Consider the following 225495-nt stretch of genomic DNA (forward strand, 5'->3'; position numbering starts at 1 on the left):
TCGCGCCTGGATCATGACCGCGCCGGAAGCCCGCGCCGCAAAGGCCATTCCCTGTGGGCTGCTGGAACGCGGCGCCGTCACCGCTCCGATCAAGAAGGGTGAGTTGATCACCTACGAGAACGCCGCCGTCGAGCCCGGATCGAAGATCGCCGAACTGCGTTCACGGCAGGACAGGTTGGTATATGCGGGCTGAGTGGTTCGTCAATCTACCTCCCCCTCGTCATCCTCGGGCTTGACCCGAGGATCCACGGCAAGGAGGCGAAGATGAGACTATCACCCGCGATGGGATCGGGAGGAACCAACTCGGATATCGGCTGTTTCCGCTCGCTGGAACGAGCCGATGCAATGGAAAGACTAGTGCCCCTTTGCCCATGGATCCTCGGGTCAAGCCCGAGGATGACGATGGGAGGAGCGGAGGAGAACTTCTCATGGATAAGGCCAGCGTAAACGCGAAAGCCGCACGCGAAGAAGGCAAACACAATCTGCCCTTCGCCTTCCGGCAATATTCGCCCGAGCAGCTCAAGGAAGCGCTGCGAAAGATGTATCTGATCCGCCGCTTCGAGGAAGGAGCGGAGGAAAGCTACACGCGTGGCTTCATCCACGGCACCATGCATCTTTCCATCGGCCAGGAAGCGAGCGCCGTCGGCATCTCGCTCCCCCTCACCGATGACGACATGATCACCTCCACCCATCGCGGCCACGGCCACTGCATCGCCAAGGGGGCTGATGTCTCCAGGATGTTTGCCGAGTTCTTCGGCAAGGAAACCGGTTATTGCCACGGCCGCGGCGGATCGATGCACATCGCCGACGTTTCCAAGGGCAATCTCGGCGCCAATGGCATCGTCGGCGGCGGTATCCCTATCGCCGTCGGCGCCGCCCTTTCCATGAAGAAGCAGAAGACGGGCCGCGTCGTCATTTCCTGGTTCGGCGATGGCGCCAACAATGAAGGCGCATTCCATGAAGCGCTGAACATGGCCTCGGTCTGGAAGCTGCCTGTTATCTTCGTCTGCGAGAACAATGGCTACGGCATGTCGACCTCGACCAAGCGCGCCACCGCCGTTCCCAATATCGCGGATCGTGCCGCCGCCTATGCAATGCCGGGCATCGTCGTCGACGGCAACAATCTTTCGGAAGTCGCCGAAGCCTCCCATGAGGCGGTCGAGCGCGCTCGACGGGGCGAAGGCCCGACCCTGATCGAGTGCAAGACCTATCGCCACCGCGGCCACTCCAAGAGCGACCGCAACCGCTACCGCACCAAGGAGGAGATCGAGGACTGGATCAACAATCGCGACCCGATCCGGCTCTTCGAGGAGCAGATGCAGGAATATGGCGTCATCAACGCCGCCGGCATCGAGGCGGTCCGTGCCGATGTCGAGCGTGAGATCGAAGCCGCCATCGAATTCGCCAAGACGAGTCCCTCACCTGACATCGCAAGCCTGACCCGCGACGTTTATACGGACCTTCCCTGACATGGACACGACGATCCGCGAACTGAGTTATGCCCAGGCCATCCAGGAAGCGATGGCCATCGCCATGGAGCGCGACGAGCGCGTGTTCCTGATGGGCGAGGATATCGGCGTCTATGGCGGCGCGTTCCAGGTGACGGGCGATCTCGTCCACCGCTTCGGCGAGGATCGCGTCATGGATACGCCGATCTCGGAACTGGGCGGCGCGGGCGTCGCCGTCGGCGCGGCGGTGACGGGCATGCGCCCGATCTTCGAGTTCCAGTTCTCCGATTTCGCCGCTCTCGCCATGGAGCAGATCGTCAACCAGGCCGCCAAGATGCGCTACATGCTGGGCGGCGCGGTTTCCGTTCCGCTCGTCATGCGCTTTCCTGCGGGGTCCGGCACGGGCGCCGCGGCGCAACACAGCCAGAGCATCGAAGCGTGGCTCGGCCATGTACCGGGGCTGAAGGTGGTGCAGCCGGCAACGCCGCATGACGCCAAGGGTCTGCTGCTTGCCGCGCTCGAAGACCCGGATCCGGTGATGATCTTCGAGCACAAGCTGCTCTACAAGATGAAGGGCCCGGTGCCTGAGGGCTATTATACAACGCCCATCGGCAAGGCCGAGATACGGCGCGAGGGTAAGGACGTCACCATCGTCGCCACTGCCATCATGGTACACAAGGCGCTGGAGGCGGCCGAGACGCTCGCATCCGAAGGCATCGACGCCGAGGTGATCGACCTGCGCACCATTCGCCCAATGGACCGCGAGACGGTCATTGCCAGCGTCAAGAAGACATCGCGGCTGATTTGCGTTTATGAGGGCGTCAAGACGCTGGGCGTCGGCGCCGAAGTCAGTGCCATGATCGCCGAGAGCGATGCATTCGATTTCCTCGATGCGCCGATCATCCGCCTTGGCGGCGCGGAAACGCCGATCCCCTATAATCCGGAGCTCGAAAAGGCTGCGGTGCCGCAAGTGCCGGATATCCTGAAAAGCGCCCGCGACCTCGTTAACGGGGTGCGCTGACGATGCCGGTCGAAGTCATCCTCCCCAAGGTCGACATGGATATGGAGACCGGCCGAATTTCCCGCTGGTACGCCAAGGACGGCGATGCCGTGACCAAGGGCCAGCTCCTGTTCGAGATCGAAACCGACAAGGCGGCGATGGAGGTCGACGCCCCCGCCAGCGGCACGCTGCGTGACATCTCCGCTGCCGAGGGCGCGACAGTGCCGGTTGGTCAGGCGGTGGCCTGGATTTTCGCGGACGGAGAAGAATATACGCCGACCGGAAAATCTGATGCCACTCCCGAGGCCACACCTAAAGCTGCGCCGGCAGAAATGGAATCAGCCCCTCACCCTTACCCTCTCCCCGCAGGCGGAGAGAGGGAGGCGTCGGCGTCGCCACCTCCATCTTCTCCCCGTTCACGGGGAGAAGATGCTGGCAGGCAGATGAGGGGCAATGATGAAGCCCCCCGCGCCACGCCGCTTGCCCGTCGTCTCGCTGTCAAAGCCGGACTGCAACTCGCGGATATTTCGGGCAGTGGGCCGAAGGGACGTATCACCCGGAGGGATGTCGAGGCGAACATTGCCGTATCCTCCCCGATGCCCGCGGTGAAAGAATCTCTCGCATCCACGGCAGATGCTCCTCTCCACGCGGTCTGGCTGCGTCAGGGCAACGATCCATCAGCCATGCCTCTCGTGCTCATTCACGGCTTCGGCGCGGATTTGAACAGCTGGCGGCCGCTCTTCGCCGGCATTCAGGTCGATAGCCCGGTTCTGGCCGTCGACCTTCCCGGCCATGGCAGCTCGACACGTGATATCCCCGAAAATCTCGATGCCGTTGCCGAACAGGTCGAACGGACGCTTTCAGCGCACCAAATCGGTCCGTTCGTTCTCGTTGGCCATTCCTTCGGCGGCGCCGTCGCCGCAACAATTACCGACCGCGGCAACGCCGATGCGCGCGCGCTGGCGCTGATCTCCACCGCCGGCCTTGGCCCAGAAATCAACCGCGCCTTCCTCGAAGGCTTCGTCGGGGCAAGGAGCGAGGCAAGCCTCATGCCCTGGTTGAAACAGCTTGTCGTGGACGACAGCCTGCTCAGCAAGCCTTTCGTCAACGCAACGCTCGCCCAGAGCGCCGACGAGGGTCTGCGCGCCGCGCAGAAGGTGATTGTCGACAGCTACTTCGCGGACGGCACGCAGACCTTTGACATCCGCCCGGCACTCGCCTCCTTGCGCATCCCCGTGCGGGTCATCTTCGGCGCCGGCGACCGTATCATTCCGGCAGCGCATGTGGCGGGACTTCCCGGAGAAATCGCCACCCACATCTTTGCCGCGACGGGCCACATGCCGCAGCTCGAACGCCGTGAGCAGGTTCTGAGAATCATCCAGGAGCTCGCCCGCGCCACCGCGTGAGCCCAGCCATTCCACCCCGAGAGACTGGCCCCGCCTCCGTGCGGGGCTTTTTTTGCGCGAGAAGCCCCCGGAGCCACAAAAAAGGCGGCTGAAAAGCCGCCTTTCTTCATGAGCTTTGATGCTGGGCTAGTGATCCAGCGCCTTGACGATATTCTCCACCATCTTCTTGGCGTCGGCGAAGAGCATCATGGTATTGTCGCGGAAGAAGAGCTCGTTCTCCACGCCGGCATAGCCCGAACCCATGCCGCGCTTGATGAAAAGCACCGTACCGGCCTTGTCCACATCCAGGATCGGCATGCCGTAGATCGGCGATTTCGGATCCGTCTTCGCTGCCGGGTTGGTCACGTCATTGGCGCCGATGACGAAGGCGACGTCGGCCTGCGCGAACTCGGAGTTGATGTCCTCGAGTTCGAACACCTCGTCATAGGGCACGTTAGCTTCGGCCAGAAGCACGTTCATGTGACCAGGCATGCGGCCCGCGACGGGATGGATGGCGTATTTGACCTCCACACCTTCCGCCTTGAGCTTGTCGGCCATCTCGCGCAGTGCATGCTGGGCCTGCGCCACCGCCATGCCGTAGCCCGGCACGATGATGACCTTGGAGGCGTTCTTCATGATGAAGGCCGCATCGTCGGCCGAGCCCTGCTTGACCGGACGCTGCTCGACCTCGCCGGCAGGACCGGCCGTCTCGCCACCGAAGCCTCCGAGGATGACCGAGAGGAACGAGCGGTTCATGCCCTTGCACATGATGTAGGAGAGGATCGCGCCCGACGAGCCGACGAGCGCGCCGGTGATGATCAGCGCCAGATTGCCCAGCGTGAAGCCGATGCCGGCCGCGGCCCAGCCCGAATAGGAGTTGAGCATCGAGACGACGACGGGCATATCGGCGCCGCCGATCGGCACGATGATCAGGCCGCCCAATACCAGCGACAGGATCACGATCAGCCAGAACACCGTGTGGCTTTCGGTATTCACCAGCACCGCGATCAGCACGACGATGGCAATGGCAAGCGCTGCATTGACGATGTGGCGGGCAGGCAGGAGGATCGGCTTGCCGGACATGCGGCCGTCGAGCTTCAGGAAGGCGATGACCGATCCTGTGAAGGTGATGGCGCCGATGGCGACGCCCAGCGACATCTCGATCAGCGCCTGGCCATGGATCGAGCCGATTTCGCCGATGCCGAAGGAGTCAGGCGTATAAAGTGCGGCGGCCGCCACCAGAACGGCGGCAAGGCCGATCAGCGAATGGAAGGCCGCGACCAGCTGCGGCATTGCCGTCATGGCGATGCGGCGCGCGATATAGGCGCCGATGCCGCCGCCGATGGCGATACCGATGACGATCAGCACCAGGCCGCCGAAGCTCGGCCTCGCCAGCGCAAGCGTGGTGATGATCGAGATTGCCATACCGACCATGCCGTAGAGATTGCCCTGTCGGCTGGTCGTGGGATGGGAAAGTCCGCGCAATGCCAGGATGAAAAGCACGCCCGAGACAAGATAGAGGAAGGCTGCCAGATCGACGCTCATGTTTCAGCCCCTCACTTTTCTTTTTTCTTGTACATGGCGAGCATGCGCTGCGTGACGAGGAAGCCGCCGAAGATGTTCACGCTGGCAAGCACCAGCGCGATGAAGCCGAAGCCGGTCGCCCAGCCCGAAAGCGACAGGCCGACCGCCAGCAGCGCCCCCACCACGATGACCGACGAGATGGCGTTGGTGACTGCCATCAGCGGCGTGTGCAGCGCCGGCGTCACCGACCAGACGACGTAATAGCCGACGAAGATCGACAGGATGAAGATGGCGAAGCGGAAAACGAACGGATCGACCGCGCCGCCCGTTGCCGCATGTGCGGCCGCGCCTGCCGCATCGGCAACGCCCGACGCGCTTTCCGCGGCCTGGCGCACGGCTTCGACAGCCTGGTTGAGCCCGTCGAGGGCTTTATCGAGTGCCGTATCGGCCATTATGCCTCTCCTCCCGTCTTGGGTCCTGCCGCTTTCCTGCTCCGCTTCGCGGGCGCCTTGGCAGCGTCAGTTCCCGATGCCGCTTTTGCCGCCGTCTTGCGCACTGCCGGCTTTTTCGCGGCCGGTGCCGTCGGCTTGGCAGCCGTCGCCGTCTCTGCGAAGGTCGGATGCACGACCGCGCCGTCATGGGTGAGCAGCGTCGCCTTGACCAGTTCGTCGTCGAAATTGATCTTCAGCGTCTTGCTTTCCTTGTCGGTAAGCGTCTCAAGGAAGGCGACCAGATTGCGGGCATAGAGCTGCGACGCCGTTGCCGCGATGCGGCCCGGCACGTTCAGATGGCCGACGATCTTGACGCCGCCGGTCTCAACAACCTTTCCAGGCTGCGCACCTTCGACATTGCCGCCTCGCTCGACCGCCAAGTCCACCACGATGGAACCCGGACGCATCGATGCTACCATCTCCTTGGAGACGAGGCGCGGCGCCGGGCGACCGGGGATGAGCGCCGTGGTGATGACGATATCCTGTTTGGCGATGTGGTCTGCAACGAGTGCGGCCTGCTTCGCCTGATACTCTTTGGACATCTCCTTGGCGTAGCCGCCAGCGGTTTCCGCCGCCTTGAACTCCTCATCCTCGACTGCGATGAACTTTGCGCCGAGCGAGGCGACCTGTTCCTTGGCGGCGGGGCGCACGTCCGTTGCCGTAACCACGGCGCCGAGCCGGCGCGCGGTTGCGATGGCCTGAAGGCCGGCGACACCGGCGCCCATGACGAACACCTTGGCTGCCGGCACTGTACCGGCCGCCGTCATCATCATCGGCATGGCGCGGTCATATTCGGCGGCCGCGTCGATCACCGCCTGGTAGCCGGCGAGGTTCGCCTGGCTCGACAGGACGTCCATCACCTGCGCGCGCGTGATGCGCGGCATGAATTCCATGGTGAAGGCGGAGAGGCCTGCGGAGGCGAGTTCGCGTACCGCGGCCTCGTTGCCATAGGGATCGAGCATGGCGATGAGCACCGCGCCCTTTTTATAGCCCTTGAACTCGGCCAGGGAAGGTCGGCGTACTTTAAGGATCACATCCGCTGATTTGGCGTCGCCGGCGCTGCCGATCTTTGCCCCGGCCGCTTCGAACTCGCTGTCGGGAATGCGCGAGAGCGTTCCCGCTCCCTTCTCCACGACAACGGAAAAACCAAGGCCGGCGAATTTCTTCACAGTTTCCGATGAAGCCGCGACGCGCGGCTCGGTCGAATCCGTTTCTTTGGGAATGAATATCGTTTGAGCCAAGCCCGTCCTCCCTCTCGCCGGTTGACGCCGCCCGGAAGGTCCAGGCGGCGGATATGGATATGCTATGAGCAAACCCGGGGAAAGTGGAAACGGGGAAAATTAGGAACCGTTTTTCCCGGAAAAGTTAGAACGACTTTCCGTTCGGACCTGCCTGAAGAAAAAAGCCGCTCCGGGCCGTGGCGTTTTAAAGAAGGAACCAGGCAGCGACGCAGATCAGGATGAAGAGAACGGTCGCGGAGAAAATGCCGCCAACGAAGAAACCGAACGCCATTGCGATGAGCACGGCGACAACCGCCACAGTCCCCCATTTGGTGACTGCCAGAAAGCCGGCATAGGTCTTTTCGTGCTCCGCATATTCCATGGGCGCGCCCAGTTCCGCCGGTGCGGTATTGTGATGTTCAGCCATGTGTTCAACCTCTTCGGAATTCGTCAGCACGCCATAGCGAAAACGCCGCGCAAGTGCAATGCGACGGGTAACCGCGCCCGTCTTTTCCTGTTGGAGAGCGGTAAATTGGCGGGGCTATGTTGCTTTACAGCGCCGTGCGTCCGTTAGGACGCTGTAAATTATTGACTCTACGCATCAGGCTTTCCGAAAATCGATTCCGATTTTCGGGCCGATGCTGTAGCCGGTCTGGCAGCACCTGAAAAAGAACCGTTTTAAGCAAAAAGCTGCGGAAACAGGCCGACGAGACCGATAAGGATGAGATAAAATGCCACGATATAATTGAGGAAGCGCGGCATGATCAGAATGATGATACCGGCGATGAGCGCAATCAGCGGCGTGACGGCAAGTTGCGAAATCATGATCTTCTCCTCGTTTAAGCTCGGATAGCGTAGATTCATCAACCTACAGCGACTCAGGCCCCAAGACCTGTATATTTTGCCGTGGGCAGAATTGTGAGGGGCACGGCACCGGCCTCGAGGCTTGCAAACATGTTGCGCCGTTCATGCGGCTGCGACTTGAAGAAGGGATAGCGGATCGCGACCATATCGCGGATCGCCCGGATCGGTGCGCCGCTCAAGCCTACGGGGATGCCATATCCCTCATGCTGCCTCGGCTCCACCATCGCCTGCGAGCCGAAGATGCGCTTGTAGAACGCCGCGTGCTCGGGCTTGACGGAAGCCAGACAGAAATCGGCGGCGAAATATTCCGAAGCCATCGCCGCGATCCGCAAGGTTAGATAAGGAATAGCCGGAAATTCGCTCAAGACCGCCGGCTCGCTGGCAAAACGGGTCGGGTCCACGAAGCTCATTCCCCGGTCGAGCATTGGACCGAGAATGTCGGGAAAGAGTTTGAAGCTCGTGCCCTTGCGGTGATCCGGGGTGATATGATGGATGCGTAGCGTGCTGACCAGTTGCTGGTCGATATACATGCCATAGACATAGGCATGGCTGTCACGATCCAGATCATCGATGATGGCGCCATCGAATTCGTCGTTCATGACATTGCGCGTCATGTAGGAACGGTAGCGCAGCCGCCCGATTTCCTCGAAATCCTCGGCGCTTACCACACGACGATATTCGACTCGATCGAGAAAATTCAGAAGTTGTCGTGCAAAGTTCGAGATTGGCGGGCTTTCCGCCGAAATAGCTGTCGCGTTCATCGTCCACCTGAGCCCCACCGCGGACCAAATCACTGGTGAGGATAAGCAGGTTTTGCCCCCTGTAAAGGGACGTCGATAATTTGAGCTTATTCTTAAATATTCCGGGAAAGCGGCGCCCGCGAGAGCACATCCCAACTAATAGGGATAAAATTACATTGCCGTCGGCAGCATTTTCCTGCTTTCCTCTGGCAGGGGAAAGCTCTTGTCGATGAGGGTGGAAATGGCGTTGGCGGGAAGCGGCGCGCCAAGCAGATAACCCTGAACCAAGTCGGCACCCGCCGCTCCCCTGATGAGGGCCAGCTGTTCCTGCGTTTCCACACCTTCCACCGTGACGCCAAGCCCCATCTCGTGGGAAATCTGTGTCACGCCGCGCAGCAGCATCAGCGAGCGCCGATCCGTTGTGATGTCGTGGACGAAGGAACGATCCACCTTCACCTTGGTCAACGGCAGCGTATTGAGATAGCTGAGGCTCGAATAACCGGTCCCGAAATCGTCGAGCGCGACGTTGATGCCCGCATTCTTGAGCTGCTGGAGCACACTGCAGGTCTTGTTGCGATCACTGATGATCGCGCTTTCCGTCACCTCCACTTCGAGGAGGTTCGTCGGCAGGCCGGAATTCCTCAAAGCGGACGCGATGATGTGGGTGATGTCGCTGTTTTTGAGGTCTATGGCGGAAAGATTGACCGACACGCCGATACGGTCGCCCCAGTTCACGCAATCGATACAGGCCTGCTCCAGCATGAAACGGGTGATATCGGTGATGATGCCCATTTCCTCGGCCAGCGGAATATAATCTGCGGGCGAGATCGGTCCGAGTTCCGGATGATCCCAGCGCGAAAGCGCCTCGCAGGAGACGATGCGAAGCGACTGGGTGCTGACAATCGGCTGGTAAACCACCTTGAGCGAGCCATTGGCAATCGCACCGCGCAGATCGTTCTTCAGCCGCTGCCGGCTGCGATATCTGACGTCCATCGCCTCTTCGAAGATGGCCCAGCTGCGGTTCTCACTCCCTTTCGCCTCATAGAGCGCTAGGTCCGCCTTGATATGAAGGCTCTGGAGGTCGAAACGCGAGACGGGCGCAAGCGCCACGCCGGCGTTCACTTCGACCTGCACGCTGTGATCCGACAGTCGGTAAGCACCGGAGACGGCTTCCAGCAGTTGGTTCATCATTGGCGCGATATCGGCTTCCGCCCCCGAATCGGGCATGAAGATCACGAATTCGTCGCCGCCGAAGCGCGATGGGATGAAGCGGGTCGGGTCCATGTCGCCGAGGCGTTCCGCCAGCTTCTGCAGCAACTGATCGCCGACATGATGGCCGAGCGTGTCGTTGACATGCTTGAAATCGTTGATGTCGAGCACGACGAGAGCCATCCGCTTGCCGTGCACCCGGCGCGCAAGCAGCGATTTTACCAGCGATTCGAAATGCATCCTGTTCGGCAGGCCGGTAAGCCCGTCATAGCGGGCCATATGCTGGATCTGCGCTTCCGCCTCGATACGCTGGGTAACATCCTCGAAAATCAGCACGGCACCCTCGTCGCGGCGCTGGTTGCAGCTGAACTCGATGTAGCGGCCGTCGGAAAACTGGAACAAGTCGCGCTCGCGTCGCCCGGTCAGGAGATCGTCGATCAGTGTCCGGATATTCTCCAGTTTGGAGCGGGGGAAAAGCCCGTGCAGCGTGCAGTAGCGCAGCACGGTTTGCAGCGAGCGGCCGGTAAGATCGGTATCTGGCGAGATCTGCAGAAGCGACACCGCCTTGTTGTTGACAACGACAAGCTTGCCCTCACCGTCGAACATGATGAGGCCTTGCGGCATGTTGTTGAGCGCTGCATCGAAACGCCCCGCCACAACCGCCAGCTCCCGCCGTCCCATGACTGCGGCGAACAGGAACTCGCGCAGGCCGTTGGCCATCTGGATATTGCTCAGGAAATAGGGAATGAGCAGGAATCCGATGATCATGTGAAACGTGCTCCCCGCCAGCACGAAGCCGACCAGGACGGGGATGAGGCTGCCTGCCGACATGACAACGACGGCGGCTCGTGATGCATAATTGCGGCCGACGATCGAAACCACGGATGCAAGCAGGATCGAAAGGCTGGCAAGCTCGGCGAATGAATCCTTGACCACGTAAGTGCTGAAGAAGCACATCGAGCCCAACGTCAGACATACGGCCGATGCGCCGAGCAGATACCGGAATTCCCATTTGTTGAGCTGCTGATGTGTCGGATTGGCAAGCGCCGCCCGGTCGAACCGGCTCATGTCGAAAAGACGCGCCAGTGCTATGACAGTGAATACGCCGGCAAAAACGAGGAAGGAAACATTGCTCGTCTTCAGATAAATGACCGCGCAAGCGATCACATGGGCGAGCATTCCAAACCACAGCGTTGCGCGATTTCCATAGAGGGATCGCACGAATGAGAGACGGATATCAGCTGGAATTTCGGTTCTTCGGCGCCAAGCCATATTCGATATACGTCCCTTTCCCTCGGAACATTATTACAGTAATGGCTTAATAATACGTTTCTCAAAAATGAACCCAGCGCCGCAAGCGCGGCTGCCAAGGATCGGATTTACCTATACTGCACATTCCGCAACATATAAAACAGATTATTATATTTTAAAGATAGCGCCTCAAGTTTACATGCTAAACGACAGCAAATTCTTCTATCCTCTATAAGATGTATTATTAAATATACAGGCTTCAGGGCTCTCTAAATTACCCATTTATCGCATACACTACATGCAGGACGAAAACTTATCTGTCGGCATACAAAACAACACCGACATGCACCACACCGCACGGAAACCGCCGCACGGATCCGGCAAAGAACCGTCATGCGTCAATCTGTAATTATGAGCCTATTCCGCCGCAACGGCAATCGGTGCCGATTCCTTGCCGCTTCTGTGGAGGAAATCGCCGCGCAGCCGCATCGCCTGTTCCACGCTCTTCTGCTTCACATGGCCGAAGCCGCGTATGGTTGAAGGATAGGCCGCGAACTCGCTGATCTCACCCGGATCGCGCCGGCCAAGCCACTCCTTGATCATCGCGAGATCGGCTTGATATTGCGCCAGCAATGCGTGTTCACGCTTGCGTTCCGACAGATAGCCGAAGGGGTCGAAGGCCGTGCCTCTCAACCGCTTCAGCCACGCAAGCAGTGAAAAGGCCCGCATCATGTAAGGCCCATAGCGCGACTTGACCGGCTCGCCTTGCCTGTTTCTCCGGGCAAACAAGGGCGGCGCCAGATGGAATTCCAGCCTGTCGAAGCTCTCAAACTCCCGCGAAAGCTGCTTGGCGAACGCGCCGTCAGTGTAAAGCCGCGCCACCTCGTACTCATCCTTGATCGCCATCAGTTTGAAGAGATTGCGCGCGACCGTCTCGGTTATGACGGTCGAGCCGGGCTTCGCCGCCGCCTCGCGCCGCCGCATGTCCTCCACCTGATCGAGATAACGCTGTGCATAGGTTGCATCCTGATAATCGGTGAGGAAAGCCGCGCGCCGCGCAATGATCTCATCGAGCGTCTGAGCTCTGGGCTGATCTTCGCCGCCCTTCACCTGATCGATCAGCGTCTGAACGCTTTGCGAGTCATACGCCGCGCGCCGGCCCCAACGGAACGCCTTGATGTTCATGTCGACGGCCTGGCCGTTCATCTGGATCGCCTCTTCGACCGCTTCGGGAGAAACCGGCAGACCGCCTTCCTGGCAGGCAAAGCCCAGCATGAACATGTTGGCGCCAATGGCATTGCCGAACAGCGCATTGGCAGCTTTCGTCGCGTCGAAGAAATGCGCCTTGTCGTCACCCACGGCATCGCGGATCGCCCGCTTCAGCCGCTCGACCGGCAGGGAGAAATCGGCATTGCGGGTAAACTCGCCGGGCATCACTTCCGCGGTATTGGCGACGAAGATGGTCTCGCCTCGCCGCACGCTCGCCAGCACCTTCTTCGCGCCGGAAACCACGAGATCGCATCCGAGGATCAAATCGGCCTTGCCCGCCGAGACCCGGATCGAATGGATATGCTCGGGCGATTTGGCGATGCGCACATGGCTGAAGACCGAGCCGCCCTTCTGGGCGAGGCCGGCCATGTCGATCATGCCGCAGCCCTTGCCTTCCAGATGCGCGGCCATTCCGAGAATGGCGCCCACGGTCACCACGCCGGTGCCGCCAACGCCGTCGATGATCGCCGCCCAGCCGTGGCTCAGATCCGCCACGCGCGCGAGGGGCACGCCCTCCAGCGGGTCAGCACCGCCGACGCTGCCTTCCGCCTTGCGCAGTTTCGCCCCGTGCACGGTGACGAAGGACGGGCAGAAGCCATTGACGCAGGAGAAATCCTTGTTGCAGCTGGATTGGTCGATACGGCGCTTGCGGCCGAATTCCGTCTCGACCGGCTGAACGGAGACGCAATTGGATTTTACCCCGCAATCACCGCAGCCCTCGCAGACGAGTTCGTTGATGATGACGCGCTTGTCGGGATCGGGATAGGTGCCGCGCTTGCGGCGCCGGCGCTTCTCGGCGGCGCAGGTCTGATCATAGAGCAGTACCGAAACGCCCTTTACATCGCGCAGCTCGCGCTGCACGGCATCGAGATCGTCGCGATGATGAATGGTCATGCCCTCGGGAAACACCTGCGATGGGCTGTATTTGCCGGGCTCGTCGGTAACGAGCGCAATCCGCTGCACGCCTTCCGCACGCACCTGCCGGGCGATCATATCCACCGTCAGCCCGCCCTCGTGCGGCTGGCCGCCGGTCATCGCGACCGCATCATTGTAAAGGATCTTGTAGGTGATGTTGGTGCCGGCCGCGAGCGCGAAGCGCAGCGCCAGGATGCCCGAATGATTATAGGTACCGTCGCCGAGATTCTGGAAGATGTGCTGGCGTTTCGAGAACGGCGCTTCGCCCACCCAGTTCGCGCCCTCGCCGCCCATGGCGGTGAAGCCGACGGTCTGGCGATCCATCCAGAGCGCCATGATGTGGCAACCGATGCCGCCCGAGGCGCGGGAACCTTCCGGCACCACCGTCGAGGTGTTGTGCGGACAGCCCGAGCAATAATAGGGCGTGCGCCCGGCGATGTCCTTGGTATCGGCGAGCATCGCCTGGAACTGCCGCAGCCGTGAAATCCGGTCGGCGATCTCGTCGGAATGGCCGATCACCTTGAGGATGCGTTCACCCACCGCGATGGCGATATCGTTCGGGTCGAGCGCACCCTTCACCGGGAAGAGCCAGCCGCCGCGCTCGTCCTTCTTGCCGACCACCGTCGGCTGCATGGCGGTGCCGTAGAGATCCTCGCGCACCTGCACCTCGATCAGCGAGCGCTTCTCCTCGACCACGATGATGGTTTCGAGCCCGCGGGCAAAATCCTTGATGTGTTCGAGATCGAGCGGCCATGGGCAGGCAACCTTGAAGAGCCTGATCCCCAGTTGCTGCGCGCGATGCTCGTCGATGCCGAGATCGTCGAGCGCCTGGCGCACGTCGAGATAGCTCTTGCCGACGGTGATGATGCCGAGCTTGGCCTTGCGTCCGCCGGTATAGACGATGCGGTTGAGCTTGTTGGCCCGGACGAAGGCCGCCGCAGCCCCGCGTTTATATTCATGCAGCCGCGCTTCCTGCCCCAGGAAATCGAGTTCGTTGCGGATGTTGAGGCCGCCGGGCGGCATATCGAATTCCGGCTGAACGATGTTGATGCGTCCGAGCGAGGCGTCGACGGAGGCCGTCGATTCGATATTGTCCTTCACGCATTTGAAGGCGGTCCATGTGCCCGCGAAACGCGACAGCGCTATGCCATAGAGCCCGTAGTCGATGATCTCCTGCACGCCTGCGGGATTGAGGATGGGGATCATCGTATCGACGAAAAGAAATTCCGTCTGATGCGCGTTCGTGGAGGATTCGGCCGTATGGTCGTCCCCCATCATGGCCAGAACGCCACCATATTTGGCCGAACCGGCGAGATTGGCATGGCGGAACACGTCGCCCGAACGGTCGACGCCCGGTCCCTTGCCGTACCAGACGGAGAACACTCCGTCATATTTGCCTTCGCCGGTGATATTGGCCTGTTGCGCACCCCAGCAGGCGGTCGCGGCCAGTTCCTCGTTCAGCCCCGGCTGGAACAGGATATTGGCTTGTTCCAATTGCCGGCGGGCGCGCCAGAACTGCTGGTCGACGCCGCCCAGCGGCGAGCCGCGATAGCCCGAAACGAAACCCGCCGTATTCAGCCCGGCGAGACGGTCGCGCTCGCGCTGCATCAGAAGCATGCGGATCACCGCCTGCGGTCCGGAGACGAAAATACGCTCCCGCGTCAGGTCGTATTTGTCGTCCAGCGTAATGTCGTGCATGGTCATCGGCATTCCTCCACGCCCGATAACCGGAGCCTCGCGCACCGGTTCGAGCAGCCGCCGGCGACACCACCCCAATCTCCCGGTGCCGCCATCCATGTATATCAATGTTGGTATGCCGGACGCTCCCGTCAAACAAATTCGTTTGTGCGGCGCAATAGCGAAAGAACCGCCATTTTCCAGGGTTTTCAGGGTCAGTTTATGTCTTGAGAGGACGCCAAAGCGCAACAGCGTTACATCGGCTGTTTTCGCGCCATTTCAGACGATTCGCCGATCAGCCCTGAAGGCTGTGCCCACCGTCGACGGTAATGATCGTTCCGGTCATGTAACGGCTCGCGTCGGAGGCGAGCATCAGCACCGCGCCGTCGAGATCCTGCGCCTCGCCGAGCCGGCGCATCGGGTTGCGCGCCTTGAGAAATCCGCTGGCCGGCCCTTCCAGCACCGTCTCGTTGAGCCGGGTCGGAAACCAGCCCGGCGCGATCGCGTTGACGCGGATATCGTGGCACGCCCATTCGAGCGCCAACGCCCGCGTCATCTGCGACACCGCCGCTTTTGACATGGCATAGGCGGCGGCGCCCTTTTGCGGCCGCTCGGCCAGGATACTGGTCGAATTGATAATCGCTCCGGCGCGGCCGGCTGCGATCAGCCGCCTTGCGGCCTCCTGCGCCACACAGAACGCCCCCGCGACATTGACCTCGAAGACATGTTCGAGCATTTCGCGCGTCGTATCGAGTGCGCGCGCCATATGCGCCACGCCTGCATTGTTGAAGACGACCGTTACCGGCCCAAGCCGTGCCTCGGCCTCGTCGAAGGCCCGCTGCACCTCATCGGCATGGGTCACATCGGCCAGAATATCGATGATCTCGCCGCAGCCCTGCTCCCTGCCACGCTCCGGCGCATGTGTCCGCGAAATCGAAATGACGTTGGCGCCATGCCCCGAAAGCACTTCGACCATCCGCAACCCAAGACCGGAAGAACCGCCCGTCACCGCAATGGTTTTTCCGGCCACGGAAAAAAGTGCTTCATCGGTCATTTGATAGTCACACGCCTGAGAATTCGAGGAACGACTGGAGGATTCACGAATCCTTTCTTAGAGGCTGCAATGTATCGTGACAACTGCGGGACATCGGGCATCCCCGATCATTCTGAGAGCGTTCGATTGCTTCGCAACAGGCTGTATCGATACTGTAAGAGAGCGATTGATGCTCACGCCGCGAACTTCAGCCAAAATTCAACACCGCAGACGCAACAACACGCAATAAAATCGCCTCGATCTAAAGTGTTATTGCTTACGAGGTTGAAGGAGCCGGCCTTCGCTGTTATCGAAGCATCAAAATAGATCGGCGAGACGGCCAAAACCGGTCGTCCGATCAAACCTATAAGGGAAAATGCCGCCTGTTCGCAGGGTGCCGTTCTTGGGAGGAAATCCATGACATTCCTGCTCGGCCTGTCCGGGCTGATCGACCGTGTCAACGAATTCGTCGGCAAAAAGGTCGCCTGGCTCATTCTCCTGGCCGTTCTCGTCAGCGCCGTCAATGCCGTGGTGCGCAAGGCATTCAACATGTCCTCCAATGCCTGGCTGGAACTGCAATGGTATCTGTTCGGCGCGGCCTTCCTGCTCGCCGCCGCCTATACGCTGCAGCAGAACGAGCACATCCGCATCGATATCCTCTATGGCAATCTCAAGCGTCGCACCCAGCACTGGGTCGACCTGTTCGGCCATATCTTCTTCCTGATGCCTTTCGTTATCCTGATGATCGCCTATTTCATTCCCTATGTCGGCCTCTCCTACCGCAGCGGCGAGATGTCGCCGAGCGCCGGCGGCCTCATCCTCTGGCCGGCGAAATCGCTGCTGCTGATCGGTTTCGTGCTGCTCGGCCTCCAGGGCATTTCCGAGATCATCAAGAAGATCGCGGTCATGCGCGGCATTATCGATGATCCAAGTCCCCATCTGAGCAAGGAAGAGATCGCGGCACAAGAAGTTGCGCTCGCGGAGGGCCGCGATGATTGAGTTCATTGCCCAGAACCTCGCGCCGATCATGTTCGCCTTCCTGGTGATCTTCCTCCTGATCGGCTATCCCGTCGCCTTCGCGCTCGCCGCCAATGGCCTGCTCTTTTTCGTCATCGGCGTGGAACTGGCGCCGTTTTCGAACGGCTCCATCACGCTTTCATGGCCGCTTCTCTACGCCCTGCCCGAGCGCTTCTGGGGCACGATGTCCAATGAGACGCTGTTGGCCATCCCTTTCTTCACGTTCATGGGCATCATCCTCGAACGCTCCGGCATGGCCGAGGACCTGCTCGATACCGTCGGGCAGCTGTTCGGTCCCATCCGCGGCGGGCTCGCCTACGCGGTGATCATCGTCGGCGCGCTGCTGGCTGCCACGACAGGTGTGGTCGCCGCATCGGTCATCGCCATGGGACTGATCTCGCTTCCGATCATGCTGCGCTATGGCTATGACCGGCGGGTGGCGACCGGCGTCATCGCCGCATCGGGAACATTGGCGCAGATCATACCGCCCTCGCTGGTGCTGATCATCCTGGCTGACCAGCTCGGGCGCTCGGTCGGCGATATGTATCACGGCGCGCTCATTCCCGGCATGGTGCTCACCGGGCTCTATCTCGGCTATGTCGCCCTCGTTTCGATCTTCTTTCCGAAATCCATGCCTGCCCTGCCCAAGGAGGCGCGCACGCTCGGATCGGGCATCACATCGCTGCTGGCCGCGTTCGCTGTCACGGGCGCCATCGTCTACGGCGCCTATAGTTTGCTTGCCGGGCGCGGCACCGCCAATGCCGGGGTCTGGGCCGCCACGATCGGCATCGTCGTGATCTATGCGGGAACGCTCATCGACAGGGCCATGAAACTCGGCATGATGTCACGGCTGGCCCAGCAGGTCGTCATCGTGCTGATCCCGCCGCTGGCACTGATCTTCCTCGTGCTCGGCACCATCTTCCTCGGCATCGCCACGCCGACCGAAGGCGGCGCCATGGGCGCGGTCGGAGCGCTGCTGATGGCCGCATCGAAGCGCCGCCTGAACTTCGATGTGATGAACCAGGCGCTCGCCGCCACCACGCGGCTTTCCGCCTTCGTCATGTTCATCCTGCTCGGCGCGCGCGTCTTTTCGTTGACCTTCTATGGCGTCAACGGCCATCTCTGGGTCGAGCATCTGCTGGTGTCCCTGCCAGGCGGCGAAACCGGCTTCCTGATCGCGGTCAACATTCTGGTCTTCATCCTGGCGTTCTTCCTCGATTTCTTCGAGCTCGCCTTCATCATCGTGCCGCTTCTGGCACCTGTCGCCGACAAGCTCGGGATTGATCTCATCTGGTTCGGCGTGCTGCTCGGCATCAACATGCAGACGAGCTTCATGCATCCGCCTTTCGGCTTTGCACTGTTCTACCTCAGGTCGGTGGCTGCCAGGGTGCCCTATCTCGACAAGATCACCGGCAAGCGGATCGAACCGGTCAAGACGAGCCAGATCTACTGGGGCTCCGTACCCTTCGTCGTTATCCAGATCATCATGGTGACGCTCACCATCATGTTTCCGCAGATGGTCATGCATTATAAGGGTCCCGTGGTCGATCCGGGTTCGATCGAACTCCAGATACCGGGAATGCCGGATCTCGGCGGAGGCGGGCTCGGCCTGCCGCCGCTGGGCGGTCCCGATGGCGGCAATTCCGACGGCGGCCTGGGTCTTCCCCCGCTCGCCCCGCTTGACGCACCGGACACGCAGCCAGCCGCTCCGGCAGAGCCCACGCAGCCCGATCTGAGCCAGCCGCCGACATTCGATTGAGCAGACGCAAAGAAAAGCCCCGGCGCATCGCTGCACCGGGGCCATTGGTCGAATGAAGCGGCAGCTTAGAGTTTGTTGTTGCGCTGCTGCACCATCATGAACGTGTCGTAATTGTATTCCGCGATCTGTGCATAGAGGAAATGCTCGTTCCTGAATGCCTTGATCGACTCCCACACCTTCTTGAACTCGGCATTATTGGCCATGATCTCGTCATAGACCTGGTTGGTCGCATCGAAGCAGGCGCTCAGTATCTCCTGGCTGAACGGACGCAGCTTGGCGCCCGATGCCACCAGCTGCTTGATGGCGGTCGGGTTGAGATAATCATACTTCTGCAGCATGTTGGCATCCGTCGCCTGCGCGGCGGTCCGCACCAGCGACTTATAGTTTTCCGGCAGCTCGTCATACTTGGCCTTGTTGAACATGAGATGGACGGTCGGGCCGCCTTCCCACCAGCCGGGATAGTAGTAATAGGGCGCGACTTTCTGGAAGCCGAGCTTCTCGTCATCATATGGCCCGACCCATTCGGCCGCGTCGATCGTGCCCTTTTCCAGTGCCGGATAGATATCGCCGCCGGCGATCTGCTGAGGCACGACGCCGAGCTTTTCCAGAATCTTGCCGGCAAAGCCGCCGACGCGCATCTTCAGGCCCTTCAGATCGTCGACCGTTTTGATTTCCTTGCGGAACCAGCCGCCCATCTGAACGCCTGTATTGCCTGCCGGCAAGGCATGCAGGCCCTGCTTATGGAAGAACTCATTCATCAGGTCGATGCCGCCGCCATGATACTGCCAGGCATTGCGGCCCCGCGCGTTCAGCGAAAACGGAACGTCGGAAGCGAGCGCCCAGGTCGGGTCCTTGCCCCAGTAATAATAGGCGACGGTGTGGCAGAGCTCGACCGTACCGGCAGCAGCGGCATCCGCCGCCTGCAGGCCCGGAACGATTTCACCGCCGGCGAAAACCTGGATCTGGAAATTGCCGTCCGTGGCTTCTGATATGTGCTTTGCAAAGACCTCTGCCCCGCCATAGATCGTGTCGAGCGACTTTGGAAATGAGGAGGTGCAGCGCCAGGTGATTTTCGGATTCGACTGTGCGATGGCTGGTGCAGCCAATGTCGACGCGGCGGCAGCACCCGCGCCCATCAAGCCAGCATTCTTTATGAACGAACGACGGTCCATATATTTCCTCCCGATTTTCTTCTCAAATACGATCACCGATGCCGGACATGGGTGATTGTATTGCCCCCTTCCGACCATCGCGGCCTAACATACATGCTCGCATTGCGCTGTCCACATTTGCTGGGGCAATATCATACTTTGTGCTACACGGCCGCGCTTTCGGCGCCCATTGGAAAAATGCTGCGGGCACCTTAAGTTAAGCGAATTCGATCAATGATCTGCCTGCGGGCAGGTTTCGGAAAGCCGCCATGTCACACCCGTCGAAGCCCCTTGTCGCCGTCACTTCCGATGTGCGTGTTTTTGAAAACTACACCTGGCATGCAGCGCCGGATCAATATCTCACGGCGGCGATAGAAGGAGCGGAGGTCACGCCGCTGATGGTGCCGTCCTATGGCGACGCGCTCGACCTCGATGCAATTCTCGGCGCGGTCGATGGCGTGCTGGTGACGGGCTCGAAATCGAATGTCCATCCCTCGCTCTACGGCGCGGAACCAACCGAGGCGCATGAGCCCTTCGATCCGGCCCGGGATGCGACGTCCCTGCCGCTCATCCGCCACGCCATCGAACTGGGCGTGCCGCTTCTGGCCATCTGTCGCGGCATTCAGGAACTCAACGTGGCTCTCGGCGGCACCCTTGCCACCGAAATCCAGGAACTGGCCGATCGCATCGACCACCGCGCGCCGGAATCCGAAAGCCAGGCGGAGCGCTTCGCCATTCGTCACCCGGTGCGCATCAAGCCCGGCTCATGCCTCGCCTCCATCATGGAAGCGGATGCGGTTCAGGTAAATTCGGTACATCGGCAGGCGATAGACAACCCCGCACCGCGCCTTGAAATCGAGGCGACGGCGGAAGACGGCACCATCGAAGCCGTGTCGGTGAAGGCTGCCAAGAGCTTTGCCGTCGGCGTGCAGTGGCATCCCGAATACTGGGTTCGCACCGACAGTGCCTCGCGCAAGGTCTTTGCAGCCTTCGGCGATGCCGTGCGCGCCCACAAAGCGGCTCGCGCCCGCCTCGCAGCTGCCGAATAAGATTAGTTTGCCGCCAGATTATCCGCAGCGAGCGCTGACATCGATAACAGCACCTCGCCGGGTCTGACCGATTCATATTGCAGACCGTCGCCTTCGGCGAACTCTACAACGGCGCTGCCCTTTTGATCGGCGAAGACGATGCTGCCGTCATCCTGCCGCTGCCATGTCATCGCCTGCAGAAGGCGGGGATAAACCGCCAGGCACCCGGCCTCAACGCGAAGCGCGCCACTCTGCGCAACGGCATATTTTGTCGCATGAGCGAGACAGGTTCTTTCCTCACCCGCCGAGGCAAGTACGAATGTTTCAGGCTTCAGCGAAACGACACTGCTCCTTCGGCGCACCTCGAACGGTACCTCCTGCGGAGCGATGGCAACCGTGGTCAGGGGATCGATCCCCACTTCGGCAGCGGCTTCGTGTGAGGAAAACAGGCCGGATTGGCCTATGCCGGCAGCAAGAAGCACGATGAGCAGGCCGCCCATTGCAACATTGCGAGAAATCATTGCTTCACCATCCTTTCCGTGACGGGATCAGGACCGGCAACCCGAAAAGGATGGTAAGCAAACGTGGTAAATGCCGCGTTAAGAAACCGTCTCAGGCATGGCGCTTGACGTTGACCGTCTCAGGCACCGGCGTCAACGGCGCACCATCCCCGAACCAGGCGATGAGATTGTCCACCACGAGATCGGCCATCGCGCGCCGCGTCGCCTGGGAGGCGGAGCCTACATGCGGCAAGAGCGTGGCGTTCGGCAGATCGATCAGCGCCTGCGGCACATGCGGCTCGTCGGCGAACACGTCGAGGCCGACTGCGGCAATGGTGCCGTTGCCAAGCGCCTCGATCAGTGCCTCCTCGTCAACGACGCTGCCGCGCCCGATATTGATGAGAACGCCGTCAGGCCCAAGCGCCCGCAGCACTTCCGCGTTGATGGTCTTCTCCGTCCCCGCCCCGCCAGGCGCAACCACGATGAGCGTGTCGACAGCTTCCGCCAGCTCGAGAAGCGTGGGGTAATAGTCATAAGTCACGCCATCGGCTTTGCGGCGGTTATGATAGGCAATCGGCAGGCCGAAAGCCTCGATCCGCCGACCAACGGCCTTGCCGATCCGCCCAAGCCCGAAAATCCCGACGCGGCGGCCGCGCAGCGACAGCTTCGTCAGTGGGTAATTCCCCTGGTTTTCCCATTTGCCCTCGCGCAGCCATGCCTGCGCCTGAGGCAATTCCCGTACCGTGTCGAGCAGCAGGCCCAATGTCGTGTCGGCCACTTCCTCGGTCAGCACATCGGGCGTGTTGGTGACCATCACACCGGCGGACTCGGCATAAACGGCATCCACCTTGTCATAACCGACCCCAAAATTGGCGATGATTTCCAGATTGGGCAGCGCGTCCATGACCGGACCATCGATCACGGCATTGGCGGCAATGCCGCGCACACGCGCCGCGAGCTCGGGTGTGACCAACGCCGGATCGCCCTCTTTCAGCGTTTCGATCCTGAACGTCTTGCCGAGGCGCTCGACGGCATGCGGATGGAGTGCCCCGACGACAAGGACAGTCGTTTCATGCGTTCCGGTCATGATGGTCCAATTCCTCCCTGATTTGGAGCATGATCCCGAAAAGTCGCAGGTTTTTCGGACAAAATCATGCGGCTAAGAATGAGTCTTACCGGTTTTTCGGCTTTGCAGTCGATTGCCGGATGCGCAGCTCCGGCTTGATGAGTTCCTGGCGTGGCGGTGCGCCAACGCCGTTCAATTGGTCGAGCAGCGCGCGCGCCGCCCTGAGACCCACCTCGCGCTGGCCGTTCCAGACGGTCGTCAGCGCCGGGGTGGCGATCGCCGCTTCCTCGAGATCGTCATAGCCGGTGACGGAAATGTCCTCGCCCGGCACCAGTCCAGCCCGCGCGATGCCGTTCATCAGGCCTATTGCCGTCAGATCGTTCCAGCAGACGGCCGCCGTCGGCTTGTCGATCAGCGCCAGAAACTGCGGCGCCACCTCGAAGCCGCCCTGCTTGGTGCGCGGTCCGGGAATGCGCCACTCCGGCTTCACCGGCAGCCCGGCCTTTTCCATCGCCACCACATAGCCGTGATAGCGGTCGCGGCCGGTCGATGTCTGGTCGGTGCCGCCGATCATGGCGATCCGCGTGTGCCCGAGCGAGATCAGGTGATTGGTGGCAAGCCCGATACCATAGGAATCATCGCCACGGAAAACCGGCACATTGGCCTCTTCGACAGTACGCGCGATCAGCACCACCGGAAGACCGTTATCCTCTGCAAGCTGGATATCGGCAGCGGGCGTGCCGATCGCCGGCGACATGATGACGCCATCCGCGCCCAGCTGCAGCAGCGTGTCGATGAAAGTGCGCTGCTTTTCCAGCTGGTCATAATGGTTGGACAGGATGAAGGTCTGCCGCGACCGGTCGAGTTCCGATTCGATCGACCGCAATATCTCGGCGAAGAACGGGTTCATGATGTCATGCACCACGACGCCGACGATGCCCGAACGCGATGTCCTGAGACTGGCCGCGCGGCGATTGTAGATATAGCCGATGGCGCGAGCATGCTCCTTGATCTTTTCGCGGGTCTGGTCGGCCACCAGCGGGCTGTCGCGCAAAGCCAGCGAAACCGTTGCGGTCGAAACACCCAGCGCATCCGCTATGGTCGAAAGCTTGATCTTCTGGGCCAACGCGCCTTCCCGCACCTCGTCTACACCGATCGGAGCAAATCGGTTGAATTATTATGCGGGATTTATGCCACCCCGGTTGGGGAATTGAAAGGTTTTTTGCTGATTACGGCGTCAAACGCTCTATTCCACATATTCTTCTTCGGGCGCCTCTTCTGCCTCGTCGGCCGGACGGACGGCATCGCGCACCGACAGATTGGCCTCAAGCCGGTTAAGCAGTTTGAGAAGCGTCTTGCGCTCCTTCTTGTCCAGCCCGCGCAGCGCATCCTTTTCCGTCTTGCGGATCGACTTTTCGATAGTCTTGATCACCTCGCGCCCGCTGTCGGTGAGAAAGACATGCGCCTGCCGCTGATCCTTCTCCGACGGCTGTTTCGTCACGAAACCTTGTGACTGGAGGCGCGCGATGGTCTTGGTGACGGTCGGCGGCCGCACGCCGAGGCGCTGCGCCAAGACACCGGGCGGCAGCCCGTCTTCCGTCGCCAGTTGCAGCATGATGGCATCCTGCCCGGCATAGAGCCCGTGCTCCAGAAGCCTTGTTGCAAGCGAGGTGCGCCCCAGCCTTGCGGCCGATTGCAGCCGATACAGGATGGCGGGCTTGCGTTCCTTAGTCATGTGAGCTCCCCATACGCCTGGCTCCACGAAAATGACTTTCGCAAGATCATAAGTCGGCTTCCCCTTCAGAGCAAACACTTCCGAACAGATCGGCGGCTCCGTCCTTGCCGCCCAATGCCCGCTTCGCTACGCTGGCTTAGGAATGTGACAGGAGAATAACATGCGGCTTTGCATATACGATCCTCCCGCCATCGTGGCGCGGCCGGCGCCTTGGCCGAAACGCCCAGCGGAGGCCGCACGAGATGGGTGACAGAAGAACAATCGTCGTCCTGCCGCTCGGCGCCCATGAGCAGCATGGGCCACATCTTCCCTTTGAGACCGATACCCTCATCGCCGACGGGATCGCCGCCAGGACCGCCGCCGCGCTCCCGCCTGATCTCGACGTCCAGTTCCTAGCCGCCGAACCGGTCGGCTACTCCATCGAGCATATGGGTGCAGCCGGCACCAGAACCCTTGCCTTTGCAGAAGCGGTCAACCGCTGGATCGGCATCGGCCAGGATCTCCATGCCGGCGGTATCCGCAAGCTGGTCATGCTGAATGCCCATGGCGGCAACTCGCCGCTGATGACCGTCGTCGCGACCGAGCTGCGCGTGCGCCTCGGCATGCTGGCGGTCGCCACCAGCTGGACGCGCTTCGGCCTGCCGGAGGGGTTGATTTCGCCGGAAGAAAAAGTGCTCGATATCCATGGCGGTTTCATTGAGACCTCGGTGATGCTGGCGCTCCGCCCCGACCTTGTGGACATGGCAAAGGCGCGTGATTTCTCAAATGCACAAAGCGAATTCGCCAGGGATTTTCGCTATCTGCGCGCCTACGGTCCTCACGCCTTCGGCTGGAAGATGAGTGATCTCAGCCTGGACGGTGTCGCCGGCAACGCCACCCGCGCCAGCGCCGAAGCCGGCGAAAAGCTGCTCGATCACGCGATCGCCGGCTTCATCGAGCTCCTGCGCGATGTCGATCGTTTCGACCTCTCCCGCTTCGATGCGTCGGCCCCTGCCGGCAGATAAGGACGCGGAGCATGTTGTTTTCCTGCGCCGGCCTTTATAGAAACCTTGTCGGACAAAACCCGGCGGATGGCACGAACGTGATGTAATATTATAGCATTGCATGTGGCATTCGCCCCGCCCTTCCCTTATATGAATTCTCCAATCTAGAATCTCACGCTAGCTGAGCGCCGCAACGCCAAAGAGGCACGAGAATGAGCCAAGCCCAAGCAACCGCATCCGCCCCCGCCACTGAAGCCGCCACCCAAATCCCCGTCACCGTGCTGACCGGCTATCTCGGCTCCGGCAAGACGACGCTCCTGAACCGCATCCTCACCGAAAACCACGGCAAGCGCTATGCGGTGATCGTCAACGAGTTCGGCGAGATCGGCATCGACAACGACCTCATTGTCGAGTCGGATGAAGAAATCTACGAAATGAACAATGGCTGCATCTGCTGCACGGTACGCGGCGATTTGATCCGCGTCGTGGAAGGCCTGATGCGCCGCCCCGGCCGCTTCGATGCCATCATCGTGGAAACGACGGGCCTTGCCGATCCCGTACCCGTCGCCCAGACCTTCTTCATGGATGACGACGTGCGCGGCAAGACATTGCTTGATGCCGTCGTCGCCCTGGTCGATGCCAAGCACCTGCCGCTGCGGCTGAAGGACAGCCGCGAGGCCGAAGACCAGATCGCCTTCGCCGACGTGGTGCTCCTCAACAAGACCGACCTGGTGACGCCCGAAGAGGCCGATAAGGTGGAAGCCACGATCCGCGCGATCAACCCCTATGCCACCATCTACCGCACCGAGCGCGCCGCCATCCCGCTCGACAAGGTGCTCGACCGCGGCGCCTTCGACTTGAAGCGCGCGCTGGAGAACGATCCGCATTTCCTCGACCATGATCATCCCGATCATGTCTGCGGCCCGGATTGCGATCATGACCACCACCATCATGGGCACGATCACCATCACCACCATGACCATGATCATCACGATCACGATCATCATCATCACCACGACCACGCCTCGCCGATCCATGACGTGACCGTCACCTCGGTTTCGCTGCGCACCGGCGAAGTCGACCCGGAAAAATTCTTTCCCTGGATCCAGAAGATCACGCAGGAGCAGGGGCCGAACATATTGCGTCTCAAGGGCATCATCGCCTTCAAGGGCGACGAGGACCGCTATGTCGTGCAGGGCGTGCACATGATCATCGAGGGCGACCACCAGCGCGCTTGGAAGGAAGGCGAAAAACGCGAGAGCCGCCTTGTCTTCATCGGGCGCGAGCTCGACCACGACGCGCTGAAAGCCGGCTTCGAGAACTGCAAATAAGACATGCCGACAGTAGCCCCGCTCGACATCACCGGCCATTGCGTCGCCGCGCGTTTTGTCTCCGGCACCCCCTTCTTCGCGCTTGCCGATGGGACCATCCACCGCCTCGACAACGGCCACAAGGTGACAGAAGCCCATGACGGGCTTCTCAGCGCCACACGCTCCCTCGACGGGAAATCGCTACTGACCGGCGGTGAGGATGGCCGCATCTGCCGTACCGGACTGAACGGCGAAGCCGAGGAACTGGCCTCTTTCCCGCGCAAATGGATGACATCAATCGCCTCCGGGCCGCAGAGTGCCGTCGCTTTTGCTTCCGGCCGCAACGCCTGGGTGCGCGGGCAGGACGGCAAGGTCAGGGAGTTCCAGCACCCGCGCAGCGTCGAGGGCGTCGCCTTCGCGCCGAAGGGCATGCGCCTCGCCATCGCCCGCTATAATGGCGTGACGCTGCATTGGGCCGCCACCGAGGGAAAGCCCGTGGAGCTCGAATGGAAAGGCGCGCATGTCGGCGTGACCTTTTCGCCCGATGGCCGCTTTCTCGTCACCGCTATGCAGGAGAATGCGCTGCATGGCTGGCGGCTGGAGGACAACCGCCACATGCGCATGACCGGCTACCCCTCCAAAGTCAAGGACTGGTCGTGGAGCATCAAGGGCAAATGGCTGGCGACATCAGGCGCGCCCGCCGCGATCGTCTGGCCGTTTTCCGGCAAGGACGGCCCGATGGGCAAGGCTCCCATGGAGCTGGGTTTGCGTGGCGACAGCATGGTCAGCGCCGTTGCCTGCCATCCGGCGGAAGATATCGCCGCCGTGGGTTATTCGGACGGTATGATCCTCGTCGTCCGCTTCGCCGACCAGAAAGAGGTGCTTTTGCGCCGGCCCGGCAAAGGGGCGATCACCTCGATGGATTGGGATGAAACCGGCCGCCGCCTCGCCTTCGGCTCCGAGGCCGGCGATTGCGGCGTGGTGGACATCTCGGCCTGACGGATCGCCCGCAAGGGCATCTCAATCGAAATGAACGGCGGTCGTGTTGGCTCCGCACAGCAGGACCGCCACATTCTCCTCCGGTCTCGGAGCATATTTGCCCGACAAAAGCGCGGCGAAAGCCGTCGCCCCTCCCGGTTCCGTGACGACCCGCAGCCTGTCCCAAAGCATCTTCTGGGCGGAACGTATCTCCTCGTCGGAGACGAGAACGGGCTGCTCGGCAAAGGCCTGCGCAATCGGGAACATGAGTTCGCCGACACGCTTCGGCGCAAGCGAGTCGGCGGCGATGCCTTCCGCCGGGGCGTCAACCGGATGCCCGGCCTCGAATGCTCGCCACAGCGTCGGAGAGCCTTCTGGCTCGACAGCGACAACTTTGACGCGCCCGCGGAACCAAGCGGCAATGCCGCCGATCAGCCCGCCGCCGCCGACGGCGACCAGCAGCGTATCGATATCGGGAATATCCGCGTCGATCTCGCAGCCGATGGTCCCCTGCCCCTGCAGCGTCTCCACTTGGTCATAGGCGTGGACCGCCATAGCGCCTCGCTCCTCGACGAATTGGTGGCTGGCGGCAAGCGCATCGGCATAGCGTTCGCCGGCAATGACAAGCTCCGCCCCGTAGCCGCGGATGCGCTCGGCCTTGGCGGGCGAGGTGACGCTCGGTATGAAGATGGTCGCCGGAATGCCAAGCCGCATGGCTGCATAGGCCACGGCCGCTCCGTGATTGCCGCCGGAAGCCGCGACCACGCCAGCCTTCGGAACCGGCCTGCCCAGCAGATTGGCGAAGGCCCCACGCGCCTTGAACGAGCCTGAATGCTGCAGATATTCAAGCTTGAAGCCGACGCGGCCCGGCCTCAGACCGAAATCGGCCGCGTCCGTTTTCAATATCGGCGTGCGGCGGATATGTGGACGGATCAGCCGCTCCGTTTCACGGATGCGTTCGGGCGTGATCGGCGTGTCGGAAAGCATATGCGGCTCCATGGATTGACAATCACTTTGTTACTTAGCAAAGTGACGAAATGCAAGAGGTCGATCTTATCAAGGCGTTGGCCAACGACCGCCGCCTCGCCATTCTCCGCTGGCTGAAGGAGCCGCAGGCGCATTTTTCGCCACAGGTGGACGGTGACCTGGTGGAGGACGGCGTCTGCGCCGTTCTCATCGCCGAGAAGCTGGGGATCAGCCAGGCGACGCTCAGCGAGCATATGCGCATTCTCGTCCAGGCCGGGCTGCTGCGGCCGAAACGCATCAAGCAATGGATATTCTACAAACGTGACGAGGAGCGGATGGCGGCGCTCGCAACGCTCATTGCGGGCCTTTGAGTAATTCAGGAGTCCGTTGCATTCGTTCCTTGTTTGTTCTTAAATCAGGAGCATGCAACTGCACCTGCCAATAGAGGCGCCGCAGCCCGTGGAGGCTGTGCATCGCCAGCTCGCACAAACGTTCGGCCGGCCGCCGGAACGGCCGCGGCTCGATCCGGCGAGCCAGTTCATCCGCGGCATGCTGAGCGTGCGCACGCATGGCGAGGTATCGCGGGATGTATTCCAGCGTCTACAGCAGCGCTTTCCCAATTGGAAAGGTCTGGAGGGAGCCTCTTTCAACGAGATGTGGAACTTGATCGCCGACATCACGCTGGCGGAGAAATATGCACGCTACATCCCGCAGGCGGTGCGGAACATCATCAGCCTGAGAGGTGCTTTCGATCTCGATTTCCTGCATGACTGGCCGGTCAGGTCAGCCATGCAATGGCTCGAGCGCCTGCCCGGCGTCGGCGTGAAGATCGCCGCTTCCACGCTCAATTTCAGTACATTGCAGAAACGGGTCCTCGTCATCGACACGCATCATCTGCGCATCGCCAAAAGGCTGGGGCTCGTCGGGCCGCCGGCCTCCATCGAAGAGGCCTATCCCGTTCTCGAGCGCCAGCTTCCCGATAATTGGGATGCCGGCGCTCTCGAAGAACATCACTGGCTGATGAAGCGTCTTGGGCAGACCATCTGTACAGCCCGTGCTCCATCATGCGGGCAGTGCCCGCTCAAGAACTTATGCGCCTACGCCAAGGCGGGATAATCGATATAGCCCTTGGCGCCGCCGCCATAGAAGGTGGTGTTATCTGGCGTGTTCAGCTCTGTCTCTTCCTTGAACCGGCGCACGAGATCGGGATTGGCGATGAACTGCTTGCCGAATGCGACGAGATCGGCACGGCCCTGCGCAACCGCCGCTTCCGCCATTTCGCGGGTATAACCGTTGTTCAGCATCCACGCGCCCGTGCCGCCCGCATTGCGATAGGCCGCCTTGAAGGCCGCATAGTCGAAAGGCTTATCCCCTTGCTGGTGGTCACGCGCCCCTCCGGTCGCGCCTTCGATGACATGGATGAAAGCCAGGCCGTAAGAGGCGAGCTTGCCGGCGACATAATCGAAAATCGGTTGCGGATCCGGATCGGACGCATCATTGGCGGGCGTGACGGGCGAAAGACGAATGCCGGTGCGCCCTCCTCCGATAGAGTCGGCAACGGCCGCCACCACTTCGAGCGGGAAACGGGCACGGTTCTCGATCGAGCCGCCGTACTCGTCGGTACGGTGATTGGACCCTGAGCGCAGGAACTGGTCAATCAGATAGCCATTGGCGCCATGGATCTCCACGCCGTCGAATCCGGCCTCCTCGACCGCCGCCTTTGCCGCGCGGCGGTAATCTTCAATGATTCCGGGCAGTTCACTCCTGTCCAACGCCCGCGGCTCCGACGTTTCCATGAACGTTCCATTGCCATCGGCATCGATGACATAAGTCCTTGATTTCGCCCGTATCGCCGAGGGTGCCACCGGCGCAGCTCCGCCCGGCTGCAGTGAGACATGCGACACACGCCCCACATGCCAGATCTGCGCGACAATCTTGCCGCCCTCGGCGTGCACGGCGTCGGTCACCTTCCGCCAGGCGGCGAGCTGCTCCTTTGCATAAAGCCCCGGCACGTCGGCATAGCCCTGTCCCTGCTGGGTGATGGCTGTTCCCTCGCTGATCAGCAGCCCAGCCGTCGCGCGCTGCGTATAATAGGTGACGCCCATATCGGTCGGCACCCCATTCGGCGAGCGGTTGCGCGTCAGCGGCGCCATGGCGATGCGGTTGGCGAGTTCAAGGTCGCCGGCTTTGATCGGATCAAAGAGTGTGGTCATCGATACATGCCTTTTGCTTGGGGGATTTCAGAGATCGGAGAGCGATTTGAGGAAAACCGCGATGGTCTCCTCATTGCGCTTATAGAAAATCCATTGCCCGACGCGGCGAGAGGTCACGAGTTCCGCGCGGGCAAGCGTCGCCAGATGCGCCGACACCGCCGATTGCGACAGCCCGCAATTGCGCTCGAACCCGCTGGCGCAGACGCCCATTTCGAACGGATGCTCCTGGGTAAAATGCTTCTCCGGCTCCTTCAGCCAGTTCAGCATGTCGAGCCGGGTCGGATGCGCCAGCGCCTTGAGGATTTCGTCGCGGTTCATGGGTAGCCTCATAGATCGGGTACAGTCGATACATATATCGTGCTTGTCCGATATACAGCGACAGCCCTCATCACATTGCCGTGAAGTCCCCCAGGCGAATGCTTTCCTGTGGAACACACCCCCTCCCCGCATTGCCTTGATTGCGCCCATGAGCGGTCTGACTATGGTTGCCCTCCCTGAGATCAGCACGAGACCGACATGGCAGAAGACATCAAGCGCCTCGCCCCCCTCATCGCAGCAGAGATCAATGCGCGCCCCGACCAAGCCGCCGCCGCAATCGGGCTTTTGGACGAAGGCGCGACCGTTCCGTTCGTGGCGCGCTACCGCAAGGAGGTGACCGGAGGGCTGGACGATACGCAGTTGCGTCTGCTGTCCGAGCGCCTTGTCTATCTGCGCGAGCTGGAGGCGCGGCGCTCGACAATCGTCGAATCCATCCGCTCGCAGGGCAAGCTTACGCCCGAACTGGAAGGCAAGATCGCCGGTGTCAGCACCAAAGCGGAACTTGAGGATATCTACTTGCCCTATAAGCCAAAGCGCCGCACCCGCGCCGAAATCGCGCGTGAGCGCGGGCTGGGGCCGCTGGCGGAAGCCATCCTCGCCGACCGTAAACTTGTTCCGGCGGAACTGGCAGCTTCCTACATCACCGATGACGTGCCTGATGTGAAGACGGCGCTCGAAGGCGCGCGCGACATCATCGCCGAAGGCATGGCCGAGAATGCCGACTTGCTCGGCCGCCTGCGCAATCACATGAAGGATCGCGCCTTCCTGCGCTCGCGCGTCGTGGACGGCAAGCAGGAGGCGGGCGCTAAGTTCTCCGATTATTTCGACCACACTGAGCGCTGGGCCACCGTGGCGGGCCATCGCGCGCTCGCCATGCTGCGCGGGCGCAATGAAGACGTGCTGTCGCTTGAAATCGAGGTGGACGCCGACGACACCTCGCCGGTGAAGCCGGTGGAGCGGATGATCGCCGCCGCCTATTCCATCGGCGCGACCTTGCCCGGCGACCGCTGGCTGATGGACGTGGCAGGCTGGACCTGGCGGGTGAAGCTGTCACTGCACCTCTCGCTCGACATGATGCGCGAACTCCGCGAACGCGCCGAGGAGGAAGCGATTCACGTCTTCGCCCGTAACCTCAAGGATTTGCTCCTTGCCGCGCCCGCCGGCGGACGCGCCACCATGGGCCTCGACCCCGGCATCCGCACCGGCGTCAAGGTCGCGGTGGTCGACGGCACGGGCAAGTTGCTTGCCACGAGCACCGTCTACCCCTTTCCACCGAGAAACGACTTGCGCGGAACTCAGGCAGAATTGGCAAGCCTCATCCGCAAGCACAAAGTCGAGCTCATCGCCATCGGCAACGGCACGGGGAGCCGCGAGACGGAGCGCATCGTCGCCGATATGCTTGCGGACATGCCCGCGCCGAAGCCGCTGAAGGTGATCGTCTCGGAAGCCGGCGCCTCCGTCTATTCCGCCTCCGAAGCGGCGGCGCTGGAATTCCCCGGCCTCGATGTGTCCTTGCGCGGCGCGGTGTCCATCGCCCGCCGCTTGCAGGACCCGCTGGCCGAACTCGTCAAGATCGAGCCGAAATCCATCGGCGTCGGCCAGTACCAGCATGATGTCGATCAGTTCCGCCTCGCCCGCGCGCTCGATGCGGTGGTCGAGGATGCGGTGAATGCGGTCGGCGTCGATCTCAACACCGCCTCGGCCTCGCTGCTCGCCCGCGTCTCGGGCCTGGGTGCCTCGCTGGCGGAAGCTATCATCGCCCACCGCAATGAGACCGGCCCGTTCAAGAGCCGCAAGGAGCTTCTGAAAGTCCCGCGCCTCGGCAACCGCACCTTCGAGCAATGCGCGGGCTTCCTGCGCATACCCAACGGCACGGAGCCGCTCGACGCCTCATCCGTCCACCCGGAAGCCTATGGCGTGGCGAAGAAGATCGTCACCGCCTGCGGGCGTGACGTCCGCTCGCTGATGGGCGACAGTGCGGCGCTGAAGGCACTGAACCCAGGCGTCTTCGTGGACGAACGCTTCGGCCTGCCCACCGTGCGAGACATCATCGCGGAACTGGAAAAGCCCGGCCGCGATCCACGCCCCGAATTCAGGACCGCGACCTTTGCCGATGGCATCGATGATATCAAGGACTTGAAGCCCGGCATGCTCTTGGAAGGCACGGTAACCAACGTCGCCGCCTTCGGCGCCTTCGTCGATATCGGCGTCCATCAGGACGGCCTCGTCCATGTCTCGCAACTCGCCGACCGCTTCGTGAAGGACCCGCACGAGGTGGTGAAGGCCGGCGACGTGGTGAAGGTCCGCGTGTTGGAGGTGGACGTACCGCGCAAGCGCATCAGCCTCACCATGCGCAAGGATGGGGAGGCCGCGCCAGCGCGCGGCAGTGATCGGCAGCAGAAAAGCACAGGCAAAAGTTTCACGCCGAAGCCGCAGGAAAAGCCGACGGTGGGAGGATTTGGTGCGGCGCTGGCGGAGGCGATGAAGAAGAAGTAATTGGACGCGAAAACTGCGCTTTCTGGATCGCGTCAGTGCTGCTGAGATATCGGCACCTCCTTGCCGTGGATCCTCCGGTCAAGCCCGAGGATGACAATGGGAGGGATGCATTCGGTAACCGTCAACCGCCTCCTCCGCCATAAAGCCACTTTGCCCCTACAGTCGTCATCCGGCTTGACCCGAGGATCCACGACAAAGAGGCAAAAACAGTGTTGCCATTCTCGACAGGACCGGAAAAGTAGAGGTGCCTATCCTAACCGTTCCAATATCTCGTCTTCCAACCCCGTCTCCCCAAACCAGTTCAGCCGATTGACACAAATATAGCCCCGGTCGATCAGATCGTTCTCATCCCCCGGCGTGCTCGAATGCGCCCGCCCGCGCGGCACGATCAGCACTGTCTGCCCGTCCTCCTCCGAAACGATCTCCGCAATGGTGCCGATCTTGTCGCGGCCGATGCGCGGCTGCGCTACCTTCGCAGGCAATATGGCGGGCAAGTTGACGCTGAGCCAATGGCCCTCCAAAGCCCAGGCATCCCGCCCCGTCCAAAGCCGCTCAACGAAACGCGCGAGAAAATCCGCGTCCCCCACGCGCACATCCGGATTCTTCACCCGTGAAAACCCGATTGCCGGAACACCCCAGAACGTCGCCTCGCGGGCAATGCCCAGCGTGCCGGAATAGATGATGTCCTCTGCGGCATTGCGCCCGTCATTGATGCCGGCAAGCACCAGATCAGGCTGCTGCCCATCCTTGAAGAGCCAGGTCATTGCCGTTACGACGCAATCGGCAGGCGTGCCGGAGCAGGAATAGCGATTGCCGCCCAGATGCTTGATGGTGAGCGGCCTGCCGATGGTGATCGAGGCGCTTGCCGCCGTGCGCTTGCCATCCGGCGCAACCACCCGAACATCGTCCGAAATCCGCCGGGCCACCTCTTCGAGGAGCTTCAGCCCCGGCGCGTCAATGCCGTCGTCATTGCAGACCAGAATGCGCATGATCATTTTTCTTTCAAGTCGATGAAATCGCCGGTCACACGATCGCCCCGCAGCCCGGCAAGATGCGGACGCAACTCTTCAAGCCCGCCGGGCGTACAGGAATGGCCGAGCACCGAGGGCTTGCCTGCCTGTTCCCATATGCCGATAAGACCGGACAATGTCGGATGAGTCGGCAGCCGAATCCAGTCCGCCCGGCCCTGCTCGTAAAGCCTATGAGCGGGCGTTCCTTCAGGGAGATGGCCGGTCAGCAGGATCGGACAGCCTTTTGCGTCAGCCAGGGGAATAGCCGTGGCGGAAGGCCCGGCCCGGCCCATGCCGTCATCGGTGATCAGCGGACAGGAGGGAAGCGGCTGGCCCTCGCGCCAGTCCTCCGCCTGGGCCAGACGCCAGCGGAGCAGTTTGATGGCATCGGGGAAAAGCATATCCGCCGCAAGCTGCGCTTCGAGAGCCGCGCGCATGCGGGCATGGACGGCGAAGCGATCCGGCAGGATCGCCATCAGTTCGAGCGAACGCCCGGATAATGGTGTCGGCAGAAGACAGCCGCCGGCGTGTTCTTCGATCCATTGCCGGATGGCGCTTGCACGCGCGCTGCCCGACACGGGATCAGCGCCATAGGAAGCATCCAGGATCAACAGGTCACATTGCGGCAACGGGTCCATGATGAAGACATTGCTGTCCGGCACCACATCCGCCGAATAGACGATGCGCCTGCTATTCGTCTTGGCGGCGAACCAGACGCCGCCCGCCACATGGCCCGAACGGCCTGTCGCGATTGTCAGGCCGCCAAGGTCGATGGCATCGCCCGGCCTGAATAGCTCCACCGCCTCGGCGACAAGCGGAAAAGCCTCGAGATGTGCTCTCTCGCCATAATGGGCAAGCGTCTCCGGGCTCTCGGCCAGCGTTTCCGCCGTCATGAAAATGCGGCCCTTGAAGCCACGCGACAGAAGCCAGCTGAGACCACCGACATGATCCTCATGCGCATGCGAGATGAACAGCGCGTCCAATGCCCGAATGGCCTCATCATCGATCAGGGGATAATAATCCCGGCCCGTCGCCCCGACCTTGATGCCGACGTCGAGGAGCACGCGCCGGTCGCCGGTCTCGATCCCGACGCTGGTGCGGCCCTTCTCGCCGAACCCGCCATGGAGCCCGACGCGGATCAACGAACGGCTCCCTCAGCCCGCGGAATGACCCAGCCGGTCCTGATGGCAAGACGCGCCTGCGTCCCCTCCTCCAGCCTTGCCGGATCGGGCAGATCGAAATGCAGCTCGATATCCGGCCGCTCTGCCGGAGAAGCTTCGATGCGCGAGCCGCCGCCACGATAGATGGAGCGCTTAACGCGGATCGGGATGCCGCCCATCTCCACAACCTCCAGATCGCCGGCCCGGACACAGACCTTGGCATCCGCACGGGCGATCTCGTCCGGACGGCAGCGCAACACGGCCTCCTGCCCCAATATCCGCACCCGGCAGGCGCCATCCTGTGCCGCTGAGAGGATTTCTGCAGGCAGCACCATGCCCTGCGCGATGAAGGAGGCGACCATCTCGTTTGCCGGCTCTTCATAGAGCATACGCGGCGTGGCGAATTGCATGAGCCTGCCATGGTCGAGCACGGCGATCCGGTCGGCGAGCGCCATCGCCTCCGCCTGATCATGGGTGATATATACGATGGTGGTTCCCGTGCGCTTGTGGAAGGCCGCGAACTCATCCTCCATCGCGGCACGCAAATGTACGTCGAGATTGGCGAGTGGCTCATCGAACAGCACCAGCGAAGGCGCCGCGACGAGGCACCGCGCCAGCGCCACGCGCTGCCGCTGGCCGCCCGAGAGATTGGCCGGGCGGCGCTCGCCGAATCCCTGCAGATTGACGAGCGCCAGCGCCTCTTCCACCCGCTTCTCGCGCGTGGCTTTATCGACCTTCGCCACCCTAAGGCTGTAGCCGACATTCTCCGCTACATTCATATGCGGCCACAGCGCATAATTCTGGAAGACGATGCCGACCTTGCGGTTCTCGGGCTGCACATTGATGCCTGCCCCGGACATAACCTTCCCCCCGATGGTGATTTCGCCGTCGTCCGGCTGCTCGAAGCCTGCAACCATCCTGAGAAGCGTGGTCTTGCCGCAGCCGGAAGGCCCGAGCACGGCGACGAATTCCCCATCCGCCACGTCGAGCGAGACATCCGACAGCGCCGCGAAATCAGCGAAGCGTTTGGTGAGGTTTTTAACTTTCAATCCCGCCATGGGAGAACTCCGCTGGGAAGATGCCGCGCGAACAAATTGGTGGAGAGCATCAGAAGGAAGGTGACTGCGACGACCAGAACAGAGATGGCCGCCGCATAGGACGAATCCCCGCCTTGCTCGAAGGAGAAGATAACGACGCCGATCGTCTCCGACCCGGAGGCCCAGAGCAGCGCCGAGACGGTCAGTTCCGAAAAGGCGGTCATAAAGATCAGCACGCCGCCGGCAAGCGTTGCCGGTGCAACGAGGGGGAAGATGATCGTCCGCATCCGCCGCATCAGCCCCGCGCCCGCCACCTGCGCCGCCTCCTCCAGCGCCCGGTCTATCTGGTGCAGCCCGCTGATGGTGGGCCTCAGCGCCAGCACCAGGAAGCGCGCGAGATAGGCATAGAGGATGATCCAGATGGTGTTGTAGATGTGAAGCCCGATCACCGGCACCGGCTTCAAAAACAGAAGCAGCGAGGCAATGGCGAGCACCACGCCCGGCAGCGCATAGGGGAGTTCCGCAGAGAGATTGAGGAACTTCGTCCACCAGCGCTCCCGCCATGTGATGAGATAGCCGAGCGGCACTGCCAGCACTACGGCGAAGGCCGCGGCTGCGAGCGAAAGGCCGATGCTGTTGCCGAAGGCGCGGCTCGCGGCGCCATGTTCGGTGAGGATGAATTTGAAGTTGGCGAGCGTCGCCGTTTGCCAGTTCAGCGGCACGCCATAGGCCGGCACAAGGGCGGTTAGCAAAAGGCCGACGAGCGGCAGCACCAGCACCAGAAGAATGAGCAGTGCCAGCCCCGCCTCGACTGCGATTTGCCAGCGCCCGAGCGCGAAGGGTTGAGCCGGCAGAGAAGTCGAAACGATGCGGTAATCGCGGCGGCGCGCAGCGTAGTCCTGCGCGAAAATGCCCGCCATGGCGATGATACCGATCAGCATGGAAAGCACTGCGACCTCAGACAAGACAGACGGCCCTGCCCCGGCGAGCCGCTGGTAGATCAGGGTCGGCAGGACGAGATAATTTGCCGGGATACCGAGAAAGGCGGGGATGCCGAAATTGCCGACGCAGGAGACGAAAGCAAGCGCCGTCGCCCCGATGATCGAAGGCGTCATCAGCGGCAGGATGATGGTGGTGAGCACCGTCCATTTGCCGGCACCGCTGCTCAAGCCCGCCTCGACCAGCTCGCGCGGGAGCTTGCGCAACCCGGCGCGCACGATAAGGAAGACCAGCGGCCCATATTGCACGCCAAGAAGCAGGATAATGCCTCCGGTCGAATAGAGCGGATTGCGGCTGCCGAGCGGCGGAGCAAGGCCAATGAGCTTCAGGAACGGGCTCGCTGGCCCGAAAAGCTGCAGCCAGGCAAGCGCCGTCACCTGCGGCGCGATGAGGAGCGGCGCGACGAAAAGCAGGACGAAGGCGCTGCGAAAGCGGATATCGGTAAGACTGATCAGAAGGGCCACGGCCGTGCCGAGAATGACGGCGAGCAGCGTGCCGCCGATGCCGACCTGCAGCGAATGCCATGTCGCCACCCAGGTGGCGGAACTTGAGAGCGCCGATTGCAGCGCCGTGGTCGAAAACCTGCCCTGCGGCGCGATGATCTCCATCCCGAGGCGGAACATCGGCAGGATCGAGAGTGCCGCGACGACAACCGTCACCGTCGCAATCAGGGCCGCGTCATGGCCCTGATGCCTTTTGGTATCAAGCATGCTGTCGATCCTATCCGCCAAACAGTTCCGAGAAACGCTTCTTGTCGGCGTCAGTCTCGGCCAGGACCTTCTGCGTGTCGATCGGCATGATCTTCACTTCCGTCCCCTCGGGCAACCAGGTGGGACGCCCAACGGAAGCCTTGGCGGGGAGATAGCCCTGCTCGAGCGCCAGCTTCTGGCCTTCGTCGGAGAGGATGAAGTCGACGAACTTTTCCGCACCTTCGGCGTTCTTGGCCGTCGCCATGATGGCCACCGGCTCGGTCACGGCCGGAACACCCTCGGACGGGAACACGAACTCGACCGGCGAGCCCTTGGCCTTGGCGTTGAGCGCCATGAAGTCGACGAGGATGCCATAGGGCTTCTCGCCGCTCGCAACCGATTTCAGCACCGCGCCATTGCCGCGCACGCTCACAAGTTCATTTTCCTTCAACTTCTCGAAATAGCCCCAGCCAAGGTCGGAGTTGAGCGCGAAGCCCGAGAGAAGATAGGCGGCGGCACCCGAATAAAGCGGGCTCGGCATAACGATCTGGCCCTTATATTCCGGCTTGGCGAGATCGGCCCAATGCTGCGGTTTTTCAGTGGCGGCGGAATTATAGGCGATGCCCGTCGTGATCAGCTTGCTGCCGAAATAGGTCTTTTCCGGATCATAGGAATCGGCCGGAAAACCTTCCGTATTGGCCTTTTCGTAAGCGCGCAGGCGCTTGTCCTTTTTGAGCGCCTCCATCGAAACCGCGTCGGCGATCAGAAGAACGTCGGGCTGAGGGGCGCCGGCGGCGAATTCGGCCGCGAGCTTGCTCAGGATATCGCTGGTGCCGGAGCGGTAGACCTGGACATCGATATCCGGGTTCACCTTGCGAAAGCCCTCGACGGTCTTAGCCGCGTCGGCTTCCGGCTGCGAGGTATAGAGCGTCAGCGTTTCGGCATGCGCCACGCTGATGGCAAGCGAGGCGGCAAATAGCGCGGGAATGGCGAACATCCCCTTGAGAATGGTTTTCATGCTGCTTCCTCCCGAAATGCCTTTCGGCTGTTCCTCTCTTTTATATCCCGGCAAAGCCTGATCCTCCATCAGCCTTGCCGAAGCATCTGCGCATTTCTCTTGTGCGGATTTATCATTCCTGTTCATTTGTCACCTGTCAAATACATTTGAACAAAATTCTCGCGGACGTGCCAACACCCGCTTGCCGCGCATAAGCACGGAAGGCGAGTGGACATAGACCAACTATGGGAAATGCAATTCAGTTATATGACAGTCGCAAAATTATTTTACTTAGTGATATAGGGGCAAAAAGGAGGATGGTATGGAAAAGAAAATGCACCAGACGGACATACCGTCCCTGCCCATGGTCTCCTCCAACCTCAAGATCAAGACGGCTTGGCTCTACTATGTCGAAGGGATGACGCAGGAGCAGATAGCCGAAAAGCTCGGAGTGAGCCGGGTCAAGGTCATGCGCACGCTTGCCGCCTGCACCGAGGAAGGCATCGTCGTCACCACCATCAACCGGCAAACGGCGGCTCAGATCGCGCTTGAGCGCGCGCTGGAAAGCCGTTGGGGCCTCTCCGCGGCAGTCGTTGTCCCGACGCCTTCAAGCGAGGCTCACCTGGAAACCGCCATCGGCCATGCGGTCGCGCAATATCTGGGCGAGCAGATGACCAACGGCATGACGCTCGCCATCGGCGGAGGTGCGACGCTTTACGCCAGCCTGAAATTCATCGAGCGGCGCAAGCTCGAAGATGCAAGTGTCGTCGCTCTTGTCGGCAGCCTGCCACACGCCCGCTGGATCAACCCCTCTATTGTTGCGGCCAAGGTCGCCGAAATCTATGGGATAGACAGCTATCAGATCACCGCGCCCGTCATTGTGGACGATCCAAAACTGCGCGAGGCGCTTTGGGCCCAGCCGACGCTGAAGGAGGTCAGGGACAAGGCCGCCAGAGCCGATATCGCGCTTCTGACGGTCGGCAGTCTGACGCCGAAAGCAACGATCTTCCGCCACGGCATCGTCTCGGCCGATCTGATCGACCCGTTGAAGGCAAAAGGCGCGGTCGCCAATATCCTCTGCCATTTCGTCGATGCCGAGGGCAGGCTGGTGGATCACCCCGTCAACAGGCAGGTGATGGCAATGGACCTCGATATCGTCGCGCGCATTCCCAATGTCGTTATCGCCGCCGGCGGAACGGAAAAGATCGAGGCCATTCGTGCGGCGCTCAAGGTCGTCTCCGCAAGCGTCCTCATCACCGACAGCGAGACGGCAAAGGCGCTGACGGCAGAAACCGAATAGATCTAGAGAACGCCCCGGCTTCGAAGGAAATCGAGAAGCCCGACATGCGTGTGCTTCTCGAATTCGGCCGCCGCTTCGGCGAAGCGCTTGCGCTGGTTGATGAGCATGCGGAACACCTGCTTCATCTCGGATGAAACACCGAAGCGCTCCCAACGCTCCGCCACATGCTGCGGCAACTCAAGATCACTGCAGAACTCGGCGATGTTGCGGTAGCCGAGCTCCGCCAGGCATTCCCTGACTTCCGCTGCCGGCATGCGCTCCTCGACCGCATGGTCGTGCAGGCGCTGCGCGACCAGGCGCAGATCGGACGGCGCGGAATCCATGACGCGATTGAGGATCGAGCGGACGTCGGAAGGAAAATCTGGCATGGCGCGCTCCTGAAGGGACGAATGTCTGTCAATACTATATCGGCGATATCGCTCCGGCAATCAAATGATCGTACCCGCCAGATGCGCCAGTTGAGCCCCGGTTTCGTAATAGGCCTCGCGTAGCCTACGGAATGTCTGCTCCTGCGGGTCGGTGACCGGGAGCGGCAGATCCGCCTCGCCAAGCTCGCCGCTGATATGGCGCGCCAGCACCTGCCCGAAAACGGTGCCGGGCGCGATGCCCCGCCCGTTATAGCCGCTGAACCCGATGACACCAGGCGCCAGGCGATGAAATTTCGGCAGGGCGTCGCTGGTCATGCCGATATTGCCGTACCATCCCGCCTCGAATTCCACCTCGCCGATATCCGGGAAGATGCGGGCTAACGCCCGTTTCGCCCAGATACGATGCACCGCCGTGCCGGTGCCGCGCAACGCGCCCACACTGCCGAAAATGAGCCTGCCCTGCTGGTCGAAACGGAAGGAGGAGAGAATTTCCTTCGTATCCCACGCGCCCTGCCGGTCTGGCAGGATGAATGCGCGGATATTCTCGGAAAGGGGTTTTGTGGCGAAATTGAAATAGGGCAGATGCACAAGTTCCGCCCGCACCTGTGGCCATGGCGCCTTGGTATAGGCATTGGTCGCAACAATAATCCAGTCCGCCGAGACCGAACCTTCCGGCGTCTGCACCGACCAGCGCTGCCCATCACGCTCGGTCGCAACAACGGGACTGCCGGTGAAGACTTGGGCACCCGCCTCGATCGCCGCGCGGGCGAGCCCCCTGACATAGCCGAGCGGCTGGATGGTGCCGGCACGCAAGTCCAGCAGCGATGCGGCATAGGCGGTCGAGCCGACCTTCCTCGCCGTCTCGCCGGCGTCGAGCAGCCGCACCGGCGCACCACGCTTCACCCATTGCTCGGCACGCTGTTCGAGCTCCTTGACGCCCGCCACACCGACGCCGCAATGAAGCGTACCGGTGCGTACGGCCTCGCACTCGATTTGATGTTTTTCGATCAGCTCGAAGACGAGATCGGGCGCATTGCCCAGAAGTTCGAGCAGCCGCCCGCCATAATCCTCGCCCAGCACGCCGGGTAGATCGTCCGGCATCACCCACATGCCGGCATTGACCAAACCGACATTGCGCCCAGAGCCGCCAAAACCGATTTCGACGGCCTCGAGCACCGCCACCTTCGCGCCTTTCTCGGCCAGATGCAGCGCCGCCGAAAGTCCGGTATATCCGCCGCCGACGATGACGACGTTGACACTGACATCGCCTCGCAGCGGTGCCGTCTGCGGCGCGGCGGGCGCCGTCTTTTCCCAGAGACCGTGAGAACGAGGATCGTTAAGCATCGAATTTTTACTCTTTCGGATATTGATCCCAGTTCTCATTGATATGACGCCCCCAAAGAAGCGCTATTTGCTCAAGAGATCATTCCCGGCCGGAATGAACCAATACCTCGTAGTCGTTTTTGCCCACCTGACCCGAAATCCACGTACAGAATGTCTGCGTCAGCGGGTTTTCATGCTTCCCCTCAGGCACCACCAGATAATAGTCGTTCTCCGTCTTGAGCGGCTTGTCGAAGATGAGGACGAGGCGCTTTTCGCGCAATTCCTGCTCGATGAGGTAAAGCGGCAGGAGTGCGAAACCCATACCTGCGAGCGCCGCCTCGATCACCATCGAGAATTGGTCGAAGCGATGGCCACGATAGGCTGACCGCGCCTCGATGCCGCATGCCTCGAACCATTGCGCCCAGATCTTCGGCCGCGTCGCCAGATGGAGCAGCGGCTCATCCTCTAGTGCCGTCGGCTCCCGGATCGGATGCTCCGCCAGAAATGCAGGGCTTGCAACCGGAACGATCAGCTCGCTGCAGAGATAGCTGCAGGTGGCATGCGCCCAGACCGGCTGACCGTAATGGATGGCGAGGTCGAAAGGTTGTTCGTCGAAATCGAATACCGCAGAGCGCGAGGCGACATTGAGCGCCACACTTGGATTCAAACTCAGGAAATCCGGCAGGCGCGGCATCAGCCAGCGGCTGCCGAAGGTCGGCAGCGTGGCGATCGAGAGCGAAGATGCCGATTGCGCCGATGCCATGGCGCGTAGCATCGTATCCTCGGTCTGATTGAGCAGACGGCGCACTTCAGGGAGGAACTTACGCCCCGCATCGGAAAGCAAGATGCGCTGGCGGATGCGTTCGAAGAGGAGCACCCCCAATTGCCCTTCGAGATCCTTGATCTGCCGGCTCACCGCGCTCTGCGTCAGGTTCAGTTCATGCGCAGCCTGGGTGAAGCTGCCATGCCGCGCCGCGCATTCGAAGGCCTGCAGCGTGGCGATGTCAGGAATAAGCCTTCGGCTAAGTTTCATTCCCGCCTCGCATCAACATAGTCGAATCCATTGCCATCACGCCCAAAAAGACCCCGATATTATCCGCTTTCCGCATGATATAGCACGCCGACAGATCATGCTTCATCCAAAATGCGAGACGTTTGACGATGAAAGAAGAGAGTTTCGTTTCCGCCGACGACATCCGCTCGGCCTTCTCCGCGGCGATGTCCGTCATGTACCGCAAGGAAGTGCCCGCCTATGGCACGCTGCTCGACCTGGTGGCGGACGTCAACAAGGCAACGCTCGATGCCGCGCCGCAATTGCGCGAGCGGCTAGTAGAGACCGATTCGCTCGACCGCATCTCCGAGGAGCGCCACGGCGCCATTCGCCTCGGCACGGCGGCTGAACTTGCCATGATGCGCCGCGTCTTCGCCGTGATGGGCATGTTCCCGGTTGGCTATTACGACCTGAGTTCCGCCGGCGTCCCTGTCCACTCCACCGCCTTTCGCCCCATCGGTGATGCGGCGCTGAAGCGCAACCCGTTTCGTGTCTTCACCTCGCTCCTGCGGCTGGATCTGATTGCGGATCGTGGTCTACGCGACGAGGCCGAACGCATACTTGGCCAGCGCCGCATTTTCACATCCCGCGCCGTCGAGCTGGTCGAAAAGGCGGAGACACAGGGCGGGATCGTTCGTGAGGACGCCGCCGCGTTCGTCGCTGAGGTTCTCGAAACTTTCCGCTGGCACGACAAGGCCAATGTAAGCGCGGAGCTTTACCGCCGCTTGCACGACGCGCATCGCCTCATCGCCGATGTGGTCTCCTTCAAGGGGCCGCATATCAACCATTTGACGCCGCGGACGCTCGATATCGACGCCGTGCAGCGGCTGATGCCGGAGCGCGGCATCGCGCCGAAGGCGGTGATCGAGGGGCCGCCGGCACGCAAATGCCTGATCCTGCTGCGCCAGACCTCGTTCAAGGCGCTGGAGGAGCAGGTCTCCTTCATCGACGGCGATGGCACATGGAAGCCGGGTTCGCACACCGCCCGTTTCGGCGAGATCGAGCAGCGCGGCATTGCGCTCACCCCCAAGGGCCGCGCGCTCTATGACAAGCTTCTCGATGAGACGCGCCAGCGTGTCCGCCCCACGCCTGACGGCTCCAATGCCGCCGAATATGAAAAGGCGTTACAGCAGGTCTTCCGCGCTTTCCCCGACGATTGGGCACAAATCCGCGCTCAGGGCCTTGGCTATTTCGCCTATTCCATCGCGCCCGATGCAAAGGCGAAGAAGCATCCTGAGACGGGTGATCTCGAAGCGCTCATCGCCGCCGGTGTGATATGCTTCGATCCGATCACCTATGAGGACTTCCTGCCCGTCAGCGCGGCCGGTATATTCCAGTCCAATCTTGGCGACGATGAGCGCCAAGAATTCGTCGAAAGCCCCAACCAGAGGCGGTTCGAGAGTGATCTTGGCGCCAGCGTGCTGAACGAATTCGAGCATTATGCCCGCATCGAGCGCGAATCAGCGGAAGCCGCACTCCGCGCATTGAGGGCAACCGAACCGGCGGAATGACATGCCGGTATCGAATTCCCATCTATGATGGAAATGGACAAAAGAGCCGCCGCCAGCCTGGCCAGACAGAACGATTGAGAGGAAGAGGAACCATGGATAGCTCAGTCAACAAGATCGATGTGAAGCGCGAGACCGCAGAACTTCTGGAGAAGCTCGGCGTCGAAGCGTCAAGCTATACCTCCGGGGATCTCGCTTCCTTCACTCCCGTCACCGGCGAGCAGATCGCCAGCGTCAAAACCCATTCCGCCGCTGACGCAGAAAAAATCATCGACAAGGCCGATGAAGCCTTCCGGCAGTGGCGTCTCGTGCCCGCGCCGAAGCGTGGCGAGTTGGTGCGCCTCTTCGGCGAGGAACTGCGGCAGTATAAGAACGAACTCGGCCGGCTCGTCTCCATCGAGGCGGGCAAGATCCCGTCCGAGGGCCTCGGCGAAGTGCAGGAGATGATCGACATCTGCGATTTCGCCGTCGGCCTCTCGCGCCAGCTTTACGGCCTCACCATCGCCACCGAGCGGCCCGGCCACCGCATGATGGAGACCTGGCATCCCCTCGGCGTCGTCGGTGTCATCTCCGCCTTCAACTTCCCGGTCGCCGTCTGGTCGTGGAATGCGGCGCTGGCGCTCGTCTGCGGCAATGCCGTGGTGTGGAAGCCATCGGAAAAAACGCCGCTGACCGCGCTCGCCTGCGATGCCATCTTCGCCCGCGCGCTGAAGCGCTTCGGTGACGCGCCCGAGGGCCTGTCGCAGCTCCTGATCGGCGACCGTGCCATCGGGGAGGTGCTGGTCGACAGCCCCAAGGTGCCACTCGTCTCGGCCACCGGTTCCACCCGCATGGGCCGCGAGGTCGGCCCACGCCTCGCCAAGCGCTTCGCCCGCTCGATCCTCGAGCTCGGCGGCAACAATGCCGGCATCGTCTGCCCCTCGGCAGACCTCGACATGGCGTTGCGCGCCATTGCCTTCGGCGCCATGGGCACGGCGGGCCAGCGCTGCACGACACTGCGCCGTCTGTTCGTGCATGAAAGCGTTTATGACGCATTGGTCCCGCGCCTGAAAAAGGCTTACACCAGCGTTTCCGTCGGAAGCCCGCTGGAAACCTCCGCGCTGGTCGGCCCGCTAATCGACAAACCCGCTTTCGACAACATGCAGAAGGCGCTGAAGGAAGCAGCCGCCAATGGTGGCATCATCACCGGCGGCGAGCGGATCGATACCGGTCATGCGGACGCTTACTATATGAAGCCCGCTTTGGTGGAGATGCCCAAGCAGGTATCGCCGGTGACTGAGGAAACCTTCGCCCCGATCCTCTACGTGATGAAGTACAGCGATTTCGACGAGGCGCTGCGCGACCACAATGCGGTCGGCGCCGGCCTGTCGTCCTCAATCTTCACGCTCAACCTGCAGGAGGCCGAGCGCTTCCTCGGGCCCGACGGCTCGGATTGCGGCATCGCCAACGTCAATATCGGCACCTCGGGCGCAGAGATCGGCGGCGCGTTCGGCGGCGAGAAGGAGACGGGCGGCGGGCGCGAATCCGGCTCAGACGCCTGGAAGGCCTATATGCGCCGCGCCACGAACACCATCAACTATTCGAAGGCCCTGCCGCTGGCCCAGGGTGTGTCGTTCGATATCGAATAGGATCAACGCCGGGAAAGCGGCTTCACGCTTTCCCGGCTTCTGCCTCGGTTTTCAGATTGCGCTTGCGAAGCGCCGAGATAATCTCCCCCAGCACGGCGACGGCGATTTCCGCCGGACTGGCAGCACCGATATCCAGGCCGATCGGCGCGTGGATGCGCCCGATCTGCTCCTCCGACAGTCCGGAAGCTTTCAGCCGTTCGACACGTGCCGCATGGGTCCGACGGCTTCCAAGCGCGCCGACATAGAAGCAATCGGCGAGAAGCGCTTCCTTCAAGGGATAGTCATCGATCTTCGGATCATGCGTCAGCGCCGCAAGCGCCGTGAATGCATCGAGTGGCCGCGTTTTCAGCACATCTTCCGGCCATTCCGCATGAAGCGGTATATCGGGGAACCGCTCCTCGGTGGCGAAAGCGGTGCGCGGGTCGATGATCTCCATGTCATAGCCGACAATCTTCGCCATCGGCGCCAGCGCCTGGCTGACATGCACCGCCCCGATTACTATCAGGCGCGGCGGCGGCAGATGAACGTTGACGAAGAATTTGCGCCCGTCCATCTCCACAACGCGGGATTTTCCCGAGCGGAATGCTTCATCGACGGCGGCAGCAAGGCCTTCCTCTACCGGATCACCCGGCGCGATCACCCGCTCCTGACCTACGGTCAAGTCGGTGAGCAGGATCACCGCGCGGCGCGCATGACGCGCGGCATTGAGCGCCTTGAGACTGCTTATATCCATCAGCCAATCCGCTCCACATAGACGCTGATACGGCCGCCACAGGAAAGCCCAACCCGCCAGGCGGTTTCGTCGGCGACGCCGAATTCCAGAAGACGCGGCTTGCCATCGGCAATCACGTCCATGGCCTCGGTGATGACCGAGCCCTCGACGCATCCGCCAGAGACCGAGCCATGGAAATTGCCCTCGCCATCGATGACCAGATGGCTACCAACCGGGCGCGGCGCGGATCCCCAGGTTTCGATCACCGTGGCGATGGCGACGGTCCGCCCCGCCTCGATCCATCGCTCGGCCACATCCACCGGCGCCGAGATATCATCGGGTGAAAAACTATCCTGCATGGGTAAAGCCGTTCATTGCTGGAGCCTATCGCCTATCCCGATGATATAGGGACAGTGAAACCACAACCGCAACCGAACTTCGCGTTACCGGCTAAAGCATGCCGAGAAACTGCTTCAACTCAGGCGTTTTCGGATTGGAGAAAACCGCGTCCGGCGGGCCAATTTCATGCGCCCGGCCCTGGTGCATGAATACCACCCTGCTGCAGACGTCGCGGGCGAATTTCATTTCATGCGTCACCATCAGGAGCGTCATTCCCTCAGCCGCCAGCTCGCGCACCACAGCCAGCACCTCCGACACAAGTTCAGGATCGAGCGCGGAGGTGATCTCGTCGCAGAGCAGTGCGATCGGCTGCATGGCCAGCGCCCGCGCAATCGCCACGCGCTGCTGCTGCCCGCCGGAGAGCTCGTCGGGATAGGCATCGAACTTGTGCGCCAGCCCGACCCGCTCCAGCATCTTGTGCGCCATCGCCTCGGCTTCGGGCTTCGCCGTCTTCTTCACCACCATCTGCGACAGCATGACATTGCCGCCCGCCGTTAAGTGCGGAAAAAGATTGAACTGCTGGAAAATCATGCCGACCTTCAGCCGCAGCGCCTTGAGATGGATTTCGTCCGGCTGCAACTGCGCGCCGGCAACGGAAATGGAGCCGCTGTCGATATTCTCCAGCCCGTTGATGCAGCGCAGAAGCGTTGATTTGCCCGAGCCGCTCTTGCCGATGATGGCGATCACCTCGCCCGGCTCGACATCGAGATTGATGCCCTTGAGCACTTCGTTGGCCCCGAAGCTCTTGCGGACCTCAGTGATTTCGATGAGCGACATTGAGCTTCCTTTCCAGAATCTGGCTGCTCTTCGACAACGGCCAGCAGAGAGCGAAATAAATGAGCGCAACGAGCCCGTAGACGGTGAATGGCTGGAAGGTGGCGTTGGTCACCATGGTCCCAGCCTTGGAGAGTTCCACGAAGCCGATGATCGAAGTCAGCGCAGTTGCCTTGATGACCTGCACCGAAAATCCGACGGTCGGTGGAATGGCGATCCGCAGTGCCTGAGGCAGGATCACGTAACGCATCTGCTGGACATAGCCCATGCCGAGGCTGGAGGATGCCTCCCACTGTCCCCTGGCGATGGCTTCGACACAGCCGCGCCAGATCTCCGCGAGGAATGCGGCCGTCCAGAGAATGAGTGCGACCGCCGCCGCCAGCCATGCTGGAACATCGATGCCGAAGAGCCCCAGGCCGAAGAACGCAAGGAAAAGCTGCATCAGCAGCGGCGTGCCCTGGAAAAGCTCGACGTAATATCTGGCGAAAAGCCGTAGCGCACGGCGTTTGCCGATCCGCATGAAGAGGAGCAGTGTTCCGACCAGCCCCCCGCCGATGAAGGCGACGAGCGACAAAAGCACGGTCCAGCGCGTGGCAAGGAGAAGATTGCGCAGGATATCCCAGAGTGAAAATTCGATCACCGGCGCATCCTCCTGGGGAAGATCAGCAAGCCCGCGGCTGCAAGCACCTGCCTGAGCGCGATCGCCAGAAGAAGATAGATAGCCGTCGAAACGAAATAGGCTTCGAATGCCCGGAAGGTGCGGGACTGGATGAAATTCGCCGCAAAGGTCAGATCTTCCGCCGCGATCTGCGAAACGACGGCCGAACCCAGCATGACGATGACGATCTGCGAAGAGAGCGCCGGCCATATCCGCTGCAGCGAAGGCACCAGAATGACATAACGGAATGTCTGGATCGGCGACATCGCCAGACTCGCTCCCGCCTCGAACTGGCCGCGCGGCGTTGCCTGGATGCCGGCCCGGATGATTTCGCAGCTATAGGCGCCCAGATTGACGATCATCGCCAGATTGGCCGCCTGCAATTCGCTCATCTGCAGCCCCAGCGACGGCAAGCCGAAGAAGATGAAGAAGAGCTGGATCAGGAACGGCGTATTGCGGATCAGCTCCACATAGGCGGTGATGGCCGGCCGCAGCCATCCTGGCCCGAGCGCCCTCGCCCAGGCACAGAAGATGCCAAGCGCCACGCCGAGGACCGCACCAACCGCGATGAGCTCGATAGTGATGCCGATGCCCTTCAGGAGCACGGGCCAATATTGGCCGAGCCACGCGAAATCGAAGACATATTTCAAGGGAAAGACCCGTCTTTTCGGGAAAATCGAATGCTGCCCCGCCGATGGCGGAACAGCGATCGATGCGGCTTCTTAGAGATCGGCGGGAAGATCAGCACCCAGCCATTTCTGCGAAATGGCATTGAGCGAACCGTCGACCCTGGCCTCGGCTATGATGGCGTTGACCTTTTCCCGAAGCGCCGGCTCAGCCTTGTTGAGGCCGATATAGCAGGGCGAGTTCTTGATCAGGAACTTCAGTTCCGGCCGCTTCGGCGGGTTCTTGGCGAGGATCGCCGCGGCAACCACATTGCCGGTCGCCACCACATCGACCTGTCCCGAAAGGAAGGCGGAAATCGTGCCGTTATTGTCTTCATAGCGCTTGATCACGGCATTCTTCGGCGCGATCTTCGTCAGTTCGAGATCTTCGACCGCGCCGCGCGTGACACCGATCGTCTTGTCGGCCAGATCCTCGGCTTTCGACACGCTCACCGCATCCGGCGCAAAAATGCCGTTGAAGAAAGGCGCATAGGCGGCGGAAAAATCAATCACCGCCTCGCGCTCGGCATTCTTGCCCAAGCTGGAAATGACCAGATCGACCTTGTTGGTCTGGAGATAGGGGATGCGGTTGGCGCTCGTCACCGGCACGAGCTCGGTCTTCACGCCCAGTTTCTCGCCGATCAGATTGGCCATGTCGATATCATAGCCCATCGGCGCCATATCCGTGCCGACGCTGCCGAAAGGCGGAAAATCCTGCGGCACCGCCACCCGCAGCACGCCGCGTGTGGTGATATCCGTCAGTGCGTCGGCCAATGCCGCCGACGCCGTCAGCAGCGGTGAAATGGCCAGAGTTGCGGCTCCGAAAATGGCAAGTAACTGTCTGCGCTTCATTCCAATGTTCCCCTTGTGGCTGTGGATGCGGCTGTTATTGCGCCAGAACAGCAATTCCCATGCCAAATGCCGGAATGCTGCATTTCGGCGGACATCTTGCGCGCTTTGTCCGTAATCCCATTGCCATCTGATGCGTTTGGATCGGAGAATGCTTAAATATTAGGCAGCGCTGATTTGAGGATGAAACCGGACGAGGTGTCATCAGAGCGATTACGGTGGAGAAAAACCCGGTAATGTCATAAGATGAACTATGGCTCGGGTGAGGAAAATCATCGAAAACTGCTCGGCATACACGCGTATCGCCCTTTCCGTTGTCCTGACATTGCTTGGGCTCCTCCTGTCGACTTTGCCGAATGATGCGCAGACGGGGCGCACGGCTCTGGTCTTCCATATCCGGGGCATCATCGGCCCCGCAGCGGTCGATTACCTCTCGCGTGGTCTGCACATGGCGGCCGAACGCAACGCGCCGCTCGTCATTATCGAGATGGATACGCCGGGCGGCCTCGATACCTCGATGCGCGATATCATCCGCGATATCCTTGCCTCGCCCGTGCCGGTCGCGACCTATGTCGCGCCAAGCGGCGCAAGAGCGGCGAGCGCCGGCACCTATATCCTTTATGCCAGCCATATAGCGGCGATGGCGCCCGGCACCAATCTCGGCGCGGCAACGCCGGTCCAGATCGGCGGTGGAGGCATGCCGTTCCCCGGCGACAACGAACAACCGAAGGATCAGGACCAGACCTCGGAAAAGAAGCCCGATGGCGATACGGCCCAGCCGCAAAAGCCCGGCAACGCGATGGAGGCGAAGGCCATCAACGATGCCGTCGCCTACATCCGCTCGCTCGCTGAATTGCGCGGACGCAACATCGATTGGGCGGAAAAGGCGGTGCGCGAAGCGGCCAGCCTGCCCGCCAGCACCGCGCTTAAGGAAAATGTCATCGATATCGTCACGCCGAACCTGGATGACCTTCTCGTCCAGGCCAACGGCCGCACCGTGACTGCGGCAGGAAACCAGATCACACTCAACACATCAGGCATTACGCTCGAGCATGTCGAACCCGACTGGCGCACGGAATTTCTGACCGTAATCACCAATCCGAACGTCGCCCTGATCCTCATGATGATCGGGATATACGGGCTCATTTTCGAGTTCATGAACCCCGGCGCCCTCTTCCCCGGCACCATCGGCGCCATTTGCCTCCTGATCGGCCTTTATGCCCTCGCCGTCCTGCCGGTGAACCTTGCCGGTCTCGGCCTCATCCTCCTCGGCCTTGCGCTGATGGCCGCCGAGGCGTTCACGCCGTCCTTCGGCGTGCTGGGCGTCGGCGGCGCCCTGGCCTTCATCTTCGGAGCCACCATACTCGTCGATACCGACGTTCCGGGCTTTCGCCTCTCATGGCCCGTGGTCGGAGCCGTTGCGCTGGCGAGCCTCGCGCTTTCCCTGCTGATCGTGCGCATGGCCATTGCCTCGCACAAACGCCCGGTGGCTACCGGCGCCGAGCAGATGATCGGCGCATATGGCGAGATATTGGACTGGCGGGGGAATGCAGGCCATGTCCTGGCCCATGGCGAGCGGTGGAGCGCCGTTTCGGGTACGCCGCTCAAAAAAGGGCAGAAGGTCCATGTCGCCGGCATCCAGGGACTTGTCCTCAAGGTTGAACCTTATACGCCCGAAAACAGTTAGGATCGCACCGGCAACCTGTTATCCCTGAATACGTTTTGACTGGAGGATCTTTCGATGTTTAACGGTATTACCTTTCTTGCTCCCATCATTATTCTGCTACTGGTCTTTCTCGCGGCCGCCATCAAGATCCTCCGGGAATATGAGCGTGGCGTCGTATTTACACTTGGACGTTTCACCGGAGTGAAAGGTCCCGGCCTCATCATCCTGATCCCGTTCATTCAGCAGATGCTGCGCGTCGATCTCAGGACGTTGGTGCTCGATGTGCCGAGCCAGGACGTGATTTCGAAAGATAATGTCTCGGTGCGGGTGAACGCCGTCCTCTATTTCCGTGTCATCGATCCCGAACGGGCGACCATCCAGGTTGAAGACTTCATGGCGGCGACGAGCCAACTCGCCCAGACGACGTTGCGCTCGGTGCTCGGCAAGCATGACCTCGACGAAATGCTGGCCGAACGTGACAAGCTCAACAGTGACATTCAGGAGATCCTCGACGCCCAGACCGACGCCTGGGGCATCAAGGTCGCCAATGTCGAGATCAAGCATGTCGACATCAATGAATCCATGGTGCGCGCCATCGCCCGCCAGGCGGAAGCCGAGCGCGAACGCCGCGCCAAGGTGATCAATGCCGAAGGCGAGGAACAGGCGGCACAGAAGCTTTTGGAGGCCGCCAATATCCTGAGTCAGCGGCCGGAAGCGATGCAATTGCGCTATCTCAGCACGCTGAACGTTATTGCCGGAGAGAAGAATTCGACCATCATCTTCCCCTTCCCCATGGAGCTTGGCGATTTCTTCAAGCAGGCTGCGGCCGCAACCACCCCGACGAAGCCCTCCACCAGATCCGCTAAATAGTCTGGTCATGGGCCTGCGCCCGATGCAAGAATGAGCGCAACAGAGGGAGGGTGGATATGAGTGAGACATTCGTGATCGCGCAGGGCGGCGGCCCGACAGCCGTGATCAACCAGACGCTGGCGGGAACGGTCATCGAGGCGCGACGCCGCTATCCGGGTGCGCGCGTACTCGGCGCCCGCCATGGCGTGCGCGGCATCCGAGACGGCGATTTCGTCGATCTTTCGGCGCTATCAGACGAGGAATTGAAGCGCATCGCGGCAACTCCCAGCGCCGCGCTCGGCAGCACCCGCGACAAGCCCGATACTGCCTATTGCGAAACGATCCTGAAGGGCCTGCGCCAGGCGGGCGCGACCGCGTTCGTCTATATCGGGGGGAATGATACCGCCGGAACCCAACAGATTCTCGCCGAAGCCGCCACCGGCGATATTGCCTTCGTCCATGCACCCAAAACCATCGACAATGATCTGGTCGAGAACGACCACACGCCGGGTTTCATATCCGCTGCCGAATTCGTCGCCGGCGCATTTCTCAGCATCGACCTCGATTTCCGGGCACTGCCCGGCATCTATGTCGGCATCGTCATGGGCCGACACGCGGGTTTTCTCACGGCCGCATCTGCTGCCTGGCGACAGGACGATGAAAGCGCTCCGCATCTCGTCTATGTGCCCGAGCGCGCCTTTTCGGCGACGCGGTTCGTCGATGATGTGCGCGCCGTCGTGAGCCGTCATGGCCGCTGTGTCGTGGCAATGTCTGAAGGGGTTGCCACTGAAGACGGCCGCCCGCTGGTGGAAAGCCTCGTCCCGGCCGACAGGCTCGAACGCGACGCGCATGGCAATATCCAGCTTTCCGGCGGCGATCTCGGAATGGCGGTCGAACAGCTCCTGAAGGATGGTCTGCCCGGCACACGCGCTCGTGTTGATACATTCGGCTATCTGCCGCGCGGCAACATCGCCACCATCAACCCGACGGATGCGCGCGAGGCCTTCGAGGCAGGCGTTTTCGCAGTCGAGGCGGCAGCACGCGGCGGTGGCTCCGTCGCCCTGCAATATGGAAACGGCGCAACGCTTCCACGGCTCGTTCCGCTCGCCGAGGTCGCCGGAAAGACGCGACATATGCCCGACGATTTCCTGATGCCGGAGGCCAATCAGGTCTCGCCTCAATGCATGACCTATCTCAAGCGATTGCTGCCCAAGCGCTTCGATCCGGCAAAGTCGTTCGTTTAAATCCGCAGTGGCCGCAATCCCTTCGCCAAATGTTTAGGTTTTCATCGCGGCTGAGATAGCTTATCCTTCCAAAAAATAAGGCGAAAAGCCACATCAACCGGGAGGAACACATGCCAAGTGGAGAAATTTCACGTCGTAAATTCTTGCGTAATTCTACGGTTGCAGCGTCTGCTGCCGCCGGAACCTTGTCTGCGCCTGCAGTTTTGGCGCAGTCACCCATCACCATCAAGATGCAGACCTCATGGCCGGCATCGGATATCTGGATGGACTTTGCCCGCCAATATGTAGAACGGGTCCAGCGCATGTCCGGAAACCGGATCAAGATCGATCTTTTGCCGGCTGGCGCAGTGGTCGGTGCCTTTCAGGTGCTCGACGGCGTCAATGACGGTGTTCTCGATGCCGCCCATACCGTTCCGGTCTACTGGTACGGCAAGCACAAGGCAGCCTCGCTCTTCGGCACCGGTCCGGTCTTCGGCGGCAGCGCGACGACCATGCTCGGCTGGTTCTATGCCGGCGGTGGCAAGGAGTTTTACCGCGAGCTGACGCAGGATATCCTGGGCCTCAACGTCTACGGCTTTTACGGCTTTCCCATGCCGGCACAGCCATTCGGCTGGTTCAAGAAGCCGGTTGAGACTGTCCAGGACATACAGGGTTTCAAATACCGCACCGTCGGGCTCGCCGCCGACCTCATGCAGAAAATGGGCATGAGCGTCGCCCAGCTTCCGGGCGGCGAGATCGTGCCGGCCATGGAGCGCGGCGTCATCGACGCCTTCGAATTCAACAATCCGTCGTCGGATTTGCGCTTCGGTTCAGCGGATGTCGCCAAGAACTACATGCTGTCTTCCTATCACCAGGCGAGTGAATCCTTTGAATTCCTGTTCAACAAGGATTTCTTCGACGGCCTTCCCGACGATCTGCAAGCCATCCTTGAATATGGCGTGGAGGCGGCGAGCACCTCTAACACGGCTCTCGCTTTGGACAGTTATTCCAGCGATCTGGAGAAGCTGCAGAACGAGCACGGCGTTGCCGTGCACCGGACCTCGAAGGAGATCCTCGACGCTCAGCTCAAGGCGTGGGACGAGCTCATTCCCATGCTCGAAGAGGACGAATACATGAAACGTGTCCTCGATAGCCAGCGCGAGTGGGTCGACCGCGTCGTCTTCTACGAACTGATGAATTCGCCTGATCTGGCTTTGGCCTACGAGCATTATTTCCCCGGAAAGCTGAAGCTCTAGTTCCGGGAATCCGACACATCGCAATCCGGCGGCTTCGGCCGCCGGTAAGCTCCCGCAAGTGGTCAGGATTTTTGCATGCTTGGCTATATCAGGTTCGCCGATCGCCTTTCGGCCTGGTTCGGAAAAGCCTTCGCCTGGTGCGTGGTGATCATGACGATCGGCGTCGGCTACGAAGTTTTCGTCCGCTACGTGCTGAACCGCCCCACCGCCTGGGCGTTCGATCTCAGCTACATCATGTACGGCACCATGTTCATGATGGCCGGGGCATATACGCTCTCCCGCGACGGCCATGTGCGTGGCGATTTCGTCTATCGCCTCTGGAAACCCACCACCCAGGCGAAAGTGGAGCTTGTGCTCTATGTTCTCTTCTTCTTCCCCGGCATCCTGGCGCTGATCTTCGCCGGCTGGCGGTATGCGAGCAGATCCTGGCGCTATTTCGAATCGAGCTCGATGAGCCCGGCGAACATTCCGATATTCCAGTTCAAATCCGTCATCGTGGCTGCCGGAATTCTGCTCCTGATCCAGGGTATCGCGCAGGTGCTCCGCTGCATCGTGACCATCCGGACCGGCGAGTGGCCCAGGCACGAAGAAGACGTGGAGGAACTTGAAAAAATCCTCCTGAAGGAGGGGGCTGCGGCGCTGCGTCATGGCGACGAAGCCGTCGACATCGTCATACCGGGGGAGAAAAGGCCGTGACCGATCCGCAAGTCGCGGTGGCGATGCTTGGCATCTTCATCTTCATTATCATGCTCGGCTTTCCCATCGCCTTCACCTTGATGGCTATGGGCATCGGCTTTGGCTATTACGCCTATTTCGACGCCGGCCGAATGTGGGTGCCGTACCGGCGCGCTCTGGAACAGGATGCCGATACGCTGACCCTGGTCCAGCACTGGATCGGCGGGTTCTTCAACAACAGGATATTCGACCTGTTCGTCAACCAGACCTATTCGGTGATGGCCAATGACGTTTTGACGGCCGTACCGCTGTTCCTCTTCATGGGGTATATCGTGGAACGGGCGAACATCGTCGATAAGCTCTTTCACACGCTCAGCATTGCCACCCGCCGCATCCCGGGCTCCATGGCCGTTGCCGCGCTTATCACCTGCGCGCTGTTCGCCACCGCCACCGGCATCGTCGGCGCGGTCGTGACGCTCATGGGCCTTCTGGCCTTTCCGGCCATGCTGAAAGCGCGCTACGATACGCGGTTTGCATCCGGCGTCATCTGTGCCGGCGGAACGCTTGGCATCCTCATACCGCCATCGATCATGCTGATCGTCTATGCCGCGACATCGGGCGTTTCCATCGTGCGGCTCTACGCCGGAGCCCTGCTTCCGGGCCTGCTGCTGGCCGGGCTCTACCTCGTCTATATCGTCGTGCGCGCCACGCTTCAGCCGTCGCTTGCGCCACGGCCCGAAGAACCGGAAGAGAAAATCCCGGTAATGAAGCTCTTCTGGATGCTTGCGACATCCTTTCTGCCGCTTGCCGTGCTCATCCTGTCGGTGTTGGGCGCGATCCTCTTCGGCCTGGCCACACCGTCGGAAGCCGCGGCCATCGGAGCACTCGGCGGCCTCGTGCTGGCAATGGCCTATCGTGCGCTGACATGGACGCGATTGCGGGAATCCGTTTATCTCACGGTGCGTACGACGGCCATGGTCTGCTGGCTCTTCGTCGGTTCCTGGACGTTTTCCTCCGTTTTTTCCTATCTCGGCGGCGAGCAGGTCGTCAGCGAGTTCGTCCGTGGGCTGGACCTCACACCGCTGCAGTTCCTGCTGCTGGCGCAGCTGATCATTTTCCTCCTGGGCTGGCCGCTGGAATGGTCGGAGATCATCATCATCTTCGTGCCGATCTTCCTGCCGCTTCTGCCGCATTTCGGCGTCGATCCGCTGTTCTTCGGCATTCTGATCGCGCTCAATCTGCAGACGTCGTTCCTCACCCCGCCCATGGCGATGTCGGCCTATTATCTCAAGGGTATCGCTCCGCCACACGTGCATCTCATCGAAATCTTCCGCGGCTCGATGCCCTATCTGGCCATGGTCCTGCTCTCGATGGTCATCCTCTATGTATATCCCGATATCGCCTATTGGCTGCCGCGGGTGATCTATGGCCGGTGATGAAATCCAAAAACCGCAGCGCGGAAAGGATCGGAAATGACGATGAACAGGATCATTGCCCTGGCAGCGCTTTTGACTTTTGCGGCCTTCATTGGCATCATCGCCTTCCGCGTCCGGTCACTTGACCTTACGATCGTTTCGGTTATCGGCGTCGGCTTGGCGAGCTGGGATTTCTGGCGGCAGCTCTTTCCCCGGAAGCGATAGGGGCCAATCCGTTCATGGTTCGGCGACCCTCCCGTCGACCAGATGGATGCGGCGATCCATCCGTGCGGCCATGTCCATGTCATGGGTGACGGCGATGACGGTCTTGTTACGTTCGCGCACCAGCGTTTCGAGAATATGGAACACTTGCTCCGAACTCTTGGTATCAAGACTGCCTGTCGGCTCGTCCGCCAGCACGATCGGCGGATCGTTGGCAAGCGACCGGGCGACGGCGACGCGCTGGCGCTGACCGCCGGAAAGCTGGTCCGGCCGCTTGTCGAGATGGCCGGCGAGTCCCAGCGATTCCAATAGCTCCGTCGCTCTTGCACGCATCTGCGATCGCGATAATCGCCCCAGCTTGCGCATCGGGATTTCGACATTCTCGCGCACCGTGAATTCCGGCAGCAGGAAATGGAACTGGAAGACGAAGCCCAGCATCGCAAGACGGGTCCTCGCCCGCACCTCTTCGTCCATCGGGCCGGTGTCGCGTCCGCCGATCTTCAACGTGCCGCTCGTCGGCTGATCGAGAAGACCGAGCAGATAGAGAAGTGACGACTTTCCCGATCCGGACGGACCGGTGACGGCGACGAATTCCTTTTCGCCAACTGACAGCGACACGTCTTTCACCAGCGTCACCGGCACAATGGCCGGCAGGATGCGCGTGAGGTTTTCCGCTTCGATCAGCGTGCTCATGTCGCGCCCCGGATGATATCGACGGGATTGAGCTTCGCCGCCTTGCGGGCCGGCAGATAACCGGCCACCGCGGCTGAGGCAAGCGCGAAACCTGCGGCAAGCAGATAGTGCAGGAAGCTCCAGGCGATCGGCAGCCGCGTCATCTCCTGTCCGGTGGTGGCGAGCTCGAACCGCACCTGCGCCAGTGCATAAACGAGCGTGAAGCCGAGCAGCCAGCCGATGAACGATCCCGCAGCACCGATGGCAACGCCCTCGATCAGGAACAGACGCCGCATGTCGCCTTCGGCAAAGCCGAGCGACTTCATGATGGCGATGTCGCGCGCTTTTTCATGGGTGATGGTGGAGATGATATTGAAGATGCCGAAACCGGCGACGAGCATGATCGCGGCCACCACCGTGTACATGATGACATTGCGGATCACCAGCGCTTCCAGGATGGATTCATTCGCCTCCTGCCAGGCCTCGGCTTTGTAGCCGAGCTCGGCCTCCGCCCGCTTCGCCACGCCGGGCGCCGCATTGGGATCGGCGAGCTTGATGCGAATGTCATTGACCGCATTGGCCCGCTCGCTCAGGATCTGCGCGTTCTTCAGAAGCACATAGGCCTCGCCCTCGTCGCGTGCCGTAGTGCCGGTATGGAAGAGGCCGGCGATCTTGAAATTGCGTGACAGGCCGGTGGAGGATACCGCCGTGATCGTGTCGCCGAGACCGGCGCCGAGACGGGACGCCATGGTATCGCCGATCAGTATGTTGTTGCCGCCAGCCGTCAGCCTGTCGAAGCTGCCTTGCACGAAATCGCCGACGATCGGCGACACGCCCCGTTCAGCGTCGGGATCGACGCCGATGATCGAGGCCCCGACATCGCGGCCGGAATAGCGGATAACGCCCTGCGCCTTCAGGCTCTCCGCCACCCGGCCCGGCACCCAGCCCCTCAGCCAGGTGAGCGCCGCCGTCGGATTGATGATACCGCGCCGATCCTCCCGTGGCCGCAGACCGGAAATAGCGACGGTTTCGAAGACATCCTCGGCCGGCTGGCGCGGCGGCGTGCGCCGCTCGTCGGTGATCTGCACATGCGGCATGGTGTTGACCAGCTGCTCGATGAAATCGTCCTGCCCCCCTTGCATCAGTGCCGCCATGGCGATCGAAAAGCCGACGCCCACCGCCACGCCCAGGATCGCCACGAGGGTCTGGCGTCCGCGTCCGACGATGTGGGTAAAGGCGATTTCGAGGATGAGGCGCATTCCCTTCTCACTCCCTCGCCAGCGTCACGCGCACGCCGTCGCCAAGATCCTCCGGAAAGGGCGATATGACGCGGGCATCAGGGGCAATGCCGGACAGGACCTCCACCTCCTGCAGGCCACGGATGCCGATATCGAGCTTCCGCTGCACGGCCCTGTCGCCTTCGACAACATAGACCTCGTCACCGCGAAGCGCGAGCGACGGCACAAGCAGCGCGTTTTCGGAAACCCGGATGACGATATTGACGTCAACCGACATGCCGATCATCAGCGGCGTATCATCAGGCAATTTGAGGCGAACCCGGTAGGTCTTGTTGACCGGATCACCCTTCGGCGTGATGCTGTCGACGACCGCCTCCAGCCTGCGGCTCGCAAACGCGTCAGAACGCAACAGCGCCCGCTGGCCTACCTTGACGCGCGGAATATCCTCTTCATTGACATCGGCGATGACGAGGAGCGGCCTGGGCTGCCCGACCCAGAACAGTGCCGTTCCCGGCTCCGCGATCTCGCCCACCTCCGCGTCCCTGCGCAATACCACGCCGTTCGCCGGCGCCCGCAGGATATAGCTGTCAAGCCGCGCTTTCTGCCCGGCCACCAGCGCCTCGAGCTGCGCCACCTCGCTGCTCGCCCGGTCGAGCGCCTGCCTGCTTGCGGCGTTGCGGTCGGCAAGTACGGAAAGGCGCCGGTGTTCCTCTCGCGCTAGGCGCAGACGCGCTTCAAGCTCGTGCAGAGCCGATTCTGCCTCACTGGCATCGAGCCGGGCAAGCACCGCGCCCTTCTTCACCTGCTCTCCCTCGCAGTCGCATTCCTCGATGATGCGTTCACGCACGAGCGACGTCACCTTGGCCCAATTGCGCGGCTCGACCACACCACTGGCATAGACGATCTCGGCCGCCTCTCCCCGCTTAGGCGTAATCGTCGTGACCGGCGTCGGACGCTGCATATACCAATAGCCGCCACCGGCAAGCGCCAGAACTATGGCGACGACGGTTAATATCCGGAACATCCGCATCATCTTTCTCCGGCGGTAAAAACAGGGTCGCGAGTGCCCGGACTATAGCAATAGACCGACGGTCGGTCTATAATGGAAACACACGCCCGCAGAGGGGTGCGACGAAGTTGCCGCGATAAAGCGAATGTGCGTTTTCACCTGACCCGCACGGAAATAAGGATACGCATGCAATTTGAGGATTCCTGCCCATGATTCGTGTCGTCAAGGCACCCGAGGTGCGCCTGACCGAGCTGCTGGACTGCGCGCAGCGGCTGTTCTTCAGCCGGGGCTACGACAACACGACCATCAACGACATCATTACGGAAGCAGGCTTGTCGAAAGGCGCCTTCTATCATTATTTCGCTTCGAAGGAGGCGCTTCTGGAAGCACTCGCCACCCGCATGGCGCGCGACAGCGTGAAAGAGCTCGAGCCTCTCCTGGAAGACCTCGAACTCGATGCAATCGGCCGTCTCAACGCGTTTTTTGCCGGATCGCGGCGCCTGAAGGTCGAGATGGCGCCGCACATCCGCAACACATTCGAGGTGATCTTCCGCCCCGAGAACATCGTACTCTTCCACCGGATCGACCAGGCGGTGACGGCCGTCGTCACGCCGATTCTGGCCGCGCTTCTGGCCGAAGGGCACGAGGCGGGCATTCTCGATGCACCCGACCCGCAGGCCGTCGCCGAAATGCTGCTGCAGCTTCGCCTCATCCTCGGCCCGGTGATGCATAAGGCGCTGCTGCAGGCGAAGGACGGCAATGTTGATGAACCGGCCAGGGTGCTCGACGAACGGCTGCGCCTTTACGGCATCGCCATTGACCGCGTGCTGAAACTGCCAGACGGCACGATCAAGGTGGCCGAAGAAGGCTTCGCCCGCGCGCTGCTTGAGCCGGATTGAAGAAGCCGGGGAGCCCGCCGCTGCAACCAACCATAACTAACGATCAGAGCAGGAGACTGAAGAATGAGCAAGGTGTTGGGAATTGGCGGATTGTTCTTCCGAGCGCAGGATCCAAAGGCGTTGGCCGCCTGGTATGAACGACATCTCGGCATCAGTGATATTCATAAGGCGGTTTGGCATCAGGAAGCCGGCGATACGATCTTCGGGCCGTTCTCCCATGACACAAACTATTTCGGCCGGCGCGAGCAGCAGTGGATGATCAATTTCCGGGTTGAAGATCTGGACACGATGATTGCTGATTTGAAGGCCAGCGGGATAGCTGTCGAGACACGGGCCGAGTGGGATTCGGAAGTCGGCCGTTTCGCCCGTATTCACGACCCCGAGGGCAATCCAGTCGAGCTCTGGGAGCCGGCAGCACCGAATAGGTCAAAGTCCTAGGGCAGGCTCTTCCCAAACGGCTTTAAAATACCCAACATGGGCGCCTACAGCATCGGCCTGAAAATCGGAATCGATTTTCAGAAAGCCTGGATAGCGTAGATTCAATAACTTAGAGCGTCCTTTGTGCGTCCTAACGGACGCACGGCGCTGTAGGATTTCCATTGAGAAATGGTGCCCCTGGCCGGGATCGAACCAGCACTCCTTGCGGAACTCGATTTTGAGTCGAGCGCGTCTACCAATTCCGCCACAGGGGCCAGACGCCGAAGGCAGCGTCGGACGGCCGGACTATAATTAGAAGTGCCTCTCCGTCAACAGGAGATCGCATCGCAGCCGCACAATAGTTATGTGCACTGCAATTGCCTGATGCCGCTTTTGCCTCTAGAGAACATGATCACAGACCCAATTCCGCACCAGGAAAGCTGATGCTGCGCCGACTTTACGACTGGACACTCTCGCTCGCTTCCAGAAAATCCGCCCAATGGTGGCTTGCTGGTGTTTCCTTCATCGAGAGCTCTGTCTTCCCGATCCCGCCCGATACGCTGCTCATCCCCATGGTCTTGTCCTACCGGGCGAAATGGCTGCGCTATGCCCTGATCTGCACGATTTCCTCGGTAGCTGGTGCTCTCCTGGGCTATGCCATCGGCGCCTTTCTCTACGACACCGTCGGCCAGTCTATCCTCGCCTTCTACGGCCAGGAGCAGGCGTTTCAACGCATCGCCGACTGGTATAATCGCTGGGGCGGTTGGGGCGTGCTCTTCGCCGCGGTCACGCCTTTCCCCTATAAGGTGCTGACCATCTTTTCCGGGGCGACAGGACTCAATCTCGCGGTGTTCATCGTCGTCTCCATCCTCGGGCGAAGCCTTCGGTTCTTTCTGGTCGCGGGCCTCCTATATCGTTTTGGCCCGCCGATCCGCACCTTTATCGAGAAGAATCTGGGCCTTCTTTTCACCCTTTTCATGGTCTTGTTGATCGGTGGTTTCGTTGCCGTTCGCTATATCTTCTAGGATATGCCAATGAATCTCACAGCATCGACGGGCAGGCTCCAGACGATCACCGCCGCGTTTCTGGCCATCGCCATGGCCGCGACCGTCGGTGGCGCGCTCGGCTTCGAGCATCTGGGCGGCTTCATGCCGTGCAAGCTCTGCCTGGAGCAGCGCACGCCTTATTACATTGGCGCGCCGCTGATGGTTCTGGCGGTTTTCTCCAGCAGCCTGAAATGGCCCGGCTGGCTGACGCGCGGCCTGCTTCTCATCGGCGCGCTGCTGATGACCTATGGTCTCGTGCTCGCCGTTTTCCACGCGGGCGTGGAGTGGAAGTTCTGGGCCGGCCCGACCGACTGCTCGGCAGCCACCATGTCGATCACCACAGATGCCGGCAATCTCTTGAGCGACCTGAACTCAGTCCGTCCGCCCGCCTGCGACCAGGCGGCAGGCCGCTTCCTTGGGCTTTCCTTTGCCGGCTGGAATGCGGCAGCAAGCCTGATCTTCCTGGCGGTCGGCCTCTACGCCGCTTTCGCCCGGTCGGGCGAACGCGCGTAAGGGTGTGTTGAGATTCAGGTCAGGGCGAGGCGAGAATGATGCTTTTCGAGAACCGGAGCGCAGCGTACTTATAGTATGTGAGCACCGGAAGCGTAGAAAAGCCTTATTCGCAGCCCGCCCTGACCTGAATATCGGCGCACCCTAAGGCTCCAGTTCGACATCCCAGTAGAGATAATCCAGCCAGCTCTCGTGCAGGAAATTGGGCGGGAACAGCCGGCCATTATTGTGCAGATCGTGCACGGTCGGCGGATATGGCTTCTGCCGTGGCCACATCTTGGCTTCGGCGGGCATCATGCCCCCCTTGCGCAGATTGCAGGGGGAGCAGGCCGCCACGACATTCTCCCATGTCGTCTCGCCGCCATGCCGGCGCGGGATGACATGATCGAAGGTCAGATCCTCGTGCGTCCCACAATACTGGCACTGAAAACGGTCGCGCAGGAAAACGTTGAAGCGGGTGAAGGCTGGATTGCGTGAGGGGCGCACATAGGTCTTGAGACAGACCACGCTCGGCACGCGCATGGAGAACGATGGCGACGCGACTTCGTGCTCATACTCGGCCACGATATTCACACGGTCGAGGAACACCGCCTTGATCGCGTCCTGCCAGGACCAGAGCGACAAGGGATAATAACTCAACGGACGATAGTCCGCATTTAGGACCAGAGCGGGTAACCCGCCGGGCGAGACGGCGACCGTCAAAAAATCACCTCCTTTGGAGCAAGCCCGGGAAAAGTGTGAAACGATTTTTCCGTCCGGGCTTGCGTAAACAAAGAATCCAATCAGCCGACCGGGATAATGTAAGCCGGAGGTGACACTATTGTGAAGCGGCAAAACGATGAGGGCGCCATCACGCCTATCAATTCCTCTGTTTTTGCATTCTCACAGGAGCGGTGTGGCCTCCCTGCCGCGAATGGCGGCGTAATACGCCCAGAAGAGCCGTGCTGCCACGCCTCGCCAGGGCGACCAAGCCTCCGCGAGAACCCGCAGATCCGCCGCCGTGGGACGTGATTCGCGGCCGAATGCATGCCCCACCGCTGCCTGCAGCGCCACGTCGCCGGCCGGAAAGACATCCGGATGACCGGCGGCAAAGAGGAGATAGACTTCCGCCGTCCACGGGCCGATGCCCTTGATTGCCGTCATTGTGGTAATCGCTTCCTCCGCCGGGTGATTGCAGAGACCGAAAAGGTCGAGTTCTCCGGCAAGCACAGCCTTGGAGACATGGACGAGCGTGCTCTGCTTCGGCCGCGACAGGCCGGCGAGACGCCAGGCCTCCTCGCCGCGTTCGAGATAGTTTTCAGGCGTCAGCGGGGCGACATGCGTCTTCAGCCGCGCCCAGATGGAGGCTGCGCTTGCCGTCGACACCTGTTGCGCCACGATGATGGAGGCAAGGCTTTCGAACCCCGGCTGAGAACGGCGCAACGGCACGGCATGGGCGCGGCTGCGTATGTCGACCAATCGCGCATCGGCAAGAACCAGAGCATCGAGCCCTGCCTCAATATCGTCAATCGTGTCGATCCGCTGCATCCTCTGGCCTTTTCTTTTGATCACGAGAGACCTACCAAGGGGATCAGATGACAATCAACTGACATGCAACATGACCCAGCCTGTCTTTCGCTTCGCGCCCAGTCCCAACGGTCTCCTGCATCTGGGGCATGCCTATTCAGCGCTCCTCAATCAGCGCATGGCCGAGGAAAGCGACGGGCGCTTCCTCCTGCGCATCGAGGACATCGACACAACCCGCTGCACGCCGGAGCTGGAGCGGCAGATGATAGAGGATTTGCGTTGGCTCGGGCTTTCCTGGGAGGAGCCGGTGCGCCGGCAGTCGCAGCATTTTGCCGATTACAGGGAAGCGCTCGATACGCTCATCGAAGCCGGATTGGTCTACCCCGCCTTCATGAGCCGGGGCGAGGTTCGCGCCCGCATCGAGGAATGGGCGCGCGGAGGACGCGAATGGCCGCATGACCCAGACGGTACGCCGCTCTACCCTCAGGACGAGCGCTCCATGCCGGAAAGCGAGCGCCACCGCCGCATCGCCGAAGGCGAGCCCTTTGCCTGGCGCCTGAACGTGCAGAAGGCGATGGCACGCTATGGCAAGGATCTTTACTGGGAGGAAAGCGGCGCGGGTCCCGAGGGCGAGACGGGTCGGGTCGCCGCTGATCCCACTCTCTGGGGCGATGTCGTCATTGCCCGCAAGGAGACGCCGACCAGCTATCACCTCTCGGTCGTCATCGACGATGCACTGCAGGGGATCACTCATGTGGTGCGCGGGCGCGATCTCTTCCATGCAACGACCATGCACCGGCTCCTGCAGGAAATCCTCGGGCTTCCCGTGCCGCTCTATCATCACCACGACCTGATCCTGGATGAGCATGGCCGCAAACTCTCCAAAAGCCGGGGCGATACGGCACTCGCCTCGCTGCGGCAGGCGGGCATGCAGCCCGAGGATATAAGACGGCAGGTTGATCTTTGACACGCTCTCCATCTGGAAAGGACCAGCGCCATGCGCTAACCCTCCTCTTTGAACAGGGCGAGGAGTAATCGTGACAGCAGGTGCAGAACCGGATGATGAGCGCGATGCGCTCTTTCTCGGCATAGATACCGGCGGCACCTATACGGATGCCGTGCTCTGGTCGGAAGCAAGGGGTGTCGTCGCCAAAGCCAAAGCGCTGACCACCCGCCATGATCTCGCCGAAGGCATCGCCAATGCCGCCGACCGGGTGATTGCTACGGCGGAAATCGATCCCGCCATCATCCGCCTCGTCTCGATGTCGACGACGCTCGCCACGAATGCCCTTGTCGAGGGCCAGGGCGGACGCATCGCGCTCGTCATGATCGGCTTTGCCGAAGCGGATCTCGATAAATCGGGCCTGCGCCAGGCATTGGGCTCCGATCCGGTAGTCTTCGTCGCCGGCGGCCATGACGTGCACGGCCAGGCGAAAGCGCTCGATATCGAACCGCTTGAAACGGCGCTACCAGACCTCGCCGGAACCGTATCCGGCTTTGCCGTCTGCGCCTATTTTGCCGTGCGCAATCCCGTGCATGAGCTCGCAGTGCGCGATCTCATCAGGCAGAAAACCGGCCTGTCCGTGACTTGCAGCCACGAGCTTTCGGCCAAGCTCAACGGGCCGCGCCGGGCGCTCACCACGGTGCTCAACGCCCGTCTGATTGCAATGATCGACCGATTGATCAAGGCAACGGAAAGCTTCCTCGGCAAACGCGGCATCCATGCGCCGCTGATGGTGGTGCGCGGCGATGGTGCACTGATCTCATCCGCCTTTGCCAGGACGCGACCGATCGAGACAATCCTCTCCGGACCAGCGGCAAGCCTTGTCGGCGCCCGTCATCTGACCGGGCTCGACAACGCCCTCGTCTCCGATATCGGCGGCACGACCACCGATGTCGCCGTGCTCGACCGCGGCCGGCCGCGCCTTGATCCGGAAGGAGCAACAGTGGGCGGCTTCCGCACCATGGTGGAAGCGGTGGCGATGCGCACCTTCGGCCTCGGTGGTGACTCCGAAATCATGCTCGACGACCAGGCGCTGACGCCGAGACTGAAGCTTGGGCCCCGCCGCCTCGTGCCACTTGCGCTCCTGGCGAAAAATCATGGGGCGGATGTCCTTGCGCATCTCGAACGGCAGCTGAAATCGCCACAGCTGGGCCGCCTCGACGGACGTTTTGCGCTCCGCACCGGCGTGCCGGAGGCGCTGGCAGCAGGACTGAGCGCTTCGGAAGCCGAGCTCTACCAGCGCATCGCACGCGAGCCGCAGCCGCTCGACAAGCTGCTCTCCTCCACCTCACAGACCGCAACGCTCAACCGGCTGGTGGCGCGCGGGCTTGTCCATATTGCAGGCTTCACGCCCTCCGATGCCTGCCATGTGCTGGGCCTCCAGCAAAACTGGGATGCCGATGCTGCTCGCCTCGGAGCACTGCTCTTTGCCCGCCGCAAGGATGGTATAGGCCGCCCTTTTGCCGAAACGCCGGAAGCACTGGCGAAACAGGTTTATGCTGCCCTGATCCGCCGCTCGTCGGAAGTGATCCTCGAAACCGCCCTCGCCGAAGACGGACTCGACGGCCCACAGACCATGGCGCATCCGCTCATCGAGCGCGCGCTGTCCGGCAAGAGCGGGATCGCCGGCGTAGAGATCGCCATTGACCGTCCTATCATTGGTCTCGGCGCCTCAGCCCCGATCTATTATCCGACTGTCGGCGAGACGCTGGGCGTCGAAGCACAGGTGCCCCAGGATAGCGATGTCGCCAATGCGCTGGGCGCCGTGGTCGGCCAGGTCCGCGTTTCGCTCACCGCCGAGATCAGCCAGCCCGTGGAAGGGTGCTTCCGGGTCAGCGCGGGCGAGATGATCCGCGATTTCGCTGACGAGGAGGAAGCCCTTGCCTTTGCCGAAGCGATATTGCGCGAACAAGTCGCTGCCCGTGCCACCGACGCCGGAACCGATGAAGCTGAAATCACCGTCAGCCGGGACATTCGCGCGGCCACGGTCGAGGACAAGCGGACATTTGTTGAGGCGATCCTCACGGCGACGGCCAGCGGCCGCCCGCGTATCGCGCACTAAGAAACCTTTTCCACCAGGTTGAAAATGATGTTCATTTTTGACGGATTGACGAAACTCGCGCGGCGGGTTTCAACCATAATCAAATCATGAGACAAAAGCCGGAGACCTGCCGGATATAACCCAAGGAGTGCCTGTCATGAGCGAGCGCATCGAGATCGACGGATTGAAGGTCGCAAAGGAACTCTATGATTTCATCAACAATGAAGCGATACCCGGCACCGGCGTGGAGCCTGCCGCTTTCTGGTCTGGCTTCGCGGGAATCGTGCGGGACTTGGCGCCCAAGAACCGCGAATTGCTTGCAAAACGCAATGCGCTCCAGGCGAAGATCGACGATTGGTACAAGGCCAAGCGTGAGACGGGCTACACACAAGAAGAATATCAAGCTTTCCTGAAAGAGATTGGCTATCTCCTGCCCGAGGGCGAGAAATTCTCCGTCTCCACTGCCGATGTCGACCCCGAGATCACGGTTACGGCCGGACCGCAGCTCGTCGTCCCCGTCATGAATGCGCGTTACGCGTTGAACGCCGCCAATGCCCGCTGGGGCTCGCTTTACGATGCGCTCTACGGCACCGATGCCATTCCCGAAACGGATGGCGCGGAAAAGGCCGGCAGCTACAACCCGAGGCGCGGTGAAAAGGTTATCGCCTGGGCCAAGGCGTTTCTCGATGAAAGCGCACCGCTTGACCATGGCAAATGGAAAGAGGTCACCGGTTTCACTGTCGAAGAAGGCACGCTCACCCTCAAGCTCGCCGGCGGCTCGACAACGCGCCTTAAGGATATCGGCCAGTTCGCAGCCTATCGTGGCGAACCGGCTTCCCCTTCCGCTCTCCTCCTGGTCAAGAACGGCATCCATGTCGAGATCGACATCGACGCCGCCCACCCGATCGGCAAGACCGACCCGGCGCATATCGCCGATGTCGTGCTGGAATCCGCGCTGACTACAATTCAGGACTGCGAGGATTCCATTGCCGCCGTCGATGCGGAGGATAAGATCGTCGTCTATCGCAACTGGCTCGGCCTGATGAAGGGCGATCTGGAAGACACTTTCGAAAAGGGCGGCAGAAAGATCACCCGTCGCCTCAATGCCGACCGGGAATACACTGCACCTAACGGTGCGCACTTCACCCTGCCGGGCCGCTCGCTCATGCTGGTGCGCAATGTCGGCCACCTCATGACCAATCCCGCGATTCTCGACGCGGAGGGCAACGAGGTTCCCGAAGGCATCATGGATGCCGCCTTCACCTCGCTCATCGCATTGCACGACGTCGGGGCGAACGGGCGCCACAAAAATTCCCGCGCCGGTTCCGTCTATATCGTCAAGCCGAAGATGCATGGGCCGGAGGAAGTCGCCTTCGCCTCAGAACTCTTCGCCCGCGTCGAAAAACTCATCGGCATGAAGCCCAACACGCTGAAGATGGGCATCATGGACGAGGAGCGCCGCACCACCGTCAATCTCAAGGAGGCTATCCGCGCGGCGAAGGAGCGCGTCGTCTTCATCAACACCGGCTTCCTCGACCGCACCGGCGATGAAATCCACACCTCGATGGAAGCCGGCCCGATGATCCGTAAGGGCGACATGAAGCAGGCGGCCTGGATCGGCGCCTATGAAAACTGGAATGTCGATATCGGTCTCGAATGCGGGCTCTCCGGCCACGCGCAGATCGGCAAGGGCATGTGGGCCATGCCCGACCTGATGGCAGCGATGCTGGAGCAGAAGATCGCTCATCCGAAAGCCGGCGCCAACACCGCCTGGGTGCCCTCGCCGACGGCGGCGACGCTCCACGCCACCCATTATCACAAGGTCGATGTCGCCGACGTGCAGGAAACCCTGAAGAGCCGCTCCCGCGCCAAGCTGGACGACATCCTCTCCGTTCCCGTGGCGAGCCGCCCGAACTGGACGCCGGAAGACATCCAGCACGAGCTGGACAACAATGCGCAAGGCATTCTCGGCTATGTCGTGCGCTGGATCGACCAGGGCGTCGGCTGCTCCAAGGTACCCGACATCAACAATGTCGGGCTGATGGAAGACCGCGCCACGCTACGCATCTCCTCCCAGCACATCGCCAACTGGCTGCATCATGGCGTGGTTTCGCCTGAACAGGTGATGGAGACGATGAAGCGCATGGCTGCCGTCGTCGACAAGCAGAATGAAGGTGATCCCAACTATCGCCCGATGGCCAAGGATTTCGACGGCTCCGTCGCCTTTCAGGCCGCCTGCGATCTCGTCTTCAAGGGCCGCGAGCAGCCCAACGGCTATACCGAGCCGGTGCTGCATGCCCGCCGCCTGGAGCTGAAAGCGAAGAGCTGACGCCAGCATTTTAAGACGGCAGAGGAGCGGCGGGAGCAATCTCGCCGTTTTCTTTTATCACTGCGATAATACCGCTTGACTCCATTATAGTAGATATTAATTCTAAAATAATGGAAAATGCAATCGACCACCTCGACAACGCCATCGGCGAAAACCTGCGCAACCAGCGTTTGGCACAGGGGCTGACACTGGACGCCCTTGCAGAAGCATCAGGCGTCAGCCGCGCGATGATCTCCCGCATCGAGCGCGGCGAGACAAGCCCGACAGCACAGTTGCTGGCAAGGCTGTGCGCGGCGCTCGGTACTTCCCTTTCGATCTTCTTTGCCCATGCCGAGAAGCCCGCCTCGCCCTTCCTCGCCCGCAGCGAACAGCCCGTCTGGCGCGATCCTGATACCGGCTATGTCCGCCGCGCGGTTTCGCCGCCCGGCACCGGCTCGAATGTCGATCTGATCGAGGTGGAATTTCCGCCGGGTGCGCGCGTCGTCTTCGCCCCGCAGACCGCCAATGCCGGCATCACGCAACACATGTGGCTCTTCGAGGGCGAGATGGAGATGAAGGTCGGCGAGGCGGAATACCGGCTTCGCCCCGGCGACTGCCTGTTCATGCCGCTCATGGCAGGTATCACCTTTCACAATCCCGGCCAGGCGCCGGCACGCTACGCCATCGTGCTGGAACGCCGCTCCGGCTTCTAGGAAATTCCCCATGATCAGAGTGCTCGATGCAGATGCAGCCCGCGCCGCCCTCCCCGCGCTTGCCGAAATCCTCTCCGATTGCGTCAATGGCGGCGCGTCCGTCGGTTTCATGATGCCCTTCTCCCCCGGAGATGCCCTGCCCTACTGGTCGCGTGTCTCATCCGAGGTCGAAGCCGGCAGCACGATCCTCCTCGCCGCCGAACATCGGGGCGAAATCGTCGGCACGGTGCAGCTCGGCATGGCGCAGATGCCCAACCAGCCGCATCGCGCCGATATCAAGAAGTTGCTCGTCCACCGCAAGGCGCGTGGCTTAGGGCTTGCCCGGCAATTGATGGAGAGCGCCAGATCAGAAGCTCGCAGACGCGGCAAGGCGCTGCTTTGCCTCGACACCGCCACCGGCAGCGAAGCCGAGGCGATCTACGCCCATCTTGGCTGGGAGAAGGCGGGGATCATTCCGAACTATGCCCTGTTCCCGGACGGCCGCTACTGCGCCACCACTCTCTTCTACAAAGGTATCTAGAACTCATGTCCATCATACGCCACGCGACTGAAGCCGATCTGCCGGCCATCCTCGCCATCTATAATGATGCCGTGGAGAACACGACCGCCATCTGGAACGAGACGCTGGTCGATCTCGAAGATCGGCGCGCCTGGCTGAAGACGCGCACGACAAGCGGCTTCCCGGTTCTGGTCGCAGAGCGGGACGGACAAACCATTGGCTATGCCAGCTACGGGGCTTTCCGCGCCTTCGACGGCTATCGCCACACCGCCGAGCTCTCCGTCTATGTCGACAAGGCCGCGCGCGGCGGCGGCATCGGTCGCCTCCTCCTGACCGGGCTGATCGAGGAGGCGAAGCGGCGCGGCGTGCATGTGCTGATCGCCGGGATCGAAGCCGGCAATGCGCCTTCCGTCGGGCTCCACGCCTCCCTCGGCTTCACGGAAACCGGACGGCTGCCTGAAGTCGGCCGCAAGTTCGACCGCTGGCTCGATCTCGTCCTGATGCAGCGCATTCTCTGAATACGCTTCACCTCTTCCTGCTTTGCAGCCATGCAATCCGGCATGGGTAGGCTGTTTCTTTGCACGTTGACTTTTCGTATTTCCGGACTAAGTTTAGAATAATTCTAAACTCGGATCCACGATCATGTTCAGCCGCTTTTTCCGCGCGGGGCGACGCCCCTTCGATTCGCTTTCCGAGCAAGAGATCCTGGCGCTCGCCATCTCGTCCGAGGAGGATGACGGCCGCATCTATCTCGCCTATGCCGACGGGTTGAAGGACGAATTCCCGCAGACGGCGCAGATCTTCGAGGAGATGGCGGCGGAAGAAAGCACCCATCGCGAACGGCTGATCGAGATGCACCGCAAGCGGTTTGGCGATCGCATCCCGCTGATTCGGCGTGAGCATGTCAGCGGCTATTACGAACGCAAGCCCGACTGGCTGGTTCGCCCGCTCGGCATCGATAAGGTGCGCCAAACGGCTGAAGAGATGGAGGACCAGGCCTATCGTTTCTATATCGAGGCATCCAAACGCGTCAGCGACGCGTCGACCCGTAAGCTGCTCGGCGATCTCGCCATGGAGGAAAAGCAGCACGAATCGCTTGCTCACCGTCTCGGGCTCAAGCACACTCCGACTGACGTTCAGCAAGAAGAGCGCGAGACCGAGCGGCGGCAGATGATCCTGACCTATATCCAGCCGGGCCTCGCCGGGCTGATGGATGGTTCGGTCTCCACCCTTGCCCCCATTTTTGCCGCAGCCTTCGCCACACAGGACACATGGCAGACCTTCCTGGTCGGCCTGTCGGCCTCCGTCGGCGCCGGCATCTCCATGGGCTTCACCGAGGCTGCGCACGATGACGGCAAGCTTTCCGGGCGCGGCTCGCCCACCAAGCGCGGCATCGCCAACGGGCTAATGACGACGCTGGGCGGGCTCGGCCATGCCTTGCCCTATCTCATTCCGGATTTCTGGACGGCGACAAGCATCGCCATTGCCGTGGTTTTCGTCGAGCTATGGGCGATCGCCTATATCCAGAACCGCTTTATGGAGACGCCTTTCCTGCGCGCCGCTTTCCAGGTGGTGCTCGGCGGCGCGCTGGTCTTCGCCGCCGGCGTTCTAATTGGCAACGCCTGATGGCGCCTTATCGGGCAAGATAATATTGCTCTTTCCTTCTTCGACCTGGTCGATGACAAGCAGTTCGAGAGGGGTCGAGCCAATATTGGTTCCTTGGTGCCACTGGTCGATCGCTTCCACGATGAATTCACCCGTTTTGAAGACCCGGCTTTTTCCTGTGTCCTGGTTGGAGACACGAAGCATGCCCGCAAGAACATAGCCGTAGCGTGGATAGCTGTGCTTGTGTATGGGCAATTCCGCGCCCGGTGCGATTTCATATTTTGAAACGATGACCTGCACATTCCCTTGCGGCAGCGAGATGATTTGTCCGCTTGTCGTTCTGTCAGTTTCAAGAATAGGCGTTATAATCACATCCTTGCCCTTCTTCACTTCCTCAGCCTGAAGAGGAATTGGAAGAATAAGCATAATATATGTCAGAAATATTCTTTTTACTACGTTTCTCACAAGAATATATATTCTGTATACAGTATCTCTACAGAATATCTCCCAACTTTTAAGTAAAAACTTTTTGCTTGGGTCGGAGCGCTGGCGGCGGCGAACGCCTCATCGCCCCCGGTCGTGCGTCCGCTCATAGAGCGTGCGGATGATCCCGCTTGCCGTCTTTTCGAACAGGAAGGGCAGGACGGCATGGATCATTGCGGCGAAGGCAGCGGCGAAGAGCTTGACGGAAAAGCCCGCCGCAAAGGCCATGTGCTCGAAATAGGTTTCGTCGACGGATGCCGGATGATCGGTAAAAAGTCGCGTGATGCGGGTCGTCATGTCAATGTCCCTTATGATCCCTCTGAAATGACAATTTTTGGAATTTTATCAATTATTTCCGGGCTACACATCCCAAATTATCCTTGTCATCTCACCTTTTTTGAGACAAAAATCCCATATGAACGCAGAACTCGATGAACTGGACCGTAGGATTCTTGCCGAGCTGCAGCGCGACGGCACGCTGTCGGTCGACGCGCTCTCGGAGAGGGTGCACCTTTCCCGCAACGCCTGCTGGCGCCGCATGAAGCGGCTGGAGGAGGAAGGCGTCATCACCGGCCGCGTCGCGCTCATCGATGCTGATCGCGTCGGCCTCGGTCTTTCCGTCTTCATCCTGGTGAGGACGTCGAACCACGATCCGGACTGGCTGAAACGGTTTCGCGAGGCGGTCTCCTCGCTGCCGGAGGTGGTCGGCGTCTATCGCATGACGGGCGACCTCGATTATGTGCTGCGTGCCCGCGTGGCCGACGTGAAGGCCTATGACCGGCTGTATCAGCGGCTGATTGCCAGGATCCCGCTTTCCGATGTCTCCGCCTCCTTCGTGATGGAGGAGATCAAGGAAACAACGATCGTCCCGTTGGAAATCCGGTAACGAGGCCTTATAGCGGTTGACGATTTCGCACCAGTGGTGAAAAGGTCCCCCGCATGTCCACCATATCCAGTTCCGATTCCGCTCCTCGCCTTGGCATCGTGCGTCTTCCGCATGGGCATGGCCTTGACCTCCCCTCCTATGAAACCGCCGGTTCGGCAGGGTTGGACCTGCGCGCCGCAGTCCCCGAGGACCGGCAGATCGTGCTTCTCCCCGGCCGCCGGGCGCTGGTCCCGACCGGACTGATCTTCGAACTGCCAGCCGGCTTTGAGGCACAGATCAGGCCGCGCTCGGGTCTCGCCTTCAAGCACGGCGTCACCTGCCTCAACACCCCCGGCACCATCGATTCCGATTACCGCGGTGAGGTAAAGGTGCTGCTCATCAATCTGGGCGACGACGATTTCCGTATCGAGCGCGGCATGCGCATCGCGCAGGCCATCATCGCGCCTGTGGCACAGGCTGTTATCGAAGAACGTGACAGTGCTGGTGAGACGGCACGCGGCGCCGGCGGTTTCGGCTCGACCGGAACCGCCTGAGGACGATACCGCCTCCACTCGCCCCAATGTGGGGCGTGGGGGGCTCATTTTTCCAGGCGCACGGAACTCGCGCCTAAAAAATTTGTAATTTTTATTCCGTAGGCTCCACCGTCTACTATATGCCTTACGGATCATATTCTTGAATTTGTACTTTGAACGGTAGACGAGACTGATGCGACAAACCGCTCCTGAGCCGAAGAATGACGCAGACGGCGCGCAGAAGCCGCAAATCACCGTGTTTCCGGGCTCGACGACGCCACCCCGTCGTAAACCCCGCCGGCGCATCTGGCCCTGGCTAGCCGTTACCGCCGTGCTGGCCACCGCCGCCGCTGTCGTGGTCGTTCCGCGCCTGCAAGGGCAGGAAACCACGAATTTCCTTAGCGAACCGGTAACTCGGGGCAATATCGAAAACGCGATCACGGCCGTCGGCACGCTCAGCGCCATCAAGGATGTCAATGTCGGCGCGCAGGTTTCCGGCCAGCTCAAATCCGTACTGGTGGAAGTTGGAGACAAGGTCAAGGAGAACCAGCTCATCGCCGAGATCGATCCCCGCTCGATCGAGACCAAGGTGGAGATCAGCAGTGCCCAGGTCGACAATCTCAAGGCACAGCTCGTCAGCAAGCAGGCGCAACTCGTCCTGAAGCGCGCCAATGCGGATCGCCAGCGCAAGCTTCTGGCAACGCGCGGCGTCAGCCAGGCAACCGTCGATCAGGCCGATGCCGATCTCGCCGCGGCGGAAGCCGATGTGAAGGCGCTCGACGCACAGATCAGGATGCAGGAAGCACAGCTCGCCGGCGACAAGGTGGATCTCGGCTATACCAAGATCTATACGCCCATGGCCGGAACCGTCGTCGACCAGACAGCGAAGGAAGGTGAGACACTCAACGCCAATCAGTCGACCCCGACGATCGTGACGGTCGCGGACCTCTCGACGATGACTGTGGAGGCGCAGGTTTCCGAAGCCGATGTCGGCAAGCTAAAAATCGGTATGCCGGCCTACTTCACCCTGCTGGGCCAGCCGGGCAAGCGCTTCACCGGCACGCTGCGCCAGATCAAGCCGAAGCCCGACACCACCAATAATGTCGTGCTCTATTACGCGCTTTTCGACGCGCCCAATCCCGATGGCGAATTGATGATAGACATGAGCGCGCAGGTCTATTTCGTCCTGGGATCGGCCAATGATGTTCTGCTTGTGCCGACCGCGGCCCTTCACACCACGCGCGGGCCGGACGACAAGCCGCAGACGACGGTGAAGATCGTCAATGCATCGGGCGGCACCGAGGACCGCGTCGTTGAAGTCGGCGTGCGCAATCGCGTCCAGGCCGAAGTCAAGAGCGGCCTCAAGGAGGGCGACCGCGTGGTTGTGACATCAAGTGCGGATGGAGCAGATAACCGGACAGCCGGCAACAGGTCGCGCGGAATGCGCATGCGGATGTTCTGAGCATGAATGCGCCCCTCATCCGGCTCGAAAATATCCGCAAGACCTATTTCAACGGCGATCTTGCGGTCGAAGTCCTGCATGGCCTCTCGCTCGATATCGAAGCGGGCGAATTCGTCGCCATCATGGGCGCGTCAGGCTCCGGCAAATCGACGCTGATGAACATTCTCGGCTGCCTCGACAACGCCACCGGCGGCCGCTATCTGCTTGATGGCGAAGACATATCGAACCTCGATTCCGACGAACTCGCGGCATTGCGCCGGCGGACCTTCGGCTTCGTTTTTCAAAGCTATAATCTGATCGCCACCTCGACAGCGCAGGAAAATGTCGAGGTTCCGGCAATCTATGCCGGGACGCCGGCGTCGGAGCGGCAGGCCCGTGCGGCCGAGCTTCTGACGACGCTCAAGCTCGGTGACCGCCTGGACCACCGGCCAAGCCAGCTCTCGGGCGGCCAGCAGCAGCGCGTTTCCATCGCTCGCGCGCTGATGAATGGCGGACGCATCATCCTTGCCGACGAGCCGACCGGCGCGCTCGACAGCCAGAGCGGCGAGGAAGTGATGGCGCTTCTGCGCTCTATGCACGAGCAAGGCCACACCATCATCGTCATCACCCACGCGCGTGAAGTGGCGGAGCAAGCCGACCGCCTGATCGAGATCCGCGACGGGCATATCCTGTCCGATCGTACCAAGCGACGTGTTCCCGACCAGACGGCGCCGCAGAGGCTGAAGCAGAATATCAGTGGCGGCGTCGCGGCGATCGCGGACTTCTCCGAGGCCATCAAGATGGCCTTCCGGGCGCTGCGCGCCAATCTTTTCCGCACCATCCTGACCCTGCTCGGCATCATCATCGGCGTCAGCTCCGTCGTCGCCATGCTGGCCATCGGCACGGGCGCGCAGAAATCGATCCTCGACCGCATCAACGCCATGGGATCGGACCTGCTGCTGATCCGGCCGAGCATGGCCAATTTCCGCGGGAGCGGCTCCATCGTCACGCTCGTGCCGGAGGATGCGGACGCCATTCTGGAATTGCCGAATGTCGCGACCGCCGTGCCGGAAGTCACTGGCTCGGTGACGCTGCGCTACGGCAATGTCGACTATCAGTCGCAGGCCGACGGCACCACCCCCGCCTTCACCACGGCAAAATCGTGGAAGGTGGAGCGCGGCGATTTCATCAACCAGAACGATGTCAGCACCTATGCGCCGGTTGCCGTTCTGGGCACCACCGTCGCCAAAACGCTGTTTCCCAACGGCTCCAACCCCATCGGCAAATATGTTCTGGTGCAGAAGATTCCGTTCCAGATCATAGGCGTGATGGAATCGAAGGGTGCCGGAGCTGGCGGAAACGATCAGGACGACGTGGTGATCGTGCCGCTCTCGACCGCCAATCTCAGGCTGTTCGGGCAGAAGCACGTGCGTACCATCACCGTGCAGGTCAAGGACGGCGATCTGATCGACACCACGCAGGATCAGATCCAGGCGCTGCTCGACGCGCGGCACAAGGCCGACGACACGATGATCACCAACATGTCCTCGATCCGCGAGGCCGTGACCGAGACGTCCAATACCATGACGCTTTTTCTCGGCTCGGTGGCGGCGATCTCCCTTCTCGTCGGCGGCATCGGGGTCATGAACATCATGCTCGTCAGCGTCACCGAGCGCACTCGGGAGATCGGCGTCAGGATGGCCACCGGCGCGCGCACGCGCGACATCCTGCTGCAGTTCATCACGGAAGCGCTTGTCGTCTCGGCGATCGGCGGCGCGCTCGGCGTGGTCCTTGGACTAGGGATCGGCGTCATTGCCCGTTATCTCGGCGCACCGATCAATTTCAGCATCGGACCGGTGGCGCTCGCCTTTGCCTGCGCCTTCGCGACGGGATTGATCTTCGGCTTCCTGCCCGCCCGCAAGGCTTCCCGGCTGCAGCCCGCCGTGGCGCTGTCGTCGGAATAGGAACAGGCCGCCAAAGCCCCTACCGGAAGCGGATCGGAATTGTCAGCGACATCCGCGACTTAGCGATCGCCGGCGGCGGCGCCGGAAGAGGCGACGCCCGGCGCACCATTTCCACCGCCAGCTGGTCGAGCGCCGAGTCCCCGGAAGATCCCCGCGCCGAAATCACATTGCCGGAAGCATCGATGCTGAAAGTCAGCCGCACCGTGCCTTTGATGCCCGGTGAACGGCGTTCCAAATAGCGCCTCTGACGGTTGAGATGCGCCTGCACCTTGGCTTGCCACCTGTTTGAGTTCACCCCCGGCGAACCATCGGTATCGCTGTTGCGGCTCGCGGCGACTTTCGGTCCGCTTTTCGCATCCACCTGCGGAGCAGCCGCCCTCTTCGTGGGCTGGCGCTTCTGGACCTGCTTCGGCTCGACCTTTTTAACGACCTTCGGCTTTTCCTGTTTCGGCTTTGGTCTTTCGGCCACCTTGGGCTTTTCAACCGGCTTCGGCACGACCACCTCAGGCTTTTCCGCCTCGGCGACATCGGGAACCGGCTCCTCCGGCTGTTCGACCTCTTCGACCGGATCCACCTCGGCCACCTCTTCGGGCGGCGTTTCCGGCTGGACCTCCTCGACCGGCTCGACCGCTTCGGCCTGCTCCGGCTCGATGGGCTCTTCCGTCGTTTCCTCGGTCTCGACCTCAGGCACGAGTGCCGCCTCTTCCACGGCGGGTGCGATCGGCTCGGGCGCAAGCTCTATCATGATGGCGGGAGGAGGCGAGCCATCCGGCTGAATGGGCGGCTGCAGATGGTGAATTGCATAGGCGCCGGCGGCATGGGCCACCAGCATCACGACACCCGCCCCGCCCCAAAGTGCGACATCGCGCCAACCCGTGCGGTGCAGATCGGAGGAATGCGCCTGGATCAGAGGATGGTCTTGCGGTTCGGGACGCGGCGAACGGGTCATTGTGCGGGCGAAGCTCCCGTGGATGGGGCTGCACCGGGCGTTTCGGAGGCTGACGGTATCGTCTCGAGCCCAACCAGTGCTATCTTGAGATAGCCCGCATGGCGCAGCGCATTCATCACATTCATCAGCTCGCCATAGTCGACAGCCTTGTCCGCGCGCAGGAAGATGCGGGTGTCCTTGTTGTTCTGCGACAGCCGGTCGAGCGTCGTCCCAAGCGTTTCGCGCGTCGCCGCGTCATTGCCGACATTGAGCGTCAAATCCTGCTTCAGCGTCACGTAAAGCGGCTTGTCAGGCCTTGGCTGCGCCGTCGCCGACGAAGCCGGCAGATCGACATTGATATCGACGGTCGCCAGCGGTGCCGCCACCATGAAGATGATCAGGAGAACCAGCATGACGTCGATGAAGGGCGTCACGTTGATCTCGTGATTTTCCTCCAGCTCGTCGCCAGCGCCTTCGCGTATCTTGGCTGCCATTGCTTCTACTCCGCCGCTGGAGCCTTGACGTCTTGCTGCGCCGGCGGCACCGCATGGATACCAGCGGCACGGAAATCGAGATCACGGCTTATGAGCCGCTCCACCCCCGCCGAAGCATCGGCCAGGATCTGACGGTATCCGGTGATCGAACGGGCAAAGACGTTATAGATAACCACCGCCGGAATAGCAGCCACCAGCCCGATCGCCGTGGCAAGCAACGCCTCCGCGATGCCGGGTGCGACGACTGCAAGATTGGTCGTTTGTGCTTCGGAGATGCCGATGAAGGAGTTCATGATGCCCCACACCGTGCCGAACAGGCCGACGAACGGGGCGGTCGAGCCGATCGTTGCAAGCACGCCGGTTCCCTTGGTCATGCGCCGTCCGGCGCCCGCCTCGATGCGCGACAGGCGCGAGGCGACGCGTTCTTTCAACCCTTCACCGCTGCCCTTGATCGCACCCGACGAAAGCCGGACTTCCTCTTCCGCCGCGCGCACGAGCAGCGCGCCCGCGCCCTTGCGTCCGTGCAATACGCGGACTGCGTCGTTGAGGCTCCTCGCCTCGGTGATTTCCTTCAATGCGCGCTTCGCCATAACCTTGGCGCCGGCAAGCTCCAGCGATTTGGCGAGCCAGACCGTCCAAGTGACGAGCGACGCGAAGGCGAGGCCGAGCATGACGGCTTTGACCACCCAGTCAGCTGCCATGAACATGCCCCAAGGCGAAAGATCGTGCGGCAACGTCAATTCAATGCTTTGATCCCGGCCATCGGTCGTGGCCTCCCCTATCGCCTGGTCCGGCATGTCGGCCGGCTGGCCCGTCTGGGGCGCCGCAGGCTGGGTGGCGGGTTGGGAAGGAGCCGGCGCGGCCGGTGCTTCGGGAGCCGTCATGCCCGGTTGCGGAGCTGCCGGCCCTTCCTGCGCCGAAACCGATGCCGGAAGACCGATGACCGCGAGACAACCGAATGCCATCGCAATGAATTTCGCCTTGAACACTTCTAAGCCTCTCTCGACCGATCCGATGTAAGCCGGGCATGTGGTCCTGCGGGGCCGCCCGCGACTTATTGGGAGGAACTCTTAACCGCGCATAAGATGATAATGCAAGTCATGTTTTGTGTTTAGCCCATGACGATGTTTTTTTTCATAGGCGAACAGGCGCTTGCGGTTTCCTGTATTCCCGCTGTATTGGCAGCCGCCGACGCCGGAAAATGACCGTTCCACTTCGCTTTTGCGGCAATGCCCCCGCCGCGGCCGAACTATTGTGCGGCAAATAACAGGCTCGAACATGCCCGGAGGATATATGGCCGATCATTCTTACATCCTGACGCTTTCCTGCGAGGATCAGCCGGGGATTGTGGCTGCGGTGACGACGGAGCTTGCGGGCGTCGGGGCGAACATCGCCGAGAGCAACCAGTTCTGGGACCGCCAGACCAACCGCTTCTTCATGCGCATCGCCTTCACCGTGGCGGAAGGGATTGCCAAGGACGACATCGAGCGCGGCATCAAGCCGGCGGTCGAGCGCTTTGCCATGAAGACGGCGATCGTCGATCAGGCGAGACGGCCAAGGATCATCATCATGGTCTCGAAATTCGACCATGCCATGCTGCATCTCCTCTACCAGATCCGCGTCGGCTGGCTCGACGCCGAGGTGGCGGCGATCGTCTCCAACCATGAGGATTCACGCCGCACCGCCGAGCTGGAAGGCATCCCCTATCACTATTGGAAGGTGACCAAGGACAACAAGGCCGAGCAGGAGGAGAAGCTGATCGCGCTGGTCAAGGAGACCGGCGCCGATCTGGTCATCCTCGCCCGCTACATGCAGGTGCTCTCCGACACTCTGTCAAAACGGCTCTACGGCAAGGTGATCAACATCCACCATTCCTTCCTGCCGTCGTTCAAGGGGGCGAAGCCCTATCACCAGGCGCATGAGCGCGGCGTCAAGCTGATCGGCGCCACCGCGCACTATGTCACCCCCGATCTCGACGAAGGCCCGATCATCGAGCAGGAGACAGAGCGCGTGACGCATGCGATGAGCGCCGATGATTTCGTGGCGACCGGCCGCGACATCGAGGCCCGCGTGCTCGCCCGCGCCGTCAAGCAGCATCTCGAAAGCCGGGTCATGCTCAACGGCCATAAGACAATTGTGTTTGGGTGAGGGCAGCGCCTAGCGCCTCACCCTTCGATCAATATCGCGCGCAGATCGTTGACATTCGTCCCGGTCGGCCCTGGCACGAAGAGATCGCCGATCGCATGAAAGGCGGTCCAGGCGTCATTGGCGTTCAACAGCGTCGCGCCGTCCTTGCCTGCCGCAAGCAGCCGCGAGATGGTCGTGCCATCGGCGAAGGCGCCGGCATTGTCCTCCGAGCCGTCGATGCCGTCCGTATCGGCGGCGAGCGCCGTGATCCCCCGCCTGCCGTCTATATCGAGCGCAAAGGACAACAGAAACTCCGTGTTGCGCCCGCCCTTGCCTGCTCCACGCACCGTCACCGTCGTCTCGCCGCCGGAAAGGATCACCACTGGCTTCCTGAACGGCCTGTCCTTCGCCAGCACCTCCTTGGCAAGCGCCGCATGGACATGCGCAACCTCGCGTGCCTCACCCTCGATCGCATCGGAGAGGATGACTGCCTCCATGCCTTGGCGGCGGGCCTCCACGGCAGCCGCCTCGAGCGAAACGGCGGCGGAGGCGATCACCCGCACCTCATGGCCTGAAAAGCGCCGATCGTCCGGGTTCGGCGCGTCCGCCGCCTCGCTCTTGAGGTGCTTGAGGGCGGCTTCCGGCAGCGGCAAGCGGTAGCGCTCGACCACCTTCAGCGCATCCTCGCGCGAGATGGCGTCGGGCACGGTCGGGCCGGAAGCCACGAAAGCCGGGTTGTCGCCGGGAATATCGGAGACCACCAGCGAGACGACTTTTGCCGGATGAGCCGCGGTGGCCAGCCTGCCGCCCTTGATGGTGGAGAGGTGCTTGCGCACGGCATTCATCGCCGAGATCGGCGCGCCGGAGGCAAGCAGCGCCTTATTGACGGCGATCTCGTCCTGAAGCGTCATTCCCTCAGGCGGCGCCGGCAGGAGGGCAGAACCGCCGCCGGAAATCAGCGCCACCACCAGATCGTCTGCCGTGAGATCCGAAACCGCGGCAACAAGGCGGCCTGCGGCGACAAGTCCTGCCTCGTCGGGTACCGGATGCGATGCTTCGATGATCTCGATATCGCGGCATTCGACGCCGAAGCCGTAACGCGTCACCACCACGCCTTCGAGCGGGCCGTTGCCGGCCTTCTCCCATGCCCTTTCGAAAGCCCGCGCCATCTGCGCCGATCCCTTGCCCGCACCGATGACGACGGTGCGGCCTTTCGGCTTATGCGGCAGGTTGGCGGCGATGATCTGTTCGGGATCGGCAGCCGCAACCGCGGCCTTGAAAAGGGATGTCAGGAAGGCTTTGGGATCGGTGACGGTCATCGGGTTCCTCGAAGGCAGGCACGGCGCTGGTGTCGCATGGAAGGATGCCTTTTGTCCACATACGCCATCAGTACCCCGGAGGAACCAAATGTTCCCATTTCGCGTTGATATCCGCCACAATGAGGGGACGATGCGACACTTTCAACCCAACCCGGCCTTCGTCAGATTACCGCCAAAACTGGATATCGAGGCCCTCCTCGCCATCGCCGCCCGCTTGTCGGTCGTGCTCCTGGCAATCCTCGCGACAATGATTGCATTTCACCTCGGTCGCTACATCCTTTCACCGGTGGCGCTCGCCATCGTCATCGGCCTGATGTTCGGCCCCGTCGCGACCCATCTGGAAAACCATGGAGTGCCCAAGGAGCTGGCTGCGATCCTCGTCGTCATCTTCTTCTTCACGCTGATTGCCTTCGGCGCGGTCATGTTCGCCGTGCCCTTGTCGGTGTGGGCGGAAAAGGTTCCAGTCATCTGGCAGGAGTTGCGCCAGCAGCTCATCGCATTGAGGCAGCCGCTCGAAATGCTGGGCGCGCTTCAGGAGCAAATCCGCAATATCACGGGCGCGGCAACCGCCATGTCGGTGAAGGTGGAGGACGGCAGCACCGTTCAGAACATCGCCTTTCTCGCGCCGGCGATCCTGGGGCAGGTGCTGATCTTTCTCGCCAGCCTCTATTTCTTCGTCGCCACGCGCAACGAGATCCGCGCCTCCATTCTTTCAATGTGCGTCGGACGGCGGATACGCTGGCGCATCGCCCATGTCTTCCGCGATGTCGAGGCCGATGTCTCCCGCTATCTCCTCTCCATCACCTTTATCAATGCCGGAATGGGGATCGCGGTCGGTCTGGCGATGTGGCTGGTCGGCGTTCCCTCGCCCGCCCTATGGGGCGGCCTCGCAGCAATGCTCAACTACATCATCTATATCGGTCCGGCGCTGATGACGGCGATCCTCTTCGGCGTCGGGCTCGCCACCTTCGACGGCTATGCCGTCTTCCTGCCGGCCGGAACCTATCTCCTGATCGAGCTCCTGGAAGGGCAGTTCGTAACACCGCATGTGATCGGGCGCACCATGACGCTCAATCCATTCACGGTCTTTCTGGCGCTCGCCTTCTGGCTCTGGATCTGGGGACCGGTCGGCGGCTTCATCGCGGTGCCGTCCCTGCTGGTACTCTATGCCGTGATCCGCAACATTCTGCCCCATTACGCCAGGGGCAAACCTTCGAAACCGCTCATGCCGGGTTCTTCCTGAGGTGGCTCAAAGACCGTCAATGAAAATTCATTTGCATTGCACCCCCAAATCACGCTCAGATGCTTCTGCATCCGACCCCGACAAGGCCCGGATAGGGAATGTGGAGGACAAGCCATGATGCACAAGGACATTCAGACGCTGGAACATGCGGCACGCACCGCGATGGCTGGAGCATATGAACCCGCGCGCATGGATGCGCCCGCCTCGCGGGCCGGCTACGTGTTGGCGGGCATCGCCGCATTTGCGGTGGTCGCCTACTTCATGTTCATCTGACGCTATTCCCTACAGGGGAACAAAAACAAAAGTTTAGCGTTAGAATCCTGGTTAAATCCAGGAGAGGAACATGTCTCTTACAACCATTCTGATCATCATCTTGATCCTGGCGCTGATCGGCGTTTTCCCGTCATGGCCTCATGCCCGCGGCTGGGGTTATGGACCGAGCGGTATCGTCGGGCTCATTCTCGTGATCCTGCTCATTCTCGCGCTTCTCGGCAGGATCTGACATTCTGCCGGCGCAGATCATATCCAGCATTTCAACTTCAAACTTGTCTGAACGCAATTTTGCTTCGAGCCTGGCCTCTGCCGGTACTTTCACGGAAGCGACTGTCGTTGCTTCGGCCGCCTTGAATCGTGTTGGAACCGGACGAGCGGAAAAGCCGTTAAACCGAGCAGTTTATCTCATTTTGAAGGAGAACCACCATGGCCCGTGCATCCACGACAATCAACCAGCCTGAAGACATTCTCAAAGGTGATGGCAAGAGTGACGCGTCGAGCGACCTGCAGGCCCAGATCGCACAACTGAAGGAGGACATTGCCGGCCTCACGGCAGCCATCGGCAATCTGGGTTCGGAAAAGATGCACAAGGCCAAGCGCCGGGCGGCCGAAACCTATGAAAGCGCCTATCACAGCGGCGAGGACGCCGTCACCGAGCTTCGCGACCAGCTTTCCCAGACGGCCCGTGAGCGGCCGCTGACAACGATCGCCGCGGCGGCGGGCGTCGGCTTCCTGCTCGCACTGCTGGCCCGCCGCTAAGATGCTGCGTCTCCTCGTCCCGTTTCTGACCGGCGCTGTGAGCGGCGAAGTGACCACGGCGATACACCGGACGAAACGCCGGGCCGCCACCATGTTCGTCATCGGATTGCTGGCGCTGGCAGGAACAGCGTTCCTGCTGGTTACGATCTATCTCGCGCTCGCCCGCACCTATGGAGATATCTGGGCCGCGCTGATCGTCGCTGCCGGTTGTTTTGCCCTGGCGATCATCGGCTTGATCGTGATGAAGATTTCCGATGCGTATTACAAGCGGCGCATGCGGGAGCGCACGCATGTCGACGGATCAGCAGTCCTGACCGCGACAGCGCTTGCGGCGCTGCCGATGCTGGCCAAGCGGCCGATGCTCATCGCAAGCGCCCTTCCGATCATCGGTCTGGCGGTCTATGCATTCATGTCCGAAGGTGCCGCCGGTACCAGGGAGAAAAGCCGCCGCGACAGCCGTGGCGGAGCGGGACGATAGGGAAAGTCAGGTCTCCGGCAGGGCCCTGTTTCCCGGCGCCAGCACCCTGAGCGCTCCCGGATGGATGACGATCTTGACGATCTCGTCCTTCAGCGGGACCAGTTCGCCGTCGATCACGGCATTGGCGTTCTTGCGCAAGTGCGGGAACCGCAGGCCGACTTCCCTCGCCCTCATCTCCTCGACATCGCTGTTGCTGCGCCAGCGGCCGAGCGTGATATCAGCCATCAGCCGCATATACCCCCGGGAAGCGAGCGGACCGGTGATGTAGATACCGAGGAGCCCGGTCTCCACATCCGGCGCATAAGGCAATGGCGCGTCTCCATAGGGATTGTTGGATATGGCGAGCGCCGAAATCTTGCGCAGCTCCGTTTTGCCGCCGATCGTCAGTTCCACGCGAAAGGACGGCGGATCCTTGATCACCATTCCGATCGCTCGGACGCTCGCCAGCATCTTCCCCAGGCGCGAGTCGTACCGGAAGTTCTTCCTCACTCTCACCATACGCGGATGGAACCCGAGCGCGAACTGGTGCACGAAAGGACGGCCATTGGCAGTAGCGATATCGACATTGCGGATTTCCCCCGAGGCCAGCGCTTCGAGGGCAACGGTGAGCGTCGGGGGAACCTTGAGCGAGCGGGCGAAGAGATTCATGGTCCCGGCCGGCAACACGGCAAGCGCGATGCCGGTTTTCCAGGCGATATCGGCCGCAGCCGAGACGGTGCCGTCGCCGCCACCCGCCATCAGCACATCGCCATCCATTGCCGCCTGTTCGAGTGCAGCGGTGATACCTCGTGCCGAAACCGGCCGGCAATCGAGCTCATGGCCTTGGCGCGCGAAGATCTCCCTCGCCTGCGCACAGAATTTGTCGATGTCCAGAGAACGGAATGTTCCGCCTTCGCGATTGAGAACGGCAATAATTTTCATGCCGGGGACACCTCCCGCTGGAAGGCCGCCCGCCGATCCATTGCTTCCGCGATAACGCGCGGGCCTAGTAGAACGTTCCTGTCGCTTCTGTCCTCAATCTCGCACTTCGAGCGTCGGAAAACGGACCACCGCCCTGGTACCGGCTTCCCCGTTGTCTTCATAATGCGGCGCGTCGCCGAACTGGACACAGAGTTGTTCGATGACCAGCATGCCGAGCCCCCCGTGGTTGTTCTTTCTGTTCTTTCGGCCAACCCCGTCATCCGCGACGGTAAGCGCCAGAACGCCGTCCTCACCCCGATCGAAGGTGACGAATACGGTTCCCCGACGATGGTCCGGAAAGGCATGCTTGACGGCATTGGTGACGAGTTCCCCAAGGATGATGCCGATGGTGGTGACGTCGCGCGCATTCAGATTGAGCGACGCGAACGCGGTCTCGAAATTGATCCTGTCGCCCGAGGTCAGGGAAACGCTGATATCTTCGATCACCGCCTGCAGGAATTCATCGGCCCGCACCGTTTCCAGATCCTCGCCGAGCCGCAGGCGACGATGCGCCGTCGAGATCGTCTGCACCCGGTCCCGCGCGGCAATGAGCACCCTCCTCGCGTCCTCGTTCGTCGCCTGACGCAGTTGCAGTCCGAGCAGCGAAGAGACGGTTGCCAGCGAATTGCCGATGCGGTGATTGCTATCCTGCAGCAGCACCTCGACGCGTTGGCGCTCGCGCTCGGCAAGGGCGCGTGCGCTCTCAAGCTCCATCGTTCGTTCAGCCACCCGCTGCTCCAGGAGCACATTTTCCGACATGAGGGCCGACTGCCCCTCGCTCAGTTGCTGCAGATAGCGCTGCACCCGGTTGAACAGCAGGCATGCAAGCATGACCGCGCTGGCGAGAGCCGCAAGAGCGGCAATCGTCAGCCAGTTGCGGGTCCGGTTTATCTTTTCGTTGCGCTCGATCAGCCGCTGGTCTTCCTCGTCCATGAAGCTGCGGACCGTCTTGCGCAGCCGATCCATCAGTGCTTTGCCCCGATCGCTGCGGATATTGGCGATCGCCCTTTCCTGGTGACCCGCAATCGCCAGCTCGATCGTCTGCTTCACTTCCGCCTGCTTTTGTGCGGTCAGCTCCTCGATCTCCCTGACCCGCGCTTCCTGCGACGTGTTGCCCCGTGTCATTGCCGCCAGCTGCTTCAGGGATTCGTCGATTGACAGCGAAGCGGCCCGGTAGAGGTCGAGATAGGAACTCTGGAGCGTCAGGAGGTAACCCCGCTGACTCGTTTCCATATTTGTGGCAAGCAGGAGCGTCTGGTCCGCCTGCTGGAGCAATTGGTAAGTGCTGGAGACATCGTCGAGCTGCCTGTTGACCCCACGTGACAGGAACACGGTAGAGGTAGCCGTCAGCAGCACGAGGCCAAGCGAAATGATGACGGCGAGCTGGCGCCGATAGGCCATGCGCGCGCGAGGAGCAGGCAATGATTGCGAGGTATCGTCCATCTGCTTCGTAAAGGAAGGGGACCGGGTTTTGGAGATCATAAGCTTCCGCACACGAAAAGCGAAATCCCATCTTTTTTGCAATGCGGCAGGACTGCGCAAACCTCTGAAACAATATCGATGCATCGGGCGTAATCAAACGCGGAAATATTTCAGTTCAACAATTCCTCCCGGCCTACACGTCGCGGCATGATCGGGAACGCCGCAATTTTATCGTCGGCCGCTCAAAGCCACGGTCGACGGGCGAATCAGCTCAGGCAAATGAACGGGTTGTCGTCGGGGCGGAGGTGGCATCAGGCCCATAATCGGATTCACCGCTGACGCCCAGCAGCTCCTGGAGCCGTGTACGAGCGCGGCTGACACGGCTTTTGATGGTGCCCACCGCGCAGCCGCATATTTCCGCTGCCTCCTCATAGGCGAATCCGGACGCTCCGATCAGGATGATCGCCTCGCGCTGGTCGGCGGGGAGCTGATCGAGCGCCTTGCGGAAATCCTGCAGATCGAGGGCGCCATATTGCGAGGGATGGACGGCAAGCTGGCTGGTGAACGTTCCCTCGCTGTCCTGGACCTCACGTCCACGCTTGCGCATCTGGCTGTAGAACTCGTTGCGCAGGATGGTGAAGAGCCACGCCTTTATGTTTGTCCCCATCTCGAAGGAATCCTGCTTGGCCCATGCCTTCATGATGGTGTCCTGAACGAGGTCGTCGGCCTTGTCCTGCTGTCCGATCAGCGAAACGGCAAACGCGCGCAGGCTAGGAAGCGCCGCCAGAAGATCTCTTTTGAACTCGGTCGAACCATCGTTCACGATGCCACTCCCTCAACGCCACTCATTGATCATCGGCCCCGGACCGGTGGCGCTCCGCCTGATCGAGCTTTTCGAGGAGATCGAGAAACCTGTCGGGGATGGTCTCTTCCTGGATGGAGGTATAGAGAGCCCTCAGTTTCGAGCCGATCTCGCTATTGGGGCCCAATTCGTCCCGGCCGGATGAGCGAGCCTCGCTTGCCCCGCCATGACCCGCTCTTGGACGAAGATTGGATTTTTCAGTCATATTCAACCCAGCCATTCTTCAATTGTGCCGCACCTTTACGCCGCATTTTTGGCTCATAATGTTTCAGTGCGTGAAAAGTTCCAGTGTGCTCGGAACTTTTTTTCCCATGTTGCGTTTTGCAACGGCTGTACCGTAACCGTACTTGCGGAACTGAAGGGAGCTCAAAAACATGTCATTATCGACGCGTATCGCGCCGCATCTTCCTTATTTGCGCCGTTATTCTCGTGCCGTCACCGGTTCGCAGACATCCGGCGATGCTTATGTAGCAGCAACCCTCGAAGCGCTTATTGCCGATATCACTATTTTTCCGGAAACCTCGTCGGACCGTATCGGTCTTTATCGGCTTTTCTCCGAAATGTTTGAAACCACCACGGTTCGTGTTCCCGAACCGACGTCCGAATTTGCCTGGGAAGCACATGCCGCCGCCAACCTGTCCACGGTAGCACCCAAGGCGAGACAGGCCTTTCTGCTGGTTTCGGTGGAAGGCTTCAGCGAGCAGGAGGCGGCTGAAGTGCTCAATGTCGGCGAAGAGGCGTTTTCATCCCTGCTTGCCAACGCCTCGCTCGAAATCTCGCGGCAGGTGGCGACGAGGATCATGATTATCGAGGACGAACCCCTGATCGCCATGGATATCGAGCAGATGGTGGAAAGCCTTGGCCACGAGGTGGTTGGCGTGGCGCGCACCCGCCAGGAAGCCATCGAACTCTATAAATCCACCAAGCCGCGCATGGTGCTGGCTGATATCCAGCTCGCCGACGGAAGCTCCGGCATCGATGCGGTCAACGACATTCTTCAGAAGGACACCATTCCGGTGATCTTCATCACCGCTTTCCCGGAAAGACTGCTCACAGGAGAGCGGCCGGAGCCGACATTTCTCGTTACCAAGCCGTTCAATCCGGAGATGGTGAAGGCGCTGATCAGCCAGGCGCTGTTCTTCGAAGAGAGTTCGAAAGTAGCGGCATGAATCGCATGAGCCGTCGCTTCCCCGGGGACCGACATACTCGGGGAAGCGCGGCAAGACGAGAGAGGGACGCAGCTAAAAGGAACCTATCCTCCCCTTCGGCGTTTTGTTGGAATAACCGAAGAGGAGATCGGAAATGCTTTATTATGCCCTTGTTTTCCTGGTCGTGGCGCTGGTGGCCGGCGCACTTGGCTTTGGCGGCATTGCCGGCGCATCCGCGGGCATTGCCCAGATTCTGTTCTTCGTGTTCCTTGCTCTTCTTATCATATCACTGGTGGCGGGTTTCATCCGCCGGGCTTGAACGGCCGGAAGGGGATAGGGGAAATGATGAAGGAAGGGCCGCCATGCCACTGATATTGCGGTTCGGGCAAAGGAACCGTAAAACCCATGCTGGATACTGCAGAGTGGCCCGTACTAGCGCGGGCCACCGTGATTTTATTCAAATCTGGAAAACTTCATCGGGACTCCCGTGCGTCTCCGGCAACAGTTCAAGACATGATGAGCCCGATCCCCGCCCAGCCTGACCTGAGAGAGAGCAGCAGATTGCGTTCTCTGTTGCGGGCTATCCGCAACGGCAATGTCTGCGTACTCTATCAGACCTCCGACTTGGCCTATGTCTGGGCTGAAAATCTGCCGGATATATGGGTGGATATGTGGCATGTCGGCCTCTATGACCACGAACTCCTGGAGGCCCCGATGGCGGCCCAGCTTGTTGCCGCCAAGCGTTCGGTTCTGGAAACGGGCGAACCGCAAAGGATTGAAATCGCGGTGCCGCATGACGATCAGTTCCGCTGGTTCGAGCTTTCGATCGATTGTGACCGCGATGATGACAACGCCACGATCGGTGTGGTGACCACGGCGGTGGATGTCACCGAGCTCAAACGCCGCGAGCAGGTTCTCAAGACGTTGCTGCGGGAAGTCAGTCACCGCTCCAAGAACCTGCTGGCCATCATCCAGAGCATTGCCATGCAGACCGCCCGCTTCACCGGGACGGTCGACGATTTTCTTCTCAAATTCCGCGGACGCGTGCAGTCGCTCTCCTACTCCCAGGATCTGGTGACGGATTCCAACTGGCGCGGCGCCCAGTTTCGCGAACTCGTCCGCTCGCAGATGCAGAAATATGTCGATGCCGCCGACCCGCGCTTCACCCTGTCGGGGGATGATCCCTACATCTTCCCCGGCGCCGCTCTTCACATCGGCCTTGCGCTGCATGAGCTGATCGTCAATTCAACCTCCTATGGCGCGCTGTCGAACGGCCAGGGAACCATTATGATATCCGGCAAACTCGAAAATATCGGGACCGACAAAATGTCCCTGCTGATCAGATGGGATGAGAAGGTTCCCGGTTCTCTCCAGGGGCAGGACCTCAACGCCCGCTTCGGCAGCGCCGTTCTGGAGCGCATCGTGCCGACCTCGGTCAACGGAACCTCGAACTACCATATAGAGCCGGATGGCGTCAGCTATTCGCTGGACGTTCCCCGCTCCCAGTTCGATCTCTGAACACCTCCCGGCCGATAAAAAAGATCGCCACAGGTATTCGACCCATGACGATCATTAGGTTTTGCGCACCGTCTATATCAGGACCTGTGCATCCCATGGCGGTACGCTGGTGACCGCAAGCGTTAGGGGAATGACTTGCGGTCTCGGCACCTGGCATTCTGAGGGGGGCGGGGTCCGCCAGGCACCGGATGTCCGCTAAACGCAGCCGAAAACGAAAAGTTCCAAAAAAAGTAAAGTTCCTTAAACTTTTTACTCCTTCAGAAGCATCTTATACACGCGATTGTGAGTACCTATATTCATGGAGCCTTGGACGATAGACGGAACTATTTTTCAGTTTTCTCCGTTGATTTCGTCAAAGGAGAGAGGCCATGGAACAGCTGGCTGCGATTATGCTGTTGGTGACATGCTCCAACGATCTGGCCGTGTGCCACGAGCGGCCGGCGCCAACCGTGTCCTATGAGACGATCACGACATGCCAAACGGAACTGAAACCGGCCATCGAGAATCTCGCGGCTGAAAACACCCGCATCTATGGCAAATGTGTCGAGGTCGACCCCGAAATCATGGAGCAGGATGTCGCCATTTACTGGGAAATCGATGCAAATGACGAACTGAAAATCACCATTCGTGAGGAGCACGAAGGCGAAAACCCTACGATGATGGCCAAAGGCAACCCGGAAACAGGCGCGATTCCCGCCAAGAACTAGAGAATTGATCCATTTTCAGGGAACATCGACCCAGCATTTTTCACGAAATGAACGCGCCATGGCATGAACGGTGCGCTCAATTTCATACCCCTTTTCGAAATCGATGACATGCGCTTCGCCCTCACCGGACATGCGGCGGATCAGTTCCCGGCATTCGATGATCTTCAAGTCGTTGAAGCCGAGGCCATGGCCCGGCGCCGGTATAAACCGGCCATAGGGCTCGTGCTGCGGCCCCATGAGGATGGTGCGGAACCCCTGCTCCGTGCCGCGGTCACTGGTCAGGTAAAGCTGGAATTCATTGAACCGCTCCTGGTCGAAAAGGATCGAACCGTGCGAGCCGAATATCTGCAGCGCAATCCGTCCCTTCCGCCCCCAGGCAGCGCGGTTGAACTGCAGCGTACCGGAGGCGCCGTTTTCAAGCCGGATCAGTACATTGGCGATGTCATAGGTCTCGACATCCCGCTCCCTGCCCTCCGATGTCTTCCGCCGCGCCTGCGGCTTTGCCATGTCGCACATGACGCTCGCCACCGGACCGAGCAAAACGGTGATCAGCGATAGCGGATGGACGCCGAAATCATCGAGCGCGCCATAGCCCGAAGCGGCCTGGTGCTTGTACGAGAATGGCGCATCGGGATCGGCCATGAAATCCTCGTCCATCTCGACCCTGATGTGATTGACCTGGCCGATGGCATTCTCACGCAGCAGGTGGCCGATATGGCGGATGGCCGGGTTCTGGATATAATTGTAGCCGAGTACGGCCGTCTTGCCGGACTGCCGCGCCGCCTCAAGCATCGCTTCGGCATCCGCGACCTCGGGCGCCATCGGCTTCTCACACCACAGATGCTTGCCGGCCCTAAGCGCAGCGATCGCCATTTCGGCGTGAAAACTGTTTGGCGTCGTCACCGAAACGACATCGACATCAGGATCCTCGATCACCTTTCGCCAATCGCCCGACGATCGTGCGAAGCCGAACTCCGCCGCCCTTTCGCGCGCCAGCGCTTCATTCGCCTCGCCCAGATGCACCAGCGTAACGTCGGGTACGTCGCCGAAGACCGGCTTGACCGCATTCCAGGCAAGGGCATGGCACTTTCCCATATAGCCCGTGCCGATTAGGCCGACGCCGATCCTCTTCATCCTTTTTCCTCCCATTTCGAGCAATTCAGAATAATTAAGCCGCAAAAATAATAATTGGAATTTTTATTCCATTTCCGCCATAATCCGTCAAGCATCTGCGTTTTGGGCTCGACACATGGGGATTTTCGCTCAAGCCGCTGGCGACCAGACAGTCTAAATGCGAGAACGGTCGAGGGAGGCGAGGAACGGAATGAACATGAACAACGGCGTCAATACCAGCGACGCGCCAAAGGATTTCCATAGCCTGCGCGAGCGCATTCTGGAGCGGCGTGACCTCTTTCCGAAACGCCTTTCGCAGGTCGCGGCCTTCGCACTCGACAATCCCGACGAGATGGCGTTCGGCACAGCGGCGAGCATCGCCGCGCGCGCGCATGTGCAGCCGTCCACGCTGGTGCGCTTTGCCCAAAGCATCGGCTATGCCGGCTTTTCCGATCTGCAGGCCGTGTTCCGCGAGCGGCTGCGCGAACGTCCCTCCACCTATGATGAAAGGCTGCAGGCGTTGCGCAGCGACGCCCACCGCGACTCCAGCGCAGCGATCCTCGGCGGCGTTATCGCCGCCGCGCAATATTCCGTCGAAAGCGCCTCCACCGCTATCAGCAGCCAGGCTTTCGAAAAGGCGGTCAAGGCGCTTGCGGCAGCCGAAACGATATTTCTGGTGGCGCAGCGCCGCTCGTTCCCGATCGCGTCCTATCTCGCCTACACGTTCGGCAAACTGAAGGTGCGCAACCAGCTCGTCTCCTCGCCCTTCGGCATCGAAAGCGAGCAGATGGCTTTCGCCACGCCGCGCGATGCGGCGATCGCCATATCCTTCTCGCCCTATGCCGCACCAAGCATGGAACATGCACGCGTGCTCTCGCAGGCGGGCGTACCCGTGGTCTCGATCACCGACAGCGCGTTCAGTCCGCTGGTGCCGTTATCGAAACACTGGTTTGAAATCGCCGAAGCCGATTTCGCCGGGTTCCGTTCGCTTTCGGCGAGCATCGCCTTTGCGCTTGCGCTCGCCATCGCCGTTGGTGAGGAGCGAGCGCGGACAAAATGAAAAAGGCGCTGAAACCAGCGCCTTTCGTTGGAGTATGATCTGCCTTCAGCCGAGTTTTACCGGTTTGCCGGTCTGATGCGCGGTGGTCGCGGCGTCCGCAAGTCGCTGGGCCTCCAGCCCGTCCTCGCCATTCGGCCGCGGCTTCCTGCCCGTGGCGATCGCATCGATGAAGGCTTCGACTTCCCGGGCATAGGCTTCCGCATAACGCTCCAGGAAAAAGTTCTGCACCGGATCGGCGGTGATGCCGTTCTTGGCCGCCAGCCGGACTGTCGTTTCATGCACATTACCCGCCGAGATCATGCCCTCGGACCCATGCACTTCGACACGTTGGTCATAGCCATAGGTGGCGCGGCGCGAATTGGAGATCTGGCAGATCTTGCCCGAAGCGGTTTTGAGGAGCACCGCCGCCGTATCCACATCCCCCGCCTGACCGATCGCCGGATCGACCAGAGATGAACCGACCGCATGCACTTCCACCACTTCTTCGCCGAGAAGGAAGCGCGCCATGTCGAAATCATGGATCATCATGTCGCGGAACAGGCCGCCTGAGCGCTCGATATAGGAAACCGGCGGCGGCGCCGGATCGCGCGACAGGATGGTAACCATCTCGACCGTTCCGACCGCGCCTTCGGCAATACGGGCCTGCAGCGCCGCGAAATTGGGATCGAACCGCCGATTGAAACCGATCATCAGCGGCACACCCGCATTCTCGACCTCTTTCAGCGTTTCCTCGATCCGCGCCGAGGAGAGATCGACCGGCTTTTCACAGAGGATCGCCTTGCCGGACTTTGCCGCCCTATCGATGAAATCCGCATGCGTGTCCGTCGGCGTGGCGATCAGCACCGCGTCGATATCCCCGGCCGCCAATATCTCGTCCATCGTGCGCACCGATGCGCCCGTTCCCTTGGCAAGCGATTCGGCCGCGCCAGCCATCGGGTCGGCGATTGCCGCCAGGACCGCCTTTTTCGACGCTGCAATGTTTCTCCCGTGGATCTGGCCGATGCGGCCAGCCCCCAGCAACCCGAAACGAACCATGATCTCCTCCAAAAACACTGAAAAGCACCTCAACTCAGAAACGGAACATATATTCTGAATTGACTATCAAACAGAATTTATGTTTCATTTTCGAAACTCATAATAGCGTTTGCGCCGGTCGTCCATCCCTTTTGCGGGGCGCGAACAGAAGTGGGAGAAGAAAGATGCCGCGCCAACCGGAAAAAAAGCTCGATGTCATCACCATAGGGCGCGCCTCGGTCGATCTCTATGGCCAGCAGATCGGCTCACGGCTCGAGGATGTGGCCTCCTTCGCCAAGTCGGTCGGCGGCTGTCCAGCAAATATCGCCGTGGGCACCGCCCGGCTTGGGCTGAAATCGGCGCTGCTCACCCGCGTCGGCAAGGAGCAGTTCGGCAATTTCCTCCGCGAGCAATTGCTGCGCGAAGGTGTTTCGGTGAAGGGCATCGTCGTCGATCCCGCGCGCCTGACCGCGCTTGCGATCCTTTCCATCGAAAACGACAAATCCTTCCCCCTGCTCTTTTATCGCGAGAATTGCGCCGATATGGCGCTCAATCCCGCCGATATCGATGAGGATTTCATCGCCTCCGCGAAGGCAATCGTCGTCACCGGCACCCATTTTTCCAAGCCCAACACCGATGCGGCCCAGCGCAAGGCAATTCAAATCGCCAAAGCCCATGGCGGCAAGGTGGTCTTCGATATCGATTACCGCCCGAACCTGTGGGGCCTCGTCGGCCATGCCGAGGGTGACAATCGTTACGTTGCCTCGGCGGAAGTTTCCAATCACCTCAAGACCGTGCTTGCCGATTGCGACCTGATCGTCGGCACCGAGGAGGAAGTGCTGATCGCCTCCGGAGAAAGCGATTTGCTCGCCGCGCTCAGGACCATCCGGGCGCTCTCCTCCGCCACCATTGTTCTGAAACGCGGTCCGATGGGCTGTATCGTCTATGAAGGGCCGATCAGCGATAACATCGAAGACGGCATCATCGGCCAAGGCTTTCCCATCGAGGTCTATAATGTGCTTGGCGCCGGCGACAGCTTCATGTCCGGCTTCCTGCGTGGCTGGCTGGGGGGCGAGAGCCTCAAGACCGCCGCGACATGGGCCAACGCTTGCGGCGCTTTCGCCGTTTCCCGCCTGCTCTGCTCGCCGGAGATCCCGACCTTCGAGGAACTGCAATATTTCCTGAAGCACGGTAGCCAGCACCATGCGTTGCGCAAGGACGAGGATATCGCCCATGTCCACTGGTCGACAACCCGGCGCGGCGATATCCCATCGCTGATGGCATTCGCCATCGATCACCGCATCCAGTTGGAAGAGATCGCCAGACGGACAGGGGCCGATCCCGCCCGCATTTCCGCCTTCAAGGTGCTGGCGGTAAAGGCGGCAGCGCAGGTCGCCGATGGGCGTCCCGGCTATGGCATGCTGATCGACGAGAAATTCGGCCGCGACGCCTTTTTCGAGGCGGCGAAGCATGGCTTCGACTGGCTCGGCCGTCCCGTCGAGCGGCCGGGCTCGCGTCCGCTGCGTTTCGAATTCACGCAGGATATTGGCTCGGAACTGGTGGAATGGCCGGTGACGCACACCATCAAATGCCTCTGCTTCTACCACCCCGACGATCCAGCTGATCTGAAAAAGGAACAGTCGGAGAAGCTGCGTGCGCTCTATGACGCCGCGCGCAAAGTAGGCCGCGAACTGCTGATCGAGATCATCGCCGGCAAGAACGGTCTTCTCGACAATCAAACCATCGCCCGCGCCCTGACGGAACTCTATGATCTCGGCATTAGGCCTGACTGGTGGAAGCTGGAGCCGCAGGCATCGAGCGAGGCATGGCGCAATATCCAGAACGTCATCGCCACGCGCGACCCATGGTGCCGTGGCGTCGTGCTGCTTGGCCTGGAAGCGCCGCATGACGAACTGGAAGCGGCCTTCGCCGCGACAGCAGAAATAGACGTCGTCAAGGGCTTTGCCGTCGGCCGCACGCTTTTTGCCGATGCCGCGGAGAAATGGCTTGCGGGCAGCCTTACCGACGACGAGGCCATTGCCGACATGGCCGCACGCTTCGAAAAGCTGACGGGCGCCTGGCTCGATGCCAGAGGACGCAAGGCAGCCTGAATTCGGATAGATTGTGCGCAAGGTGAAATTGCGCAGGGAGGAATATAAATGACGAAGACCATAAGACTGACCATGGCGCAGGCGCTCGCCCGTTTCCTGACGCGCCAGATGACCGTCATCGACGGCGAGACCGTCCCGATCTTCGCCGGCGTCTGGGCGATCTTCGGCCACGGCAATGTCGCGGGCATGGGCGAGGCGCTGCATGCCGTTCGCGAGGAACTGCCGACCTATCGTGCCCATAACGAGCAGGGCATGACCTTTGCCGCCACCGCCTTCGCCAAGGCGTCGTTCCGCCGCCGCTTCATGGCCTGCACCTCCTCCATCGGCCCCGGCGCCCTCAATATGGTGACGGCGGCGGGCGTCGCCCACGTCAACCGCCTGCCGCTCCTGCTCCTGCCCGGCGATGTCTTCGCCAACCGCATTCCCGACCCGGTACTCCAGCAGGTCGAGAATTTCGGCGACGGCACCGCCTCGGCCAATGATTGCTTCCGCCCCGTCTCGCGCTATTTCGACCGGATCACCCGCCCGGAACAGATCATCCCCGCCCTCGCCCGCGCCATGCAGGTGCTGACCGACCCCGCCGATTGCGGCCCGGTCACCCTCGCGCTCTGTCAGGATGTGCAGGCGGAGGCCTTCGATTATCCCGAGGAATTCTTCGCCGAGCGCATCTGGACGCCGCGCCGCCTGCGTCCGGCATTGGACGAACTGGAAATCGCAGCGGCCGCGCTCGCCAAGGCGAAGAAGCCGGTGATCATAGCCGGCGGCGGCGTGCTCTATTCCGAAGCGTCGGAAGCCCTCAGGCAATTCGCCGGGAAGCACGGCATACCGGTTGCAGAAACCCAGGCCGGCAAATCCTCGCTCCCCGCCGACCATCCGCTCAATCTCGGCTCGATCGGCGTCACCGGCACCTCGGCGGCCAATGAAATAGCGGCCGAGGCCGATGTCGTCCTTGCTGTCGGCTCGCGCCTGCAGGATTTCACTACCGGCTCATGGAGCCTGTTCCGCAACGAGGCGAAGACCATCGTCGGCCTCAACGTCCAGCCGTTCGATGCCGGAAAGCATCAGGCGCTGCCGCTCGTCTGCGACGCCCGGACCGGGCTTGGTGAATTGTCGGGCAAACTCGGCCAATATGCTTCTCCCGCCATATGGCAGGAGAAGGCCAGAGCCGCGCTCGCCGCCTGGAACGAGGCGGCCGACAAGGCCACCGCACCGACGAATGCGGCGCTTCCCTCCGACGCGCAGGTGATCGGCGCGGTGCAGCGGCAATTGACCGCCGAAGCGACCGTCGTCTGTGCCGCCGGCGGCCTGCCGGGCGAGCTGCACAAGCTCTGGCGGCAGGGCGCGCCCGGCTCTTATCATCTGGAATACGGCTTCTCCTGCATGGGCTATGAGATCGCCGGCGGCCTCGGCGTCAAGCTCGCCAGGCCGGACAAGGAGGTGGTCGTCATGGTTGGCGACGGCTCCTATCTCATGCTCAATTCCGAGATCGCCTCCTCGGTCATGCTCGGCGCCAAGCTTACCATCGTCGTGCTCGACAATCGCGGCTTCGGCTGCATCAACCGGCTGCAGATGGCGACCGGCGGCGCCAACTTCAACAATCTCCTGCGCGACACCCATCACGAGACGCTGCCCGACATCGATTTCCGGGCACATGCGGAAAGCTTGGGCGCGGAAGCGGTCAAGGTCTCCTCGATCGCCGAGCTCGAAACGGCTCTCGAGCGCTCGAAGGCCGCGACGCGCACCACCGTCATCGTCATCGACACCGATCCGCTGGTCACTACGGAAGCGGGCGGCAACTGGTGGGATGTGGCCGTGCCGGAGGTAAGCAGCCGCAAGGAGGTTGAAGCCGCACGCAAGCAATATGAGGAGGCCCGCCGGCTGCAGCGCATCGGCAACTAGCCCGTACACCTCGACACGAATTCAAAACCACGGAGAAAACACATGATCCGCATCGGCGCGAACCCGATCGGCTGGTCCAACGACGACATGCTGGAAATCGGCGGCCATATCCCCCTCGAGCAATGTCTTGATGAAGCCAAAGCCGCCGGCTTCGAGGGCATGGAACTGGGAAACAAATTCCCCCGCGAGGCGCTAAAGCTGAAGCCCATCCTCGATGCCCACGGCCTTGCGCTGGTGGGCGGCTGGTATTCGACCGAACTTCTCATCCGCGACGTGGCGGAGGAGATGAAGAACGCCCGCGCCCATATCGACCTCCTGAAGGCGATGGGCTGCAAGGTCTTCATCGCCGCGGAAACCTCCAACGCCATCCATTCCAACAAGGAACTGCCGCTCTCGGCGCGCCCCGTTCTGGAAAAAGGCGCCTGGAAGGAATTCGGCGCGCGCTATACTGAGTTCGCCAAGCAACTGCGCGAGGAAGGTCTGCAACTCGTCTACCACCATCACATGGGCACGGTGGTACAGAGCGAAGCCGAGATCGACCGCCTGATGGAAGCCACTGGCGAAGCGTTCCATCTGCTTCTCGATACCGGTCACGCCACCTGGGGCGGCGGCGATCCCGCCCGCATCGCCCGCCACTATCGCAACCGTATCAGCCATGTCCATTGCAAGGATATCCGCGAGGAGGTGATGTGGCAGTCGCAGAAAGGCGACTGGTCGTTCCTCGATTCAGTTCTGGCTGGCATATACACAGTTCCAGGCGATGGTTTTATCGATTATGTGCGTGTGCTGAAGGAACTGTCTGGCTATTCCGGCTGGGTCGTCGTGGAAGCCGAGCAGGATCCCGAGAAGGCCGATCCCGCGACCTATGCTAGACTGGGCCGCAGCAATCTCGCCGGCTTCCTCAGGGAAGCCGGCCTAACCTGAAGACGAGGGCAATTTGAGCCAGAACACCACCTCCCATTCCTTCCTCGATCCGCTCTGGCGCCGCATCGCGCTCGTCGGCTTCTGCGCCGCCTGGAGCCTCTATGAGTGGACGAGCGGCGAAGCCTTCTGGGGCACGCTGACCGCCGGCATGACGGCCTATGGGGCGTGGTCATATCTCATGAATTACGAGCCGAGCAAAAAGGAAGAATAGCGCGATGTCGAAACTGCATGTCAAACCGGCTTCCGGCAGCGGCCGCATTATCGACATCACGCCGCAATCGGCAGGCTGGACCTATGTCGGCTTCGCGCTGCATCGTCTGGCACCCGGCGATACGGCAAGCGGTGAGGAAAAAGACTGCGAAACCTGCCTCGTCTTTGTCACCGGCAAGGGCAAGGTGATCGCGGACGGGGAGGATCTGGGCGAACTCGGCGAACGTACGTCCCCCTTCGAAGGTAAGCCCTGGTCGGTCTATGTTCCCGCCGGCGCGTCATGGGCCGTGGAGGCGACAACCGATCTGGAACTTGCCGTCTGCACGGCGCCGGGCAGGCCGTTGAGCCATCCCGTCCGTGTCATCGCACCGGAAGCGCTCGGGCAGGAGACACGCGGCAAGGGCACCAATGTGCGCCATGTCGTCAACATCCTGCCGGAGACCGACCCGGGCGCCGACTCCCTTCTGGTGGTCGAGGTCATCACCCCCGGCGGCCATACATCGAGCTATCCGCCACACAAGCATGATCAGGACGACCTCCCGCGCGAATCCCAGCTCGAGGAAACCTATTATCACCGCCTCAACCCGCCCCAAGGCTATGCTTTCCAGCGCGTCTATACCGATGCGGATGAGACCGGTAAACGCAAGCTGGATGAAGTGATGGTGGTCGAGGACGGCGATGTGACGATGGTGCCGGAGGGATATCACCCCTGCGCCGCCATCCACGGCTATGACCTTTATTATCTCAACGTCATGGCCGGCCCGAAGCGGACATGGAAATTCCACAACGCGCCGGAGCATGAGTGGCTGCTGAAGGCTTAAGCCTTCTTGCGCTTGCGCCCGTAGAGTTCAAGCCGGTGATGTACGATATCGTAGCCGAGCGAGCGGGCGATCTCTTCCTGCAGCTTCTCGATGCGATCGGAGCGGAACTCGACGACGTCGCCTGTTTCGATATCGATCAGGTGGTCGTGATGTACGCCGCTCGCCTGCTCGAAACGGGAGGGCCCACCGTTGAAGGCATGGCGGTGAATGGCGCCACGCTCCTCCAGAAGCTTCATCGTGCGATAGACGGTCGATAGCGAAATGCTGCTGTCGACGGAAACGGCGCGGCGGAAGATTTCCATCGCGTCCGGATGGTCTTCCGTCCCGGACAATATATCGAGGATGACACGTCGCGGCCGCGTAATCCGGATGCCCGCGTCGCGCAATTCCTTCTCGTAATCGGGTTTGTGATTCATCGTCTCCATAGAACCGATTATGCGCCAGTTGACAAGCATTTGCAAAATTTTGCAACTGCGCAGTAGCCGTCTCAAGCGGCGAAAATCGTCAATTCTGCTATGAGGGAGTTGTTGGCACGCCCAAGGGGAATCGAACCCCTGTTTCCTCATTCGAGAGGTTGAGTTAGCTTCGCTTGCCATGTCCGCAGGGCTATACACGCGGCTGGAAACCTACGGTGCTGACGCGATGAGCAGTTGGCAAGGGATAGAGAGATGAAACCAGAGAACTCGGGGTGGAGCGAACAGATGCCATCGCGCCGTGAAGGGCGCGTTCTTTTTCTAATTCTCGTAGAATTATAGCGAATTATTCGTGCAATGGTAGTATAATGACATTTGTGCATAATTAGATGCGCCAACGAGATCAGGGAATTCGTAATGGACTACGTCAACACCGCAATAAAAATACCAAAGCCGGCTAGTCCGCGACGCAAAGGTATTCGTACTGCTACTGAAAATGATCTCGCTAAAGCCCATCAGCAAATGCCCTCACCGTCGAAGGACTGGACAAAGCTGGCCAATATTTTGCGACGGGCTAGCGGCGGATATTCCCGCTCGCGCTCGGCTCATTAGCCACAACCAACGCCACCATCGTAGATGTTGATTGAGGTTGAAACAAAAACTGGCCCCACATGATGGTAGCGGACACGTGAGGCCGACTTCCCTCCCCAACAACAATTCCGTAGAAGAGGAGGCACACTACACTTTATGGGTCCCACTCACAAGGAATCGGTCACAACGCGGGCCGGCCTACGATTAGGCAGGGTACGAGTCTGGAGGCTCGCTCATGCCGCCTGCGGGAGACTGCTTTGATCTACGGGGCGGCGGCCCATCCCGGCGCGAACACAAACGCGCTATGCCGGGAACTCACCACGAGTTCGGATCAGAACTATCGGCTCGAAGTCGCCAAACTCCTCGTTCGCCGTGGTGCCCCAAACAGCGTCTCGCTTCCCGGCGCAAAATCAAATGTGTTGCTGAGTGCGCCTATAGCGACAGCGAGACAATCAGTAAAGGTTACCACCGATCAGCAGTTCTTGTCTCTTTGGTGCAGCGTAGAGCCAATGCGGTCCACGGCTCGGCGTGAGTGAACGGCTAATTCGCTCTTCACTTACAGGCGAATTGGCCGCTTCCGCAAAACGCTTATTTGATTGTTATTTGACACTTTTGGAAGGTGAAAAGCTAAGTGCCTGAAAGAATTGGCACGCCCAAGGGGAATCGAACCCCTGTTTCCGCCGTGAGAGGGCGGCGTCCTGGACCGCTAGACGATGGGCGCGCAGCAGCGCCGATATAATCAAGCGCTGATAAAAGCGCAATGATTATTCGGGAAAATAATGCACGATTGCCAAAATCCTTTTAGTCCTTGAAAAACGGCATCACTCCGACGCGCTGAGACGCATGCGGGCGATGATACGGGACTTGCGGAAATCATAGACGACGATCTCCGTGCCTCCATCGGGCAGAAGCGTCTCCAGAGAAACGTGGTCGCCGGAAAGGCTCTGCGACAAGAGGCGGGCGCCGGAGGGAAGCGGCACCTCTGATTCGATGATGGCGGGCGGGACATCCTGAGCTGCGGCATCCTGCCCCGGAATGTCAGAGCGCGCCTGCTGCGGCGTTTGCGGTTCGTCGGAACGGTTGACCTTATAGACAACTGCCGTCAGCACCGCCATAAGACCGATGAGCATGATGCCGATCGAAACGGCCAGAAGCCGCATCATCTTACGGCGCACCCGCTCCATGGCGGGATCGAGCGGCGGCTCCTCCCGATCGTCGTCAAGATAGCCCTGGTGATCAGGATATCCCTGATGATATCGGTCCTGCATCAAATATCTCCGGTTCGCGCATGATCCCGAAAAGTTGCAGACTTTTGGATAAGATCATGCGGATAAATATGCGATAGGTCGCGTGATAACGAAGGGAAGTGACGATTGAAAGAGCTAATTGCCGATGCCGATGCGGCGGGAAAGCGCCTCGACCAGTGGCTGGCGGCCAAGCTCGCCCCGGATCTGTCGCGCAGCCGCATCCAGTCGCTGATTGCCGACGGCCAGGTTTCAGTCGACGGCAAGCCCGTACACGAGCCCAAGCACAAGCTACGCGAAGGCGTGACTGTCCTTCTCGAAATGCCGGAGCCCGAGCCGGCGGAACCCGAAGGTGAGGATATCCCGCTCGATATCCTTTATGAGGATGATGACGTCATCGTCGTCAACAAGCCGGCCGGGCTGGTGGTCCATCCCGGCAACGGCAACTGGACGGGAACGCTTGTCAATGCGCTGATCCATCATTGCGGCGATACGCTTTCCGGCATCGGCGGCGTCAAGCGGCCGGGCATCGTTCATCGTCTCGACAAGGAGACGAGCGGCGTCATTGTGGTGGCAAAGAACGACCGGGCCCACCGGCATCTCTCCGCACAATTCGCCGATCATGGCCGCACCGGTGATCTCGAGCGCGCTTATCTGGCGCTGATCTGGGGCACCACGGACCGCGCCACCGGCACCGTGGATGCTCCGCTTGGCCGCTCGCACCGCGACCGCACCAAGCAGGCGGTGGCCCATCCCGACCGCGAGGATGCCCGCCATGCGGTCACCCATTATTCGGTGATCGAAAAATTCGGCGCCAAAGAGGACGCGACCGCCCTCGCCTCTCTGATCGAATGCCGCCTGGAAACCGGTAGGACGCATCAGATCCGCGTCCATATGGCCCATATCGGTCACCCCCTTGTCGGTGATATGGAATATGGCAGCGCATTCAAGACCAAGGCGAACAAGCTGGCTGAACCGTTGAAGCAGGCGGTGACGGCGTTTCCTCGCCAGGCGCTGCACGCAAGGCTGCTGAGCTTCGCCCATCCGGCGAATGACGTCGTGATGCGCTTCGAAGCCCCCTTGCCTGAGGATATGGCCGAACTGGTTGCTGCATTCCGCGCTCATGCGGACACATGAGATCGGCTTGGAGGCTATACAGGCAGCCTGAAAGCCGTTCAGATTTGAGTTTTTTTGTTTCGAAAAAAGTGAAACTTTTCGCACCGAATTATCGTTCACTTTGATGTGACAGATTGTTTCGCGCCTTAAAGGATCGTGTTTTTGCCCAAATGATGATTATATAGGTCATCTTACGCCCGAAGTGCGAAGGGCAGTCGGGCGCAACGGGTCTGCCACGTTGGGGACCCGATATCCAAGAGGAGGGTGCTATATGGCCCAGACCAGTCTTCCAAGTCTAGTTTCCGGTGACGGCGGTCTTACCCGCTATCTCGAAGAAATCCGCCGCTTTCCAATGCTTGAGCCGCAGGAAGAATACATGCTGGCCAAGCGTTATCTGGAACATGCCGACCCGCAGGCGGCCCACAAGCTCGTGACGAGCCATCTTCGTCTCGTGGCGAAGATCGCCATGGGCTATCGCGGCTATGGCTTGCCGATCGGAGAAGTGATCTCCGAGGGTAATGTCGGCCTGATGCAGGCGGTCAAGCGCTTTGAACCGGAGCGCGGTTTCCGGCTCGCCACCTATGCCATGTGGTGGATCAAGGCTTCCATCCAGGAATATATCCTGCGTTCGTGGAGCCTTGTCAAAATGGGGACGACCGCCAATCAGAAGCGTCTGTTCTTCAACCTGCGCAAGGTGAAAAGCAAGATTCAGGCGCTCGACGAGGGTGATCTGAACCCCGAGCAGGTCAGCGAAATCGCCACCCGGCTGAATGTCAGCGAGGAAGAGGTGATCTCGATGAACCGTCGCCTGTCCGGCGATGCTTCGCTCAATGCGCCGATCCGCGCGACGGAGGGCGAATCCGGCGAATGGCAGGATTGGCTCGTCGATGACAGTTCAAGCCAGGAGCAGATGCTGATCGAACAGGACGAGCTGGAAAACCGTCGTTCGATGCTGAGCGGCGCCATGGCTTCGCTCAACGACCGCGAACGTCGCATCTTCGAGGCGCGCCGTCTCTCGGATGATCCGGTTACGCTGGAGGATCTGTCGACCGAGTTCGGCATCAGCCGCGAGCGTGTTCGCCAGATCGAGGTCCGCGCCTTCGAAAAGGTGCAGGATTCGGTGAAGGCGGCCGCGATCAACCAGCAGAGGGCGCTGGCTCATGCCGGTGCTGCTCAGTAGCCTCAAAAAACGGCTTATGAGATAACGGCCCGTCATAAGGTCCTGATAAACGAAAAGGGCTCCGTCGATCGACGGAGCCCTTTTTCTATGCTTTGAACGCCGGAAACACGGCCATCAGCCGCCGGTATTGCTGTCACCGCTGCCAGTGCTTCCCCAACTCTTCAGCACCTCATCGAATACCTTGTCGCCGGGCACGCCCTTCTCGAGGGTGATGAGCGCGCGGCGACCCGTCCGGTAGGTGATCGGAATGTCGATCCATTGCTGGCGACGCATGAGCGTCATATTGGTATCGATGGCAGTGCGCGCATCGTTCAGCCACACAATGAAGATGTTGTCCGCGATCTTGGTCGGAACGGCGATCAGCGGGCTTCCGGCAGCCTGTTCGGTATCCTTGAACGTCATACGCTGCACATTGTCGATCGCGCCGCCGGGGAAATTCTCCGGTACGGTGAAGATCATTTCCACCAGATGGCTCGCCGGCAACGATTTATCGGTATTGCGGCGGATCGTCATGCGCAGGCTGATGCCGTTTTCCGGCACTGTGACCTCACCGCGGATCGCCGGCTCTTCCGGCTCGCCTTCGCCGGGCGAATCCTGCACCACCGACCACACGACCGAACCCTTTTTGGCGGAACCCGCCTCCTGGCCGCTACGTTCCTCGTAGAAGAACGCCTGCTGCCCGACGGGGACTGCCGCTTGAGGCGCTGCCGGCGCCGGCGTCTGTGCCCCGTCGCTGGAGGCGGCCGTCGACGTCCCCTCTCCTATACCTGGCTTGTCGCCGGCCGGACCGGGATCCACCTCGGAACCATCAGGCAACAGGCGCTGTGTCAGTTTCGGCGGGGATTGCGGCTGCTGGCCGGCGTCGTTCTCCGCGGGCTGCGTGTTCGCAGGCGCCGGTTGGGGCTCCTCTACCGGCTGTTCACCCGTGAGCGGGGGAGCCGGTTCTTCCGCGGCTTCATCGCCTCCGTTGAACTGGTCCATCACACCAGCCAGATAGGTCTGCAGTTGTTCCTTGTTGACCCAGGCGGCATAGCCGGCGCCGCACAGCACGATCAGTGAGAGCAGTCCGATGATCAGCCCCTTGCCGACACCGCGGCGTCTTTCGCCGGCTTCGCCATAGGAAGGATCACGCGCAAAGGCGTCTTCCTCCTCCCGATCCTTGCGCCATTCGTCCTGATCGCTACGGTCCACGGAAAGCACGGGATCGTTTTCATGCAAAGCCTGCGATCGCGATGCTCCCGGAGCAGCGGAGGTAAAATCCGGCATCGGATGGGAAGACATCGGGGCAGGCTGCGCCCCCTTCAGAAACTCCTCGAGCGGATCGGACGGCTGCGGCTCTGTATCGCCGACAGGCTCGGCTTCCGGCACACTCGTTTCTTCCGCGGGAGCGGTTTCCTCTGCAAGATGCTTTTTGACAACGGGCTTTTCTACGGCAGGCTCCGGCGCGACTACCTTCGGCTCCTGCTTTACTTCAGGCACCTTATCTGCCTCGGGAACCTTGCTTGGCTCCGGCGCTTCACTTACTTGCGGCGCCGCATATTGATCCTCGACCTCGGCGATGGCGTCTTCCAGCGCCTTGCGCTGGCGATTGGCGACGGCAGCGGGCGCGTTGGCGGAGACGAGCTTCTGCTCGATTGTCGCGCGCGCCTTGGCATAGACGCGCTGACGCAATTCGGGCGTTGGATGCGCCTGCGCATCGATGGTCTTTTTCAGTACCGCTGCGAAATCTGCCATGCCGGGATGCTCATGATTTGCGAATAGGTTTGGCTATTAAATTGCTCAATAATCACAATAATCAAGCAAAAGCAAAATTTCGGAACGATTTTGCTCCCCTAACCACCCATCACTGTCCGGCTGCAACGATCAATCCTGGAAAGGATCCGTCACCAGGATCGTGTCCTCGCGTTCCGGGCTCGTCGAAAGCATCGCGACGGGCGCGCCGATCAGTTCCTCGATATGGCGGACATATTTGACCGCCTGCGCCGGAAGCTCATTCCAGGAACGCGCACCGGCCGTCGTTTCCGACCAGCCCGGCAGCGTTTCATAGATCGGCTTGACACGCGCCTGCGCCCCCATCGAAGCCGGCAGATAATCGATCCGCTTCCCGTCGAGTTCATAGGCCACGCAGATTTTGATCTCTTCGAGACCGTCGAGCACATCGAGCTTGGTGAGCGCGATACCCGTGATGCCTGATGTGCGGACCGTCTGGCGCACGATCACCGCATCGAACCAGCCGCAGCGGCGCTTGCGGCCCGTCACCACGCCGAATTCATGGCCGCGCGTGCCAAGGAAATTGCCGATCTCATCGTCCAGCTCGGTTGGGAACGGCCCCTCGCCCACGCGCGTCGTATAGGCTTTCGTGATGCCGAGCACATAACCAATCGCCGTCGGGCCGAGGCCGGAGCCGGCGGCGGCCTGGCCGGCGACCGTGTTGGACGAGGTCACGAAAGGATAGGTGCCGTGGTCATTGTCGAGCAGAGCGCCCTGCGCGCCCTCGAAAAGGATGCGGTCGCCCGCCTTGCGGCGTTCGTCGAGCACGCGCCAGACCTGATCCATGAACGGCAGTACCTGGTCTGCAACCTGCATCAATTCGTCATAGATCGCCTGCAGCTCGATCTCGTCCTTCCCCATGCCACGGCGAAGCGCGTTGTGATGGGCAAGCAGGCGCTCGACCTTGGGCATCAGCGTTTCGGGCTCGGCCAGATCGATCAGGCGGATGGCGCGGCGGCCGACCTTGTCCTCATAGGCAGGACCGATGCCGCGCTTGGTCGTGCCGATCTTGAGGCCGGAATTGGCGTTTTCGCGGGTGGCATCGAGATCGCGATGCAGCGACAGGATCAAAGGTGCATTCTCGGCAACCCGCAGCACCTCCGGCGTCACCGTGACACCCTGCCCACGCAGCTTCTCCACTTCCATCACGAAATGATGCGGATCGACCACCACACCATTGCCGATGACGCTGAGCTTGCCGCGCACAAGGCCTGACGGAAGCAGTGAGAGCTTGTAGCTGACGCCGTCAATGACCAGCGTATGGCCGGCATTGTGACCGCCCTGGTAGCGCACGATCACATCGGCACGCTCCGACAGCCAGTCGACGATCTTACCCTTGCCCTCGTCGCCCCACTGCGACCCGACGACAACCACATTGGCCATGAAAAAACTCTCCGCTCTGGGCGGAAACACGCCCGCCATGAAGTGCAAACGTGAGCCTCTATAGAGCCTCGGGCTCCTATTGGAAACCATTCTTTACGCAAGAAACGTAAAAGCCGTCAGGCGGAAGACAACTCCCGTGTCATATATCGCACATCGCCGGAATAGCTGAGAAGCTTGTCGCCAAGTTCGGACACATCCGCAATCGAAAAACCCTGTTTCTGCCAGAAACCTGACGAACCGTTCACCGCGACGAGCGACATGGCCGCGAATCCGTCGCGCATCGCCTGCTCCGCCATCATCGCCACGACGCGGCGCGCCGCACCGCCGGACCGGGCTTCCGGTAGAAGCGCAATATCATGCAGATAATACGTGTCCGCGCTTTCCGGCAGTTCCCCGAGAAGCGTGTTCAGGGCCGGTATCTCGAACAGGCGCCAGGGATGACTGATACCATAGCCAACCAGCGCCCCATCCCCTTCGAGGGCGAAGCATCCCGCAGGATAAAGCTTCAGCCGTTCGATGAAGACGGCGTCATCCTCGAAGAAATCCGTATGAATGGCGGCGGCAATGGTGCTGACATCAGGGATATCCGCCCCTCGCATCAGCCGCCAGTGCAGGCCGCCATTCATCTCATTCATTTATCCTCAGGCCTCGGCCACGTCGAATTCCAGCGGACGAGCCGAAAGAATAGCCGTGTTGGTGCGCAACTCTTCCAGAACGCGCTCGGGCACCTGCTCGTCAAGATAGAGCAGCGCGATCGCGTCCCCACCCGGATGATTGCGGCCGAGCGAGAAGTTTGCGATGTTGACACCGTGCTTGCCGCACACCGTGCCCAGCAGGCCGATCATGCCCGGCGTGTCGTTGTTGGTGGTGTAGAGCATGTGCTGACCGACCTCGGCGTCGAGATTGATGCCCTTGATCTGAATGAAGCGCGGCTTGCCATCGGAGAAACAGGTGCCAGCGATGGACCGAGTGCGCTGCGTGGTCTTCACCGTCAGCTTGATATAACCGTCGAACACGCCCGACTTGTCGCGCTTGACCTCGGAAACGATGATGCCGCGCTCCTTGACCATGATCGGCGCGGAGACCATGTTGACGTCGGCCACCTGCGGACGGATCAGACCGGCAAGAGCGGCGCTGACGAGCGCCCGGGTGTTCATCGTCGCGGTCACGCCGTCGAAAAGCACTTCCACTTCCTGGATCGGCTCATCCGTCACCTGGCCTACGAACGCGCCCAGCACTTCCGCCAGCTTGACGAAAGGCTTCAGCCTTGGTGCTTCTTCCGCCGTGATCGACGGCATGTTGATGGCGTTGGTGACGGCCCCCTTGATGAGGTAGTCCGACATCTGCTCGGCCACCTGCAACGCGACATTCTCCTGCGCTTCCGAGGTCGAAGCACCCAAATGCGGCGTGCAGACGACGTTGGGCAGATGGAACAGCTCGTTCTCGGTTGCCGGTTCCGTTTCGAACACGTCGATGCCGGCGCCGGCGACCTTGCCGGACTTCAGCCCCTCGATCAGGTCCTTCTCGACGATCAAGCCGCCGCGCGCGCAATTGATGATGCGCACGCCGTCCTTCATCTTGGCGATGGCTTCGGCATTGATGATGTTGCGCGTCTTGTCGGTGAGCGGCGTATGCAGCGTGATGAAATCGGCACGTGCGAAGAGATCGTCGAGCTCCACCTTTTCCACGCCCAATTCCTGCGCGCGGGCTTCCGAGAGGAACGGATCGAAGGCAATGACGTGCATCTTCAGGCCGATGCCGCGCGTTGCCACGATCGAGCCGATATTGCCGCAGCCGATCACGCCCAGCGTCTTGCCGGTGATCTCGACGCCCATGAAGCGATTCTTTTCCCATTTGCCGGCGCGGGTGGAGACATCCGCCTCCGGCAGCTGGCGGGCGACGGCGAACATCATCGCCACGGCGTGCTCGGCCGTCGTGATCGAATTGCCGAAGGGCGTGTTCATGACAATAATGCCGCGGCGTGACGCCGCCGGGATGTCGACATTGTCGACGCCGATGCCGGCGCGGCCGATGACCTTGAGCTTCTTGGCGGCGGCGATCAGCTTTTCCGTGACCTTGGTGGCCGAGCGGATCGCCAGACCGTCATACTGGTCGATGACTTCGAGGAGTTTTTCCTTGTCCTTGCCGAGATCGGGCAGGTAATCGACTTCGACGCCGCGGTCCTTGAAGATTTGTACGGCGGTCGGCGACAGCTTGTCGGAAACGAGTACGCGAGGTGCCATGATGGCCTCCATCAGATAGATATGAAACGGGGATGAAGGCGGCCGCTCAGGCGCGGCCGCTTGAAGACCAGATCAGGCGGCTTTTTTCAGCTCGGCCTTCTGATTGGCGAAGGCCCAGTCGAGCCACGCAGTAAGCGCTTCGAGATCGGAAGCCTCGATGGTCGCCCCGGCCCAGATGCGCAGGCCCGAAGGCGCATCGCGATAGGCGCCGATGTCATAGGCGACACCCTCCTTGTCGAGAGCGGAGACCATACCCTTCGCGAAGGCCGCCTGGGCGTCTGCGTCGAGCGCCAACACATCATGATCGACGATGGTCAGGCAGACGGAGGTGTTGGAGCGCGTTTCCGGCTTCACGGCCAGATTGGCGATCCAAGGCGTCTTTTCGACATAGGCGTCGAGCACGGCGAAGTTCTTGTCGGCACGGGCGATCAGCGCATCGAGCCCGCCGATCGATTTCGCCCAATGGAGCGCATCGAGATAATCCTCGACGCACAGCATGGAGGGCGTGTTGATCGTCTCGCCGGCAAAGATGCCTTCGATCAGCTTGCCGCCCTTGGTGAGGCGGAAGATCTTCGGCAGCGGCCAGGCCGGCTTATAGCTTTCCAGCCGCTCGGCGGCGCGAGGCGACAGGATCAGCACGCCATGCGCGCCCTCCCCGCCCAGCACCTTCTGCCAGGAGAAGGTGACGACATCGAGCTTGGAGAAATCGAGGGCTTGAGCGAATGCGGCCGAAGTTGCGTCGCAAATGGTCAAACCCTTGCGATCATCAGGAATGAAATCGGCATTGGGCACGCGCACGCCCGAGGTCGTGCCGTTCCAGGTGAAGACCACGTCGCGGTCGAAATCAACTTTGCTGAAATCAACGATTTCGCCATAGGGCGCTTCGAAGATACGCACATCCTCGAGCTTCAGTTGCTTGGCGACATCCGTCACCCAGCCAGCGCCGAAGCTCTCCCAGGCGACCATGTCGACGCCGCGTTCGCCGAGCAGCGACCAGAGCGCCATTTCCACGGCACCGGTATCGGATGCAGGCACGATGCCGATGCGGTAATCGGCGGGAACCTGGAGGACTTCGCGGGTAAGGTCGATGGCGTCCTTCAGCTTGGTCTTGCCGATTTTGGCACGATGCGAGCGACCAAGAGAGGCATCGGCGAGAGCTTGAAGCGACCAGCCGGGACGTTTTGCACAGGGACCGGATGAAAAATTGGGATTGGCCGGACGCTTGTCCGGCTTCGCGATATCAGTCATGTTTTCCTATCCTTTCAGATAGCACGCCTCTCGTTGGGGAGAGGTGGCCCGCTGCGGGAATTAGGAGAAACGTCGCATGCAGTCAAGAAATTTGTTCGCCCGCGACATCACTTTTGCAAAGGCAGGATAATGAAGCCGGGGGCAACAACAAAAAAGCCCGGTCAAGCCGGGCTCTTTCTCCAATTCGTTTGGTTCATTTATAGACCGGTGCCGGGCCTTCATTATAAACTGGCATAGGTTCGGGCTGGTAGACCGCCATCTGCGGCCCGCCGAACTCATAGCGCAAGCCGACTCGGACCTGATGCACCGAGAAACCGTCGTCATAGCCCTGCGGCCCCGTCGCACCCGCTGCCTGGTCGAAAGCATCCCAGCCGAAGGCCTTGCCGCCCTTTATGTGCGAGTAACGATAGCCGAAATCAAGCTTGGTATTGGCTGTTATGTCAACCGTCGCGCCAGCCATCAGTGCCCAGGTAAAGCGTGTCGATGACAGGCCGCCATGATCTGCCTCGTAGCTATTACCGCAGATGGATGGCTCATAGCAGAATGCGCGATTCTTCAGCGTGCCGTATTTGACCCGTGTGAAGCCGAGGCCGCCGCCGATATAGGGCGTGATCTTGCCCCAGGTGGCGATGTCGACATAAGCATTGGCCATCAGCTCCCATGCGCTGATCTTGGACGTGTCGTCAAAGAAGAGCACGTCGCTGAACGCCGTCGAGCCGAAGACATCGCGGTTCCAGTAGCCGAGCGTCGCATCCGCACGCAGATAGCGGTTGAAACGGTAGCCGGCGCCGATACTGAAATCCGTATTGCCGCGCAACTCTATGGTGTCGTAGTCGCGCTCGGTAATGACGCCGCTGTCCAGGACCCGATAATGCCCATCGGTTTCAGCATCGAAGCTGTGGCCGACATCGCCACGCAGATACCATCCGGATGCGACTTCGACGGGAGCAGCTTCGGGCTGCACATAGACCGGATCGTAATCGGCAGCAAATGCCGGGCCTGCCAGAAACTGGCCGAACAATGCGGCCGCCAAAATGCGCTTGTTGCTTGTCATATCGAATCCCCCACGGATACGGGCGATAGACGCCTTGCCGCCATGTCGCCGATCATTAACCAAAAACCTTAAACAGCCGTTAAGCATAACGGGCTGCGCCCTGACGGATGCTGCCGTGGCAGGTCTGATGCCACGCCGGCACATCTGCTCAAAAAAAAAGCCCGACCGAAGCCGGGCCGCTGGAGGTTGGGAGGTATCAGACTATTTGTAGACCGGCAGTGGCTCGGGCGCATAAGCGACCGCGGACGGTCCGCCGAACTGGTAGCGCAGACCGACGCGCACGTCGTGCAGCGACAGCCCGTCATCATAGCCCTTGCCGACGAAATCATTGCCGGCGAACATGTTGCCGCCTTCGATCCGGCGATAGCGATAACCGGCATCGAGCTTCAGGTTCTGCGCAATATCGACGGAGACGCCAGCCATCAGCGCCCAGGTGAAGCGCCAGCTTGCAGCACCATCATGATATTCCGTGCCGCTCTGATCGAAATCGCCGCCGATCGTGTTCTCGAGCGTTCCCCACTTGACCCGCGTACCGCCGATACCGGCACCGACATAGGGCGTGAAGCCATTGAAATTGCCGAGATCAACATAGGCATTGGCGAGGATCGACAGTGCGGAGAGCTTGCTGCTGTCGGTCGAGGTACAAGCGAATGCCGCGCCACCGGACGTGCAGGTGCCGACCGTTTCGCCGGAGAATTTCGAGCGTGTGAGATAATCCACCGTCAGATCGGTGCGGAAATAGTCCGTCACCTGATAGCCGATACCACCGCCAATGAGGAACGAGCCCTTCAGGTCGCCATCAAGTTCATTCTCGCCGATACTGCCTGCGCCGCATTCATCGCAGCCGAAAGTGGCGTAGGTGGCCTTGCGGAACTTGGCCCAGGAATAGCCGACATCGCCGCGCAGATACCAGCCGCCGACGGACGGGGGCACCACCACTTCGGGCACGATCGGTGTTTCAGGCACCGGTTCCACGAAGTCCGCCGCGAGAGCGGAATGAGAGGCTCCGGCGACGGTCAGAAATACCGCGCCGACGATAAAGGATCTTGTCTGATTGAGCATGGTCGCTTCCCATCCGGAACTTATTGGCGCTGACGCGCCGGAACCCACTGACTTCAATCGCTAGAAATAGACGGGAAAAGTTAAGCCCGGCTTAACCCTGTTTTTTCACCATTCTTGTTAAGAAATTCGGAACCCACCAAAGAAAAAGGCTCCAGAACGGAGCCTTTTTGAAACAGATTCGCGAAAAGTGTGGGCCGCTCGTCAGGCTGCGGTACGGACACCTGATATCACATTGACGATATCGTTGACGACCGTTTCGACGAGATTGCGATCGTCGCCCTCGGCCATCACGCGGATCAGCGGCTCAGTTCCGGATGGCCGGATGACCAAGCGCCCGGCCTTGCCGAGCCGATCGCGGGCATCGTCGATGGCGCTCTTGACGCTCTTGTCCTCGAGTGGCTTGCCGCCGGTGGTGCGCACATTTTTCAGGAGCTGCGGCACCGGTTCGAATTTCTGGCAGATCTCGCTCAATGGCCGCTGCTGCTCCTGCATCACTGCGAGGATCTGCAGGGCCGAGACGAGACCATCGCCCGTGGTCGAGAAATCGGAAAGGACGATATGGCCCGACTGCTCGCCGCCGACATTGAAGCCATGCTCCCGCATGTGTTCGACGACATAGCGATCGCCCACCTTGGTCCGCGCGAGGGTCAGCCCCATGCCGCCGAGGAAGCGTTCGAGACCCAGATTGGACATGATGGTGGCGACGATGCCGCCCCCGGTCAGCCGGCCGGTATCGGCCCAGGATTCGGCGATCACCGCCATCAGTTGGTCGCCATCGATGACATTGCCGTTCTCGTCGACCATCAGCACCCGGTCGGCATCGCCGTCAAGCGCGATGCCGAGATCGGCCCTGACCTCGTGCACCTTTTTCATGAGGCCGATTGGATGGGTCGATCCGCAATCCTCATTGATATTGATGCCGTTCGGCTCATTGTTGATCGTGACCACTTCCGCGCCGAGCTCCCAAAGCGCCGAGGGGGCCACCTTGTAGGCGGCGCCATGCGCGCAATCGACCACGATGCGCAGGCCTGAAAGCGAAAGGTTGCGCGGCAGAGTACGCTTGGCGAACTCGATGTAGCGGTAGATGTCGCCCTCGACGCGCTTGGCCCGGCCGATATCGCCATTGCTGGCCAGCATGCCGCTCATATCTTCTTGGATCAGCTTCTCGATTTCGAGTTCCAACTCGTCAGAGAGCTTGAAACCATCGGGACCGAACAGCTTGATGCCGTTGTCGTAATAGGGATTGTGCGAGGCCGAGATCATCACGCCGATATCGGCGCGCAGCGACCGGCACAGCATCGCCACAGCAGGCGTCGGAATGGGGCCGAGCAGGAAGACATCCATGCCCGTCGCGGTGAAGCCCGCCACCAGCGCATTCTCCAGCATGTAACCGGAAAGACGCGTATCCTTGCCGATCACGACGCGCTTGCCCTGGCCCGATTTCCTGAAGATGAGCCCGACCGCCATGCCGACCTTCATGGCGATATCCGGTGTCATGGGAGAGCTGTTGGCTTTTCCGCGGATGCCGTCCGTTCCGAAATATTTGCGACTCATGATTGTGCCTTATCTGAGTTTTTGTGCAGGCTTTTTGGGCTGTTTTATCGCAGAAACAGCAACTCTGCGCAATTTAACCTTTTGTAAGTAGCCTACATATCCTTGTGAGGGTGCAAAAGATGCAACCTCATTACACCCAATAATGAACCGGGATTCCTTAACCGAGGCTTTCAGCGCGTTTTGCTGGCTTGAGGGAGCAATACTGCCTCACATGATACAGCCGGGCATTGCCCGGCTGCTTTTCATTGGAAATGTCGGATAGCTCCGCATTTACGATTGCGGCTGCGGCTCCATGCCGGTGTCGGGCTCGTTGCCCTTGCGCTTCTTGGCGGCACCCGCTTTGGGAACGCTGGAGCCTCGTGAAGGCGGCGTGTCGTCGCCCAGATCGCGCGCCGGCTTCTTGCCGGCAGTAAGCGCCTTGAGCTCTTCACCGCTCAGCGTCTCATATTCGAGCAGGCCCTCTGCGATCGCAATCCATTCCTTCTTCTTCTTGGTCAGGATGCTGCGCGCCTCGGTGTAGGCATTGTCGATCAGCTTGCGAACCTCGGCATCGATCAGCTGCGCGGTCTCTTCCGAAATGTTCTGCTGGCGCGCGACGGAGTGCCCCAGGAACACCTCTTCCTGGTTTTCTCCATAGGCCACCTGGCCGAGCTTGTCGGAAAAGCCCCAGCGCGTCACCATGGCGCGGGCGAGCTTGGTCGCCTGCTCGATATCGGACGATGCGCCCGAGGTGATGTTCTCCTTGCCGAACTTGAGCTCCTCGGCCACGCGGCCGCCCATCATGATGGCGAGCCGGGACACCATCCACTTGTAGCTCATCGAATATTTGTCGCCTTCCGGCAACTGCATGACCATGCCGAGCGCGCGGCCGCGCGGAATGATCGTCGCCTTGTGTACCGGATCGGCGGCGGCGACGTTCATCGCCACGACGGCGTGACCGGCCTCGTGATAGGCGGTCAGCTCCTTCTCTTCCTGCGTCATGGCGCTGGAGCGGCGCTCCGCGCCCATCATCACCTTGTCCTTGGCATCCTCGAATTCGAGCATGGTGACAAGGCGCTTATTGCGCCGCGCCGCCATCAGGGCAGCCTCGTTGACGAGGTTCATCAGATCGGCGCCGGAGAAGCCGGGCGTACCGCGCGCCAGCACCTTCAAATCCACATTGGGCGCCAGCGGCACGTTGCGGACATGAACCTTCAAAATCTTCTCGCGGCCGGCGACATCCGGATTGGGCACGACCACCTGGCGGTCGAAACGGCCGGGACGCAAGAGCGCCGGGTCGAGAACATCGGGGCGGTTGGTCGCGGCGATCAGGATGATGCCCTCATTGGCCTCGAAACCGTCCATCTCGACCAGCAGCTGGTTCAGCGTCTGCTCGCGCTCGTCATTGCCGCCGCCGAGCCCGGCGCCGCGATGACGGCCGACGGCATCGATTTCGTCGATGAAAATGATGCAGGGCGCGTTCTTCTTGGCCTGCTCGAACATGTCGCGGACGCGGCTTGCGCCGACGCCGACGAACATTTCGACGAAATCCGAACCGGAGATGGTGAAGAACGGCACATTCGCCTCGCCTGCGATGGCGCGGGCGAGCAGCGTCTTACCGGTTCCCGGAGGGCCAACGAGCAGCACGCCGCGCGGGATGCGGCCGCCAAGGCGCTGGAACTTCTGCGGATCGCGCAGGAACTCGACGATCTCCTCGAGATCTTCCTTGGCTTCGTCCACGCCCGCCACGTCCTGGAAAGTCACGCGGCCATGCGCTTCCGTCAAAAGCTTGGCCTTCGACTTGCCGAAGCCCATCGCCCCGCGCGAGCCGCCCTGCATCTGGCGCATGAAGAAGATCCAGACGCCGAGGATCAGGATCATCGGCAGCCATGAGAGAAGGATGCCGACGAGCGAGCTGGAGCCATCGCTTTCGGGACGCGCGGTGATCGCGACGCCCTTGTTCTCGAGCCGGGAAACGAGGCCGGTATCACCCGGAGAATAGGTCTGGAAGGTGGAGCCGTTATCGGAATAGGTGCCGCTGATTCGCTCCCCCGTAATGGTCACCGATTTGACCCGTCCGTTCGCGACATCATCGATGAACTGTGAATAGGAAATCTCGCGCGACGACGTGCGTTGCGCCGGGCTCTGGAACAGATTGAAAAGCGCAATCAGGAGAAGGGCAATTATCGCCCACAAGGCGAAGTTGCGATAATTCGGATTCATAACGGGTCCAATCGGTCATCACGCCCGCCCCGGAAAAGCCGGAACGGCAATTTCAGCTAACATAGGATCGAAGCAAGGCCTTGCCAAGGCAGACCATAGCTGTTGCTGCGATTCTTATCGCTCTGGTTTACAACATATTCGGCAACGCTGGCGGCTGCGGATAGCCAGCCCGCCCGAACAGACGCGCGGTGGCATTGGCAAGCGCCAGATCGTGCCCCGGCAACACCTTGTCGAACAGGGCGATATGCCGCGTGACCGCCAGTTCCGGGGGCAGAAAGCGGCCGTCTGTCATCGCGGGAATATCGATGATCTCGCCGCCAACCTGGACCGCCGGCCCAGTCAGAACGGCAGCGCGATAAAAATCCATGTCCTCCAGGCCGTTGCTCAGGCAGAACGCGGTCAATTGCGCGGCCGTTGGCGGCGCGATCCGCACATCCTCACCGCCGGGAATGCGATTGACGATCCGGTAGCGCCCATCCCAGATGGCGCTTTTGCCGGAAGCGAGCGTCAGGCTCGGCAGCCCGCGGGCCTCGCGCCAGATGCGATGTCGTTTCGCCCCGCGCTGCACGATACAGCCGCCGAGGCTGAGTCTGACCGGCCCGCTTTCCTCGGCGAGATGAGCGAGAAGACGCGCACGCTCTGCCTCGCCCGGCAGGAAGCTTCGTCCGCCGATGACGGCGACGAGCACGCCGAGGGCCAGCGCAGCGACATCTTGTCCTGTATCCACCAGCGCCCCTGTATTGATGGTTGCGACATCGCCAGGCTCGATATGGACCTGTCCCGCAGAAAGGAAAGCGGCCGAGGCCATGCCTTGTTCCCGCCGCGCCGCCATTCGCGCCGCAATCTCCTCGAGAACGGCACTCCGCTTCACATCATCGGAGCCGCGGCGTATACGCGGGCGTTCAAAAGCCGTGTTTTCATTGGTCGGATCTTCGAACCATGCGATCCGCCGTTCCGACAGGAATGCACGCAAATCCGTCCTGCGCGTTGCGAGCAGCGGACGCAGGAGCCAGATCTGGCCATCGAGCAAGGTCAGCGCCGCCATCCCCGCCAGCCCGCGTTCTCCGCCGCGCACCTTGCGCATCAGGAACGTCTCGATCTGATCGTCCTGCGTATGGCCAGTGAAGACGAGCCCGGCGCCGGCCGCTCGCGCGGCCTCCACCAGGAGGCGATAGCGCGCTTCGCGCGCCGCCGCCGGGATGCCGGTTTTGGGTTTCTCGCCTTCCCAGCGCAGAATGCGATGGGCAATGCCGTGTTTCGTGCAAAGCTCTGCCACCGCCGCTGCTTCGTCAGCCGATTCCGGACGCAGTCCATGGTCAACCGTGACGGCGATCAGTTCCGGCGCATTGCCGATCCCGGAGAGATAGTCCTTCAGCAGGAAAAGCAGGGCCAGCGAATCGCTGCCGCCCGAAACCGCTGCGATGACGGCGCGTTCCCTGCCGAAATCGATCGGCGCGAAAATCCGTGCGGGACCAACCTGTGAAAAACCTTGGCGGGCAACCGGCTCAGCAGCGGTTTTTGGTACGCTCATCCGTGACCCGTTCCAGAACGGCCGGCGGCGCATTCGGGTAACGCGTCGGCACCTGGGCGAATGTTGCACAGGCGACATCGTGATCTTTCATCTTCGACATGGTCATGCCGAGCTTCAGCAGATTCTCGGCCCCGCGTTTGGATTGCGGAAAATCACGTTGCGTATCGATGAAGACCGTCGCCGCTTCGGGATAGCGTTCCTGGGCATAGAGCGATTCCCCCAGCCAGAACCGCGCATCGGAGGTCATGGGGTCACTGGGAAAACGGCTGATGTGCTCGCGGAAAGCCGTTTCAGCGGCGCGGTAATCACCCGCCAATATATATTGATAGGCGAGCTGATAGAGCTCCCGCGGATCATCCGTCTGAGGCAGCGCGGCGACATCGTTGCCACCCTTCGGCACCATGGAAGGCGCATCGCCGTCGGATGCCGCGGGCGCTTCGATCGTCCCGCCGATTGCATTGCCATTGGCGTCAAAACGGATCGTGCCGAGCGTGCGGGGAGGAACGCCCTGCTCTTTCGGCGTGCTTTGCGGTTCAATGGCAGTGGAATCGGCGCGGGCGGATGTGCCGCTCTGAGCAGGCGTGGAGATCGAAGCGATCGAGGCATCTCCCGATGCCTCGACGTTGCTTCCGCGGGAAGCGGATGCAACAGCCCTGTCCTGACGCCCGCCGGCATCCGAGCGCTTGCTCTTCTCCAGCTCCTCGAACCGGAATTCATTGTCCTCCTGCACCTTGCGCATCTGCTCCTGCATCTGGAGGATTTGGAAATTCAGCTCCTCGACCTTGCCGGTCAGATCACGGATCTGCTCCTCGAGCTGCCGCACACGAGGATCGGCAACCTGCGCCAACTGCACCTGATCACGGGCAGCGGGCGCTTCCGCATCCGATTTCTGCGTCATCCATGCCGGCAGGAGCTTGTCTGCAAGGGTCGCGCGTGAAGCCTGCACGGGTTGCCTGCCTCCCTGATCGGCGCTCGCGGCGAGCACCGGCCCTCCGACAAGCAGCGGTAGCACAGCCATACCCAATATCAGTCTTTTCAATGGTTCGTTCATTCCTCTTTGGCCCCTTTTGTCGGCCCATGCCGTGAGAAGAAACACCGCCATACCGGTCGGCTTGCTCATTTATCAGTCCATGCCCCATTTGAAGGCAAGCGAGTTCGGCCAAAGTTTGTTGGGAGAGATGGACGAAACAAAAAAGCGGCCGGTAGGGCCGCTTTTCTTTATCGATATGTGGCTTTTTTGCAAGCCTGCCCCAATGTCCTGAGACATCTGGAGGAAACAGCCTTAGCTGCCGGCGCCGCCGAGAACGGTGACCGCGCGGCGGTTCTGCGACCAGCAGGAAATATCGTCGCAAACCGCGACCGGGCGTTCCTTGCCGTAGGAAATGGTGCGCATGCGGTTTGCAGGCACACCCTGCGATGCCAGATAGTCACGCGTGGCGGCGGCGCGGCGCTGGCCAAGGGCGAGGTTGTACTCGCGTGTGCCGCGCTCGTCGGCATGGCCTTCGATCGTGATCTGGTAGTTCGGATAACGCTGCAGCCACTGGGCCTGCTTGGCGAGCGTCTGCTGCGCATCGGCGCGAATGACCGAGGAATCGGTATCGAAGAAGATACGGTCGCCGACATTGACCGTGAAATCCTGCGCGGAGCCGGGAGCAGCTCCGTTTGCGCCCAGCCCAAGATCACCGGCATTGTTCGGAAGATTTTTCTTGGAGGCGCATCCGGCAACGGCAAGCGTCATGAAAAGGGCGACAACGATCGGGCTGCGTGCAATCGACTGGATACGGCGCATGGGCCGGAACTCCTTGAAATTTGAAATGTTGCGGTGAACAACCAGTAACCATATCGAGGTTAAGACGCGCCCAAGAAACATGGTTAATGCTTTCTTGAGCGCCATTCCCGTCCCCGGCGACTTTCCGTCCGGAGATTAAGAGATAATGCGGCGGAAAGACGGCTGGCGATGAAAAACCGCCGCCGTCTTGCCCGATTGTTGCTTAGTCGAGCAGCGGCGACCAGGCCGGATCCGAAGCGAAGTTCGGCGTCTGGATCTGGCGCTCGTTGCGGCCGGTCAAATCGACGGTGTAGAGGCGCGGGCCGGCGCCGGGAGGCTGGCGGAAGAACATCAGGACGCGGCCGTTCGGCGCCCAAGTCGGGCCCTCGTTGTGAAAGCCCGTCGTCAGCAACCGCTCGCCCGAGCCGTCAGTCTTCATCACACCGATGGAGAACTGGCCGCCGGACTGCTTGGTGAAGGCGATCAGATCGCCGCGTGGTGACCAGACGGGCGTCGAATAGGTGCCGTCGCCGAAGGAGACGCGGCGTGGATTGGAGCCATCGGCGCCCATCACATAGATTTGCGGGCGGCCGCCGCGGTCCGACTCGAACACGATCTGCGTGCCATCCGGCGAATAGGAAGCCGAAGTGTCGATTGCCGAGCTGCTGGTGAGGCGCGTCGTGGTGCGACTGCGCAGGTCCATCGTATAGATGTTGGCGCTGCCGTCATCCTGAAGCAGGCTCATGATCACCTTCTGCCCGTCGGGAGAAAAGCGCGGCGCAATCGTCATCCCCGGAAAATTGCCGACGATCTCGCGCTGCCCCGTATCGAGCTGCAGGAGATAGACGCGCGGCTTGCTGCCAGCGAACGACATATAGGTGATTTCCTGGCGATTGGGTGAGAAGCGCGGGGTAAGCACCAAGTCGCGCCCGTCGGTGAGATAAATGACGTTCGCACCATCCTGATCCATGATGGCGAGACGCTTCACGCGCTTTTCCTTGGAACCCGATTCATCGACGAAGACGATACGTGTGTCGAAATAGCCCTTCTCGCCGGTCAGTCGCTCGTAAATGGCATCAGCGATAATATGCGCGATGCGACGCCAATTGTCGGGTGAGGTATAGAACTGCTGTCCGGACAATTGCTGCCCGGCAAAAGTGTCCCACAGGCGGAACTCGGCCTTCAGCCGCCCGTCCGCCTCTTTGGTGACGCGGCCCGTGACCAGCGCCTGCGCATTGATGACCTTCCAGTCTTCGAAGCGCGGCGAAGCGTCGGGATTGGAAATCTTCTCGATGAATGCGCCTTTGTTGATCGGCGCGAACAGTCCGGAACGCTCCAGATCCGCGGAAATGATCGAGGAAATGTTCGCGCCGAGCTGGTCACCTGACAGGAAGTCGGTGATCGCGATCGGCAGCGGCTCCACATTGCCCTTGTTGATGTCGATCTCGACGACGGCGTGGGCGGGCAGGACCGCCGCCACGCTCACCGCCACGAACATGGCAAAAGCCGAAAGAAACGTCCGGATCATTGTCTTCATAATGTCGGGGACCTCGTTTGTCCTTGGCACTTGATTGGCAGAATTGTTGAAATTGTCAGAACATTTCGCTGGGGTCGAAATTGATGATCACGTCGGCCCAGGCGTCATATTTGTCGCGCGGCAGATTGTAGGGAGCGCAGCGGATCACGGCACGCCGCGCGCTCTCGGCGGCCACCCTGCCGATACCGGAATCACCGCCGCCGGAGACGACATTGGGCGCACCCTCGATCTCGCCTGCTTCGGTAAGCTTCATCTTCACCGTCACGCGCAGCCCCTTGGCGTCCGCCGCGCCGGCGGGCACGTTCCAGCAACGGGAAATCTGGCTTCGCAGCGCGTCCATTTCGCTCTGGCTCAGCTTGGAACCCCCGGTGTTCTTTTCGCCGCCAAGCGATGCCTGTTCGGTCGAACGCTTCGCCCCGCCGCCGGAGGCTTTCTCCCGGTTGAGAAGCGCCCTAACCTCATCGGCGATGGCATCTTTCTCCTGCGAGGCATTCTTCGCCGAGGATGCCGACCTCTCCGTCTGCTCGGCCTGTCTGCGATCCGGGGTCTTGGCCGTCTGTGCCTGCGGCGGCTTCGGCTTGGCGTCGGGCGCGGGCACCTTGTCGGGAAGCTTGACCGTTTCCGCGTCGGGACTTTCCGTCTGCTTTTCGATCGCCTCGGCGACCGCGTCCGGCTTCACCTCCTGTTTGGGCTCAGGTTGAGGCTGAACCTCGGTCGCCGGAACCTTTACGGGTTCGGGTTTCGGCTCGGGCTTGGGATCAGGAAGAGGCTCGGGCTTTTCGACGGGCTTTGGTTCCGGCTTGGCGGCCTCAGCCGTCTCGACGGGCTTGGGTTTCGCATCCGGTTTGGGCGGCGTTTTCAGATCGAGTTCGTTGTCGCCGGCGTTCTCGGCGTTCTCGACCGTGTTCGGCTTGCTCGTCGGCTTCGGCGCGGGCTTTTCCTTCATCGCCGCCTTCTTGTCGCCCTGCTGCACCTGCGCGATCGACTCGATCGGTACGATATCCACCGGCAGCGCCTCGGTATCGGCCACGTCAAAAGTCTTCGGCGACGAGAAGGAAAACAATCCCCACCCGATGACGATGGCATGCAAGATCGCAGAGGATGTCAGGCCAGCCTTCATGATGGCGTCAGCTATCCTGCTCCTGGAGTGTCACAAGGCCGATATTCTTGAAACCGGCCGCCGAAATCCGCGCCATGACCCTCATGACGGTACCGTAATCCGCCGTCTTGTCGCCGCGCACGAAGATGCGTTCCTCATAGCCGGTCTTGGAGATCGCTTCGAGCTTGGGCACCACCTCGTCTATGCCGATCTCCGTTTCCTGTAGATAGATCTGCCCTTTGTCGTTGACCGAGACGGTGATCGGCTGCGTCTGGGCGTTCATCGCCTTCGCCTGGGTTTCCGGAAGATCGATGGGAACGCCGACCGTCAGCAGCGGCGCCGCGACCATGAAGATGATCAAGAGCACCAGCATCACGTCCACGAACGGCGTGACGTTGATTTCGCTCATCAGCGCTTTCTTGCGGCCACGGCGACGACGTCCCGACTGCAGCCCTTGACTTCCCACCGACATGCCCATGGCATAGTTTCCCTAGCGTCCAGAACCTGTTTTACTGATTGCGCGGTGCGAGCTTCTCATCGATTTGCCGCGAGAGTATGGCGGAAAACTCGTCGGCGAAGCCCTCCATGCGCGCGCTGATCTTGCCGGCGTCGCTCGAAAGCTTGTTATAGGCGATAACAGCCGGAATAGCGGCCAGAAGGCCGATGGCCGTCGCCAGCAGGGCCTCGGCGATACCGGGCGCCACCACCGCAAGATTGGTCGATTTCGAGGCGGCGATCGCCTGGAACGAGGTCATGATGCCGACGACCGTGCCGAAAAGCCCGATGAACGGCGCCGCCGAGCCGATCGTCGCGAGGAACCCCAGCCGCGCTTCGAGCTTGTCGTTCTCGCGCGCGAGCGCCACATCCATCGCCTTGTCGATGCGCATCTGCAGGGCGATCGGCGAGCGGGCGCCTTTCTCGAACGACTTCTTCCACTCGCGCATCGCCGCCATGAAAATGGCGCTCATGCCCGTCGCGCGGCGTTCGCTGAGATTGCGGTAGAGCTCCTCGAGCGACTGTCCCGACCAGAACACCTGCTCGAAGCGATCAAGCGCGCGCCGCGTCCTGCCGAAGCCGAGCGTCTTGTCGACAATGATCGCCCACGTCCAGATCGACGCGCCGAGAAGGCCGAGCATGACGAGCTTGACCACCCAGTTCGCCTGTATGAACAGACCCCAGAGCGTGACGTCAGCGCTGGGTGCCGCAAGCGCAATGTTTTCCATAAGTCCACCATCCTCGAATCCAAACGCCCGGCTCGTGACCGGGCGGCAAGGGTCGCATTTGTTGTCGCAATCGCCGCTTTATAGGGTTAATCAGCCCCTAATGCGGCTTCTTGCGGCTAAATTTGGTGAAAGGAAGGCGCTTTAGTAAAACGCTCGCTTCCTGTCGTTCCCTACTTCGCCATTAATGGATTGTTATGGTTAAGGATGAGTTAGGATTCCGGGCAATTCTGACAGGACGAAAACATTTATAACGTCTTGAGCTGAAAAACGTCTTTCCATTCCTTGGGGAAACGGCGTGGCCGCCCCGCACTGTTTATCAGCGCCGCCTCGACCCGCGCCTCAATCAACAGCGCACCCTCCCGGGAGATCGTCTGCCGCATATGGATGCGGGCACCCGAAGCATCCTCCACCTTGGTTTCGATCACCAGCACATCGTCGATGTGCGCAGGCGCCCGAAAATCGATCTCCATGCGCCGGACGATCCAGACGAGCTGCTCGCCATGCAGCCCGTCCGCCAGTTCCGAATGGTAAATGCCGATCAGACGGAGAAAATCGGTACGTCCGCGTTCGAGAAATTCGAGATAACGGCCGTGATAGACCACGCCGGAAAAATCCGTATCCGCATAATAAACCCGCGCCAGCAACCGGTGCCCGCCATCCACCAGAGCGCCCGAAAGCGTCTTTTCATCTTCCGTCATTGGATTATTATCCGCGAGCCTGCTTTGTTCCGTCATCCCGCCTTCCTCTCACTGGGAGCATTTTCTTGCAACCTTTTACTGGCGACAGGGAAGCGATGGCATTCTTGCCGATCACGTTCAAGAAGCTGCTGATTTGGATATTGGGTTCAGCGATCGCCGCCGGATTCTGCATTCCGGCTGCCGCGGCGACCTTCAAGATGCAACGCGGCGTCAATCTCGACATGTGGACCACCTGGCCAAACGAGAGCCGCTGGAATGACGAAGGCGTGCTCCTGCCCTATCCGGAGTGGCGCAAAACCCTCGGGGAACATAATTTCCTCGCGCTGAAACAGGCAGGTTTCGATTTCGTCCGCATCCCTGTCGACCCCTCACCCTTCCTTTCCAACCGGACAGCGGCATTTCGCGATGAGCTCTACCGAAGCGTCCGGCAGTCCGTACATCTGGTCAATCAGGCGGGGCTGAAGGCCGTCGTCGATCTCCACCTCATCCCCGCCGGAGATAATCGCGGCATCGGAATGACCGAGGTTATGAACGACCCCGCCCTCTTCGAGCGTTATCTCGAAGTCGTCCGCACCATGGCGCATACGCTTTCGCAAGAACCGCCGGAGCAGGTGGCGCTGGAATTGATGAACGAGCCGGTAGTCGATTGCGATCCTGCACCGTTCTACCAATGGCCAGCGAAGCTCCGACAGCTCTTCGCGGCCGCCCGTGCCTCGGCCACGCGGCTGACCTTGGTGCTTTCAGGAGGCTGCTGGGCGAAGGCCGATTTTCTGGCGCGCCTCGATCCGCGCGACATTCCCGACGACAACATCATCTGGACCTTCCATTCCTATGAGCCCTTCCTTCTGACGCACCAGGGCGCCCTATGGGCCGGAGACTTCATCCGCTATGTCACCGGTATCCCCTATCCGCCATACAGCGTTCCGAAGCCACAACAGCAGAATATCCTCGATAATATCCGCCAGCGCATAGAAGGTGAGGCGCCGCAGATGCGCAGGGCCGGCATGCTCGCCTATCTCGATGAGCAATATGCGGAGATCGACACGCCGGAGAAGCTGTCGGCAGTCCTGGAAGCCCCGTTCAGGACCGTCAAGGCCTGGGCGGAGAAATACGGCATCGGCCCGGAAGATATCTTCCTCGGCGAGTTCGGCATGATCCGTCAGGAATACGGCCAATCCCACAGCATGCCGGCCCCATGGCGCGCCGCCTATCTGCGCGATGTCACCGCATTGGCGGAGCGCTACGGCTATGCCTGGGCGGTCTGGTCATGGGGCGGAGCCTTCGGCATTACCACCGATGACGAGAGCGGCACATTGGATCCCGTCATCTTGAAGGGGCTCGGCCTGAAATAGCTTTTCGGCCTAATCGTCATTGTCGAACAGCCCAATCTGCGTCTGGGCGAGATCGGACGGAGCGGTCAAGCCCAGATGCTTCCACGCATTGACGGTCAGGAGCCGCCCGCGCGGCGTGCGCTGAATGAAGCCCTGCTGGATCAGATAAGGCTCGATGATATCCTCGATCGCGTCGCGCGGCTCCGAAAGCCCGGCGGCGATCGTCTCGATGCCGACCGGCCCGCCGCCGAAATTCCGGGCGATCATGTTGAGATAGCGCCGATCGAGCTGGTCGAGGCCGAGGCTGTCCACCTCGAGCCGCTGCAGCGCCTCGTCGGCCACTTTGCGGTTGACCGTATCTGCACCCGCCACCAGCGCGAAATCGCGCACCCTTCTCAGCAGCCGCCCCGCGATGCGCGGCGTGCCGCGGGCGCGGCGGGCGATCTCCAGCGCCCCGTCATCGGCGATGCCCAATTGCATGATGCGCGCACCGCGCCGCACGATGTGCTCCAGTTCCTCCACCGTATAGAAATTGAGCCGCACGGGGATGCCGAAGCGGTCGCGCAGCGGCGTGGTCAGAAGGCCTAGGCGGGTGGTCGCGGCGACCAGCGTGAACCGGGCGAGGTCGATCTTCACCGAACGTGCCGCCGGTCCCTCGCCGATGATGAGGTCGAGCTGGAAATCCTCCATTGCTGGATAGAGGATTTCCTCCACCGCCGGGTTCAACCGGTGGATTTCGTCGATGAACAGCACGTCGCGATCTTCGAGATTGGTCAAAAGGGCGGCGAGATCGCCCGCCTTGGCGATCACCGGGCCGGAGGTCGAGCGGAAATTGACGCCGAGCTCCTTCGCCATGATCTGCGCCAGCGTCGTCTTGCCGAGCCCCGGCGGCCCGACGAAGAGCACATGGTCGAGCGCCTCGCCGCGCGTTCTTGCCGCCTCGATGAACACTTTCAGATTGGCGCGCGCTGCCGCCTGCCCGACAAAATCGTCAAGCGTCTGCGGCCGCAGCGTATTGTCGACATCCTCGCCGCGCTTGTCGGCGGAAATCAGGCGGTTGGCGTCGTTCATGCCGCTTTTCTCATAAATATCATACTCTTCATCCGCCTTCGCATTGCGGAGGGGAGTAAGTGAGTAGGGGAATAAGGGAGCATGTCTATCACAAACATACTCCCCTACTCCCTTATTCCCCTACTCCCCTCACCGCGCCAGTTCCTTCAAGCCCACGCGAATAAGCTTCGCCGAATCGGCGTCTTCTCCCGCCTGCTTCAGCGCTGCCGCCACAGCATTGGCCGCCTGATCGCGCGAATAACCGAGATTGCTGAGCGCCGAAACCGCATCGGCGACTGGCGCGGAAGCGACGCCTTCGCCCAACTCCTGCTTCAGCCCGATGGTTCCAGAGGCCTCCCCGGCGAAGGCCGGAGCCTTGTTCTTCAATTCGGTGACGATGCGCTCCGCCACCTTCTTGCCAACGCCCGGCGCGCGGCTGACCATGGCGATGTCGCGCAGCGCGATCGCGTTGGCGAGATCGGAAGGCGTCAGCGTACCGAGCACGGCAAGCGCCACCTTGGCGCCGACACCCTGCACGTTCTGCAGGAGGCGGAACCATTCGCGCTCCAGCTGTGAGGCGAAGCCATAAAGCCGGATCATATCCTCGCGCACATAGGTCTCGATGAAGAGGATAGTCGCCTCGCCCGGTCCCGGCAGATTGCCCAGCGTCCGCGTCGAGCAAAAGGCGACATAGCCGACCCCGTGCACATCGATGATGACATGATCCTCGTCGATCTCCTCGACAGTCCCCTTGAGCTTGCCGATCATGCGATTGCCGCGAGCCTCCCGCTTCCAAGATAGCTTTGCCTGTTATGTGCATGGCAGATGGCGATGGCCAGCGCGTCGGCGGCATCGCTGGTATCGAAGGCCGCCTTCGGCATCAGCACCTTGACCATCATGTGGATCTGCTGCTTCTCGCCATGCCCGACGCCGATCACCGCCTTCTTGACCGCGTTGGGCGCATATTCGGCAACGCGCAGGCCCGCCTGGGCGGGCACCAGCATGGCGATGCCGCGCGCCTGGCCCAGCTTCAGCGTCGCGGATGCATCCTTGTTGACGAATGTATGCTCGACCGCGGCCTCATGCGGCATCTGCTGATGCAGGACCGCCGAGAGCCCTTCGTGCAATTGGCAGAGCCGGGATGCCAGGTCCATCTTGTCGTCGGACTTGACCGTGCCGGCGGCAATGAAGCGCAGCGAATTACCGAGTGTTTCCACCACGCCCCAGCCCGTGCGCCTGAGCCCCGGGTCTATGCCGATGATCCGAATCGCTTCCTTCATGTGCAGACCTTATCTTTTGACAGGCGCACTTGACAGCAGAAATGTGAACAAAAGAGAAACAAAGAAGGCTGCGCTTCATTCGCTCCACAGCGGAACGAATAGCGAATTCCTGCTCCGAATTTACCGCCCGCCGAAGGCCGTCTGCAGCAGCACCAGCTGATCCGACACCGGATTGCTGTTCGCCGCCGCATGCGAGAGGCTGTGCTCGCCATAGATTTCGTCATCCATGCGCCGCACGCGATCCTGCAGCCGCAGCGATCGCTCGATGATATTGACGAAATCCGCAGGCATTTCCGCCCAGCCCGGCAAGGCCTCGGCGGCCGAAGAGGTGTCGAGGCGGACCTTGGCTTTTTCCAGCGCCACCTGTTCGCGGGTCAATTCCCCGTTGCGCGCGGCACGTTGCAGGAGAAGCCATGAGGCTATCTGCATGAGGCGCGTGGTCAAGCGCATCGATTCGGCGGCATAGAAGGTCGCCGCAGAGCGCGACAGGGCTTTCGCCTCGCCGCGGCCGGCACCATCGAGATAGGCTGCCGCCTCCTCGACCAGGCTCATCCCCTCCTTATAGAGAGGCTTGAACGAATCGGAGAAGACGACGCGCTCGGCCAGCCGAATGGTATTGTCGTTCCGGCACTCATGTTCGATCATGATACTCTTCGCAACCCCGCATCGCCGCTATTCATGGCAGATGATCATTCAACTTAATCGACAAAGCCTGTTCGTCGTTGCTCCGGTTCGATCACGAACCAAAAGCGGGCGAAACAGGCTGGGTCATGAATTCCACCGTAAACTGACTCGCAATACACTGTCGCGCAAGATTATGTTTAAGAAAGGGTTAATGCAATCCGCCTCCTCCCAAAAAATTGTGAACAAAAAAAGAGCCGCAAAGGCGGCTCTCAGGAGTTTAACAGGGAGGCGTCAAACAGAGTGGCAAAACCACTCGGTAAGTATCCAGATAAACCGGATATCAAGCATTTAACACGCTTAGGATTAATGAAGAGTTAACTCGGTTAAGGATTTCCGAACCATCGACAACGAAATGGCGCCGCGATCACATCGCGGCGCCATCCCCATGTCATTGCAGAATCAGACCGGTTGGAGAACCGGTTTTCCCGCGGGAAAATCATTGCCGGGCAAGGGATCCGGACCTGCAGAGGGCGAAGCCGCCGCAGCCGGCTTCGGTGCACCCTTGCCGCTCCAGCCGATGCGCGGCAGCCATTCCAGATAATAGGCCAGCGCGAACTGCACCACGATGCCGGTGGCGATCAGCAGCGTATCGTAGGGAAGACCGCCGGGATTGACGAGCTTCATCACCTGAGCCGCCATGGCAAGGATCGTCCCCGCGACGAAGATCGGCAGCGAATGCTTGCCGAGGATCGCCAGCGGATGATCGGACGCCGTGCGCGCCAGGTTTGAAAGCGCCGGGATTGCCACGATGAGATAGCTCGCCGCCAGAACGTGCAGGAGCCGCGGCGCCGACAGGAATGTCTTGTCGAAACCTGTCAGGACGGCGGGCAGCCCCATCGAAACATCGATACCCCACAACGGCACCCGCACCCATGCAAAGGCTAGCAGCAGATAGGCAGTTGATACCCCGAGCAGCCACGGATTGGCCGATATCCGGCCGCCGCGGCGCACATGCAGGACCCCGGTGATGCCGATGACGAACAGGAACTGCCACGACAGCGGATTGAGGAACCAGACGCCATCGTTCGGATAATTAGGAGGTCCGAGACGATAGATGCCGGCAAGAAGCCAGAGGAGGCCCGAGACACCGACCATCAGCCGCAGGCTTATGCGTGCCAGCAGGAGAAATGCCGGCGCCAGCAGGAGAAGCACCGCATACATTGACAATATGTTGTTGTAGCCGAGCTGGTGGCCGAGCGTCGCCATGCCGAAGAGCGACTCCACCGGATGTTTGATCACCGGCCCGATATTGATCTGGGACAGGAATTCCGGACGTTTGAAGAAGATCGCCGCGCCGCAGAAAATGGCCAGCGTCGCCATAGTCGTCATGATATGGGTGATGTAGAGCACGCCAGCGCGCCGCCACATCTTCAGCCCGATCAGAAGACGGCTGCCCGGCTGGAACTTTGCCCCGTAGGCAAGCCCCACCGCAATTCCGGATATGAGCACGAAGGCCTCTGCAGCATCCGAGAAGCCCAGATTTCTGTGGGTCAGATGCTCGTAAATCGTACCGGGCACATGATTGACGAAGATCGTCAACAGAGCCAGCGCCCTGAACACGTCGATCCGAGTATCCCGTTTGTTTGGAACCTGCATGGTCATCCCTGTAAACGACCGGGAAAGGCCCCGGCTTTGATTTGCCAACTCTTGGTTGAACCTATAGCCGGCCAGATAGAACATATATTGGCATTCGCGAAGCCGGCGAAGTTCATATTCCCGTTAAAAGAGCCCGAATTCAGTATCGGGATGATCAACTTTCGTTCCAGTTCAAAACATACCGGCAACGCCGTCGTAGATAAGCTTCGATCCGGTCAGAAAGACCATGGCATACATGAAGGGGTAAAAGACTTCCGGCTTCATCCGGCGGACGATCCATGCTCCCGCAAAGGGCGCGGCGAACGCAAGCGGCGCGAGAACGCCGGAGGCAGACAGATTGGTTGCATCGAACTGGCCGAGTGCGAAATAGGGGATGACCTTCACAGCGTTCACGATGGCGAAGAAGATGACGCTGGTGCCATTGTAGATCTTCGGGTCCTGCCTGAGCGGCAGCGCATAGATCTGATAGGGTGGCCCGCCGGCATGGGCGACGAAACTGGTGAACCCGGCGACCGTCGACCAGCCCGTCGCGGCGATGACATTATGCGGCTTCGACCTGGCCCGCCCTGCCGCGCCGGCAAAGACATAGCGCAGCACGAACAGCACCGCGACCGCGCCGACGATCAGCCGAACCATGTCGTCGGTCACCACCGCCGCCATCAGCCAGCCCAGGCCAATTCCGATCATGCCGCCCGGCAGCATGTATTTGAGCGTCTTGACATCGCGATAACCGCGCCAGCTCCACAGGCTCGCCACATCCATCACCAGGAGAATCGGCAGCATGATCGCAGCCGCCTGCACCGGCGCCATCACCAGCGTCATCAGCGGCACGCCGAGCTGTCCCATGGCGCCGCCGAGCCCTCCCTTGGAGAGGCCGACAAGGACAACCGCCGGAACGGCAGTCGCATAGAACCAGGGATTGGCAAGGAGGTCGTGCATGGAAGAAACTCTGAGGAACGCGTTCTCATAGCCGCCTGCCGCACCGATGGCGAGACATGTTTTCGTGAAGCCCACTGTTCATCCCCTTCCACGAAGGGGACTGTTCAACCGGCATGTCATGCTCTATGCCCGAATTCGATCACTTTCTTCCGTTTTAGGCTTCATCCATGACCACGCCGAACCAAGCCGACCGCTGCCGTATCGTTCTCGTCGCTCCGCCGCTCGGGGATGGCGCGGCACTTGCCGGCCTTCTGCGCAAGACGCTCTCGGGCGGCGATGCGGCAAGCGTCATTCTTGATTCCACCGGCCTGGACGAGGCGACGTTCCAGACTGTGGCGGAACAGGCAGTTCCCGTCATACAGGAAGCGGGCGCGGCGGCGCTGATCCTCAACGACACACGTATTGCCGGTCGCGTCGGCGCCGATGGCGTGCACCTCGAAGGTAGGGTTGCCGACCTTGCCGAAACCATCGAACGCCACTCTCCAAGGCTGATCGTCGGCATGGGCAATCTGCGCGACCGTCATGGCGCCCTGGAAATCGGCGAATTGCAGCCCGACTACGTCCTGTTCGGCAAGATCGGCGCCGACAAGAAGCCCGAGCCGCATTCGCGCAATATCGGCCTTGCCGAATGGTGGGCGGGCATGGTCGAGATACCCTGCATCGTGCAGGCAGGAAATGCCCTGGCAAGCATTGAGCAGGCGGCCGCGACCGGCGCGGAATTCGTGGCTCTCGGTGCCGCTGTCTTCGACAGCGCCGATCCGGCGGAAGCCATGCGCGAGGCAAACCGGCTGCTTGACGAAACCGCCCCGCGCTTCGAGAATTGAATATGATGCGGAATCCCACACGCCCCTTCACCCTCGTGGTGCGATCCCGAGCTTGCGAGGGTGAGCCTCGAAGGACGAGGGCGCTTGGCGCGACTCTTGCCTTTACGATGCTCGCCGCCCTGCCCGGCGCATTTGCGCAAGCCGCGGCCCCCACGGAGAAGGACGACAAGCCGGTCATGCTGAAGCAACCGGCTTCGACCGAATCCCTGCCGCCCATCGACCCGAACCGTTTCGGCGAAAAGCCGGCGGACGAGGCTTTCGGCGCATTCCAGCGCGGGCTCTATCTTACGGCGCTGAACCTTGCGCTGCCCCGCGCTGAAAAGGGTGATCCCGCCGCGCAGACGCTCGCCGCCGAGATCTATTCGCGCGGACTTGGCGTGCCCATAAACCAGGCCGAAGCGGCACGCTGGTATGAAAAAGCCGCCGAGCAGGGTGTGACCGAGGCGCAGTTCCGCTATGGAGCCATGCTGCTCCAGGGCAGATATATCCCTCGTGACAAGGCCAAGGCCGAGAAGCTGATGAAGGCGGCGGCCGATGCCGGAAACCGCATGGCACAGTTCAACTACGGCCAGCTGATGATGGTCAATCATCCCGGCGAGACGGGTCTCGACGAGGCGTTTCCCTGGTTCATGAAAGCAGCGGAGGCGAAGCTTGCCGATGGAGAATATGCCGTCAGCCAGATTTATGCCAACGGCACGCTGAAAATCCCGCGCGACGACGAAAAGGCGAGAGAATATCTCGAACGGGCGGCAAGGCAGGGCTACGACACGGCGCAGCTCGACCTGGCCAGCTGGTATATAGAGGGACGCGGCGGCCCGCGCGATTACACGGCCGGCTTCCGCTGGATGCACCGCACCGCCATGGGCGGCAATGTGGCGGCCCAGGCCCGCCTCGCGCGGCTCTATCGCGACGGCATCGGCACCGACGGCGATTCTATCGAGGCCGCCGCATGGTATATCGTCGCGCGCCGCGCCGGGCTCGCCGCCCATGATCTCGATAGCTTCATGGACGGCCTGGCCGAGGATCAGATCAAGCAGGCGATGGCGCGCGCCAACAGGCTGCGCTGAACGCCAAACCTCTATTGCCTCGGCGGAATTTGCGCCTAAGTCTTGCGTAAATCCTTAATATATGGTCTTGGAAGCCCGATTGCTGCGGCTTATGCCCATCCTCGGCATTACCGCGCCCTTCTTTCAAGAACGATCCGGATAACCCAATGAAGATCAACGGTAATGAAATCCGCCCCGGCAATGTCATCGAGCATAATGGCGGCCTCTGGGCGGCAGTTAAGACCAACGCGGTGAAGCCCGGCAAGGGCGGCGCCTATAATCAGGTCGAACTGAAGAACCTCATCGACGGCACCAAGCTCAACGAACGCTTCCGCGCCGCCGAGACTGTCGAGAAGGTCCGTCTCGAGCAGAAGGACTTCACATTCCTCTATGAGCAGGGCGATGCGCTGGTCTTCATGGATTCCGAAACCTATGAGCAGCTCGAGCTCCAGAAGGATTTCGTCGGCGATCGCGGCGCCTTCCTGCAGGACGGTATGACCGTCACCGTGGAACTCTACGAGGAAAAACCGATCGGCATCTCGCTGCCGGATCAGGTGACGCTCACGATCACCGAAGCCGATCCGGTCGTGAAGGGCCAGACGGCGGCCTCTTCCTACAAGCCGGCGATCCTCGAAAACGGTATCCGTATCCTGGTTCCGCCCTTCATCGCGTCGGGCGAGCGCGTGATCGTCGATACCAACGAGCTGACCTATATCCGCCGCGCGGATTAACATTCCCGTCGTCATCCTCGGGCTTGTCCCGAGGATCTACGATCAGAAGAGCACAATCCTCAACATATCCTCTTGGCAATTTTGATAAAGTCCGTCGCCTAGATGGAAACCTTAATGTTTCTCTTATGGTAGATCCTCGGGACAAGCCCGAGGATGACGGATCAAAGGAACTAACAAATGGCGCGTTCGGCGATACTCAATGTCATGGTCCAGGCCGCGATGAAGGCCGGACGTTCCCTGGCGCGCGATTTCGGCGAAGTGCAGAACCTTCAGGTCTCCCTGAAAGGCCCGGGCGACTACGTCAGTCAGGCGGACAAGCGCGCCGAGGACATCGTCCATACGGAACTCAGCCGGGCAAGACCTGACTACAGCTTCCTCATGGAGGAGACCGGCGCCATTGAAGGCAGCGACAGCCAGCATCGCTGGCTGGTCGACCCGCTTGACGGCACGACCAACTTCCTGCACGGCATTCCCATATTCGCCGTTTCCATTGCACTGGAGCGCCAGGGGCAGATCGTCGCCGGTGTCATCTACAATCCTGCCATGGACGAGCTCTACACGGCTGAACGCGGAGGCGGCGCCTTCCTGAACGATCGTCGGCTGCGCGTCGCAGCGCGTGCCAAGCTGCAGGATGCAGTCATCGGCACCGGCGTGCCGCATCTGGGCCGCGGTCACCATGGCAATTACCTGCTCGAGCTGCGCAACGTCATGGGCGAGACGGCGGGCATCCGTCGCCTTGGCGCGGTTGCGCTTGATCTGGCTTATGTCGCCGCCGGGCGCCTTGACGGTTTTTGGGAAGATGCGCTTTTCCCATGGGATATCGGCGCCGGCATTCTTCTCATTCGCGAGGCGGGCGGCTTTCTCTCCGACAAGAATGGCGGCCAGGACATGTTCGAGACGAAATCCGTCGTCGCCGGAAACGAGGCCATCCATTCCGCGCTGCTGAAAGTGCTGAAGAAGCCCATCAAACCCGCCTGATGCGCCGCGCGACGGCCGTTCCCACGCGCCGATCCCGATAAATCCCGCAAGACCATGAAGATAGTGGGACGACAAGCGGAAAAGCTTCTGTTTCGTCCTTTCAATTTCGCCGCAATTTCGGTTAGGCTCCGCATCCTGTAGCGTTGCTTATGCAGGCAGGGCGTGGATTTGGCCGGGAGTGGGAATATATGGCGAGATCGAAAGCATCGAGGGCAGATCTGGATATCGGGGAGGATTTCGATCCCTATAGGCTGTCGAGCCCCCGTATTGTCGTTCTGTCGATGGTGATCTTCCTGATCATCGTGGCCTTTCTCGCCGCCATTCTGTTTCGCCAGATACAGAGCTTCTTCATGACCAATCCCGGACTGAACGGGCTCATCCTCGGCGTCCTGCTGGTCGGCATCCTGCTGGCCTTTGGCCAGGTTTTGCGTCTTTTTCCGGAAATCCGCTGGGTCAATTCGTTTCGCGGCGGCTTCGAGGAAAAGAGCGGCCGGGAACCGGTCCTGCTGGCGCCCATGCGGGCGCTGATCGGCCGCCGTCAATCGATGGCACTCTCCACGACTTCCATGCGGTCGATCCTCGATTCCATCGCCACCCGTCTCGATGAGAGCCGTGATATTTCGCGATACCTGATCGGGCTTCTGGTCTTTCTCGGCCTGCTCGGCACCTTCTGGGGCCTGCTCGAGACCATCGGCTCGATCGGCCAGACGATCCAGTCTCTTGATCCGAGTGCGAGTGACGCCAATGGCGTGCTGGATGCGCTGAAGGCGGGGCTGCAATCGCCGCTGCATGGCATGGGCACGGCGTTTTCCTCCTCGCTCTTCGGCCTCTCAGGCTCGCTCGTTCTCGGTTTTCTCGACCTGCAGGCCGGCCGCGCTCAGAACCGCTTCTATACGGAACTGGAGAACTGGCTCTCCTCCGTCACCGATCTGGGCTCCGATCTCATCGCCCAGGAAGGAGCACCCGGTTCGACGGAAGAGCTGCGGATTCTGGCCGAACGCCTGCAGTCCATGCACGAAGCCGGCGCGCCCAGCCAGCGCACCACCGCGGCGCTCGCCAATCTCGCCGAAGGCATTCAGGGCCTGGTCAAGAACATGCGCAGCGAGCAGCAATTGATGCGCGATTGGGTGGAAAAGCAGGCGGACGAACAAAAGGCGATCCGCACGACGCTCGACAAGCTCGGCACCGCCATCGCCAAGCAGCAGCGTGAGGTGAAATAAGCCATGGCGCTCGCCCGCAGCCGTCGCCAGAACCGGACCATCGACTATTGGCCGGGCTTCGTCGATGCCCTGTCGACGCTGCTGCTCGCCATCATGTTCCTGCTTTCCGTTTTCGTGCTGGCACAATTCCTTCTGAGCCAGGAAGTGACCAGCAAGGATACGGTGCTGAACCGGCTCAACAGCCAGATCAACGAATTGACCCAGCTCCTGTCGCTTGAGCGCAGCAACAAGCAGGACCTGCAGGACAATATCGCCAATCTGCAGGCGTCGCTTGCGCAGGCCGAGAGCGAGCGCTCTCGCCTGCAGAGCCTTTTGAGCGAGGGAGCCGGTGCCGGTGCCGCAGCGGAGAGCCGCATAGGCGAACTCTCAAGCAATCTCGAAAGCGAGAAGCAGGTCAGCGCCCGGGCGCTGTCGCAGGTCGAGCTGCTCAACCAGCAGATCGGCGCACTGCGCCGCCAGATCGGTGCCCTCGAAGCTGCACTCAACGCCTCCGAAGCGCGCGACCGGGAATCAAACGCCAAAATCGCCGACCTCGGCAAGCGGCTGAATGTGGCGCTCGCCCAGCGCGTTCAGGAACTCAATCGCTATCGCTCCGATTTCTTCGGCCGCTTGCGCGAGATCCTGTCCGACCGTGAGAATATCCGCATCGTCGGCGACCGCTTCGTTTTCCAGTCGGAAGTGCTCTTCCCCACCGGATCAGCCGATATCAACCCCGCCGGCCAGGACGAGATGAAGAAGCTCGCCGGCGCGATCATCGAGCTGAACAAGGAAATCCCTGACGATATCAACTGGGTCCTGCGCGTCGATGGGCATACGGATAACGTACCGCTCGCCGGCACAGGGCGCTTTCGCGACAATTGGGAGCTGTCGTCGGCACGGGCCACCGCAGTGGTGAAATTCCTCATCGCCAACGGCGTTCCGGCCAATCGTCTGGTGGCGGCCGGCTTCGGCGAATATCAGCCGCTCGATCCCGCCGACACGCCCGAAGCAAGGAGCCGCAACCGCCGCATCGAGCTGAAACTAACGGAGCGGTAGCCCCTCCGTCATCCTCGGGTTTAACCCGAGGACTTCGGATGACAACAGGAGAGGGGCTGCCGGCACAGAGGGGGATGGGAGTATCCCTTTTGTTGTGAAAAACAAGGAGGGGGAAATGGCAACCGATGCTGATGTCATCATCGTCGGCGCGGGTCTGGCCGGGCTTGTCGCCGCGGCCGAGTTGGCGGCTACAGGCAAACGCGTCATCTTTGTCGAACAGGAAGGCGAAAACGGCATAGGCGGACAAGCCTTCTGGTCGCTGGGCGGGCTTTTCATGATCGATACGCCGGAACAGCGGCGTCTCGGCATCAAGGACAGTTTCGAGCTCGCCCGGCAGGACTGGCTGGGTTCCGCCGGTTTCGACCGTCCCGAGGATCACTGGCCGAAACAATGGGCCGAGGCCTATCTGCAGTTTGCCGCCGGCGAAAAGCGCGCCTGGCTTCATTCCCTTGGGCTACGCTGGTTTCCAGTGGTCGGCTGGGCCGAGCGCGGCGGCGGCCTTGCCACGGGACACGGCAATTCCGTGCCGCGCTTCCACATCACATGGGGCACCGGACCCGGCGTGCTCGAGCCGTTCGAGCGTCGCGTGCGCGATGCGGCAGCCAAAGGCCGCATCACCATCAAATGCCGCCATCGCGTCAGCACCATCGTCAAGACAAACGGTATTGTCACCGGCGTCGCCGGCGAAATCCTCGAGCCCACCTCGGCTGGTCCAGGAGAAAAATCGAGCCGGGAAGTCGTCGGATCGTTTGAACTGTCAGCTGGCGCAATCATCGTCACATCTGGCGGCATTGGCGGCAATTTCGACCTGGTGCGCAAGAACTGGCCGCGTGACCGGCTGGGCGAGCCGCCGGCCCATATGGTCGCCGGCGTTCCCGATCATGTCGACGGCCGGATGATCGGCATTGCAGTGGAAGCCGGCGGCGCCACGATCAACACCGATCGCATGTGGCATTATACGGAGGGTCTGAAGAACTGGGACCCTATCTGGACCAATCATGGCATCCGCATTCTGCCCGGCCCCTCCTCCCTCTGGTTCGATGCGACAGGCAATCGCCTCCCCGCCCCTTGCCTGCCGGGCTTCGATACGCTCGCCACGCTCAAGCACATCCTTTCGACCGGCTATGATTATTCCTGGTTCGTGCTGACCCAGAAGATCATTGAAAAGGAATTCGCCCTCTCCGGCTCTGAACAGAACCCGGACCTGACCGGCAGGGATTGGAAGCTGCTCCTCAAGAGCCGGCTCGGCAAGGGCGCGCCGCCACCGGTCGAGGCATTCAAGCAGCATGGCGAGGATTTCATCGTGCGAGACAATCTCCCTGACTTGGTCGAGAGAATGAACGCACTGACCGGTGAGAAGCGGATCGATCTCGACCATCTGCGCACACAAATCGAAGCGCGCGACCGCGAGATCACCAACAAATTTTCCAAGGATGCGCAGGTGATAGCCCTGCGCGGCACGCGCAATTATATCGGCGACAGGCTGGTGCGCACGGCAAAGCCGCATCGCATCCTCGACCCGGCCGCAGGGCCGTTGATCGCCGTTCGCCTGCATATACTGACGCGCAAGACGCTTGGTGGCCTCCACACCAATCTGCAGTCACAGGTGCTGGATGCTTCGGGTGAGCCGGTCACCGGTCTCTATGCGGCCGGCGAAGCCGCGGGCTTTGGAGGCGGTGGCTACCACGGCTATAACGCGCTGGAAGGCACGTTCCTCGGCGGCTGCCTCTTTTCCGGCCGATCCGCTGGCCGGGCTGCAGCTAAGAACTCTTGATGAGTAGAAACGATCGGTCTACTCCGCCGCACCGCGAAACGCGTCCGCTCCCGCCTCGAACTGCAGCTTGGCGAGGCGGGCATAGATCCCGCCTTGTCTGACGAGGCTTTTATGCGTTCCCTCCTCGACAATCCGCCCCTCATCCAGAACGAGGATGCGGTCGGCCTTGAGCACAGTCGCCAGCCGGTGCGCGACAACAAGCGTCGTGCGCCCTTCCATCAGATGTTCGAGCGCCTTCTGAACCAGCATCTCGCTTTCCGCGTCGAGCGCCGAAGTCGCCTCGTCGAGCAGCAGGATCGGCGCATTGCGCAAGATCGCGCGGGCAATGGCGATGCGCTGGCGCTGGCCGCCCGAAAGCGTCACCCCGCGCTCGCCCACCTCGGTATCATAGCCGTTTTCGAGCGCCAGGATGAAATCATGGGCGAGTGCGGCCTTCGCCGCGGCCTCGATCTCCGCATCGCTCGCGCCCGGCCTGCCGAAGCCGATATTGTCGCGCACGGAGGCGGCGAAGATCGCCACATCCTGCGGCACGACCGCGATGCGGCCGCGCACATCCAGCGGATCGGCCTGACGCAGATCGACGCCATCAATGGTGACGCTGCCTGATTGCGGATCGTAATAGCGCAGGATCAGGGAGAAGACCGTGCTCTTGCCAGCGCCCGACGGGCCAACGATGGCGATGGTCTCGCCAGGCTTCGCCGCAAAGCTGATATCGTTCAGCGACGGCGCGTCGGGCCGCGCCGGATAGCTGAAACGCACATGGTCGAAGGCAAGCGCCCCGCGCGCCGGCGCAGGCATGGCGATCGCGTGGGCTGGCGCGGCGATCGCCGGCTCCTCAGCCAGAAGTTCGGTCAGCCGCTCGGCAGCACCGGCCGCCTGCGCCAGTTCGCCCCATACCTCCGACAGCGCGCCGAGCGCACCCGCGGCGAATACCGCATAGAGCAGGAACTGGCCGAGCGTTCCCGGCGATATCGTTCCGTTCAGGACGTCGCGCGAGCCGAACCACAGCACCGCCACCACGCTGGAAAACACCATGAAGATGGCGAAGGCCGTGAGGAACGAACGCGCCAGGATCGAGGCCCGGGCAGCATGGAAAGCATGTTCGACCGCGGCGGAAAAGTGCTTCGTCACCAGCGTCTCGTTGGTGAAGGCCTGCAGGGTCCGAACCGCCGATATCTGCTCGCCTGCATAGGCCGTGGCATTGGCCAGCATGTCCTGCGCGGTGCGCGAGCGCCGGCGCACAGACCGTCCGAATGCGATCAGCGGCAGGACGACCAGCGGAATGGCCGCGATGACCAGCGCCGATAGTTTCGGGCTGGTGACGATCATCATCGCTATCGCGCCCAGGCCAAGGATGAGATTGCGCAGCGCCGTCGACGCGGTCGCCCCCACGGCCGATTTGATCTGCGTGGTGTCGGCGGCGAGCCTGGAGACGATCTCGCCCGACTGCGTCCTGTCGAAGAAGATCGGCGACAAGGTCGTCACATGGGAGAACACGTCGCGGCGCAGATCCGCCACGACCCGCTCGCCAAGCGTGATGACGAAATAGTATCGCGCGGCGGAGGCGAAGGCGAGAACGGCGGCGAGCACCACCAGCATGCCGAAATAATTGTTGATGAAATGGCTGTTGGCCGCGGTGAAGCCATGATCCACCATGCGTCGCACGGCAATGGGTAGCGTCAGCGTGGTGGCGGCGGCAAGGACCAGCGCCACGATGGCGCCGACGACAAGGCCCTTGTACCGGCCGAGATAAGGCGCCAGCCGCCGCAGCGGCATTACCGAGCGGCGATTGCGGTCCGCGGCCTTGCCATCGTTCAGGTCGATATCGCGTGAAACTGTCTCGGCCATCGTTTCCTGGGATTACCCTTGTTATTGCCGTCCGGCTGATGTATAGGCTCGCCAACACTTTTGGAAGCCGTAGCCGCAAGGTCTGCGGCTTCAAGTTTGCCATTGGGCGGAAGTGCCGCAGTTTCGATGCGCATCGGGACGTGGTTCTCGCCAGAATTCTTCAGGATTGTGACCGATGAAAGCCAATATCCATCCCGATTACCACACCATCAAGGTCGTGATGACCGATGGCACCGAATATATGACCCGCTCGACCTGGGGTAAGGACGGCGACACGATGAACCTCGACATCGATCCGACCACCCATCCGGCCTGGACCGGCGGCTCACAGACCCTCGTTGACCGTGGCGGTCGCGTTTCCAAGTTCAAGAACCGCTTTGGCAATCTCGGCATCTAAGCCCGTTCGGATAAGATATCAAAAACCCCGCTTCGGCGGGGTTTTTTTGTTGCAATTGCACGAAAGAAAAACCCCGGAAACTGTCGGTTTCCGGGGGTTCTCATACGAAAAATGATCGAAATGGCTTATGCCGCGCTGAGCTTCGCCAGCACTTCGTCGCTCACTTCAAAATTCGCATAGACATTCTGCACGTCGTCATCGTCTTCGAGCGTGGCGATGAGTTTCAGCACAGACTGCGCCTTATCCTCGTCGACCGGCGCGCCGGTCTGCGGCTTCCAGACGGTCTTGATGGATTCTGCTTCACCGAGCAATGCTTCGAGTGCCTTGGAAACCTCGCCGATATTCTCGAAGGCGCAGACGATTACATGGCCGCCCTCATCCGACTGCACGTCGTCGGCGCCCGCTTCGATCGCCGCTTCCATCAGCTTGTCCGCATCGCCGGCGCTCGCCGGATAAACGATCTCGCCAACACGATCGAACATGAACGAAACGGAACCGGTTTCGCCCAGCGCCCCACCCGCCTTGGTGAAGGCGGCGCGGACATTCGAGGCGGTGCGGTTGCGGTTGTCGGTCAGCGCCTCGACGATGACGGCGACACCGCCGGGCCCATAACCCTCGTAACGCACTTCATCATAGTTCTCGGCATCGCCCCCGGCGGCCTTCTTGATGGCACGCTCGATATTGTCTTTCGGCATCGATTGCGCCTTGGCGTTCTGGATCGCCAGGCGCAGGCGCGGGTTCATCGCCGGATCGGGCAAGCCCTGCTTGGCGGCAACCGTGATTTCGCGGCCGAGCTTGGAAAAGATTTTCGACCGCACGGCATCTTGCCTGCCCTTGCGGTGCATGATGTTCTTGAATTGTGAATGGCCAGCCATGGCACCCCTGTCACGTTCGATTGCGGCAGCACGGATAACGCCGGAGGCGCGCCCTCCCGCGCCATTGTGCAATCCGTGTGGAATGCCGGCCTTATAGGGAAAATGGGCGCCCGCGTCCAGAGAAAGCGATCCGCGACGCCGCGAGCGCCGGAAAATGGGGCAGGACAATCAAGTGTGACTTGCACAGGAACTTGTCCTGATCCTACGCTGCCACCGTCGCAGAATGCCGCCGCATCCATATCGGCTTCCCCGTTTGATGGAGTGACCGCAATGCTGAATGTCCTGAAAGCTGTGCTCGGGCGAGTCCGGGAAAAGTGGCGACCGGCTCTCCTGGCCACGGCGATCGCCGCGAGTTCGCCAGGTGCTCAGGCCCAGTCGCTGGGGAACGAGGGCGATCCGGTGCCGAGCCAGTGCCTTGCCATGGCGCAGTCGCTGCCCGGCGCCATCTATGCCCGCTTTGATCCCCCGGCCTATGCGGCAAAGCCCTTGAAAGCGGCGGCGAAACCCGGCGTGGTGCGCATTACCTATGTCACGCACTCGACCTACCTCATCGAGACGCCGGAGGGCATAAGGATCGCCACGGATTATGCGGGCTGGGCCGGCGAAGGCCCCACGCCTGATGTCGTGACCATGAACAAGGCGCATTCCTCGCACAATACAAGTTTCCCTGATCCGAATATCAGATACGTGTTGCGCGGCTGGGACCCGGAGGGCGGACCGGCCAGGCACACACTGACCGTCGGCGATGTCTATATCCGCAACGTCACCACTGATATCCGCTCCGGCGCCGGCATGGAGAAGGACGGCAATTCCATCTTCATCTTCGAAACGGCCAATCTCTGCATCGGCCATCTCGGCCATCTGCATCATCCACTGACGCCGCAGCACTTCGCCGCGATCGGACGTCTGGATATCGTCATGGTGCCGGTCGATGGAGGCCTGACGATGAGCCAGGAGCGTATGAGCGAGGTAATGAAGCGGCTGCAGGCTTCCATCGTTCTCCCCATGCACCGCTTCGCAATGCCGATGGACCGCTTCATCGCGCTGATGGGCGAAAATTTCACCGCCGATTACCGCGACAGCGACACGATGGAAGTCTCACTTTCCACCCTGCCGCGCCGGCCGACAGTCGTGGTGCTGCAGGGCACGTGAGCGAAACTTCCCTGTGTCCAAGCCTTTCATCGCCTCGACAGGGAAAAGGCCGTGAATTATCTATAATTCATGGTCAAGAAAAAAGAAGACACGATTGCAATCAGGATCAGCCGCGCCCTGGCGGAGCGCATCATCGCCGGAGAGATCGACCCCGGCGCCAAGCTGCGGCAGGATCATATAGCTGAAGAATTCGGCACCAGCCATGTGCCGGTACGCGAGGCTTTCCGCCGTCTCGAGGCCCAGGGGCTCGCCGTCAGCGAACCGCGCCGGGGCGTACGCGTCGCCTCGTTCGACCTCGGTGAGATAAGGGAAGTCGCCGAAATGCGTGCAGCCCTTGAGGTGCTGGCGCTGCGCCATGCCGCGCCGCATCTGACCAAGGCCATTCTCGACGAGGCGGAAGAAGCGACCAGGGCGGCCGACAAATCCCGCGATGTCCGCTCCTGGGAAGAAGCCAACCGCCGCTTCCACCGCCTGATCATCACCCCATGCGCCATGCCGCGGCTGCTTGCCACCATCGATGATCTTCACGCCGCCAGCGCCCGTTTCCTGTTCAGCACCTGGCGAACGGAATGGGAGGCAACGACCGATCACGACCACCGCGCCATCTTGGCGGCGCTGCGCCAGGGCGATATCGACAACGCCGCCTCCATCCTTGCCCGCCATGTGCAACGTATCAGCCGCAAGCCGGTCAAGACCGCTTCAGGCGCGGTGCGAGAGAGCTTCGCCATCGTCGGCTGACACTCTCTTTTCAGTCCATCCGAACCAATGAAAGCGCCGGCAAAAAATCGGCGCTTGTTTTTTGCCGCGGAATATGGACTCATAAATAGATCGAATCTAAATTTTATCTATAATTTATAAACCAAGGAGAACCCCATGAGTGACATGACGTCCCCGACACTCCACCCCTCGTTCAGTCCGCTACGGCTCGACAGCCGCTCGACGGCCACGAAGATCGCCGCCGTACTGGTCGGTACGCTGATTCTGGCCATCGCTTCCCAGATCGAGGTGCCGATGGTGCCGGTGCCGATCACGCTGCACACCCTCGTCATTCCCCTGATCGGCGCGCTCTATGGCTGGCGTCTCGGCGCGCTGACTGTTCTCGCCTGGCTGGTTGAAGCAGCAATGGGCCTGCCGGTCCTGGCGGGCGGCGCAGGCGGCCTGCACCATTTCGCCGGCCCCACCGCGGGCTATCTCGTTTCCTTCCCCATCATCGCCGCCCTGAGCGGCTGGCTGGCCGAGCGAGGCTGGAACGGGCGCAACCTGCTCCTTGCCTTCACCTCTTTTCTCCTCGCCAATGCCATCTGCCTGGCTTTGGGCGCCATATGGCTTTCCCCGCTGATCGGCATCGAAAAGGCTGTTGCCTTCGGCGTCACGCCTTTCCTTATCGGCGCGCTCATCAAATCGGCGCTGGGCGCGGCCATCCTCAAGGCCTCGCTCCGTGAGAAAAGCGCATAAGCATCGTCCATGACAATCCGCCTGCGCGCGCATCATCTTCTCTGCATGCTAACCTATGTCGGCAAGGGCTACAGCCCCGCTTTCATCGCCAATTACGATGCGATAGCGGGGCGGCTTGCCGCGGGAGAGGATATTCTATTGGTGGCGGGGCCGGATGACATCTGCGCCCCGCTCACCGGCACTACAGAGTGTCATTGCTTTTATGAAAGCGTCACTGAGCGCGACGCCAAAGCCATGGAAGCTGTCTCGGGCCTTCTCGGCCGTCCCTTGAGCTCCGGCAGCCGGATAGCCCTCGACAGGCAGATGCTTGAGCTCATGCGCGCCGCCTTCGCCTCGGGGCAAGCCCGGCAGGCATGCCAGGCTTGCGAATGGTTCGAGCTTTGTTCAAACGTGGCGGCAATCGGCTATGCCGGGGCGCGGATTGCTATCCGGTAGCCGCTATTTCGCCGCTTTCCTCTTGCGCCGCGCCAGCATGTTCAGCGCCTCGACCAGCGCGGAGAAGCCCATCGCCGCGTAGATATAACCCTTCGGCACATGGAAGCCGAAGCCGTCGGCAATCAGCGTCATGCCGATCATCAGGAGGAAGCCGAGCGCCAGCATGACGATGGTCGGGTTGGCGGCGATGAACCGCGACAGCGGATCGGCGGCCAGCAGCATCACGGCGACGGCGGAGATCACCGCGATCACCATGATGGCGATCTCGTCGGTCATGCCGACCGCCGTAATGATCGAATCAATGGAGAAGACCAGATCGAGCAGCAGTATCTGGCTGATCGCCGCCCCCATCGTCAGTTGCACCGCGCCACCGACCATGGTGTCCTTGTGATCTTCCGGATCGACGGAGTGATGGATTTCCTTCGTCGCCTTCCAGACCAGGAACAGCCCGCCGGCGATCAGGATGAGGTCGCGCCAGGAGAAGCCGTGGCCGAACAGCTCGAAAATGGGTGTGGTGAGCTGGACGATGATCGATATGGTGAAGAGCAGCGCCAGCCGCAAGACGAGAGCGGCGCCGATGCCGAGCCGCCGCGCCCGGGCCTGCTGTTCCGGCGGCAGTTTGTTGGTAAGGATCGAAATGAAGATCAGGTTGTCGATGCCAAGCACGACTTCCATGACGACCAGCGTGGCGAGCGCCGCCCAGCCCGCCGGATTGGAAAGAAATGCCAGATGCTCAGCAATGATATCCATGTCCGATGTCCCCTCAAATGATTGCGCAGCAGATCGGTAGGTAGGAAGCATGCCGCCCGGCGTCAATCGGCTGGCGCAAAGATCAGGACCAGAAGTCGGGAACGCTCTCCTGCAGCCTGGGACCTATACGCAGCGGCGCAATCTTTTCGGCAAGCCCGGTCCGGTCGGATATCTCCACGCAAACGCCGGAGAGCGTCGCCGGGCCGCCCGCCGCCTCGAAACGTCCTTTCGGCACCTTCGACAGGAAACGGTTGAGCGGCTCTTCCTTATCCATCCCCAGCGAGGAATCGTAATCGCCGCACATGCCGGCATCGGACATATAGCCCGTCCCGCCGTTGAGGATCTGCCAATCGGCGGTCGGCACATGGGTATGGGTGCCCACGACGAGGCTCGCCCGGCCATCGACGAAATGGCCGAAACTTTGCTTCTCGCTGGTGGCCTCAGCATGAAAATCGAAGATCACCGCATCAGCCTGCTCGCCCAGCGGGCAGGCGGCGAGGATTTCCTCCGCCACCTGGAACGGGTCGTCGAGATCGGGATGCATGAACACCCGCCCCATGATGTTGGAGACGAGCACGCGCGCGCCATTGCGGGCGAGGTAGACGCCGACGCCCTTGCCGGCCGTCCCTTTGGGGAAATTGGCTGGCCGCAGGAACCGCTCCTGCCGGCCGGCGAACTCGAGCGCCTCGCGCTGATCCCAGACATGGTTGCCGGTCGTCACGACATCCGCGCCGGCCTCGACCGTCTGGTTGAAAATCTCCTCGGTGATGCCGAAACCGCCCGCCGCGTTCTCGCCATTCACCACGATAAAGTCCAGCTTCAGGTCGGCAATCAGCCCCGGCAGCTTTTCATAGACCGCCGTGCGCCCCGACCGACCCACCATATCGCCCAGAAACAGAAATCTCATCGCCTGCCTTTATCAGGCCGAGATAACACGGCGCAAGCCGCTCTCGGTGAGGATCTGCGCAAGCCTGACGTCGTGCGGTTCGTCTGGTACTTCCGCCACTTCCTGGCAATCGAAGGCCAATCCGATCAGCAGCGGGTGCAGCCCCTTCTCGGCAAGCCGCGCCAGCGCGCGGTCATAATGGCCGGCGCCATAGCCGATGCGCCTGCCATGGGCGTCAAATGCGGCGAGCGGCACCAGCATCAACTCAGGGTCCACCATCGGCGCGTCCGGCCCCGGGCCTACCGTGCCGAAACCGGTATCGATCAGCGGTGCATCGCCCAGCAATTCACGAAAACCGATCGTCTCGCGATCGAGCACGACGGGAAGGCAGAGCCTTGCGCCGCGTTCACGCAGCGCGAAGAGCAGCGGACGCGGATCGATCTCGGAGCGGATCGGCCAGAAGCCGGAGACAATGGCGCCAGGTTCAAAGACAACGGATCCGCCATGCCGCGCTGCCGCCGATGACGCTTCGGCGCGGTAGCCGGGATCAAGCGCGTCACGCCGGGCGAGCGCCTGCTGCCGCAGCATTCTCTTCTGTTCCTTACGGTTGGGGATTGTCTGTTCCACCGACTGCTCCATGGCTTACCGCCGGAGACAACCGCGACTTGACCGCAAGGTCAAGTGGGAAGGAAAAGTGGCGACCACGACGACCGATGGAGAGATTGATCCCGGGAACCTACAAAGTAGGTGGGCGCCGTGTGGAAAAGCCCACGAGCCTTTCCAGGGACAGCTCCCTTGAGATCAATTAAGGCCCCGGGGATAAGTTACTCCTGTCGTGAAGCGCAGTACGCCGAACGCCAATATAGGACGCCGTGTCCCGCCGCGCCAGAGGGTCAGGCCTGCTTGCCTCGCGGTTTTTGAAGAAAATGATACAGGATCCCGAAAAGCCCTGCGAGAACGGCGCCGGCGCGGTTCATGCACCCGGCTTCATCGCCAGCTTGGTCGCGAGCGTCTCGACGCGCTGCGCCACTTCAGACAGGGTCCCCGTCAGCGCTGCCTCGTTCTTGTCGGCCTTGCTCAGGGCCTCGTCGCGCGACCGCCGCAGGGTCTCCGCTTCGTTTTCGAGACCCTTCAGACGCTTCTGCATCTCGACGAGTTCGTCCATGACCATGATGCCGGCCATCACCGTCAGGCGCTGGTCGCCGATCTCGCCGAAGGAGGATTTCAGATGGGTGACGTAACGGTCGAAACGCTCGGCAAGCCCGGTCAGGTGCTGCTCCTGCCCCTCGTCGCACGCCATGCGGTAGGCTTTGCCGTCGATCGTAACCGTCACCGTTGCCATGCGATCTCCCCTTAAAGACTTACCTGTCCAGCACGGCGCGGATCGTTTCCATCGCTGTGACAAGACGCCGCGACACTTCGCGGTTGGCGGATTCGAGACGCTCGGCACGGGATTCGGATGTGTCCAGCTCCTGCGCCAACCGGCTGCGGTCGGTGTTCATGCGCTGCACTTCTTCCTCGGCTTCCGTATAATCACCCTCCTTTTCGAGCCTTAGATCCACTGCCTCCTCGAGCGCGTTGAGCGCCCGGCTCAGCCGGTCCAAGACTTGTCTAAGGGTCGTTTCCGGTGCCATCCCTGGTTCATCCCCTGACCATTCCCCGACAATTTTCCAAAGCGACGAATCGCATTGCCGATGAACGGTATTTCCTTCGAATATTAGTAGCCGCTTTGATTGCACGCAACAAATCAAGGCAGTCATGAAAAAGTCATACACCGGTTATCGACTGCATTATGGCCTTTTGCTGACAATGCACAAGTTCCGCATGCGGACCGCGGCTAACCCGCGCGGTACCGAATCGTGGGGCATGGTTTTATTGACTCCACATCTGCACCTGCTATGTGTCGCCTGCTTTTCCAGCATCGCCGGAACCGGCGCGCTCAAGTCCCTTTCGAAAGACGGCCGAGACCATGACCAATTCCGAAAAACACAACAAAATGGCAAACGCGATCCGCTTCCTGTCGATGGATGCGGTCGAGAAGGCCAATTCCGGCCATCCCGGCCTGCCCATGGGTGCCGCCGATATTGCCACGGTTCTCTACACCCGCTTTCTTTCGCATGATCCGAACAATCCGCACTGGCCCGACCGCGACCGGTTCGTGCTGTCCGCCGGCCATGGTTCGATGCTGCTCTATTCCGTGCTCTATCTCTCGGGCTACGAGGATATCACCATCGACGAGATCAAGAATTTCCGTCAGCTCGGTTCACGCACCGCTGGCCATCCCGAATATGGCCATGCGGCGGGGATCGAGACGACCACCGGTCCGCTGGGCCAAGGGCTTGCCAATGCCGTCGGCATGGCGCTCGGCGAGCGCATCCTGAACGCGCAGTTCGGCGATGATCTCGTCAATCATTACACTTATGTGCTTGCCGGCGACGGCTGCCTGATGGAAGGCATCAGCCAGGAAGCCATCTCGCTTGCCGGCCATCTGAAGCTTAATAAGCTCATTGTCTTCTGGGACAACAACAACATCTCCATCGACGGTCCGGTCTCCCTTGCCGACAATACCGATCAGGCCGCGCGTTTCGCCGCATCCGGCTGGAATACGCTGAGCATCGACGGTCATGATCAGGAAGCCATCGCCAGGGCGATTGAGGAGGCCCGCGCCTCCGACAAGCCGACGATGATCGCCTGCAAGACGACCATCGGTTTCGGCGCGCCGAACAAGGCCGGCACCAACAAGGTCCATGGCTCGCCGCTCGGCGCCGAAGAGATTGCCGCCACCCGCAAGGCCCTCGGCTGGGAAGAAGCTCCCTTCGTCGTTCCCGCCGACATCCTCGACGCATGGCGCCTTGCCGGCCTGAACGCCGCCCGCAAGCGGCAGGAATGGGAAAAGCGCCTGGCTGCCGCCGATGCCGGCACCCGCGCCGAATTCGAGCGCCGTATCCGGGGCGATCTGCCAGGCGGCTTCGAGCAGGCGATCGCCGACTACAAGGAAAAAGTCTCGGCGGAAAAGCCGAAGGTAGCGACCCGCAAGGCGTCCGAAATGGCGCTGGAGGTCATCAACGGCGTGGTGCCGGAAACCATTGGCGGCTCCGCCGATCTGACCGGTTCCAACAACACCAAGACCAGCCAGACCAAGCCGATCACGCCGGACGATTACAGCGGACGCTATATCCATTACGGCATCCGCGAACACGGCATGGCGGCGGCGATGAACGGCCTGTCGCTGCATGGCGGCATTATTCCCTATTCCGGCACCTTCCTGACCTTCTCCGATTATTGCCGTCCGGCGATGCGCCTCTCGTCGCTGATGGGCATCCGCGTGGTCTATGTGATGACGCATGATTCCATCGGCCTCGGCGAGGATGGCCCGACCCACCAGCCGGTCGAGCAACTCGCAGCGCTGCGGGCGATCCCCAATCATTTGGTTTTCCGTCCCGCCGATACCGTGGAAACCGCCGAATGCTGGGAACTGGCGCTGAAATCGGCAAAGACGCCGTCGACTATCGCGCTGACCCGCCAGAACCTGCCGACGGTGCGCACCGATCATATCGAGGAAAATCTCTGCGCCTTGGGTGCCTATGAGCTCGCAACGGCCGGCGATGACGCGAAGGTGACGATCTTCGCCACGGGATCGGAAGTCGAAATCGCGCTGAACGCTCGTGCGGCGCTCGAGAAGAAGGGCATTGCGACCCGCGTCGTCTCCGTACCCTGCTTCGAGCTGTTCGAGGAACAGACACCTGCCTATCAGCAGGCGCTGATAGGCGACGCGCCTGTCAAGATCGCCGTCGAGGCTGCGATTTCGCTCGGCTGGGAACGCTTCATCGGCGAAGACGGCGTCTTCATCGGCATGAAGGGTTTCGGCGCCAGCGGACGTATCGAAGATCTCTACAAGCATTTCGGCATTACCGCGGAGGCCGTCGTCGAGGCTGCCGAAGCCAAGTTGCAGCAGGCCGCCTGAGCGGCTGCGTACCAGGGCACCTTTACTCGCTAGTCAGGGAGACAATAGAAAATGGCAGTTCGCGTCGCAATCAACGGGTTTGGCCGTATCGGCCGCAACATCCTTCGCGCCATCGTCGAATCCGGCCGCACCGACATTGAAGTCGTCGCGATCAATGACCTCGGCCCGGTGGAGACCAATGCGCATCTGCTGCGTTATGATTCCGTTCATGGCCGTTTCCCGGCCGAGGTAAAGGTCGACGGCGACAGCATCGTCATCGATGGCCGCAAGCCGATCAAGGTGACGGCGATCAAGGATCCCGCGACGCTGCCGCACAAGGAACTCGGCGTCGATATCGCCATGGAATGCACCGGCATCTTCACCTCGCGTGAAAAGGCTGCCGCCCATCTGACCGCCGGCGCCAAGCGCGTCATCGTCTCCGCGCCGGCCGAAGGCGCTGACCTGACGGTCGTCTATGGCGTCAACAGCGACAAGCTGACCAAGGAGCACATGGTCATCTCCAATGCCTCCTGCACGACCAACTGCCTTGTGCCGGTGGTCAAGGTGCTCGATGACGCCGTCGGCATCGATCACGGCTTCATGACCACCATCCACTCCTACACCAACGACCAGCCCTCGCTCGACCAGATGCACAAGGATCTCTACCGCGCCCGCGCCGCGGCACTGTCGATGATCCCGACCTCGACGGGTGCGGCCAAGGCCGTTGGCCTCGTGCTGCCGCACTTGAAGGGCAAGCTCGACGGCACTTCGATCCGCGTTCCGACCCCGAATGTCTCGGTTGTCGACTTCAAGTTCGTCGCCAAGCGCAACACGACCGTCCAGGAAATCAACGACGCCATCAAGGCTGCCGCCAATGGCCCGCTGAAGGGCGTTCTCGGCTATACCGAGGAGCCGCTCGTTTCCCGCGACTTCAACCACGATCCCCAATCCTCGATCTTCGCGATCGACCAGACCAAGGTCATGGAAGGCAACTTCGTCCGTATCCTCACCTGGTACGATAATGAATGGGGCTTCTCCAACCGCATGGCCGATACGGCCGTCGCTTTTGCGAAGGTGATGTAAGCCGATGTTCAGGCCCCTCTCCCCAAGAACGGTGCGCTGGCGCCCGATCGAGGGAGAGGGGCTCGAACACCTCGTGATCACACCGCATGACGGCGGGATTCGCGTCGACAGCGTTGTGATCGGCGAGCAGGGCGATATTTCCTACGGCGTGCGCTACCGCATCGATTGCGACGCGCGCTGGCATGTCCGCAGCTTTTCCGTCGAGACGATGGCGGGACAACGGCTCGCCCTCCTTTCCGACGGCAAAGGACACTGGCGCAATGAAGACGGCGATGCCTTGCCTGAATTCGACGGCTGCATCGACATCGACCTTGCGGGAACGCCCTTCACCAATACAATACCGATCAGACGCCTCGGCCTGACGCCGCAATCCGAAACGGCGAAGCTTGCCATGCTTTATGTGCCGTTCGATCGTTTCGAGCCATTCCGCGACGGGCAGCATTATACCTGCCTGGAAGCAGACCGGCTCTATCGCTACCAGGCCGAGGACTGCAGCTTCAGCGCCGATCTTCCCGTCGACGAAGACGGCCTCGTTATCGATTATCCAGGCCTGTTCGAAAGGCTGAAAGCGTGACTGGCCACTCTGGCATCGCGCGCCAACACCGACCGGAGAAGACTGATGAATTTCCGTACCCTTGATGATGCAGATGTCACGTCCAAGCGCGTTCTTCTCCGGGTAGACCTCAACGTCCCTGTGGCCAATGGCGAGGTGACGGACGCAACCCGCATCGAGCGCGTTGTGGACACCATCTCCGAACTGTCGAACAAGGGGGCGAAGGTCATCCTGCTGGCGCATTTCGGCCGTCCCAAGGGCGCGCCCTCCCCCGAATTTTCGCTACGCCAGGTGGTGAAGGCGCTGGAGAAGCATCTTCACCATCCCGTGCATTTCGCCGACAACTGCATTGGCGAGAAGGCCGCGGGCGCCGTCGCCGCCATGAAAGACGGCGATATCCTGCTTCTGGAGAACACTCGCTTCCACAAGGGCGAGGAAAAGAATGACCCCGATTTCGTCAAGGCGCTCGCTGCCAATGGCGACATCTATGTCAACGATGCCTTTTCGGCGGCCCACCGCGCCCATGCCTCGACAGAAGGGCTCGCCCATCTGCTTCCCGCCTATGCCGGTCGCACCATGCAGGCCGAACTCGAAGCGCTGGAAAAGGGCCTCGGCAACCCCGCCCGACCGGTGGTGGCGATCGTCGGCGGCGCGAAGGTTTCCTCCAAGATCGATCTCCTCACCAATCTGATCGAGAAGGTCGACGCCCTCGTCATCGGCGGCGGCATGGCCAACACGTTCCTCGCCGCGCGCGGCCTCGACGTCGGCAAGTCGCTTTGCGAGCATGATCTCGCCGACACGGCGCGCCAGATCATGGCCAAGGCGGAAGAAGCCAAATGCGCGATCATCCTTCCCATCGATGCCATCGTCGCATGGCATTTCCAGGAGGATGCGCCCAATCATGCCTATGGCATCGATGCCATTCCCGCCGACGGCATGATCCTCGATGTCGGATCGCAGTCGATCGAGCGCATCAACGGCGCGATCGACGATGCCGCGACCCTGGTCTGGAACGGTCCGCTCGGCGCTTTCGAGCTTCGCCCCTTCGACAAGGCGACGGTCGCCGCGGCCCGCCATGTCGCGGCCCGCACCAGGGAAGGCAAGCTTGTCTCGGTGGCCGGCGGCGGCGATACGGTTGCAGCCCTCAACCATGCAGGCGTGGCCGGTGATTTCAGCTATGTATCGACGGCCGGCGGCGCTTTCCTCGAATGGATGGAAGGCAAGACGCTCCCGGGCGTCGATGTGCTGAAACGCGCATAAGGCGTCTTGAAACACTCTATAGCCCCGACTTCAGCCGGGGCTTTTTTTATGTCAGAAATAGCGGCAAAGCACATTGCGCTCTCGCGCCTTAACCGTCTGCCGAAAAAAGTCACCGCACTAAATCGTTTGAAATAAATTCAATCGTTTCAAAGATTTGCACTGCCGTTTCGTTTGTCGCACTCTTTTGTTATTGCGCAGGCGAAAGCTGGGCAACCCTGATAAAGGGTACTGGTTTTCCGTCTGGACTTGCCTGGAAACGAAAGAGTTGGAGCTCCCATCTATGACTGAACGTCTCGAAGATATTGCGATTGCCATGGTTGCCGACGGCAAGGGCCTTCTTGCCGCCGATGAAAGTTCGGGAACGATCAAGAAGAGGTTCGACACGATAGGCCTGGATTCGACGGAGGAAAGCCGCCGCGACTATCGCGAAATGCTGTTCCGCTCGGAAGAGGCGATGAAGAGCTATATTTCCGGCGTCATCCTCTATGACGAGACCATTCGCCAGAGCGCGGCCGACGGCACCAAACTCACCGATATTATCAAAGCGGCTGGCAGCATTCCCGGCATCAAGGTTGATGCCGGCGCAAAGCCGCTGGCGGGTTTCCCCGGTGAAACCATCACCGAAGGGCTTGACGGCCTGCGCGAGCGCCTTGCCGAATACCATAAGCTCGGCGCCCGTTTCGCCAAATGGCGCGGCGTGATCTCCATTTCCGATGGTCTGCCCACCTGGGGCGCCGTCAAGCAGAACGCCCAGGCGCTCGCCCGCTATGCCGCGCTTTGCCAGGAAGCCGGCATCGTACCGATCGTCGAGCCGGAGGTGCTGATGGACGGCAAGCCCGGCGATCATTCGATCGACCGCTGCTATGAGGTGACCGAATGGGTGCTGAAGACGGTCTTCGCCGAACTCTATGACGCGCGTGTCGTGCTGGAAGGCATGATCCTGAAGCCGAACATGGTCATCGACGGCAAGAATGCCCGCAAAGCCTCCGTCGAGGAAGTGGCGGAAAAGACCGTGCGCTGCCTGAAATCGACCGTGCCTGCCACGGTGCCGGGCATTGCCTTCCTCTCCGGCGGCCAATCCGACGAGGAAGCGACGGCGCATCTCTCCGCCATGAATGCCGCCTATCAGATGCCGTGGAAGCTGACCTTCTCCTATGGCCGCGCATTGCAGGCCGCGGCACTGAAGGCCTGGGGCGGCAAGCCGGAAAATGTCGCCGCCGGCCAGCGCGCCTTTGCCCATCGTGCCCGTATGAACGCCCTTGCTGCAACGGGCGGCTGGAAAGAAGATCTCGAAAAGGCTGCGTAAGCCTGACGACCATTTGAGACGAAGAAGCCCGGATCGTGCATTCGGGCTTTTTCTTTTAGTGTTTGTCAGAACTAGCTTGAAGCGGCGTCCGTCTGGTCGTCATTCTCGGGCCTGTCCCGAGAATCTACCGCAGCTTAAACTGTCAGGACGGTAATCGCTTATCTTTTTCCTTATGGCAGATTCTCGGGACAAGCCCGAGAATGACGGCGGGATACTGGGCCGCGTTCTGCTAGCGTTCCAATTAAACCATGGCAGACTCTAAAGCACCGCCCCTGCGTGCAGGGCGACGACCAGAAACATCAATCCGATCGCAACCACCGCGATCCTCCAGAAATCGCCGCGGCGTTTGAGACCTGGAAGCCCGAGCGGTTTGACCAGATGCAGGGCCATCAGCATGATAAGCAGAATAGGCAGGATTTTGATCAAGGGTGGGTCCTTTTCAAATGTCTCTTACCGCGCAGCACGCTGAACCGCCAAGCCTTTCCCGATATTTCGCCGATCCTTTAGTCTCATGGACGTTTGGCCGCTCAAAGCGCTAGAACAGCAATGGAGGAACTGTTTTGGGAGGAACAGATGTCGTCGCGCTACGATGCCACCTATGATTCGTGGAAACGCGACCCCGAAGGCTTCTGGGCCGATGCCGCCCAGGTCATCGATTGGGTCAAGCCGTGGGACAAGGTCTTCGATCCTGATATGGGCGTCTACGGGCGGTGGTTTCCGGGTGCGCTGTGCAACACCTGCTACAACGCCGTCGACCGCCACGTCGAAAGCGGCCGCGGCGAACAGCCCGCCATCATCTATGACAGCCCGATCACCGGCAGAAAACGAGAGCTAACCTACCGGAATATCCTCGAAGAGGTTCAGGCGCTCGCGGCGGTCATGCTCGATAACGGCGTAAAAGCCGGAGATCGCGTCATCATCTATATGCCCATGGTGCCCGAAGCGGCGATCGCCATGCTCGCCTGTGCCCGTATCGGCGCGATTCATTCGGTTGTCTTCGGCGGTTTCGCCGCCCATGAGCTCGCCAGCCGCATCGATGACGCCAAGCCGGTCATGATCATCGCCGCCTCCTGCGGCCTGGAGCCCGGCCGCGTCATCGCCTACAAGCCGATGCTCGACAAGGCGATCGACATGGCGAAGCACAAGGTCACACGCTGCATCGTCCTTGAACGGCCGGAGCTCGCCTATGAGCCGGTGCCGGACCGCGATATTGACTATGCCTCCGCCGTCGCCAACGCACGCGGGCGCTTCGTCCCCTGCACGCCTGTCGCCGCCACCGATCCGCTCTATGTGCTCTACACCTCCGGCACCACGGGACAGCCCAAGGGCGTCGTGCGCGACAATGGCGGGCATATGGTGGCGCTTGCCTGGTCGATGGGCGCGGTCTTCGACATAGCGCCAGGCGATGTCTTCTGGGCCGCATCCGATGTCGGCTGGGTCGTCGGCCATTCCTACATCGTCTATGGTCCGCTGCTGATCGGCGCCACCAGCATCCTCTTCGAGGGCAAGCCCGTCGGCACGCCCGATCCCGGCACGTTCTGGCGCATCATCGACGAGCATAATGTGAAGACGATGTTCACCGCCCCGACCGCCTTCCGCGCCATCAAGAAGGACGATCCGGGTGGCCAATACGTGAAGCGCCATGATATCTCGCGCTTCCGCTGTCTCTTCCTCGCCGGAGAACGCGCCGACCCCGATACGATCAAATGGGCGGAAGAAAAGCTCGGCGTTCCCGTGATCGACCATTGGTGGCAGACCGAATCGGGCTGGCCGATGGTTGCAAACCCGGTCGGCCTCGGCATCCTGCCGGTAAAATACGGCTCTCCCACCAAGACCCTTCCCGGCTACGAGATTCATGTGGTCGATGACGCCGGACATCAGGTAAAGCGCGGAGAACTCGGCAACATCGTCATCAAGCTGCCTCTCGCGCCGGGCTGTCTCCCAACCCTCTGGAACGCCGATCAGCGCTTCCGCGATGCCTATCTCGCCGAGTTCCCGGGCTACTACAAGACGGCTGACGCAGGCTATATGGACGAGGACGGATACCTCTACATCATGAGTCGCACCGACGACATCATCAATGTCGCCGGCCATCGTCTTTCGACCGGCGCGATGGAGGAGATCATCGCCGGGCACCCCGATGTCGCCGAATGCGCGGTCATCGGCATTGCCGACGGGCTTAAGGGGCAGGTCCCCTGCGGCTTTCTGGTTCTCAAATCCGGCGTGACGCGCACTGACTGCGATATCGAAGCGGACTGCATCGCCAGGGTCCGCGAGGAAATCGGCCCGGTTGCCGCCTTCAAGCTGGCGCTTGCGGTCAAGCGGCTGCCGAAAACCCGCTCGGGCAAGATATTGCGCGGCACGATGCAGAAAATCGCCAACAGCGAGCAATGGGCGATACCGGCCACGATCGACGATCCGGCCATCCTGACGGAAATTGCCGAAGTGCTGAAGCAACACGGCATCGGCGGTTGACCCTCGGCCCTGCCCGGTCCAATCTCCCCCGATATTACAGCGCCATGCGTCCGTCAGGGCGCACAAAGGACGCTGTAAATTATTGAATCTACGCTATCCAAGCTTTCTGAAAATCGATTCCGATTTTCATGCTGATGCTGTAGCAGGGAGAAGGCCGCATGGCGCTGGAAGGCAAAACGGCAATTGTGACAGGTGGCGCGCAGGGCATCGGATACGCCATTGCCAGGCGCTACCTGATGGACGGCGCCAGCGTAGTGATCGCCGATGTCGATGAAGCGAAGGGAGAAGCGGCGGAGAAAGACCTGTCGCAGCTTGGCGCCGTGCGTTTCACGCCGGCCGATGTCGGCCAGAAGCTCGACGTGCACAATCTGGTGGCCTTTACGACGGACACGTTCGGCGACATCGATATTCTGGTCAACAATGCCGGAATTGCGCACCATGCCGATTTCCTCTCGCTGAAGGAGGAGGATTTCGATCGTGTGCTGCGGATCAATCTGAAGGGCGCCTTCCTCTGCGCCCAGGCCGTGGCAAAGCTTATGGTGGCAAGGGTCAAGGCGGGCGGCCCCGCCGGCACCATCATCAACATGTCCTCGATCAACGCGCTGTTCGGGCTGGAGGGCCAGGTGCCCTACTCGATCTCCAAGGGCGGCGTGAACCAGCTCACCCGCGTCATGGCCGTTTCGCTTGCGCCCCATGGCATCCGCGTCAATGCGATCGGACCGGGTTCGATCGACACCGACATGCTGGCCAATGTGAACGCCGATCCCGGCGCCAGGGAGCGTATCCTGTCGCGCACGCCAATGGGACGCATCGGCGATCCATCCGAGATCGCCGGCATAGCGGCTTTCCTCGCCTCTCCCGATGCGAGCTATGTGACCGGGCAGACGATCTATGCCGATGGCGGACGACTGCCGCTCAACTATACCGTTCTCGTAAAAACCTGATCGCAGGCGCGCCGGCCCGGCTTTATGCGTTCTTCCGATACTCCTGACAGATAGCTGTCAGGAGGGGTGTGCGATGATACCTTCCTGAAACCAAGGGAGAAACCGCTATGGGTATCGTCATACCTCCGATTTTGAGTGTGCTTCAGCACTATCGCCGGAAGATGCAGGAACGGCGCGCGCAGATCCGCACGGAACGCATGATCAACGATCTGCCGCGCTATATCCAGAAGGACATCGGCTGGCCCGACGCCCGCACCAACCGTAATGCGGACTGGTGGAAGGCTGTTCTCTGATGCGCAAAAACTGTAAAATGGGCGGGGAAATCTGATGGCGGACGCGAAAATGGCGGCGAAAAAGACGATCGGCCTCGTTTTCATCGAAGGTTATGCCGATTGGGAATTCGGCTTCCTTTCCGCGTCCGCCGTGGAATATTTCGGTGCGCGTATTATCTCCCTCGCGCCTGGGAAGAAGCCCATCACATCCATCGGCGGGCTGCTCCTGACGCCCGAACGCGGCGTCTCCGGAGATGAGAACACCGATCTCGATGCGATCGCCGTTATCGGCTCGGAGAACTGGTTCTCCGACACCCCTCCTGACATCGCACCATTGATCCTGTCAGTTCACGCGCGTGGCGGAACGGTCGGCGGCATCTGCGCCGGCACGCTGGCGCTCGCACGCGCCGGCCTTTTTGCCGGCCGGGCTCATACCAGCAATGGCGCGGGATGGATTCAGGCGAAGATCGGCGATTATGATGGCGCGGACCGCTATCGTGATGTGCCTTTCGCCATCAGCGACGGCCATGTCGTCAGCGCATCGGGCACGGCGCCTGGAACCTTCACTGCGGCCTTTCTCGAAACACTTCTCCCGGACAAGGTCGACAGCATTGCGGAAATGCGCGCGCTCTTTGCGCGCGAATACGGGAGCGTCTGACATCCATGCGTCGCGCCGACCGTCTTTTCCAGATTGTGCAGCGCCTGCGCGGAGGCAGGCTGGTGACCGCCCGGCAACTGGCCGAAAGGCTGGAGGTCTCCGAGCGCACCATCTATCGCGACATCGCCGACTTGCAGTCGACAGGTGTACCCATCGATGGCGAGGCGGGCGTTGGCTATATCTTGCGGGAAGGCTTCGACCTGCCGCCGCTGATGTTCACGCGTGACGAAATCGTCGCCCTCGTCGCCGGCGCCAGGCTGATCCGCGCCTGGGGCGGCGCGTCCATGGCGCGCGGCGCGGAGGAAGCGCTGATCAAGATCGAGGCGGTGCTCCCGAAGGAGGATCGCTCCCGCATCGCCAATACCCAGATCCATGCGCCCGCCGCCTATCTCACCGAGCATGAGCGGCAGATCATCGATATTGTCGAGCGTGCCGTCGACGGCGGCAATGTGCTGACCATAAGCTATCGCGATCTGGAAGGGCGCGAGAGCGGCCGTGACATCCGCCCGCTCGGCCTCTGGTTCTGGGGCAAGGTCTGGACCGTCATCGGCTGGTGCGAATTGCGCACGGCCTTTCGCACCTTCCGCACAGACCGTATTTCCCTTGCTGCGGATTCAGGCCGCCGCTTCCGGCCCGAGCGCGGCAAGACGCTGGCCGATTTCTACCGGCAGATGGAGGCGCGCGAGTTCAACGCCTACAAGGGCCAGTATTGATGATCCTCCCAAGGAAAAACCGGCGTGGATTTCTCCACGCCGGTTTTTTTAATTCATGGCGTTGAACGCGCTTATTCCTCGTCTTCGTCCTCGTTGCGTGAACCCTTCAGCGACGAAAGCTTGGCGAAAACCTTGTCGGCGTCGAGCTCCTCCTCTTCTCGGGAGGACGGCTGATCGCGGTAATCGAGGTTCTCCGTCGCCGAAGCCGGCAACAGCGTATCGCCGGTCTCCACGGTGGCCGGACGGTTGCGCGCTGCGCGTTCGACCTCGAGATCGAGATCGATCTGCGAGCAAAGGCCGAGCGTTACCGGATCCATCGGCTGGAGATTGGTGGAGTTCCAATGGGTACGGTTGCGGATCTGCTCGATGGTCGATTTCGTCGTGCCGATGAGGCGCGAGATCTGCGCGTCCTTCAATTCCGGATGATTGCGCACCAGCCAGAGGATGGCGTTCGGGCGATCCTGGCGCTTCGACAGCGGCGTATAGCGCGGTCCCTTGCGCTTGGTTTCCGGCACGCGGACTTTCGGCTCGGAGAGCTTCAGCTTGTAATTGGAATCCTTTTCGCCCTTGGCGATCTCCTCGCGAGAAAGCTGGCCGGTGATGACGGGATCAAGCCCTTTGATGCCTTGAGCGGATTCGCCGTCGGCGATCGCCTTCACCTCAAGCGGATGCAGCTTGCAGAAATTCGCGATCTGATCGAAGGACAGCGCGGTATTGTCGACAAGCCAGACGGCCGTTGCTTTCGGCATAAGAAGCTGGGTGGCCATTAGATATAATCCTCTCGTTCGTCCGCTCCGGTGGCGCGGGCCGTGGGGTAAACCACAAATTTCCGGGAAATCACGGCCTATATAGCGATATTTTCACCGAGGAGCAAGAAAGCCCTGCGGATTGCCTAGGCATAACCTCCTGTTTTCATCGAACTGTCATGAAAGCGTCATCCCGTTGCAATGCAAGTCGACAAGGAGTGTTCCGAAAAAATAGGGAGCCTCCTCATGCAACGCCGTTCCGTCTACCTCGCCATCTTCGCCGCCCTGACCGCCTCCGCCGCATTTCCTGCGGCCGCCGAGCCGGTCTTCAACCGCATCGCCACCCTCCCCGTCGCCAACAATCTTCCGGCCGATGCCGACAAGGCGACGAAGACCTCGTCGGAAATCATTGCTGTTTCGGAAGACGGCAACACGCTCGTTTATTCCGACAGCCCCTTTGGCGGCGTCGGCTTCGTCGATATCACCGATCCGGCAGCGCCCAAGCCAGGAGGCAGCATCAAGCTTGACGGCGAGCCGACCTCGGTCATCGTCGTGGGCGGTAAGGTGCTGGCGGGCGTCAACACCTCCGAGAGCTATATCAAGCCTTCCGGCCGTCTCGCTGTCGTTGATCTCGCCACCCGCAAGGTGGAGGCAAGTTGCGATCTCGGCGGCCAGCCCGATTCGGTCGCTGTCTCGCCGGACAAGGCTTTTCTCGCCGTCGCAATCGAGAACGAACGCGACGAAGACCTGAACGATGGCGAGATGCCGCAACTCCCGGGTGGCGATCTCAAGATATTCTCGTTGAAGGACGGTCAGCCCGACTGCGCCAGCATGAAGACCGTGGCGCTGACCGGTCTCGCAGAGATCGCGCCGGAAGATCCGGAGCCGGAATTCGTCTCCTTCAACAGCAAGAACGAAATCGCCGTCACCCTGCAGGAGAACAACCACGTCGCCATCATCGATGCGGCGAGCGGCAAGGTCGTCTCGCACTTCTCCGCCGGCCAGGTCGATCTCGACGGCATCGACATCAAATCCGATGGCGCGCTCACCTTCGACAAGAGCCTGAAAGATGCGCTGCGGGAGCCGGACGCCGTAAAGTGGCTCGATGACGACCGCCTCGTCACCGCCAATGAGGGTGACTACAAGGGCGGCTCGCGCGGCTTCACCATTTTCGGCCGCGACGGCAAGGTTCTCTACGAATCCGGCGCGTCGCTGGAGCGCAAGATCGCCCAGATCGGCCATTATCCCGACAAGCGCTCGGGCAAGAAGGGTGTCGAGCCGGAAGGGCTTGAGGTCGCAACCTTCGACGGTACGAAATATATCTTTGTCGCCACCGAGCGTTCCTCCATCATCGGCGTTTACAAGGACACAGGCGGCGAGCCGGAACTCGTCCAGCTCCTGCCTTCCGGCATCGCACCGGAAGGCCTGGTCGCCATCCCGCAGCGTAACCTGCTCGCCACCGCCAACGAGGCCGATCTGGCCGAGGATGGCGGCGCCCGCTCGCATGTGATGATCTACAGGCTCGAGGATGGCAAACCCGCCTATCCGACGATCATCTCGGCCAACAAGGAAGACGGCTCGCCGATAGGCTGGGGCGCGCTTTCCGGCCTCGTCGCCGATCCGAAGGAGCCCGGCAAGCTCTACGCCGTTTCCGACTCCTTCTATTCGACAGCGCCGACGATCTTCTCCATCGACGCCACCAAGCAGCCGGCCGAGATCACCAAGGCGCTCACCGTGACCCGCAACGGCCATCCGGCGCAAAAGCTCGATCTCGAAGGCATCACCACCGACGGCAAAGGCGGCTTCTGGCTCGCCAATGAGGGCAATGTCGCAAAGCTGATCCCGCACGCTATCCTGCAAGTCAATGAGAAGGGCGAGATCAAGCAGGAGATCTCACTCCCTGAGGAGATCCTGGGCGGCCAGAAGCGTTTCGGCCTGGAAGGCATCACGCGTGTCGGCGAAGGCGACGACGAGACCCTGTGGATGGCCGTGCAGCGCGAGTGGGCCGACGACCCGAAGGGCACCGTCAAGCTCCTCGCCTATCAGCCGAAAGCCAAGGAATGGACCGGGGTGCGCTATCCGCTCGACAAGACCGAGGCCGGCTGGGTCGGCCTGTCGGAGATCACCGCCCATGACGGCCAGCTCTATATCGTCGAACGCGACAATCAGATCGGCGACAAGGCGGCAATCAAAAAGCTCTACCGCGTCTCCCTCGACGGCCTGAAGCCCGCCAAGCTTGACGGCGACCTGCCGGTCGTTGAGAAGACGCTCGTCCATGATTTCATGCCCGATCTGAAGGCAAGCAACGGCTATGTCCTCGATAAGCTGGAAGGCTTCGCCGTCGACAGCGACGGCAAGGCCTATGCCGTCACCGATAATGACGGTGTCGACGACTCCTCCGGCGAGACGCTGTTCTTCACCATCGGCAATGTTCAGGCTCTGAACTGAGTTCGGAAATCAGCGAGAAAAAGGGCCGCGCCACGCGCGGCCCGTTTGCATTCACGCGACGTCGAGCACGATCTTGCCGATGTGCTGGCCGTCCTCCATGCGCTCATGCGCCCGCCAGGCATCGCGCAGCGGGAAGATCATGTCCATGACAGGCGAAACGCGTCTTTCCGCCAGAAGCGGCCAGACCTTGCTCTCAAGCTCCTGGGCGATTGCAGCCTTGAATTCCACCGGGCGCGAGCGCAGCGTCGAGCCGGTATGGGTCAGCCGCTTGGTCATCAGCTTCGAGAAATTGGCCGTTGCCTTGGCGCCGTTCAGGAAAGCGATCTGGACGATGCGCCCGTCGATGGCCGCAGCACTGTAATTGCGGTCGATATAATCGCCACCCACCATATCGAGAATGACATTGGCGCCCTTGCCGTCGGTGGCTTCCTCGACGATTTTGACGAAATCCTCCTCGCGGTAGTTGATCGCCCTGTCCGCGCCAAGTCGCAGGCAAGCCTCGCATTTTTCCGCCGAGCCGGCCGTCGTGATGACATAGGCGCCAAAGGCGCTGGCAAGCTGAATCGCCGTCGTGCCGATGCCCGACGAGCCGCCATGCACCAGCAGCGTCTCCCCCGGCTTCAGCCCTCCCCGCTCGAAGACATTGTGCCAGACGGTGAAGAAGGTCTCCGGAATGGCCGCCGATTCGGCATAGCCGAAGCCCGAGGGGAGCGGCAGCGCATTGCTCTCGTCCACCGCGGCGAATTCGGCATAGCCACCGCCGGCGACAAGTGCCGTCACCTGATCGCCCACCCGAAAACGCTGGACCCGGTCGCCTACCGCGGCCACCTCACCGGCGATTTCCAGCCCCGGAATATCCGGCGCGCCGGGCGGCGGGGGATAATGGCCCTGTCTTTGCAGAACATCGGGACGATTGACGCCGGCCGCCTTCACATGCACCAGGATTTCACTTGCCGCAGGTCTCGGCACGGGGCGTTTCACCGGTTTCAGCGCGCGCGGGCCGCCCGGTTGGGTAATCTCTATTGCCGTCATCTGCGATGGGTTTTGCAGGGCCATGGAGGAGCGCTCCTTATTCGAATGATTTGCATGTCGGGGCCATTGGAATGTATCTTTTGACCCGCATCTGGCAATGGGGGCGGGAAGCGAGAGGAGAACGACATGCCGCTTTTCGATGACGAGCCGCCGATCAGGAAAACCGTTCACGAAATCGGACAGGACCTGTCTCTGCTATCGGTGGCGGAACTCGACGAACGTATTGAGATTCTGCATGCTGAAATCGAGCGGCTGAAAATCGACCGCGACCGGAAGGGCGACAGCAAGGCGGCAGCCGAAGCGCTATTCCGCTGAACCCTTGGAAGCTGGAGCATAAAGCCTCTTTCCCCGGAACCCAGCAGACATTCCGGGCACGCAATCATTTTCACCTTTCGCCATTATTCAGCCACGGGCGCTCCCTTCCTTCGGTAGAATTTCCATAGATTCGGGGATCATTTTGTTCAATTCTTTCGTCCAGGTCTTTGCGCTTCTCTGCGGCACGGCGTTTCTTCTGGCCGGTTCCGGTCTCCATGGTCTTCTCCTGCCCCTGCGTGGCGGCAGCGAAGGTTTTGCGCTGAGTTCCCTCGGCCTTCTCGGCACCGCCTGGGCGGGCGGCTTCATCACCGGCTGTCTGCTCGCACCCCGGCTCGTGCGCCGGGTCGGTCATGTCCGCGCCTTCGGCTTCTTTGCGTCCTCGGCTGCGATCATCGCCCTGCTCACCGGGCTTTTCATCGACTCGACCATCTGGATCATGCTGCGCGCCTTCACCGGCTTCACCATGGCGGGCGCCTTCATGGTCATCGAAAGCTGGCTGAACGAACGCGCCACCAACGAAACCCGCGGCCAGATCTTCGGCCTCTATATGATGGTGAACTACGGCGCGGTGATGAGCGGCCAGATGATCGTCGCCGCCGGCGACGTGAATACGGCGAGCCTTTTCATGGTGACTGGCATCTTTTTCTGCCTGGCACTGATCCCCACCGCCATATCGACCGCCATGAGCCCGAAACCCTTGAGCGAGGTGCAGCTTGATCTCAAGGCGCTTTACCGGAATTCGCCCGTATCCTTCGGCAGCTGCATTCTGATCGGCATAGCCAATGGCGCCTGGGGCACACTCGGCGCCGTGTTCGGTGCCGGGTCTGGCATGGACACCACCACCATCGCCCTGATGGTGAGCTTCACCATCCTGGCCGGCGCGCTCACGCAGATACCGGTCGGCCGCTTCTCCGACAGGACGGACCGGCGCTTTGTGTTGGCGGGCGTGGCCGGCGCTTCATCCCTCGTCGGGATCGCCATCTTTCTCATCGCGCCGACCAATGCTATCACCATTCTCGTTTTGACCGCGCTTTACGGAGGACTGGCCTACGCGCTTTATCCCGTGGCGGTCGCCCACGCCAATGATTTCGCGGCGTCGGAGAATTTCGTCAAGATTTCCGGCGGGCTGCTTCTGCTCTATGGCTTCGGCACCATGATCGGCCCCCTGTTCGCCGCAGTCGCAATGGAATATCTCCGGCCATCGGGATTGTTCGCTGTAACGGCGCTCGCCCACATCTCGATCACCGCCTACGCCATCGTCCGCTCGCGCCAGCGCGCAGCACCTTCGGCGGAAGAAAAAGACAGCTTCCAGAGCCTGCCTGCCGAACGCGCGGCCACACCGGAAGGACTTAAGCTCGTCCCACGCGCCGATGACGAGCAGGACTGACATCTTCGGGGAAGAAACCTATCGGCTCACCTGATCAGAAAAGCCAAAGGGGACACCTTTAGCAATCCTAAAGGCGTCCCCTTCTTGGGAGTCAATTCAGGAAGGTTCAATGACGGGTAGCCTGTGATCTGAGCCTTTCAATCTGGTCCTTGAGCATGAGTTTCTTGCGCTTGAGATCGGCTATGCGAAGATTGTCCATTGCCGGACACGCCATCGCTTCGGTGATCTCTTGTTCGAGGGCACCGTGCTTTTTCTCCAGCGTTGCAAGATGGGACTCAATGGCCATGATTGCATCTCCTTCGGTTGTTTTCCTCATAAAGGCTTCAGGCCAGGGGCTCATAAATCCAATCGATAGACGACGATCGGCAAGGGCCGTGGAGCAGCCTATGCCTGTGGGGCTCCACAAACGCACACTCGAGCTGTAATCAGGCATTTTTCTGCCGCTTCAGGCATCATTCGATCAAATAAACGAGAGCCTAGACCTAACCCTGTCGAAGAATTCGTGACAGAGTGATGACAGTTTGCCACGACTTTGTCCGGGAGTCGAATTCGGAATAGTAGCATTTTCTCTCGCGCAAAAATATGATATGGGCTCCGCCCGGAGTCGAGACGCGATCCTCGCGCTTTTCTGGGCGATCCCAAAGCAGATAATCAGAACGGGACAAACCGCATGTCCGATCAGGAACAGGCAGAGATACGACTGGCTGTCGCACGTTTGAAACAGGAACACGCGGATTTCGACGCTGCCATCAACGCCATGATCCAGGTGGGCTGTGACCAATTGCGCATCCAGCGCATGAAGAAGAAGAAGCTGATCATCAAGGACAAGCTCCAGGAATTGGAAGACAAGGTCATTCCCGATATCATCGCTTGAGCCGGACAACAGCCGCGGCCTTGCCTTGCGGGCTTCCTGCTTTTCGGCTAAGTGCCCCCAAGTCGTGAACTCATATCGAATGGCGCCGGAAACGGCGAAACAAGCGTTCGATCCCTTATGAGTTTGCGATCTGGAACAGCGAAGGGGAATTGGCGATGGCCGAAGCATCCGCCGAAGTTGCGATCATCATGGGCAGCCAGTCGGACTGGCCAACGATGCGCCATGCCGCAGAGACGCTTGAAGCCCTCGGCATTTCCCACGACGCACGGATCATTTCGGCCCATCGCACGCCGGACCGCCTCGTCGCCTTCGCCAAGGGCGCCAAGGCCGAAGGCTTCAAGGTGATCATCGCGGGTGCGGGAGGTGCTGCCCATCTTCCCGGAATGACAGCCTCGATGACGCCGCTTCCGGTCTTCGGCGTGCCGGTGCAGTCAAAAGCCCTTTCCGGCCAGGATTCGCTTCTCTCCATCGTGCAGATGCCCGCCGGCATTCCCGTCGGCACGCTCGCCATCGGCCGTTCCGGCGCGGTCAATGCCGCGCTGCTCGCCGCTTCCGTCCTGGCGCTTTCCGATCCAACGCTCGCCGAGCGTCTCGATGCCTGGCGGGCAAAACAGAGCGCCGCAATTGCCGAACGTCCCTCGGACGAGGCGTGACCATGCTGCGCCCCGGATCGACGATCGGCATCATCGGCGGCGGCCAGCTCGGCAGGATGCTTGCCGTAGCGGCGGCGAGACTTGGCTTCCACACCGTCATTCTGGAGCCGCAGGCCGGCTGCCCAGCCTCGCAGGTGGCCAACCGGCAGATCGCCGCTCCCTATGACGATGAGAATGCACTGGCCGAGCTTGCACAGGCTTGTGACGTCATTACCTATGAATTCGAGAATGTCCCCGTCGAGGCGGCGCAGAAGCTCGCCGAGGAAAAGCTGGTCTATCCGCCTCCCATCGCGCTGGAGGTCTCGCAGGACCGCTTCCGCGAAAAGGCATTCCTCAACGACTGCGGGATTGAAACAGCGCCTTGGCATCTGGTCAACGATACAGAAAGCCTGGTGGCGGGGCTCGCTTTGTTCAATGGCAAGGCCATCCTGAAGACGCGTCGTCTCGGCTATGACGGCAAAGGGCAGGCGCGCTTTCGCGGCGACGGCAGCGACGATGTCGCCGGCGCCCTCGCCTCCATCGGCAATGCGCCCGCCATCCTCGAAGGGTTCGTCGCCTTCGAGCGCGAGGTCTCTGTCATCGCCGCGCGCGATCGCGAGGGCAATGTCCGCACCTATGACATTGCCGAGAACGTCCATTCCAACGGTATCCTCGCCACCTCCACCGTGCCCGCCGCCATTTCCCCGGCGACCGCCGAAAAAGCGCGCGAAGCGGCCGAAAAGCTGTTGAACGCGCTCGATTATGTCGGCGTCCTGGGCCTCGAATTCTTCGTACTCGCTGATGGCACGCTGCTTGCCAACGAATTTGCGCCGCGCGTCCACAATTCTGGCCACTGGACGGAAGCCGCCTGCGCCATATCGCAGTTCGAGCAGCACATCCGCGCCATATCAGGCCTGCCGCTCGGCGATACCGCCCGCCACAGCGATTGCGTGATGGAGAATCTGATCGGCGACGATATAGCCCGCGTGCCGGAGCTTCTGAAGGAGCCCGCCGCCGTGGTCCATCTCTATGGCAAGGCGGAAGCGCGCCCCGGCCGCAAGATGGGCCATGTCACCCGGCTGAAAGCCAACAAATAGAGTCGGTTATCGCGCAACTTTTGCCGGACGGGAGTTGACAATCGCCCCATTCCTTGGCTATTTCGCGCCAACCTTTTACGGCGTGCCTTGGGCGCGCCTTCATTGATGCCCGGCGACGGGCCAACCAGACCGGTGACTGACATGAAGATCAAGAACTCGCTCAAAGCGCTCAAGGGCCGTCATCGCGACAACCGCATGGTTCGCCGCAAGGGCCGCATCTACATCATCAACAAGACCGCCCCGCGCTTCAAGGCGCGCCAAGGTTAAGGTCGGTTTGTGTGGAAGCGGATGTTCATCCGCTTCACAAAGCGCATCTCACTTAAATTTGCAATTGACGTTTCGCTGTGCGGGTCTACCCTTATGCACATGCGAAACGTTTTTGCTGTTCTCACACTGCTCGCATTTCCCGCCGCCTCGGCGGCAATGCCTGTTGCGGCCATGGCGCAGCAGGAACAAACGCCTGCGGCACCCTCCCCTGTAAACCTGCCTGAGAGCGGAGCGACCGTTGCCGAAAAACGCACGGCCGAACTGGACAAGCTCTTTCTCGAATTGCGTAAAGCGCATAACGAGGCCAAGGCGAAACGCATCGCCAGCCAGATATACGGCGTGTGGAACCAGTCGGGCAGCGCCACCATCGACCTGATGATGGAATGGGCGAATGCCGCGATCCGTGAAAAGAAATATCCGGTGGCGATGGATTTCCTCAACGAGGTCATCGTTCTCAATCCGGATTATGCCGAAGGCTGGAACCGCCGCGCCACGCTCTTTTTCCTGATGAACGACTATGGCGGCGCCATGCGTGACATCAACAAGGCGCTGCAGCTGGAGCCACGGCATTTCGCGGCCCTGGCGGGCATGGGCTCCATCCTGAAGGAAATGGGGCGCAAGGAGATGGCCCTGCGCGCCTATGAGCGCGCCCTTGCTGTCTATCCCATGATGCGCGAAGCGCAGAAGGAGGTCGGTGAGATCGCCGATGAACTCGCCGGCACGCGTACCTGAAAGCCGTTCGCCGCCGTTTCTTCTCCCCAGGCAGATGATACCCCCATCCGGGCTTCGGACCACCTTGTCCTCCTGTGAGAGAAGGTGGTCCGAAGCCCGGATGGGGGTGGTTGTGGAGCAAGCCGCCTCAATGACGGCGATGCGAGCGAAATCCGTAGATCAGATCCCCGTCAGCCCGTCCGTGCCAATATAGGCGATGCGCAGCATGTTGGTGGCGCCGGGAGTACGCAGCGGTACGCCGGCGGTGATGATCACGCGGTCGCCCGGCTTGGCGAAGCCCTCGCGGAAGGCGATGTTGCAGGCCCGGTCGACCATGTCGTCCAGATCGCGCGCATCCTCGGTGACGACGCAATGCAGCCCCCAGACGATCGAGAGCCGGCGTGCCGTCTCGACGATCGGCGAAAGCGTGATGATCGGCGTCTGCGGGCGCTCGCGGGCCGCGCGCAGCCCTGTCGTCCCCGAGGCCGTATAAGTGATGATCGCCGAAAGCCGGAGCGTTTCCGCGATTTGACGCGCCGCGAGCGAAATCGCGTCGGCGCCGGTTGCCTCGGGTTCCGAGCGCTGCGCATAGATGATGCCGGGATAGGTCGGATCGCGCTCCACCTTCTCGGCGATCCGCGCCATGGTGGCGACGGCCTCGACCGGATATTGGCCAGCCGCCGATTCCGCCGACAGCATGATCGCATCCGCGCCCTCGAACACGGCGGTTGCAACGTCGGACACTTCGGCGCGGGTCGGCACCGGCGCGGTGATCATGGATTCCAGCATCTGCGTGGCCACGACCACCGGCTTTCCGGCGCGACGGGCAGCACGCGTGATCTGTTTCTGGATGCCGGGAACGGCTTCCAGGGGCATTTCCACGCCGAGATCGCCGCGCGCCACCATCAGCGCATCGGAGAGTTCGATAATTTCATCGAGGCGGGCGACCGCCTGAGGCTTTTCGATCTTGGAAAGAAGGCCGACGCGGCCGCGTGCGATCTTGCGCACCTCCGCCAGATCTTCCGGGCGCTGGATGAAGGAAAGCGCCACCCAGTCGATCTCCTCCTGCAGCACGGCATCGAGATCCTTGCGATCTTTCTCGGTCAAGGCGCTGACGCCGAGCGTCGTATCGGGAAGGCTGACGCCCTTGCGGTCGGAAATGCCGGTGCCGGAAACCACGCGCGTGCGTACCGACTTGCCGTCGGCGGCTTCGGCGACCAGCGTCAAGCGACCGTCATCGATCAGCAGGCGATGCCCCGGCTCGACCGACTGCAGGATCTCCGGATGCGGCAGGAAAACACGGGTATTGTCGCCGGGCACATCCTGATCGTCTAGCGTGAAGGTCTGGCCGGGCGTCAGGCTGACCTTGGTATCCTTGAATTTGCCGACGCGCAGCTTCGGCCCTTGCAGGTCGGCAAGTATGCCGATGGGCCGGCCCAATTCCCGCTCCACGTTGCGGATGCGGCGGACGAGCGAGCGCATCAGATCATGGTCGGCATGGCTCATATTGATGCGGAAAACATCCGCCCCGGCCTCGAAGAGCTTACGGATCGTCGCTTCTTCGGAGGATGCCGGTCCCAGCGTTGCCAGAATTTTGACCTTGCGGCTGCGTCTCATGGATTGTTTGTTCCTGTCACTGTCGGATTTTCGGGCGGCGCCTCATCGGTCAGCTGGACCATCCAGCTCGATTGCTCACCCGTGTCGTATTCCTGAAAGCCGGCGCGCTGGAACCCGCGCGCAAAACAGTCGTTGACGCCGGCGATCTTGAATTCCTTTTCAGCGACGCACATGTTGACCGGGCCGTCCCAGCGCCCGCCGCCTTCGGCATCCTCCGCATAGAGGTAATAGTAGCGCTGGGAGAGCGGCCCTTCGATCAGCGTCTTGCAGCTCGAGCCATTGATGTGCCACCAGCCCTCGGTGACCCATCCCGTCTTGGCGCGATAGCCGATGGCGACGCCCACCAGATTCTGCGTCGAATTGCAGACGCGGAAATCGGCACGGGCCTCGGCCGCCATGAACAGCATGCCCATCGCGAAAATGCTAAGAAAAACCAGGGGGTGTTTAGAGCGCATCCGCCGAAACCTTTCAGCGCACATGTGCGGGTCTGTCACGCTTGAAAATCCCATTTTTGTTGCCCTCTTTTCGGCAGTTTCGCAGGTGATGTCAACGCGCCGGGACGACTGTTGAGCGAGAAAAGGCCAACCACAGGAAATTTCATCGAGGCTCCTTGCTGACTTGCGAAATCTCCACCGCTCCTGATGGCAAAAGAATGGCGGTTGCAATCCGCCCGCCCGCATGAGAGACCGAAATCTCCCCGCAGGAACCACGGACCCGCCTTCATGCAGTTTTCACCTGTGCATCATGTCGAGGGAGACTATAGCCTCGGCCTGCTCCTGATCGCCGACCACGCCAAACGCGACCTTCCGCCGGAATATGGCTCGCTTGGGCTCGCGGCAGAACAATTTGAACGGCATATCGCCTATGATATCGGCGTCGAGAACCTGACCCGCGACATCGCCCGGCGTCTGGGTACTCCGGCGGTCCTCGGCGGCTTTTCCCGCCTGCTCATCGATCCCAATCGCGGCGAGGATGATCCGACGCTGATCATGCGGCTTTCGGACGGCGCGGTGATACCGGGCAACCATCCGCTGAGCGAAGCCGAACGCGAAAAGCGCCTGAACCTCTATTACCGCCCCTATGATGCGGCCGTGGCGGGTGCGATAAGCAGGATCGTTGCGGCGACGGGAAAGCCGCCGCTGGTCGTCTCGATCCACTCCTTCACACCGTTCTGGAAGACAAAGGAGCGGCCATGGCATATCAGCCTGCTCTGGGACAGCGATCCGCGCGCCGTCAAACCGCTCTTGGACATGCTGCGCGCCGACCCCGCACTCGTGGTGGGCGACAACGAGCCTTATGACGGCGCGCTGCGCAACGACACGATGTTCCGCCATTGCGTCGTCACCGGCTATGCCCATGCATTGATCGAGGTGCGGCAGGACCTGATCCGGGATGCGGCGGGTGCCGAAAGCTGGGCGGAAAGGCTGGCGCCGATGCTTGCAGCCGTGAATGCCCTGCCCGATATTCACGAGATCCAGCATTTCGGTTCGCGAACCGGCCCCATTATGGAAAAGGAGGAAGCGGCATGAGAGAGTTGAGCCAACAACAGCGCCTCGAATTCGAGGCGGCTGCCTTCCGCACCCTGATAGAGCATCTGCGCAGCCGCAGCGACGTGCAGAACATCGACCTGATGAACCTCGCCGGCTTCTGCCGCAACTGCCTTGCCAACTGGTATCGGGATGCGGCCGATGCCGCCGGCGTCGACCTTTCCAAGGAGGAGGCACGCGAGATCATCTACGGCATGCCCTATGAGGAATGGCGCGCCAAGCACCAGACCGAAGCGTCGGAAGCGCAGAAAGCCGCTTTCGAAACCGGCAAGCCGTCGCATTGAAACCATTCGTTTCCGGATGACGCGCTCTCCGGTCTTGACCATCCGTACCGGGTCGGGCATCGAATTGCCCCGACCTTGGCCAGCGAGTCGCAGGCCTGTCCCTTCCCCACCAATCTGGAGAACGAATCCGTGGACGACATCACAAGCGATACCGCACAAACCGTAGCCGTCGGACAGTTGCGTGCTTTCATCGAGCGCATCGAGCGTCTCGAGGAAGAAAAGAAGACCATTTCCGAGGACATCAAGGAAGTCTACGCGGAATTGAAGGGCACCGGCTTCGACACCAAGGCCGTGCGCTCCATTATTCGTCTGCGCAAGAAGGAAGAGCACGAGCGCCAGGAAGAAGAGGCGATCATCCAGCTCTACAAGGATGCGCTTGGCATGAGCTGACTTCCACGGGTTCTCCTTGGGCTTGCCCCGAGGATCCACGGTTAGTGTTTGTCAGAACCAGCTTGAAGCGGTGTCCGTCTGGCCGTCATTCTCGGGCTTGTCCCGAGAATCTACTGCAGCCTGATCTGTCAGGACGGTGATCATTCTCTTTTTTCTTATGGTAGATTCTCGGGACAAGCCCGAGAATGACGGCGGGATAATGAGCCGCGTTCTGCTAGCGTAAACCGTGGCGGACTCTAAGGAGCAGAAAGGGGCCTGTCACCCGCCTCGTATTCGGGAGAACGGGCTCCCCTCGTGCCAAAGCCGCGCCTACCCCTCCATCTCCTCACGCAGCATCTCCAGCTCCAGCCATTCTTCTTCCATGGCCGCATGTGCTTCCCGTTTTTTCTCCAGTTCCCCGGCGGTTTTGGCGAAAAGATCGGGATTCTTGGCATAAAGCTCGGGATCGGCGAGCTTTTTCTCCAGCGCGGCGATCTCAGCGGCCAGCGCCTCGATCTTGCCGGGCAGCGTCTCCAGCGCGAATTTCTGCTTGTAGGAGAGCTTGCGCTTTTCCTCGCGTTTCGGCTCAGGCGCGGCGGTTTCGGCTTGTGACGAACCACGAGAGCCGGACGCCTTGACCTCGCGCTTGGTCAACGCCATCTCGCGCCGCTGCGCCATCATGTCCGCATAGCCGCCGGCATATTCGAGCCAGCGTCCGTCGCCCTCCGGCGCGATCACCGATGTCACCGTACGGTCGAGAAAATCGCGGTCGTGGCTCACCAGGATGACCGTTCCGGCAAAGCCGGTCACCAGCTCCTGCAGAAGGTCGAGCGTTTCCATGTCGAGATCGTTGGTCGGCTCGTCGAGGATCAGGAGGTTCGCCGGACGCGCCAGCACGCGCGCCAGCATCAGCCGCGCCTTCTCGCCGCCCGACAACTCGCGAATCGGCGTGCGCGCCTGCTCCGGCTGGAACAGGAAGTCCTTCATATAGGAGACGACATGGCGCTGCTCGCCATTGACGACGACATTTTCGCCGCGCCCGTCGGTCAGGTAATGCGCCAGCGTCTCATCCGGATTGAGGCTCTCGCGCTTCTGGTCGAGCACGGCCATCTCCAGATTGACGCCGAGCCTTAAAGTCCCCTCATCGGGAGGAAGCATTCCCGTCAGCATGGAGAGAAGCGTGGTTTTGCCCGCGCCGTTGGGGCCCACCAGCCCAACGCGGTCGCCCCGCATGATCCGGGTGGAAAAATCCTTGACCAGCACACGCCCGTCATAGGATTTGGCCAATCCCTTGGCCTCGATGACCAGCTTGCCCGATTCCTTGCTGTCGCTCGCCGCAAGAACGGCTGTGCCTTGCGCGCGGCGATGTGTGCGGAACTCATTGCGCATTGCCTGCAATTCGCCAAGGCGGCGCATGTTGCGCTTGCGCCGCGCCGTCACGCCATAGCGCAGCCAGTGCTCCTCGCGCACGATCTGGCGGCCCAGCTTGTGCAGGTCGCGCTCTTCCTCCTCCAGGATCTTGTCACGCCATTCCTCGAAATGGCCGAAGCCCTGCTCCAGCCGGCGCGTTACGCCGCGATCGAGCCAGATGGTCGAGCGGCTGACATTTTCGAGAAACCGGCGATCGTGCGAGATGACCACGAGAGCGGAGCGGATCTGGCGCAGCTCATCCTCCAGCCATTCGATGGTGGTGAGGTCGAGATGGTTGGTCGGTTCGTCGAGAAGCAGGATATCGGGCTGCGGCGCGAGCACCCGCGCCAGCGCCGCGCGCCGCGCCTCGCCACCCGAAAGCTGACCCGGCTTTTCCTGGCCGGTCAGCCCGAGATGCTCAAGCAGATAGGTCACGCGATAGGGATCGTCCGCAGGCCCCAGCCCCGCTTCCACATAGGCATGGACATCGGCAAAGCCGTCCATATCAGGGGCTTGCGCCAGATAGCGGATGGTCGCGCCGGGATGACGAAACACCTCGCCCGAGGTCGGCTCGACAATCCCCGCAGCGATCTTGAGCAGCGTCGACTTGCCGGAGCCGTTCCGCCCGACGAGCGCAATTCGTTCGCCCTCGCCAACGGAAAGGGCGGCATCCTCCAGAAGCGGCGTGCCGCCGAAGGTGAGCTTTATCTGGTCGAGACGAAGAAGCGGAGGAGCCATGGCATTCAGGGTCGGTATCGTTGCTGGAAAGAGATCGAACGCGCTTGTCCGCGAGAATGGTTCCCATGTCAAATGGGTAGAAAGCGCCCAAAACAAAACAGGCCGGAAAATTTCCGGCCTGTCGTCGTTTGATATCGCGGATGCTTATTGGCAGGGCGCTTCGTAAACGCGGCCATACGGATCGCGGTAACGGCAGTATCCCTGGCGCGACGTCGAAGCACCAAGCAGGGTGCCTGCCACCGCACCGATGGCGGCGCCCGTCAATGCACCACGGCTGTTGCCGCTGATGGCACCGCCGGCCAAGCCGCCGAGCGCAGCACCGCCCACGCCGTATCCGGCGGTGCGCTGTTCAGCGGTGGTGCAGGCGGCTGTCGAAAGAGCCAGCAGTCCGCTGACTGCGATCATTGAAAGATGTTTTTTCATGGAGATTTCTCCCGTTAAGAATCAAATGCGGCCAACGTTGCGTCCCCAATGCGGCAAGACAAGGTGGCACCATCTTGTTGAATTTACAATAGCCTTGTCCGCTCATCCTTCCAGAGCGGCGACAAGAACGCCGCATCCCGAACGCAGAAAAACCCCCAGAGTTCCCCGGACGACATTAGAAACCGTGAGTGAAGAACCAAACGGAACCTTCACATTATCTAACGGCCATTCCGCACTTGTGATCGTCAGTCCCTGAAGTTCAGTGAAGCCGATGAGGCTGAAAAGCGTCCCGTCGGGCAGATCAGGCGCATGCGTTCCCGGCAGGATAGGCCAGGCTTCTTCCGTACCGCTCGAAAGCAGGATATCGCGGCCCATGGCCGCCTGCGCCGTGGCCATGGTCAAATGCAGCATGGTGTGGTCGGTGCGCATGCCGCCGAAAGCGCCGCACAGGATGACGCTGGTCGCACCCAGGGCGAACGCCTCGCTCAAGGCAAGTTCCCCGTCGGTCATATCCTTGGCGCGGGGAAAGCTGCGGCGCGGCACATGTTCATAACGCCGCGCCAGGGCAGGCGAGGTCGAATCAAAGTCGCCAAGCCACAATTCCGGCTCGATGCCAAGCGGCCCGGCATGGCGCATGCCGCTGTCGGCGGCGAGCACCCGCGCGCCGGCGATCTGCCGTTTCAGCCTGTCGGTTACCGTCAGATGCCCGCCGAGGAGGATGACGAATTTGCTCATGCGCGGCTCTTATCACGCGCCTTGCCTGGCGGAAAAGCCCCGGCACGCTTGCGGTCGTAACTTGCGTCAATTATTGTTGATTCCGCTCTAACGGGGTGCCGGAAACCGGCTGAGAGGCCCCGATGCGCTGAGATTCAGGTCAGAGCGTGGTGAGAAGGGTGTTTTTCGAGAACCGGAGCGCAGTGTACTCCAGTACATAAGCACCGGAAGCGCAGAAAAACGCCATTCGCAGCCCGCCGTCACCTGAATATCAATGCATCGGCCAACCCGCAGAACCTGATCCGGTTGATACCGGCGGAGGGATTAGACGCTGCCTTCTACCGGCGCTCGATCCTTTTGACCATGAACGACAAAGGAAACGCCGATGAGGCCTATTAAACTTCTCGCCCTCTCCGCAGCCGCACTGCTCGGCCTCGCCGCCCCGGCGGCGGCAAAGGACACGCTCACCATCTATACCTATGAGAGCTTCACCGCCGACTGGGGACCGGGACCCAAGGTCAAGGAGAACTTCGAGAAGGAATGCGATTGCACGGTCGAGTGGGTATCTGCGGCGGATGGCGTGGCGCTGCTCAACCGCTTGAAGCTGGAAGGCGCGACTACCCAAGCCGATATCGTGCTTGGCCTCGACACCAATCTGATCACGGAAGCAAAGCAGAGCGGCCTGTTTGCCCCGCACGGCATCGACACATCGAACGAGACCGTTCCTGGCGGCTTCAAGGACGATACTTTCGTGCCTTACGACTACGGCTATTTCGCCGTGGTCTATGACAGCGATAAGCTCACCGATCCGCCGAAGAGCATGAAGGAGCTGGTGGAGGGCGACGCATCGCAGAAGATCGTTATCGAGGATCCGCGCACCTCGACGCCGGGCCTCGGCCTCCTGCTCTGGATCAAGGCGATCTATGGCGACAATGCCGCGGATGCCTGGGGCAAGCTGAAGGACCGTGTGCTGACGGTGACGCCGGGCTGGTCGGAAGCCTACGGCCTGTTCACCCGGGGAGAGGCGCCGATGGTGCTCTCCTACACCACCTCGCCCGCCTATCACATCGTCGTCGACAAGGAAGACCGCTACAAGGCGGCGTCCTTCTCGGAGGGCCATTACCTGCAGATCGAGCTCGCCGGCATCACCAAGAACGGCGCAGGGAAGCCGCTCTCCGCGAAATTCCTTGAGTTCATGACCGGCCCCGGCTTTCAGGACGTCATCCCCGAAACCAACTGGATGTTCCCGGCCGGCAAGACCTCGAAACCGCTCGATCCCGCCTTCGATACCCTGGTGAAGCCCACAAAAACCCTGATGCTGCCGCCGGACGAGGTGGCGAAGAACCGCAAGGCATGGGTCGATGAATGGCTCGCGGCGATGAGCAGGTAGGGTAGGCGTTTAACGGATAATGGCTGTTTCTCACCCCCCTCTGCCCTGCCGGGCATCTCCCCTTCCTCCAGTCGTCATCCTCGGGCTTGACCCGAGGATCCACGGCAAGGGAGCACAAAACTTCCCGCCACGAGAGCGCATTCCCGCAAGCGAGCGCAGTTCAATAGCTCGCTTGCTATATTACGATCCCGTCACGGATGATAATATCGCTTCCTCCTCTTTTTCCATGGATCCTCGGGTCAAGCCCGAGGATGACGACTGGAGGAAGGGGAGATGCCCGGCAGGGCAGAGGGGGGCGCTGTCCCGCAACGCATGTCGTTGATCCCCCGAACAACCTTCCCCGCAAAACCCCTCGCAGGCGCTATCGCCCTTGCCTTCCTGGCACTGCTCGCCGGTGGCGCATTATTCTCACTCGCCTTCGAAGCCTCTCGCGACGAGAGCGGCGCTTTTGCCGCTTTCGATGCCTATCTCTGGCGGGTGGCCCGTTTTACGCTTCTTCAGGCGTTGCTTTCGACACTCTTATCCGTCGGCCTCGCCCTCCCCGTGGCCCGTGCGCTCCATGCACATCAGCATTTCATCGGCCGCGCCTTCATCCTCAGGCTTTTCGCCCTGCCGCTCGCGCTGCCTGCCCTCGTCGCGGTGCTCGGCATCACCAGCATCTATGGCCGCGCCGGCTTCATCGCCAAAACCGCGCACTATTTCGATTTCGGCTTCACCCCTGACATTTACGGCCTGACCGGCATCCTCCTGGCGCATGTCTTCTTCAATCTGCCGCTCGCAGTGCGCCTGCTGCTCGCCGGGCTCGATTCCATTCCCCCTGACTATTGGAAACTCTCGGCCCAGCTCGGCATGGGCAGCGGGAGCCGTTTCCGCCTTATCGAATGGCCTGCCATCGCCCGTAGCCTCCCCGGCATCATGGGCCTTGTCTTCATGCTCTGCGTCACCTCCTTCACCATCGTGCTGACGCTCGGCGGCGGCCCGCGCGCCACGACGCTGGAGGTGGCGATCTACCAGGCCCTGCATTATGATTTCGATATCGGCCGGGCCGTTGCCCTGACACTTACCCAATTGGCGCTGACGCTCGCCATCCTCTTCCTGTTCCGCCTTACCGGCAGACCGACCGAAGAAGGATTCTCGCTTGCCATCACCACGCGCCGTTATGAAAAGCTCAGGCCCGGCGAGCGGCTCATCGACCTTTCCGTGATCCTTCTCGCCTTCCTCTTCGTCGCCCTGCCGATTGCCGGCATGGTCATCTCGGGCCTCGTCGCCGATTTCGGCAGGTTGTTTAGCGAACGTTCCGTTTGGCGCGCGATAGCCACCAGCCTTATCCTGGGCGGGGCGGCCGCGCTTCTCTCCGTCATCCTTTCGCTCGCCCTCGTCGCCGCCCGCGAGGCGGTGGCATCAGGCAGGAAGATGGGCAGAAAGCAATCCTTCTTCGAACGCGGGCTCGATACCGGCGCGAGCCTCATCCTCGTCGTGCCGCCGATCATCATCGGCGCGGGCTGGTTCATCCTGCTGCGCCATTTCGCCGATCCGTTCGATTTCGCGCCCTGGATGGTGATATCGGTCAATGCCGCCATGGCTATGCCCTTTGCCGTGCGGCTCCTGCGCCCGACATGGGATACGGAGAGCGCCAGGCACAACCGGCTCTGCGCCCAGCTCGGTATATCGGGCTGGACGCGCCTGCGGCTCGTCGACTGGCCGGTGCTGCGCCGTCCCTTAAGCGTCGCCTTCGCCTTCGCCATGGCCCTCTCGCTCGGCGATCTCGGCACTATCGCGCTTTTCGGCAGCGACGCGGTGCAGACCCTGCCCTATCTCCTGTTGCAGCGTATGGGCAGCTATCGCACATTGGATGCAGCGGGGCTGGCGTTGATTCTGGGGGTTCTGAGCCTCGGGCTGATGATGCTGGCCGACCGCGGATCGCAAGCCAGCCCGCGCAAAGAAGAGAGGCCATGACCGGCAAGAAAGGTGGAGCGGAAGTCACGCTCGAGGAGATCCGCTTCAGCTATGGCGAGATGCGGATGCATTTCGACCTGGACGTGCCCGCCTCGCAGATCGCCGCCATCATCGGCCCCAGCGGCTCCGGCAAGTCGACGCTTCTCAATCTGATCGCCGGCTTCGAGATGCCGCAGGCCGGCAAGGTTCTCATTGGCGGCGTCGATGTCACGCGGCTCCCGCCGGCGGAACGGCCGGTTTCAATGGTTTTTCAGGAAAACAATCTCTTTGCCCATCTCGACGTCGAAGCGAATATCGGGCTGGGCCGCTCGCCGAAACTGAAGCTGACCGCCGCCGATCGCGCGGCTATCGCCGACGCCATCGCCCGCGTCGGCCTCACCGGCAAGGAAAAGCGCAAGCCCGAAACGCTTTCGGGCGGCGAAAGACAGCGCGTGGCGATTGCCCGCGCGCTCGTCCGCAATCGCCCCGTCCTGCTGCTCGACGAGGCCTTCGCCTCGCTCGGGCCGGCGCTGCGCGTCCAGATGCTCGATCTCGTGAAGGCGCTGCACGCGGAGACGGCAATGACAGTGCTGATGGTCACGCACCATCCGGAAGATGCACTGCATATGGATAGCCTGCTGTTTTTCCTGGAAAATGGTATGATTGCCGCAAGCGGCAACGCAAAAGACCTGCTCTCGGAGACTGGTCCGGAAGCGCTGAAGCGCTATATGGGCACCACCGCATGATCTTGTAACGGATGAATTCGGCAGTAACGCTGCGTTCTTTTGGACGCATATGCGGCAGATTTGACATATTTTGCCCCTAATCGGCGGCAAGAAGCTGCATCGGCCACCAACCGCTCTTGTGCGCTGCACGCTCTCTGCTAGCGTGAGGAGAGCAAAGGCGGCACACGAGGAATCACGGCGAGGACACGATTCTGAATTCGCAGTCGGAACCAGCATGCGCAACAATGCGCCACACGAAACGATTGCTGTCGCCAGGAACCATTCCGGGCATGTTTCTGCTCGTCCTTCTGTCGGCCTGCCAGTCGCTTGATCTCAGCAAGCAGGAGGCCGCGCTCGGCCCCTCCGCCAATCCCGTCACCGTCGACAACGTCACCCGCAATGACCGGCTGGCCAAGCTCGGTGCCCAGCAGCACCCCCGCATCCTCGCGACTTACGGCGGTGAATATAAGGATCCGAAGCTCGAGCGCATGGTCGCCAAGATCGTCGGCAAGCTGACGCTCGTTTCGGAAAATCCGAACCAGACTTATCGCATCACCATCCTCAACTCGCCCAATATCAACGCCTTCGCTTTGCCTGGCGGCTATGTCTACGTCACCCGTGGGCTCCTGGCGCTTGCTAATGATTCCGCCGAGGTCGCCGCCGTCATTGCCCATGAGATGGCGCATGTCACCGCCAATCACGGCATCCAGCGCCAGCAGAAGGAGGCGGAAGCCGCCATTACTGGCCGTGTCGTCTCCGAGGTGCTGCATGACGACATTGCGGGGCGCGAGGCGCTCTTGCGCGGCAAGCTGCGGCTTGCCCAATTCTCGCGCAACCAGGAGCTCCAGGCGGATGCCGTCGGCATAAAGTCGATCGGCGAAGCAGGCTATGATCCCTTCGCCTCTGCCCGTTTCCTGCAATCCATGGAAGCCTATACAAGCTTCCGCTCGGTTTCCGGCGCCACCGATGCCAGCCTCGACTTCCTGGCGACGCATCCGGCAACGCCGCAGCGCATCGAGCTTGCCATGGGGCACGCGCGCAGGATCGGCGCGCCGGGTGTCGGCACCACCGACCGCGACGCTTTTCTCAACGGTATCGACGGCATCCTCTACGGCGACACGCCGGACGAAGGCTATGTGCGCGGCCGCACTTTCCTCCACCCCAAACTGGGCGTGACCTTCACCGTTCCCACCGGCTTCAGCATCGACAATTCGGCCAATGCGGTGATGGCGACCGGGCCGGGCGAAATAGCGATAAGGTTCGATGGTGCGCAGCTCGCCAGCGGTTCGAGCCTCACCGATTATATCAAGAGCGGATGGGTGTCGGGGCTCGATGAATCGACGGTCCGCCCGACGATGCTCAACGGCATGCCGGCGGCAACGGCCCGCGCCAGCGCTGACCGGTGGCAATTCGATATCCTGGTCGTCAGCGCCGGCGAGAAGGTCTATCGTTTCCTGACGGCCGCACCGAAGGGAAGCTCGGCTCTCCTGCCGACCTCACAGGCCGTTACCCGGAGCTTCAGGGTCCTGTCGCCCGCGGAACAGGCGGCGATCAAGCCCTTGCGTATTCGTGTGGTGACCGTGAAGCCGGGAGAAACCATCGGAACGCTGGCGGCGAGGATGCAGGGCACCGACCGCAAGCTCGACCTCTTCCGCCTGCTCAATGCTCTCCCGCCAGGCGGTGCCGTTTCAGTCGGCGACCGGGTGAAGATAATTAGTGAGTAGTGAGATAGGGAATAGGAAAGTAAGGTACTATCTCCCTACTCCCTATCTCACTAGAGTCACGCCTGATAAGCCGAAAGCTCGTGCTTGCTCAACAGTGCGGCTTTCAATTTTTCCAGCGCGCGGCTCTCGATCTGGCGCACGCGTTCCTTTGATATGCCGAGACGCACGCCCAACGCTTCCAGCGTCGCGCCTTCATCGTCGAGGCGACGTTCGCGTATGATGTGCAGTTCGCGCTCGTTGAGTACTGTCAGCGCCTGCATCAGCCAGGATGATCGCCGCTCCGAGTCGATCGCGCCTTCCACGATTTCATCCTGCAGCGGGTTCTCATCGACAAGAAAATCCATCCTCTCGGCATTGCCGCTCTCATCCGATGAAATCGGCGTGCTGAGCGAACTGTCGGGTCCTGAAAGCCTGAAATCCATCAGCTCGACATCCGCCGTCGGCACGCCGAGACGAATGGAAATGCGATGATAGATATCCGCCTGTGATAAGGCTTCGTCTCCCTGGACGAGCCGGGCGCGCAGCCGGCGCAGATTGAAAAAGAGCGCCTTCTGCGTCGAACTGGTGCCGCCCCGCACGATCGACCAGTTGCGAAGGATGTAATCCTGCATTGCCGCCCTGATCCACCAGGTCGCATAGGTGGAAAATCGCACCTCGCGCTCCGGCTCGAAACGGACTGCCGCCTCCAGCAGCCCGACATGCCCTTCCTGGATGAGATCGCTCATCGGCAGATCGAACTTGCGGAACCTCGCCGCCATGGAGATCACCAGCCGCATATGTGCGGAGGTTATGCGGTGCAGCGCCTCCTGGTCCCGCTCGTCCCGCCACCGGATCGCCAGTTCCCGTTCCTCGTCCCGCTCCAGATAGGGTGCGGTCATGGCGCTACGCATCATCGATTGGCTCAGGGAGGACGCCCCGGAGGATGATCGTCCAGGCGATGATTTGAGAGCGGGGGAGCGGCTTTCGGCGATCTGCTTCATATCGTTCTCCTGAATCTGGCCGGCGGCGGCCATGGAGATTTCAGACAAAAAGAAAATGGCCGAGGAAGCTCTGGCCATCGTGCAAACGCACGAAAGCCCCCAGCGGTTCCGCAATTCTGCGCAATTCATATGCCGACGCGCGTCCTTTAGGGTCGCTGTACGCTTCGGAAGCTCCGCATTCGCTCGGGACGGGAAACATAAAGGCCCCCAAAACAAAAAGCCCGGCGGATGCCGGGCTTTTTTAGGTAAATGCGAGAAACGCGCTGTTACGCCGCTTCCGCCTCGTCTTCCTCGATCTCGGCTTCGGCCTTGGCGCCACGCTTCGGCCCCTTGGCAAGATTGATCTCGATCAGGCGGACAGCCTCGGTTTCCGACATCTTGTTGACGGCAGCGATTTCACGCGCCATGCGGTCAAGTGCAGCCTCATAAAGCTGACGCTCGGAATAGGACTGCTCGGGCTGGTTCTCGGCGCGGTAGAGATCGCGCACCACTTCCGAAATGGCGATCAGGTCGCCGGAATTGATCTTCGCGTCATATTCCTGCGCGCGGCGCGACCACATGGTGCGCTTGATGCGGGCGCGGCCCTGCACGACCTTCAGCGCACGATCGACATAATCCGTCTCGGACAGCTTGCGCATGCCGATAGTCGACGCCTTGGCGACCGGCACCTTGAGGCGCATCTTGTCCTTCTGGAAGTCGATTACGAAAAGTTCAAGCTTGTGGCCCGCCACTTCCTGCTCTTCGATAGCCACAATCTGGCCGACGCCGTGCGCGGGGTAAACGATATATTCGTTCGTCTTGAAACCCTGACGCGTCGCGGGCTTTTTCTGCTGGGATGTCATACGCTTCATTACTCCCTGTTGTGCCCGGCGGCCCCCGCCGGTTGACACATGGTAAGCCGGCGGCCCGAGAATGCGGGACAGCCGGTCTGCCGACTCTTTCCTGAAAAGCGAAAATCATGAAAGCGCGACATCTTCCCCGGAGAAGGACGGAAACCAAAGCGAACATCAGTCGCACATTTCCGCCCGGCACTGTTGAAGTCCGGGAAAAGGTAAACAGCCTTTCGGTGATTAACGCATCTGCGCCACGAGCTGACGTCCAGTCATCGACATTATGAACGTAACCTTACCACAAAAAGCTGAAAGAATCAACAATTTGCCGCAAGTGCTAAAAATGAGCCGGCAAGCGAGGCGTTTTTGCAAGCCTTTTATCGACCGGCAATTTCGAGGGAGGCTCGTGGCGCTCAGTCGCCTTCCCCCGGCTCCGCGGAGAAATACTTCTCGAACTTGTCCGCGACGCCGTCCATTTCCTTGGCTTCAGGAAGTTCTTCCTTCTTCGCCGTCAGGTTGGGCCACTTGCTCGCATATTCCGCATTGACTTCCAGCCATTTATCGAGGCCGGGCTCGGTATCCGGCTTGATGGCCTCGGCCGGGCATTCCGGCTCGCAAACGCCGCAATCGATGCACTCGTCCGGATTGATGACGAGCATGTTCTCGCCTTCATAGAAGCAATCGACCGGACAGACCTCAACGCAATCCGTATATTTGCAACGGATGCAATTGTCGGTCACGACATAGGTCATTGTCGAACTCCCTGAGGCGTCTTTTCAAAATATAGGGCGTGAGGTAGCGATTTTATAGCCTGCTGGCAAGAGGACAGGGCCGTCCTGGCGACGCTTCACCGCAGAACGCGAAACCATCCCTGCGATCGTCATAAAACGTGGAATATTTTGCTAGTTCACGACCCCGGAAGGCAGGAACAACGCTTCCAGATGCACAGTGCGCATTCAATGGCTTACAACGCTCTTCATGCGTCCTAACGACGCACGGCAGGCGAAAACCGGGGCGGATCTGCCTCCTATTCGGGTTCACCCCGGTCGCGGAGACGATCGGTCTCCCTGCGCTCCCTTTTGGTCGGGCGGCCGCTGCCGGGATCGCGAACGGGCGGCAATTCCTTCGCCCCCGCCTGCCCGCCATCGCCCGGCGAAGGCTGCGGCGAAACATCCTCGTAGAGAAGCCGCGCTTCCTCTGCCGGGCCGCGGCGGTGTCCGGTGGCGAGAATCCTGTAGACGAGGATCCGCCGTTCGAGCGTGACGGTCAGCACATCGCCGACCTTCACCGGATGCGAAGCCTGGTCCACCTTGTCGCGATTGACGCGCACCCGTCCGCCGGTGGCGAGCTTAGCCGCCAGCGACCGGGATTTGACGACGCGCGCGAAGAACAGCCATTTATCGATGCGCTGCCTGTCGCTCGCCGTCATCAGGGTCTGGACCTACTTCTTCAGCTGTTCCTTGAGCGCTGCCAGCTTGGCAAAGGGCGAATCGGGATCGATCTTCACCGGGCGTTCCTGCCGCTCGTGATGCTTGCCGCCGTCGCGGTGCGGGTGATGCCCTTTCCCGCCGCCGCCCTTGCGCGCGTCGCGGTTCTCATGCCGCCCGTCTCCCGGCTGGCCCTTGTGGAAGCGCTTGCCCCCGTCCTTGCCGCCCTGGCCTTGCTTGCCACGGAAATTGTTGCGGCGGTCGCCCTGTTCCGCGTCTTTTCCGCCGGCGCCCTCAGCAGCCTGTCCGCTATTGCCGCGATGGCGGTTGCGCGCCTGATCGGGCCGTCGTCCGCGTCCCTCGAAGCGGCCCTGCCGCCACAGCAGCACCGGCTTTGCCTCTTCAGCCGGGGCATCGCTGGAGACGGTGGCCTCGGGTTTCACCGCCGGAGCCGCTTCCACCACGACCGCGGGCGCTTCGGCTTTTTCCTCCAGCGCAACGGGCCAATCGCCAACCGGTTCCGCCGGTGGCACGGCAGATTTCTCCGTCTCGGTGGCGGGAACGGCAGCGCTGTTCGCTGCGGCTGCCACGGCATCGAGTTCGGCGAGCTTCGCCGTCACACCGGCCGCGTCCACCGCTTCGTGGCGATAGCCGAGGTTGCGCAGCACCTCCTCCATGTCGTCGGCCGTCGCGCCGAGGATCGACATCATGGCCGGGGTGACGATGAAGCGGCTGCCGTCATAGGCGCCGTCCGGACGCGGCCCGGAACCCGGGCGCCAGCCAAGGGCCGGACGAATGAGGTCGGCCAGGCGCTCCAGAATATCGATACGCACGGCGCGCCGGCCCAGCATGCGGAAACCCGCGAGCCTGTAGAAAGCCGGATCGAACGCCGGATCGGTGACGACCGACGTGCGGCCGGCGGCCAGCACATTGACCACGTCGCCATAACCGGGACGCTCGCGTGCATCTTCTTTCAGCGCCCAGAGCAGCGTGATCAGCCCCGACGGCGCAGGCTTCAGGAGCGCCGGCACGAAGACATGGTAGGCGCCGAAGCGTACACCCAGACGACGAAGCGCCGCGCGCGAATCCTGATCGAGACCGCGCACTTCCTCCGCAACGTCGCGGCGCTGCAGGGTGCCGAGATTTTCCACAAGCTGGAAGGCCAGCCCGCGGGTCATGCCGGTCAGCGCATCGGCACCGGCAAGATCATAGAGCGGCTTCAGCACCGTTTCGAGATGATGGGCCACGAAACGATCGATGCGAGCAGCGACCTTGTCGCGCGCCGGCCCTGTCAGTTGCTCGTCGGCCAGAAGCACGGCGCGCGGCTTGAGCGTGTCCTCGCCTGCGACCAGCGTGGCGACAGGCGCGCCGATCCAGCGCACCACGCCATCCGACGCAAGCGCGAAATCGCCATTGGCTGATGCGGCGAACCGCTCGGCCCGGCGTTCGAACTCGGCGGCGAGTCCCTTCTGGGCAGCCCCCTTCAGCGCCTTGGCATCAGACCCCTCGGCCTGCGTGTCGGCGGTAAAACGGAACCCTTCCAATTGCCCGACATGGTGGCCTTCGACGAGGACGTCACCGGATGGGCTGATTTCGGCTTCAAGCATGGCATTCTCTCTTAGACGCTTCATGAGCACGCTTGTCCTGCGGTCTACAAAGCGTTTCGTCAACCGTTCATGCAGCGCATCGGACAGTCTGTCCTCTATTTCGCGCGTCTTTTCCTGCCAATGTGTCGGATCGGCAAGCCATCCGGGCCTGTGCGACACGAAAGTCCAGGTGCGAATCTGGGCAATACGGTGCGACAACGTATCGATATCGCCATCGGTTCGGTCCGCCAGACGCACCTGTGCGCTCATATAATCCTCGTCCACATGACCCCGGCGAACAAGATCATTATAGATCGTGGCGATGATATCGGCGTGCTGCGCCGGCGCGATCTTGCGGTAATCCGGCAGCGCGCACGTATCCCATAGCTTTTCGACACGCGCGGGCGTATCCGCCAGCCGGGCAACATCGCCATCGCGCGACAGATATTCGAGCGCCTGGCTGTCGACGGCAGGCAATGCACGGACCAGCCCCTCCACCGGCGCGGGCATGTCGATCGAACGGCGCAGCGCCTCAATGGAAGAGAAGTCGAACCGCGCGGTACGCCATTGCAAAACCCTCACGGGATCGAAGGCATGCGCTTCGATCTTCTCCACGAGCTCGTCATCGAACGGATCCACCTGGCCGGTGACGCCGAAGGTGCCGTCGCGCAGGTGCCGCCCGGCGCGGCCGGCGATCTGGCCGAGTTCGGCCGCCGACAGATTGCGGAACTGATAACCATCGAACTTGCGGTTCTGCGCGAAGGCGACGTGATCGACATCGAGATTGAGGCCCATGCCGATGGCGTCGGTCGCCACCAGGAAATCGACGTCTCCCGATTGATAGAGCGCGACCTGCGCATTGCGCGTGCGCGGGGAAAGCGCGCCCATCACCACCGCCGCACCGCCGCGCTGGCGGCGGATCAGTTCGGCAATGGCATAGACCTCGTCGGCCGCAAAGGCGACGATCGCCGAACGGCGCGGCAGGCGGGTGATCTTTTTCGAGCCGGAATAGGCAAGATGCGAGAGGCGCGGCCGCGTGACGACGGAAATGCCGCGCAGCAGCTTTTCCAGAATGCCGCGCATTGTCGCCGCGCCGAGAAGCAGGGTCTCCTGCCGCCCGCGCAGATGCAGGATGCGGTCGGTGAAGATATGGCCGCGCTCGAGATCGCCCGCCAGTTGCACCTCGTCGATGGCGACGAAGGCAACATCGGTGGAGCGCGGCATCGCCTCGACCGTGCACACGGAATAACGCGCGCCCGGCGGCACGATCTTCTCCTCGCCCGTCACCAGCGAGACATTTGCCGACCCGACGCGTTCGACGATCCGCCCATAGACCTCGCGCGCCAGCAGCCTGAGCGGCAAGCCGATCATGCCGCTCTCATGCGCCAGCATGCGCTCGATGGCGAGATGGGTCTTGCCGGTATTGGTCGGCCCCAGCACGGCAGTCACATCGCGGCCGGAGAGGATCAGAGGCAATTCATTGGCAGGCTGATGGTTCATCTTTTATACGGATCGGACTCCAGAAACCCTGCGATACCATTATCGGCAGCGCATCGAAACTGGAATGTCCTAAAGCTTTCGCCTGTTAAGAAACGGAACGTGAACGGAACGAATCGGCTACGAATCGCTGACTCCCATCGATTCCCTCTTTGTTCACGGCGATATATGGTAGCGCTCCCGCATCTTTCCACCACATGCTGAATCGATCGGGCGAACGCGACACCATATGAGAACACAAGCGTTAACCTTTGCCGCAAGGCGTGCAAGGACAAATTGCCGGTGAGATCGAATTTTAAGAAAATCGTAATGATTCCTTACGGTTGCTTAATGGTAAGGGAAGCTTCCGGCTGCTACTGCGTTAATTTGTCGACCAAATACGGAACGAATCGGCGACGAATCGCTTCTTCAGCGAGTTTCCTGTTTTGTTCGCACCAGATATAGTGCTTCCACACGCGATATCTCCATAGGAAGGAAGAAAATTCCATCTCCAGTCCGGCTCGACCACGCATGGCATTAACCATTTGTGCCGTTCTGGAGCACAAGAGCCGCAAGCTCGTTCAGACGATATATTGTCCGCCATTCGCGGTGATGGTGGAGCCGGTGATGAAACCGGATTCGTCCGAGGCAAGGAACACGGTGATCCGCGCGATCTCCTCCGGCTCGCCCAGCCTTCCGACCGGGATCTGCGGCAGCACTCGCTCCTTCAGCACCGTCTCGTCCATGGCGCGGACCATCTCCGTGCCGATATAGCCCGGACAGATTGCATTGACGGTGATCCCCACCCGTGCGCCCTCCTGGGCCAACGCCTTGGTGAAGCCGATATCGCCGGCCTTGGCGGCCGAATAATTGACCTGCCCCGCCTGCCCCTTCTGGCCGTTGATCGAGGAGATGTTGATGACGCGGCCGAATTTGCGCTCGCGCATCCCCGGCCACAGCGGATGCGTCATGTTGAAGACGCCGTTGAGATTGGTGCCGAGCACCGCCTTCCACTGGTCCACCGTCATCTTGTGGAACATCGCATCACGGGTGATGCCGGCATTGTTGACCAGCACGTCGACAGGGCCGAGATCGGCCTCCACCCGAGCAATGCCCGCCACACAAGCCTCGTAGTCCGAAACATCCCAGCGATAGGCCGGGATGTCATTGTCGGCGCTGAAGCGCGCCGCCACCTCATCGCCGCCGCAATAATTGACGGCCACCTTGTAGCCGGCCTTCTTCAAGGCGGTAGCGATGGCCGCGCCGATACCGCGCGATCCGCCTGTGACCAGTGCGACCCTTCCCATTTTCCCCTTCCTTATATTTTCCGACTGTCATTCGCAGTCGGTTTACTCTGTATTTTTTACAGGCGTTCGACGCAAAGCGCGACGCCCATGCCGCCGCCGATGCACAAGGTCGCGAGGCCCTTCCTGGCTTCCCGCCGCTTCAGCTCGTAGAGCAGCGTGTTGAGGATGCGGGCGCCGGATGCGCCAATCGGATGACCGATGGCGATGGCGCCGCCATTGACATTGACGATCTCAGGATTGAGGCCGAGATCGCGCACGACCGCGCAGGATTGTGCCGCAAAGGCCTCGTTGGCCTCCACCACATCGATATCCGCAACCTTCCACCCCGCCTTTTCGAGCGCTTTTCTCGTCGCCGGGATCGGGCCCGTTCCCATGATCGAGGGATCGACCCCCGCCGTCGCCCAGGAAACGATCCGCGCCAGCGGCTGGATGCCGCGCCGCTCGGCCTCGGCTTCGCTCAAAAGCACCACGGCGGCGGCGCCATCATTGATGCCCGAGGCATTGCCGGCGGTCACCGTGCCCTCCTTGTCGAAGGCCGGCCTCAGCTTGGCCATCGTATCAAGCGTTGCGCCATGCCGGATATATTCGTCGTCCTCCACCACCACGTCGCCCTTGCGGGTCTTCACCGTCACCGGGACGATCTCGTCCTTGAAGCGCCCGGCCTTCTGCGCGGCCTCGGCCTTATTCTGCGACGAGACGGCGAATTGATCCTGCTCCTCGCGGCTCAATTGCCATTGCCGGGCGATGTTCTCTGCCGTGATCCCCATGTGATAACCATAGAAGGCGTCGGTCAGGCCATCCTTGATCATCGTGTCGATCATCTTGAAATCGCCCATCTTCACGCCGCCGCGCAGATGCGCGCAATGCGGCGCCATGGACATGGATTCCTGCCCGCCGGCGACGATCACCTTCGCGTCGCCCGTCGCAATCTGCTGCATGCCAATGGCGACGGCGCGAAGGCCCGAGCCACAGAGCTGGTTCAAGCACCACGCGGTGGTTTCATTGGAAAGCCCCGCGGCAATCGCCGCCTGGCGCGCCGGGTTCTGCCCTTCGCCCGCGGTCAGCACCTGCCCCAGCACCACCTCATCGACCTCTGCAGCCTCGACACCGGCACGTGACAGCGCCTCGCGTATGGCGACCGCGCCCAATTCATGCGCGGGAATATTGGCAAAGGCGCCGTTGAACGAACCGACGGGCGTACGCGCCGCACTGGCGATGACGATGCTGCCGTTCCCGGACGAGCTGCTCATAGGTATCCTCCTAGGTGCCGGTGTGGCCCGGTCTCTGGTCGCTTTGGAGTAAAGATGGAACGAGAATAGCCGCCTTGGCAAGGGCACTGCACAATGAACCCGCCTTTGCATTGCACAAAACGCTTTGAAATGTGCTGATTTTGGGCCTATCCTTCGATTGGGAGAATACAACCAACGATAAGAATTTGATCGGGAGGCGCTCGTGGCATCGAAATCGGACCATACCATTATCAAGAAATACGCCAATCGCCGGCTCTACAACACCGGCACGAGCACCTATGTCACGCTCGAGGACCTAGCGGAGATGGTCAAGAAGGGCGAGGAGTTCAGCGTCCAGGATGCCAAGACGGGCGAGGATATCACCCATAGCGTGTTGACGCAGATCATCTTTGAACTGGAGAACAAGGACGGCCAGAACATGCTGCCGATCCCGTTTCTCCGCCAGTTGATCGCCTTCTATGGCGACCAGATGCAGATGATCGTGCCGGGCTATCTCGAACAGACGATGGCCGCTTTCACACGCGAGCAGGAGCGGATGCGCGAGCAGCTCACCTCTGCCTTCGGCAAATCGCCGGCCGAATTGATGCGGATGGACTTCCCCGTCAAGTTGATCGAGGAGCAGGTGCGCCGCAATACCGAGATGTTCAGCCAGGCGATGCGCATGTTCACGCCCTTCCCGCTCGGCGGTTCGCCCAACGGCAAGACCGAGGAAACGACGAAGAACGAATCCGAAGCTGCCAGGCAGCAGTCGAGCGACGATCTGCGCGAGTTGAAGGAGCAGATCGCGGCCATGCAGCGCAAGATCGACCAGATCGCCAAATAACGTCGGCGCGCGGGCGCGCCGCGCCGGGACAAACAGTTTTTCCCGAAATCTCCGGATTTTGCCGTGCATTCGCATGCGTTTGCGCTAAAAAGGCCGTGCCATTTCATGCAATTTTCAGGAGAATCCCATGGCCCGGCTGACACTCAACAAGGCGAACCAGATCATCAAGGGCGCGTTTGCCAAAGCGAATGAGATGGGGCTGAAGCCGCTCGCGATCGCCGTCTTCGATGCCGGCGGCAATCTGAAGGCCTTTCAGCGGCAGGACGGAACCTCGATCCTGCGTTTCGAGATCGCCTCGGGCAAGGCCTTCGGCGCCCTCGCTGTCGGCGTCGGCTCGCGGTGGCTGCACAATCAGGCGAAGGACCGGCCGCATTTCCTCGAAGGATTGTCCGGCGTTTCCGGCGGCCGCATTGTTCCGGTTCCGGGCGGCGTCCTCATCAAGGATGCCAAGGGCGAGATCCTGGGCGCTGCCGGCATTTCCGGCGACACCTCCGACAATGACGAAGCCGCGGCCGTGGCGGGCATCGAGACTGCGGGTTTCGTCGCCGACGCCGGCTGAAACCTAATATGAGTGCAAATAAAAAGACCGGCTCTCGAGCCGGTCTTTTTATTATCCGCTACCGAAATTGGCAGAAAACTCAGCCTTCCTTCGGCGTCAGAACCTGACGGCCGCGATACATGCCGGTCTTCAGGTCGATATGGTGCGGGCGGCGCAGTTCGCCGGAGTTCTTGTCTTCGACATAGGTCGGAGCCTTCAGCGCATCGGCCGAACGGCGCATGCCGCGCTTCGACGGAGAGGTTTTTCGTTTAGGTACAGCCATGGATTCTGCTCCACTGATCAGTCAACAAAGGTCCGGCCCGGCTCCGGCGGAGCCTGTCACATCGGACAAAATTCCGGAAAGTTCGCGTGCCTATACACGCAACCGGACTGTTTGACCAGCGTAATCAGCAAATTATTTGTCATTTGCCATACGGTTTTACGTCGTTTCTATTGCAGGCAGCCGACATAGGCGCCCGCCCGTTGCGCCCGCGCCTCGACGACACGGGCCACGCGCTGCATCGCCCGGCTGGGCTTTGCCGGGTTGCGCAGGATCGGATTGGGCAGCGTCACCGCGAGATAGGCCGCCTGCCGCGCCGTAAGCTGTGAAGCCGAGCGCCCGAAATGATGCTGGGCGGCCGCCTCCGCGCCATAGATGCCCGGCCCCCATTCGGCGATATTCAGATAGATCTCCATGATGCGCCATTTCGGCAATATCAGGTCGGCCACGACTGCAAGCGGCAGCTCGATCGCCTTGCGGATGAAGGAACGGCCGTTCCAGAGAAAAAGGTTCTTCACCGTCTGCATGGTGACGGTCGAGGCGCCGCGCATTCTTTCGCCGTCCACCACATCGGTGATCACCGCATTGAGCTGACGCCAGTCGATGCCCGAATGACCGCAGAACTGGCCGTCCTCCGATACCATCACCGAATTGACGAGGACGGGCGACATCTCTTCGATCGGCATCCAGCGCCGGTCATAGCCGTTGAGCGTCGCCAGATCCTTCAGCATCAGCGTCGAGACGGGATGCACGAACGGGATCAGATAGATGAAAAGCAGAAAAACAGGCGTGGCGGCGAGGACCAGAATGATACGCACGAGATTGCGAAAAAGCCGCGAGTGAATCGGATCGGCCAGATAGCCTCTGCCACTCCTGTTCCTGACCACAACTTTCGCCAATTGTTCTGCCCGGTTCCACACTTGTCTCCGACATAGAGCATTCCGGGCGAAGATTGAACCCGTCTACTTGGAATAAGCCCGCTTATCCCGCTGGATCGGGCCGGTTTTCGCGCGAACCTGCCGTGTCGATTATCCCACTACAATACAGTTCCGTGAAAAAGCTTCATGCATCAATACGGACCAGTTGACCGGCGCGTGGCTTTCGTCCATGCCGAATTCATGGTGACCGATATTCTCCGCCCCGATTTCGAGACCGCCCTGGCGATCCGCGCCCGCTCCGTGGAAGCGGCGTTGGAGAAGCTCCTCGACGACCGTGTGCGCAATGGCGAGATCGTGCGTCCGGACCGCCTCATGGCGGCGATGCGCCACGGCGTTTTGAATGGCGGCAAGCGGCTCCGCCCCTTCCTGGTGATGGAAAGCGCAGCGCTTTTTGCCGCCGACAAGGAGCCCGCACTGCGTGTCGCAGCCGCACTGGAGTGCATCCACTGCTATTCGCTGGTGCATGACGACCTGCCGGCCATGGACAATGACGATGTCAGGCGCGGCCAGCCGACCGTGCACAGGGCTTTCGACGAGGCGGCCGCCATCCTGGCGGGCGACAGCCTGCTCACCTATGCGTTTGAGATCGTCGCCAGCGATGAGACGGAGCTCCCGGCCTCGACGCGGACGAAGCTCGTCGCAGCGCTCGCCCGCGCAGCCGGGCACGGCGGCATGGCGGGCGGACAGGTGCTCGATCTCGCCGCCGAAACCCGCAAGCCGGACGAGGCTGGTATCATCACCCTGCAGGCGATGAAGACGGGCGCGCTTATCCGTTTTGCCTGCGAGGCCGGAGCCATCATCGGCAATGCCACACCGGAGGACCGCGAGCGCCTGGCCGAATATGGCGCGGCGATCGGCCTCGCCTTCCAGCTTGCGGACGACCTGCTCGACGTCACCTCAGACGCGGCGGCCATGGGCAAGGCGACGGGCAAGGATGCGGCGGCCGGCAAGGCGACGCTGGTCTCGCTGCACGGGGTGGAATGGACGAAGAAACAGCTGCAGGGTCTTGTCGAGCAGGCCGAGATGCTGCTCGAGCCTTTCGGCGCCGATGCGGCGCTCCTGAAGCAGGCGGCGCGCTTCATCGCGGACAGGCAGAGCTAGTCAGGCATCCTCTTCCCGCACCTTGACGATGATCACATTGTCGGCGGAAAGCAGGCGTCCATCCTGCGCCCGCACGTCGAGCGGCGCCACATCTAGCCCCGTGAGACTGTCCACGAGACGGGAATGCGGCTCGTCGGGCGCGAAGAGATGTTTCTCGCCCCATTGGCGCAGAGCGACGATCACCGGCAGCAGATCGCGCCCCTTGGGCGTGAGCCTGTATTCCTGATGCGCGCCGCCCTTCGGATCAGGCACTGCCTGCAGGATACCCTCGCCCGTTAGCTTGCGCAGACGATCCGCCAGAATGTTGCGGGCGATGCCGAGATTTTTCTGAAAGGCGCTGAACCGCTTCACCCCGTCAAAGGCCTCGCGCACGATCAGAAGCGACCACCAGTCGCCGATGACATCCAGCGACCGCGCGCTCGGGCAATAATCCCCCTTCAGACTCTTCTTGCGGACCATTCGGCTTTCTCCTGAATTATGGTTGCAATATAAAACCTTTTTCGCTACAAGCAAAATGGTTTCATTTTAAAACCAAGCTGCGGAGTTCCTCATGTCTGCTTCATCCGACGCGGCGGCGATGCCGTCCGCGAACCCTGACGTGCGTCCGGTGCTCTCTTCCGCCACGCTCCTGCTCTTCGCGATGGCCGGCGGCCTTGCGGTGGCGAATGTCTATTTCGCCCATCCGCTGCTCGACGTGATGGCCGACGATCTCGGCCTGTCGCGCGCCACGGCGGGGCTGATCGTCGCCGCGAGCCAGGTCGGCTACGCGCTCGGCCTCGTCTTTCTGGTGCCGCTCGGCGATCTTTTCGACCGGCGCAAGCTGATCGTCGGCCATTTCCTCCTGTCGGCCATCGCTCTCCTGTCCATCGGGTTTGCCGCAAATTCAGCCTTGCTGCTCGTCTCCATGGGTGTGATGGGCCTGCTCGCGGTCGTCACCCAGGCGCTTGTCGCCTATGCTGCAAGCCTCGCCGAGCCGGCGCGGCGCGGCCATGTGGTCGGCATCGTGACCAGTGGCATCGTGCTTGGCATATTGCTGGCCCGCGCCGTGGCGGGTGCGCTGACGGATGTGAGTGGCTGGCGCAGTGTCTATTTGAGTTCGGCCGTCCTCACCCTGCTGATCGGCCTGGCGCTCTGGCGCAGCCTGCCTCGCCAGACCCGCCAGCCCGCCGGCCTCTCCTATCCGGCGCTGATCCTGTCGCTGGCAACCCTATTCGGCGAGGAGCCGGTGCTGCGCATCCGCGCCATCATCGCCATGCTGATCTTCGCTAACATCACCACGCTGCTTGCGCCGCTGGTGATGCCGTTGAGCGCCCCGCCGTTTGAATTGAGCCACGCGCAGATCGGCCTCTTTGGCCTCGCCGGCGCGGCGGGCGCACTGGCTGCCTCACGGGCCGGCGGTATTGCCGATCGCGGTTACGCTCAACACATGACGGGCATCGCGCTTCTCATGATGCTTCTCGCCTGGGGGCCGATCGCCCTGCTGGGGACTTCGCTTTGGTGGCTGATTGCCGGGGTGCTGGTCATCGATTTCGGCCTGCAGGCGGTGCATGTCACCAATCAGGCCATGATCTACCGCGTGCGCCCGGAAGCGCAGAATCGGCTGACCGCTGCCTATATGGTCTTCTACTCAATCGGCAGCGCCGGCGGCTCCGCCGTCTCCACATGGGTCTATGCCCATGCCGGCTGGAACGGCGTCTGCCTGCTTGGCGCCGGCATCAGCCTTTTCACGCTCGGCTTCTGGGCTGCGACCCTTCGGACAACGCCGCAGGCCGCCACGCGGGCCTTGTAGCTCTCGACGAGCGACGAACGTCCGGCAGGACAGAGGGGGGCGTTTCGCGCCAGCGGTCAATCCCCCTCTGCACCGACCCTGAAATCACCCCACCGAAGCCTGTTTCTCCCGGCCCATCCCAAACCGATTCTCGATATAATCGGCCACCATCTTCTGGAATTCCTGGGCGATGCCGGGGCCGCGCAGCGTCGTCACCTTCTTACCGTCGATGAAGACGGGAGCCGATGGCGTCTCGCCCGTTCCCGGCAACGAGATGCCGATATCGGCATGCTTCGATTCGCCAGGCCCGTTGACGATGCAGCCCATCACCGCCACCTGCAGCGCCTCGACGCCGGGATATTTCTCCCGCCACACCGGCATATTGGCGCGGATATCGTTCTGGATTGTCTGCGCCAGTTCCTGGAACACGGTCGAGGTCGTCCGCCCGCAGCCAGGGCAGGCCGCAACGATGGGCACGAACTGCCGGAAGCCCATGGTCTGCAACAGCTCCTGCGCCACCTGCACCTCGCGCGTGCGGTCGCCGCCCGGCTCCGGCGTCAGCGAAATGCGGATCGTATCGCCGATCCCCTGCTGCAAAAGAATGCCCATCGCGGCGGAGGACGCGACGATGCCCTTGCTGCCCATGCCGGCTTCGGTGAGGCCGAGATGCAACGCATGATCGGAGCGTTGTGCCAGCATCGTATAGACGGCGATCAGATCCTGCACCTGGCTGACCTTCGCCGATAGGATGATCTTCGAGCGCGGCAGGCCGATTTCCTCCGCAAGCGTCGCGGAGATCAGTGCCGACTGCACGATTGCCTCGCGCATCACCTCTTGTGCCGTCAGCTTGGAGCCTTCCGCCTGGTTGCGGTCCATCAGCGTAGTCAGCAATTCCTGGTCGAGCGACCCCCAATTGACGCCGATCCTGACCGGCTTGTCATGCCGGATCGCCATCTCGATGATATCGGCGAACTGCTTGTCCTTCTTGTCCTTGAAGCCGACATTACCGGGGTTGATGCGGTATTTCGCCAGCGCCGTCGCGCAGGCCGGATGGTCCGCCAAGAGCTTATGGCCGATATAATGAAAATCGCCGACGAGCGGCACGTCATGCCCCAGCCTGTCCAGCCGCTCGCGGATCCTCGGCACAGCCGCCGCCGCCTCGTCGCGGTCGACCGTGATGCGGACGATCTCCGAGCCCGCGCGATGGAGCGCGGCGACTTGCGCCACCGTTGCATCCACGTCGGCGGTATCCGTATTGGTCATCGATTGCACGACCACGGGCGCGCCGGCGCCGACCATGACGCCGCCGACATCGACGCCGACAGAAGCGCGGCGGTCGAAGGGATGAGAGAAATAGCTTGGTGTCTCAGTTGCCATTGTGCTGCATTCGTCGATGGGCATGCCTTGAGGTGGAGGAGACGAGGCGATCTGTCAACTCCCGGTCATTCCCGTTGATGGCAATTTTATATTCAAGCTTTAACATCTTGCCGAGAAACCGTCACCCCAGCATTATGCGCTGCAACATGACTGCCCGGTAAGATGAAAAACCGATGACGCCGGGCACAAGGGAGGACGGCGACAAGATGACTGCACGCAAGACCGCCATAATCACGGGCTCCAATTCCGGCATCGGCCTCGGCATCGCCCACGCGCTCGCCGCCGGCGGCCACGATATCGTGATCAATTCCTTCACCGATCGTGACGAGGATCACGCCCTTGCCGAGCTCATCGGCAAGGAACATGGCGTCAAAGCCCTCTATATCAAGGCCGACATGAGCAAACCGGAGGAATGCCGCACCCTCGTCGCAAACACGGCTTCCACCTTCGGCAGCGTCGATATCCTCGTCAACAATGCCGGCATCCAGCATGTCGCGTCCGTCGAGGAATTCCCGGTCGAGAAATGGGATGCGATCATCGCCATCAATCTCACCTCGGCCTTCCACACCGTCGCCGCTGCCGTGCCCCTGATGAGGGCGGCCGGATGGGGCCGCATCATCAATATCGCCTCCGCTCACGGCCTGCGCGCCTCCCCGTTCAAATCGGCATATGTGGCCGCCAAGCACGGGATCGTCGGCTTCACCAAGGCGGTGGCGTTGGAGTTGGCCGAACAGAAGATCACCAGCAACGCCATCTGTCCCGGCTATGTGCTGACGCCGCTCGTCGAAGCCCAGATCCCCGATCAGATGAAGACCCACAATATGGACCGGGAGACGGTGATCCGCGAAGTGATGCTCGATAAGCAACCGACCAAGCAGTTCGTCACCACCGAGCAGATCGGTGCCCTCGCCGCCTTTCTCTGCACCGACAATGCGGCGCAGATCAACGGTACGACGCTGTCGGTCGATGGCGGCTGGACCGCGGAATAAGGGCGCAATGCCTCACGCGTCCTGGGTAACCGCCTCTTCATGCGCGCCTGCATCTGCATAGCGCGCCAGTCCTGACAGCGCCAGAACGACAGCCAGAAGCAGCGGCAGTGTGGCGAATACGGCAGAAAAGCCCGTATGCTCGGCTATGAAACCGATGGTCGATGGCGCGAACAGGATGCCGGAATAGCCGAGCGTCGTGGCGATCGACAGGCCGACGCCCGGCGCCATCCCCGGCAGATTGCCGGCGATCGAGAAGGCGATCGGCACCATGTTGGAAATGCCGATCCCGCAGAGCGCGAAGCCGACAATGACCATCAGCGGATCGGGCGCGAAGCTGGCAGCCAGCATGCCGATGATCGCCGTCACGGTGCAAAGCCGGAGCGTCAGCACGGCGCCGAGCCTGTCGCGCACCAGATCGCCCGCAAAGCGCATCACCGCCATGGTGAGCGAGAAAGCGGCGAAGCCGAGGCCGGCAATACTGGTCGTCGCCCCCAGATCCTGCATGAGATAGAGCGCACTCCAGTCGAGCACCGCGCCTTCCGGCACCATCGAAAACAACGCCATCAACCCTACCAGCCAGGGCAGCGGCTGCAATGGCAGGCGGAAGCGCGTCGGCGTATCCGCATGATGCACCGGGCGGTCGGCATGAACCATCGGCCAGGCTATGGCCAGCATGACGACTGCCATCACGGTCGCAACCGCCGCATGCACTGTCGTGCCGAGATGCTCGATGAGATAGCCCCCGATGCCCGCGCCGATGAGGCCGCCCAGGCTCCAGAAGGCGTGGCAGGAAGACATGATGGCGCGGCGCATCTTCCGCTCCACCGCCACCGCATTGGCGTTCATGGCGACATCCATGCCGCCGACGAAACCGCCGAAGAGAAAGAGCGCCACCGCGGCGGCCGGCACGTTCTGCGTGAATGTCAGCGCCAGAATGGAGGGCAGCAGCAGAACTGCCGTTATTTTGGAAACCCGCGCCCCGCCGAGCCGCGCGATCTGCATTCCCGCCACCGGCATCATCACCAGCGACCCGATGCCGAAGACGAGGATCATCAGCCCCAACTCGCCCTTGCTCAGATCAAGCCGCTCGGCGAATTCCGGTATTTTCGGCGCCCAGTTTCCGACCATGAAGCCGTTCATGAGGAAGAGCAGCCATACGGCCAGCCGCTCCTTCGGCAGGTAGCCGGACCGGCCCGTTTCGGCTCGCGGCATGTCCACGCGCATTTCCATTCTCTTCTCCGTTAAACTTTCACGGCCCAGCGCATGATCCCGAACCGAAGGTCAGCGTCAGCAAAAAGTTGCAGACTTTTCGGGCAAGATCATGCGGCAAAAATGACTTCGACGCCTAGCGCCTCGATATCCCTGATTGTCTCGGCTGCCGTATCCTGTTCAACGACGAGCCTGCCACATTCCGCCATCGCGATCACGTCATGCGGCGCGGCCGTGCCCAGCTTCTCCGCCGTTGCCGTCGTCATGACAGAGCGACTGCGCCGCGCGATCACCCGCTTTAACTCGGCATCCTCCAGATGGAACGCCGTGATGCCGGCTTGCGCCTCGACCCCGCAGGCGCCGAGGATGCAGAGATCAGGCCGCAACAGCGCCACATCGCTCAACGCCTTGCCGCCGACCGCCGCGCCAACCCGCCGGTCGACCGTACCGCCGATGAGGATGAGATCAACCTTATCCATCAAAGCCGAAGCGATGAGCGGCGCATTGGTTGCGACCGTAATGCCCGAGATGGACGAAATCTCCCGCGCAATCGCCAGATTTGTCGAGGATGCGTCGAGGAACACGAGCATCCCCTGCTCGATGAATTGCACGGCGGCACGAGCGAGTGAGTGCTTGCGCTCCGGCTGCTCCGCGGCGCGTTCCATAAAAGGCGCCGTCGGTGGAACCGGCGCCAATGCGCCGCCATAGACCCGCCGGCAAAGGCCGGCGGCCGCCATTTCCCTCAGATCACGCCGGATCGTGTCTTCCGAAACCGAAAATTCAAGCGCCAGATCGCCCGCCAGCACTCGACCGGATGTCGCCAGCTTCTCGCGGATGCGGACCTGCCGCTCCTGGACCAGAAAATCGGATGCATTCATGGGTAATCTCTTCAATCATGCATGTTTGTGCACGTTTATGCATGTTGTTCATACCTGCATCCGATGCGCCTGGCAAGCGCTGTTGCGGTTCGCCAGTTTCACCCGTAGACGATCAGCAGATCCTTCGCGTCGATCTGGTCCCCGGCGCGGACCAGCACTTCCGCGATCACGCCATCTTTCTCCGCGTGGATGGCGGTTTCCATCTTCATGGCCTCGATGGAGACAAGCACGTCGCCGGCCTTCACCGGCTGGCCTGCCGCAACGGCAATGGTCGAGATGATTCCGGGCATTGGCGCGCCGACCTGATTGTCGTTTCCGGGCTCCGCCTTGCGCCTGGTCCCGTTGCCCGTCGCGCCATGCGCCCGATCCGGCACCTTGACGCGGCGCGGTTGGCCGTTCAGCTCGAAGAACACGGTGACCATGCCCTTCTCGTCGGTATCGCTCATCGCCTGGTTGCGGACGACCAGCGTCTTGCCGCGCTCGAGATCGACGAAGACCTCCTCCTCCTGCGCGAGTCCGTAGAAATAGACCGGCGTCGGCAGCACACTCGTCGGGCCGTAGGTTTCACAAGCGAGTGCATAATCGGTGAAGACCTTGGGATACATCAGATAGGAGGCGAACTCCTGGTCGCTGATCTTGCGCCCGAGCTTCTCCTCGATCTCCTTGCGCTCCTTGTCGAGATCGGCGGGGGCGAGCAATGAGCCCGGCCTGACCGTGAATGGCTTCTCGCCCTTGAGCACCTTCTTCTGCAAGGCCTCCGGCCAGCCCGATGGCGGCTGGCCAAGATCGCCGCGCATCATCGAGACGACCGAATCCGGGAAGGCTATGTCCTTCTCCGGGTTCTCCACATCGGCGACGGTCAGGTCCTGGCTGACCATCATCAGCGCCATGTCGCCGACGACCTTGGAGGACGGCGTGACCTTGACGATATCGCCGAACATGCGGTTCACATCGGCATAGGCCTGCGCCACCTGATGCCAGCGGGTCTCCAGCCCCAGCGAGCGTGCCTGCTCCTTGAGATTGGTGAACTGGCCGCCCGGCATCTCATGGAGATAGACCTCCGATGCCGGCCCCTTCAGATCGCTCTCGAAGGCTGCATATTGGGTGCGCACCGCCTCCCAGTAGAAGGAGATCTTGCGGATCCAGACGGGATCGAGGCCGGGATCGCGCTCGGTGCCGGAGAGCGCCTCGACGATCGAACCGAGGCAAGGCTGCGAGGTGTTGCCGGAGAGCGCATCCATTGCCGCATCGACCGCATCGACATCCGCCTCCACCGCGGCGAGTACGGTGGCCGCCGAAATGCCTGATGTATCGTGGGTGTGGAAATGGATCGGCAGATCGGTCGCCTCGCGCAGCGCCTTGAACAGAACCTTCGCCGCCGCCGGCTTCAACAGCCCCGCCATGTCCTTGACGGCGATGATATGCGCACCAGCCTTCTCGACCTCCCTGGCGAGTTCGACATAATATTTCAGGTCATATTTCGGACGGGCAGCGTTGAGGATATCGCCCGTATAGCAGATCGCCGCCTCGCAGAGTTTGTCCTCCTCCAGAACGGCGTCCATCGAGACGCGCATGTTCTCGACCCAGTTCAAACTGTCGAACACCCGGAAGAGATCGATGCCGCCGCGCGCCGCCTCCCGCACGAAATATTTGACCACATTGTCGGGATAGCTCTTGTAGCCGACGCCGTTCGCTCCGCGCAGGAGCATCTGCAGCAGGATATTCGGCGCAGCTTCGCGGATGAGCGCCAGCCGCTCCCACGGGTCTTCGGTCAGGAACCGCATCGACACGTCGAATGTGGCGCCGCCCCAGCATTCCAGCGAGAAGAGATCGGGCAGCACGCGGGCATAAGTGCCGGCGATCTGCGCGATATCATAGGTGCGCATCCGCGTAGCGAGCAGCGACTGGTGCCCATCGCGCATCGTCGTGTCGGTGATCAGAACGCGCTTTTCGTTACGCATCCACTCGGCGAACTTCTCAGGTCCAAGCGCATCAAGCCGCTGCTTGGTGCCGTTGGCGATTTTTACTTCGCCGGCATAGGGCACCTGCGGCAGTGCGGCATCCGCCGGCGGCCGGGCGCGGCCCTTGGTCTCGGGATGGCCGTTCACCGTCACATCGGCCAGATAGGTCAAGAGCTTGGTGGCGCGGTCCTGCCGCTTCACATGCTCGAAGAGCTCCGGCGTGTTGTCGATGAACTTCGTCGTATAGGCATTCGCGCGGAATTGCGGATGCGTGATGATCGCCTCGAGGAAGGTCAAGTTCGTCGCAACGCCGCGGATGCGGAACTCGCGCAGCGCCCGGTGCATCCTGTCGATCGTCTCTTCCGGCGTCGGCGCCCATGCCGTCACTTTTTCGAGCAAGGGATCATAGAAACGGGTGATCACCGCGCCCGAATAAGCGGTGCCGCCATCGAGCCGGATGCCGAAGCCGGTGGCGCCGCGATAGGCGGTGATGCGGCCGTAATCCGGGATGAAATTCTGCTCGGGGTCTTCTGTGGTGATGCGGCACTGCAGGGCATGGCCGTTCAAGCGGATGTCCGCCTGCGCCGGGACGCCTGAGGCCGGCGTGCCGATGGCTGCCCCTTCCAGGATATGGATCTGCGCCTTGACGATATCGATGCCCGTCACCTCCTCGGTCACGGTGTGCTCGACCTGGATGCGCGGATTGACCTCGATGAAATAGAAAGCGCCGGTGTCGGCGTCCATCAGGAACTCGACCGTCCCCGCGCCAATATAATCCGTCGCATGCGCGATCTTCAGGGCGTGAGCGGCCAGTTCCTTGCGCTGGCTGTCGTCGAGATAAGGCGCCGGTGCCCGCTCCACGACCTTCTGGTTGCGCCGCTGGATCGAGCAGTCGCGCTCGAAGAGATGGACGGCATTGCCATGCGTGTCTCCAAGAACCTGCACTTCCACATGCCGGGCGCGCTCGACCAGCTTTTCCAGATAGACCTCATCCTTGCCGAACGCCGCCTTCGCCTCGCGCTTCGCCTCGGTCACCTCCTTGACGATGTCATTGGCCGAGCGGATGACGCGCATGCCGCGGCCGCCGCCGCCCCAGGAAGCCTTCAGCATGAGCGGATAGCCGATCTTCTCGGCCATCGCCTTGACTTGATCCATATCGTCGGGAAGCGGCTCGGTCGCCGGCACCACGGGAACGCCGATCTCGATGGCGAGATTGCGCGCGGCCACCTTGTTGCCGAGCCGGCGCATCGTCTCCGCCTTCGGCCCGATGAAGATGATGCCGTTTTCCGCGCAGGCCTCGGCAAACTCGGGACTCTCTGAAAGCAGCCCATAGCCGGGGTGGATCGCGTCCGCGCCGGAGAGTTTAGCGACCCGGATGACCTCATCGATCGAGAGATAGCTTTCGATCGGTCCCAGATCGCGCGGCAGATGCGGGCCGCGCCCGACCTGATAGCTCTCATCAGCCTTGAAGCGATGCAGGGCAAGTTTGTCCTCTTCCGCCCATATGGCGACCGTTTTCATGCCGAGCTCGTTGGCCGCGCGGAAGACGCGGATGGCGATTTCGGATCGGTTGGCGACGAGGATCTTCTTGATCGGCAAGGCAGGTCTCCCAAGCTGCTGGAGCATGATCCCGAAAAGTTGCCGACTTCTCGGATAAGATCATGCGGCCAAAACAAAGGCTTAGAGCGGGACGCCTAATTCAATTGCATTCTGCTCTAGGCCAGCAAAATAGTCGAGCGGTTCCGGTTTGATGAAACCGATGCGCCGTCCTCTTTTTATCGTTATAGGCTTGGACGGATACCGGTTCTAACTGGACCCGGTCCAATGCTTACCCCGCAAAATGCTGCAGCGCAAACGCTGTGTTGAAACCCGCGAGCAAAAACAAAAATGCCCGGCGCAAAGGCCGGGCATCTCTGTGGTCTTGTAAGTCGGCTTACTGCTGGATGTAGGTGTACTTACCGTCCTCGCCCTTCTTCCATTCGTACATGACGTAGCCGGGAAGCTTGGGATCGCCCTTCTCGTCGAAGGAGATATCGCCGAGAACGGTCTTGAATGGGCCCTTTTCCTTCATCGCGGTCGCCACTTCCTGCGGATCGTTGGATCCGGCGGCATTGGCGGCGGCGGCGATCGCCTGAGCGGCGGCGTAGGAATAGAGCGTATAGGCTTCCGGCTCGAAACCGGCGTCGCGGAACTTCTTCACCAGCTCGGCATTGTCCGGGTTGTTGCGCGGATCAGGACCGAAGGTGTTGAGCGTTCCGGCAACGGCGTCGCCGGCGATCGAGGCAAGCTCGTTGGAGACGATGCCGTCACCGGAGATGAACTGCACCTTCAGGCCCTGGTCGGCGAGCTGGCGCATGATCAGGCCGGCTTCAGTGTGCAGGCCGCCCCAATAGAGAACGGTGACGCCGCTCTGCTTCATCTTGGCGATGAGGGCGGAAAAATCCTTCTCGCCGACATTCACGCCTTCATACATCACTTCCTTGATGTCGGCTTCGTTGAGCGCCTTCTTGGTTTCGTCGGCAAGGCCCTGACCATAAGGCGTCTTGTCGTGAATGACGGCGATCTTGGCGTCCTTGAAATTCTCGGCGATAAATTTGCCGGCGATGGTGCCCTGCTGGTCGTCACGGCCGCAGGTGCGGAAGGTGTTCCACAGACCGCGCTCGGTGAAGACGGGGTTCGTCGAAGCGGGCGTCACCTGGAGAATGCCGTTTTCGGCATAGACGTCGGAAGCCGGGATCGACACGCCGGAGTTGAAGTGGCCGATGACGAACTGCACACCGTCGGCAGCGAATTTATTGGCGACCGAGATGCCCTGCTTCGGATCGGAGACGTCGTCGCCGACCGTGATGGTGATCTGCTCACCGTTGATGCCGCCTGCGGCATTGATCTCCTTGATAGCCTCTTCGGCTCCCCTTCTGATCTGAGCGCCGTAAACGGCGTTGGGACCGGTGATCGGAGCGCCGACCCCGAAGAGGACATCGGCCCAGGCGCTACCGCCGCAGGCAAGCATCGCAGCGAGTGCAACGCCGGAAAACAGTGACTTTTTCATGCGAATAACTCCCATTCTTCTTAGACCCCACGCGATGCGAGCTGCATCGCCTGTTAACACATTTGCCGATTTCCCGGCGCTTGTCACGCTGAATTGCTTAATACCAGCGCGATTGCTCAAGTGAACCTGATCAGGATGCCAGGTTACCTTTCTTTTCCTTCCACGAGAGCGGAGAAACCTTTTCGTAGAGCCAGCTATACTGCCGCACCATCTGGTTGGTGCGTGTGTAACGATACCCTATCGTCCCGATGATCATCAGCACGATCGTATCGACGATATAATAGTGCAGCGACAGCATGCTTCCGCCGAAAAGCGCATGATGGATGAACCGCACGGCAATACCGAGCGGGATCATGTAAAGCAGAAAGACACCATAGCTGCGCCACGTCTGGGCGCAGGCCCGCCCCGTCATCCATGCCGCCCAGCCGCCCAGGATACATGTCACGAACAGGAAGAGCCCAAACGACGGTTCTTCGTAGAGAATGCTCTGCATGGCCACGTTCCCTTTAGAGCATGATCCCGAAGAGCTGCAGGCTTCAGAGTCATGCGACTGAAAACTAGTGCCGCCCGCCTTCGAGATAGGCGGCGCGCACTTCCGGATTGGCGAGCAGTTCCTTGCCGGAACCGCTCATCGTGATCGAGCCGTTGACCATGACATAGCCACGGTCTGCCAGCTTCAGCGCGCCGAAGGCATTCTGCTCGACCAGAAAGACGGTCAGGCCCTTGGTGCGGTTGAGCTCCTTGATGGCCTCGAAGATCTGCTTGACGATCAGCGGCGCCAAGCCGAGTGAGGGCTCGTCAAGCAGCAGAAGCTTCGGCCGCGCCATCAGCGCCCGCGCGATCGCCAGCATCTGCTGTTCACCGCCCGAAAGCGTGCCGCCGCGCTGGTTGATGCGCTCCTTCAGACGCGGGAAGAGATCGAACATCAGCCGCACGTCTTCATCGAAATGAGCAAGATTATCGAGGCTGGCGCCCATCTGCAGGTTTTCCTGCACGCTCATGCGCGGAAAGATGCGTCGCCCCTCCGGCGACTGGGCGATGCGCAGCCGCGCTATCTCGTGCGGCAGCAATTGCGTGATATCCTGCCCGTTGAAGATCACCCGGCCGCTGCGGGCGCGCGGGCTGCCGCAGATCGTCATCATCAGGGTCGATTTGCCGGCGCCGTTGGCTCCGATGAGGGCGACGATCTCGCCTTCATCCACCGTGATGTCCACCCCCTTGAGGGCGCGTATGTTGCCGTAATAGGTCTCGACCTGCTCGACCCTGAGAAGCGAATTCTTGGCCGACATCACTTGCTCCCCCCGGAAGGCTTCTTCGTGCGGGCGGATGTCCTGGACGCTTTCCCCGCCGGCTTGGCTGATGAGGCTTTGGCGGCGGGCTTTTTCCGTGCCGGTTTCGCCTTGGGTCCATCCGTTTTCACGGCGGCTCCTGCCTGCACGATCTCGGTTATCGCCTCCTTGGCCAATTGCTTGACGGCGATGTCGGCGGGATCGGCGACATGGGGCGCGTCGACCTCTTCGATCAGTTCGGCGATCTCCTCATCCTCGACGCCGAGATAGGCGGCGATCACCTTCGGGTCGTTGCGCACCGCTTCCGGCTTCCCGTCAGAAATCTTCGTGCCGTATTCGAGCACCACCACATGATCCGAGATTTCCATGACGACCGCCATGTCGTGCTCGATCAGCAGGATCGACGTACCGGTTTCGCGGCGGATATCGAGCAGCAGCTTGTTGAGCTGCGAGGATTCACGCGGATTGAGGCCCGCGGCGGGCTCATCGAGGCAAAGCAGCTCCGGGTCGGTGCACATGGCGCGGGCGATCTCAAGCCGGCGCTGGTCGCCATAAGGCAGATCGCCCGCCGGATCGTCCGCCCGCTCGATCAGATTGATCTTTTCCAGCCAATAGCGCGCCTTTTCGGTCGATTCCGCCACGGCCCGCTTGTAGGCCGGCAGGCCGAGCAGCCCGAGGATCGTATAGCCCGACGATTTCATCAGGGGGTTGTGCTGCGCCACCAGCAGATTTTCCAGAACCGTCAGACCCGAGAACAGGCGGATGTTCTGGAACGTCCGCGCCACCTTGGCCTTCTGCGTGATCTTGAAATCCGGCAGCCGCTCGAGGAGATATTTCTCGCCGTTCTTCCTCGAGAGCGTCAGCATCCCGCCGGTTGGCTTGTAGAAGCCGGTGATGCAGTTGAACACAGTGGTTTTGCCGGCACCGTTGGGGCCGATGATCGCGGTGATATCGCCGCGCTTCGCCTCCAGGCTCAGATCATTGATGGCGATCAGACCACCGAACTTCATCGATAGATGCTCGACCTTGAGAATTGGGTCCATTGCAGTTTCAGACATGATTTGTGCCGCCGACATCAGCCGTGCCCCTCCTTGGTGAAGGCTCCGGAGACCAGCTTGCGTTTGTGCAGGAATGCGCTGGGTTCACGGCTTCCGACGAAGCCGCGCGGCTTCCACACCATGACTGTCACCATCGCCAGGCCGAAGATCAGCATGCGATAAAGCTCGGGCGTGAAGCTCGGCCCGAAGATGAGCTTGAGGAAGCCCATCTCGCGCAGGATTTCCGTGCCGCCGATCATCACCACGGCCGCGACCGCGATGCCGACCAGCGAGCCCATGCCACCGAGCACGACGATCGCGAGAATGACGGCGGATTCGAGGAATATGAAGGATTCCGGGCTGACGAAACCTTGCCGGGCGGCGAAGAACGAGCCCGCGAAGCCGCCGAACATGGCGCCGGTCGCAAAAGCCGTCAGCTTGGTCGTCGTCGTATTGATGCCGAGCGAACGGCAGGCGATCTCGTCCTCGCGCAGCGCCTCCCAGGCGCGCCCGACCGGCATCCGCCGAAGGCGGATCGTCACCCATGCCGTCAGCAGCGCCAGGAACAGGATCAGATAATAGAGGAAGATCTTGTAATAGGCTGATGAGAGCGGCAGGCCGAATATGGCCGCAAAGCCATCCTTGCCGGCGGTGAAGGGAATACCGAACAGCGTCGCCTTGGCGATGCCGGAAATACCGAACGTGCCCTTGGTGACCTCGGTCCAGTTGATCAAGACGAGACGGATGATCTCGCCGAAGGCGAGCGTCACGATGGCGAGATAATCACCACGCAGGCGCAAGACGGGAAAGCCGAGGATGACGCCCCATGTGGCCGCGAAAATGCCCGCCATCGGCAGCAACACCCAGAACGACAGGCCGAAATAGCTGGAGAGGAGCGCATAGGAATAAGCGCCCACCGCATAGAAGGCGACATAGCCGAGATCGAGCAGACCGGCTAGGCCGACGACGATATTGAGTCCCCAGGCGAGCATCACATAGATCAGGATCTGGATGCCGAAATTATCCACCCACTTCAGCGACCCCTGCATGCCGACCATGAGGACGACAAGGGCGGGATAGACCAGCAGGAAAGCAATGGCCAGTCGCGAGAAATTGCGCCGGAAGAAGGAAGGCTCCGACACCTCGCCGACCTTGGCGCTTTCCTTCGCCTTGATGCGGGCTGTCAACCAGGGCGAAATGAAAGCCTTGAAAAGGAACCGCCCTACGGCGGCGATTGCCACCATGGTGAAGAGCAGCCCCCAGCGTTGGTCGAGGACCAACTCGTTGCTGATGTTCTGGTCCGTGCGAAAGCCGATGATCAGCACGAACAGGAAGAAGGCGATGATGCCCGCTATGACGCCTTCACGGATGGCCGAGGAAAAAGCGGATTCCGAACGGGACTTGGATTGCTCGGCCATGATCACACCTTTTCGACTTCTGGGCGGCCGAGAATGCCGGAAGGCATGAAGATGAGCACGATCGCGAGAATCGAGAACGCCGCCACATCCTTGTAGTCGATCGAGAAATAGGCCGACCACAGCGCCTCGATCAGGCCGATGAGCAGGCCGCCGACGACCGCCCCGGGCAGCGAGCCGATGCCGCCGAGCACCGCCGCGGTGAACGCCTTGACGCCCGGAATGAACCCGTCGGAGAAGGAGATCACGCCGTAGAACATGAGATAGAGCGTGCCGGCCACGGCCGCCAGCGCCGCGCCCATGACGAAGGTGAGCGATATGGTCCTGTCGACATTGATGCCGAGCAGCGCCGCCATCTTGCGGTCCTGTTCACAGGCCCGCTGCGCGCGCCCGAGCGACGTGCGGTTGACCAGATACCAAAAGGCTGCCAGCAGCGCGGCCGTCACCACGATGATGACGATCTGCTTCAGCGAAATGGTGATATTGGTGCCGTAGATCGTATAGCCGCTGCTGATCAGCGGCGGGATCGGCTTATTGCGCGGCCCCTGCGTGACCTGCACGAAATTGGAGAGCGCAATCGACATGCCGATCGCGGTGATCAGCGGAGCCAGGCGGAACGACCCGCGCAGCGGACGATAGGCCACGCGCTCGATGGTCCAGCTCCAGAGACTCGTCAGACACATGGCGACGACCATCATCAGGAAGAGCGCCAGGACGACCGGCACGCCGCCGATGAATGTCGTCAATATCAGAAACACGATGAGCGCCATGAAGGCGCCCAGCATGAAAATGTCCCCATGTGCGAAATTGATCATGCCGATGATGCCGTAGACCATCGTATAACCGATCGCTATCAAGCCATAGATCGAGCCGAGCGTCAGCCCGTTGATCAACTGCTGGATAAAGTATTCCATCGAAAAGCCACCCTTACTTCGGTCGGGACCATTATTTCCTGCCTTTTTAGGGCGGTTCCCTTGTTCCCCGATCCTTCTTACACCTAACCGCTGCAACACGGAAAGCAACCGTTTTTATATCAGACGAAGGACTAATAAGTCGCCCCTCGCATTTATAGGTGTTTCCACTAATGAGCTAGGGTCTTTCCGCTTCTTCCCCTATTTATCCACCTCCAAACGAGAGTTTCTCCTCCCATTTTGCTCGCAATCCTGTCAGGCGAAGCCATGAAGGCTGGCCAATATGCGACATCGCATCAAACGACGACAAAACCATGGGCGAAGGGATCGCGATCGTCGATGAAGATCGTGTTGTAGCCGGTCATCCGGGCCCAGCCGGCAATGGAGGGAATGATCGCCGGGCGACCCGCCATTTCCGTCTCCTTTTCGACCCGGCCATGAAAGAGCGAGCCGATGATCGATTCATGTACGAAATCATCGCCGGGCTTCAGCTTGCCCTTGGCGGCGTGCTGCGCCATGCGCGCCGAGGTGCCCGTTCCGCAGGGCGAACGGTCGATGGCCTTTTCGCCATAGAACACTGCGTTGCGGGCATGCGCTTCCGGCTTGGTCGGCTTGCCCGTCCACAGAATGTGGCTGAGGCGGTTGATGTCAGGCTTTTCGGGATGGATGAAGGAATAGCGCTCGTTCAGCCGCTGACGCAGCACCGGGCTCCAGCCGATCAGGTCGAGCGCGCGATAATCCGCCATGTCGCCATAGTTTTCCTGGGGATCGATGATGGCGTAGAAATTGCCGCCATAGGCGACGTCGACCCGCAGCAGGCCGAGATCCGGGCATTCCACCTCCAGCCCTTCGGCATAGAGGAAGGCCGGAACATTGGTGATCCGCACGCTTTCGACATATTGCCCCTTCTGCTCATATTCCGCCACGACCAGCCCGGCCGGCGTATCGAGCCGCAGGACACCCGGCGTCTTCGGCGTCACCAGCCCGTGCTCGATCGCCATCGTCACCGTGCCGATGGTGCCGTGCCCGCACATCGGCAGGCAGCCTGAGGTCTCGATGAACAGCACCGCCACGTCGCAATCCGGCCGGGTCGGCGGATAGAGGATCGAGCCCGACATCATATCGTGGCCGCGCGGCTCGAACATCAGCCCGGTGCGGATCCAGTCATGCTCCCGCTGGAAATGCGCCCGCTTCTCCATCATGTTGGCCCCCTCGAGGTTCGGGCCGCCGCCGGCCACCAGCCTCACCGGATTGCCGCAGGTATGCCCGTCGACGCAGAAAAAGGAATGCCTGGCCATGGATCTGAGACCTTAAAAACGTTGCGGGTTGAAGGGCGCGAGATCAATCGCCGGAGTTTGCCCGGAAACGAGATCGCGGATCAAGCGTCCGGTCGCGGCCGACTGGGTGAGCCCCAGATGGCCGTGGCCGAACGCGTAGAAGACATTGGGCAGGCCTTTCGCCCTGCCGATCGCGGGAAGCGAATCCGGCAATGACGGCCGGTAGCCCATCCATTGGCGTCCGCCGGTGGTCTTCAACCCCGGCAGGAACATTGCGGCCTTCTTCAGCATTGCCTCCGAGCGCGCATAATTGGGCGGCAGGCTGAGGCCGCCGAGCTCCACCGCCCCGCCGACGCGGATGCCGGTTTCGAGCGGCGTAACGACAAAACCATGCCCGCCAAAAATCAGCTGTCGCCTCAGATCGAAGCTGTCGACAGGCAATGTGGTGTTATAGCCGCGCTCGGTCTCGAGCGGTATGGCATCACCGCATTGCTTTGCCAGTTGATGTGACCAGGCGCCCGCCGCGATGACAAGCTTGTCCGCCGAGATCGTGCGGCCGTCGGCCAGCCCGATAGAGGTCTTCCCGTTCGCGGTGGAAAGGGATTTCACCTCGCCTTTGATAAACCGCGCGCCGGCGCGCTCGGCAAAGGCCCACAGCGCCTGTCCCAAAAGCCTGGGATCGCTTACCGTCTTCCAGTCCGGCACGAAACTGCCGACGACGAAGCGCGGGCTGAGCCCCGGCTGGTATTCCGCTAGTTCCTTGCCCCTGATATGCCAGAATGCGATGCCCGCCTTTTCCCGCGCGTCCCAGCCGGGCTGCGCCGCCTTCAATTCCGCCTCGCTCTCATAGAGTTCGAGCGAGCCGTCCTCGCGCAGCATGGACAGGACACCGGCGCGCTTCATGAGCGCCAGCATCTCCGTTTCGGCAAGCCGCATCATCGCCGCCTGCGCCTCAAGGCTGTTCGCCTGGGCCGTTTCCCCGCTCGCTAGCCAGAAACGATAGAGCCAGGGCGCGAGCTTCGGCAGATAGGAGGGGCGAATGGTGAAGGGCCCGAGCGGATCGGCAAGCCACCGCGGAAGTTTGGCGAGGACGCCTTTGGAAGCAAGCGGCAGTATATCGGAAAAGGCGAGCGCGGCAGCGTTGCCCGAACTCGTTTCCTCGCAGATGCCGGTACGGTCGATGACCAGCACCTGATGCCCTGCCTCGGCCAGAAAGGCAGCGATCGAGGTCCCGATTATGCCTGCGCCAATGATGACGATCTCATCATCGTGCTGGCTTTCGATGCCGGACATACGCCGCTCCCCTTCTGACGAATGCCGCAATGGGGCATCCACTCCCGATTGATATATCAGTGATATATCTATACCCTCCATTATGGTCAAGCGCACGCCACGCAACAGGGAGGACCGATTGACGAGCCTTCAACTCGATAACCCGCCGGGCGTGAGCCTTGCCGAGCAGGCCTATCGCACCCTCGAGCATCTGATCGTCACGCTCGTCCTCGAACCCGACATGGTGGTCAACGAACGCATGCTGATCGAGCTCACCGGCATGGGGCGCACGCCGGTTCGCGAAGCCATTCAGAGGTTGGCCTGGGAAGGGCTGATGGAGGTGCGCCCCCGCTCCGGCATTGCCGTCACGCCCCTTGATCCGAAGGATTTCGTGAAGGTTCTCGATGCCCGCGAAGGGGTCGAGCAGGTGCTGGCGCGCGACGCCGCGCGGCTTGCCGGCCCCCGCGATCACCAGCGTTTTCAGGCTGCGGCGGACAGCATGCGAAAGGCCTCTTCCGCCGATGATCTCGGCCGGTTCCTCGATGCGGATAAGGCGCTTGATTCGGTCCTGGGGCAGGCCGCCGGCAATGCCTTCGCCGCGCGCCTTGCGGCTCCCCTGCAGACCCATAGCCGCCGTTTCTGGTTTCGCCTGAGAGGCGATGACGGTATCGCGGCATCGACCAAAGCCCATATAGCGATGATCGAAGCGATCCTCGCCCGCGACCCGGAAAAGGCCATTGCCGCGGCTGGCGATCTCATCCGCCATTTGCGGACGCTCGCGCCATAAGACGCGCCTGAACAAAGGCTATCCCGACCGCCTTAGATTTTCGATCAGTTTCCCGTGGTGTTTTGCATCTCGGTATCGTTCGGCGTCGTTTCGTTCTGCACCGTATCGTTCCGCATCATTGTCTTTGCCGGGCCGATATAGTCGACATAGAAGTCGCCGTTGAGATTGCTCTGCCAGCCGATCACAACCTCATCCCCAGGGCGGATATCCGGATTTTGGCCGGGCCGAAGAATGAACGACGAACCGCTGTCCAACGTAACCATCTGGCTGCTCTGATCATACATTTTCACCTTGCCGAAGGCGAAATCCTCCGCTTGTGCACTGTAAGCGGAGAGAGCGAGAATGGTTGCCGCAGCCGATATTATCTGAATACGCATGAGATAATCCTCCATGGTAACGGGCATTTCCGAACGCCCGTTCAGCAGAGAGCCGTCAAGCTCGTGGAGGATATCGTGCCGTCCGTGCCGCTTTTCAGCGGCGGCGCCGATCAACACCGTTCACTTGTTTTCACGCGAGCGCGACCGGAACCAATTCATCTGACACGGCGTTGCGTTTGCTGACATGCCGAAATTATCTGCAGATGAAAGGAGATGTGAGATGGCTGCAACGGGGACAAGGACCCGCACCCAGTCCGGCAAGGACCTCGAAAATCAGATCGCCGAACTGCGCAAGGAAATCGCCGAAATTTCAGAAACGCTTTCCCGGCAGGGTTTCCATATTCTGGATAGCGCCAGAGACACGGCGTCCGACGTCTATGATGCTCTCAAGGCCAAAAGCGCCAAGGCCGCCCATGTGGCGGGCAGGCAGGCGCATTACGTCGCCGATACTGCGCGGGAAAGGCCTGTTGCATCCGCCGCCGTCCTGATCGGCATAGGCCTTGTCATCGGCGGCCTGCTCGCTCGCCGATAGATTATCGGATCAGTTCGGCCGCGAAACCGAAACCCTGTCGGTACTGTCGATCGAACGCCCCATCGCGTGAAGGACGCGGACGGTGGTAGCCAGATCCTCATCGCTGACCGAATCCAGGAGATCCTCCCGCACATCTTCGGCAAGCTTCACAACCTGTTCGGCCTGCTGGCGCCCCTCCTCGGTCATGACGATCTGTTTCGCCCGGCGATCGCCTTCGACGGCGCGGCGCTCGATGAAATTCTGCTTTTCGAGACCATCGAGAAGGCGCACCATCGTCGCGTTCTCGATCTCCAGTACCTCGGCCAGTTCCTTTTGATAGAGACCTTCCTGGCGGCTGAGCACAAGGAGCGTGCGGGCCCGCGCCAGGGTCAGGCCCTGCTCCTTGACCCGCCCGTCAAAAAGCGTGCGCAGCTTCCGGCTGACCTTCGAAAGCGCATCGACCATTTCCGTGCGAAGTTCTTTGGTCCCCATAATAGACATCCATATATGTAGTATACTAACGATATCTCGCTGGATTATATCCTGGGGAAAATGGTTTCAAGTAAACAATTCATTCTCACGCAAGTGTGAATCAAATGACCTGCGCCGGACGCAATGCCTGTGCGCAACGCAAAATAAAAAAGCGGCCCGAGGCCGCTTTCTTAAAGTCGAAATCCGACGCTTGGATCAGGCCGGCAGGACCGAGCCTTCAAGCGTCATCAGCTGATGCAGGAACTGCTCGGCCTTCGTGCGCTGCTCATGCGAGGTGGCATCCGCCAGATCCTCGCGCGCATCCTGGATCCGGCGCTGCAGTTCCTCACGGTTCAGATCGTCGACGTGAACCGCGGATTCCGCCAGAATCGTGCAGCCTTCCGGCGAGATATCGGCAAAACCGCCAAAAACGACATAGGAATCCTCCTTGCCGTCGGGCTGCCTGACCCGGATGACACCTGGCTTGATGGTGCTCATCAGCGGGGCATGGCGGGCCATGACGGTCAGATAACCCTCGCTGCCCGGGATCACGACTTCCGTGATCTCCGCGGAGAGCAGAAGGCGTTCCGGCGATACCAGTTCGAAATGGAAGGCTTCAGCCATATCGTTCTAGTGAATAGTGAGTAGTGAGTAGAGAACAAAAATCCCCATCTTCACTATCTCACTACCTCACTACTCCCTATTCCCTAAATTACGCTGCTTCCGCTGCCAGACGCTTTGCCTTCTCCACGGCTTCCTCGATGGAGCCGACCATGTAGAAGGCGGCTTCCGGGAGATGGTCGTATTCGCCTGCGCAAAGGCCCTTGAAGCCCTTGATGGTGTCGGCCAGGTCGACGAGCTTGCCCGGCGAGCCGGTGAAGACTTCGGCGACGAAGAACGGCTGCGACAGGAAGCGCTCGATCTTGCGGGCGCGGGCGACGGTGAGCTTGTCCTCTTCGGAAAGCTCGTCCATGCCCAGGATCGCGATGATATCCTGGAGCGACTTGTAGCGCTGCAGGATCGACTGCACCTGACGGGCAACCGCGTAATGCTCCTCGCCGACGATCATCGGGTCGAGCATGCGCGAGGTCGAGTCGAGCGGATCGACGGCCGGGTAGATACCCTTTTCCGCGATCGAGCGCGACAGCGTGGTCGTCGCGTCAAGGTGCGCGAACGAGGTCGCCGGCGCCGGGTCGGTCAAGTCGTCGGCAGGCACGTAGATGGCCTGAACCGAGGTGATCGAACCCTTGGTCGTGGTCGTGATGCGCTCCTGCAGGGCGCCCATGTCGGTCGCCAGCGTCGGCTGATAGCCCACGGCCGAAGGAATGCGGCCGAGAAGCGCCGACACCTCTGAGCCCGCCTGCGTGAAGCGGAAGATGTTGTCGACGAAGAACAGAACGTCCTGACCCTGGTCACGGAAATATTCGGCGACCGTCAGGCCCGACAGGGCGACGCGGGCGCGCGCACCGGGCGGCTCGTTCATCTGGCCGTAGACGAGCGCGGCCTTCGAGCCTTCGCCGCCGCCGAGCTTGTTGACGCCCGATTCGATCATTTCGTGATAGAGGTCGTTGCCCTCGCGGGTGCGCTCGCCGACGCCGGCGAACACGGAGTAACCGCCGTGCGCCTTCGCGACGTTGTTGATGAGCTCCATGATCAGAACGGTCTTGCCGACGCCGGCGCCGCCGAACAGGCCGATCTTGCCGCCCTTGGCGTAAGGCGCCAGAAGGTCGATGACCTTGATGCCGGTGACGAGGATCTGGGCTTCCGTCGACTGCTCGATGTACTCAGGCGCGTTCTGGTGAATGGCGCGGCGGGCCTTCGTTTCGATCGGGCCTGCTTCATCGACCGGCTCGCCGATCACGTTCATGATGCGGCCGAGCGTCGCTTCGCCGACCGGAACCTCGATCGGAGCGCCGGTGTCGATCACCGCCTGGCCGCGCACCAGACCCTCGGTCGAGTCCATGGCGATCGTGCGGACGGTGTTTTCGCCCAGATGCTGCGCCACTTCCAGAACCAGTCGGTTGCCGAGATTGTCGGTTTCCAGCGCGTTCAGGATCAGCGGCAGATGCTCGTCGAACTGCACATCGACCACGGCGCCGATGACCTGCTTGACGCGGCCGACTAGGCCCTTCGCCTTCTCGGCTGCGGTGGGCGCCTTTGCCGCTGCGGTCTTCGCAGGAGCCTTTGCTTTTGCTGCCGCGGCTTTTGGCGCGGCCTTTGCTGCCGGAGCCGGCTTGGCCGCGGCGGGTGTTTTCGGGGTCGCTGCTTTTGCCATCGATCCTTACCTTCCGTTAGCATGATCCCGAAAAGTTGCAGACTTTTCGGATGAGATCATGCGGCAAACTAAACCTAGAGCGCTTCCGCGCCCGAAATGATTTCGATCAGTTCCTTGGTGATCTGAGCCTGACGCTGCCGGTTATACGTGATCGACAATTTGTTGATCATGTCGCCGGCATTGCGGGTCGCGTTGTCCATGGCGCTCATCTTGGCGCCCATCTCGCCCGCCACATTCTCCAGGAGCGCCCTGAATATCTGGACGGAGATGTTGCGCGGGATGAGATCGCCGAGGATGACGCTCGGGTCTGGCTCGTATTCGTAAAGCGCGCCTGCGGCGTTGTCGGATTCCGCCTCACCGCCGGCGGAGGCCGGGATGAGCTGCTGCGCGGTCGGCACCTGGCTGATGACCGACTTGAATTCCGAATAGAACAGCGTGCAGACGTCGAACGCGCCCTCTTCGAACAGCGCGATGACCTTGCGGCCGATCTCGTCGGCATTGGCGAAACCGATCTGCTTGACCTCGCGCAGGTTGAAATGCTCGATGAAAAGCGATCCGAACTCGCGCTTGAGGATGTCCGCGCCCTTCTTGCCGACGGTGATGATTTTCACCGTCTTGCCTTCGCTCAAGAGCTTGCGTGCATGATCGCGCACCAGACGCGCGATCTGCGAGTTGAAACCGCCGCAAAGGCCGCGTTCCGCCGTGCAGGCGATCAGCAGGTGCACATTGTCGGCGCCCGTCCCGGTCATCAGCTTCGGCGCGTCCTCGCCGCTGACATTCTGCGCGATATTGGCAAGAACCGCACCCATCCGCTGCGAATAGGGCCGCGCCGCCTCGGCAGCTTCCTGCGCGCGACGCAGCTTCGCCGCGGCGACCATCTGCATCGCCTTGGTGATCTTCTGCGTCGCCTTGACCGAGGCGATACGGTTTCTCAGATCCTTTAGTGAAGGCATCCGTTCATCCCGTCCGGAGCATGATCCCGAAAAGTTGCAGACTTTTCGGATGAGATCATGCGGCTAAAACTCTGAGCATGATTCCGGAAAGCTGCGGACTTTCCGGATGAGATCATGCGGCTAAACAAAACTCAGGCGAAATTCTTGGCGAACGCGTCGACGGCCGCCTTCAGCTTTGCCTTGATATCGTCGGTGAGCTGCTTCTCTTTGCGGATCGCATCGAGCACGTCCTTGTGCTCGGTGCGCAGCCACGCCAGCAGGCCGTCCTCGAACTTGCCGACCTGGCTGACCTGCAGCTTGTCGAGATAGCCGTTGACGCCGGCATAGATCACCGCGACCTGCTCTTCCGTCTTCAACGGCGAGAACTGCGGCTGCTTCAAGAGCTCCGTCAGGCGTGCGCCGCGATTGAGCAGGCGCTGCGTCGCCGCGTCGAGGTCGGAGCCGAACTGTGCGAAGGCCGCCATTTCGCGGTACTGCGCCAGCTCGCCCTTGATCGAGCCTGCGACCTGCTTCATCGCCTTGATCTGGGCGGCCGAACCGACGCGCGACACCGACAGACCCACGTTCACGGCAGGACGGATGCCCTGGTAGAACAGGTTGGTCTCGAGGAAGATCTGGCCGTCGGTGATCGAGATCACGTTGGTCGGGATGTAGGCCGACACGTCGTTCGCCTGCGTCTCGATGACGGGAAGCGCGGTCAGCGAGCCGCTGCCGTTTTCCTCATTGAGCTTCGCGGCGCGCTCCAGGAGACGGGAGTGCAAATAGAAGACGTCGCCCGGATAGGCTTCGCGGCCCGGAGGACGGCGCAGCAGAAGCGACATCTGGCGATAGGCAACCGCCTGCTTCGACAGATCGTCATAGCCGATGAGGGCATGCATGCCGTTGTCGCGGAAATACTCGCCCATCGCGCAGCCGGCGAACGGCGCAAGGAACTGCATCGGCGCGGGATCGGACGCGGTGGCGGCAACGATGATCGAATATTCGAGCGCGCCGCGCTCTTCGAGAACCTTGACGAACTGCGCCACGGTCGAGCGCTTCTGGCCGACAGCGACGTAGACGCAGTAGAGCTTTTCCTTTTCCGGACCGGAATCGTGGATCGCCTTCTGGTTCAGGATCGTGTCGAGAATGATCGCGGTCTTGCCGGTCTGGCGATCGCCGATGATCAGCTCGCGCTGGCCGCGGCCGACCGGGATGAGGGCGTCAACGGCCTTGAGGCCGGTCGACATCGGCTCATGCACCGACTGGCGCGGGATAATGCCAGGCGCCTTGACGTCGACGCGGCGACGTTCCGTCGTCTTGATCGGGCCCTTGCCGTCGATCGGGTTGCCGAGGGCGTCGACGACGCGGCCGAGCAGCGCCTTGCCGACGGGAACGTCCACGATCGAGCCGGTACGCTTGACGGTATCGCCTTCCTTGATGTCGCGGTCGGCACCGAAGACGACGACGCCGACATTGTCGCTTTCAAGGTTCAGCGCCATGCCGCGGATGCCGCCCGGGAATTCGACCATCTCGCCCGCCTGGACATTGTCCAGACCATAAACACGGGCGATACCGTCACCGACGGACAGAACCTGACCGACCTCGGAGACCTCTGCCTCCTTGCCGAAATTCTTGATTTGCTCTTTCAGGATTGCGGAAATTTCCGCAGCGCGGATGTCCATCAGCCGACCTCTTTCAGTGCAAGCTTGAGAGAAGAAAGTTTGGTGCGAAGGGAAGTGTCGATCTGGCGTGATCCCATCTTGACGATGAGACCGCCGAGGATCGACGGATCGACGGTGACATTGATCGTCACGTCCTTGCCGGCCACGCCCTTGAGCGTCGCCTTCAATTCATTTTGCTGCGCGGCAGTCAATTCATGAGCGGAGACGACATCGGCGGAAACCTCGCCGCGATGCTGGGCCGCGATCTGCCGGAAAGCCTGGATCATGCCGGGCAGCACGAAAAGCCGACGATTGCCCGCGACGACGCGCAGGAAATTGCCCGTGAGGCCCTTGATGCCCGCCTTGTCGGCGATTGCGGAGATGGCCTTCACCTGGTCCTCGGTCGAGAAGACCGGGCTGGACACCAGGCGCTTCAATTCATCGCTGCCGTTCAAAAGAGCCTCGAACCGGCCGAGATCCTTTTCCACCTGGACGACGGAGTTTGCCTCGAGCGCCAGATCGAAAAGCGATCCGGCATAACGCCGCGCGGCACCTGAAATGAGCGATGAAGTTTCTGTCACGAACAACCAGCTCTCTGCTTTGACGCCAAGACCCGGACACTCGAAAAGGTGAGCTAATCTAAGTCTTTGACTTTATTGAGTTTTTTCAGCAATTTTTGAATGCGCCAAGCATCCCCGCTGAAATTCGATTGCCGTCTAGCATGAACGGACAGGACTCGCAACACGCGAATCCCTCTGTTTTTGGTCAGCTTTGTCGCAATTACGGGGATTTTTCGTCCGTCGATGCGATTTTCCGCCCGTTCAGGCGATGAACCCGAAAGCGAAAAGCAGCGGTCCCGCCGCGAGCAGGAACTCCAGCACCACCGCCATCCAGTTGTAGAAGGTACCGCCCCGATCCGACATCATTGAGATGAGCCGGCCGAAAAGGGTGAAGCCCCATGCCGCCCCCAGCGCGAGCCACAGGAATGGCTGGGTGAAGATGAGGCAGCTGAGCCCTAAACCTATGTGGAATCCAGCCATTGTCGCGCGGATCGAGGCAAAGGCTTCGGGCCGCCCATCGGCCGGTGAAAGCCGCAGAACCTTCATCGACAGCCCCGGCGCGAAGAAAAGGATCACCCCGAAGAGAACGGTGATCACCGCAGAAATCCATGCGAGCCACTCGCCATCGCTCGCCGGCCAATAGAGTTCCATGTCTCTTCCTCATGCTTCGAAAACTGCTTCGCGCTCTATAAAGCACATCGGCCGGAAGTGCGACAAAAAGCGCTTCCCTTTATCATCGTCACCCTCGGGTCAAGCCCGAGGATGACGACTGGAGGGATGCTAAAGCCCAAGAGAGCAAAAGACAGTGTCCCGCGACCAGCGTTTCCAACTGAACCACTCTACAAAAAGCTCTGCGGGTCGATGTCCACCTGCACCCTCACCGAGCCGCGCTCCTTCGGCCCCGCCGCAAGCAGCGTGCGGATGAAGGCCTGGATATCGGCGCGTTTCGTCCCGTGGACGAGCAACCGGAAGCGATGCCGGCCGCGAATCAGCGCCAGAGGGGCCTCCGCCGGGCCGAGCACGGCAATCTCTGAAGAGGACGGCGCTGCCCGGCGCAGTGCGCGGGCATGGCTTTCGGCCTCACCACGCGTATTGGCTGAAACGATCAGCGCCGCCAGCCGTCCGAACGGCGGCAGCCCGGCGCGTTCGCGTTCCTCGATCTCGCGGGCATAGAAGGCGTCCGCATCGCCCGAGACGATGGCGCGCATCACCGGGTGGTCGGGCTGATAGGTCTGAAGCAGCCCGATGCTCTTGCGCCCCGTACGCCCTGCCCGGCCCGTCACCTGGTTGAGGAGCTGGAACGTCCGCTCGGCAGCCCTCGGATCGCCATTGGCAAGACCCAGATCGGCATCGACGACGCCGACGAGAGTCATGTCGGGGAAATTGTGCCCCTTCGCCACCAGCTGTGTGCCGATGACGATATCCGCCTCGCCCTTGGCAATGGCTTCGAGCTCCAGCCGTAGCCGCTTCACCCCGCCGAGAAGATCGGACGAAAGCACGATGATCCGCGCATCGGGAAAGGCGGCCGCCGTCTCCTCGGCGATACGCTCGACGCCCGGTCCGCAGGCGACCAGATGATCGAGCGTACCGCATTCCGGACAGGCATGCGGCGTCGGCTCGTGATAGCCGCATTGATGGCACATCAGCTGGCCGCGAAAACGATGCTCGACCAACCAGCTCGAACAGCTCGGGCACTGAAACCGATGCCCGCAGACACGGCAGAGCGTCAGCGGCGCATAACCTCGCCGGTTGAGAAACAGCAACGCCTGTTCCTTGCGTTCGAGCGTCTTGGCGATCGCTCCCGTCAGCACCGGCGAGAGAAACTTGCCCGGCGGCGGCGGGGAGCGGCGCATATCGATGGTCTTCAGGTCAGGCATCGCCGCCTCGGCATAGCGGGCGGCAAGCCTGATGCGCTGATAGCGGCCCTGCTCGGCATTGACCTGGCTTTCGATGGACGGCGTCGCCGAGGCGAGCACCACCGGGAAGCCGCCGATATGACCGCGCACGACAGCCATGTCGCGGGCATTGTAGAAGACCC

The 225495-nt window shown here is 61.2% G+C and carries 222 protein-coding genes, 2 tRNA genes, 1 other RNA gene and 1 pseudogene (2 of these 226 running past the window's edge); 102 read left to right on the forward strand and 124 right to left on the reverse strand.

Translation table 11 applies throughout. The features are described from left to right. The 4 genes from ATN84_RS17060 to ATN84_RS17075 form a co-directional block, all read left to right on the forward strand. A protein-coding gene (locus ATN84_RS17060) for an NAD(P)H-dependent oxidoreductase (RefSeq protein ID WP_068883534.1) crosses the window boundary here: on the forward strand, positions 1-193 show its 3' end. It extends 1127 nt beyond the left edge of the window; only the last 193 of its 1320 coding nucleotides appear in the window; its start codon lies off the left edge, out of view; the stop codon is at positions 191-193. A 235-nt stretch (positions 194-428) separates the two neighbouring features. Beyond that, positions 429-1469 (forward strand): thiamine pyrophosphate-dependent dehydrogenase E1 component subunit alpha, encoded by a 1041-nt coding sequence (locus ATN84_RS17065; protein ID WP_068882866.1) that lies wholly within the window; start codon positions 429-431, stop codon positions 1467-1469. Between the two features lies 1 nt (position 1470). Then, complete coding sequence (locus ATN84_RS17070; RefSeq protein WP_068882867.1) at positions 1471-2469, forward strand: alpha-ketoacid dehydrogenase subunit beta; 999 nt, start codon at positions 1471-1473, stop codon at positions 2467-2469. A gap of 2 nt (positions 2470-2471) precedes the next feature. Beyond that, positions 2472-3854 carry an acetoin dehydrogenase dihydrolipoyllysine-residue acetyltransferase subunit gene (locus tag ATN84_RS17075; protein ID WP_068882868.1) on the forward strand — a complete coding sequence of 461 codons (1383 nt, stop codon included), beginning with the start codon at positions 2472-2474 and terminating at the stop codon, positions 3852-3854. A 126-nt stretch (positions 3855-3980) separates the two neighbouring features. On the opposite strand, the gene ATN84_RS17080 is transcribed toward ATN84_RS17075, so the two are convergent. The 9 genes from ATN84_RS17080 to ATN84_RS17120 form a co-directional block, all read right to left on the reverse strand. After that, positions 3981-5378, reverse strand: coding sequence for an NAD(P)(+) transhydrogenase (Re/Si-specific) subunit beta (locus tag ATN84_RS17080; RefSeq protein ID WP_068882869.1), 1398 nt, complete (start codon positions 5376-5378; stop codon positions 3981-3983). 11 nt (positions 5379-5389) lie between these two features. Then, on the reverse strand, positions 5390-5809 hold the full coding sequence (locus ATN84_RS17085) for a proton-translocating transhydrogenase family protein (protein WP_068882870.1): 420 nt from the start codon (positions 5807-5809) through the stop codon (positions 5390-5392). Beyond that, positions 5809-7089 carry a Re/Si-specific NAD(P)(+) transhydrogenase subunit alpha gene (locus tag ATN84_RS17090; RefSeq protein ID WP_068882871.1) on the reverse strand — a complete coding sequence of 427 codons (1281 nt, stop codon included), beginning with the start codon at positions 7087-7089 and terminating at the stop codon, positions 5809-5811. The genes ATN84_RS17085 and ATN84_RS17090 overlap by 1 nt, the downstream gene beginning before the upstream one ends. A gap of 184 nt (positions 7090-7273) precedes the next feature. Beyond that, positions 7274-7495 carry an aa3-type cytochrome c oxidase subunit IV gene (locus tag ATN84_RS17095; RefSeq protein ID WP_068882872.1) on the reverse strand — a complete coding sequence of 74 codons (222 nt, stop codon included), beginning with the start codon at positions 7493-7495 and terminating at the stop codon, positions 7274-7276. Positions 7496-7746: 251 nt separating this feature from the next. After that, on the reverse strand, positions 7747-7896 hold the full coding sequence (locus ATN84_RS17100; RefSeq protein WP_082766373.1) for a DUF3096 domain-containing protein: 150 nt from the start codon (positions 7894-7896) through the stop codon (positions 7747-7749). A 50-nt stretch (positions 7897-7946) separates the two neighbouring features. Continuing rightward, positions 7947-8693: an N-acyl amino acid synthase FeeM domain-containing protein gene (locus tag ATN84_RS17105; protein ID WP_068882874.1), complete on the reverse strand. Its 747-nt coding sequence runs from the start codon at positions 8691-8693 to the stop codon at positions 7947-7949. 150 nt (positions 8694-8843) lie between these two features. Further along, positions 8844-11153, reverse strand: coding sequence for a putative bifunctional diguanylate cyclase/phosphodiesterase (locus ATN84_RS17110; RefSeq protein WP_068882875.1), 2310 nt, complete (start codon positions 11151-11153; stop codon positions 8844-8846). A 396-nt stretch (positions 11154-11549) separates the two neighbouring features. Further along, positions 11550-15020, reverse strand: coding sequence for an indolepyruvate ferredoxin oxidoreductase family protein (locus ATN84_RS17115; RefSeq protein WP_068882876.1), 3471 nt, complete (start codon positions 15018-15020; stop codon positions 11550-11552). A 268-nt stretch (positions 15021-15288) separates the two neighbouring features. After that, a complete protein-coding gene (locus ATN84_RS17120; RefSeq protein WP_068882877.1) occupies positions 15289-16047 on the reverse strand; it encodes an SDR family NAD(P)-dependent oxidoreductase in 759 nt (252 codons plus the stop codon). A gap of 396 nt (positions 16048-16443) precedes the next feature. Between ATN84_RS17120 and ATN84_RS17125 the strand changes: the two genes are divergently transcribed. After that, on the forward strand, positions 16444-17025 hold the full coding sequence (locus ATN84_RS17125) for a TRAP transporter small permease subunit (RefSeq protein WP_068882878.1): 582 nt from the start codon (positions 16444-16446) through the stop codon (positions 17023-17025). Continuing rightward, entirely contained in the window at positions 17018-18802 is a 1785-nt protein-coding gene (locus tag ATN84_RS17130) for a TRAP transporter large permease (protein WP_068882879.1), read from the forward strand. The genes ATN84_RS17125 and ATN84_RS17130 overlap by 8 nt, the downstream gene beginning before the upstream one ends. A gap of 65 nt (positions 18803-18867) precedes the next feature. On the opposite strand, the gene ATN84_RS17135 is transcribed toward ATN84_RS17130, so the two are convergent. Further along, a complete protein-coding gene (locus ATN84_RS17135; RefSeq protein WP_068882881.1) occupies positions 18868-19974 on the reverse strand; it encodes a TRAP transporter substrate-binding protein in 1107 nt (368 codons plus the stop codon). A gap of 248 nt (positions 19975-20222) precedes the next feature. Between ATN84_RS17135 and ATN84_RS17140 the strand changes: the two genes are divergently transcribed. Beyond that, positions 20223-21002 (forward strand): gamma-glutamyl-gamma-aminobutyrate hydrolase family protein, encoded by a 780-nt coding sequence (locus ATN84_RS17140; RefSeq protein WP_068882883.1) that lies wholly within the window; start codon positions 20223-20225, stop codon positions 21000-21002. Between the two features lie 2 nt (positions 21003-21004). Here ATN84_RS17140 and ATN84_RS17145 read toward each other — a convergent pair whose 3' ends face one another. From ATN84_RS17145 to ATN84_RS17160, 4 genes are all read right to left on the reverse strand, one after another. Then, the gene (locus tag ATN84_RS17145; protein ID WP_153020280.1) at positions 21005-21502 is read right to left on the reverse strand and encodes a hypothetical protein; all 498 of its coding nucleotides are present in this window, start codon (positions 21500-21502) and stop codon (positions 21005-21007) included. A 91-nt stretch (positions 21503-21593) separates the two neighbouring features. Continuing rightward, complete coding sequence (locus ATN84_RS17150; protein ID WP_068882887.1) at positions 21594-22568, reverse strand: 2-hydroxyacid dehydrogenase; 975 nt, start codon at positions 22566-22568, stop codon at positions 21594-21596. A gap of 85 nt (positions 22569-22653) precedes the next feature. Continuing rightward, on the reverse strand, positions 22654-23673 hold the full coding sequence (locus tag ATN84_RS17155; protein WP_068882889.1) for a LacI family DNA-binding transcriptional regulator: 1020 nt from the start codon (positions 23671-23673) through the stop codon (positions 22654-22656). A gap of 120 nt (positions 23674-23793) precedes the next feature. After that, positions 23794-24282, reverse strand: a complete 489-nt coding sequence (locus tag ATN84_RS17160; RefSeq protein WP_068882891.1) for a MarR family winged helix-turn-helix transcriptional regulator — start codon at positions 24280-24282, stop codon at positions 23794-23796. Between the two features lie 242 nt (positions 24283-24524). Here ATN84_RS17160 and ATN84_RS17165 point away from each other — a divergent pair, with 242 nt between their 5' ends. The 3 genes from ATN84_RS17165 to ATN84_RS17175 all read left to right on the forward strand — a co-directional run bounded on the left by ATN84_RS17165 (position 24525) and on the right by ATN84_RS17175 (position 27574). Next, the gene (locus ATN84_RS17165) at positions 24525-25286 is read left to right on the forward strand and encodes a creatininase family protein (protein ID WP_068882893.1); all 762 of its coding nucleotides are present in this window, start codon (positions 24525-24527) and stop codon (positions 25284-25286) included. 191 nt (positions 25287-25477) lie between these two features. Beyond that, on the forward strand, positions 25478-26596 hold the full coding sequence (locus ATN84_RS17170) for a CobW family GTP-binding protein (protein WP_068882895.1): 1119 nt from the start codon (positions 25478-25480) through the stop codon (positions 26594-26596). 3 nt (positions 26597-26599) lie between these two features. After that, positions 26600-27574, forward strand: coding sequence for a WD40 repeat domain-containing protein (locus ATN84_RS17175; protein WP_068882896.1), 975 nt, complete (start codon positions 26600-26602; stop codon positions 27572-27574). Between the two features lie 21 nt (positions 27575-27595). Here ATN84_RS17175 and ATN84_RS17180 read toward each other — a convergent pair whose 3' ends face one another. Next, positions 27596-28540, reverse strand: a complete 945-nt coding sequence (locus ATN84_RS17180; RefSeq protein WP_068882898.1) for a threonine/serine dehydratase — start codon at positions 28538-28540, stop codon at positions 27596-27598. 50 nt (positions 28541-28590) lie between these two features. On the opposite strand from ATN84_RS17180, the gene ATN84_RS17185 reads away from it, so the two are divergent. Together ATN84_RS17185 and ATN84_RS17190 are read left to right on the forward strand one after the other, a co-directional pair. After that, the gene (locus tag ATN84_RS17185) at positions 28591-28890 is read left to right on the forward strand and encodes an ArsR/SmtB family transcription factor (protein ID WP_068882900.1); all 300 of its coding nucleotides are present in this window, start codon (positions 28591-28593) and stop codon (positions 28888-28890) included. 52 nt (positions 28891-28942) lie between these two features. Next, positions 28943-29635, forward strand: a complete 693-nt coding sequence (locus ATN84_RS17190) for an endonuclease III domain-containing protein (protein WP_068882902.1) — start codon at positions 28943-28945, stop codon at positions 29633-29635. Here ATN84_RS17190 and ATN84_RS17195 read toward each other — a convergent pair. Beyond that, positions 29617-30732, reverse strand: coding sequence for an alkene reductase (locus ATN84_RS17195; RefSeq protein ID WP_068882904.1), 1116 nt, complete (start codon positions 30730-30732; stop codon positions 29617-29619). The genes ATN84_RS17190 and ATN84_RS17195 overlap by 19 nt on opposite strands. 27 nt (positions 30733-30759) lie before the next feature. Then, entirely contained in the window at positions 30760-31050 is a 291-nt protein-coding gene (locus ATN84_RS17200) for an ArsR/SmtB family transcription factor (protein ID WP_068882906.1), read from the reverse strand. Between the two features lie 198 nt (positions 31051-31248). On the opposite strand from ATN84_RS17200, the gene ATN84_RS17205 reads away from it, so the two are divergent. Beyond that, positions 31249-33546: a Tex family protein gene (locus ATN84_RS17205; RefSeq protein WP_068882908.1), complete on the forward strand. Its 2298-nt coding sequence runs from the start codon at positions 31249-31251 to the stop codon at positions 33544-33546. 248 nt (positions 33547-33794) lie between these two features. On the opposite strand, the gene surE is transcribed toward ATN84_RS17205, so the two are convergent. The 5 genes from surE to ATN84_RS17230 are packed head-to-tail and all read right to left on the reverse strand — an operon-like array spanning position 33795 to position 39459. Continuing rightward, complete coding sequence (gene surE / locus ATN84_RS17210; RefSeq protein WP_068883538.1) at positions 33795-34535, reverse strand: 5'/3'-nucleotidase SurE; 741 nt, start codon at positions 34533-34535, stop codon at positions 33795-33797. A gap of 2 nt (positions 34536-34537) precedes the next feature. Beyond that, entirely contained in the window at positions 34538-35698 is a 1161-nt protein-coding gene (locus ATN84_RS17215; protein WP_068882910.1) for an MBL fold metallo-hydrolase, read from the reverse strand. Continuing rightward, a complete protein-coding gene (locus ATN84_RS17220) occupies positions 35695-36774 on the reverse strand; it encodes an ABC transporter ATP-binding protein (RefSeq protein WP_068882912.1) in 1080 nt (359 codons plus the stop codon). Before ATN84_RS17220 ends, ATN84_RS17215 begins: the two co-directional genes overlap by 4 nt. Further along, complete coding sequence (locus ATN84_RS17225) at positions 36762-38462, reverse strand: ABC transporter permease (protein WP_068883536.1); 1701 nt, start codon at positions 38460-38462, stop codon at positions 36762-36764. Before ATN84_RS17225 ends, ATN84_RS17220 begins: the two co-directional genes overlap by 13 nt. A 10-nt stretch (positions 38463-38472) precedes the next feature. After that, entirely contained in the window at positions 38473-39459 is a 987-nt protein-coding gene (locus tag ATN84_RS17230) for an ABC transporter substrate-binding protein (RefSeq protein ID WP_068882914.1), read from the reverse strand. A 301-nt stretch (positions 39460-39760) separates the two neighbouring features. Here ATN84_RS17230 and ATN84_RS17235 point away from each other — a divergent pair, with 301 nt between their 5' ends. Next, entirely contained in the window at positions 39761-40738 is a 978-nt protein-coding gene (locus ATN84_RS17235) for a sugar-binding transcriptional regulator (protein WP_068882916.1), read from the forward strand. A gap of 2 nt (positions 40739-40740) precedes the next feature. Here the strand turns inward: ATN84_RS17235 and ATN84_RS17240 are convergent, their stop codons facing one another. From ATN84_RS17240 to ATN84_RS17250, 3 genes are all read right to left on the reverse strand, one after another. After that, positions 40741-41106 (reverse strand): hypothetical protein, encoded by a 366-nt coding sequence (locus ATN84_RS17240; protein ID WP_068882918.1) that lies wholly within the window; start codon positions 41104-41106, stop codon positions 40741-40743. 60 nt (positions 41107-41166) lie between these two features. Next, positions 41167-42450, reverse strand: coding sequence for an NAD(P)/FAD-dependent oxidoreductase (locus tag ATN84_RS17245; RefSeq protein ID WP_068882921.1), 1284 nt, complete (start codon positions 42448-42450; stop codon positions 41167-41169). A gap of 79 nt (positions 42451-42529) precedes the next feature. Next, positions 42530-43462, reverse strand: a complete 933-nt coding sequence (locus tag ATN84_RS17250) for a LysR family transcriptional regulator (protein WP_068882923.1) — start codon at positions 43460-43462, stop codon at positions 42530-42532. Positions 43463-43590: 128 nt separating this feature from the next. On the opposite strand from ATN84_RS17250, the gene hglS reads away from it, so the two are divergent. Beyond that, positions 43591-44991, forward strand: coding sequence for a 2-oxoadipate dioxygenase/decarboxylase HglS (gene hglS / locus ATN84_RS17255; protein ID WP_068882925.1), 1401 nt, complete (start codon positions 43591-43593; stop codon positions 44989-44991). A gap of 92 nt (positions 44992-45083) precedes the next feature. Next, positions 45084-46616, forward strand: coding sequence for an L-piperidine-6-carboxylate dehydrogenase (gene amaB, locus ATN84_RS17260; RefSeq protein ID WP_068882927.1), 1533 nt, complete (start codon positions 45084-45086; stop codon positions 46614-46616). A gap of 22 nt (positions 46617-46638) precedes the next feature. On the opposite strand, the gene ATN84_RS17265 is transcribed toward amaB, so the two are convergent. From ATN84_RS17265 to ATN84_RS17290, 6 genes are all read right to left on the reverse strand, one after another. Beyond that, on the reverse strand, positions 46639-47349 hold the full coding sequence (locus ATN84_RS17265; protein ID WP_068882929.1) for an XdhC family protein: 711 nt from the start codon (positions 47347-47349) through the stop codon (positions 46639-46641). After that, on the reverse strand, positions 47349-47687 hold the full coding sequence (locus tag ATN84_RS17270; protein ID WP_068882931.1) for an XdhC family protein: 339 nt from the start codon (positions 47685-47687) through the stop codon (positions 47349-47351). Before ATN84_RS17270 ends, ATN84_RS17265 begins: the two co-directional genes overlap by 1 nt. A gap of 91 nt (positions 47688-47778) precedes the next feature. Then, positions 47779-48504, reverse strand: coding sequence for an amino acid ABC transporter ATP-binding protein (locus ATN84_RS17275; RefSeq protein WP_068882933.1), 726 nt, complete (start codon positions 48502-48504; stop codon positions 47779-47781). Beyond that, entirely contained in the window at positions 48482-49141 is a 660-nt protein-coding gene (locus ATN84_RS17280) for an amino acid ABC transporter permease (protein WP_068882935.1), read from the reverse strand. Before ATN84_RS17280 ends, ATN84_RS17275 begins: the two co-directional genes overlap by 23 nt. After that, a complete protein-coding gene (locus ATN84_RS17285; RefSeq protein ID WP_068882937.1) occupies positions 49138-49809 on the reverse strand; it encodes an amino acid ABC transporter permease in 672 nt (223 codons plus the stop codon). The genes ATN84_RS17280 and ATN84_RS17285 overlap by 4 nt, the downstream gene beginning before the upstream one ends. A 72-nt stretch (positions 49810-49881) precedes the next feature. Further along, positions 49882-50676, reverse strand: coding sequence for a transporter substrate-binding domain-containing protein (locus ATN84_RS17290; RefSeq protein WP_068882939.1), 795 nt, complete (start codon positions 50674-50676; stop codon positions 49882-49884). A gap of 250 nt (positions 50677-50926) precedes the next feature. On the opposite strand from ATN84_RS17290, the gene ATN84_RS17295 reads away from it, so the two are divergent. The 7 genes from ATN84_RS17295 to ATN84_RS27300 all read left to right on the forward strand — a co-directional run bounded on the left by ATN84_RS17295 (position 50927) and on the right by ATN84_RS27300 (position 57982). After that, complete coding sequence (locus tag ATN84_RS17295) at positions 50927-52360, forward strand: NfeD family protein (protein ID WP_068882941.1); 1434 nt, start codon at positions 50927-50929, stop codon at positions 52358-52360. 54 nt (positions 52361-52414) lie between these two features. After that, positions 52415-53209, forward strand: a complete 795-nt coding sequence (locus ATN84_RS17300; protein ID WP_068882943.1) for a slipin family protein — start codon at positions 52415-52417, stop codon at positions 53207-53209. A gap of 56 nt (positions 53210-53265) precedes the next feature. Beyond that, positions 53266-54432: a 6-phosphofructokinase gene (locus ATN84_RS17305; protein ID WP_068882944.1), complete on the forward strand. Its 1167-nt coding sequence runs from the start codon at positions 53266-53268 to the stop codon at positions 54430-54432. A gap of 110 nt (positions 54433-54542) precedes the next feature. After that, positions 54543-55667 carry a TRAP transporter substrate-binding protein gene (locus tag ATN84_RS17310; RefSeq protein ID WP_068882946.1) on the forward strand — a complete coding sequence of 375 codons (1125 nt, stop codon included), beginning with the start codon at positions 54543-54545 and terminating at the stop codon, positions 55665-55667. 75 nt (positions 55668-55742) lie between these two features. Next, entirely contained in the window at positions 55743-56363 is a 621-nt protein-coding gene (locus tag ATN84_RS17315) for a TRAP transporter small permease subunit (protein ID WP_068882947.1), read from the forward strand. Then, on the forward strand, positions 56360-57778 hold the full coding sequence (locus ATN84_RS17320) for a TRAP transporter large permease (RefSeq protein WP_068882949.1): 1419 nt from the start codon (positions 56360-56362) through the stop codon (positions 57776-57778). Before ATN84_RS17315 ends, ATN84_RS17320 begins: the two co-directional genes overlap by 4 nt. A gap of 42 nt (positions 57779-57820) precedes the next feature. Beyond that, positions 57821-57982 carry a hypothetical protein gene (locus tag ATN84_RS27300; protein ID WP_161939588.1) on the forward strand — a complete coding sequence of 54 codons (162 nt, stop codon included), beginning with the start codon at positions 57821-57823 and terminating at the stop codon, positions 57980-57982. Between the two features lie 12 nt (positions 57983-57994). Here the strand turns inward: ATN84_RS27300 and ATN84_RS17325 are convergent, their stop codons facing one another. From ATN84_RS17325 to ATN84_RS17335, 3 genes are read right to left on the reverse strand one after another with little or no spacing between them, the layout of a single operon-like run. Next, positions 57995-58672, reverse strand: a complete 678-nt coding sequence (locus tag ATN84_RS17325) for an ABC transporter ATP-binding protein (protein WP_068882951.1) — start codon at positions 58670-58672, stop codon at positions 57995-57997. Beyond that, positions 58669-59910 (reverse strand): ABC transporter permease, encoded by a 1242-nt coding sequence (locus tag ATN84_RS17330; protein WP_068882953.1) that lies wholly within the window; start codon positions 59908-59910, stop codon positions 58669-58671. Before ATN84_RS17330 ends, ATN84_RS17325 begins: the two co-directional genes overlap by 4 nt. 7 nt (positions 59911-59917) lie before the next feature. Beyond that, the gene (locus ATN84_RS17335; protein ID WP_068882955.1) at positions 59918-60919 is read right to left on the reverse strand and encodes an efflux RND transporter periplasmic adaptor subunit; all 1002 of its coding nucleotides are present in this window, start codon (positions 60917-60919) and stop codon (positions 59918-59920) included. A 188-nt stretch (positions 60920-61107) separates the two neighbouring features. Here ATN84_RS17335 and ATN84_RS17340 point away from each other — a divergent pair, with 188 nt between their 5' ends. Both ATN84_RS17340 and ATN84_RS17345 read left to right on the forward strand, forming a co-directional pair. Beyond that, on the forward strand, positions 61108-61797 hold the full coding sequence (locus ATN84_RS17340; RefSeq protein ID WP_068882957.1) for a TetR/AcrR family transcriptional regulator: 690 nt from the start codon (positions 61108-61110) through the stop codon (positions 61795-61797). A gap of 63 nt (positions 61798-61860) precedes the next feature. Beyond that, positions 61861-62235: a VOC family protein gene (locus tag ATN84_RS17345; RefSeq protein WP_068882959.1), complete on the forward strand. Its 375-nt coding sequence runs from the start codon at positions 61861-61863 to the stop codon at positions 62233-62235. A 169-nt stretch (positions 62236-62404) separates the two neighbouring features. On the opposite strand, the gene ATN84_RS17350 is transcribed toward ATN84_RS17345, so the two are convergent. After that, positions 62405-62489: transfer RNA gene (locus tag ATN84_RS17350), tRNA-Leu, on the reverse strand. Positions 62490-62657: 168 nt separating this feature from the next. Here ATN84_RS17350 and ATN84_RS17355 point away from each other — a divergent pair. Both ATN84_RS17355 and ATN84_RS17360 read left to right on the forward strand, forming a co-directional pair. Continuing rightward, positions 62658-63239 (forward strand): YqaA family protein, encoded by a 582-nt coding sequence (locus ATN84_RS17355; protein ID WP_068882961.1) that lies wholly within the window; start codon positions 62658-62660, stop codon positions 63237-63239. A gap of 3 nt (positions 63240-63242) precedes the next feature. Then, positions 63243-63773 (forward strand): disulfide bond formation protein B, encoded by a 531-nt coding sequence (locus ATN84_RS17360; protein ID WP_068882964.1) that lies wholly within the window; start codon positions 63243-63245, stop codon positions 63771-63773. A 141-nt stretch (positions 63774-63914) separates the two neighbouring features. Here the strand turns inward: ATN84_RS17360 and ATN84_RS17365 are convergent, their stop codons facing one another. Next, entirely contained in the window at positions 63915-64472 is a 558-nt protein-coding gene (locus tag ATN84_RS17365; RefSeq protein WP_068882966.1) for an HNH endonuclease, read from the reverse strand. Between the two features lie 180 nt (positions 64473-64652). Next, positions 64653-65297 carry a DNA-3-methyladenine glycosylase family protein gene (locus tag ATN84_RS17370; protein WP_068882968.1) on the reverse strand — a complete coding sequence of 215 codons (645 nt, stop codon included), beginning with the start codon at positions 65295-65297 and terminating at the stop codon, positions 64653-64655. 70 nt (positions 65298-65367) lie between these two features. Between ATN84_RS17370 and gluQRS the strand changes: the two genes are divergently transcribed. From gluQRS to mbfA, 7 genes are all read left to right on the forward strand, one after another. After that, complete coding sequence (gluQRS, locus tag ATN84_RS17375; RefSeq protein WP_068882970.1) at positions 65368-66243, forward strand: tRNA glutamyl-Q(34) synthetase GluQRS; 876 nt, start codon at positions 65368-65370, stop codon at positions 66241-66243. 70 nt (positions 66244-66313) lie between these two features. After that, a complete protein-coding gene (locus ATN84_RS17380) occupies positions 66314-68341 on the forward strand; it encodes a hydantoinase/oxoprolinase N-terminal domain-containing protein (RefSeq protein ID WP_068882972.1) in 2028 nt (675 codons plus the stop codon). A 136-nt stretch (positions 68342-68477) separates the two neighbouring features. Next, positions 68478-70649, forward strand: coding sequence for a malate synthase G (locus tag ATN84_RS17385; protein WP_068882974.1), 2172 nt, complete (start codon positions 68478-68480; stop codon positions 70647-70649). Between the two features lie 110 nt (positions 70650-70759). Next, positions 70760-71341: a helix-turn-helix domain-containing protein gene (locus ATN84_RS17390; RefSeq protein WP_068882976.1), complete on the forward strand. Its 582-nt coding sequence runs from the start codon at positions 70760-70762 to the stop codon at positions 71339-71341. A 10-nt stretch (positions 71342-71351) separates the two neighbouring features. Further along, complete coding sequence (locus tag ATN84_RS17395) at positions 71352-71861, forward strand: GNAT family N-acetyltransferase (protein ID WP_068882978.1); 510 nt, start codon at positions 71352-71354, stop codon at positions 71859-71861. Positions 71862-71866: 5 nt separating this feature from the next. Then, positions 71867-72358, forward strand: a complete 492-nt coding sequence (locus ATN84_RS17400) for a GNAT family N-acetyltransferase (RefSeq protein ID WP_068882981.1) — start codon at positions 71867-71869, stop codon at positions 72356-72358. A 124-nt stretch (positions 72359-72482) separates the two neighbouring features. Next, on the forward strand, positions 72483-73466 hold the full coding sequence (mbfA, locus tag ATN84_RS17405; protein WP_068882984.1) for an iron exporter MbfA: 984 nt from the start codon (positions 72483-72485) through the stop codon (positions 73464-73466). Here the strand turns inward: mbfA and ATN84_RS17410 are convergent. Together ATN84_RS17410 and ATN84_RS17415 are read right to left on the reverse strand one after the other, a co-directional pair. Continuing rightward, a complete protein-coding gene (locus tag ATN84_RS17410) occupies positions 73449-73871 on the reverse strand; it encodes a cupin domain-containing protein (protein WP_082766348.1) in 423 nt (140 codons plus the stop codon). The two genes, mbfA and ATN84_RS17410, sit on opposite strands and share 18 nt — an antisense overlap. Positions 73872-74009: 138 nt before the next feature. After that, the gene (locus tag ATN84_RS17415) at positions 74010-74225 is read right to left on the reverse strand and encodes a DUF6356 family protein (protein ID WP_068882988.1); all 216 of its coding nucleotides are present in this window, start codon (positions 74223-74225) and stop codon (positions 74010-74012) included. 118 nt (positions 74226-74343) lie between these two features. On the opposite strand from ATN84_RS17415, the gene ATN84_RS17420 reads away from it, so the two are divergent. The 4 genes from ATN84_RS17420 to ATN84_RS17435 all read left to right on the forward strand — a co-directional run bounded on the left by ATN84_RS17420 (position 74344) and on the right by ATN84_RS17435 (position 78731). Further along, the gene (locus ATN84_RS17420) at positions 74344-74814 is read left to right on the forward strand and encodes an Lrp/AsnC family transcriptional regulator (RefSeq protein ID WP_068882990.1); all 471 of its coding nucleotides are present in this window, start codon (positions 74344-74346) and stop codon (positions 74812-74814) included. A gap of 53 nt (positions 74815-74867) precedes the next feature. Then, positions 74868-75347 (forward strand): dUTP diphosphatase, encoded by a 480-nt coding sequence (gene dut / locus ATN84_RS17425; RefSeq protein ID WP_068882992.1) that lies wholly within the window; start codon positions 74868-74870, stop codon positions 75345-75347. Positions 75348-75519: 172 nt separating this feature from the next. Further along, positions 75520-76788 (forward strand): efflux RND transporter periplasmic adaptor subunit, encoded by a 1269-nt coding sequence (locus ATN84_RS17430; protein ID WP_068882993.1) that lies wholly within the window; start codon positions 75520-75522, stop codon positions 76786-76788. A 2-nt stretch (positions 76789-76790) separates the two neighbouring features. Further along, a complete protein-coding gene (locus ATN84_RS17435) occupies positions 76791-78731 on the forward strand; it encodes a MacB family efflux pump subunit (protein ID WP_068882995.1) in 1941 nt (646 codons plus the stop codon). Positions 78732-78750: 19 nt separating this feature from the next. On the opposite strand, the gene ATN84_RS17440 is transcribed toward ATN84_RS17435, so the two are convergent. From ATN84_RS17440 to exbB, 3 genes are read right to left on the reverse strand one after another with little or no spacing between them, the layout of a single operon-like run. After that, positions 78751-79680 carry an energy transducer TonB gene (locus tag ATN84_RS17440; RefSeq protein ID WP_068882997.1) on the reverse strand — a complete coding sequence of 310 codons (930 nt, stop codon included), beginning with the start codon at positions 79678-79680 and terminating at the stop codon, positions 78751-78753. Further along, positions 79677-80153, reverse strand: a complete 477-nt coding sequence (gene exbD / locus ATN84_RS17445) for a TonB system transport protein ExbD (protein ID WP_068882999.1) — start codon at positions 80151-80153, stop codon at positions 79677-79679. The genes ATN84_RS17440 and exbD overlap by 4 nt, the downstream gene beginning before the upstream one ends. A 5-nt stretch (positions 80154-80158) precedes the next feature. Continuing rightward, on the reverse strand, positions 80159-81118 hold the full coding sequence (exbB, locus tag ATN84_RS17450; protein ID WP_068883540.1) for a tonB-system energizer ExbB: 960 nt from the start codon (positions 81116-81118) through the stop codon (positions 80159-80161). Positions 81119-81446: 328 nt separating this feature from the next. Between exbB and purU the strand changes: the two genes are divergently transcribed. Further along, the gene (purU, locus tag ATN84_RS17455) at positions 81447-82301 is read left to right on the forward strand and encodes a formyltetrahydrofolate deformylase (RefSeq protein ID WP_068883001.1); all 855 of its coding nucleotides are present in this window, start codon (positions 81447-81449) and stop codon (positions 82299-82301) included. A gap of 17 nt (positions 82302-82318) precedes the next feature. Here the strand turns inward: purU and ATN84_RS17460 are convergent, their stop codons facing one another. Then, positions 82319-83599: a glycerate kinase type-2 family protein gene (locus ATN84_RS17460; protein ID WP_068883003.1), complete on the reverse strand. Its 1281-nt coding sequence runs from the start codon at positions 83597-83599 to the stop codon at positions 82319-82321. A gap of 130 nt (positions 83600-83729) precedes the next feature. On the opposite strand from ATN84_RS17460, the gene ATN84_RS17465 reads away from it, so the two are divergent. From ATN84_RS17465 to ATN84_RS17475, 5 genes are all read left to right on the forward strand, one after another. Beyond that, entirely contained in the window at positions 83730-84842 is a 1113-nt protein-coding gene (locus ATN84_RS17465; protein WP_068883542.1) for an AI-2E family transporter, read from the forward strand. A gap of 114 nt (positions 84843-84956) precedes the next feature. Then, the gene (locus ATN84_RS27305) at positions 84957-85115 is read left to right on the forward strand and encodes a hypothetical protein (protein ID WP_161939589.1); all 159 of its coding nucleotides are present in this window, start codon (positions 84957-84959) and stop codon (positions 85113-85115) included. A 70-nt stretch (positions 85116-85185) separates the two neighbouring features. Continuing rightward, the gene (locus ATN84_RS26265; protein ID WP_082766349.1) at positions 85186-85344 is read left to right on the forward strand and encodes a DUF3309 family protein; all 159 of its coding nucleotides are present in this window, start codon (positions 85186-85188) and stop codon (positions 85342-85344) included. Positions 85345-85541: 197 nt separating this feature from the next. Next, entirely contained in the window at positions 85542-85874 is a 333-nt protein-coding gene (locus tag ATN84_RS17470; protein WP_068883005.1) for an ElaB/YgaM/YqjD family protein, read from the forward strand. 1 nt (position 85875) lies between these two features. Then, positions 85876-86352 (forward strand): phage holin family protein, encoded by a 477-nt coding sequence (locus ATN84_RS17475; RefSeq protein ID WP_068883007.1) that lies wholly within the window; start codon positions 85876-85878, stop codon positions 86350-86352. Positions 86353-86358: 6 nt separating this feature from the next. On the opposite strand, the gene ATN84_RS17480 is transcribed toward ATN84_RS17475, so the two are convergent. The 4 genes from ATN84_RS17480 to ATN84_RS17495 form a co-directional block, all read right to left on the reverse strand. Then, entirely contained in the window at positions 86359-87273 is a 915-nt protein-coding gene (locus ATN84_RS17480) for a diacylglycerol/lipid kinase family protein (RefSeq protein ID WP_068883009.1), read from the reverse strand. 93 nt (positions 87274-87366) lie between these two features. Next, a complete protein-coding gene (locus ATN84_RS17485) occupies positions 87367-88755 on the reverse strand; it encodes a sensor histidine kinase (protein WP_244491115.1) in 1389 nt (462 codons plus the stop codon). Positions 88756-89005: 250 nt separating this feature from the next. After that, complete coding sequence (locus tag ATN84_RS17490) at positions 89006-89557, reverse strand: RNA polymerase sigma factor (protein WP_068883011.1); 552 nt, start codon at positions 89555-89557, stop codon at positions 89006-89008. Positions 89558-89579: 22 nt separating this feature from the next. Next, entirely contained in the window at positions 89580-89801 is a 222-nt protein-coding gene (locus ATN84_RS17495) for a NepR family anti-sigma factor (RefSeq protein ID WP_068883013.1), read from the reverse strand. Positions 89802-89970: 169 nt separating this feature from the next. Here ATN84_RS17495 and ATN84_RS17500 point away from each other — a divergent pair, with 169 nt between their 5' ends. The 4 genes from ATN84_RS17500 to ATN84_RS17510 all read left to right on the forward strand — a co-directional run bounded on the left by ATN84_RS17500 (position 89971) and on the right by ATN84_RS17510 (position 92969). Next, positions 89971-90765, forward strand: a complete 795-nt coding sequence (locus ATN84_RS17500; RefSeq protein WP_068883015.1) for a response regulator — start codon at positions 89971-89973, stop codon at positions 90763-90765. A gap of 133 nt (positions 90766-90898) precedes the next feature. Continuing rightward, positions 90899-91063 carry a DUF1328 domain-containing protein gene (locus tag ATN84_RS26270; protein WP_082766350.1) on the forward strand — a complete coding sequence of 55 codons (165 nt, stop codon included), beginning with the start codon at positions 90899-90901 and terminating at the stop codon, positions 91061-91063. Between the two features lie 194 nt (positions 91064-91257). Beyond that, complete coding sequence (locus tag ATN84_RS17505; RefSeq protein ID WP_082766351.1) at positions 91258-92262, forward strand: sensor histidine kinase; 1005 nt, start codon at positions 91258-91260, stop codon at positions 92260-92262. A 368-nt stretch (positions 92263-92630) separates the two neighbouring features. Next, a complete protein-coding gene (locus ATN84_RS17510) occupies positions 92631-92969 on the forward strand; it encodes a hypothetical protein (protein ID WP_068883016.1) in 339 nt (112 codons plus the stop codon). A gap of 15 nt (positions 92970-92984) precedes the next feature. On the opposite strand, the gene ATN84_RS17515 is transcribed toward ATN84_RS17510, so the two are convergent. Then, a complete protein-coding gene (locus tag ATN84_RS17515; RefSeq protein WP_068883018.1) occupies positions 92985-94103 on the reverse strand; it encodes a Gfo/Idh/MocA family protein in 1119 nt (372 codons plus the stop codon). A 196-nt stretch (positions 94104-94299) separates the two neighbouring features. On the opposite strand from ATN84_RS17515, the gene ATN84_RS17520 reads away from it, so the two are divergent. Further along, positions 94300-95142 carry a MurR/RpiR family transcriptional regulator gene (locus ATN84_RS17520; protein ID WP_068883548.1) on the forward strand — a complete coding sequence of 281 codons (843 nt, stop codon included), beginning with the start codon at positions 94300-94302 and terminating at the stop codon, positions 95140-95142. 45 nt (positions 95143-95187) lie between these two features. On the opposite strand, the gene iolG is transcribed toward ATN84_RS17520, so the two are convergent. After that, entirely contained in the window at positions 95188-96177 is a 990-nt protein-coding gene (iolG, locus tag ATN84_RS17525) for an inositol 2-dehydrogenase (RefSeq protein WP_068883020.1), read from the reverse strand. A 164-nt stretch (positions 96178-96341) separates the two neighbouring features. Here iolG and ATN84_RS17530 point away from each other — a divergent pair, with 164 nt between their 5' ends. The 5 genes from ATN84_RS17530 to iolB are packed head-to-tail and all read left to right on the forward strand — an operon-like array spanning position 96342 to position 102121. Next, complete coding sequence (locus ATN84_RS17530; protein ID WP_068883022.1) at positions 96342-98267, forward strand: bifunctional 5-dehydro-2-deoxygluconokinase/5-dehydro-2-deoxyphosphogluconate aldolase; 1926 nt, start codon at positions 96342-96344, stop codon at positions 98265-98267. 48 nt (positions 98268-98315) lie between these two features. Beyond that, positions 98316-100166 carry a 3D-(3,5/4)-trihydroxycyclohexane-1,2-dione acylhydrolase (decyclizing) gene (gene iolD / locus ATN84_RS17535; RefSeq protein WP_068883024.1) on the forward strand — a complete coding sequence of 617 codons (1851 nt, stop codon included), beginning with the start codon at positions 98316-98318 and terminating at the stop codon, positions 100164-100166. Between the two features lie 42 nt (positions 100167-100208). Then, positions 100209-101090 (forward strand): myo-inosose-2 dehydratase, encoded by an 882-nt coding sequence (gene iolE / locus ATN84_RS17540; RefSeq protein WP_068883027.1) that lies wholly within the window; start codon positions 100209-100211, stop codon positions 101088-101090. Between the two features lie 13 nt (positions 101091-101103). Continuing rightward, positions 101104-101301 carry a hypothetical protein gene (locus ATN84_RS17545; RefSeq protein WP_068883029.1) on the forward strand — a complete coding sequence of 66 codons (198 nt, stop codon included), beginning with the start codon at positions 101104-101106 and terminating at the stop codon, positions 101299-101301. 4 nt (positions 101302-101305) lie between these two features. After that, the gene (iolB, locus tag ATN84_RS17550; protein ID WP_068883031.1) at positions 101306-102121 is read left to right on the forward strand and encodes a 5-deoxy-glucuronate isomerase; all 816 of its coding nucleotides are present in this window, start codon (positions 101306-101308) and stop codon (positions 102119-102121) included. On the opposite strand, the gene ATN84_RS17555 is transcribed toward iolB, so the two are convergent. The 3 genes from ATN84_RS17555 to ATN84_RS17565 all read right to left on the reverse strand — a co-directional run bounded on the left by ATN84_RS17555 (position 102118) and on the right by ATN84_RS17565 (position 104393). Next, positions 102118-102537 (reverse strand): Fur family transcriptional regulator, encoded by a 420-nt coding sequence (locus ATN84_RS17555; RefSeq protein WP_342027686.1) that lies wholly within the window; start codon positions 102535-102537, stop codon positions 102118-102120. The two genes, iolB and ATN84_RS17555, sit on opposite strands and share 4 nt — an antisense overlap. 1233 nt (positions 102538-103770) lie before the next feature. After that, a tRNA-Glu gene (locus ATN84_RS17560) sits at positions 103771-103846 on the reverse strand. Positions 103847-103946: 100 nt separating this feature from the next. Continuing rightward, positions 103947-104393, reverse strand: coding sequence for a hypothetical protein (locus ATN84_RS17565; protein ID WP_068883033.1), 447 nt, complete (start codon positions 104391-104393; stop codon positions 103947-103949). Between the two features lie 105 nt (positions 104394-104498). On the opposite strand from ATN84_RS17565, the gene ATN84_RS17570 reads away from it, so the two are divergent. Further along, the gene (locus ATN84_RS17570; RefSeq protein WP_068883035.1) at positions 104499-105506 is read left to right on the forward strand and encodes an RluA family pseudouridine synthase; all 1008 of its coding nucleotides are present in this window, start codon (positions 104499-104501) and stop codon (positions 105504-105506) included. 250 nt (positions 105507-105756) lie between these two features. Continuing rightward, positions 105757-106665: an RNA polymerase sigma factor RpoH gene (gene rpoH, locus ATN84_RS17575; protein WP_068883037.1), complete on the forward strand. Its 909-nt coding sequence runs from the start codon at positions 105757-105759 to the stop codon at positions 106663-106665. A gap of 114 nt (positions 106666-106779) precedes the next feature. On the opposite strand, the gene ATN84_RS17580 is transcribed toward rpoH, so the two are convergent. The 17 genes from ATN84_RS17580 to ybgC all read right to left on the reverse strand — a co-directional run bounded on the left by ATN84_RS17580 (position 106780) and on the right by ybgC (position 127037). After that, positions 106780-108399, reverse strand: coding sequence for a hypothetical protein (locus tag ATN84_RS17580; protein ID WP_068883039.1), 1620 nt, complete (start codon positions 108397-108399; stop codon positions 106780-106782). A gap of 129 nt (positions 108400-108528) precedes the next feature. After that, on the reverse strand, positions 108529-109818 hold the full coding sequence (locus ATN84_RS17585; RefSeq protein WP_068883041.1) for an adenylosuccinate synthase: 1290 nt from the start codon (positions 109816-109818) through the stop codon (positions 108529-108531). A 116-nt stretch (positions 109819-109934) separates the two neighbouring features. Further along, complete coding sequence (locus ATN84_RS17590) at positions 109935-110453, reverse strand: GNAT family N-acetyltransferase (RefSeq protein ID WP_068883043.1); 519 nt, start codon at positions 110451-110453, stop codon at positions 109935-109937. 6 nt (positions 110454-110459) lie between these two features. Further along, on the reverse strand, positions 110460-112061 hold the full coding sequence (gene serA / locus ATN84_RS17595) for a phosphoglycerate dehydrogenase (RefSeq protein ID WP_068883554.1): 1602 nt from the start codon (positions 112059-112061) through the stop codon (positions 110460-110462). Between the two features lie 72 nt (positions 112062-112133). Further along, complete coding sequence (locus ATN84_RS17600; protein ID WP_068883045.1) at positions 112134-113309, reverse strand: phosphoserine transaminase; 1176 nt, start codon at positions 113307-113309, stop codon at positions 112134-112136. 193 nt (positions 113310-113502) lie between these two features. Continuing rightward, positions 113503-114363 (reverse strand): outer membrane protein, encoded by an 861-nt coding sequence (locus ATN84_RS17605; protein ID WP_068883047.1) that lies wholly within the window; start codon positions 114361-114363, stop codon positions 113503-113505. Between the two features lie 201 nt (positions 114364-114564). Beyond that, a complete protein-coding gene (locus ATN84_RS17610; protein WP_068883049.1) occupies positions 114565-115425 on the reverse strand; it encodes an outer membrane protein in 861 nt (286 codons plus the stop codon). A gap of 201 nt (positions 115426-115626) precedes the next feature. Beyond that, positions 115627-116979 carry a phosphoglucosamine mutase gene (gene glmM / locus ATN84_RS17615; protein WP_068883051.1) on the reverse strand — a complete coding sequence of 451 codons (1353 nt, stop codon included), beginning with the start codon at positions 116977-116979 and terminating at the stop codon, positions 115627-115629. A 270-nt stretch (positions 116980-117249) separates the two neighbouring features. Further along, positions 117250-119181: an ATP-dependent zinc metalloprotease FtsH gene (ftsH, locus tag ATN84_RS17620; protein ID WP_068883053.1), complete on the reverse strand. Its 1932-nt coding sequence runs from the start codon at positions 119179-119181 to the stop codon at positions 117250-117252. 127 nt (positions 119182-119308) lie between these two features. Then, the gene (tilS, locus tag ATN84_RS17625) at positions 119309-120712 is read right to left on the reverse strand and encodes a tRNA lysidine(34) synthetase TilS (protein ID WP_068883055.1); all 1404 of its coding nucleotides are present in this window, start codon (positions 120710-120712) and stop codon (positions 119309-119311) included. Next, positions 120687-121730, reverse strand: coding sequence for a tol-pal system protein YbgF (gene ybgF, locus ATN84_RS17630; RefSeq protein ID WP_068883057.1), 1044 nt, complete (start codon positions 121728-121730; stop codon positions 120687-120689). The genes tilS and ybgF overlap by 26 nt, the downstream gene beginning before the upstream one ends. A gap of 264 nt (positions 121731-121994) precedes the next feature. After that, on the reverse strand, positions 121995-122501 hold the full coding sequence (pal, locus tag ATN84_RS17635) for a peptidoglycan-associated lipoprotein Pal (protein ID WP_068883555.1): 507 nt from the start codon (positions 122499-122501) through the stop codon (positions 121995-121997). Positions 122502-122703: 202 nt separating this feature from the next. After that, positions 122704-124017: a Tol-Pal system beta propeller repeat protein TolB gene (gene tolB, locus ATN84_RS17640; protein WP_068883059.1), complete on the reverse strand. Its 1314-nt coding sequence runs from the start codon at positions 124015-124017 to the stop codon at positions 122704-122706. Positions 124018-124072: 55 nt separating this feature from the next. Further along, on the reverse strand, positions 124073-125137 hold the full coding sequence (locus ATN84_RS27310) for a cell envelope integrity TolA family protein (protein WP_068883061.1): 1065 nt from the start codon (positions 125135-125137) through the stop codon (positions 124073-124075). Positions 125138-125144: 7 nt separating this feature from the next. Beyond that, a complete protein-coding gene (gene tolR, locus ATN84_RS17650; RefSeq protein WP_068883063.1) occupies positions 125145-125594 on the reverse strand; it encodes a protein TolR in 450 nt (149 codons plus the stop codon). A 31-nt stretch (positions 125595-125625) separates the two neighbouring features. Then, the gene (gene tolQ, locus ATN84_RS17655) at positions 125626-126339 is read right to left on the reverse strand and encodes a protein TolQ (protein ID WP_068883065.1); all 714 of its coding nucleotides are present in this window, start codon (positions 126337-126339) and stop codon (positions 125626-125628) included. Positions 126340-126584: 245 nt separating this feature from the next. Beyond that, the gene (gene ybgC / locus ATN84_RS17660) at positions 126585-127037 is read right to left on the reverse strand and encodes a tol-pal system-associated acyl-CoA thioesterase (protein WP_068883067.1); all 453 of its coding nucleotides are present in this window, start codon (positions 127035-127037) and stop codon (positions 126585-126587) included. Positions 127038-127132: 95 nt separating this feature from the next. Between ybgC and ATN84_RS17665 the strand changes: the two genes are divergently transcribed. Then, positions 127133-128389: a glycoside hydrolase family 5 protein gene (locus ATN84_RS17665; protein ID WP_068883069.1), complete on the forward strand. Its 1257-nt coding sequence runs from the start codon at positions 127133-127135 to the stop codon at positions 128387-128389. A 9-nt stretch (positions 128390-128398) separates the two neighbouring features. Here ATN84_RS17665 and ruvB read toward each other — a convergent pair whose 3' ends face one another. From ruvB to ATN84_RS17695, 6 genes are all read right to left on the reverse strand, one after another. After that, on the reverse strand, positions 128399-129439 hold the full coding sequence (ruvB, locus tag ATN84_RS17670) for a Holliday junction branch migration DNA helicase RuvB (RefSeq protein ID WP_068883071.1): 1041 nt from the start codon (positions 129437-129439) through the stop codon (positions 128399-128401). 129 nt (positions 129440-129568) lie between these two features. Then, a complete protein-coding gene (gene ruvA / locus ATN84_RS17675; protein ID WP_068883073.1) occupies positions 129569-130186 on the reverse strand; it encodes a Holliday junction branch migration protein RuvA in 618 nt (205 codons plus the stop codon). After that, complete coding sequence (gene ruvC / locus ATN84_RS17680) at positions 130183-130698, reverse strand: crossover junction endodeoxyribonuclease RuvC (protein WP_068883075.1); 516 nt, start codon at positions 130696-130698, stop codon at positions 130183-130185. Before ruvC ends, ruvA begins: the two co-directional genes overlap by 4 nt. A 120-nt stretch (positions 130699-130818) precedes the next feature. Then, positions 130819-131343, reverse strand: a complete 525-nt coding sequence (rcdA, locus tag ATN84_RS17685) for a protease adaptor protein RcdA (RefSeq protein ID WP_068883077.1) — start codon at positions 131341-131343, stop codon at positions 130819-130821. Between the two features lie 438 nt (positions 131344-131781). After that, the gene (locus ATN84_RS17690) at positions 131782-132984 is read right to left on the reverse strand and encodes an OpgC family protein (protein WP_068883557.1); all 1203 of its coding nucleotides are present in this window, start codon (positions 132982-132984) and stop codon (positions 131782-131784) included. Positions 132985-133149: 165 nt separating this feature from the next. Next, on the reverse strand, positions 133150-133917 hold the full coding sequence (locus tag ATN84_RS17695) for a sulfite exporter TauE/SafE family protein (protein WP_068883559.1): 768 nt from the start codon (positions 133915-133917) through the stop codon (positions 133150-133152). Positions 133918-134084: 167 nt separating this feature from the next. On the opposite strand from ATN84_RS17695, the gene ATN84_RS17700 reads away from it, so the two are divergent. The 7 genes from ATN84_RS17700 (at position 134085) to ATN84_RS17730 (ending at position 141525) form a co-directional block, all read left to right on the forward strand. Then, complete coding sequence (locus ATN84_RS17700; protein WP_068883079.1) at positions 134085-134741, forward strand: thiamine phosphate synthase; 657 nt, start codon at positions 134085-134087, stop codon at positions 134739-134741. Positions 134742-134848: 107 nt separating this feature from the next. After that, positions 134849-135808, forward strand: a complete 960-nt coding sequence (locus ATN84_RS17705; RefSeq protein ID WP_068883081.1) for a tetratricopeptide repeat protein — start codon at positions 134849-134851, stop codon at positions 135806-135808. A gap of 146 nt (positions 135809-135954) precedes the next feature. Continuing rightward, the gene (gene efp / locus ATN84_RS17710) at positions 135955-136518 is read left to right on the forward strand and encodes an elongation factor P (RefSeq protein ID WP_068883083.1); all 564 of its coding nucleotides are present in this window, start codon (positions 135955-135957) and stop codon (positions 136516-136518) included. A gap of 177 nt (positions 136519-136695) precedes the next feature. Further along, positions 136696-137496 (forward strand): inositol monophosphatase family protein, encoded by an 801-nt coding sequence (locus ATN84_RS17715; protein ID WP_068883085.1) that lies wholly within the window; start codon positions 136696-136698, stop codon positions 137494-137496. 188 nt (positions 137497-137684) lie between these two features. Next, positions 137685-138716 carry a MotA/TolQ/ExbB proton channel family protein gene (locus ATN84_RS17720; protein WP_068883087.1) on the forward strand — a complete coding sequence of 344 codons (1032 nt, stop codon included), beginning with the start codon at positions 137685-137687 and terminating at the stop codon, positions 138714-138716. A gap of 3 nt (positions 138717-138719) precedes the next feature. After that, a complete protein-coding gene (locus tag ATN84_RS17725; protein WP_068883089.1) occupies positions 138720-139751 on the forward strand; it encodes a peptidoglycan -binding protein in 1032 nt (343 codons plus the stop codon). Positions 139752-139866: 115 nt separating this feature from the next. Further along, positions 139867-141525 (forward strand): FAD-binding dehydrogenase, encoded by a 1659-nt coding sequence (locus tag ATN84_RS17730; RefSeq protein ID WP_068883092.1) that lies wholly within the window; start codon positions 139867-139869, stop codon positions 141523-141525. An 18-nt stretch (positions 141526-141543) separates the two neighbouring features. Here the strand turns inward: ATN84_RS17730 and ATN84_RS17735 are convergent, their stop codons facing one another. Then, positions 141544-143373, reverse strand: a complete 1830-nt coding sequence (locus ATN84_RS17735) for an ABC transporter transmembrane domain-containing protein (protein ID WP_068883094.1) — start codon at positions 143371-143373, stop codon at positions 141544-141546. A 175-nt stretch (positions 143374-143548) separates the two neighbouring features. Between ATN84_RS17735 and rpmE the strand changes: the two genes are divergently transcribed. Further along, a complete protein-coding gene (rpmE, locus tag ATN84_RS17740) occupies positions 143549-143770 on the forward strand; it encodes a 50S ribosomal protein L31 (protein WP_068883096.1) in 222 nt (73 codons plus the stop codon). 125 nt (positions 143771-143895) lie between these two features. Here the strand turns inward: rpmE and ATN84_RS17745 are convergent, their stop codons facing one another. Continuing rightward, a complete protein-coding gene (locus ATN84_RS17745; RefSeq protein WP_068883561.1) occupies positions 143896-144645 on the reverse strand; it encodes a YebC/PmpR family DNA-binding transcriptional regulator in 750 nt (249 codons plus the stop codon). Between the two features lie 270 nt (positions 144646-144915). Here ATN84_RS17745 and ATN84_RS17750 point away from each other — a divergent pair, with 270 nt between their 5' ends. The 4 genes from ATN84_RS17750 (at position 144916) to ATN84_RS17765 (ending at position 147687) form a co-directional block, all read left to right on the forward strand. Next, positions 144916-145797 carry an MBL fold metallo-hydrolase gene (locus ATN84_RS17750; protein WP_068883099.1) on the forward strand — a complete coding sequence of 294 codons (882 nt, stop codon included), beginning with the start codon at positions 144916-144918 and terminating at the stop codon, positions 145795-145797. A gap of 69 nt (positions 145798-145866) precedes the next feature. Next, positions 145867-146535: a GntR family transcriptional regulator gene (locus tag ATN84_RS17755; protein ID WP_068883102.1), complete on the forward strand. Its 669-nt coding sequence runs from the start codon at positions 145867-145869 to the stop codon at positions 146533-146535. Positions 146536-146679: 144 nt separating this feature from the next. Continuing rightward, a complete protein-coding gene (locus ATN84_RS17760; RefSeq protein ID WP_153020297.1) occupies positions 146680-147252 on the forward strand; it encodes a biotin transporter BioY in 573 nt (190 codons plus the stop codon). Positions 147253-147261: 9 nt separating this feature from the next. Continuing rightward, complete coding sequence (locus ATN84_RS17765) at positions 147262-147687, forward strand: DUF1284 domain-containing protein (protein ID WP_068883107.1); 426 nt, start codon at positions 147262-147264, stop codon at positions 147685-147687. A 3-nt stretch (positions 147688-147690) separates the two neighbouring features. On the opposite strand, the gene ATN84_RS17770 is transcribed toward ATN84_RS17765, so the two are convergent. The 6 genes from ATN84_RS17770 to ATN84_RS17795 form a co-directional block, all read right to left on the reverse strand. After that, positions 147691-148437, reverse strand: coding sequence for a TerC family protein (locus ATN84_RS17770; RefSeq protein WP_068883108.1), 747 nt, complete (start codon positions 148435-148437; stop codon positions 147691-147693). Between the two features lie 82 nt (positions 148438-148519). After that, the gene (locus tag ATN84_RS17775) at positions 148520-149344 is read right to left on the reverse strand and encodes a TIGR00282 family metallophosphoesterase (RefSeq protein ID WP_068883110.1); all 825 of its coding nucleotides are present in this window, start codon (positions 149342-149344) and stop codon (positions 148520-148522) included. Between the two features lie 12 nt (positions 149345-149356). Further along, positions 149357-149950, reverse strand: a complete 594-nt coding sequence (locus ATN84_RS17780; RefSeq protein WP_425287417.1) for a 5-formyltetrahydrofolate cyclo-ligase — start codon at positions 149948-149950, stop codon at positions 149357-149359. A gap of 68 nt (positions 149951-150018) precedes the next feature. Continuing rightward, positions 150019-150175: non-coding RNA, 6S RNA (ssrS, locus tag ATN84_RS17785), on the reverse strand. Positions 150176-150296: 121 nt separating this feature from the next. Continuing rightward, positions 150297-150665, reverse strand: a complete 369-nt coding sequence (locus tag ATN84_RS17790; protein ID WP_068883114.1) for a cell division protein ZapA — start codon at positions 150663-150665, stop codon at positions 150297-150299. A 19-nt stretch (positions 150666-150684) separates the two neighbouring features. Next, positions 150685-150957, reverse strand: coding sequence for a DUF4164 domain-containing protein (locus ATN84_RS17795; protein ID WP_068883117.1), 273 nt, complete (start codon positions 150955-150957; stop codon positions 150685-150687). 335 nt (positions 150958-151292) lie between these two features. On the opposite strand from ATN84_RS17795, the gene tkt reads away from it, so the two are divergent. The 5 genes from tkt to ATN84_RS17820 all read left to right on the forward strand — a co-directional run bounded on the left by tkt (position 151293) and on the right by ATN84_RS17820 (position 157468). Beyond that, a complete protein-coding gene (gene tkt, locus ATN84_RS17800) occupies positions 151293-153287 on the forward strand; it encodes a transketolase (protein ID WP_068883119.1) in 1995 nt (664 codons plus the stop codon). A gap of 51 nt (positions 153288-153338) precedes the next feature. Beyond that, a complete protein-coding gene (gene gap / locus ATN84_RS17805) occupies positions 153339-154349 on the forward strand; it encodes a type I glyceraldehyde-3-phosphate dehydrogenase (protein WP_068883121.1) in 1011 nt (336 codons plus the stop codon). Between the two features lie 4 nt (positions 154350-154353). Beyond that, entirely contained in the window at positions 154354-154923 is a 570-nt protein-coding gene (locus ATN84_RS17810; RefSeq protein WP_068883123.1) for a putative glycolipid-binding domain-containing protein, read from the forward strand. Between the two features lie 45 nt (positions 154924-154968). Further along, positions 154969-156162 (forward strand): phosphoglycerate kinase, encoded by a 1194-nt coding sequence (locus ATN84_RS17815; protein ID WP_068883125.1) that lies wholly within the window; start codon positions 154969-154971, stop codon positions 156160-156162. Positions 156163-156442: 280 nt separating this feature from the next. Continuing rightward, complete coding sequence (locus tag ATN84_RS17820; protein WP_068883127.1) at positions 156443-157468, forward strand: class I fructose-bisphosphate aldolase; 1026 nt, start codon at positions 156443-156445, stop codon at positions 157466-157468. A gap of 258 nt (positions 157469-157726) precedes the next feature. On the opposite strand, the gene ATN84_RS27525 is transcribed toward ATN84_RS17820, so the two are convergent. After that, positions 157727-157894 carry a hypothetical protein gene (locus tag ATN84_RS27525; protein ID WP_201026398.1) on the reverse strand — a complete coding sequence of 56 codons (168 nt, stop codon included), beginning with the start codon at positions 157892-157894 and terminating at the stop codon, positions 157727-157729. A 147-nt stretch (positions 157895-158041) separates the two neighbouring features. Between ATN84_RS27525 and ATN84_RS17825 the strand changes: the two genes are divergently transcribed. The 5 genes from ATN84_RS17825 to ATN84_RS17845 all read left to right on the forward strand — a co-directional run bounded on the left by ATN84_RS17825 (position 158042) and on the right by ATN84_RS17845 (position 162530). Then, the gene (locus ATN84_RS17825; protein WP_068883129.1) at positions 158042-159943 is read left to right on the forward strand and encodes a propionyl-CoA synthetase; all 1902 of its coding nucleotides are present in this window, start codon (positions 158042-158044) and stop codon (positions 159941-159943) included. A gap of 158 nt (positions 159944-160101) precedes the next feature. Continuing rightward, positions 160102-160887 (forward strand): SDR family NAD(P)-dependent oxidoreductase, encoded by a 786-nt coding sequence (locus ATN84_RS17830; protein WP_068883131.1) that lies wholly within the window; start codon positions 160102-160104, stop codon positions 160885-160887. 107 nt (positions 160888-160994) lie between these two features. Then, a complete protein-coding gene (locus ATN84_RS17835) occupies positions 160995-161180 on the forward strand; it encodes a hypothetical protein (RefSeq protein ID WP_068883133.1) in 186 nt (61 codons plus the stop codon). Positions 161181-161229: 49 nt separating this feature from the next. Next, a complete protein-coding gene (locus ATN84_RS17840) occupies positions 161230-161817 on the forward strand; it encodes a DJ-1/PfpI family protein (protein ID WP_068883563.1) in 588 nt (195 codons plus the stop codon). Between the two features lie 5 nt (positions 161818-161822). After that, the gene (locus ATN84_RS17845; RefSeq protein ID WP_068883135.1) at positions 161823-162530 is read left to right on the forward strand and encodes a helix-turn-helix transcriptional regulator; all 708 of its coding nucleotides are present in this window, start codon (positions 161823-161825) and stop codon (positions 162528-162530) included. Between the two features lie 71 nt (positions 162531-162601). Here ATN84_RS17845 and ATN84_RS17850 read toward each other — a convergent pair whose 3' ends face one another. Then, positions 162602-163297, reverse strand: a complete 696-nt coding sequence (locus tag ATN84_RS17850) for a DUF1013 domain-containing protein (RefSeq protein WP_068883137.1) — start codon at positions 163295-163297, stop codon at positions 162602-162604. A 225-nt stretch (positions 163298-163522) separates the two neighbouring features. Between ATN84_RS17850 and ATN84_RS17855 the strand changes: the two genes are divergently transcribed. After that, positions 163523-165724, forward strand: coding sequence for an esterase-like activity of phytase family protein (locus ATN84_RS17855; protein WP_068883139.1), 2202 nt, complete (start codon positions 163523-163525; stop codon positions 165722-165724). 51 nt (positions 165725-165775) lie between these two features. Here ATN84_RS17855 and ATN84_RS17860 read toward each other — a convergent pair whose 3' ends face one another. After that, positions 165776-166780, reverse strand: coding sequence for an NAD(P)H-quinone oxidoreductase (locus ATN84_RS17860; RefSeq protein WP_068883141.1), 1005 nt, complete (start codon positions 166778-166780; stop codon positions 165776-165778). 102 nt (positions 166781-166882) lie between these two features. Between ATN84_RS17860 and ATN84_RS17865 the strand changes: the two genes are divergently transcribed. Both ATN84_RS17865 and ATN84_RS17870 read left to right on the forward strand, forming a co-directional pair. After that, positions 166883-167071 carry a DUF1192 domain-containing protein gene (locus ATN84_RS17865; RefSeq protein ID WP_068883143.1) on the forward strand — a complete coding sequence of 63 codons (189 nt, stop codon included), beginning with the start codon at positions 166883-166885 and terminating at the stop codon, positions 167069-167071. A gap of 142 nt (positions 167072-167213) precedes the next feature. After that, entirely contained in the window at positions 167214-168458 is a 1245-nt protein-coding gene (locus ATN84_RS17870) for an MFS transporter (protein WP_068883145.1), read from the forward strand. Between the two features lie 106 nt (positions 168459-168564). On the opposite strand, the gene ATN84_RS17875 is transcribed toward ATN84_RS17870, so the two are convergent. Beyond that, positions 168565-168747, reverse strand: a complete 183-nt coding sequence (locus ATN84_RS17875; RefSeq protein ID WP_201026405.1) for a YdcH family protein — start codon at positions 168745-168747, stop codon at positions 168565-168567. A gap of 381 nt (positions 168748-169128) precedes the next feature. On the opposite strand from ATN84_RS17875, the gene ATN84_RS17880 reads away from it, so the two are divergent. From ATN84_RS17880 to ATN84_RS17900, 5 genes are all read left to right on the forward strand, one after another. Further along, positions 169129-169332 carry a YdcH family protein gene (locus ATN84_RS17880; protein WP_068883149.1) on the forward strand — a complete coding sequence of 68 codons (204 nt, stop codon included), beginning with the start codon at positions 169129-169131 and terminating at the stop codon, positions 169330-169332. Positions 169333-169487: 155 nt separating this feature from the next. Continuing rightward, on the forward strand, positions 169488-169985 hold the full coding sequence (purE, locus tag ATN84_RS17885; RefSeq protein WP_068883151.1) for a 5-(carboxyamino)imidazole ribonucleotide mutase: 498 nt from the start codon (positions 169488-169490) through the stop codon (positions 169983-169985). Between the two features lie 2 nt (positions 169986-169987). Beyond that, positions 169988-171061 (forward strand): 5-(carboxyamino)imidazole ribonucleotide synthase, encoded by a 1074-nt coding sequence (locus tag ATN84_RS17890; protein ID WP_068883153.1) that lies wholly within the window; start codon positions 169988-169990, stop codon positions 171059-171061. Positions 171062-171202: 141 nt separating this feature from the next. Next, positions 171203-171328 carry a type B 50S ribosomal protein L36 gene (gene ykgO / locus ATN84_RS17895; RefSeq protein ID WP_068883155.1) on the forward strand — a complete coding sequence of 42 codons (126 nt, stop codon included), beginning with the start codon at positions 171203-171205 and terminating at the stop codon, positions 171326-171328. Between the two features lie 93 nt (positions 171329-171421). Continuing rightward, positions 171422-172060 carry a tetratricopeptide repeat protein gene (locus tag ATN84_RS17900; RefSeq protein WP_082766378.1) on the forward strand — a complete coding sequence of 213 codons (639 nt, stop codon included), beginning with the start codon at positions 171422-171424 and terminating at the stop codon, positions 172058-172060. A gap of 159 nt (positions 172061-172219) precedes the next feature. Here ATN84_RS17900 and pyk read toward each other — a convergent pair whose 3' ends face one another. From pyk to ATN84_RS26980, 3 genes are all read right to left on the reverse strand, one after another. Next, positions 172220-173656 (reverse strand): pyruvate kinase, encoded by a 1437-nt coding sequence (gene pyk, locus ATN84_RS17905; RefSeq protein ID WP_068883159.1) that lies wholly within the window; start codon positions 173654-173656, stop codon positions 172220-172222. Next, a complete protein-coding gene (locus tag ATN84_RS17910) occupies positions 173653-174069 on the reverse strand; it encodes a DUF1036 domain-containing protein (protein WP_244491117.1) in 417 nt (138 codons plus the stop codon). Before ATN84_RS17910 ends, pyk begins: the two co-directional genes overlap by 4 nt. Positions 174070-174146: 77 nt before the next feature. Then, complete coding sequence (locus tag ATN84_RS26980; RefSeq protein ID WP_153020284.1) at positions 174147-174380, reverse strand: hypothetical protein; 234 nt, start codon at positions 174378-174380, stop codon at positions 174147-174149. Between ATN84_RS26980 and ATN84_RS17915 the strand changes: the two genes are divergently transcribed. The 3 genes from ATN84_RS17915 to ATN84_RS17925 all read left to right on the forward strand — a co-directional run bounded on the left by ATN84_RS17915 (position 174379) and on the right by ATN84_RS17925 (position 175877). Further along, positions 174379-175185, forward strand: coding sequence for an N-formylglutamate amidohydrolase (locus ATN84_RS17915; RefSeq protein ID WP_068883163.1), 807 nt, complete (start codon positions 174379-174381; stop codon positions 175183-175185). The genes ATN84_RS26980 and ATN84_RS17915 overlap by 2 nt on opposite strands. Next, on the forward strand, positions 175182-175487 hold the full coding sequence (locus ATN84_RS17920; RefSeq protein WP_068883165.1) for a DUF1244 domain-containing protein: 306 nt from the start codon (positions 175182-175184) through the stop codon (positions 175485-175487). Before ATN84_RS17915 ends, ATN84_RS17920 begins: the two co-directional genes overlap by 4 nt. Before the next feature lie 129 nt (positions 175488-175616). Then, positions 175617-175877, forward strand: a complete 261-nt coding sequence (locus ATN84_RS17925) for a DUF2312 domain-containing protein (protein WP_068883167.1) — start codon at positions 175617-175619, stop codon at positions 175875-175877. 309 nt (positions 175878-176186) lie between these two features. Here ATN84_RS17925 and ATN84_RS17930 read toward each other — a convergent pair whose 3' ends face one another. Beyond that, entirely contained in the window at positions 176187-178004 is a 1818-nt protein-coding gene (locus ATN84_RS17930) for an ABC-F family ATP-binding cassette domain-containing protein (protein WP_068883169.1), read from the reverse strand. Here ATN84_RS17930 and ATN84_RS27315 point away from each other — a divergent pair. Further along, positions 178003-178170 carry a hypothetical protein gene (locus ATN84_RS27315; RefSeq protein ID WP_161939590.1) on the forward strand — a complete coding sequence of 56 codons (168 nt, stop codon included), beginning with the start codon at positions 178003-178005 and terminating at the stop codon, positions 178168-178170. The two genes, ATN84_RS17930 and ATN84_RS27315, sit on opposite strands and share 2 nt — an antisense overlap. Here ATN84_RS27315 and ATN84_RS17935 read toward each other — a convergent pair. After that, on the reverse strand, positions 178149-178427 hold the full coding sequence (locus tag ATN84_RS17935) for a glycine zipper 2TM domain-containing protein (RefSeq protein WP_068883171.1): 279 nt from the start codon (positions 178425-178427) through the stop codon (positions 178149-178151). The two genes, ATN84_RS27315 and ATN84_RS17935, sit on opposite strands and share 22 nt — an antisense overlap. Positions 178428-178529: 102 nt before the next feature. Further along, a complete protein-coding gene (locus tag ATN84_RS17940; RefSeq protein WP_068883173.1) occupies positions 178530-179162 on the reverse strand; it encodes a thiamine diphosphokinase in 633 nt (210 codons plus the stop codon). Between the two features lie 364 nt (positions 179163-179526). On the opposite strand from ATN84_RS17940, the gene thiB reads away from it, so the two are divergent. From thiB to cdlP, 4 genes are all read left to right on the forward strand, one after another. Continuing rightward, entirely contained in the window at positions 179527-180531 is a 1005-nt protein-coding gene (gene thiB / locus ATN84_RS17945) for a thiamine ABC transporter substrate binding subunit (RefSeq protein WP_068883175.1), read from the forward strand. Positions 180532-180843: 312 nt separating this feature from the next. Continuing rightward, positions 180844-182487, forward strand: a complete 1644-nt coding sequence (gene thiP, locus ATN84_RS17950; protein WP_068883565.1) for a thiamine/thiamine pyrophosphate ABC transporter permease — start codon at positions 180844-180846, stop codon at positions 182485-182487. Continuing rightward, a complete protein-coding gene (thiQ, locus tag ATN84_RS17955) occupies positions 182484-183212 on the forward strand; it encodes a thiamine ABC transporter ATP-binding protein (protein ID WP_068883177.1) in 729 nt (242 codons plus the stop codon). Before thiP ends, thiQ begins: the two co-directional genes overlap by 4 nt. A gap of 224 nt (positions 183213-183436) precedes the next feature. Further along, positions 183437-184915 (forward strand): cell division protease CdlP, encoded by a 1479-nt coding sequence (gene cdlP, locus ATN84_RS17960; RefSeq protein WP_068883179.1) that lies wholly within the window; start codon positions 183437-183439, stop codon positions 184913-184915. Positions 184916-184971: 56 nt separating this feature from the next. Here the strand turns inward: cdlP and ATN84_RS17965 are convergent, their stop codons facing one another. The 7 genes and pseudogenes from ATN84_RS17965 to ATN84_RS17995 form a co-directional block, all read right to left on the reverse strand. Continuing rightward, a complete protein-coding gene (locus ATN84_RS17965) occupies positions 184972-185895 on the reverse strand; it encodes an RNA polymerase factor sigma-32 (protein ID WP_068883567.1) in 924 nt (307 codons plus the stop codon). A 266-nt stretch (positions 185896-186161) separates the two neighbouring features. Continuing rightward, positions 186162-186737 (reverse strand): CarD family transcriptional regulator, encoded by a 576-nt coding sequence (locus ATN84_RS17970; protein WP_068883181.1) that lies wholly within the window; start codon positions 186735-186737, stop codon positions 186162-186164. Between the two features lie 401 nt (positions 186738-187138). After that, positions 187139-187477, reverse strand: coding sequence for a ferredoxin FdxA (gene fdxA, locus ATN84_RS17975; RefSeq protein ID WP_068883183.1), 339 nt, complete (start codon positions 187475-187477; stop codon positions 187139-187141). 275 nt (positions 187478-187752) lie between these two features. Further along, on the reverse strand, positions 187753-188154 hold the full coding sequence (locus ATN84_RS17980) for an RNA-binding S4 domain-containing protein (RefSeq protein ID WP_068883185.1): 402 nt from the start codon (positions 188152-188154) through the stop codon (positions 187753-187755). A gap of 305 nt (positions 188155-188459) precedes the next feature. Then, positions 188460-191238: pseudogene (locus tag ATN84_RS17985) on the reverse strand (helicase-related protein); the annotation flags it as partial. Between the two features lie 557 nt (positions 191239-191795). Next, positions 191796-192521 (reverse strand): acetoacetyl-CoA reductase, encoded by a 726-nt coding sequence (gene phbB / locus ATN84_RS17990; RefSeq protein ID WP_068883188.1) that lies wholly within the window; start codon positions 192519-192521, stop codon positions 191796-191798. A 56-nt stretch (positions 192522-192577) separates the two neighbouring features. Next, a complete protein-coding gene (locus ATN84_RS17995) occupies positions 192578-193771 on the reverse strand; it encodes an acetyl-CoA C-acetyltransferase (protein ID WP_068883190.1) in 1194 nt (397 codons plus the stop codon). A gap of 202 nt (positions 193772-193973) precedes the next feature. Between ATN84_RS17995 and phaR the strand changes: the two genes are divergently transcribed. Next, on the forward strand, positions 193974-194594 hold the full coding sequence (gene phaR, locus ATN84_RS18000) for a polyhydroxyalkanoate synthesis repressor PhaR (RefSeq protein WP_068883192.1): 621 nt from the start codon (positions 193974-193976) through the stop codon (positions 194592-194594). Positions 194595-194721: 127 nt separating this feature from the next. Further along, a complete protein-coding gene (locus tag ATN84_RS18005; RefSeq protein ID WP_068883194.1) occupies positions 194722-195153 on the forward strand; it encodes a GlcG/HbpS family heme-binding protein in 432 nt (143 codons plus the stop codon). A gap of 79 nt (positions 195154-195232) precedes the next feature. On the opposite strand, the gene rpmF is transcribed toward ATN84_RS18005, so the two are convergent. Together rpmF and mtgA are read right to left on the reverse strand one after the other, a co-directional pair. Continuing rightward, positions 195233-195415: a 50S ribosomal protein L32 gene (gene rpmF / locus ATN84_RS18010; protein ID WP_068883196.1), complete on the reverse strand. Its 183-nt coding sequence runs from the start codon at positions 195413-195415 to the stop codon at positions 195233-195235. Between the two features lie 167 nt (positions 195416-195582). Beyond that, complete coding sequence (mtgA, locus tag ATN84_RS18015; protein WP_068883198.1) at positions 195583-196311, reverse strand: monofunctional biosynthetic peptidoglycan transglycosylase; 729 nt, start codon at positions 196309-196311, stop codon at positions 195583-195585. Positions 196312-196530: 219 nt separating this feature from the next. Between mtgA and ATN84_RS18020 the strand changes: the two genes are divergently transcribed. Next, positions 196531-197451: a polyprenyl synthetase family protein gene (locus ATN84_RS18020; protein ID WP_068883568.1), complete on the forward strand. Its 921-nt coding sequence runs from the start codon at positions 196531-196533 to the stop codon at positions 197449-197451. Here ATN84_RS18020 and ATN84_RS18025 read toward each other — a convergent pair whose 3' ends face one another. Then, positions 197452-197910 (reverse strand): winged helix-turn-helix transcriptional regulator, encoded by a 459-nt coding sequence (locus tag ATN84_RS18025; protein ID WP_068883200.1) that lies wholly within the window; start codon positions 197908-197910, stop codon positions 197452-197454. Between the two features lie 91 nt (positions 197911-198001). Between ATN84_RS18025 and ATN84_RS18030 the strand changes: the two genes are divergently transcribed. Next, positions 198002-199240 (forward strand): MFS transporter, encoded by a 1239-nt coding sequence (locus tag ATN84_RS18030; RefSeq protein WP_068883202.1) that lies wholly within the window; start codon positions 198002-198004, stop codon positions 199238-199240. Between the two features lie 84 nt (positions 199241-199324). Here ATN84_RS18030 and ispG read toward each other — a convergent pair whose 3' ends face one another. Next, complete coding sequence (gene ispG / locus ATN84_RS18035; protein WP_068883570.1) at positions 199325-200596, reverse strand: flavodoxin-dependent (E)-4-hydroxy-3-methylbut-2-enyl-diphosphate synthase; 1272 nt, start codon at positions 200594-200596, stop codon at positions 199325-199327. A gap of 206 nt (positions 200597-200802) precedes the next feature. On the opposite strand from ispG, the gene ATN84_RS18040 reads away from it, so the two are divergent. Continuing rightward, the gene (locus tag ATN84_RS18040; protein WP_068883573.1) at positions 200803-201585 is read left to right on the forward strand and encodes a 3-hydroxybutyrate dehydrogenase; all 783 of its coding nucleotides are present in this window, start codon (positions 200803-200805) and stop codon (positions 201583-201585) included. 12 nt (positions 201586-201597) lie between these two features. Here ATN84_RS18040 and ATN84_RS18045 read toward each other — a convergent pair whose 3' ends face one another. The 11 genes from ATN84_RS18045 to ATN84_RS18095 form a co-directional block, all read right to left on the reverse strand. Beyond that, complete coding sequence (locus ATN84_RS18045; protein ID WP_068883204.1) at positions 201598-202815, reverse strand: MFS transporter; 1218 nt, start codon at positions 202813-202815, stop codon at positions 201598-201600. Positions 202816-202904: 89 nt separating this feature from the next. After that, positions 202905-203672 (reverse strand): DeoR/GlpR family DNA-binding transcription regulator, encoded by a 768-nt coding sequence (locus ATN84_RS18050; protein ID WP_068883206.1) that lies wholly within the window; start codon positions 203670-203672, stop codon positions 202905-202907. Positions 203673-203770: 98 nt separating this feature from the next. After that, entirely contained in the window at positions 203771-207259 is a 3489-nt protein-coding gene (pyc, locus tag ATN84_RS18055) for a pyruvate carboxylase (protein WP_201026399.1), read from the reverse strand. Positions 207260-207566: 307 nt separating this feature from the next. Then, positions 207567-208682 carry a branched-chain amino acid ABC transporter substrate-binding protein gene (locus ATN84_RS18060; protein WP_068883211.1) on the reverse strand — a complete coding sequence of 372 codons (1116 nt, stop codon included), beginning with the start codon at positions 208680-208682 and terminating at the stop codon, positions 207567-207569. 130 nt (positions 208683-208812) lie between these two features. Then, the gene (locus tag ATN84_RS18065; RefSeq protein ID WP_068883213.1) at positions 208813-209175 is read right to left on the reverse strand and encodes a DUF6867 family protein; all 363 of its coding nucleotides are present in this window, start codon (positions 209173-209175) and stop codon (positions 208813-208815) included. A 64-nt stretch (positions 209176-209239) separates the two neighbouring features. Further along, the gene (locus ATN84_RS18070) at positions 209240-209971 is read right to left on the reverse strand and encodes an ABC transporter ATP-binding protein (RefSeq protein ID WP_068883215.1); all 732 of its coding nucleotides are present in this window, start codon (positions 209969-209971) and stop codon (positions 209240-209242) included. After that, entirely contained in the window at positions 209971-211047 is a 1077-nt protein-coding gene (locus tag ATN84_RS18075; protein WP_425287418.1) for an ABC transporter ATP-binding protein, read from the reverse strand. Before ATN84_RS18075 ends, ATN84_RS18070 begins: the two co-directional genes overlap by 1 nt. Further along, positions 211047-212426, reverse strand: coding sequence for a high-affinity branched-chain amino acid ABC transporter permease LivM (gene livM, locus ATN84_RS18080; RefSeq protein WP_068883217.1), 1380 nt, complete (start codon positions 212424-212426; stop codon positions 211047-211049). Before livM ends, ATN84_RS18075 begins: the two co-directional genes overlap by 1 nt. Positions 212427-212428: 2 nt before the next feature. Next, a complete protein-coding gene (locus ATN84_RS18085) occupies positions 212429-213337 on the reverse strand; it encodes a branched-chain amino acid ABC transporter permease (protein WP_068883219.1) in 909 nt (302 codons plus the stop codon). 293 nt (positions 213338-213630) lie between these two features. Next, entirely contained in the window at positions 213631-214632 is a 1002-nt protein-coding gene (locus ATN84_RS18090) for a 4-hydroxyproline epimerase (RefSeq protein ID WP_068883221.1), read from the reverse strand. A 12-nt stretch (positions 214633-214644) separates the two neighbouring features. Next, complete coding sequence (locus ATN84_RS18095; RefSeq protein WP_068883223.1) at positions 214645-215904, reverse strand: NAD(P)/FAD-dependent oxidoreductase; 1260 nt, start codon at positions 215902-215904, stop codon at positions 214645-214647. 70 nt (positions 215905-215974) lie between these two features. On the opposite strand from ATN84_RS18095, the gene ATN84_RS18100 reads away from it, so the two are divergent. Then, the gene (locus tag ATN84_RS18100) at positions 215975-216670 is read left to right on the forward strand and encodes a GntR family transcriptional regulator (protein ID WP_425287423.1); all 696 of its coding nucleotides are present in this window, start codon (positions 215975-215977) and stop codon (positions 216668-216670) included. A 44-nt stretch (positions 216671-216714) separates the two neighbouring features. Here ATN84_RS18100 and ATN84_RS18105 read toward each other — a convergent pair whose 3' ends face one another. Next, positions 216715-217047 carry a hypothetical protein gene (locus ATN84_RS18105; protein WP_153020285.1) on the reverse strand — a complete coding sequence of 111 codons (333 nt, stop codon included), beginning with the start codon at positions 217045-217047 and terminating at the stop codon, positions 216715-216717. Positions 217048-217267: 220 nt separating this feature from the next. Here ATN84_RS18105 and ATN84_RS18110 point away from each other — a divergent pair, with 220 nt between their 5' ends. Next, positions 217268-217579, forward strand: coding sequence for a DUF883 family protein (locus ATN84_RS18110; RefSeq protein WP_068883227.1), 312 nt, complete (start codon positions 217268-217270; stop codon positions 217577-217579). A 9-nt stretch (positions 217580-217588) separates the two neighbouring features. Here the strand turns inward: ATN84_RS18110 and ATN84_RS18115 are convergent, their stop codons facing one another. The 8 genes from ATN84_RS18115 to ATN84_RS18150 form a co-directional block, all read right to left on the reverse strand. Next, positions 217589-218050, reverse strand: coding sequence for a MarR family winged helix-turn-helix transcriptional regulator (locus ATN84_RS18115; RefSeq protein WP_068883229.1), 462 nt, complete (start codon positions 218048-218050; stop codon positions 217589-217591). 195 nt (positions 218051-218245) lie between these two features. Further along, the gene (locus tag ATN84_RS18120; RefSeq protein ID WP_068883231.1) at positions 218246-218653 is read right to left on the reverse strand and encodes a F0F1 ATP synthase subunit epsilon; all 408 of its coding nucleotides are present in this window, start codon (positions 218651-218653) and stop codon (positions 218246-218248) included. 88 nt (positions 218654-218741) lie between these two features. Next, on the reverse strand, positions 218742-220304 hold the full coding sequence (atpD, locus tag ATN84_RS18125) for a F0F1 ATP synthase subunit beta (protein WP_068883233.1): 1563 nt from the start codon (positions 220302-220304) through the stop codon (positions 218742-218744). A 74-nt stretch (positions 220305-220378) separates the two neighbouring features. Then, positions 220379-221257 carry a F0F1 ATP synthase subunit gamma gene (locus ATN84_RS18130; protein WP_068883234.1) on the reverse strand — a complete coding sequence of 293 codons (879 nt, stop codon included), beginning with the start codon at positions 221255-221257 and terminating at the stop codon, positions 220379-220381. A 131-nt stretch (positions 221258-221388) separates the two neighbouring features. After that, on the reverse strand, positions 221389-222918 hold the full coding sequence (atpA, locus tag ATN84_RS18135; protein WP_068883236.1) for a F0F1 ATP synthase subunit alpha: 1530 nt from the start codon (positions 222916-222918) through the stop codon (positions 221389-221391). Next, positions 222918-223478 (reverse strand): F0F1 ATP synthase subunit delta, encoded by a 561-nt coding sequence (locus ATN84_RS18140; protein WP_068883578.1) that lies wholly within the window; start codon positions 223476-223478, stop codon positions 222918-222920. The genes atpA and ATN84_RS18140 overlap by 1 nt, the downstream gene beginning before the upstream one ends. Positions 223479-223718: 240 nt before the next feature. Then, a complete protein-coding gene (locus ATN84_RS18145; protein WP_068883238.1) occupies positions 223719-224108 on the reverse strand; it encodes an AGROH133_08824 family phage infection protein in 390 nt (129 codons plus the stop codon). A 188-nt stretch (positions 224109-224296) separates the two neighbouring features. Beyond that, on the reverse strand, positions 224297-225495 hold the 3' portion of the coding sequence (locus ATN84_RS18150; protein ID WP_244491118.1) for a primosomal protein N'. It continues 937 nt past the right edge of the window; only the last 1199 of its 2136 coding nucleotides appear in the window; the start codon falls outside the window, past its right edge; its stop codon occupies positions 224297-224299.

Origin of the sequence: Paramesorhizobium deserti, assembly GCF_001558695.1 — a bacterium.
GTDB classification, from domain to species: Bacteria; Pseudomonadota; Alphaproteobacteria; order Rhizobiales; family Rhizobiaceae; genus Paramesorhizobium; species Paramesorhizobium deserti.

Bases quoted from the DNA above. Each gene is read 5' to 3' on its own strand.
- ATN84_RS17065 (WP_068882866.1), top strand. From the start codon at position 429: ATGGATAAGGCCAGCGTAAACGCGAAAGCCGCACGCGAAGAAGGCAAA.
- ATN84_RS17070 (WP_068882867.1), top strand. From the start codon at position 1,471: ATGGACACGACGATCCGCGAACTGAGTTATGCCCAGGCCATCCAGGAA.
- ATN84_RS17075 (WP_068882868.1), top strand. From the start codon at position 2,472: ATGCCGGTCGAAGTCATCCTCCCCAAGGTCGACATGGATATGGAGACC.
- ATN84_RS17080 (WP_068882869.1), bottom strand. From the start codon at position 5,378: ATGAGCGTCGATCTGGCAGCCTTCCTCTATCTTGTCTCGGGCGTGCTT.
- ATN84_RS17085 (WP_068882870.1), bottom strand. From the start codon at position 5,809: ATGGCCGATACGGCACTCGATAAAGCCCTCGACGGGCTCAACCAGGCT.
- ATN84_RS17095 (WP_068882872.1), bottom strand. From the start codon at position 7,495: ATGGCTGAACATCACAATACCGCACCGGCGGAACTGGGCGCGCCCATG.
- ATN84_RS17105 (WP_068882874.1), bottom strand. From the start codon at position 8,693: ATGAACGCGACAGCTATTTCGGCGGAAAGCCCGCCAATCTCGAACTTT.
- ATN84_RS17110 (WP_068882875.1), bottom strand. From the start codon at position 11,153: ATGGCTTGGCGCCGAAGAACCGAAATTCCAGCTGATATCCGTCTCTCA.
- ATN84_RS17115 (WP_068882876.1), bottom strand. From the start codon at position 15,020: ATGACCATGCACGACATTACGCTGGACGACAAATACGACCTGACGCGG.
- ATN84_RS17120 (WP_068882877.1), bottom strand. From the start codon at position 16,047: ATGACCGATGAAGCACTTTTTTCCGTGGCCGGAAAAACCATTGCGGTG.
- ATN84_RS17125 (WP_068882878.1), top strand. From the start codon at position 16,444: ATGACATTCCTGCTCGGCCTGTCCGGGCTGATCGACCGTGTCAACGAA.
- ATN84_RS17130 (WP_068882879.1), top strand. From the start codon at position 17,018: ATGATTGAGTTCATTGCCCAGAACCTCGCGCCGATCATGTTCGCCTTC.
- ATN84_RS17135 (WP_068882881.1), bottom strand. From the start codon at position 19,974: ATGGACCGTCGTTCGTTCATAAAGAATGCTGGCTTGATGGGCGCGGGT.
- ATN84_RS17140 (WP_068882883.1), top strand. From the start codon at position 20,223: ATGTCACACCCGTCGAAGCCCCTTGTCGCCGTCACTTCCGATGTGCGT.
- ATN84_RS17145 (WP_153020280.1), bottom strand. From the start codon at position 21,502: ATGATTTCTCGCAATGTTGCAATGGGCGGCCTGCTCATCGTGCTTCTT.
- ATN84_RS17150 (WP_068882887.1), bottom strand. From the start codon at position 22,568: ATGACCGGAACGCATGAAACGACTGTCCTTGTCGTCGGGGCACTCCAT.
- ATN84_RS17160 (WP_068882891.1), bottom strand. From the start codon at position 24,282: ATGACTAAGGAACGCAAGCCCGCCATCCTGTATCGGCTGCAATCGGCC.
- ATN84_RS17165 (WP_068882893.1), top strand. From the start codon at position 24,525: ATGGGTGACAGAAGAACAATCGTCGTCCTGCCGCTCGGCGCCCATGAG.
- ATN84_RS17170 (WP_068882895.1), top strand. From the start codon at position 25,478: ATGAGCCAAGCCCAAGCAACCGCATCCGCCCCCGCCACTGAAGCCGCC.
- ATN84_RS17175 (WP_068882896.1), top strand. From the start codon at position 26,600: ATGCCGACAGTAGCCCCGCTCGACATCACCGGCCATTGCGTCGCCGCG.
- ATN84_RS17180 (WP_068882898.1), bottom strand. From the start codon at position 28,540: ATGCTTTCCGACACGCCGATCACGCCCGAACGCATCCGTGAAACGGAG.
- ATN84_RS17185 (WP_068882900.1), top strand. From the start codon at position 28,591: ATGCAAGAGGTCGATCTTATCAAGGCGTTGGCCAACGACCGCCGCCTC.
- ATN84_RS17190 (WP_068882902.1), top strand. From the start codon at position 28,943: ATGCAACTGCACCTGCCAATAGAGGCGCCGCAGCCCGTGGAGGCTGTG.
- ATN84_RS17195 (WP_068882904.1), bottom strand. From the start codon at position 30,732: ATGACCACACTCTTTGATCCGATCAAAGCCGGCGACCTTGAACTCGCC.
- ATN84_RS17200 (WP_068882906.1), bottom strand. From the start codon at position 31,050: ATGAACCGCGACGAAATCCTCAAGGCGCTGGCGCATCCGACCCGGCTC.
- ATN84_RS17205 (WP_068882908.1), top strand. From the start codon at position 31,249: ATGGCAGAAGACATCAAGCGCCTCGCCCCCCTCATCGCAGCAGAGATC.
- surE (WP_068883538.1), bottom strand. From the start codon at position 34,535: ATGCGCATTCTGGTCTGCAATGACGACGGCATTGACGCGCCGGGGCTG.
- ATN84_RS17220 (WP_068882912.1), bottom strand. From the start codon at position 36,774: ATGGCGGGATTGAAAGTTAAAAACCTCACCAAACGCTTCGCTGATTTC.
- ATN84_RS17225 (WP_068883536.1), bottom strand. From the start codon at position 38,462: ATGCTTGATACCAAAAGGCATCAGGGCCATGACGCGGCCCTGATTGCG.
- ATN84_RS17230 (WP_068882914.1), bottom strand. From the start codon at position 39,459: ATGAAAACCATTCTCAAGGGGATGTTCGCCATTCCCGCGCTATTTGCC.
- ATN84_RS17235 (WP_068882916.1), top strand. From the start codon at position 39,761: ATGGAAAAGAAAATGCACCAGACGGACATACCGTCCCTGCCCATGGTC.
- ATN84_RS17240 (WP_068882918.1), bottom strand. From the start codon at position 41,106: ATGCCAGATTTTCCTTCCGACGTCCGCTCGATCCTCAATCGCGTCATG.
- ATN84_RS17245 (WP_068882921.1), bottom strand. From the start codon at position 42,450: ATGCTTAACGATCCTCGTTCTCACGGTCTCTGGGAAAAGACGGCGCCC.
- ATN84_RS17250 (WP_068882923.1), bottom strand. From the start codon at position 43,462: ATGAAACTTAGCCGAAGGCTTATTCCTGACATCGCCACGCTGCAGGCC.
- hglS (WP_068882925.1), top strand. From the start codon at position 43,591: ATGAAAGAAGAGAGTTTCGTTTCCGCCGACGACATCCGCTCGGCCTTC.
- amaB (WP_068882927.1), top strand. From the start codon at position 45,084: ATGGATAGCTCAGTCAACAAGATCGATGTGAAGCGCGAGACCGCAGAA.
- ATN84_RS17265 (WP_068882929.1), bottom strand. From the start codon at position 47,349: ATGGATATAAGCAGTCTCAAGGCGCTCAATGCCGCGCGTCATGCGCGC.
- ATN84_RS17270 (WP_068882931.1), bottom strand. From the start codon at position 47,687: ATGCAGGATAGTTTTTCACCCGATGATATCTCGGCGCCGGTGGATGTG.
- ATN84_RS17275 (WP_068882933.1), bottom strand. From the start codon at position 48,504: ATGTCGCTCATCGAAATCACTGAGGTCCGCAAGAGCTTCGGGGCCAAC.
- ATN84_RS17290 (WP_068882939.1), bottom strand. From the start codon at position 50,676: ATGAAGCGCAGACAGTTACTTGCCATTTTCGGAGCCGCAACTCTGGCC.
- ATN84_RS17295 (WP_068882941.1), top strand. From the start codon at position 50,927: ATGGCTCGGGTGAGGAAAATCATCGAAAACTGCTCGGCATACACGCGT.
- ATN84_RS17300 (WP_068882943.1), top strand. From the start codon at position 52,415: ATGTTTAACGGTATTACCTTTCTTGCTCCCATCATTATTCTGCTACTG.
- ATN84_RS17305 (WP_068882944.1), top strand. From the start codon at position 53,266: ATGAGTGAGACATTCGTGATCGCGCAGGGCGGCGGCCCGACAGCCGTG.
- ATN84_RS17310 (WP_068882946.1), top strand. From the start codon at position 54,543: ATGCCAAGTGGAGAAATTTCACGTCGTAAATTCTTGCGTAATTCTACG.
- ATN84_RS17315 (WP_068882947.1), top strand. From the start codon at position 55,743: ATGCTTGGCTATATCAGGTTCGCCGATCGCCTTTCGGCCTGGTTCGGA.
- ATN84_RS27300 (WP_161939588.1), top strand. From the start codon at position 57,821: ATGAACAGGATCATTGCCCTGGCAGCGCTTTTGACTTTTGCGGCCTTC.
- ATN84_RS17325 (WP_068882951.1), bottom strand. From the start codon at position 58,672: ATGAGCACGCTGATCGAAGCGGAAAACCTCACGCGCATCCTGCCGGCC.
- ATN84_RS17330 (WP_068882953.1), bottom strand. From the start codon at position 59,910: ATGCGCCTCATCCTCGAAATCGCCTTTACCCACATCGTCGGACGCGGA.
- ATN84_RS17335 (WP_068882955.1), bottom strand. From the start codon at position 60,919: ATGCGGATGTTCCGGATATTAACCGTCGTCGCCATAGTTCTGGCGCTT.
- ATN84_RS17340 (WP_068882957.1), top strand. From the start codon at position 61,108: ATGATTCGTGTCGTCAAGGCACCCGAGGTGCGCCTGACCGAGCTGCTG.
- ATN84_RS17345 (WP_068882959.1), top strand. From the start codon at position 61,861: ATGAGCAAGGTGTTGGGAATTGGCGGATTGTTCTTCCGAGCGCAGGAT.
- ATN84_RS17355 (WP_068882961.1), top strand. From the start codon at position 62,658: ATGCTGCGCCGACTTTACGACTGGACACTCTCGCTCGCTTCCAGAAAA.
- ATN84_RS17360 (WP_068882964.1), top strand. From the start codon at position 63,243: ATGCCAATGAATCTCACAGCATCGACGGGCAGGCTCCAGACGATCACC.
- ATN84_RS17370 (WP_068882968.1), bottom strand. From the start codon at position 65,297: ATGCAGCGGATCGACACGATTGACGATATTGAGGCAGGGCTCGATGCT.
- gluQRS (WP_068882970.1), top strand. From the start codon at position 65,368: ATGACCCAGCCTGTCTTTCGCTTCGCGCCCAGTCCCAACGGTCTCCTG.
- ATN84_RS17385 (WP_068882974.1), top strand. From the start codon at position 68,478: ATGAGCGAGCGCATCGAGATCGACGGATTGAAGGTCGCAAAGGAACTC.
- ATN84_RS17390 (WP_068882976.1), top strand. From the start codon at position 70,760: ATGGAAAATGCAATCGACCACCTCGACAACGCCATCGGCGAAAACCTG.
- ATN84_RS17395 (WP_068882978.1), top strand. From the start codon at position 71,352: ATGATCAGAGTGCTCGATGCAGATGCAGCCCGCGCCGCCCTCCCCGCG.
- ATN84_RS17400 (WP_068882981.1), top strand. From the start codon at position 71,867: ATGTCCATCATACGCCACGCGACTGAAGCCGATCTGCCGGCCATCCTC.
- mbfA (WP_068882984.1), top strand. From the start codon at position 72,483: ATGTTCAGCCGCTTTTTCCGCGCGGGGCGACGCCCCTTCGATTCGCTT.
- ATN84_RS17410 (WP_082766348.1), bottom strand. From the start codon at position 73,871: ATGCTTATTCTTCCAATTCCTCTTCAGGCTGAGGAAGTGAAGAAGGGC.
- ATN84_RS17415 (WP_068882988.1), bottom strand. From the start codon at position 74,225: ATGACGACCCGCATCACGCGACTTTTTACCGATCATCCGGCATCCGTC.
- ATN84_RS17420 (WP_068882990.1), top strand. From the start codon at position 74,344: ATGAACGCAGAACTCGATGAACTGGACCGTAGGATTCTTGCCGAGCTG.
- dut (WP_068882992.1), top strand. From the start codon at position 74,868: ATGTCCACCATATCCAGTTCCGATTCCGCTCCTCGCCTTGGCATCGTG.
- ATN84_RS17430 (WP_068882993.1), top strand. From the start codon at position 75,520: ATGCGACAAACCGCTCCTGAGCCGAAGAATGACGCAGACGGCGCGCAG.
- ATN84_RS17435 (WP_068882995.1), top strand. From the start codon at position 76,791: ATGAATGCGCCCCTCATCCGGCTCGAAAATATCCGCAAGACCTATTTC.
- ATN84_RS17440 (WP_068882997.1), bottom strand. From the start codon at position 79,680: ATGACCCGTTCGCCGCGTCCCGAACCGCAAGACCATCCTCTGATCCAG.
- exbD (WP_068882999.1), bottom strand. From the start codon at position 80,153: ATGGCAGCCAAGATACGCGAAGGCGCTGGCGACGAGCTGGAGGAAAAT.
- exbB (WP_068883540.1), bottom strand. From the start codon at position 81,118: ATGGCATTCGGTTGTCTCGCGGTCATCGGTCTTCCGGCATCGGTTTCG.
- purU (WP_068883001.1), top strand. From the start codon at position 81,447: ATGGCCGATCATTCTTACATCCTGACGCTTTCCTGCGAGGATCAGCCG.
- ATN84_RS17460 (WP_068883003.1), bottom strand. From the start codon at position 83,599: ATGACCGTCACCGATCCCAAAGCCTTCCTGACATCCCTTTTCAAGGCC.
- ATN84_RS17465 (WP_068883542.1), top strand. From the start codon at position 83,730: ATGCGACACTTTCAACCCAACCCGGCCTTCGTCAGATTACCGCCAAAA.
- ATN84_RS27305 (WP_161939589.1), top strand. From the start codon at position 84,957: ATGATGCACAAGGACATTCAGACGCTGGAACATGCGGCACGCACCGCG.
- ATN84_RS26265 (WP_082766349.1), top strand. From the start codon at position 85,186: ATGTCTCTTACAACCATTCTGATCATCATCTTGATCCTGGCGCTGATC.
- ATN84_RS17470 (WP_068883005.1), top strand. From the start codon at position 85,542: ATGGCCCGTGCATCCACGACAATCAACCAGCCTGAAGACATTCTCAAA.
- ATN84_RS17475 (WP_068883007.1), top strand. From the start codon at position 85,876: ATGCTGCGTCTCCTCGTCCCGTTTCTGACCGGCGCTGTGAGCGGCGAA.
- ATN84_RS17480 (WP_068883009.1), bottom strand. From the start codon at position 87,273: ATGAAAATTATTGCCGTTCTCAATCGCGAAGGCGGAACATTCCGTTCT.
- ATN84_RS17485 (WP_244491115.1), bottom strand. From the start codon at position 88,755: ATGGACGATACCTCGCAATCATTGCCTGCTCCTCGCGCGCGCATGGCC.
- ATN84_RS17495 (WP_068883013.1), bottom strand. From the start codon at position 89,801: ATGACTGAAAAATCCAATCTTCGTCCAAGAGCGGGTCATGGCGGGGCA.
- ATN84_RS17500 (WP_068883015.1), top strand. From the start codon at position 89,971: ATGTCATTATCGACGCGTATCGCGCCGCATCTTCCTTATTTGCGCCGT.
- ATN84_RS26270 (WP_082766350.1), top strand. From the start codon at position 90,899: ATGCTTTATTATGCCCTTGTTTTCCTGGTCGTGGCGCTGGTGGCCGGC.
- ATN84_RS17505 (WP_082766351.1), top strand. From the start codon at position 91,258: ATGATGAGCCCGATCCCCGCCCAGCCTGACCTGAGAGAGAGCAGCAGA.
- ATN84_RS17510 (WP_068883016.1), top strand. From the start codon at position 92,631: ATGGAACAGCTGGCTGCGATTATGCTGTTGGTGACATGCTCCAACGAT.
- ATN84_RS17515 (WP_068883018.1), bottom strand. From the start codon at position 94,103: ATGAAGAGGATCGGCGTCGGCCTAATCGGCACGGGCTATATGGGAAAG.
- ATN84_RS17520 (WP_068883548.1), top strand. From the start codon at position 94,300: ATGAACAACGGCGTCAATACCAGCGACGCGCCAAAGGATTTCCATAGC.
- iolG (WP_068883020.1), bottom strand. From the start codon at position 96,177: ATGGTTCGTTTCGGGTTGCTGGGGGCTGGCCGCATCGGCCAGATCCAC.
- ATN84_RS17530 (WP_068883022.1), top strand. From the start codon at position 96,342: ATGCCGCGCCAACCGGAAAAAAAGCTCGATGTCATCACCATAGGGCGC.
- iolD (WP_068883024.1), top strand. From the start codon at position 98,316: ATGACGAAGACCATAAGACTGACCATGGCGCAGGCGCTCGCCCGTTTC.
- iolE (WP_068883027.1), top strand. From the start codon at position 100,209: ATGATCCGCATCGGCGCGAACCCGATCGGCTGGTCCAACGACGACATG.
- iolB (WP_068883031.1), top strand. From the start codon at position 101,306: ATGTCGAAACTGCATGTCAAACCGGCTTCCGGCAGCGGCCGCATTATC.
- ATN84_RS17555 (WP_342027686.1), bottom strand. From the start codon at position 102,537: ATGAATCACAAACCCGATTACGAGAAGGAATTGCGCGACGCGGGCATC.
- ATN84_RS17565 (WP_068883033.1), bottom strand. From the start codon at position 104,393: ATGCAGGACCGATATCATCAGGGATATCCTGATCACCAGGGCTATCTT.
- rpoH (WP_068883037.1), top strand. From the start codon at position 105,757: ATGGCCCAGACCAGTCTTCCAAGTCTAGTTTCCGGTGACGGCGGTCTT.
- ATN84_RS17580 (WP_068883039.1), bottom strand. From the start codon at position 108,399: ATGGCAGATTTCGCAGCGGTACTGAAAAAGACCATCGATGCGCAGGCG.
- ATN84_RS17585 (WP_068883041.1), bottom strand. From the start codon at position 109,818: ATGGCCAATGTGGTTGTCGTCGGGTCGCAGTGGGGCGACGAGGGCAAG.
- ATN84_RS17590 (WP_068883043.1), bottom strand. From the start codon at position 110,453: ATGAATGAGATGAATGGCGGCCTGCACTGGCGGCTGATGCGAGGGGCG.
- serA (WP_068883554.1), bottom strand. From the start codon at position 112,061: ATGGCACCTCGCGTACTCGTTTCCGACAAGCTGTCGCCGACCGCCGTA.
- ATN84_RS17600 (WP_068883045.1), bottom strand. From the start codon at position 113,309: ATGACTGATATCGCGAAGCCGGACAAGCGTCCGGCCAATCCCAATTTT.
- ATN84_RS17605 (WP_068883047.1), bottom strand. From the start codon at position 114,363: ATGACAAGCAACAAGCGCATTTTGGCGGCCGCATTGTTCGGCCAGTTT.
- ATN84_RS17610 (WP_068883049.1), bottom strand. From the start codon at position 115,425: ATGCTCAATCAGACAAGATCCTTTATCGTCGGCGCGGTATTTCTGACC.
- glmM (WP_068883051.1), bottom strand. From the start codon at position 116,979: ATGAGTCGCAAATATTTCGGAACGGACGGCATCCGCGGAAAAGCCAAC.
- ftsH (WP_068883053.1), bottom strand. From the start codon at position 119,181: ATGAATCCGAATTATCGCAACTTCGCCTTGTGGGCGATAATTGCCCTT.
- tilS (WP_068883055.1), bottom strand. From the start codon at position 120,712: ATGAGCGTACCAAAAACCGCTGCTGAGCCGGTTGCCCGCCAAGGTTTT.
- ybgF (WP_068883057.1), bottom strand. From the start codon at position 121,730: ATGGCTGTGCTACCGCTGCTTGTCGGAGGGCCGGTGCTCGCCGCGAGC.
- pal (WP_068883555.1), bottom strand. From the start codon at position 122,501: ATGCGCCGTATCCAGTCGATTGCACGCAGCCCGATCGTTGTCGCCCTT.
- tolB (WP_068883059.1), bottom strand. From the start codon at position 124,017: ATGAAGACAATGATCCGGACGTTTCTTTCGGCTTTTGCCATGTTCGTG.
- ATN84_RS27310 (WP_068883061.1), bottom strand. From the start codon at position 125,137: ATGAAGGCTGGCCTGACATCCTCTGCGATCTTGCATGCCATCGTCATC.
- tolR (WP_068883063.1), bottom strand. From the start codon at position 125,594: ATGGGCATGTCGGTGGGAAGTCAAGGGCTGCAGTCGGGACGTCGTCGC.
- tolQ (WP_068883065.1), bottom strand. From the start codon at position 126,339: ATGGAAAACATTGCGCTTGCGGCACCCAGCGCTGACGTCACGCTCTGG.
- ybgC (WP_068883067.1), bottom strand. From the start codon at position 127,037: ATGACGGAAGATGAAAAGACGCTTTCGGGCGCTCTGGTGGATGGCGGG.
- ATN84_RS17665 (WP_068883069.1), top strand. From the start codon at position 127,133: ATGGCATTCTTGCCGATCACGTTCAAGAAGCTGCTGATTTGGATATTG.
- ruvB (WP_068883071.1), bottom strand. From the start codon at position 129,439: ATGAACGACGCCAACCGCCTGATTTCCGCCGACAAGCGCGGCGAGGAT.
- ruvA (WP_068883073.1), bottom strand. From the start codon at position 130,186: ATGATCGGCAAGCTCAAGGGGACTGTCGAGGAGATCGACGAGGATCAT.
- ruvC (WP_068883075.1), bottom strand. From the start codon at position 130,698: ATGAAGGAAGCGATTCGGATCATCGGCATAGACCCGGGGCTCAGGCGC.
- rcdA (WP_068883077.1), bottom strand. From the start codon at position 131,343: ATGATCGAACATGAGTGCCGGAACGACAATACCATTCGGCTGGCCGAG.
- ATN84_RS17690 (WP_068883557.1), bottom strand. From the start codon at position 132,984: ATGACCATGCAGGTTCCAAACAAACGGGATACTCGGATCGACGTGTTC.
- ATN84_RS17695 (WP_068883559.1), bottom strand. From the start codon at position 133,917: ATGCACGACCTCCTTGCCAATCCCTGGTTCTATGCGACTGCCGTTCCG.
- ATN84_RS17700 (WP_068883079.1), top strand. From the start codon at position 134,085: ATGACCACGCCGAACCAAGCCGACCGCTGCCGTATCGTTCTCGTCGCT.
- ATN84_RS17705 (WP_068883081.1), top strand. From the start codon at position 134,849: ATGCTCGCCGCCCTGCCCGGCGCATTTGCGCAAGCCGCGGCCCCCACG.
- efp (WP_068883083.1), top strand. From the start codon at position 135,955: ATGAAGATCAACGGTAATGAAATCCGCCCCGGCAATGTCATCGAGCAT.
- ATN84_RS17715 (WP_068883085.1), top strand. From the start codon at position 136,696: ATGGCGCGTTCGGCGATACTCAATGTCATGGTCCAGGCCGCGATGAAG.
- ATN84_RS17720 (WP_068883087.1), top strand. From the start codon at position 137,685: ATGGCGAGATCGAAAGCATCGAGGGCAGATCTGGATATCGGGGAGGAT.
- ATN84_RS17725 (WP_068883089.1), top strand. From the start codon at position 138,720: ATGGCGCTCGCCCGCAGCCGTCGCCAGAACCGGACCATCGACTATTGG.
- ATN84_RS17730 (WP_068883092.1), top strand. From the start codon at position 139,867: ATGGCAACCGATGCTGATGTCATCATCGTCGGCGCGGGTCTGGCCGGG.
- ATN84_RS17735 (WP_068883094.1), bottom strand. From the start codon at position 143,373: ATGGCCGAGACAGTTTCACGCGATATCGACCTGAACGATGGCAAGGCC.
- rpmE (WP_068883096.1), top strand. From the start codon at position 143,549: ATGAAAGCCAATATCCATCCCGATTACCACACCATCAAGGTCGTGATG.
- ATN84_RS17745 (WP_068883561.1), bottom strand. From the start codon at position 144,645: ATGGCTGGCCATTCACAATTCAAGAACATCATGCACCGCAAGGGCAGG.
- ATN84_RS17750 (WP_068883099.1), top strand. From the start codon at position 144,916: ATGCTGAATGTCCTGAAAGCTGTGCTCGGGCGAGTCCGGGAAAAGTGG.
- ATN84_RS17755 (WP_068883102.1), top strand. From the start codon at position 145,867: ATGGTCAAGAAAAAAGAAGACACGATTGCAATCAGGATCAGCCGCGCC.
- ATN84_RS17760 (WP_153020297.1), top strand. From the start codon at position 146,680: ATGACGTCCCCGACACTCCACCCCTCGTTCAGTCCGCTACGGCTCGAC.
- ATN84_RS17765 (WP_068883107.1), top strand. From the start codon at position 147,262: ATGACAATCCGCCTGCGCGCGCATCATCTTCTCTGCATGCTAACCTAT.
- ATN84_RS17770 (WP_068883108.1), bottom strand. From the start codon at position 148,437: ATGGATATCATTGCTGAGCATCTGGCATTTCTTTCCAATCCGGCGGGC.
- ATN84_RS17775 (WP_068883110.1), bottom strand. From the start codon at position 149,344: ATGAGATTTCTGTTTCTGGGCGATATGGTGGGTCGGTCGGGGCGCACG.
- ATN84_RS17790 (WP_068883114.1), bottom strand. From the start codon at position 150,665: ATGGCAACGGTGACGGTTACGATCGACGGCAAAGCCTACCGCATGGCG.
- ATN84_RS17795 (WP_068883117.1), bottom strand. From the start codon at position 150,957: ATGGCACCGGAAACGACCCTTAGACAAGTCTTGGACCGGCTGAGCCGG.
- tkt (WP_068883119.1), top strand. From the start codon at position 151,293: ATGACCAATTCCGAAAAACACAACAAAATGGCAAACGCGATCCGCTTC.
- gap (WP_068883121.1), top strand. From the start codon at position 153,339: ATGGCAGTTCGCGTCGCAATCAACGGGTTTGGCCGTATCGGCCGCAAC.
- ATN84_RS17810 (WP_068883123.1), top strand. From the start codon at position 154,354: ATGTTCAGGCCCCTCTCCCCAAGAACGGTGCGCTGGCGCCCGATCGAG.
- ATN84_RS17815 (WP_068883125.1), top strand. From the start codon at position 154,969: ATGAATTTCCGTACCCTTGATGATGCAGATGTCACGTCCAAGCGCGTT.
- ATN84_RS17820 (WP_068883127.1), top strand. From the start codon at position 156,443: ATGACTGAACGTCTCGAAGATATTGCGATTGCCATGGTTGCCGACGGC.
- ATN84_RS17825 (WP_068883129.1), top strand. From the start codon at position 158,042: ATGTCGTCGCGCTACGATGCCACCTATGATTCGTGGAAACGCGACCCC.
- ATN84_RS17830 (WP_068883131.1), top strand. From the start codon at position 160,102: ATGGCGCTGGAAGGCAAAACGGCAATTGTGACAGGTGGCGCGCAGGGC.
- ATN84_RS17835 (WP_068883133.1), top strand. From the start codon at position 160,995: ATGGGTATCGTCATACCTCCGATTTTGAGTGTGCTTCAGCACTATCGC.
- ATN84_RS17840 (WP_068883563.1), top strand. From the start codon at position 161,230: ATGGCGGCGAAAAAGACGATCGGCCTCGTTTTCATCGAAGGTTATGCC.
- ATN84_RS17845 (WP_068883135.1), top strand. From the start codon at position 161,823: ATGCGTCGCGCCGACCGTCTTTTCCAGATTGTGCAGCGCCTGCGCGGA.
- ATN84_RS17850 (WP_068883137.1), bottom strand. From the start codon at position 163,297: ATGGCCACCCAGCTTCTTATGCCGAAAGCAACGGCCGTCTGGCTTGTC.
- ATN84_RS17855 (WP_068883139.1), top strand. From the start codon at position 163,523: ATGCAACGCCGTTCCGTCTACCTCGCCATCTTCGCCGCCCTGACCGCC.
- ATN84_RS17860 (WP_068883141.1), bottom strand. From the start codon at position 166,780: ATGGCCCTGCAAAACCCATCGCAGATGACGGCAATAGAGATTACCCAA.
- ATN84_RS17865 (WP_068883143.1), top strand. From the start codon at position 166,883: ATGCCGCTTTTCGATGACGAGCCGCCGATCAGGAAAACCGTTCACGAA.
- ATN84_RS17880 (WP_068883149.1), top strand. From the start codon at position 169,129: ATGTCCGATCAGGAACAGGCAGAGATACGACTGGCTGTCGCACGTTTG.
- purE (WP_068883151.1), top strand. From the start codon at position 169,488: ATGGCCGAAGCATCCGCCGAAGTTGCGATCATCATGGGCAGCCAGTCG.
- ATN84_RS17890 (WP_068883153.1), top strand. From the start codon at position 169,988: ATGCTGCGCCCCGGATCGACGATCGGCATCATCGGCGGCGGCCAGCTC.
- ykgO (WP_068883155.1), top strand. From the start codon at position 171,203: ATGAAGATCAAGAACTCGCTCAAAGCGCTCAAGGGCCGTCATCGCGAC.
- ATN84_RS17900 (WP_082766378.1), top strand. From the start codon at position 171,422: ATGCACATGCGAAACGTTTTTGCTGTTCTCACACTGCTCGCATTTCCC.
- pyk (WP_068883159.1), bottom strand. From the start codon at position 173,656: ATGAGACGCAGCCGCAAGGTCAAAATTCTGGCAACGCTGGGACCGGCA.
- ATN84_RS17910 (WP_244491117.1), bottom strand. From the start codon at position 174,069: ATGGGCATGCTGTTCATGGCGGCCGAGGCCCGTGCCGATTTCCGCGTC.
- ATN84_RS17915 (WP_068883163.1), top strand. From the start codon at position 174,379: ATGCAGTTTTCACCTGTGCATCATGTCGAGGGAGACTATAGCCTCGGC.
- ATN84_RS26980 (WP_153020284.1), bottom strand. From the start codon at position 174,380: ATGAAGGCGGGTCCGTGGTTCCTGCGGGGAGATTTCGGTCTCTCATGC.
- ATN84_RS17920 (WP_068883165.1), top strand. From the start codon at position 175,182: ATGAGAGAGTTGAGCCAACAACAGCGCCTCGAATTCGAGGCGGCTGCC.
- ATN84_RS27315 (WP_161939590.1), top strand. From the start codon at position 178,003: ATGGCATTCAGGGTCGGTATCGTTGCTGGAAAGAGATCGAACGCGCTT.
- ATN84_RS17930 (WP_068883169.1), bottom strand. From the start codon at position 178,004: ATGGCTCCTCCGCTTCTTCGTCTCGACCAGATAAAGCTCACCTTCGGC.
- ATN84_RS17935 (WP_068883171.1), bottom strand. From the start codon at position 178,427: ATGAAAAAACATCTTTCAATGATCGCAGTCAGCGGACTGCTGGCTCTT.
- ATN84_RS17940 (WP_068883173.1), bottom strand. From the start codon at position 179,162: ATGAGCAAATTCGTCATCCTCCTCGGCGGGCATCTGACGGTAACCGAC.
- thiB (WP_068883175.1), top strand. From the start codon at position 179,527: ATGAGGCCTATTAAACTTCTCGCCCTCTCCGCAGCCGCACTGCTCGGC.
- thiP (WP_068883565.1), top strand. From the start codon at position 180,844: ATGTCGTTGATCCCCCGAACAACCTTCCCCGCAAAACCCCTCGCAGGC.
- thiQ (WP_068883177.1), top strand. From the start codon at position 182,484: ATGACCGGCAAGAAAGGTGGAGCGGAAGTCACGCTCGAGGAGATCCGC.
- cdlP (WP_068883179.1), top strand. From the start codon at position 183,437: ATGCGCCACACGAAACGATTGCTGTCGCCAGGAACCATTCCGGGCATG.
- ATN84_RS17965 (WP_068883567.1), bottom strand. From the start codon at position 185,895: ATGAAGCAGATCGCCGAAAGCCGCTCCCCCGCTCTCAAATCATCGCCT.
- ATN84_RS17970 (WP_068883181.1), bottom strand. From the start codon at position 186,737: ATGACATCCCAGCAGAAAAAGCCCGCGACGCGTCAGGGTTTCAAGACG.
- fdxA (WP_068883183.1), bottom strand. From the start codon at position 187,477: ATGACCTATGTCGTGACCGACAATTGCATCCGTTGCAAATATACGGAT.
- ATN84_RS17980 (WP_068883185.1), bottom strand. From the start codon at position 188,154: ATGACGGCGAGCGACAGGCAGCGCATCGATAAATGGCTGTTCTTCGCG.
- phbB (WP_068883188.1), bottom strand. From the start codon at position 192,521: ATGGGAAGGGTCGCACTGGTCACAGGCGGATCGCGCGGTATCGGCGCG.
- ATN84_RS17995 (WP_068883190.1), bottom strand. From the start codon at position 193,771: ATGAGCAGCTCGTCCGGGAACGGCAGCATCGTCATCGCCAGTGCGGCG.
- ATN84_RS18005 (WP_068883194.1), top strand. From the start codon at position 194,722: ATGGCCCGGCTGACACTCAACAAGGCGAACCAGATCATCAAGGGCGCG.
- rpmF (WP_068883196.1), bottom strand. From the start codon at position 195,415: ATGGCTGTACCTAAACGAAAAACCTCTCCGTCGAAGCGCGGCATGCGC.
- ATN84_RS18020 (WP_068883568.1), top strand. From the start codon at position 196,531: ATGGTGACCGATATTCTCCGCCCCGATTTCGAGACCGCCCTGGCGATC.
- ATN84_RS18025 (WP_068883200.1), bottom strand. From the start codon at position 197,910: ATGGTCCGCAAGAAGAGTCTGAAGGGGGATTATTGCCCGAGCGCGCGG.
- ATN84_RS18030 (WP_068883202.1), top strand. From the start codon at position 198,002: ATGTCTGCTTCATCCGACGCGGCGGCGATGCCGTCCGCGAACCCTGAC.
- ispG (WP_068883570.1), bottom strand. From the start codon at position 200,596: ATGGCAACTGAGACACCAAGCTATTTCTCTCATCCCTTCGACCGCCGC.
- ATN84_RS18040 (WP_068883573.1), top strand. From the start codon at position 200,803: ATGACTGCACGCAAGACCGCCATAATCACGGGCTCCAATTCCGGCATC.
- ATN84_RS18045 (WP_068883204.1), bottom strand. From the start codon at position 202,815: ATGGAAATGCGCGTGGACATGCCGCGAGCCGAAACGGGCCGGTCCGGC.
- ATN84_RS18050 (WP_068883206.1), bottom strand. From the start codon at position 203,672: ATGAATGCATCCGATTTTCTGGTCCAGGAGCGGCAGGTCCGCATCCGC.
- pyc (WP_201026399.1), bottom strand. From the start codon at position 207,259: ATGCTCCAGCAGCTTGGGAGACCTGCCTTGCCGATCAAGAAGATCCTC.
- ATN84_RS18060 (WP_068883211.1), bottom strand. From the start codon at position 208,682: ATGAAAAAGTCACTGTTTTCCGGCGTTGCACTCGCTGCGATGCTTGCC.
- ATN84_RS18065 (WP_068883213.1), bottom strand. From the start codon at position 209,175: ATGCAGAGCATTCTCTACGAAGAACCGTCGTTTGGGCTCTTCCTGTTC.
- ATN84_RS18070 (WP_068883215.1), bottom strand. From the start codon at position 209,971: ATGTCGGCCAAGAATTCGCTTCTCAGGGTCGAGCAGGTCGAGACCTAT.
- ATN84_RS18075 (WP_425287418.1), bottom strand. From the start codon at position 211,047: ATGTCGGCGGCACAAATCATGTCTGAAACTGCAATGGACCCAATTCTC.
- livM (WP_068883217.1), bottom strand. From the start codon at position 212,426: ATGGCCGAGCAATCCAAGTCCCGTTCGGAATCCGCTTTTTCCTCGGCC.
- ATN84_RS18085 (WP_068883219.1), bottom strand. From the start codon at position 213,337: ATGGAATACTTTATCCAGCAGTTGATCAACGGGCTGACGCTCGGCTCG.
- ATN84_RS18090 (WP_068883221.1), bottom strand. From the start codon at position 214,632: ATGGCCAGGCATTCCTTTTTCTGCGTCGACGGGCATACCTGCGGCAAT.
- ATN84_RS18095 (WP_068883223.1), bottom strand. From the start codon at position 215,904: ATGTCCGGCATCGAAAGCCAGCACGATGATGAGATCGTCATCATTGGC.
- ATN84_RS18105 (WP_153020285.1), bottom strand. From the start codon at position 217,047: ATGCGTATTCAGATAATATCGGCTGCGGCAACCATTCTCGCTCTCTCC.
- ATN84_RS18110 (WP_068883227.1), top strand. From the start codon at position 217,268: ATGGCTGCAACGGGGACAAGGACCCGCACCCAGTCCGGCAAGGACCTC.
- ATN84_RS18115 (WP_068883229.1), bottom strand. From the start codon at position 218,050: ATGGGGACCAAAGAACTTCGCACGGAAATGGTCGATGCGCTTTCGAAG.
- ATN84_RS18120 (WP_068883231.1), bottom strand. From the start codon at position 218,653: ATGGCTGAAGCCTTCCATTTCGAACTGGTATCGCCGGAACGCCTTCTG.
- atpD (WP_068883233.1), bottom strand. From the start codon at position 220,304: ATGGCAAAAGCAGCGACCCCGAAAACACCCGCCGCGGCCAAGCCGGCT.
- ATN84_RS18130 (WP_068883234.1), bottom strand. From the start codon at position 221,257: ATGCCTTCACTAAAGGATCTGAGAAACCGTATCGCCTCGGTCAAGGCG.
- atpA (WP_068883236.1), bottom strand. From the start codon at position 222,918: ATGGACATCCGCGCTGCGGAAATTTCCGCAATCCTGAAAGAGCAAATC.
- ATN84_RS18145 (WP_068883238.1), bottom strand. From the start codon at position 224,108: ATGGAACTCTATTGGCCGGCGAGCGATGGCGAGTGGCTCGCATGGATT.